Source organism: Streptomyces rapamycinicus NRRL 5491, from assembly GCF_024298965.1.
GTDB lineage: Bacteria > Actinomycetota > Actinomycetes > Streptomycetales > Streptomycetaceae > Streptomyces > Streptomyces rapamycinicus.
In genome coordinates, this window is sequence record NZ_CP085193.1 from 5,830,434 (window position 1) to 6,060,398 (window position 229,965).

General features: G+C 70.7%; 202 protein-coding genes, 2 tRNA genes and 8 pseudogenes (2 of these 212 running past the window's edge). 102 read left to right on the forward strand and 110 right to left on the reverse strand.

Features of this window, described 5'->3' with window-relative positions; translation table 11 throughout:
• The 4 genes in view from LIV37_RS24265 to dnaK are tightly spaced (at most 45 nt apart) and all read right to left on the reverse strand, a layout consistent with a single transcriptional unit that may run on beyond the window.
• Positions 1-347: the 5' portion of a heat shock protein transcriptional repressor HspR gene (locus LIV37_RS24265; protein WP_020869731.1), read on the reverse strand. 127 nt of this gene lie to the left of the window's left edge; only the first 347 of its 474 coding nucleotides appear in the window; the start codon lies at positions 345-347; its stop codon lies beyond the left edge, outside the window.
• A gap of 1 nt (position 348) precedes the next feature.
• Positions 349-1,533: a molecular chaperone DnaJ gene (dnaJ, locus tag LIV37_RS24270; RefSeq protein WP_020869732.1), complete on the reverse strand. Its 1,185-nt coding sequence runs from the start codon at positions 1,531-1,533 to the stop codon at positions 349-351.
• 45 nt (positions 1,534-1,578) lie between these two features.
• Entirely contained in the window at positions 1,579-2,229 is a 651-nt protein-coding gene (gene grpE / locus LIV37_RS24275) for a nucleotide exchange factor GrpE (RefSeq protein ID WP_020869733.1), read from the reverse strand.
• Positions 2,226-4,094, reverse strand: coding sequence for a molecular chaperone DnaK (dnaK, locus tag LIV37_RS24280; protein WP_020869734.1), 1,869 nt, complete (start codon positions 4,092-4,094; stop codon positions 2,226-2,228). The genes grpE and dnaK overlap by 4 nt, the downstream gene beginning before the upstream one ends.
• 311 nt (positions 4,095-4,405) lie before the next feature.
• Here dnaK and LIV37_RS24285 point away from each other — a divergent pair, with 311 nt between their 5' ends.
• Positions 4,406-6,694: a (Fe-S)-binding protein gene (locus tag LIV37_RS24285; protein WP_020869735.1), complete on the forward strand. Its 2,289-nt coding sequence runs from the start codon at positions 4,406-4,408 to the stop codon at positions 6,692-6,694.
• Positions 6,695-6,752: 58 nt separating this feature from the next.
• On the opposite strand, the gene LIV37_RS24290 is transcribed toward LIV37_RS24285, so the two are convergent.
• Positions 6,753-9,977, reverse strand: a complete 3,225-nt coding sequence (locus LIV37_RS24290) for a SpoIIE family protein phosphatase (protein ID WP_214663051.1) — start codon at positions 9,975-9,977, stop codon at positions 6,753-6,755.
• A gap of 459 nt (positions 9,978-10,436) precedes the next feature.
• On the opposite strand from LIV37_RS24290, the gene LIV37_RS24295 reads away from it, so the two are divergent.
• The 3 genes from LIV37_RS24295 (at position 10,437) to LIV37_RS24305 (ending at position 14,915) form a co-directional block, all read left to right on the forward strand.
• On the forward strand, positions 10,437-12,029 hold the full coding sequence (locus LIV37_RS24295; protein WP_020869738.1) for an FG-GAP repeat domain-containing protein: 1,593 nt from the start codon (positions 10,437-10,439) through the stop codon (positions 12,027-12,029).
• A gap of 231 nt (positions 12,030-12,260) precedes the next feature.
• The gene (locus tag LIV37_RS24300; protein WP_020869739.1) at positions 12,261-13,217 is read left to right on the forward strand and encodes a Yip1 family protein; all 957 of its coding nucleotides are present in this window, start codon (positions 12,261-12,263) and stop codon (positions 13,215-13,217) included.
• 264 nt (positions 13,218-13,481) lie between these two features.
• Positions 13,482-14,915, forward strand: coding sequence for a recombinase family protein (locus tag LIV37_RS24305; protein ID WP_020869740.1), 1,434 nt, complete (start codon positions 13,482-13,484; stop codon positions 14,913-14,915).
• 199 nt (positions 14,916-15,114) lie between these two features.
• On the opposite strand, the gene LIV37_RS24310 is transcribed toward LIV37_RS24305, so the two are convergent.
• The 5 genes from LIV37_RS24310 to LIV37_RS24330 form a co-directional block, all read right to left on the reverse strand.
• Complete coding sequence (locus LIV37_RS24310; protein ID WP_020869741.1) at positions 15,115-16,566, reverse strand: replication initiator; 1,452 nt, start codon at positions 16,564-16,566, stop codon at positions 15,115-15,117.
• 133 nt (positions 16,567-16,699) lie between these two features.
• On the reverse strand, positions 16,700-17,392 hold the full coding sequence (locus LIV37_RS24315) for a DUF2637 domain-containing protein (RefSeq protein ID WP_020869742.1): 693 nt from the start codon (positions 17,390-17,392) through the stop codon (positions 16,700-16,702).
• Positions 17,393-17,446: 54 nt separating this feature from the next.
• On the reverse strand, positions 17,447-18,838 hold the full coding sequence (locus LIV37_RS24320; RefSeq protein WP_020869743.1) for an FtsK/SpoIIIE domain-containing protein: 1,392 nt from the start codon (positions 18,836-18,838) through the stop codon (positions 17,447-17,449).
• A complete protein-coding gene (locus tag LIV37_RS24325; protein ID WP_020869744.1) occupies positions 18,835-19,041 on the reverse strand; it encodes a hypothetical protein in 207 nt (68 codons plus the stop codon). The genes LIV37_RS24320 and LIV37_RS24325 overlap by 4 nt, the downstream gene beginning before the upstream one ends.
• Positions 19,038-19,376 (reverse strand): SCO3933 family regulatory protein, encoded by a 339-nt coding sequence (locus tag LIV37_RS24330; RefSeq protein WP_014053770.1) that lies wholly within the window; start codon positions 19,374-19,376, stop codon positions 19,038-19,040. The genes LIV37_RS24325 and LIV37_RS24330 overlap by 4 nt, the downstream gene beginning before the upstream one ends.
• A gap of 183 nt (positions 19,377-19,559) precedes the next feature.
• On the opposite strand from LIV37_RS24330, the gene LIV37_RS24335 reads away from it, so the two are divergent.
• The gene (locus LIV37_RS24335) at positions 19,560-19,970 is read left to right on the forward strand and encodes a winged helix-turn-helix domain-containing protein (RefSeq protein ID WP_020869746.1); all 411 of its coding nucleotides are present in this window, start codon (positions 19,560-19,562) and stop codon (positions 19,968-19,970) included.
• A 1,267-nt stretch (positions 19,971-21,237) separates the two neighbouring features.
• On the opposite strand, the gene LIV37_RS24340 is transcribed toward LIV37_RS24335, so the two are convergent.
• Entirely contained in the window at positions 21,238-21,609 is a 372-nt protein-coding gene (locus tag LIV37_RS24340; RefSeq protein WP_020869747.1) for a DUF6415 family natural product biosynthesis protein, read from the reverse strand.
• Between the two features lie 205 nt (positions 21,610-21,814).
• Here LIV37_RS24340 and LIV37_RS52645 point away from each other — a divergent pair, with 205 nt between their 5' ends.
• Entirely contained in the window at positions 21,815-23,098 is a 1,284-nt protein-coding gene (locus LIV37_RS52645) for a helix-turn-helix domain-containing protein (RefSeq protein WP_121824567.1), read from the forward strand.
• Here LIV37_RS52645 and LIV37_RS24350 read toward each other — a convergent pair.
• From LIV37_RS24350 to dcd, 3 genes are all read right to left on the reverse strand, one after another.
• On the reverse strand, positions 23,079-23,738 hold the full coding sequence (locus tag LIV37_RS24350; protein WP_121825301.1) for an HAD family hydrolase: 660 nt from the start codon (positions 23,736-23,738) through the stop codon (positions 23,079-23,081). The two genes, LIV37_RS52645 and LIV37_RS24350, sit on opposite strands and share 20 nt — an antisense overlap.
• Positions 23,739-23,987: 249 nt before the next feature.
• Positions 23,988-24,497, reverse strand: coding sequence for a phosphoribosyltransferase (locus LIV37_RS24355; protein ID WP_185057987.1), 510 nt, complete (start codon positions 24,495-24,497; stop codon positions 23,988-23,990).
• Positions 24,498-24,502: 5 nt separating this feature from the next.
• Complete coding sequence (gene dcd / locus LIV37_RS24360; RefSeq protein ID WP_020869751.1) at positions 24,503-25,078, reverse strand: dCTP deaminase; 576 nt, start codon at positions 25,076-25,078, stop codon at positions 24,503-24,505.
• Positions 25,079-25,676: 598 nt separating this feature from the next.
• On the opposite strand from dcd, the gene LIV37_RS24365 reads away from it, so the two are divergent.
• Positions 25,677-25,750, forward strand: a tRNA-Gly gene (locus LIV37_RS24365).
• A gap of 619 nt (positions 25,751-26,369) precedes the next feature.
• Here LIV37_RS24365 and LIV37_RS24370 read toward each other — a convergent pair.
• On the reverse strand, positions 26,370-26,711 hold the full coding sequence (locus LIV37_RS24370) for an STAS domain-containing protein (protein WP_158634889.1): 342 nt from the start codon (positions 26,709-26,711) through the stop codon (positions 26,370-26,372).
• A 198-nt stretch (positions 26,712-26,909) separates the two neighbouring features.
• Between LIV37_RS24370 and LIV37_RS24375 the strand changes: the two genes are divergently transcribed.
• On the forward strand, positions 26,910-28,352 hold the full coding sequence (locus LIV37_RS24375) for an NF041680 family putative transposase (RefSeq protein WP_020869754.1): 1,443 nt from the start codon (positions 26,910-26,912) through the stop codon (positions 28,350-28,352).
• A gap of 196 nt (positions 28,353-28,548) precedes the next feature.
• On the opposite strand, the gene LIV37_RS53045 is transcribed toward LIV37_RS24375, so the two are convergent.
• Complete coding sequence (locus tag LIV37_RS53045) at positions 28,549-29,001, reverse strand: hypothetical protein (protein ID WP_020869755.1); 453 nt, start codon at positions 28,999-29,001, stop codon at positions 28,549-28,551.
• An 844-nt stretch (positions 29,002-29,845) separates the two neighbouring features.
• On the opposite strand from LIV37_RS53045, the gene LIV37_RS24385 reads away from it, so the two are divergent.
• Together LIV37_RS24385 and LIV37_RS24390 are read left to right on the forward strand one after the other, a co-directional pair.
• Positions 29,846-30,064, forward strand: coding sequence for a hypothetical protein (locus LIV37_RS24385; RefSeq protein ID WP_020869758.1), 219 nt, complete (start codon positions 29,846-29,848; stop codon positions 30,062-30,064).
• A 112-nt stretch (positions 30,065-30,176) separates the two neighbouring features.
• Positions 30,177-30,338, forward strand: coding sequence for a hypothetical protein (locus LIV37_RS24390; protein WP_020869759.1), 162 nt, complete (start codon positions 30,177-30,179; stop codon positions 30,336-30,338).
• Positions 30,339-30,560: 222 nt separating this feature from the next.
• Here the strand turns inward: LIV37_RS24390 and LIV37_RS24395 are convergent, their stop codons facing one another.
• From LIV37_RS24395 to LIV37_RS24410, 4 genes are all read right to left on the reverse strand, one after another.
• Positions 30,561-31,022, reverse strand: a complete 462-nt coding sequence (locus LIV37_RS24395; RefSeq protein WP_020869760.1) for an ANTAR domain-containing protein — start codon at positions 31,020-31,022, stop codon at positions 30,561-30,563.
• A 314-nt stretch (positions 31,023-31,336) separates the two neighbouring features.
• Complete coding sequence (locus LIV37_RS24400) at positions 31,337-32,488, reverse strand: tyrosine-type recombinase/integrase (protein ID WP_020869761.1); 1,152 nt, start codon at positions 32,486-32,488, stop codon at positions 31,337-31,339.
• Positions 32,488-32,706 carry a helix-turn-helix domain-containing protein gene (locus tag LIV37_RS24405; RefSeq protein WP_020869762.1) on the reverse strand — a complete coding sequence of 73 codons (219 nt, stop codon included), beginning with the start codon at positions 32,704-32,706 and terminating at the stop codon, positions 32,488-32,490. The genes LIV37_RS24400 and LIV37_RS24405 overlap by 1 nt, the downstream gene beginning before the upstream one ends.
• A gap of 154 nt (positions 32,707-32,860) precedes the next feature.
• Positions 32,861-33,379 (reverse strand): helix-turn-helix domain-containing protein, encoded by a 519-nt coding sequence (locus LIV37_RS24410; RefSeq protein WP_020869763.1) that lies wholly within the window; start codon positions 33,377-33,379, stop codon positions 32,861-32,863.
• A 352-nt stretch (positions 33,380-33,731) separates the two neighbouring features.
• Here LIV37_RS24410 and LIV37_RS24415 point away from each other — a divergent pair, with 352 nt between their 5' ends.
• The 4 genes from LIV37_RS24415 (at position 33,732) to LIV37_RS24430 (ending at position 38,926) form a co-directional block, all read left to right on the forward strand.
• Entirely contained in the window at positions 33,732-35,210 is a 1,479-nt protein-coding gene (locus LIV37_RS24415; protein ID WP_020869764.1) for a DnaB-like helicase N-terminal domain-containing protein, read from the forward strand.
• Between the two features lie 259 nt (positions 35,211-35,469).
• Positions 35,470-36,327, forward strand: coding sequence for a DUF2637 domain-containing protein (locus tag LIV37_RS24420; RefSeq protein WP_020869765.1), 858 nt, complete (start codon positions 35,470-35,472; stop codon positions 36,325-36,327).
• Between the two features lie 248 nt (positions 36,328-36,575).
• The gene (locus tag LIV37_RS24425; protein WP_121824566.1) at positions 36,576-37,220 is read left to right on the forward strand and encodes a MobC domain-containing protein; all 645 of its coding nucleotides are present in this window, start codon (positions 36,576-36,578) and stop codon (positions 37,218-37,220) included.
• Positions 37,217-38,926: a relaxase/mobilization nuclease domain-containing protein gene (locus LIV37_RS24430; protein WP_020869768.1), complete on the forward strand. Its 1,710-nt coding sequence runs from the start codon at positions 37,217-37,219 to the stop codon at positions 38,924-38,926. The genes LIV37_RS24425 and LIV37_RS24430 overlap by 4 nt, the downstream gene beginning before the upstream one ends.
• Before the next feature lie 50 nt (positions 38,927-38,976).
• Here LIV37_RS24430 and LIV37_RS24435 read toward each other — a convergent pair whose 3' ends face one another.
• Both LIV37_RS24435 and LIV37_RS24440 read right to left on the reverse strand, forming a co-directional pair.
• Positions 38,977-40,008, reverse strand: a complete 1,032-nt coding sequence (locus LIV37_RS24435) for a hypothetical protein (protein WP_020869769.1) — start codon at positions 40,006-40,008, stop codon at positions 38,977-38,979.
• Positions 40,009-40,179: 171 nt separating this feature from the next.
• On the reverse strand, positions 40,180-40,647 hold the full coding sequence (locus LIV37_RS24440; protein ID WP_020869770.1) for an NUDIX hydrolase: 468 nt from the start codon (positions 40,645-40,647) through the stop codon (positions 40,180-40,182).
• Positions 40,648-40,815: 168 nt separating this feature from the next.
• Here LIV37_RS24440 and LIV37_RS24445 point away from each other — a divergent pair, with 168 nt between their 5' ends.
• The 3 genes from LIV37_RS24445 to LIV37_RS24460 all read left to right on the forward strand — a co-directional run bounded on the left by LIV37_RS24445 (position 40,816) and on the right by LIV37_RS24460 (position 44,381).
• Positions 40,816-41,622, forward strand: coding sequence for a TauD/TfdA family dioxygenase (locus LIV37_RS24445; protein ID WP_121824565.1), 807 nt, complete (start codon positions 40,816-40,818; stop codon positions 41,620-41,622).
• Between the two features lie 370 nt (positions 41,623-41,992).
• Complete coding sequence (locus LIV37_RS24455; RefSeq protein ID WP_020869772.1) at positions 41,993-42,709, forward strand: ATP-binding protein; 717 nt, start codon at positions 41,993-41,995, stop codon at positions 42,707-42,709.
• A 700-nt stretch (positions 42,710-43,409) separates the two neighbouring features.
• Positions 43,410-44,381: a hypothetical protein gene (locus LIV37_RS24460; RefSeq protein WP_121824563.1), complete on the forward strand. Its 972-nt coding sequence runs from the start codon at positions 43,410-43,412 to the stop codon at positions 44,379-44,381.
• Here LIV37_RS24460 and hemC read toward each other — a convergent pair.
• The gene (gene hemC, locus LIV37_RS24465; RefSeq protein ID WP_121824562.1) at positions 44,378-45,313 is read right to left on the reverse strand and encodes a hydroxymethylbilane synthase; all 936 of its coding nucleotides are present in this window, start codon (positions 45,311-45,313) and stop codon (positions 44,378-44,380) included. The two genes, LIV37_RS24460 and hemC, sit on opposite strands and share 4 nt — an antisense overlap.
• A 170-nt stretch (positions 45,314-45,483) precedes the next feature.
• A complete protein-coding gene (locus tag LIV37_RS24470; RefSeq protein WP_020869775.1) occupies positions 45,484-45,771 on the reverse strand; it encodes a hypothetical protein in 288 nt (95 codons plus the stop codon).
• 54 nt (positions 45,772-45,825) lie between these two features.
• Between LIV37_RS24470 and LIV37_RS24475 the strand changes: the two genes are divergently transcribed.
• The 3 genes from LIV37_RS24475 (at position 45,826) to LIV37_RS24480 (ending at position 50,138) form a co-directional block, all read left to right on the forward strand.
• Complete coding sequence (locus LIV37_RS24475; RefSeq protein WP_020869776.1) at positions 45,826-46,569, forward strand: MerR family transcriptional regulator; 744 nt, start codon at positions 45,826-45,828, stop codon at positions 46,567-46,569.
• Between the two features lie 304 nt (positions 46,570-46,873).
• Entirely contained in the window at positions 46,874-46,999 is a 126-nt protein-coding gene (locus tag LIV37_RS51800; protein WP_274596672.1) for a hypothetical protein, read from the forward strand.
• Positions 47,000-47,969: 970 nt separating this feature from the next.
• On the forward strand, positions 47,970-50,138 hold the full coding sequence (locus LIV37_RS24480; protein ID WP_020869778.1) for an SdrD B-like domain-containing protein: 2,169 nt from the start codon (positions 47,970-47,972) through the stop codon (positions 50,136-50,138).
• 59 nt (positions 50,139-50,197) lie between these two features.
• Here LIV37_RS24480 and LIV37_RS24485 read toward each other — a convergent pair whose 3' ends face one another.
• The gene (locus LIV37_RS24485; RefSeq protein ID WP_121824560.1) at positions 50,198-51,358 is read right to left on the reverse strand and encodes a Dyp-type peroxidase; all 1,161 of its coding nucleotides are present in this window, start codon (positions 51,356-51,358) and stop codon (positions 50,198-50,200) included.
• 81 nt (positions 51,359-51,439) lie between these two features.
• Between LIV37_RS24485 and LIV37_RS24490 the strand changes: the two genes are divergently transcribed.
• The 7 genes and pseudogenes from LIV37_RS24490 (at position 51,440) to LIV37_RS24520 (ending at position 57,541) form a co-directional block, all read left to right on the forward strand.
• Entirely contained in the window at positions 51,440-52,780 is a 1,341-nt protein-coding gene (locus tag LIV37_RS24490; RefSeq protein ID WP_020869780.1) for a right-handed parallel beta-helix repeat-containing protein, read from the forward strand.
• The gene (locus LIV37_RS24495) at positions 52,780-53,520 is read left to right on the forward strand and encodes a hypothetical protein (protein ID WP_020869781.1); all 741 of its coding nucleotides are present in this window, start codon (positions 52,780-52,782) and stop codon (positions 53,518-53,520) included. Before LIV37_RS24490 ends, LIV37_RS24495 begins: the two co-directional genes overlap by 1 nt.
• 239 nt (positions 53,521-53,759) lie before the next feature.
• Positions 53,760-54,209, forward strand: a pseudogene (locus LIV37_RS24500) (SpoIIE family protein phosphatase); the annotation flags it as partial.
• Between the two features lie 569 nt (positions 54,210-54,778).
• Positions 54,779-55,108, forward strand: coding sequence for a hypothetical protein (locus tag LIV37_RS24505; protein ID WP_020869783.1), 330 nt, complete (start codon positions 54,779-54,781; stop codon positions 55,106-55,108).
• Entirely contained in the window at positions 55,108-55,749 is a 642-nt protein-coding gene (locus LIV37_RS24510; protein ID WP_121824559.1) for a nucleotidyl transferase AbiEii/AbiGii toxin family protein, read from the forward strand. The genes LIV37_RS24505 and LIV37_RS24510 overlap by 1 nt, the downstream gene beginning before the upstream one ends.
• 1,178 nt (positions 55,750-56,927) lie before the next feature.
• The gene (locus LIV37_RS24515) at positions 56,928-57,281 is read left to right on the forward strand and encodes a hypothetical protein (protein WP_020869785.1); all 354 of its coding nucleotides are present in this window, start codon (positions 56,928-56,930) and stop codon (positions 57,279-57,281) included.
• Positions 57,278-57,541, forward strand: coding sequence for a hypothetical protein (locus tag LIV37_RS24520; protein WP_020869786.1), 264 nt, complete (start codon positions 57,278-57,280; stop codon positions 57,539-57,541). The genes LIV37_RS24515 and LIV37_RS24520 overlap by 4 nt, the downstream gene beginning before the upstream one ends.
• Before the next feature lie 453 nt (positions 57,542-57,994).
• Here the strand turns inward: LIV37_RS24520 and LIV37_RS24525 are convergent, their stop codons facing one another.
• The 3 genes from LIV37_RS24525 to LIV37_RS24535 all read right to left on the reverse strand — a co-directional run bounded on the left by LIV37_RS24525 (position 57,995) and on the right by LIV37_RS24535 (position 60,041).
• Positions 57,995-58,438, reverse strand: a complete 444-nt coding sequence (locus LIV37_RS24525) for a PIN domain-containing protein (protein WP_020869787.1) — start codon at positions 58,436-58,438, stop codon at positions 57,995-57,997.
• Positions 58,435-58,695, reverse strand: coding sequence for a ribbon-helix-helix domain-containing protein (locus tag LIV37_RS24530; protein ID WP_121825299.1), 261 nt, complete (start codon positions 58,693-58,695; stop codon positions 58,435-58,437). The genes LIV37_RS24525 and LIV37_RS24530 overlap by 4 nt, the downstream gene beginning before the upstream one ends.
• A 449-nt stretch (positions 58,696-59,144) precedes the next feature.
• Positions 59,145-60,041: a LysR family transcriptional regulator gene (locus LIV37_RS24535; RefSeq protein WP_121824558.1), complete on the reverse strand. Its 897-nt coding sequence runs from the start codon at positions 60,039-60,041 to the stop codon at positions 59,145-59,147.
• A gap of 104 nt (positions 60,042-60,145) precedes the next feature.
• Between LIV37_RS24535 and LIV37_RS24540 the strand changes: the two genes are divergently transcribed.
• The 3 genes and pseudogenes from LIV37_RS24540 to LIV37_RS53050 all read left to right on the forward strand — a co-directional run.
• A complete protein-coding gene (locus LIV37_RS24540) occupies positions 60,146-61,138 on the forward strand; it encodes an MBL fold metallo-hydrolase (protein WP_020869790.1) in 993 nt (330 codons plus the stop codon).
• Positions 61,139-61,313: 175 nt separating this feature from the next.
• A pseudogene (locus tag LIV37_RS24545) lies at positions 61,314-61,582 on the forward strand (IS1380 family transposase); the annotation flags it as partial.
• A gap of 416 nt (positions 61,583-61,998) precedes the next feature.
• A pseudogene (locus tag LIV37_RS53050) lies at positions 61,999-62,187 on the forward strand (helix-turn-helix domain-containing protein); the annotation flags it as partial.
• Between the two features lie 215 nt (positions 62,188-62,402).
• On the opposite strand, the gene LIV37_RS24555 reads toward LIV37_RS53050, so the two are convergent.
• Both LIV37_RS24555 and LIV37_RS24560 read right to left on the reverse strand, forming a co-directional pair.
• On the reverse strand, positions 62,403-63,143 hold the full coding sequence (locus tag LIV37_RS24555; protein ID WP_020869792.1) for a class I SAM-dependent methyltransferase: 741 nt from the start codon (positions 63,141-63,143) through the stop codon (positions 62,403-62,405).
• Between the two features lie 41 nt (positions 63,144-63,184).
• The gene (locus LIV37_RS24560; protein WP_148717804.1) at positions 63,185-63,739 is read right to left on the reverse strand and encodes a hypothetical protein; all 555 of its coding nucleotides are present in this window, start codon (positions 63,737-63,739) and stop codon (positions 63,185-63,187) included.
• A gap of 969 nt (positions 63,740-64,708) precedes the next feature.
• Here LIV37_RS24560 and LIV37_RS24565 point away from each other — a divergent pair.
• Positions 64,709-65,928 (forward strand): annotated as a pseudogene (locus LIV37_RS24565) (APC family permease); the annotation flags it as partial.
• A 14-nt stretch (positions 65,929-65,942) separates the two neighbouring features.
• Here the strand turns inward: LIV37_RS24565 and LIV37_RS24570 are convergent.
• Positions 65,943-66,152 carry a hypothetical protein gene (locus LIV37_RS24570; RefSeq protein ID WP_020869794.1) on the reverse strand — a complete coding sequence of 70 codons (210 nt, stop codon included), beginning with the start codon at positions 66,150-66,152 and terminating at the stop codon, positions 65,943-65,945.
• On the opposite strand from LIV37_RS24570, the gene LIV37_RS24575 reads away from it, so the two are divergent.
• Complete coding sequence (locus LIV37_RS24575; protein ID WP_020869795.1) at positions 66,146-66,286, forward strand: hypothetical protein; 141 nt, start codon at positions 66,146-66,148, stop codon at positions 66,284-66,286. The genes LIV37_RS24570 and LIV37_RS24575 overlap by 7 nt on opposite strands.
• Positions 66,287-66,341: 55 nt before the next feature.
• Here LIV37_RS24575 and LIV37_RS24580 read toward each other — a convergent pair whose 3' ends face one another.
• Together LIV37_RS24580 and LIV37_RS24585 are read right to left on the reverse strand one after the other, a co-directional pair.
• Positions 66,342-67,001 carry a DUF1707 SHOCT-like domain-containing protein gene (locus tag LIV37_RS24580; RefSeq protein ID WP_020869796.1) on the reverse strand — a complete coding sequence of 220 codons (660 nt, stop codon included), beginning with the start codon at positions 66,999-67,001 and terminating at the stop codon, positions 66,342-66,344.
• A 383-nt stretch (positions 67,002-67,384) separates the two neighbouring features.
• Positions 67,385-68,773, reverse strand: a complete 1,389-nt coding sequence (locus LIV37_RS24585; RefSeq protein WP_020869797.1) for a pyridoxal phosphate-dependent decarboxylase family protein — start codon at positions 68,771-68,773, stop codon at positions 67,385-67,387.
• Between the two features lie 91 nt (positions 68,774-68,864).
• On the opposite strand from LIV37_RS24585, the gene LIV37_RS24590 reads away from it, so the two are divergent.
• Positions 68,865-70,217, forward strand: coding sequence for an aminotransferase-like domain-containing protein (locus tag LIV37_RS24590; protein ID WP_020869798.1), 1,353 nt, complete (start codon positions 68,865-68,867; stop codon positions 70,215-70,217).
• 320 nt (positions 70,218-70,537) lie between these two features.
• Here the strand turns inward: LIV37_RS24590 and LIV37_RS24595 are convergent, their stop codons facing one another.
• A complete protein-coding gene (locus LIV37_RS24595; protein ID WP_020869799.1) occupies positions 70,538-71,197 on the reverse strand; it encodes a TetR/AcrR family transcriptional regulator in 660 nt (219 codons plus the stop codon).
• Positions 71,198-71,429: 232 nt separating this feature from the next.
• Here LIV37_RS24595 and LIV37_RS24600 point away from each other — a divergent pair, with 232 nt between their 5' ends.
• The 9 genes from LIV37_RS24600 (at position 71,430) to LIV37_RS24640 (ending at position 80,554) form a co-directional block, all read left to right on the forward strand.
• Complete coding sequence (locus LIV37_RS24600) at positions 71,430-72,548, forward strand: serine hydrolase domain-containing protein (RefSeq protein ID WP_020869800.1); 1,119 nt, start codon at positions 71,430-71,432, stop codon at positions 72,546-72,548.
• Between the two features lie 194 nt (positions 72,549-72,742).
• Complete coding sequence (locus LIV37_RS24605; RefSeq protein ID WP_243146171.1) at positions 72,743-73,507, forward strand: NAD(P)-binding domain-containing protein; 765 nt, start codon at positions 72,743-72,745, stop codon at positions 73,505-73,507.
• Between the two features lie 232 nt (positions 73,508-73,739).
• Positions 73,740-75,314, forward strand: a complete 1,575-nt coding sequence (locus LIV37_RS24610) for an RraA family protein (protein ID WP_121824556.1) — start codon at positions 73,740-73,742, stop codon at positions 75,312-75,314.
• Complete coding sequence (locus LIV37_RS24615; protein ID WP_020869803.1) at positions 75,311-76,648, forward strand: TRAP transporter large permease subunit; 1,338 nt, start codon at positions 75,311-75,313, stop codon at positions 76,646-76,648. The genes LIV37_RS24610 and LIV37_RS24615 overlap by 4 nt, the downstream gene beginning before the upstream one ends.
• 26 nt (positions 76,649-76,674) lie before the next feature.
• Positions 76,675-77,022, forward strand: a complete 348-nt coding sequence (locus LIV37_RS24620) for a hypothetical protein (RefSeq protein WP_020869804.1) — start codon at positions 76,675-76,677, stop codon at positions 77,020-77,022.
• 106 nt (positions 77,023-77,128) lie between these two features.
• On the forward strand, positions 77,129-77,878 hold the full coding sequence (locus LIV37_RS24625; RefSeq protein WP_020869805.1) for an IclR family transcriptional regulator: 750 nt from the start codon (positions 77,129-77,131) through the stop codon (positions 77,876-77,878).
• Between the two features lie 19 nt (positions 77,879-77,897).
• On the forward strand, positions 77,898-78,881 hold the full coding sequence (locus LIV37_RS24630) for a cyclase family protein (RefSeq protein ID WP_020869806.1): 984 nt from the start codon (positions 77,898-77,900) through the stop codon (positions 78,879-78,881).
• A 187-nt stretch (positions 78,882-79,068) separates the two neighbouring features.
• Positions 79,069-79,737 carry a DUF4232 domain-containing protein gene (locus LIV37_RS24635; RefSeq protein WP_020869807.1) on the forward strand — a complete coding sequence of 223 codons (669 nt, stop codon included), beginning with the start codon at positions 79,069-79,071 and terminating at the stop codon, positions 79,735-79,737.
• Positions 79,738-79,807: 70 nt separating this feature from the next.
• Positions 79,808-80,554 carry an FG-GAP repeat domain-containing protein gene (locus tag LIV37_RS24640; RefSeq protein ID WP_020869808.1) on the forward strand — a complete coding sequence of 249 codons (747 nt, stop codon included), beginning with the start codon at positions 79,808-79,810 and terminating at the stop codon, positions 80,552-80,554.
• A 78-nt stretch (positions 80,555-80,632) separates the two neighbouring features.
• Here the strand turns inward: LIV37_RS24640 and LIV37_RS24645 are convergent, their stop codons facing one another.
• The 3 genes and pseudogenes from LIV37_RS24645 to LIV37_RS24655 all read right to left on the reverse strand — a co-directional run.
• A complete protein-coding gene (locus LIV37_RS24645; RefSeq protein WP_020869809.1) occupies positions 80,633-81,844 on the reverse strand; it encodes a response regulator transcription factor in 1,212 nt (403 codons plus the stop codon).
• A gap of 215 nt (positions 81,845-82,059) precedes the next feature.
• Entirely contained in the window at positions 82,060-82,338 is a 279-nt protein-coding gene (locus LIV37_RS24650; protein WP_020869810.1) for a hypothetical protein, read from the reverse strand.
• A gap of 196 nt (positions 82,339-82,534) precedes the next feature.
• A pseudogene (locus LIV37_RS24655) lies at positions 82,535-82,663 on the reverse strand (DUF4442 domain-containing protein); the annotation flags it as partial.
• A gap of 158 nt (positions 82,664-82,821) precedes the next feature.
• On the opposite strand from LIV37_RS24655, the pseudogene LIV37_RS24660 reads away from it, so the two are divergent.
• From LIV37_RS24660 to LIV37_RS24675, 4 genes and pseudogenes are all read left to right on the forward strand, one after another.
• Positions 82,822-82,893, forward strand: a pseudogene (locus tag LIV37_RS24660) (Lrp/AsnC family transcriptional regulator); the annotation flags it as partial.
• A 128-nt stretch (positions 82,894-83,021) separates the two neighbouring features.
• Positions 83,022-85,220, forward strand: a complete 2,199-nt coding sequence (locus LIV37_RS24665) for an MMPL family transporter (RefSeq protein WP_121824554.1) — start codon at positions 83,022-83,024, stop codon at positions 85,218-85,220.
• A 5-nt stretch (positions 85,221-85,225) separates the two neighbouring features.
• On the forward strand, positions 85,226-86,425 hold the full coding sequence (locus tag LIV37_RS24670; RefSeq protein ID WP_185057988.1) for a sensor histidine kinase: 1,200 nt from the start codon (positions 85,226-85,228) through the stop codon (positions 86,423-86,425).
• 5 nt (positions 86,426-86,430) lie between these two features.
• Positions 86,431-87,069, forward strand: coding sequence for a response regulator (locus tag LIV37_RS24675; RefSeq protein ID WP_020869816.1), 639 nt, complete (start codon positions 86,431-86,433; stop codon positions 87,067-87,069).
• 21 nt (positions 87,070-87,090) lie between these two features.
• Here LIV37_RS24675 and LIV37_RS24680 read toward each other — a convergent pair whose 3' ends face one another.
• Positions 87,091-87,990: a helix-turn-helix transcriptional regulator gene (locus LIV37_RS24680; protein ID WP_214663768.1), complete on the reverse strand. Its 900-nt coding sequence runs from the start codon at positions 87,988-87,990 to the stop codon at positions 87,091-87,093.
• A gap of 204 nt (positions 87,991-88,194) precedes the next feature.
• On the opposite strand from LIV37_RS24680, the gene LIV37_RS24685 reads away from it, so the two are divergent.
• On the forward strand, positions 88,195-89,607 hold the full coding sequence (locus tag LIV37_RS24685) for an MFS transporter (RefSeq protein WP_020869818.1): 1,413 nt from the start codon (positions 88,195-88,197) through the stop codon (positions 89,605-89,607).
• Here the strand turns inward: LIV37_RS24685 and LIV37_RS24690 are convergent.
• The 3 genes from LIV37_RS24690 to LIV37_RS24700 all read right to left on the reverse strand — a co-directional run bounded on the left by LIV37_RS24690 (position 89,565) and on the right by LIV37_RS24700 (position 91,687).
• Positions 89,565-90,032, reverse strand: a complete 468-nt coding sequence (locus LIV37_RS24690) for a GNAT family N-acetyltransferase (RefSeq protein WP_020869819.1) — start codon at positions 90,030-90,032, stop codon at positions 89,565-89,567. The two genes, LIV37_RS24685 and LIV37_RS24690, sit on opposite strands and share 43 nt — an antisense overlap.
• Positions 90,033-90,149: 117 nt before the next feature.
• Entirely contained in the window at positions 90,150-90,875 is a 726-nt protein-coding gene (locus LIV37_RS24695) for a DUF899 domain-containing protein (RefSeq protein ID WP_121825295.1), read from the reverse strand.
• Positions 90,876-91,066: 191 nt separating this feature from the next.
• On the reverse strand, positions 91,067-91,687 hold the full coding sequence (locus LIV37_RS24700; RefSeq protein ID WP_121824553.1) for a DUF4232 domain-containing protein: 621 nt from the start codon (positions 91,685-91,687) through the stop codon (positions 91,067-91,069).
• A 484-nt stretch (positions 91,688-92,171) separates the two neighbouring features.
• Here LIV37_RS24700 and LIV37_RS24705 point away from each other — a divergent pair, with 484 nt between their 5' ends.
• A complete protein-coding gene (locus tag LIV37_RS24705; protein WP_020869822.1) occupies positions 92,172-92,867 on the forward strand; it encodes a glycoside hydrolase family 11 protein in 696 nt (231 codons plus the stop codon).
• Between the two features lie 126 nt (positions 92,868-92,993).
• Positions 92,994-93,551, forward strand: coding sequence for an NUDIX hydrolase (locus LIV37_RS24710; protein ID WP_020869823.1), 558 nt, complete (start codon positions 92,994-92,996; stop codon positions 93,549-93,551).
• A 37-nt stretch (positions 93,552-93,588) separates the two neighbouring features.
• On the opposite strand, the gene LIV37_RS24715 is transcribed toward LIV37_RS24710, so the two are convergent.
• The 4 genes from LIV37_RS24715 to LIV37_RS24730 form a co-directional block, all read right to left on the reverse strand.
• The gene (locus LIV37_RS24715) at positions 93,589-94,032 is read right to left on the reverse strand and encodes a nuclear transport factor 2 family protein (RefSeq protein WP_020869824.1); all 444 of its coding nucleotides are present in this window, start codon (positions 94,030-94,032) and stop codon (positions 93,589-93,591) included.
• A gap of 148 nt (positions 94,033-94,180) precedes the next feature.
• Entirely contained in the window at positions 94,181-94,765 is a 585-nt protein-coding gene (locus LIV37_RS24720) for a GNAT family N-acetyltransferase (protein ID WP_243146170.1), read from the reverse strand.
• Between the two features lie 65 nt (positions 94,766-94,830).
• A complete protein-coding gene (locus LIV37_RS24725) occupies positions 94,831-95,589 on the reverse strand; it encodes a sulfite exporter TauE/SafE family protein (RefSeq protein ID WP_020869826.1) in 759 nt (252 codons plus the stop codon).
• 136 nt (positions 95,590-95,725) lie between these two features.
• On the reverse strand, positions 95,726-96,487 hold the full coding sequence (locus LIV37_RS24730) for a DUF4232 domain-containing protein (RefSeq protein ID WP_121825294.1): 762 nt from the start codon (positions 96,485-96,487) through the stop codon (positions 95,726-95,728).
• Positions 96,488-96,800: 313 nt separating this feature from the next.
• Here LIV37_RS24730 and LIV37_RS24735 point away from each other — a divergent pair, with 313 nt between their 5' ends.
• A complete protein-coding gene (locus LIV37_RS24735) occupies positions 96,801-99,110 on the forward strand; it encodes a protein kinase domain-containing protein (protein ID WP_020869828.1) in 2,310 nt (769 codons plus the stop codon).
• 9 nt (positions 99,111-99,119) lie between these two features.
• Here LIV37_RS24735 and LIV37_RS24740 read toward each other — a convergent pair whose 3' ends face one another.
• Together LIV37_RS24740 and LIV37_RS24745 are read right to left on the reverse strand one after the other, a co-directional pair.
• Positions 99,120-100,127 carry a hemolysin family protein gene (locus LIV37_RS24740; RefSeq protein ID WP_020869829.1) on the reverse strand — a complete coding sequence of 336 codons (1,008 nt, stop codon included), beginning with the start codon at positions 100,125-100,127 and terminating at the stop codon, positions 99,120-99,122.
• Complete coding sequence (locus LIV37_RS24745; protein WP_020869830.1) at positions 100,124-101,536, reverse strand: hemolysin family protein; 1,413 nt, start codon at positions 101,534-101,536, stop codon at positions 100,124-100,126. The genes LIV37_RS24740 and LIV37_RS24745 overlap by 4 nt, the downstream gene beginning before the upstream one ends.
• A gap of 313 nt (positions 101,537-101,849) precedes the next feature.
• Here LIV37_RS24745 and LIV37_RS24750 point away from each other — a divergent pair, with 313 nt between their 5' ends.
• The 4 genes from LIV37_RS24750 to LIV37_RS24765 all read left to right on the forward strand — a co-directional run bounded on the left by LIV37_RS24750 (position 101,850) and on the right by LIV37_RS24765 (position 104,865).
• Positions 101,850-102,560 (forward strand): hypothetical protein, encoded by a 711-nt coding sequence (locus tag LIV37_RS24750; RefSeq protein ID WP_148717803.1) that lies wholly within the window; start codon positions 101,850-101,852, stop codon positions 102,558-102,560.
• A gap of 114 nt (positions 102,561-102,674) precedes the next feature.
• Positions 102,675-102,926 (forward strand): hypothetical protein, encoded by a 252-nt coding sequence (locus LIV37_RS24755; RefSeq protein WP_121824552.1) that lies wholly within the window; start codon positions 102,675-102,677, stop codon positions 102,924-102,926.
• Positions 102,927-102,937: 11 nt separating this feature from the next.
• A complete protein-coding gene (locus LIV37_RS24760) occupies positions 102,938-104,080 on the forward strand; it encodes an SPFH domain-containing protein (protein ID WP_121824551.1) in 1,143 nt (380 codons plus the stop codon).
• A gap of 353 nt (positions 104,081-104,433) precedes the next feature.
• Positions 104,434-104,865 (forward strand): NUDIX hydrolase, encoded by a 432-nt coding sequence (locus LIV37_RS24765; RefSeq protein WP_020869834.1) that lies wholly within the window; start codon positions 104,434-104,436, stop codon positions 104,863-104,865.
• A gap of 62 nt (positions 104,866-104,927) precedes the next feature.
• Here LIV37_RS24765 and LIV37_RS24770 read toward each other — a convergent pair whose 3' ends face one another.
• Positions 104,928-105,827, reverse strand: coding sequence for a LysR family transcriptional regulator (locus tag LIV37_RS24770; protein WP_020869835.1), 900 nt, complete (start codon positions 105,825-105,827; stop codon positions 104,928-104,930).
• A 108-nt stretch (positions 105,828-105,935) separates the two neighbouring features.
• On the opposite strand from LIV37_RS24770, the gene LIV37_RS24775 reads away from it, so the two are divergent.
• Both LIV37_RS24775 and LIV37_RS24780 read left to right on the forward strand, forming a co-directional pair.
• On the forward strand, positions 105,936-106,910 hold the full coding sequence (locus tag LIV37_RS24775; protein ID WP_121825293.1) for a PhzF family phenazine biosynthesis isomerase: 975 nt from the start codon (positions 105,936-105,938) through the stop codon (positions 106,908-106,910).
• A 37-nt stretch (positions 106,911-106,947) separates the two neighbouring features.
• The gene (locus LIV37_RS24780) at positions 106,948-107,961 is read left to right on the forward strand and encodes a zinc-dependent alcohol dehydrogenase family protein (RefSeq protein WP_020869837.1); all 1,014 of its coding nucleotides are present in this window, start codon (positions 106,948-106,950) and stop codon (positions 107,959-107,961) included.
• A 21-nt stretch (positions 107,962-107,982) separates the two neighbouring features.
• Here the strand turns inward: LIV37_RS24780 and LIV37_RS24785 are convergent, their stop codons facing one another.
• On the reverse strand, positions 107,983-108,519 hold the full coding sequence (locus tag LIV37_RS24785; protein WP_020869838.1) for a MarR family winged helix-turn-helix transcriptional regulator: 537 nt from the start codon (positions 108,517-108,519) through the stop codon (positions 107,983-107,985).
• 214 nt (positions 108,520-108,733) lie between these two features.
• On the opposite strand from LIV37_RS24785, the gene LIV37_RS24790 reads away from it, so the two are divergent.
• On the forward strand, positions 108,734-109,804 hold the full coding sequence (locus LIV37_RS24790) for an alkene reductase (RefSeq protein ID WP_020869839.1): 1,071 nt from the start codon (positions 108,734-108,736) through the stop codon (positions 109,802-109,804).
• A gap of 27 nt (positions 109,805-109,831) precedes the next feature.
• On the opposite strand, the gene LIV37_RS24795 is transcribed toward LIV37_RS24790, so the two are convergent.
• A complete protein-coding gene (locus LIV37_RS24795; RefSeq protein ID WP_148717802.1) occupies positions 109,832-110,605 on the reverse strand; it encodes a hypothetical protein in 774 nt (257 codons plus the stop codon).
• A gap of 113 nt (positions 110,606-110,718) precedes the next feature.
• On the opposite strand from LIV37_RS24795, the gene LIV37_RS52135 reads away from it, so the two are divergent.
• From LIV37_RS52135 to LIV37_RS24810, 3 genes and pseudogenes are all read left to right on the forward strand, one after another.
• Complete coding sequence (locus LIV37_RS52135; protein WP_121824550.1) at positions 110,719-111,123, forward strand: DUF397 domain-containing protein; 405 nt, start codon at positions 110,719-110,721, stop codon at positions 111,121-111,123.
• 456 nt (positions 111,124-111,579) lie between these two features.
• Positions 111,580-111,810, forward strand: a pseudogene (locus LIV37_RS24805) (HAD family hydrolase); the annotation flags it as partial.
• A gap of 49 nt (positions 111,811-111,859) precedes the next feature.
• On the forward strand, positions 111,860-112,111 hold the full coding sequence (locus tag LIV37_RS24810; RefSeq protein ID WP_020869842.1) for a hypothetical protein: 252 nt from the start codon (positions 111,860-111,862) through the stop codon (positions 112,109-112,111).
• 184 nt (positions 112,112-112,295) lie between these two features.
• Here the strand turns inward: LIV37_RS24810 and LIV37_RS24815 are convergent, their stop codons facing one another.
• The 10 genes and pseudogenes from LIV37_RS24815 to LIV37_RS24860 form a co-directional block, all read right to left on the reverse strand.
• On the reverse strand, positions 112,296-113,396 hold the full coding sequence (locus tag LIV37_RS24815) for an ABC transporter ATP-binding protein (protein ID WP_020869843.1): 1,101 nt from the start codon (positions 113,394-113,396) through the stop codon (positions 112,296-112,298).
• On the reverse strand, positions 113,393-114,235 hold the full coding sequence (locus LIV37_RS24820; RefSeq protein WP_121825292.1) for an ABC transporter permease: 843 nt from the start codon (positions 114,233-114,235) through the stop codon (positions 113,393-113,395). Before LIV37_RS24820 ends, LIV37_RS24815 begins: the two co-directional genes overlap by 4 nt.
• Before the next feature lie 53 nt (positions 114,236-114,288).
• Positions 114,289-115,131 carry a molybdate ABC transporter substrate-binding protein gene (gene modA, locus LIV37_RS24825; RefSeq protein WP_185057989.1) on the reverse strand — a complete coding sequence of 281 codons (843 nt, stop codon included), beginning with the start codon at positions 115,129-115,131 and terminating at the stop codon, positions 114,289-114,291.
• Positions 115,132-115,193: 62 nt separating this feature from the next.
• The gene (locus LIV37_RS24830) at positions 115,194-115,583 is read right to left on the reverse strand and encodes a TOBE domain-containing protein (protein WP_185057990.1); all 390 of its coding nucleotides are present in this window, start codon (positions 115,581-115,583) and stop codon (positions 115,194-115,196) included.
• 104 nt (positions 115,584-115,687) lie between these two features.
• A complete protein-coding gene (locus tag LIV37_RS24835) occupies positions 115,688-117,148 on the reverse strand; it encodes an FAD/NAD(P)-dependent oxidoreductase (protein WP_243146169.1) in 1,461 nt (486 codons plus the stop codon).
• Positions 117,149-117,224: 76 nt separating this feature from the next.
• Positions 117,225-117,515, reverse strand: a pseudogene (locus tag LIV37_RS24840) ((2Fe-2S)-binding protein); the annotation flags it as partial.
• Positions 117,496-118,839: an NAD(P)/FAD-dependent oxidoreductase gene (locus LIV37_RS24845; RefSeq protein ID WP_243146299.1), complete on the reverse strand. Its 1,344-nt coding sequence runs from the start codon at positions 118,837-118,839 to the stop codon at positions 117,496-117,498. The gene LIV37_RS24845 and the pseudogene LIV37_RS24840, both read right to left, overlap by 20 nt.
• A 62-nt stretch (positions 118,840-118,901) precedes the next feature.
• Positions 118,902-119,585, reverse strand: coding sequence for a GntR family transcriptional regulator (locus tag LIV37_RS24850; protein WP_020869850.1), 684 nt, complete (start codon positions 119,583-119,585; stop codon positions 118,902-118,904).
• 27 nt (positions 119,586-119,612) lie between these two features.
• The gene (locus LIV37_RS24855; protein ID WP_121824547.1) at positions 119,613-120,614 is read right to left on the reverse strand and encodes a proline racemase family protein; all 1,002 of its coding nucleotides are present in this window, start codon (positions 120,612-120,614) and stop codon (positions 119,613-119,615) included.
• 70 nt (positions 120,615-120,684) lie between these two features.
• Entirely contained in the window at positions 120,685-121,596 is a 912-nt protein-coding gene (locus tag LIV37_RS24860; RefSeq protein ID WP_020869852.1) for a dihydrodipicolinate synthase family protein, read from the reverse strand.
• A 443-nt stretch (positions 121,597-122,039) separates the two neighbouring features.
• On the opposite strand from LIV37_RS24860, the gene LIV37_RS24865 reads away from it, so the two are divergent.
• Positions 122,040-123,776, forward strand: a complete 1,737-nt coding sequence (locus LIV37_RS24865; protein ID WP_121824546.1) for a cellulose-binding domain-containing protein — start codon at positions 122,040-122,042, stop codon at positions 123,774-123,776.
• Positions 123,777-123,859: 83 nt separating this feature from the next.
• Positions 123,860-124,204 carry a hypothetical protein gene (locus LIV37_RS24870; RefSeq protein WP_020869854.1) on the forward strand — a complete coding sequence of 115 codons (345 nt, stop codon included), beginning with the start codon at positions 123,860-123,862 and terminating at the stop codon, positions 124,202-124,204.
• 46 nt (positions 124,205-124,250) lie between these two features.
• On the opposite strand, the gene LIV37_RS24875 is transcribed toward LIV37_RS24870, so the two are convergent.
• The 3 genes from LIV37_RS24875 to LIV37_RS24885 form a co-directional block, all read right to left on the reverse strand.
• Positions 124,251-124,505 (reverse strand): hypothetical protein, encoded by a 255-nt coding sequence (locus LIV37_RS24875; RefSeq protein WP_020869855.1) that lies wholly within the window; start codon positions 124,503-124,505, stop codon positions 124,251-124,253.
• Entirely contained in the window at positions 124,502-124,957 is a 456-nt protein-coding gene (locus LIV37_RS24880) for a hypothetical protein (protein WP_020869856.1), read from the reverse strand. The genes LIV37_RS24875 and LIV37_RS24880 overlap by 4 nt, the downstream gene beginning before the upstream one ends.
• A gap of 106 nt (positions 124,958-125,063) precedes the next feature.
• Positions 125,064-125,762, reverse strand: coding sequence for a response regulator transcription factor (locus LIV37_RS24885; protein ID WP_020869857.1), 699 nt, complete (start codon positions 125,760-125,762; stop codon positions 125,064-125,066).
• Positions 125,763-126,035: 273 nt separating this feature from the next.
• Between LIV37_RS24885 and LIV37_RS24890 the strand changes: the two genes are divergently transcribed.
• The 5 genes from LIV37_RS24890 to LIV37_RS24910 all read left to right on the forward strand — a co-directional run bounded on the left by LIV37_RS24890 (position 126,036) and on the right by LIV37_RS24910 (position 130,748).
• A complete protein-coding gene (locus LIV37_RS24890; RefSeq protein ID WP_167525863.1) occupies positions 126,036-127,400 on the forward strand; it encodes an aldehyde dehydrogenase family protein in 1,365 nt (454 codons plus the stop codon).
• A 39-nt stretch (positions 127,401-127,439) separates the two neighbouring features.
• Positions 127,440-128,540 carry an AMP-binding protein gene (locus LIV37_RS24895; RefSeq protein WP_121824545.1) on the forward strand — a complete coding sequence of 367 codons (1,101 nt, stop codon included), beginning with the start codon at positions 127,440-127,442 and terminating at the stop codon, positions 128,538-128,540.
• Between the two features lie 331 nt (positions 128,541-128,871).
• The gene (locus LIV37_RS24900) at positions 128,872-129,282 is read left to right on the forward strand and encodes a hypothetical protein (RefSeq protein WP_020869860.1); all 411 of its coding nucleotides are present in this window, start codon (positions 128,872-128,874) and stop codon (positions 129,280-129,282) included.
• Between the two features lie 87 nt (positions 129,283-129,369).
• The gene (locus LIV37_RS24905; RefSeq protein WP_020869861.1) at positions 129,370-130,038 is read left to right on the forward strand and encodes a DUF3105 domain-containing protein; all 669 of its coding nucleotides are present in this window, start codon (positions 129,370-129,372) and stop codon (positions 130,036-130,038) included.
• Positions 130,035-130,748: a DUF305 domain-containing protein gene (locus LIV37_RS24910; RefSeq protein ID WP_020869862.1), complete on the forward strand. Its 714-nt coding sequence runs from the start codon at positions 130,035-130,037 to the stop codon at positions 130,746-130,748. The genes LIV37_RS24905 and LIV37_RS24910 overlap by 4 nt, the downstream gene beginning before the upstream one ends.
• Positions 130,749-130,823: 75 nt before the next feature.
• On the opposite strand, the gene LIV37_RS24915 is transcribed toward LIV37_RS24910, so the two are convergent.
• The 10 genes from LIV37_RS24915 to LIV37_RS24960 all read right to left on the reverse strand — a co-directional run bounded on the left by LIV37_RS24915 (position 130,824) and on the right by LIV37_RS24960 (position 141,502).
• Positions 130,824-131,435, reverse strand: a complete 612-nt coding sequence (locus LIV37_RS24915; protein WP_121824544.1) for a TetR-like C-terminal domain-containing protein — start codon at positions 131,433-131,435, stop codon at positions 130,824-130,826.
• A 285-nt stretch (positions 131,436-131,720) separates the two neighbouring features.
• A complete protein-coding gene (locus LIV37_RS24920) occupies positions 131,721-132,062 on the reverse strand; it encodes an ATP-binding protein (RefSeq protein WP_020869864.1) in 342 nt (113 codons plus the stop codon).
• 104 nt (positions 132,063-132,166) lie between these two features.
• Positions 132,167-133,381, reverse strand: a complete 1,215-nt coding sequence (locus LIV37_RS24925; RefSeq protein ID WP_020869865.1) for a helix-turn-helix domain-containing protein — start codon at positions 133,379-133,381, stop codon at positions 132,167-132,169.
• A gap of 107 nt (positions 133,382-133,488) precedes the next feature.
• Complete coding sequence (locus tag LIV37_RS24930; RefSeq protein ID WP_020869866.1) at positions 133,489-134,052, reverse strand: GNAT family N-acetyltransferase; 564 nt, start codon at positions 134,050-134,052, stop codon at positions 133,489-133,491.
• Between the two features lie 94 nt (positions 134,053-134,146).
• Positions 134,147-135,445, reverse strand: coding sequence for a cytochrome P450 (locus tag LIV37_RS24935; RefSeq protein WP_020869867.1), 1,299 nt, complete (start codon positions 135,443-135,445; stop codon positions 134,147-134,149).
• The gene (locus LIV37_RS24940) at positions 135,442-136,086 is read right to left on the reverse strand and encodes a GTP-binding protein (RefSeq protein WP_185057991.1); all 645 of its coding nucleotides are present in this window, start codon (positions 136,084-136,086) and stop codon (positions 135,442-135,444) included. The genes LIV37_RS24935 and LIV37_RS24940 overlap by 4 nt, the downstream gene beginning before the upstream one ends.
• Positions 136,067-136,426, reverse strand: coding sequence for a DUF742 domain-containing protein (locus LIV37_RS24945; RefSeq protein WP_020869869.1), 360 nt, complete (start codon positions 136,424-136,426; stop codon positions 136,067-136,069). The genes LIV37_RS24940 and LIV37_RS24945 overlap by 20 nt, the downstream gene beginning before the upstream one ends.
• Positions 136,423-136,851, reverse strand: a complete 429-nt coding sequence (locus LIV37_RS24950; protein ID WP_020869870.1) for a roadblock/LC7 domain-containing protein — start codon at positions 136,849-136,851, stop codon at positions 136,423-136,425. The genes LIV37_RS24945 and LIV37_RS24950 overlap by 4 nt, the downstream gene beginning before the upstream one ends.
• Before the next feature lie 14 nt (positions 136,852-136,865).
• Positions 136,866-138,482, reverse strand: a complete 1,617-nt coding sequence (locus LIV37_RS24955; protein ID WP_121824543.1) for a sensor histidine kinase — start codon at positions 138,480-138,482, stop codon at positions 136,866-136,868.
• 263 nt (positions 138,483-138,745) lie between these two features.
• A complete protein-coding gene (locus tag LIV37_RS24960; RefSeq protein WP_121824542.1) occupies positions 138,746-141,502 on the reverse strand; it encodes a SpoIIE family protein phosphatase in 2,757 nt (918 codons plus the stop codon).
• A gap of 264 nt (positions 141,503-141,766) precedes the next feature.
• Between LIV37_RS24960 and LIV37_RS24965 the strand changes: the two genes are divergently transcribed.
• A complete protein-coding gene (locus LIV37_RS24965; protein ID WP_121824541.1) occupies positions 141,767-142,282 on the forward strand; it encodes a DUF7144 family membrane protein in 516 nt (171 codons plus the stop codon).
• A gap of 57 nt (positions 142,283-142,339) precedes the next feature.
• Positions 142,340-143,878, forward strand: a complete 1,539-nt coding sequence (locus LIV37_RS24970) for an ATP-dependent DNA ligase (protein ID WP_020869874.1) — start codon at positions 142,340-142,342, stop codon at positions 143,876-143,878.
• A 297-nt stretch (positions 143,879-144,175) separates the two neighbouring features.
• Here the strand turns inward: LIV37_RS24970 and LIV37_RS24975 are convergent, their stop codons facing one another.
• On the reverse strand, positions 144,176-145,414 hold the full coding sequence (locus LIV37_RS24975; RefSeq protein WP_020869875.1) for an alginate lyase family protein: 1,239 nt from the start codon (positions 145,412-145,414) through the stop codon (positions 144,176-144,178).
• Positions 145,415-145,570: 156 nt separating this feature from the next.
• On the opposite strand from LIV37_RS24975, the gene LIV37_RS24980 reads away from it, so the two are divergent.
• Positions 145,571-146,656, forward strand: a complete 1,086-nt coding sequence (locus tag LIV37_RS24980; protein ID WP_243146168.1) for an endonuclease/exonuclease/phosphatase family protein — start codon at positions 145,571-145,573, stop codon at positions 146,654-146,656.
• An 86-nt stretch (positions 146,657-146,742) separates the two neighbouring features.
• Here the strand turns inward: LIV37_RS24980 and LIV37_RS24985 are convergent, their stop codons facing one another.
• Positions 146,743-147,780: a LysR family transcriptional regulator gene (locus LIV37_RS24985; RefSeq protein WP_121825288.1), complete on the reverse strand. Its 1,038-nt coding sequence runs from the start codon at positions 147,778-147,780 to the stop codon at positions 146,743-146,745.
• A 168-nt stretch (positions 147,781-147,948) separates the two neighbouring features.
• Here LIV37_RS24985 and ligD point away from each other — a divergent pair, with 168 nt between their 5' ends.
• Entirely contained in the window at positions 147,949-148,887 is a 939-nt protein-coding gene (gene ligD / locus LIV37_RS24990) for a non-homologous end-joining DNA ligase (RefSeq protein ID WP_020869878.1), read from the forward strand.
• A 21-nt stretch (positions 148,888-148,908) separates the two neighbouring features.
• Here the strand turns inward: ligD and LIV37_RS24995 are convergent, their stop codons facing one another.
• Positions 148,909-150,987, reverse strand: coding sequence for a PhoX family protein (locus LIV37_RS24995; protein WP_020869879.1), 2,079 nt, complete (start codon positions 150,985-150,987; stop codon positions 148,909-148,911).
• Positions 150,988-151,258: 271 nt separating this feature from the next.
• Between LIV37_RS24995 and LIV37_RS25000 the strand changes: the two genes are divergently transcribed.
• The 3 genes from LIV37_RS25000 to LIV37_RS25010 all read left to right on the forward strand — a co-directional run bounded on the left by LIV37_RS25000 (position 151,259) and on the right by LIV37_RS25010 (position 155,901).
• Positions 151,259-153,301: a VWA domain-containing protein gene (locus LIV37_RS25000; protein ID WP_243146167.1), complete on the forward strand. Its 2,043-nt coding sequence runs from the start codon at positions 151,259-151,261 to the stop codon at positions 153,299-153,301.
• Positions 153,302-153,460: 159 nt separating this feature from the next.
• Entirely contained in the window at positions 153,461-155,194 is a 1,734-nt protein-coding gene (gene metG, locus LIV37_RS25005) for a methionine--tRNA ligase (protein ID WP_020869881.1), read from the forward strand.
• A gap of 311 nt (positions 155,195-155,505) precedes the next feature.
• Entirely contained in the window at positions 155,506-155,901 is a 396-nt protein-coding gene (locus LIV37_RS25010; protein WP_020869882.1) for a hypothetical protein, read from the forward strand.
• A 27-nt stretch (positions 155,902-155,928) separates the two neighbouring features.
• Here the strand turns inward: LIV37_RS25010 and LIV37_RS25015 are convergent, their stop codons facing one another.
• The gene (locus LIV37_RS25015; protein WP_020869883.1) at positions 155,929-156,876 is read right to left on the reverse strand and encodes an intradiol ring-cleavage dioxygenase; all 948 of its coding nucleotides are present in this window, start codon (positions 156,874-156,876) and stop codon (positions 155,929-155,931) included.
• Positions 156,877-157,026: 150 nt separating this feature from the next.
• Positions 157,027-158,814 (reverse strand): aspartate--tRNA ligase, encoded by a 1,788-nt coding sequence (gene aspS / locus LIV37_RS25020; RefSeq protein WP_121824538.1) that lies wholly within the window; start codon positions 158,812-158,814, stop codon positions 157,027-157,029.
• A 119-nt stretch (positions 158,815-158,933) separates the two neighbouring features.
• Here aspS and LIV37_RS25025 point away from each other — a divergent pair, with 119 nt between their 5' ends.
• Positions 158,934-161,075 (forward strand): ATP-binding SpoIIE family protein phosphatase, encoded by a 2,142-nt coding sequence (locus LIV37_RS25025; protein ID WP_020869885.1) that lies wholly within the window; start codon positions 158,934-158,936, stop codon positions 161,073-161,075.
• On the opposite strand, the gene LIV37_RS25030 is transcribed toward LIV37_RS25025, so the two are convergent.
• Positions 161,076-162,233, reverse strand: a complete 1,158-nt coding sequence (locus LIV37_RS25030; protein ID WP_020869886.1) for a Dyp-type peroxidase — start codon at positions 162,231-162,233, stop codon at positions 161,076-161,078.
• 66 nt (positions 162,234-162,299) lie between these two features.
• Here LIV37_RS25030 and LIV37_RS25035 point away from each other — a divergent pair, with 66 nt between their 5' ends.
• Complete coding sequence (locus tag LIV37_RS25035) at positions 162,300-163,643, forward strand: right-handed parallel beta-helix repeat-containing protein (RefSeq protein ID WP_020869887.1); 1,344 nt, start codon at positions 162,300-162,302, stop codon at positions 163,641-163,643.
• A gap of 7 nt (positions 163,644-163,650) precedes the next feature.
• Here the strand turns inward: LIV37_RS25035 and LIV37_RS25040 are convergent, their stop codons facing one another.
• Positions 163,651-164,349 carry a hypothetical protein gene (locus tag LIV37_RS25040; RefSeq protein WP_020869888.1) on the reverse strand — a complete coding sequence of 233 codons (699 nt, stop codon included), beginning with the start codon at positions 164,347-164,349 and terminating at the stop codon, positions 163,651-163,653.
• 545 nt (positions 164,350-164,894) lie between these two features.
• Here LIV37_RS25040 and LIV37_RS25045 point away from each other — a divergent pair.
• Positions 164,895-167,366, forward strand: coding sequence for an SdrD B-like domain-containing protein (locus tag LIV37_RS25045; protein WP_121825287.1), 2,472 nt, complete (start codon positions 164,895-164,897; stop codon positions 167,364-167,366).
• A gap of 80 nt (positions 167,367-167,446) precedes the next feature.
• On the opposite strand, the gene LIV37_RS25050 is transcribed toward LIV37_RS25045, so the two are convergent.
• Both LIV37_RS25050 and LIV37_RS25055 read right to left on the reverse strand, forming a co-directional pair.
• Complete coding sequence (locus LIV37_RS25050; protein WP_020869890.1) at positions 167,447-168,418, reverse strand: pirin family protein; 972 nt, start codon at positions 168,416-168,418, stop codon at positions 167,447-167,449.
• A gap of 120 nt (positions 168,419-168,538) precedes the next feature.
• Positions 168,539-169,033, reverse strand: a complete 495-nt coding sequence (locus LIV37_RS25055) for an SseB family protein (protein ID WP_020869891.1) — start codon at positions 169,031-169,033, stop codon at positions 168,539-168,541.
• A 137-nt stretch (positions 169,034-169,170) separates the two neighbouring features.
• Here LIV37_RS25055 and LIV37_RS25060 point away from each other — a divergent pair, with 137 nt between their 5' ends.
• Positions 169,171-170,997: an acyl-CoA dehydrogenase gene (locus LIV37_RS25060; protein ID WP_020869892.1), complete on the forward strand. Its 1,827-nt coding sequence runs from the start codon at positions 169,171-169,173 to the stop codon at positions 170,995-170,997.
• Between the two features lie 161 nt (positions 170,998-171,158).
• Here the strand turns inward: LIV37_RS25060 and LIV37_RS25065 are convergent, their stop codons facing one another.
• On the reverse strand, positions 171,159-171,527 hold the full coding sequence (locus LIV37_RS25065; RefSeq protein WP_020869893.1) for a hypothetical protein: 369 nt from the start codon (positions 171,525-171,527) through the stop codon (positions 171,159-171,161).
• 17 nt (positions 171,528-171,544) lie between these two features.
• Positions 171,545-172,300 carry a TNT domain-containing protein gene (locus tag LIV37_RS25070; protein ID WP_020869894.1) on the reverse strand — a complete coding sequence of 252 codons (756 nt, stop codon included), beginning with the start codon at positions 172,298-172,300 and terminating at the stop codon, positions 171,545-171,547.
• Positions 172,301-172,482: 182 nt separating this feature from the next.
• Between LIV37_RS25070 and LIV37_RS25075 the strand changes: the two genes are divergently transcribed.
• The 5 genes from LIV37_RS25075 (at position 172,483) to LIV37_RS25095 (ending at position 179,133) form a co-directional block, all read left to right on the forward strand.
• The gene (locus tag LIV37_RS25075; protein ID WP_020869895.1) at positions 172,483-173,772 is read left to right on the forward strand and encodes a M18 family aminopeptidase; all 1,290 of its coding nucleotides are present in this window, start codon (positions 172,483-172,485) and stop codon (positions 173,770-173,772) included.
• 1 nt (position 173,773) lies between these two features.
• Positions 173,774-175,765 carry an AfsR/SARP family transcriptional regulator gene (locus LIV37_RS25080; protein WP_121824537.1) on the forward strand — a complete coding sequence of 664 codons (1,992 nt, stop codon included), beginning with the start codon at positions 173,774-173,776 and terminating at the stop codon, positions 175,763-175,765.
• Between the two features lie 330 nt (positions 175,766-176,095).
• Complete coding sequence (locus tag LIV37_RS25085) at positions 176,096-176,788, forward strand: DUF4232 domain-containing protein (protein ID WP_020869896.1); 693 nt, start codon at positions 176,096-176,098, stop codon at positions 176,786-176,788.
• Between the two features lie 397 nt (positions 176,789-177,185).
• The gene (locus LIV37_RS25090; protein WP_020869897.1) at positions 177,186-178,184 is read left to right on the forward strand and encodes an NlpC/P60 family protein; all 999 of its coding nucleotides are present in this window, start codon (positions 177,186-177,188) and stop codon (positions 178,182-178,184) included.
• Between the two features lie 190 nt (positions 178,185-178,374).
• Entirely contained in the window at positions 178,375-179,133 is a 759-nt protein-coding gene (locus tag LIV37_RS25095; protein ID WP_243146165.1) for a helix-turn-helix domain-containing protein, read from the forward strand.
• Positions 179,134-179,147: 14 nt separating this feature from the next.
• Here the strand turns inward: LIV37_RS25095 and LIV37_RS25100 are convergent, their stop codons facing one another.
• Complete coding sequence (locus LIV37_RS25100; protein WP_020869900.1) at positions 179,148-180,962, reverse strand: NHL domain-containing thioredoxin family protein; 1,815 nt, start codon at positions 180,960-180,962, stop codon at positions 179,148-179,150.
• 244 nt (positions 180,963-181,206) lie between these two features.
• Between LIV37_RS25100 and LIV37_RS25105 the strand changes: the two genes are divergently transcribed.
• Positions 181,207-182,031: a maleylpyruvate isomerase family mycothiol-dependent enzyme gene (locus LIV37_RS25105; RefSeq protein ID WP_020869901.1), complete on the forward strand. Its 825-nt coding sequence runs from the start codon at positions 181,207-181,209 to the stop codon at positions 182,029-182,031.
• Between the two features lie 27 nt (positions 182,032-182,058).
• On the opposite strand, the gene LIV37_RS25110 is transcribed toward LIV37_RS25105, so the two are convergent.
• From LIV37_RS25110 to pdhA (LIV37_RS25130), 5 genes are all read right to left on the reverse strand, one after another.
• A complete protein-coding gene (locus LIV37_RS25110) occupies positions 182,059-183,354 on the reverse strand; it encodes an MFS transporter (protein ID WP_020869902.1) in 1,296 nt (431 codons plus the stop codon).
• Complete coding sequence (locus tag LIV37_RS25115; protein WP_121825285.1) at positions 183,351-184,010, reverse strand: GntR family transcriptional regulator; 660 nt, start codon at positions 184,008-184,010, stop codon at positions 183,351-183,353. Before LIV37_RS25115 ends, LIV37_RS25110 begins: the two co-directional genes overlap by 4 nt.
• Positions 184,011-184,148: 138 nt before the next feature.
• Positions 184,149-185,582, reverse strand: coding sequence for a dihydrolipoamide acetyltransferase family protein (locus tag LIV37_RS25120; protein ID WP_121824535.1), 1,434 nt, complete (start codon positions 185,580-185,582; stop codon positions 184,149-184,151).
• 22 nt (positions 185,583-185,604) lie between these two features.
• Positions 185,605-186,585: an alpha-ketoacid dehydrogenase subunit beta gene (locus LIV37_RS25125; RefSeq protein WP_020869904.1), complete on the reverse strand. Its 981-nt coding sequence runs from the start codon at positions 186,583-186,585 to the stop codon at positions 185,605-185,607.
• A gap of 1 nt (position 186,586) precedes the next feature.
• On the reverse strand, positions 186,587-187,753 hold the full coding sequence (gene pdhA / locus LIV37_RS25130; RefSeq protein ID WP_020869905.1) for a pyruvate dehydrogenase (acetyl-transferring) E1 component subunit alpha: 1,167 nt from the start codon (positions 187,751-187,753) through the stop codon (positions 186,587-186,589).
• Between the two features lie 322 nt (positions 187,754-188,075).
• On the opposite strand from pdhA (LIV37_RS25130), the gene LIV37_RS25135 reads away from it, so the two are divergent.
• Together LIV37_RS25135 and LIV37_RS25140 are read left to right on the forward strand one after the other, a co-directional pair.
• Entirely contained in the window at positions 188,076-188,738 is a 663-nt protein-coding gene (locus tag LIV37_RS25135; RefSeq protein WP_121824534.1) for a response regulator, read from the forward strand.
• A 742-nt stretch (positions 188,739-189,480) separates the two neighbouring features.
• Complete coding sequence (locus LIV37_RS25140; RefSeq protein ID WP_020869907.1) at positions 189,481-190,521, forward strand: phosphotransferase; 1,041 nt, start codon at positions 189,481-189,483, stop codon at positions 190,519-190,521.
• Positions 190,522-190,549: 28 nt separating this feature from the next.
• Here the strand turns inward: LIV37_RS25140 and LIV37_RS25145 are convergent, their stop codons facing one another.
• On the reverse strand, positions 190,550-192,133 hold the full coding sequence (locus LIV37_RS25145) for a protein kinase domain-containing protein (protein ID WP_121824533.1): 1,584 nt from the start codon (positions 192,131-192,133) through the stop codon (positions 190,550-190,552).
• Between the two features lie 312 nt (positions 192,134-192,445).
• Here LIV37_RS25145 and LIV37_RS25150 point away from each other — a divergent pair, with 312 nt between their 5' ends.
• On the forward strand, positions 192,446-194,113 hold the full coding sequence (locus LIV37_RS25150; RefSeq protein ID WP_020869909.1) for a protein kinase domain-containing protein: 1,668 nt from the start codon (positions 192,446-192,448) through the stop codon (positions 194,111-194,113).
• 191 nt (positions 194,114-194,304) lie between these two features.
• On the opposite strand, the gene LIV37_RS25155 is transcribed toward LIV37_RS25150, so the two are convergent.
• The 9 genes from LIV37_RS25155 to pdhA (LIV37_RS25195) form a co-directional block, all read right to left on the reverse strand.
• The gene (locus LIV37_RS25155) at positions 194,305-194,874 is read right to left on the reverse strand and encodes a bacterial proteasome activator family protein (protein WP_020869910.1); all 570 of its coding nucleotides are present in this window, start codon (positions 194,872-194,874) and stop codon (positions 194,305-194,307) included.
• A gap of 108 nt (positions 194,875-194,982) precedes the next feature.
• A complete protein-coding gene (locus LIV37_RS25160; RefSeq protein WP_148717801.1) occupies positions 194,983-195,438 on the reverse strand; it encodes a hypothetical protein in 456 nt (151 codons plus the stop codon).
• Between the two features lie 236 nt (positions 195,439-195,674).
• The gene (locus LIV37_RS25165) at positions 195,675-196,652 is read right to left on the reverse strand and encodes an NAD(P)H-quinone oxidoreductase (protein ID WP_020869912.1); all 978 of its coding nucleotides are present in this window, start codon (positions 196,650-196,652) and stop codon (positions 195,675-195,677) included.
• Between the two features lie 10 nt (positions 196,653-196,662).
• Positions 196,663-197,718, reverse strand: coding sequence for a potassium channel family protein (locus LIV37_RS25170; protein ID WP_020869913.1), 1,056 nt, complete (start codon positions 197,716-197,718; stop codon positions 196,663-196,665).
• Positions 197,715-199,265 (reverse strand): molybdopterin molybdotransferase MoeA, encoded by a 1,551-nt coding sequence (locus LIV37_RS25175; protein WP_121825284.1) that lies wholly within the window; start codon positions 199,263-199,265, stop codon positions 197,715-197,717. Before LIV37_RS25175 ends, LIV37_RS25170 begins: the two co-directional genes overlap by 4 nt.
• Positions 199,266-199,705: 440 nt before the next feature.
• Complete coding sequence (locus LIV37_RS25180) at positions 199,706-200,533, reverse strand: NTP transferase domain-containing protein (RefSeq protein WP_121824531.1); 828 nt, start codon at positions 200,531-200,533, stop codon at positions 199,706-199,708.
• Positions 200,534-200,562: 29 nt separating this feature from the next.
• Complete coding sequence (locus tag LIV37_RS25185; protein WP_121825283.1) at positions 200,563-201,999, reverse strand: dihydrolipoamide acetyltransferase family protein; 1,437 nt, start codon at positions 201,997-201,999, stop codon at positions 200,563-200,565.
• The gene (locus LIV37_RS25190; protein WP_020869917.1) at positions 201,999-203,048 is read right to left on the reverse strand and encodes an alpha-ketoacid dehydrogenase subunit beta; all 1,050 of its coding nucleotides are present in this window, start codon (positions 203,046-203,048) and stop codon (positions 201,999-202,001) included. The genes LIV37_RS25185 and LIV37_RS25190 overlap by 1 nt, the downstream gene beginning before the upstream one ends.
• Positions 203,048-204,190, reverse strand: coding sequence for a pyruvate dehydrogenase (acetyl-transferring) E1 component subunit alpha (gene pdhA / locus LIV37_RS25195; RefSeq protein ID WP_020869918.1), 1,143 nt, complete (start codon positions 204,188-204,190; stop codon positions 203,048-203,050). The genes LIV37_RS25190 and pdhA (LIV37_RS25195) overlap by 1 nt, the downstream gene beginning before the upstream one ends.
• A gap of 182 nt (positions 204,191-204,372) precedes the next feature.
• Between pdhA (LIV37_RS25195) and LIV37_RS25200 the strand changes: the two genes are divergently transcribed.
• Complete coding sequence (locus tag LIV37_RS25200; protein WP_020869919.1) at positions 204,373-204,861, forward strand: Lrp/AsnC family transcriptional regulator; 489 nt, start codon at positions 204,373-204,375, stop codon at positions 204,859-204,861.
• Between the two features lie 47 nt (positions 204,862-204,908).
• Here LIV37_RS25200 and LIV37_RS25205 read toward each other — a convergent pair whose 3' ends face one another.
• Both LIV37_RS25205 and LIV37_RS25210 read right to left on the reverse strand, forming a co-directional pair.
• A complete protein-coding gene (locus tag LIV37_RS25205; RefSeq protein WP_020869920.1) occupies positions 204,909-205,502 on the reverse strand; it encodes a TetR/AcrR family transcriptional regulator in 594 nt (197 codons plus the stop codon).
• 2 nt (positions 205,503-205,504) lie between these two features.
• Positions 205,505-207,022, reverse strand: coding sequence for a 3-hydroxyacyl-CoA dehydrogenase (locus LIV37_RS25210; protein WP_020869921.1), 1,518 nt, complete (start codon positions 207,020-207,022; stop codon positions 205,505-205,507).
• Between the two features lie 129 nt (positions 207,023-207,151).
• Between LIV37_RS25210 and paaN the strand changes: the two genes are divergently transcribed.
• Positions 207,152-208,876: a phenylacetic acid degradation protein PaaN gene (gene paaN / locus LIV37_RS25215; protein WP_020869922.1), complete on the forward strand. Its 1,725-nt coding sequence runs from the start codon at positions 207,152-207,154 to the stop codon at positions 208,874-208,876.
• A gap of 49 nt (positions 208,877-208,925) precedes the next feature.
• Here the strand turns inward: paaN and LIV37_RS25220 are convergent, their stop codons facing one another.
• The 3 genes from LIV37_RS25220 to LIV37_RS25230 are packed head-to-tail and all read right to left on the reverse strand — an operon-like array spanning position 208,926 to position 211,754.
• Positions 208,926-209,678: a TrmH family RNA methyltransferase gene (locus LIV37_RS25220; RefSeq protein ID WP_020869923.1), complete on the reverse strand. Its 753-nt coding sequence runs from the start codon at positions 209,676-209,678 to the stop codon at positions 208,926-208,928.
• A gap of 4 nt (positions 209,679-209,682) precedes the next feature.
• Positions 209,683-210,915 (reverse strand): HTTM domain-containing protein, encoded by a 1,233-nt coding sequence (locus tag LIV37_RS25225; RefSeq protein ID WP_020869924.1) that lies wholly within the window; start codon positions 210,913-210,915, stop codon positions 209,683-209,685.
• Complete coding sequence (locus LIV37_RS25230; protein WP_020869925.1) at positions 210,912-211,754, reverse strand: DUF5819 family protein; 843 nt, start codon at positions 211,752-211,754, stop codon at positions 210,912-210,914. The genes LIV37_RS25225 and LIV37_RS25230 overlap by 4 nt, the downstream gene beginning before the upstream one ends.
• 224 nt (positions 211,755-211,978) lie before the next feature.
• Here LIV37_RS25230 and paaA point away from each other — a divergent pair, with 224 nt between their 5' ends.
• From paaA to LIV37_RS25260, 6 genes are all read left to right on the forward strand, one after another.
• Positions 211,979-212,929 carry a 1,2-phenylacetyl-CoA epoxidase subunit PaaA gene (gene paaA / locus LIV37_RS25235; RefSeq protein WP_020869926.1) on the forward strand — a complete coding sequence of 317 codons (951 nt, stop codon included), beginning with the start codon at positions 211,979-211,981 and terminating at the stop codon, positions 212,927-212,929.
• Positions 212,926-213,243, forward strand: a complete 318-nt coding sequence (gene paaB, locus LIV37_RS25240; RefSeq protein WP_020869927.1) for a 1,2-phenylacetyl-CoA epoxidase subunit PaaB — start codon at positions 212,926-212,928, stop codon at positions 213,241-213,243. The genes paaA and paaB overlap by 4 nt, the downstream gene beginning before the upstream one ends.
• On the forward strand, positions 213,240-213,941 hold the full coding sequence (gene paaC / locus LIV37_RS25245) for a 1,2-phenylacetyl-CoA epoxidase subunit PaaC (RefSeq protein WP_020869928.1): 702 nt from the start codon (positions 213,240-213,242) through the stop codon (positions 213,939-213,941). The genes paaB and paaC overlap by 4 nt, the downstream gene beginning before the upstream one ends.
• Positions 213,935-214,480 (forward strand): 1,2-phenylacetyl-CoA epoxidase subunit PaaD, encoded by a 546-nt coding sequence (gene paaD, locus LIV37_RS25250; RefSeq protein WP_020869929.1) that lies wholly within the window; start codon positions 213,935-213,937, stop codon positions 214,478-214,480. Before paaC ends, paaD begins: the two co-directional genes overlap by 7 nt.
• Entirely contained in the window at positions 214,480-215,586 is a 1,107-nt protein-coding gene (locus LIV37_RS25255) for a 2Fe-2S iron-sulfur cluster-binding protein (RefSeq protein WP_020869930.1), read from the forward strand. The genes paaD and LIV37_RS25255 overlap by 1 nt, the downstream gene beginning before the upstream one ends.
• Positions 215,587-215,680: 94 nt before the next feature.
• On the forward strand, positions 215,681-216,829 hold the full coding sequence (locus tag LIV37_RS25260; RefSeq protein ID WP_020869931.1) for an acyl-CoA dehydrogenase family protein: 1,149 nt from the start codon (positions 215,681-215,683) through the stop codon (positions 216,827-216,829).
• 78 nt (positions 216,830-216,907) lie between these two features.
• Here the strand turns inward: LIV37_RS25260 and LIV37_RS25265 are convergent, their stop codons facing one another.
• The 4 genes from LIV37_RS25265 to LIV37_RS25280 all read right to left on the reverse strand — a co-directional run bounded on the left by LIV37_RS25265 (position 216,908) and on the right by LIV37_RS25280 (position 220,320).
• The gene (locus LIV37_RS25265; RefSeq protein WP_020869932.1) at positions 216,908-217,261 is read right to left on the reverse strand and encodes a rhodanese-like domain-containing protein; all 354 of its coding nucleotides are present in this window, start codon (positions 217,259-217,261) and stop codon (positions 216,908-216,910) included.
• A 43-nt stretch (positions 217,262-217,304) separates the two neighbouring features.
• A complete protein-coding gene (locus LIV37_RS25270) occupies positions 217,305-218,129 on the reverse strand; it encodes a hypothetical protein (protein WP_020869933.1) in 825 nt (274 codons plus the stop codon).
• Between the two features lie 96 nt (positions 218,130-218,225).
• Positions 218,226-219,758, reverse strand: a complete 1,533-nt coding sequence (locus LIV37_RS25275) for a DUF2252 domain-containing protein (protein WP_121824530.1) — start codon at positions 219,756-219,758, stop codon at positions 218,226-218,228.
• Between the two features lie 184 nt (positions 219,759-219,942).
• Positions 219,943-220,320, reverse strand: a complete 378-nt coding sequence (locus tag LIV37_RS25280; protein ID WP_020869935.1) for a winged helix-turn-helix transcriptional regulator — start codon at positions 220,318-220,320, stop codon at positions 219,943-219,945.
• A 114-nt stretch (positions 220,321-220,434) separates the two neighbouring features.
• Here LIV37_RS25280 and LIV37_RS25285 point away from each other — a divergent pair, with 114 nt between their 5' ends.
• The gene (locus tag LIV37_RS25285; RefSeq protein ID WP_020869936.1) at positions 220,435-221,091 is read left to right on the forward strand and encodes an FMN-dependent NADH-azoreductase; all 657 of its coding nucleotides are present in this window, start codon (positions 220,435-220,437) and stop codon (positions 221,089-221,091) included.
• Between the two features lie 328 nt (positions 221,092-221,419).
• On the opposite strand, the gene LIV37_RS25290 is transcribed toward LIV37_RS25285, so the two are convergent.
• Positions 221,420-221,506, reverse strand: a tRNA-Leu gene (locus LIV37_RS25290).
• A 326-nt stretch (positions 221,507-221,832) separates the two neighbouring features.
• Between LIV37_RS25290 and LIV37_RS25295 the strand changes: the two genes are divergently transcribed.
• The 6 genes from LIV37_RS25295 to pknB all read left to right on the forward strand — a co-directional run.
• Positions 221,833-222,678 (forward strand): FhaA domain-containing protein, encoded by an 846-nt coding sequence (locus LIV37_RS25295; RefSeq protein WP_020869937.1) that lies wholly within the window; start codon positions 221,833-221,835, stop codon positions 222,676-222,678.
• A gap of 10 nt (positions 222,679-222,688) precedes the next feature.
• Complete coding sequence (locus LIV37_RS25300) at positions 222,689-223,216, forward strand: FHA domain-containing protein FhaB/FipA (RefSeq protein ID WP_020869938.1); 528 nt, start codon at positions 222,689-222,691, stop codon at positions 223,214-223,216.
• Between the two features lie 75 nt (positions 223,217-223,291).
• Positions 223,292-224,884, forward strand: coding sequence for a PP2C family protein-serine/threonine phosphatase (locus LIV37_RS25305; protein ID WP_121825280.1), 1,593 nt, complete (start codon positions 223,292-223,294; stop codon positions 224,882-224,884).
• A 22-nt stretch (positions 224,885-224,906) separates the two neighbouring features.
• Positions 224,907-226,319 carry an FtsW/RodA/SpoVE family cell cycle protein gene (locus tag LIV37_RS25310; RefSeq protein WP_121824529.1) on the forward strand — a complete coding sequence of 471 codons (1,413 nt, stop codon included), beginning with the start codon at positions 224,907-224,909 and terminating at the stop codon, positions 226,317-226,319.
• Positions 226,316-227,788 carry a peptidoglycan D,D-transpeptidase FtsI family protein gene (locus tag LIV37_RS25315; protein ID WP_020869941.1) on the forward strand — a complete coding sequence of 491 codons (1,473 nt, stop codon included), beginning with the start codon at positions 226,316-226,318 and terminating at the stop codon, positions 227,786-227,788. Before LIV37_RS25310 ends, LIV37_RS25315 begins: the two co-directional genes overlap by 4 nt.
• Positions 227,789-227,953: 165 nt before the next feature.
• A protein-coding gene (gene pknB, locus LIV37_RS25320; RefSeq protein WP_020869942.1) for a Stk1 family PASTA domain-containing Ser/Thr kinase crosses the window boundary here: on the forward strand, positions 227,954-229,965 show its 5' portion. Its footprint extends 1 nt past the window's final position; only the first 2,012 of its 2,013 coding nucleotides appear in the window; its start codon is at positions 227,954-227,956; its stop codon straddles the right edge of the window (only 2 of its three bases are visible, at positions 229,964-229,965).

Genomic DNA, 229,965 nt, shown 5'->3' on the forward strand with positions numbered 1-229,965 from the left:
CCCTCGACCGCGGCCTGGAGCTCGGCGACCCGGGACTGGAGGGCCGCGACCTGGTGCTCCAGTTCGATGATGCGCTTGATCCCGGCGAGGTTGATGCCCTCGTCCTGGGACAGCTGCTGGACCTGGCGGAGCAGCTGGATGTCGCGCGCGGAGTACCGCCGGCCGCGGCCGGCGGTACGGTCCGGGGAGACCAGGCCGAGGCGGTCGTACTGACGCAGGGTCTGCGGGTGCAGCCCGGAGAGCTGGGCGGCCACCGAGATGACGTAGACCGGCGAATCCTCGGTCAGCTCATAGGGGTTGCGGGGTCGGCCAGCGGCCCTGCCTCCGATTCCTCCTCGGCCGTCCATCTCAAGCTCCCTTCGCGGCCTTGAACAGCTCCGCCCGTGGGTCCTCTCCCACGGTCGCCTCGCGATACGACTCCAGCGCGTCACGCGCCGGGTCGCTCAGGTCCTTCGGCACCGTGACCTCCACGGTGACCAGCAGGTCTCCGCGGGTGCCGTCCTTGCGCACCGCGCCCTTGCCCCGGGCGCGCATGGTCCGCCCGTTGGGCGTGCCGGGCGGCAGCTTCAGGGTGACCGGCGGGCCGCCCAGAGTGGGGACCTTGATCTCGCCGCCGAGCGCCGCCTCGGGAAGGGTGACGGGCACGGTGACGGTCAGGTTGTCGTCCTTGCGGCCGAAGACCGGATGCGGGTCCACATGCACGACCACGTACAGATCGCCGGCCGGGCCGCCGGTCTCGCCCGGAGCGCCCTTGCCGCGCAGCCGGATCCGCTGGCCGTCGCTGACCCCCGCGGGGATCCGGACCTGCATGGTGCGGGCGGAACGGGCCCGTCCGCTGCCCTTGCAGGTCTCGCACGGGTTCTGCGCGATCAGCCCGCGGCCGCGGCACTCCACGCACGGGTCGGTGAGCGAGAAGCCGCCCCCGCCGCCCCGGCTGACCTGGCCGGTGCCGACGCAGGTCGGGCAGACGCGCGGGGTGCCGTCCCGGTCGCCGGTGCCCGAGCACGCCTTGCACGGGGCCTGGCTGGACATCCGCAGCGGGACCGTGGCCCCCTCGACGGCCTCGGTGAAGCTGAGCGTCACCTCGGACTCGATGTCCTGGCCCCGGCGCGGCTGGGCGCGGGTGGTGCCGCCGCGGCCGAACAGCCCGCCGAAGACATCCCCGAGCCCGCCGCCGAAGCCGCTGGCGCCACCACCGCCGCCGCCCTGCGCGCCGCCGCCGAAGAGGTCGCCCAGGTCGAAGTTGAAGCTGCCGGTGGAGCCCGGTCCGCCCGGCCCGGGGCGGAAGCCCCCGTTGCCGAACAGCGCGCGGGCCTCGTCGTACTCCTTGCGCCGCTTGGGGTCCCCGAGGATGTCGTTGGCCTCGGAGATCTCCTTGAACCGGTCCTCCGCCTTGGCGTCGCCCTTGTTGGCGTCCGGGTGGTACTCGCGGGCGAGCTTCCGGTACGCCTTCTTGATCTCCGCCTCGGTGGCGTCCTTGGGGACGCCGAGGACTTTGTAGTAGTCCTTCTCCACGAAGTCCTTGGTGCTCATCCCCGACGTCCCTCCTTTCCTGCTGCTCTCGCGGTCACCGTCACGTCAGCCCTCTTCCGGGCCACCGCTCTCCTCGTCCGGCGCCGCGGTCTCGCCCTCCTTGCCGGAGGCTCCCGGCTGCGGCTCGGCGACGGCGACCCGCGCCGGGCGGATCGTGCGCTCGCCGATTCGATACCCCGGCTGCAGAATCTGCACGCACGTGGTCTCGGTGACATCCGGCGCGTACGAGTGCATCAGGGCCTCGTGGATCAGCGGGTCGAAGGGCTCGCCCTCCTTGCCGAACTGCTGGAGGCCCAGCTTGGCCACCACCGCCTCCACGGAGTCGCCCACCGACTTGAAGCCGCCGACGAGCTCGCCGTGGTCACGGGCGCGGCCGATGTCGTCGAGCACGGGCAGCAGCTCGGACAGGAGGCTCGCCACGGCGATCTCCTTGACCGTCACCCGGTCCCGCTCGACCCGGCGCCGATAGTTCTGGTACTCCGCCTGGAGCCGCTGGAGGTCGGTCGTCCGCTCGTTGAGAGCGGTACGGACCTGGTCCAGCTGTGCCTGAAGGGCTACCTGCTCGAGGTCCCCGGCCGGGGCCGCCGGGCCCGCCTTGTCGGCGGACCCGGCGCCCTTCGCCGCGTCGTCGGGGGTCTGCGCGGCCTCGGAGGGGACGTCGGGCTGCTCCTCGAAGCCCGGGGTCTCCTCCGTCACGCGGCACCACCCTGACCCTTGTCGGCCTTGTCGTCGTCGACGATCTCGGCGTCCACCACATCGTCATCGGCCTTGGCCTGGCCGCCCTCGGCACCCGCCGCACCGGCGGCACCGGCGTCGGCCGCGCCCGCCTCGGTGTTGGCGTACATGGCCTGGCCCAGCTTCTGGCTGACCGCGGCGACCTTCTCGGTCGCGGTGCGGATCTCGGCGGTGTCCTCGCCCTTGAGCTTCTCCTTCAGCTCGGTGAGGGCCTCCTCGACCTCGGTCTTGACCTCGCCCGGGACCTTGTCCTCGTTGTCCTTGAGGAACTTGTCCGTCTGGTAGACCAGCTGCTCGGCCTGGTTGCGGCTCTCGGCGGCCTCGCGGCGCTTGTGGTCCTCCTCCGCGTACTGCTCGGCCTCGCGCATCATGCGGTCGATGTCGTCCTTCGGCAGCGCGGAGCCGCCGGTGACGGTCATCTTCTGCTCCTTGCCGGTGCCGAGGTCCTTCGCGCCGACGTGCATGATGCCGTTGGCGTCGATGTCGAAGGTGACCTCGATCTGCGGCACGCCGCGCGGGGCCGGGGGCAGCCCGGTCAGCTCGAACATCCCGAGCTTCTTGTTGTACGCCGCGATCTCGCGCTCGCCCTGGTAGACCTGGATCTGCACGGAAGGCTGGTTGTCCTCGGCCGTGGTGAAGATCTCCGAGCGCTTGGTCGGAATGGTCGTGTTGCGCTCGATCAGCTTGGTCATGATGCCGCCCTTGGTCTCGATGCCGAGGGACAGCGGGGTGACGTCCAGCAGCAGGACGTCCTTGACCTCGCCCTTGAGGACACCGGCCTGGAGGGAGGCGCCGATGGCGACGACCTCGTCCGGGTTGACGCCCTTGTTGGCCTCCTTGCCGCCGGTCAGCTCCTTGACGAGCTCGGCGACGGCGGGCATACGGGTCGAGCCGCCGACCAGGACCACGTGGTCGATCTCGGACAGCGAGATGCCCGCGTCCTTGATGACGTTGTGGAACGGGGTCTTGCAGCGCTCCAGCAGGTCGGAGGTGAGCTGCTGGAACTGGGCGCGGGTGAGCTTCTCGTCCAGGTGCAGCGGGCCCTCGGCGGACGCCGTGATGTAGGGCAGGTTGATGGTGGTCTCGGACGAGCTGGAGAGCTCGATCTTCGCCTTCTCAGCGGCCTCGCGGAGGCGCTGCAGAGCCATCTTGTCCTTGGACAGGTCGACGCCGTGGCCGTTGTTGAACTGCTTGACCAGGTAGTCGACGACGCGCTGGTCCCAGTCGTCACCACCGAGGTGGTTGTCACCGTTGGTGGCCTTGACCTCCACCACGCCGTCGCCGATCTCCAGCAGCGAGACGTCGAAGGTGCCGCCACCGAGGTCGAAGACCAGAATGGTCTGGTCGTCCTTCTCCAGCCCGTAGGCGAGCGCGGCGGCGGTAGGCTCGTTGACGATACGCAGGACGTTGAGGCCCGCGATCTCACCGGCTTCCTTGGTCGCCTGGCGCTCGGCGTCGTTGAAGTACGCCGGGACGGTGATGACCGCGTCCGTGACCTTCTCGCCGAGGTAGGACTCCGCATCCCGCTTGAGCTTCTGCAGGATGAAGGCGCTCATCTGCTGCGGGTTGAAGTCCTTGCCGTCAAGGTTGATCTTCCAGTCCGTGCCCATGTGGCGCTTGACCGAGCGGACGGTGCGATCCACGTTGGTCACCGCCTGGCGCTTGGCGACCTCGCCGACCAGCACCTCGCCGTTCTTCGCGAACGCCACAACGGACGGCGTGGTCCTGGCGCCCTCGGCGTTGGTGATGACGGTGGGCTCACCGCCTTCGAGAACACTGACGACGGAGTTCGTCGTACCCAGGTCGATGCCGACCGCACGTGCCATTTCGGGATCCTCCAGCTACAGCATTGAGTGGAACAGGCTCAAGCGTGCATCACCCGATCTGCCGCTGTCAACAGACCTGAGTCGACAGGGCTCAAGTTTTATATGAGGCTTACGCCCAAGCAGGCACGGAAGCGAGGGAGGAGGGACCAAATGAGGGAGAGGTGGGGCCAGGTGAGCGACGCAGATCACCGGCTCGTCGACTACATGGGTGCCCGTCCGGGCGGGTAATCTCGGTCAAGCCACATTAAGTTACTGCTTAGTAATCGAGTACTGCTTAGTAATCCAGCTCTCGCAGGTTCGAGGAGCCCCTTATGCAACTCGCCGCGATCATCGTGTCGCTGGTCCTCACCGCGGTCGGCGTTGCCCTGCTCGGCCGGGCCGTCGCACAGTTCGTGCGCTTCTTCAAGCTCGGCGCGCCGGTCCCGGCGGGGGCCAGGACCGACAACCCCTACCAGCGCAGCGTGACCCTGGCCCGGGAGTTCCTCGCGCACACCCGCATGAACAAGTGGGGCATCATCGGCGTCGCCCACTGGTTCGTGGCGATCGGCTTCCTGACCCTGCCACCGACCATCATCAACGCCTACGGCCAGCTCTTCCAGGCGGACTGGACGCTGCCGATCCTCGGCGGCTTCCTCCCCTACGAGCTGTACATCGAGTTCATCGGCACGATGACCACGCTGGGCATCCTGACGCTGATGGCGATCCGGCTGCTGAACCTGCCCAGCCGGGCCGGCCGCAAGTCCCGGTTCGCGGGATCCACCGCCTGGCAGGCGTACTTCGTCGAGTACGTCATCCTCATCATCGGCCTCGCGATCATGGCGCTGCGCGGCACCGAGGGCGCCCTGCACCACGTCGACCATTACGAGCCCGCGTACTTCGCCTCGTATCCGCTGGTCCAGCTCTTCGACGGGCTCAGCCTGGACACGGTGCAGAACCTGACCTACTTCTTCGCGATGATCAAGCTGGGCACGACCATGATCTGGATGATCACGGTCAGCACCAACCTCGACATGAGCATCGCCTGGCACCGCTTCCTCGCCTTCCCCAACATCTGGTTCAAGCGGGAGTCCAGCGGCGAGGTGGCGCTCGGCGCGCTGCAGCCGATGGTGAGCGAGGGCAAGCCGATCGACTTCGAGGACCCGGACGAGGACGCCCAGTTCGGCGTCTCGCAGATCGAGCACTTCTCCTGGAAGGGCATCCTCGACTTCTCCACCTGCACCGAATGCGGCCGCTGCCAGTCGCAGTGCCCCGCCTGGAACACCGGCAAGCCGCTCTCGCCCAAGCTGCTGATCATGGCGCTGCGCGACCACTCGCACGCCAAGGCCCCGTATCTGCTCGCCGGTGGCGGCAAGACGATGGAGGGCGAGGAGAAGGCGAGCGAGGAGCAGCTCGCCGGTGTGCCCGCGGCCGCGCTGGCGGAGGCCGAGCGTCCGCTGATCGGGACGCTGGAAGCTGCGTCTGATAGCGGCTTCGCCGCGGGCGGTGTCATCGACCCCGATGTGCTGTGGTCCTGCACCACCTGCGGTGCGTGCGTCGAGCAGTGCCCGGTGGACATCGAGCACGTCGACCACATCGTGGACATGCGCCGCTACCAGGTGATGATCGAGTCCTCGTTCCCGTCCGAGGCGGGCACGATGCTCAAGAACCTGGAGAAGAAGGGCAACCCCTGGGGCCTGGCCAAGAAGCAGCGGCTGGCGTGGACCAAGGAAGTCGACTTCGAGGTGCCGGTCGTCGGCAAGGACATCGAGGACCTCACCGAGGTCGACTACCTGTACTGGGTCGGCTGCGCGGGCGCCCTGGAGGACCGGGCCAAGAAGACCACCAAGGCCTTCGCTGAGCTGCTGCACATCGCGGGGGTCAAGTTCGCGATCATGGGCGGCGACGAGGCGTGCACCGGTGACTCCGCCCGCCGCCTGGGCAATGAGTTCCTCTTCCAGCAGCTCGGCCAGCAGAACGTCGAGATGCTGAACATGGCCTTCGGCGAGGACGCCGACGAGGGCGTCGTGGTCGAGAAGTCCAAGAAGAAGATCGTCGCGACCTGTCCGCACTGCTTCAACACGATCGCGAACGAATACCCGCAGCTGGGCGGCGAGTTCGAGGTCATCCACCACACCCAGCTGCTCCAGCACCTCATCGACGAGGGCAAGCTGGTCCCGGTCACCCCGGTCGAGGGTCTGATCACCTACCACGACCCCTGCTACCTGGGCCGCCACAACAAGGTCTACACCCCGCCGCGCGAGATCATCGCCAAGGTGCCCGGGCTGCGGAACGAGGAGATGCACCGCCACAAGGAGCGCGGCTTCTGCTGTGGCGCGGGCGGCGCCCGGATGTGGATGGAGGAGCGGATCGGCAAGCGCATCAACAACGAGCGCGTGGACGAGGCGCTGTCCCTCAACCCGGACATCGTCTCCACCGCCTGCCCGTTCTGCCTGGTCATGCTCACCGACTCCGTCAACGGCAAGAAAAATGACGGGACGGCGAAGGAGGAGCTCCAGGTCGTGGACGTGGCTCAGCTGCTCCTGGACTCGGTGAAGACCCCGGCCGCGCCGGAGGGCGACGGCGAGTCGACCGAGGCCCCGGAGCCCGCGCCGGTGAAGTGACGCCCCCGCATCGACCATGACGAGGCCCGCCCGCGCACCGCGCGGGCGGGCCTCACCCTTATCGCGGCTTGCCGTTCTTCGACAGCGGCAGCGCCTGCTCGGTCCAGATGACCTTGCCGTCGGCGGTGTAGCGGGTACCCCAGCGGTCGGCGAACTGCGAGACCAGGAAGAGCCCCCGGCCGCCCTCGTCGGTCGTCCCCGCGTACCGCAGATGCGGGGAGGTGCTGCTGGTGTCGAAGACCTCGCAGATCAGGCTGCGGTCGCAGAGCAGCCGCACCCGGATCGGGCCGGTCGCGTAGCGGATCGCGTTGGTGATCAGCTCGCTGAGGATGAGCTCGGTCGTGAACGCGACATCGCCCAGATCCCACTCCGCGAGCTTCCGGGCCACCGCGGCGCGCACCCCGGCCACCTGCGCCGGATCGGACGGCACCTCCCAATCGGCGGTCAGACCGGGCTCCAGCACCCTCGTACGGGCCACGATGAGCGCGATGTCATCGCTCGGGCGATCGGGCAGCAGCGCGTCCAGCACCGCCGTACAGGCGTCCTCAGGCGTCCGGCCGGGGTGCGCGAGGGCACCGCGCAGCATCTCCAGACCGGTGTCGATGTCCCGGTCGCGCTTCTCGATCAGCCCGTCGGTGTAGAGCACCAGATGGCTGCCCTCGGGCAGCTCCAGCTGCGCGGTCTCGAACGGCAGCCCGCCCAGGCCCAGCGGCGGCCCCGCGGGAAGTTCCAGGAACTCCACCGAGCCGTCCGGACGCACCAGCGCGGGCGGCGGATGACCGGCCCGCGCCATCGTGCACCGCCGTGTCACCGGATCGTAGATCGCGTACAGACACGTGGCTCCCGTGATCCCCTCGCTGCCACCGCTGCCGTCGCCGTCCAGCCCGCCCGGGCCCTCGTCCTGGTCGATCCGGGCGATCAGATCGTCGAGGTGGGAGAGGATCTCATCGGGCGGGAGATCGAGCGTGGAGAAGTTGTGCACCGCCGTCCGCAGCCGCCCCATCGTCGCCGCCGCGTGCAAGCCGTGGCCCACCACATCCCCCACCACCAGCGCCACCCGCGCCCCCGGCAGCGGAATGACGTCGAACCAGTCACCCCCGACCCCCGACTCCGCCGGCAGATAGCGGTACGCCACGTCCAGCGCGTTCTGCTCCGGCAGCATCCGGGGCAGCAGGCTGCGCTGGAGGGTCACCGCCATGGTGTGCTCGCGGGTGTAGCGGCGGGCGTTGTCGATGCTGACGGCGGCCCGGGTGACCAGCTCCTCCGCGAGGGAGACATCGTCCTCCTCGAAGGGCTCCGGCTTCTCCGCGCGCATGAAGCTGGCCACGCCCAGCACGACGCCCCGGGCCCGCAGCGGGACCGTGATCATCGAGTGGATGCCGTAGTCGACGATCCGGCGGGCGTGCTCGGGGTCCTGTTCCTGCCAGCCGCCGAAGTCGCCCAGGACCGGCTCGACCGTGACCGCCCCGCTGCGGAAGCCCCGGGCCTGGGGCGCGCTCGGGCCGAACTCGATCAGCATGCCGAGGGGGTAGAGCGGGCCGTCGTCCCGGATGCCGCTGAGAGCCGTACGGCGCAGGACCGTACTGCCGCCGTCCGCGGCCGCCACGGCGGCCCACGAGCCCGCGTCCGAGGCGCTGATGCCCGAGGCCCCGTCCGGGGGCTCCTCGCCCCGCAGCACCGAGTCCGCGAGGTCCACCGAGACGTAGTCGGCGAACCGGGCCACCGCGTACTCCGCCAGCTCCTGGGCGGTGCGCACCACGTCCAGCGTGGTGCCGATGGAGACGCCCGCGTCGTACAGCAGCTTGAGGCGGTTGCGCGCGAGGTCGACCTTGCCGGACAGCGCGCGCAGCTCCGTGGTGTCGCGCAGGGTGGCGACGCTGCCGGGCGGGCCGCCGTCGCGGTCGGTGGGGCGGTGGCTTACGGACAGCAGCCGCTCACCCGCCGTATGGACCTCGTCGGTGGCGGGGCGCCCGGACGCCAGCAGCGCGGCGGTGTGCGGATCGAAGCCGAGCTCGGACACCAGACGGCCCTCGGCGTCCGGCGGAAGGTCGAAGAGCCGGCGCGCCTCGTCATTGGCCAGCACCAGCCGTCCGTCGCCGCCGACGATCAGCACGCCCTCGCGCACCGAGTGCAGCACCGCGTCGTGGTGCTCGTACATCCGCGTCATCTCGGACGGGTCCAGCCCGTGGGTCTGGCGCCGCAGCCGCCTGCTGACCAGGGCCGTGCCCGCCGTGGCGAGCGCCATGGCGGCCGCGGCCGCGCCGAACAGCAGCGGCAGCTGATGGTCGGCGGCGCCGCTCACCTTCTTGATCGTGATACCCGCCGCGACCAGGCCGACGACCTTCCCCTGGGCGTCCTTGACGGGCACCACGGACCGTACGGACAGGCCGAGCGTGCCGGTGAAGGTCTCCTGGACCGTCCGGCCCTCGGCCGCCGGGCGGATGCTGCCCATGAAGTGCTTCCCGATCCGGGCGGGGTTGGGGTGGGTGTAGCGGATCCCCTGCGGCGTCATGGCCACGACGAAGTCGACCCCGGAGCCCTTACGGGCCCGCTCGGCGAGCGGCTGCAGCACGGCGCTGGGATCGCGGCCGCGCAGCGCGCTCACCATGCCCGGCGCGTTCGCGAAGCTCTCGGCGACCGCCATGGAGCGGTTACGGGCCTCCCGCTCGCTGTCGTAGCGGGACTGCAGGACGAGCGCCACGACGGCGGCGACGACCAGCAGCAGCACGACGCCGACCTGGAGGACGAAGACCTGGCCGGCCACGGTGCGGACGCCGCGCACCGGGCTCCAGCGGGGCCGTCGCCCATAGCCGCGGCCGTTGGGACGGCCGGAGCCGCCGCCGGGGCCGGAGCCGGAGCCGGGGCCGGAGCCGGGGCCCGATCCGCGGCCGCTCCAGCCGGTGCGCACCGGGGGCCGCCCATGCGGGCTCAGCTGGGCGTACGCGCTCTGCCGACCCTGCGGACCCCAGCGGTCATGGGGGCCCTGCGAGCCCTGCGAGCCCTGCGGATCGGCTTGATCGCGCTGATCCCGCCGATCGCGCTGCCCTCGCCGGTCTCGCTCGTCTCGCTGACCCTGCTGGTCTCGCTGACCCTGCTGGTCTCGCGGGTCCTGTCGGTTCCGCTGGTCCTGCTGGTCCTGCGTGTCGTCCTGCGTGTCGTCCTGCTGAACGCGCCGCCCACGTCGCTCCCATGCCGAGCGGGGCCCCTCACGCCGACCGCGTGGGCGCCAGTCGGTCATCGTGCGGGCCAGCGGAACCCGTGGTCGACCGAAAAGTCCGGCCATGTCGCTATTTTTAGCACCCTCGCTCAGCGGCAGGCGAGCGGCATCCTCCGCCGCCGGCCGAGCACTCCCGTCCGACATCGCGACTACACCCCGCCCGCGCCCTCTTTCACCGGTCTCGTCGCCTCACCCGTCATCCGCACACCGTGCGTTAAGCACATGGTTGCCCCCGCTTTTCCGCATCGAAGTTCCCCCGCCGGACGTACCGATACTGGCCGTGAAGTATCCCTTCTCACAACGACGTTGCGAATTCCCTACAGGATCATGCCCAACGCGGCATCCGTAAATGTCCTGGACAGCCCTTGTGCTCCAAAGGTCATCTTTACAGTCAAGCGGACTGATCGATCCCGCCTCATCCGGAAAGATCACCGAGCGGCGGCCCGCCGGAGCGCCAGGCATCACCCTCGTAACGAAGTGCCGTGCCCCATGGCCTCAGCCGCCCTGATGGGTTGAGGTGGCCCGATGACGCCAGCACCTCCCCCCACAGCTCCACCCGGCCGCGTCCCGGGCCCCCGCCGCCGCTCCCTCCCCCGCGTCCCCCGCGTCCCCGGCGCCTCAGCCGCCGCCTCTGCCGCCTCTGCCGCCGCTTCCGTCACCACCGCCGTCGCCGCCGGTACGGCCTGTCTGGCGCTGCTGCTCACCGCCTGCGGCCCCGACGACGGCGCACGAGGCGAGCGCGACGGCTCCACCGCCGGGTCCGTCATCACCCCCACCGCGACCGCGCCCGTCCCCCACGGCAAGGGCAGCCGGCTGCCGGACGACGTCAACGGCGACGGCTACCCCGATCTGCGCGTCCCCGTCCCGTCCGGAAAAGGGGGGCTGCCCAGCCGGATCGCCTTCGTCCACGGCTCGTCCCACGGCCTGAATCCCGCCACCCGCACCGTGCTCCGCCACCGCGACCTCGGCCTGCCGTCCCAGGACGTCACCGTCGCGGGCGCGACCGAGGTGGCCACGGCCGACCTCGACGGCGACGGCTACGCCGACGTCACCACCACGGCGGGCGAGGCGCTCGGCAAGCAGGAGACCGAGCGCACCCAGGCCACCGTCCGGACCGTCCCCTACATCTCCTGGGGCGGCCCCGGTGGCCCCCACGGCACCCGCTCCGCCGCCCGCGTCCAGCTGACCGGCCCGGACGACGGTGTGGACGCCCAGCGCCCCACCATCGGCGACTTCAACGGCGACGGCCACCACGACCTGGCCCTGGTCCGCGCGGACCGGCACTCGCTGCTGGTGCTGTACGGACCGTTCAACCGCGCGGGCAAGGCCGCCCGGACCGTGCCGTACGCGAGCCCGCTGGAGGGCCACGGCGAGATCGGCGATCTCATCGCCGACACCATCGCCGACACCGCCGACGGTCACCGCCCCACCGATCTGGTGGTGCACGCGCTCAACGACAACGACCAGTCCGGCTCCACCCTCCTCGCCGCCGGGTCCCACGGCCTCGGCCACACGGGCCGCAGGCTGCGCGAGGGCAACTCGATCGCCTTCGGCGACTTCGACGGCGACGGCCACCGCGATGTCGCGGTCGGCGACAGCGGCACCCGTAACGACGAGCCGGGCGTGGAGACGGAGCGGCCGGACATCGGCAAGACCGTGAGCGTCTACCACAAGGGGGCGGCGCGTACGCCCGGTTCGGTTCCGCACCCCCTCAAGGTGCCCGGGATGTCGGGCACCCTGGCCGCCGCCGACACCAATGGCGACGGCACCGACGAACTGGCCGTCTCGCTCGGGCGGGGCGGCGTCGAGCTGCTCACCCTGCGGGGCTCCCGCCCCGCCACGACCCGCGTCGCCGGGCGTCACCTGCTGACCCGCGCGGCACCCGCCGTCGTGGACGGCAAGACCATCCGTAAGGGCGAGCGCGCGGCCCGGCTCTACGGCGTCGCGGACTTCGATCACGACGGTAAGGACGAGGTCGTCCTGGCGTGGGGCCCCGGACTGGCCTTCTCGCGGTACGGCGAACGCCCCGAGTGGTGGTGGATCACGGACGGCACGGCGGACAAGACGGCCTTCAGCAGCAAGCCGTTCGCGACGGACGCGAACCAGGACGCAAACTAGGGCGCGAACGCCGGGCACAAACAAGGGCACAAACAGGGGCGCGAACGCCGGGCGGGCACACCGCCCCCCCCCGGCCTCCCCCGGCCGCCCCCCGACCACCCCCAGCTGGCCCCACCCCCCACCGGGGGAAAACCCATAAGGGACCCCCTAAGGGATGTCACAGCTCGGCCGCAATGCCTGGTCCGCTCACACAGCTCCCGCACCCGGCCCGCTACGACCGGGTACGTTCGAATGGTGGCTGGATTCAGGATCGGACGCGGACGGGACTCCCACTCCGCGCAACAAGGGCAGCGGCAGCGGCCGCCGCAGCCGCCGTACGGACAGAACGAGCCGTATGGCGGTCAGCAGCAGCCGCAGTGGCAGCAGCCCTCCTCACAGGGAGAGCCGGAGTATTTCGGCGGCCAGGACCCGCACTACGGCCCCGGGCCCGGGCAGGGCCCCGGCCCCGGAGGCTATGGCCAGGGGCAGAGACCGTACGGACAGGGCGGCGGCACGCACGCCGACAACAACTCGGGCCATACACAGCAGTTCAGCATCGGCGAGGCGCCCGACGCGTACGACCCGTACGGCCAGGGCCCCGGTTCGTACGACGACGGCTACGGCGGGCAGACGTACCGCACAGGCTCCTCCACGGCCCCGCCCGCCGGCCCCCGGCTGCACTGGCAGCAGCTGCTGAGCGGCATCGTGCTGCGCCCGTCGGCCACCTTCTGGCAGATGCGGGACTACGCGGTGTGGGGCCCGGCGCTGATCGTGACCTTCGTCTACGGTCTGCTGGCGGTCTTCAGCTTCGATGACGCCCGTAAGGACGTCCTCAACGCCCCCATGTCCAACAGCATCCCGTGGGTGCTCACCGCGGGCGTCGCCATGCTGATCAGTGGAGTGATCCTGGGCGCCGTCACCCACACCCTCGCCCGCCAGCTGGGCGGCGACGGCACCTGGGCACCGACCATCGGCCTGTCGATGCTGATCATGTCGATCACGGACGCGCCGAGGCTGGTGTTCGCGCTCTTCCTGGGCGGGGACAGCTCGCTGGTGAAGGTGCTGGGCTGGGTGACCTGGCTGGCGGCGGGCGCGCTCTTCACCTCGATGGTGAGCAAGTCGCACGACCTGCCGTGGCAGAAGGCGCTGGGCGCGTCGGCGATCCAGCTGATCGCGCTGCTGAGCCTGCTGAAGCTGGGAACGCTGTGAAGGCCGGGACCGCCGTGAAGCGGGGACCGTTGTAAAGCCGGGACCGCTGTAAGGCCCACACCACAGCCCGCATGACCAAGGGGCCCGCACCGGCGGGCCCCTCATCCACATCCACGCGTCATCGCCGCCGGTGTCAGGCGTCCCGCACTTGCCCCTCCCGCCGCACGACGGGCGGTTCGACGCTCCAGGGCAAGTGAACTGAATGATGGTAGTAATCTCTTCCTGCACCGTCGACGCAGGTCAGAGCAGGGGGAGCGTGCATTCGTGGCGCGGAAGGTGGGGATCTACACCCGCATCTCACGGGACGACGAGGGCGAAGCGCTCGGCGTGGCTCGCCAGCGTACCGACTGCGAGCGGCTGGCGGATCTCCGCACATGGCAGCCTGTGAAGATCTACGAGGACAACGACGTATCCGCGTTCAAACGCAACGTCGTGCGCGACGAGTTCGAACTCATGCTCAAGGACCTCCGCGCCGGACTGATCGATGGCGTCGTGGCGTACGACCTCGACCGGCTAGCGCGCCAGCCCCGAGACCTTGAACGACTGATCGAGATCTTCGACGAGCGCCCGCGACTGGAGTTCGCAACCGTCACCAATGACGTGAACCTCGGCACGGCGGACGGACGGACCATGGCGCGCGTCATGGTGGCCTTCGCCAACAAGTCGTCACACGACACGTCGCGGCGGATCAAGCGCAAGCACCTTGAGCTGGCCCAGCAAGGAAAGGCCAACGGCGGTCCGGCGCCCTACGGGTGGCTGAAGGACGACCGGAACAAGGTCGATCCCGAAGCGGCGAAGCACATCCGCGAGGCGCAGAAGGAAGTTCTCGCCGGGGTCCGTATCGGCACCATCCGGACCCGATGGCAGGAACAGGGCCTAGGGAACCCCCGCCAGGGCACCAAGCGGATGGCCCACCACCACGTCGAGCACATCCTCACCAACCCTCGATTGGTGAGGTACCGCACCTACCACGGTGAGATTCTGCACGGCGACGACGGCCAGCCCGTCATGGGCGAGTGGGACCCGATCAACACCGTTGAGGAGTGGGAGGCGGTCTGCGCAGCCATCGCCGAGCGCAAGCAGACGAAGGCTGGACAATCGCTCGCCCGTAGGTACCTGCTCTCGGGCATCGCACGCTGTGGCCTGTGCAAGAGCAAGATCCGGGGACAGGTGAACCAGCAGTGGAAGCCCGGCTCCCAGGCTGCGCAGTACAAGTATCAGTGCTCGAAGGTCAACGGCGGGTGTGGCAAGGTCGGCCGCGTCGGCGACCCCGTGGACAAGCTGATAGCGCGGCTCGTGCTCAAGGAGCAGCGCGAGAAGGCAGCCGCCACAGGCGTACCGGTTGAGGCGCGATGGCCCAGGGAACGTGAGCTGGAGGGCTTGCTCCAGGACATTGTCCAGCTCATCGAGGCGGAGAAGGCAAAGGCCATCACTGTGTCCACCCTCCTCCAACTGTTGCCTGCCAAGGAACAAGAGCGGGACGCGCTGAAGTTGGAGCGGGCCCGTTTCTACAAGGAGCAGAAGCAGGCGGAGGCCAAGGGAAATGCGGGCGATCTGACTGAAGAGGAGTTCTTCGCTCTCCCGATCGAGCGCCAGCGCGAGATCGTGTTGCACAGTCTCACTGCTGTGGTCATCCACCCCGCAGGCCGGGGCAAGCGGAAGTTCGATCCCGACTTGATCGATCCAGTTTGGCGCTGAACAAAGGAGCCCCGGTTTCGGCCGGGGCTCCCTCGTGTTCTCTGTCCCTATGTCCTGCCGTGGAGCAGACGGGCACGCCGTATCCACTCCTCATCACGTTCGGGCGCCCGTGCCAGATGCTTGCGCAGCCATGCCGCCTCACGTTCTGTGCTGTCGTCCCAGGCCGTCCCAGGCCGCGTCGGGTACTCAGTAGCGATGGTCACAGCCAGGGTTTCCCTTCTGCCTTGAGGCGTTCGGCTTGGGCGTTCTCGTGGCGTACCTGGGCGGCGAGGAGTTCTTCACCCGGGCTGTAGCCGGAGGCCAGGTATTGCCAGTGGGAGACGACGAGGGTGCTTTCCTCGTCCAGCTCGGGCCGGTCGTCTGTGGCGCGTGCTTGCTCGGTGCGCCAGGTGCGGCGGATGTCCCGCAGGGCTCCGAGGGTGGTGGAGTAGCGGCGGGATTTGCTGGAGAAGTGGCCTCGGAAGCCGAGCATGTGGGCCCACTTCCAGAGCTTGAGTTCGGCGAACTCGGGCAGGTGGCCGAGGCTCCAGGCGGTACGGATCATCTGCCGGACGTGGCTGTGCACGGGCAGGTCCGCGATGGGCTCGGACTGGCCAGTGCCCTCGCACTCGTCGCACAGGTCGCGGAAGCCGTCGGGGCCGACCTGGTAGCCGCGTCCGGTGCAGTGGGGACAGCGCAGGGAACGGTCAACCGTGCCGGAGTCCTCAGCGCTCTTGGTGGCGTACTTTGCGACGTAGGCAGCCACCTTCTGATCGGTCAGTTCACCGTCGCCCAAGGCCGCGATCTCATCGACGCGCAGTTGACGGCCCCAACCGAATTCGCGTTCGCCGATGGCGTCGGAGGCCACGGTGAGCACAGCGCGTTTCCTTGCCGCCTTGATGGCCTGTGTCAAGGCAGCAGCGGTGGCCCACCGGGGCGGGGGCTCGTTGCTGCCCTCGGGGCCGTCGAGGCGGATCACGGCGTGGAAGTGGACCAGGCCGCGCCGCTGGTACTCGGCGACCTTCGCGAAGGAGACCCGCAGCGCCGCGTTCAGCGCCTTCTGCGTCATCCCGAGGTGAGCGGCCAGCTCACGGCGGAGGTAGGTGGTGAAGCGGGCCCACAGGGCTCCGGCGTGGGCGTTCCAGAGCACGGCGCCGGTGTAGTCGTACGTGGCCGGGGACAGCGGGGTGCCCAAGGCGGGGGCGTCGGCGGGGTGGCGGGTGCCGCAGCGGCAGGCCAGGTTCTCGCCCGCGTCGGTGGTGCGGCGGTTGTGGACCGGCCCGAACGACGGGGCGGTCAGGGTGACGAAGAGGCGCGGGTGCGTGCGCACGGTCTCCGGCACGCTTTTACCGCCGGAGAGTCCGGCCCGGATGAGGTGGTAGGTGTCGGCGGCGTAGAGGCGGGAGCAGGACGGGCAGCGGGAGGAGCGGCGGTTACCGCAGGCGGTCAGCAGCCGCCCAGTGGGTTCGTCAGCGGTGCTGTACGCACGGACAACGGTGCCGCTTGCTGTGTCGCGGGTCTCGGTGGAACCGACGAGCTGAACCGGCCGGGTGCAACCGCGGATTCGGTTGATCTGGTCTTGGACGCGGTCGAAGTCGGGGTGGTGGGCGAGGTGGATGAGGTCCCGCAGGGCCAGGCTCGCCACGTGGCGCAGGTCCAGAGGGGCTTTCACGGGTGAGGCGTCCTTTCGGAGAGGAGGGCCCCGGGCAGCACTCGGCCAGCGGTGCGGGTGCTGCTCGGGGCATGACGAATCCGGGCCCGGTCGGGGCGGGGGTTTCTGGATTGCCGGGACGGCCGGCACGGGGTCAGAGCTGGGCGTGCGTGGCGGTGGCCAGCGGCAGTGCGACGCCGAGGCGGGTCCGGAGCTGGGCCGGGGTGATGGGCTCGCCGTGTTCGGCCCGGTAGGTGTCGGCGATGGTGCGGGCCGCGTTCAGCAGCGGCACGGGCACCGTGACCGCCGGAGAGGTTTCCGGCTTCAGCGCGACCGGGGCCGAGACCGGCTCGGGGGCCGGGGCAGGCTCCGGCGCGGGGGCCGGGGCCTTCTCGGCCAGAGTGTCAGGCGCGGCCGGGGCCAGGGTCGGGGTCGGGGTGGTGGTGGCGACGGTCTGGAAGTGGCGTAGGAGTTGTGGGCCGACTGCTCCCCAGCCCAGGAGGAGGAGCGGGGCGACCGCGTCCACGGCGGCCCGGCCGTAGTGTCCGGCGACGATGGGTTCGGCGACGTTGAGGGCCAGGGTCAGTAGCCCGGACACGTGCATCAGCCGAGTAGCGCCCTTGATCTCCTCGGCCGGGACGCCACGCAGGGACAGATACCGCAGGGCAACCAGGAGCCCTACGACGGACAGGTCCACCATCGGCGCGATCAGCGGCGCGACGGAGCCGGGGACACCGAGACGCAGGGCCAGAGCCCAGACATTGCCGAAGGAGAAGACGAAGGCCAGGGCCGCGATGATGCCCATGACCACGGTCACCGTGCGCTGAGTGATCCGGTCCTCGGACATAGAGGATTCACCTCCTTCCAGGTCTGATGACGAGCGGGCCGGGGACGGGACGGGTCAGGCCGCCTCCCGCTTGATAAGCGGGTCGTCCACCCGCATCGCGGAGACCGACAGTTCTTCCAGCAGCTCGGCGGGGTCGCGGGTCAGGTGCGCGGTCTCGGCGGCGATGCGGGCAGCGTCCGCATCGGCCACATACGGGGTGCGGATGCGGGCGAAGCCGGGACGCCCCTGGTGAGCCATAGCCGCCACACCGACATAGGCCGGATCCTGGAGCGCGGTCGGGCTGGCGTCCGGCCAGTTCCGGATGTCCTCCCCCAGCGCGACCACGGCCGCTTCGGCGGTCTTCTGGGCGAAGGACAGGCCCACCGGGCACACGTCCCGGATAAAGGTGGGGATGGCATCCCCGGTCGCCTTCTGCGTCGCGATGATCACCAGGATGCCGACGTTACGGCCCTTCTTCACCAAGTCCTCCACCAGCCGCGCGTTCTCGGCGGCCAGCGCGGCGAGCTTCTTCGTCCGCGTGTCCGACCCCTTGTAGTCGCGGAAGTAGGTGTGCGCCTCATCAACGATGAGCACGGTGAGCGGCCAGGCCGCCGAGGGCCCGACGTGCCACATGTTCTTCACGCCCAGCAGGGCACGGATGGACGCCGACCGGTCCCGCCGCAGCTTCACCAGCCGCGTGAAGAGCGCGTTCGCCTCTTCGAGATCGTCACCGACGAACGCGAAGATCCGCTCTGTCAGGTCGGCGTAGTCGCCCTCATGGGAGGAGGTCACCTTCCCGTCGGCCACCGCGTACTGCACCGCATCGGACGGCGCCGTATCGCACATGAACCGGTTGACCAGGGACGTCTTGCCGAAGCCGGGAAGCCCAGCCACGGTGACACCGGGCACGTTGGCCAGGCTGACGCTCACCGGCAGCGCGTACTCGTCCAGGCCCAGATCCCACACCGCCAGATCCTCCGGCACGACCCCGGTCGGGGTGTGCTCGGTGGGGACGATCAGCGGATCAACCCGCACGCCACGGATCACGAGCTGTCCCGGCTTGTCGGGCAGGACCGAAACCCGCGTGCACCGCCACGCGTCAGCCAGGTACGGGGCCGCCTTCTGGAACTCTGCCAGGCCCACCTTCGGCAGGCACACCGCGTGCACCAGCACCCCGTACCGGTCGGCCGCGACCCTGATCTTCGGGATCAGGACCCGTGGCTTGGGGACCTTCCCGTCCGGGGCCACGATCACGGCCGGAGGGGTCTTGTCGGTCACCGACAGCCCGACCATCGGGGCCAGCCGACGCCAGCGACGCCGTACACCGATCGCCTGCCGCATGCTCGCCCGCGTCATCTTGTCGGCACGCACGTAGCGCACCAGCCACCACAGGGCCCATATGCCGATCAGGGCCAGGGCCGCCCCGGCAACAGCCGGGGCAGACCCGAACACCTCCTGCACAGTCACAGCACGTCCTTGTTCGTGTAGAGGAATCGGTACAGGGATATCCGCAGTTCCAGCAGGTCACGGCCGGATACGAGCTTGGGGTAGCCGTGCGACTCGATCACCTTGGCCACGTCGAAGAGCAAGCCGTTGGTGAACCGCGAGTCGTCATCCCCGCTCTCCGGCGCCACCGGATAAGCCGGGTCCGGCCCGGTCGGGGCAGTCACTTGACCAGCTCCAGCGCCGCCGCCCGGTAAGCCACCCCATCGGACAGCTGGCCGTTGAAGAGCCGCGCCCACGGAGTGGCGAACAGCTCCGCCACCCGCACCGGCATCCCCGGCTGGAGACCGCCCGGCAAACCGCTCTCGGGAACGGTGATCTTCATCTGCTCGGCGCGGCCCTCTTCCATGAGGAAGACGGTCAGGGTGTGCAGGGTCTCCCCGGTGTCGCGGTCGGTGGCCACCTCACCCGTGTTGGGGTCCTTGACCTTCGGCACCGGGAGGGTGCCAGCGATGAACTGAGTGGAGGGCAGCAGCCCCACGCGAATACGGGTCATAGCCATGCTTCTTGCTCCTGTTCGGTCGGTAGCCGCTCGGTGCGGCAGGGGACCAACAGTGCACCATGTGCGCTAGCGCGTCAAGCGCATAGCGCACCATGAGCGTGGGTCAGCTAGCACGGGAGGCTTCATGGAGAGGCAACATGCGTTCTAGTGCGATGGGTGGGCTTAGCGGGCTACCCTCGGCCTATGAGCCTGCCGAGGGACACCCACACTCCGCCTTATCGGCTGGTCGCCGACGAACTCCGCCAGCTAATCCGCTCCGGCCGCATCAAGCCGGGCGAACGGGTCCCGTCCTCACGCGACCTCGAAGCCAAATACGACATCGCGAACATGACCGCACGGTCCGCGCTGCGCGTCCTGCGTGACGAAGGACTGATCTACTCCACACCGGGCCGGGGCAACTTCGTTGTTGACCCTCTGCCCCCGGAGTCCGAAGAACCCCCGGGGGCAGGCGAGACTGAAGGGCGGCGGCGGATGCCCAGCGCCGAGTATCTGGAACTATCCGAACGCCTAGATGCCCTCACGGCCAAGGTTGACGATCTACTGGGAGTCTTCCAGCAACTCGCCAGCTTCACCGAGCGCCAGAAGAAGAGCTAGCGACCAGATCCTCAGCGATCCGACGGGCCAACTCCTCCAGCCGGGCAATCCGCTCTTCGAGTTCGGTGAGGCGAGCCCGGATTTCCGTCGATTCTTGTTTGTTCATCGCTACCCCGTTCGCGTTACTGATGCCCTCTCACCTATCCCAAGCCTGATATCGAGGCCCCGATGGGACACCCGAGCCAGTGACCCCGGTCACACTCGCCTCTTGCTCGCCGATCCGCGCAGCCGGAGCGGAGGCCAAGGAGCACAGAGGTGCTGTTCAAAGTTTCTTTACTGGATCAAGGCGGCCCGCTTGCGCGGGCCGCGCGCGCTGGCGGCCCGTGGCCGCCGCCCGCTCCTGTCTCCGCCCCGCTCAGCGGCGCCCCCGTGCCACTCAGCGCGCCACCCCGCACCAGCACACCACCAGGCGCAGTGAGTACCTGGAACAGCTCCCACGGAGCGCCTGCCGACCGCAGCAGATGCGCCGACGCAGCAGCACGGCCAGGACCACGGTCCCAACCTGCCAGCCACCGAGGGGCGGCTACGCAGAGCGGTTTACATGGCCAGCCGTCCGCCGACTGCGGACGTCGCCGTTGTGCGCGTAGCAACGGCCAGCGGGGAGGGGAGGGGTGCCCGGCCGGGGGTATGCCGATCGTCAGTCCCGGCCCGATGTGGCCGGCCGCCGTACTGCCGCCGTCACGAATACGGGCGCGTGAGCAGACCGAACTGCCCGGCTGTGGCTGGCGGGGAGCAGCTGCTGCCGCGCAGTGGCTCAGGCCGCCGTGGTCGCTCCGCGTCGGTACCCGTATCGCGGTGGCCGACCAGCGTGTCGTAAACGCTCTGGGGACCGCCACCACAGAGCCCGCCACCTCGCATCTGCCTCGCACTCGCCACCATCCCTTTCCTGCGCCTGAACTCACCTGGAAATGGGCGGCGTCGAGACGAGTACGACAACCACCCCGGTACCATCGGCACCGGGGTCCTGATCACGGACTTCCCACCGGGCTACCCCTTGGCCTGCCAGGGTTTTGAGGGGTAGCCCGGTTTTGCGTATGCGGTTGTTCTGCTGTGCGGTCCGGCTCCCGGCCTCGCGGATCGTCTGTTGGGCGCGGGCATGGGGAGCCGGACCGCTGACGGCGGACGGGGCAGTGTCCGCCGCTCCTGGGCGTGGTGGGTGACATCCACGAGGCGAACGGGGCGTTGTCCGCCGCGCAGTCACCGTGCCCAGGGAGGGCGGGAGCTGCGGGTCCTTCCCATGGGCAGCAGCTCCCGCCCGGTCTCTAGGTCACCCGTCGCCTTCCTGGGCGAGACCGGAGTTGTTGAGCAGGAACTGACACGTGTAGCCCAGGCTCCGAACGTGCCACTCAGCCGACCGCAAGCCGGAGCCCAGCCCCTGACGCACCTCATGCGGGATGGTGTTCAACCTGCTGCGCTTCGAGTACCAGGCCACGGTGGCCCGGTTCAGTCGGTCGATCCGCTTCTCTGCCAGCGGCATCAACGTGTGAATGTGCCCCAGCAACGCTTTGTGCAGGTCGCGCAGCTCTTCGTACGGCGGCAGCACCGTCCGCGTCACTAAGGCGTTGACGATCGTCCTCTTGATCTCCTCGATGTCCACTTCGTCTTGCTGCTCGCCTGCGCGTTGCACCGCCGCGCTCATGGCCTTCACCCCGCATGTTTGCTGTCTGTCCGGCCTTAGACATAGTGGGGTGACAGGACGTCCCAATGAAGGCCGCTTAGAGGACTCAAAGAGGACTCCTATGGGACCTAGTGGCGAGGCCAGAAAGGTGAGGGTCCCCAAATGGGCCCTTCAAAGCTACCGTTGGCGGAGCTGACCAGCCCCATCGAAACCGTAAGGAAGTCCAGTGCCCAGGCCAGTGGGAAACGTTCGGCTCAAGGCCGCCCGGCAGGCGGCGGGATACGCGTCTCAGGAAGCGTTGGCGGAGGCAATCCGTAACACCGCTCCTCAGCTCGGCATACGGTCGTTGCAGATCAGCGTGCGCCAAGTCCGCCGCTGGGAGTCAGCGAATCCACCATGGCCGCAGCCCGACGTTCAGCGGGTACTGACACACCTCCTGGGCCAGTCCATCGAGGAACTGGGCTTCACCGCCCCGTGGGACGGAACGAGTTCAACGCGGGAGGGCGCCAGTCGACGGCCCGTCGCAGCATCGGGAGCGCCCCCGATCGGCCCTGTCCCCGGGCCGTTTCCCACCGCGAGCAATGCCACGCAACCAGCCACGGTAGGCAGTGACTTCGCCGCGATCACCGCCGCTCACCGACGCCTGTACTGGTCCGTGCAGCCCTCCCAACTCCACGCCACCGTGGTGGAGCACACACGTCTGGGCACAGCACTCATGGGTGAGACGTCCGGCCGCTGCCGTACGGCCCTTGCCGCCGCACTCGCCGAGTCCTACCTTCTGGCCGGACGTATCGACTTCTTCGACCTCCAGCAGCCCAACGCCGCGAACAACGCGTTTGTACGTGGCCTCCAGGCCGCCGGGGAAGCCGACGACGCGCTATTGGGAGCGGCGATCCTGGCGCATACCGCGTTCATCCCAGGCTGGGAGAGCCACAGGGAGGACGCCGAGGAGCGCATGTCTGCTGCCCGTGCCTACGCCCGCAGGGGCAACGCGCCCGCGATGATGCTGGCTTGGCTTGACGCCGTCGAGGCCGAATGCATGACGCGGTGCAACGACACCCGCACGGCGCTGCGCCTGATCTCCCACGCCGAAGGCGTACTGGCCGAAGGCGATACGGACGAGCCATGCCCGGTGTGGATGGACTGGTTCAGCCCCGTCCGCCTCGCCGCGTTCAAAGGCAACACCCAGCTGATAGCCGGGCACACGGCCCAGGCTCGGGCCACGCTGCTGGGCGTCCTCGACAACCTGCCTGCCGACGACGGCAAGCAGCGGACCATCATCCTCGGCGACCTGGCGGCCGTGGAGGCCGCAGCCGGTAGGCCAGAGGAAGCCTGCCGATGGGCCAACGAAGCGCTCGATCAGCTCAGCGTGACCTGGTACGCCGTCGGCATGGACCGGATACGCGACGTCCGCAAGCGGCTGCACGCATGGCGCGACGAACCGTACGTCCGCAGCCTGGACGACCGGATGTACGGCTGGGGAACGACCGTCAGCGCTCTTCAGCGCTGAGGCTGGCTACCAGCTCCGGCAGCTCGGCGAGGCTGCGCACGCGGAAGGTCGGCACCGCGACGGCATCCGGCTCATCCCACTGGATCGTCGCCCACGGCCCACGCCGGACCAGCGCCGTCTTCATGCCCACCTTGTCCGCCGGGCGGATGTCGTTGTCCAGCCGGTCACCCACGTAAAGGATCTCCCCGGCCGGGCAGGGAGCCGCGTCCGCCACATGCGAGAAGAACGCCGGATCGGGCTTGGACACGCCCCAGTCATCGGACGTGGCGATGAAATCGGCCGGGAGGTCGAGCGAACGCAGTATGCCCCCGGCCCGCACAGTCTGGTTGCCCGCGATACCCACCCACAGACCAGCGTCCCGCAGCGCCGTCAGCGTCGGACGGACATCCGCGTACAGATCGCTGTCATCGAAGTGCTCGGGCTGGCCCGCCTGAGCCCGCTTCCCCCGCTCCTCGTACAGATCAAAGCCGGGACGGAACACCTGGAACGTCTCGCGGTAGTCCCGACCCTGAGCGATCACGGCACCGAACATCGCCGCGAACGTATGCCGGGGCACCCCCAGCCAATCCGCCCACGTGCCGTACTCGCGTGTCTCGTCGACCAGGCACTCACCGACATCGAAAACCACAGCTCGGATCATGAAGAGCAGGGTAGGCCAAGCGGGGGGCCTGGTGCCGGGGCCGACAAGGGGAGTGACAGCAACCGTGACAGCAACGACGGCACACGATGCCTCCCAGCGGCTCAGCGCAGGCACCGGCCCGGAGCGCCGCCGAGGCCCGCGCCAGGGCGTGTGCCAGGCGTCGTCCAGCCGCTCGAAGATCACTCGAACAGACGGCAAGACCGGTCCCCCTGCGCTCCGAGCAGGGGGAACCGGCAGGTCAGAAGCGTTTTACAGAGCTTCGCGCGACGGAGTGATCGGTGTGCCAGACTTACGACATGGAGGCAAGACAGACCACGGGAAGTTGATCCACTGATCGGTGCGCTGCCAGACGTACTCGCACTTCACCAGCGACTGCGGCTTCTCGTAGATCACCGCGCTGCGCACCTCGGCGACCGTGCCGAGGCAGAAGTCCCGGACCAGCTTCAGCGTCTTGCCGGTGTCCGCCACGTCATCGGCGATCAGCACCTTCTTGTCGGAGAAGTCGATCGCGTTGGGCACGGGCGCGAGCATCACGGGCATGTCGAGGGTGGTCCCCACGCCCGTGTAGAACTCCACGTTCACCAGGTGGATGTTCTTGCAGTCGAGCGCGTAGGCCAGCCCGCCCGCCACGAAGACCCCGCCGCGGGCTATGGAGAGCACGACGTCGGGCTCGTAGCCGTCACCGGCGACCTGCTCCGCCAGCTCGCGGACCGCGACCCCGAACCGCTCGTACGTAAGGTTCTCGCGCTGCTCACCCACGCCGCTCACACCTTCGTCCGGTGGAAGCTCTGGAACGACCGCGATGGCGTCGGCCCGCGCTGCCCCTGATAGCGGGAGCCGTAACGGGCGGAACCGTAAGGATGCTCTGCGGGCGACGTCAGCCGGAACATGCACAGCTGCCCGATCTTCATCCCCGGCCACAGCTTGATCGGCAGCGTCGCGACATTCGACAGCTCGAGCGTGACATGCCCGGAGAACCCCGGGTCGATGAACCCCGCCGTGGAGTGCGTCAGCAGCCCCAGCCGCCCCAGACTCGACTTCCCCTCGAGCCGCGAGGCGATGTCGTCCGGCAGCGACACGACCTCGTACGTCGAGGCGAGTACGAACTCCCCCGGGTGCAGGATGAACGCGTCCTCACCCTCAGGCTCCACCAGCCGCGTCAGATCGGGCTGCTCCACCGCCGGGTCGATATGCGGATAGCGGTGGTTCTCGAACACCCGGAAGAACCGGTCCAGCCTTACATCGATACTCGACGGCTGCACCATCGCCGGATCGTACGGATCAATCCGCACCCGCCCGGCGTCGATCTCGGCCCGGATGTCCTTGTCTGAGAGAAGCACCTGAAGAGGATACGCACATCACAGGTACCCCCAAGGCACAGGCCCGGTCCCACCGGACCGGGCCCGCACCCTGCGACTTCATCAGCTACCGCTCACCGCTTATCGGCTCCCACCGGCACCGCGTGCCGGAGCCGAGCGCAACGCGGACACCGCAGCAACCGGCCGGGGCCGATGCGATCGACGGTGAGGTGCTGCATCGGGAACGAGGAGGTGCTGAACACATGCCCCTCAGCACAACGGACGACGGTGCGCTCCATGAGTCCCTTCCCCAAAAACGTGGACGGCGTGGACGACAAAAGCCACATTAGGGGATCAACCACCCACCACTCCACGCGGCACTCCGCACCCCCACCGTACGCCCAACTCCCGCACCCCAACAGCCGCTTCCACCCCGCGGACACCCCCGAAAATCCACCCCAAAACCACACCAATTCCCCCTCAAAACACCCCTGCCCCCACCCGACCCCAACCCCCGCCTCGCCCCGGCCTCGACCCCGACCGGACCCCGAACAGCACGAAGACCCCACGACGAATGCGCCGGGGGTCAGCCATGGGGTAAAGTGTCCGACGATGCGGCGCCAGAGATCAGGCGCCTCTCGCGGGTGTAGTTTAATGGTAGAACATGAGCTTCCCAAGCTCAGAGCGCGGGTTCGATTCCCGTCACCCGCTCCAGCACAAAGCCCCAGGCCAGCGGCCCGGGGCTTCATTGTTGTCTAGACCTCTTGGAGGCTTTCATGCCCTCCGCGTGCCCCATCTGACCCATCCAACCGCCCAAAAAGGCCCAGCACACCCCTCCGAGTGGCCGCATGGGCATGCCATTCTCGAATGGCGAGACGGATTTTGTGTGACGCGCATCACGCGACAGTCGAGGCATGCAAAGTCGCAAGTGCGATGTGCGTTGCTCGTGTCGCCTTCGCAGTCAGCATCTGAGAGGCAGATGGGGCCACCCGCGGGAGAGCGGGTGGCCCCGCTTGCCCGGCAAACGGAAGACCGCGCGGGCCTGTTACCACGTCAGGAGTTGCCGCCGCTCTCGTGGCCGCCCTTCTGGGGCGTCGCCGAGGTGAGCCCAAGGGGGCATGGGGTGATCTTGAAGCCCTGACGGGGTCGGAGTATCCCGGAAAGAGGCGACAGCCTCGTACGAGAGTGATGCGAGCAGCGGCGTGTGGCCGCTCCAGCCGGTGAACAGTCTCCGGTAGTGCGCGGATTCCCAGATTCTTGAATGTTGTGGGTTGGGAACCGACGCGCGGGCCTGAGGAGAACGCGGAGTCGAGTGCGGGTTTCCGGTGCGGTCTCAGAGCCTTAGCAGGTCGTTGAGTCCGTGGGTTGTGAGGGCTCGTTCGACGGGATTGCTGATGGCAGTGACGGTGAGGTCTCCATTGGCGGTGTGCAGGGCGTGCTGGAGCCCGAGGAGCATGTAGAGGCTGCCGTTGTCGCAGAAGGTGACCTCGGTCATGTCGAGGCAGAGGCGACGGACGCCGGACTCGACGTAGGCGACTGCGGTGTCACAGAGGGCGCTCACACTGTGCACGTCGAGTTCACCGGCGACGGCAAGGGTCAGGGTGTCGCCGTCGGCAGGGCGCGTCGGCTTGATGGTCAGCCGTGGGTCCGACGACCCGCTCACGAAGCTCTCCATGGCCTCCTCCGTGACCCCACGGGCGCCCCTGAGAATCAGATACGGATGGCCGAACATAGACGGACTTAAGCTTGTTCCTTAACATCGGGCCCGGCCGTGTGGTCACTCTTTGGAGTGATCGCAGGGTATGAGGGCGGCCTTCCTCGTGATCCTGAACTCTGCGACGAGATCCCGGAGTTCACCAGGAAGGCCGTGAGGATGAGTGTGCTGGCATCGGCCGGCGAACGGAACGTGCTTGAGGAACTGTCACGCTTTCGGACGGCCTTTTACGGGTGCTTGTCCGCGCGAGCAGATGCGTTCTTCGAGCTTTCCGACGCGCTGCTGTGCGCAGACGGGCCGACGCGGACGCCGGTCGAGCTGTCCCTGCTCGCCGAGCATCAGCGCGGCTACGGCTCGTTGTACGGCGCTCTGAACCATGGTCGACTCGACACGAACACCCTGCGTGACCTGCTGGTTTCCTTGCCGCTTCCGCGGTTCGACGGGCGGATCGTGCTCACGGTGGACGTCTCGCCGTGGCTGCGGTCGGACGCCGCCTGCTCGCCGGAGCGGCTGTTCTGCCTGGCCCACGGCCGCAACGGCCGTTCATCGGACCACGTGGTGCCGGGCTGGCCGTACTCGTTCGTCGCCGCGCTCACCCCGGACCGCACGTCGTGGACCCAGGTCCTGGACGCGGTCCGGCTCGGGCCCACCGACGACGCCGCGGCCGTCACCGCCGACCAGCTGCGGGCCGTGGTCGAGCGCCTGGTCACGGCCGGCCAGTGGCAGGACGGCGACCGGAACATCCTGGTCGTGATGGACGCGGGCTACGACGTGATGCGCCTGGCCTGGGTACTGAGCGACCTTCCCGTCGAGGTGGTCGGGCGCCTTCGTTCCGATCGCGTCCTGCGACTGCCGGCGCCGCCGCGTGTCTACGACCCCCAGGGCGGCAGGCCGCCCAAGCACGGAGCGGAGTTCCGCCTGGCGAAGCCGGAGACCTGGCCGGAGCCGACAGCAGTGACCCTCAACGACACGCCCCGCTACGGCAAGGCCGAGGCCCGCGCCTGGGACCGGCTCCACCCCCGGCTCACCCACCGCTCGGCCTGGATCGACCTGGACGGCGAACTCCCCCTGATCGAGGGCACGTTGATCCGCCTCAAGGTCGACCACCTGCCCGGCGACCGCGACGCGCCGCCGGTCTGGCTGTGGTCCTCCGCGACCGGCGCGACCCCGGACGACGTCGACTTCGCCTGGTCGTGCTACCTGCGCAGATTCGACCTTGAACACACCTTCCGCCTGTTCAAGCAGTCCCTGGGCTGGACCCGCCCCCGGCTGCGTGACCCACAGGCGGCGGACCGGTGGACGTGGCTGGTGCTCGCCGCGCACACCCAGCTCCGCCTCGCGCTGCCGCTGGCAGCCGACCGGCGCAAGCCCTGGGAGAAGACCACCCGCACCGGCACCGCGCTCACCCCGACCCGCGTCCGGCGCGGGTTCAGGAACATCCGCCCCCACCTCGGCAGTCCGGCCCGTGCGCCCAAACCCACCCGGCCGGGGCCAGGACGACGACCTGGTTCGAAGAACCGGCACCCCGCAACCCGCTACGACGTGGGCAAGACCGTCAAACGACCCGAGACCCTCGTCGCTCTGCGTAATGGCCGATGTTAAGGAACAAGTTAAGTACGTGTTTCTGATCCCGAAGGGGCAGGTCAGCGGCAGGAACCAATGAGGATGGCGAAGAGATGCCGTTCGCCAAACAGTCACAGTGACGGATGCACAAACGGAAGTCCTGAGGCAGCTGAGGAGAGCGATTCAAACGCTGGCCGGCTGGGCGCGGCAGGCGTCGGTCGCGGTGCTGCACGTCTTACGGCAGGGCCGCTGACACCACACCGGGGTGGCGCCGGAGCGGGTGCGGGTGCGGGATCCCCGAACCGGGCGCCCCCAACGGCAGCTGGCGGCGGGCGGACGGCGGGTCCTGGCCGGGCGGCGCACCGCCGGTCCCGGTGCTGGAGCTGGACGCGCGGTGGATGGCCAACTGGGCGCGGCTGGTGGCCCGCCCGTCGGCGCGCGGCGAGGACACGATGGCGCTGCTGCCGGGGGCGCTCCCGAGGTGCTGCTGGGCGGGTTGCTGCGCGAGGTGGGGACCGCCGACCCGCTGGACGAGACGGGCATCGGCTACGAGTTCCACGACGGGGTGCGCGAACTGCAGCTGTCCGCCGGGATGCGGGACGAGTCGCTGTACATCCTCGGCAGCGTCCTGGACCGGCTGGGCCGCCGCTGGAAACCGCTGCTGATGCTGCGGGATCTGCTCAACCACCCCTCGGGCTCCGTGAGGGACCTCCCCAGGACGGAGCGCCTGCTGCCCTACATCCGCCTTCAGGAGCGGCTGGGCGGGGTGGGCAAGTCACAGATCGTCCTTGGAGTACGTCCACCAGCACGCCGCCGACTACGACGCGGTGTGGTGGATCCCGGCCGAGCGCCCCGAGCAGATCCGCCAGGCGCTGGTCCAGCTCGCGGACCGGCTCGGGCTGCACGCGGGCATGGAGGCCAACACGGCCGTGCCCAGCGTGCTCGACGCGCTGCGCTCCGGACGCCCGTGCCGCAACTGGCTGCTGGTCTTCGACAACGCCGAGGAGCTGGAGACGGTCCGGCCACTCTTCCCGCGGGCGGGCCCGGCCGGATCCTGGTCACCTCGAGGAACGCCCAGTGGTCGCGCGCCGCCCGCACCGTCGAAGTGGACGTCTTCGAGCGCGAGGAGAGCATCGAGCTACTGCGTCGCCGCGGACCGGAGCTGCCGCGCGAACAGGCGGACCGGGTCGCCGACGCCCTGGGAGACCTTCCCAAGACGGAGCGTCTGCTTCCGTATATCCGCCATCAGGAGCAGGTGTACCAGGCGCTGTCCGGGCCCTACCGCAAGGGCGCGCGCTCCTTTCGCCTGGTACTGGCCCGGCCCATCAGGCGCTCGAGGCAACGCCGACGCGATCCAGCTGAAGGCGCATCACACAGGAGAAGACATGCGGCCTCCGCGGGGCGCTTGCCATGACCGACTCCACGACTCCACGAGCCGACTCTCTGACCCAGACCGACGATTCACCACCCTTCCCGGCGCACGGCACGCCGGGTGAGGCGGGGGAGCATCTGACAACCGGAGGACAACCCAGATGACAACCAATCAGCAGTCACGGCCGTCCCAGGGCGAATCGCCGCAACACCTTTTGGTGACGGTGGTGGTGCTCAGCGTGGTGGTGGTGCTCTTGGTCTGCACGGCCACGGTGTACGTGCTGTATCGGCATCCCTCTCTCACGGCCCCGGTGGGTGTGGGGGTCGGACTCCTGGCCGTACTTGTCCCCCTGGCGATCGCCGCATGTCGCCATCGATGAACGACGAGGTGAACCCGCCAGCGGATCTCAGCGACAGGAACCAATGAGGACGACGAAGAGGCGCCGTTCGACAAACAGCCGCAGTGACGGATGCGCGAACGGAAGTCCTGAGGTGCCTGAGGAGCGATTCAAATCCACCGCGGTGGACTTGGTGGCCGAGGAGACCGGACTCACTCAGGACCAGATCAAGCTCGGGGTGTTGTGGCAGAACCTGGGTGCTCTCCGCTGGCTCCAGCGGTTCGGGAAGGGCCAGGGCCCGGAACCGGCGGGCTGATCAGGCGGCTCGGGCCCAGCAGAATCCCCCGCTGCTCCAACGGGTTGAACGGCATAACGACTCCTAACCCTTGGATCCGGTGCGCCGCCCATGTACACCAAGCGGGACACGGCCAGTGTCGTGATTGCGACTCTTCTCTCCACCTGTAGCCCGGGGCCACGGCACCGCGCGCACATCTGGGGCCCGGGTCTGTTCGAGTGACACATGCGAGCGGGTGAACGGTCACTCACCGTGCACCCCTGCTTGCTTTTCAGCCCCCTTCGCGTGAGTGGAGCCGTCATGGGCCGGGCAGTGGGGCTGCGGGCCGCGACGAGCTGGGCGGCCTCGGCCGCGACCAGCAGTCCGCCCGTCAACCAGCCCCGGTGACCAACCGCCCGGGCTGGGGCGGTGGTGGCGGAACGCGACCGCCAGAGCCCTCTCCAGGCCCTTGGGGAGAGGCTGGTGCTCAGTGGTGGCCACCAGATGGGCTGCGATGTCGCGGAGCTTGATGTTGGTGTTCTGGGAGACTTCGACCAGGATCTCCCATGCGGCATCAGCAGGGCATGGGCACAGGGCCATCACCATGCCACGGGCCTGGTCGATGACTGGCCGGGTCTCCATCGCCTGCCGGAGCTGGGCAGCCTCCTCCGCCAGCCGGTCGGCTTTGATTCCCTCGGTGCGGTCCCGGTGCTGCACAGTGCTCATCGGCGGTCATGCCTATGGCGGCGGTTCCCTTCTCCTCGAAGGTTCCCAGTGAAGCGAAGCCCGCTTCGAAGGCCCTCCCCCTGTACGAGACTGGACCCCTCGCCTGCCCCGCAGCAACCCCGCCCTTAGGCGTTGCTTAAACCAAGCGGCGCCGACGGCTGTTACCCAAACCGTCGGCGCCTACGCGAAAGGACGTCACATTCGCGGTACTCCGGCGCGTACCACCCACCCACCAGGTCAAACCGCGCTCGGTAGCCGTTCGCGAACCCCAGCGACACGCCTGGGGCCAGCCGGCCTTGAATGGCCCGCTGCCTTCAGGCTTCCCGCGCCTGCGGTGGCTGGGAAAGGGCCTTGCCACGCGCCGCACGCACCCGCGCGTCGATGCCCTCCGCGACCTCCTGCTGGCGCCCCTCGTCGGAGTGCTGATAGATCAGCGCGGCCTTCTCCGACGACTGCCCGGCCCGGACCATGGTGTCCTTGAGCGTGGCCCCGGACTGGGTGGAGAGGGTGTGGCCGGTGTGGCGGAGATCGTAGAAGCGGAAGTCCTCCGGGAGCCCGACTTTGGCACGGGCCCTGCGCCACTTGCGGCCGAAGGAGGAGCGCCGGAACGGGGCACCCTTCTCGCCAACGAACAGCAGGCCGTTGAGCTCCTTCTCGGCGAACCAGTCGAGGTGGCGCTTCACCTCGATATAGAGGAAGCCGGGTAGGTAGATGGTGCGCACACCGGCGTCCGACTTCGTGTCGCCCTCGGCCCGGCGGCCGGTGGTCAGCTCAGGCGCCGCTTCCCGTACCCGCACGGCGAGAGGGTCGAGCGTGACATCTGGCCGTCGGAGAGCAGCCTGCTCCTCCGGGCGCATGGGGCCGTAGGCGCCGAAGTACACCATCAGCCGCCACCGCGGTCCCACTGCGTCGGCGAGCGCGTCGACCTGTTCGACGGTTGCGGTCGGCCGTTCCTTGGCCTTCTCGGTGCCGGCGCCCTTGATCCGGCAGGGGTTGCGGCGGATCAGCTCGTCGTCGGCCGCGGTCTCCATGATGGCCTTGAGCAGCCGGTAGGACTTGGCGACCGTCGTCGTCCCCGTCGCCGTGAGCCGCTCGGCTCGCCAGCTCCGGACACCAGGTGGCGTGATCTCGTCCAGGTCCATGTCGCCGAAGGCGGGCAGGATGTGCAGCCGCAGGAGCCTGCGGTACAGCTCATCCGTGGTGGCGGAGAGGCCACGCTCCTCCACCCACGTCAGCGCGTACGCCTCGAAGTTCACGGCTCCGACGTCCGGATCGACCCAGTGGTTGCGTTCGATGTCGGCCTGGGTCAGCGTGAGCCAGGTCTGCGCGTCGGTCTTGGTGGCGAAGGTCTCCGGCGCCTTCCGCCGGGACCCGTCCGGCGCCCAGTACCGGGCCTGCCAGCGGCCCGAAGGCAGTTGGCGCACCGTGCCGAATTCGCGCCGCCGCTGCGGCTTGCGTCCCGCCATCAGGCCGCCCTCCGGTAGCGCGAGCGCATGTCGCGGCGGGATGCGACGGTGTGGGCCTCGATGTATTCGGCCAGAACGCTCTCGGGGATGCGGACGGGCTTGCCCATCTTGACGTAGCGGATACGTCGCTCGGCGATGAGCCGCCGAACGAAGCGCACGCCGGTGCCGAGCCGCTCGGCTGTCTCTTCCACGGTGAGCAGGCGGTCAGATGTGTTCACCTCCGCTCCGGTGCGCGCGGTCTGCTGGGAGGCATGGGGTATTGCGTGTCGGCGCAAGGGGAGTGAGTCCTCTCGTGGCAGGCGTGGGTGCGGCAACACCGGCCTGCCGGTTCGGTCGATCGTGAGGGGATGGCGGTTGTGATGGGAGCCGAGGCTAGGACTGAGGAGCGGAGTCGTCCTGCTCGGCTTCGTGTTCGTGGGCCGGGGGACCGTAGGTCTCCATGAGATGGCTGGCGCTGGCCTGGGCGATGGCGTTGGACACCATGACTTCCGCTTCCTCGCGGATGTCGGGGTGCTTGGCGAGGTAGGCGTCGAGGGCATCGCGTGCGCGCGCGTGCTCGGCGTTGGCGCGCTGGCTCTCGCGGAAGGTATCGGCCACGGCATCGATCAGTTCCATGGCGCGTGCCTTGGCGGCGAGTTGCGGGGGCCCGACGAAGTTGCGCAGTTCGAGGCCGAAGACCTCCGCGAATCCGATGGCCTCGTCGAGGTTGATGCGGCGCTTGCGGTTCTCGATGCGCCAGACCGCGGACGGGTTCATCTCGAAGCCGGCCTCGTTGAGGCGATCGGACAGGGCGTTGGTGCTCCAGCCGCGCGCTTCGCGTTCGAGCCTGATCCGTACAGCGACGTTCTCCTCTCCGCTGAGCAGGACCCCTTGCGCGGCGTCGTCGCCCACGATGACCCACCCCCTTCCACTGGTAGCAGTGTCCTGCCATTTGCAGAACACATCAACCTTAACATGGCTTCTGCGAGACGCAAGACACTTCTGCGATCCGCAATTCGTATGGCATAGTGGTAGCACCGCCCCGCACCAGACCGTAGGAGACCGCCAGCCGCCTGCACCGCGCACGCGAAAGCCCCCGACGATGCGACGCCAGGGGCCAAAGCGCGAACCTCTCAACCGCCATCCCTAGCGATCAACCTGCGAGGCCGGGATTGCCGTCCCATGTGGCCCGCAAGCAGAGGAGCTCCACCCAAGTATGGCAAACGCCTATCCCGCCACGCCATCCTCTGAGGCGGCGAGCCACATGCCGCCACACGACGAAACGGCGCAGCCTCCGCATGACACGGACGCCGAGCAGGCCGTTCTCGGCGCCTGCATGCACGGCGACACCGTGATCGACGAGATACGGCAGATGCTGGACGACGGCGACTTCTACCGGCCCGCCCACGGGACGATCTGGCGAGCCATCCTCGCCCAGCGCGGCGAGGACAAGCCAACCGACCCGATCGCCGTGAGCGACCTCCTGCGCCGTCAAGGCGACATCAACAGGGTCGGTGGAGTGGCGTACGTGCACCAGCTCTACGGTGCCCCGCCCTCGGTCGGCAGCGCCGCCTACTACGCGGAGATCATCCGGTCCAAGGCCAGCCTGCGTCGTCTGCGCGAGCAGGGCATACGCACCGTGCAGCGTTCCCTGGAACCAGGAGCCGACCCCGACGAGATCCGCTCCGGCGTCGAGACGGAGATACGAGCCGAACGCGAGCGGGCCCTGGCCTCCGACTGCGGACGTCTCTCGCGCTACCTCATCGACGGATGGCGGTTCGTCAGCGAAACCGGGGCGGACAGGGAGCCTCTGTGGGGCACGCGCGAGAAGAGCGCTTGGGCCTCCGGCGAAAGCCTGATGATCGTCGGAGCCCCAGGCGTCGGCAAGACGACTCTTGCCCACCAGGTGATCCTCGCGCGCTTGGGCCTGGAGGACACCGTCCTGGACATGCCGGTGGCTCCCAGCAAACGGGTGCTCTACCTGGCCATGGACCGCCCCATGCAGATCGCCAAAGCCATGGCCCGGCGCGTCAGCGTGGCCGACGCAGCGATCCTGCGCGAACGGCTCGCTGTGTGGCAGGGCCCCCTGCCCGCCACCCTCGACAAGGAGCCCGATCTCCTCGCCGACCTCGCTGCCGCCCACCAGGCCGACACGATCGTGATCGACAGCCTGAAGGACGCGGTCAGCACCCTCGTCGACGACGCCCTCGCCGTCGCCTTCCACAACGCCCGCATGCGCGCCATCCGCAATGGCGTCGAGATCATGGAGCTGCACCACCAGCGCAAAGCCCAGGACGGTACTCCGCGCGACACCCGCCCCGCTCTGGACCGCGTCTACGGCTCCACCTGGATCACCTCCGGCGCGGGCAGTGTCCTGTTCATCACCGGAGAGGCCGGTGACCCCGCCGTCACCCTCCACCACCTCAAGACGCCCACCGGCGAGATCGGCCCGCTGCACCTGATCCACGATCACGCACGCGGCACCACCGCCCTGGACCCCGCGCTGGACCCGATCACCATCCTGCGCGCCGCCCCCGGCGGTCTCAGCGTCCGTGACCTGGCCGCTGCCCAGACGGGCGAGATCAACCCCGGCCGGGCCGCCGTCGAGAAGGCACGACGGGCCCTGGACAGCATGGTCAGGACCGGTCTCGCCACCAAGGCCGAGGGCATCGCAGGCGGCACGGGAGGCGGGCAGCAGGCCCGCTACCACGCCTCCGCGCGCCACATCACCGCCGTCTCCTGACCCCGCCACGAAGCGAAGCGACCGTTCACGGAAGCGTTCACGCACCCTTGCCCGGGCACAGCCGCGAAAATCGCTCACACCGGTCACGCTCGCGACAAAACCGCAGGTCAAACGATCACGGCACCGTACACGCCGTACACGCGCTGAGCGTTCACGCGCGAGCCCCCCTTTAGAAGGGGGCTCGCGTGTACGCCCCCACCGTGAAGGACCGTGCCCCCTCCAGAAACACCCCTGAACCACCTCACGGAGCACTCGCCTGGTGACCACCCACACCACCACCGCCCCCATCGGCCTCCAGCCCACCGCCAACCGCCCGAGCCGCTGGGACCGCGCCGCGATCACCACCCTCGGCACCGCCGGATGCGCTCTCTCCTACGACGCCCTGCAGCAGGTGGCCACCGCAATCCACATCCGCGGACTCCTGACCTACCTCTTCCCGTTCGTGATCGATGGGTTCATCGCCTACGGCGTCCGGGCCCTGCTCGTCCTGCGCGCCGCACCCTTCTCCGCCCGCCTATACATATGGACGCTCTTCGGCACAGCAACCACCGCCAGCGTCTGGGCCAACGCCCTGCACGCCATACGTCTCAATCAGCAAGCCCCGCCTGGCGGTCTCCACCTCGGCGATACCACCGTCGGCGTCCTGTCCACCCTCGCCCCGCTGGCACTCGCCGGAGCCGTACATCTCCACATCCTCATCGCCCGCCACATCCCCCAGGAGCCACCGGACAACCACTGGCAGCCGAACCCGCAACCGACACCGCGCACGCCGGGCACCTTTCCCGGCCCCAGCGCGGACGACGGCCAAGGCAAGCACCGGAACGAAGACCGCGGGGGTCACGGAGGGACCAGCCACCCGCGCCGCGTCGGCCGACCGACCACCGCCGACCTGAACGAAATGGTCGACCTCGCGCGTCCGCTATTCACTGCGGACGAAAAGCCCACCCGCGAAACCGTCCGCCAGACCATCCGCGCCGCCGGTCACCGCATCAGCCAGAACCGGCTGACGCAGGTCATGAACGCCCTACGCAACCCCAGCACACCGGACCGACCGGTACCGCATTCGCCGACTGACCGGAAGTCTTCGCAGGTCAATGGCGTCACCGCAGAAGAGTAGGAGACCGAGACAGCTTCAGGGGCCAGTCCCTGAAGCCGCCAGAGCGACCCGGAAACCGGAGACCCGTAGCAGCGAGGCGGGTCCCCAGGCGCAAGCCAATCCAGGACGGGGCCCGACCGAACCACTGACCGCCCGACGGACAGGACGCGGATCGATTCCGGGCATCGTCCACGAACCACGGGCACCGGCCCGATTTCTCGCCTCGCCAGCCATCCTCACATCCCGAAATCCTCACGGAGCACCGCCGCATGCATGACCAGCATCACAAACTCACCATCGACCAGGAGGAGATGTCCACGACCGCAACCACCGACGCAGCAAGGTATGGCGTTGGACCGTCCAAGGGCCGGTCCAACGCGGATGCCTCCGCCCCGGGGGCGGCGGAGGACCTCGGGCACCAGGGGGTGCCCGAGGAGGAACAGCCCGCTGACGTGTCCGAGCACTCGCTCGTCGTCCGCCCTGATGACGCCCTGCGTCGAGTCGCCCGCCGTCGTGCCCGCGAAGAAGTCCAGCGCAAAGAGCGTGTCGATGTCCGCTACAGCATCGACGAGAAGCACGCGATCACCACCAGGGCTGGGCAGATGGAGATCGCCGCCGCCCACCTCGTCGGCGCCGTGGTCATGGCCTACCTCGACGGCGACTTCCACCTCCCAGGCCAGCGCACCCAGTTCGACGACGTGATCGACGAACTCTCCACCCTGCGCGCCCAAGTCGCTGCGATCGGCAACAACGTCAACCAGATCGCGTTCCGCCTCAACGCCGGAGGCGATCCACACCCTGTGGACACCACCGTCCTGGCCCGGGCGGAGCGCGCCTTGGACACCGTCCGCGTCACGATCCAAGACATCGCGGCGGTCATGAACGAGGCCGTCTCCGCGAAGGCGACTGGATGATCGCGAAGATCAGCAGCGGCAAGGACACCGCCGGCCTGATCAGGTACCTCTACGGCCCCGGCCGGGCCAACGAGCACACGGACCCGCACCTGGTCGCCTCCTGGGACGGCTTCGCCCCCGACCCCGGCCGCAGCAACGACTTCAACGCCACCAGGAAACTCCTTGTCCAGGACCTTGACCTACGCGTCCACCAGGCCAAGCGCCTCGGCCGAGCCCCGAACCAGCACGTGTGGCACTGCTCCCTCCGCGCATCCCCCGAAGACCGGATCCTCAGCGACGACGAATGGGCTGCGGTCGCCCGCCGCATCGTGACCGCCACCGGCATTGCCCCCGAAGGCGACCCGGACGGCTGCCGCTGGGTTGCCGTACGCCACGCGGAGGACCACATCCACATCGCCGCCACCAAGGTCCGCGGCGACCTGCGCACCGCCCGCCACTGGAACGACTACCTCACCGCCGACAAAGAACTGGCCGCCATCGAAAAGGACTACGGCCTCCAGCAGGTCATACGCGGAGACCGCACCGCCGCGAAACGCCCCACCCGGGCCGAGCAGGAGAAGGCCCACCGCACCGGCCACCAACGGACCGCCCGCGAACGCCTGCGCACCGCCGTCCGCACTGCGGTCTCCGTCGCCACCAGCCCCGAAGAATTCCTGGACATCCTCACCCGCACCGACAACGTGCACGTGGACATCCAGTACTTCCCGTCCGGAGACGTACGCGGCTACAAGGTCGCTCTCGAAGGCGACACCAACGCCGCAGGCGCCCCGATCTGGCACTCCGGCTCCAAACTCGCCCCCGACCTGTCCTTCCCCAAGATCCGCGAACGCCTCACCGACATCGACACCCCACCAACCACGGCGCCGGAAAAACGTCGCCGCCCCAACCCGTGGCACCAAGCCACCGCAGCCGCCGAACGCATCCCCACACGCCTCGCACAATCCGACGACGCAGCCGCCCAGGCCCACATCGCCGCCTTCGGCGAAGCCCTCGACGCCCTGCCGATACTCGCCCCCAAGAACCTCCGACCCCAACTCCAGCAAGCCGCCATAACCTTCGAACGCGCCACCCGCTCCCGCATCCGAGCCCAGCAGGACCAGGCCCGCGCTCTGCGCGGCGCCATCCGCGCCTTGCGCTCCACTCCCGTCACCGGAGAGGGGTCCGGCCTCGCGATGTTCCTCGACGTCGCCCTGCTCGTCGTCACCGCCGCCGCCCACTGGCACCAGCTCCGCCAACACGATCAGCAGGTCACCGCCACCCACCAGACCCTGATCCACCTGCGCACCGCCTACGAGCAAGCCGCAACAGTGCCCCTGGCCACCCTCGCCCTGCGTAAACCGCCGACACAGACGGTCGACCGCCTCGCGCGTCAGATATGGGAGACGGCGCCCTCCCACGCTCAGCAGATCCTGGGTGACCGTGGCTGGGATGCCCTGACCACCGTCCTCACAGAAGCCGAGTGCTTGGGACACAACCCGGACACCCTGCTCCAGCAAGCCATCCATCAACGGCCGCTGGATGATGCACGCCATCCCGCCGAAGTGCTGACGTGGCGCATCCGTCGTCTCGGCGAACGCCGGGCCCCCAGTGCCCGAGCTATGGCTGCCCAGGCGCGATCTGCCGTGGTGCGGTCTGCCCAGTCAACGCAGGTGCCGCCTACCGGTGCCGTACGTGAGGCACCTGCTCGTCGTAGGCCACGGCGGTAAGGCGGCAGCCAGGCACCACTTGGAGCTGACGAAGGTATGGCGGTGGTCGGTCAAGCGGCCATCTCGCTGCGTATCTGATCAAGAGACTGGGAGGCGGCGGCATGCTGGGCAGGCAGCCGGGTCTCTGAGGTGCGCACGATGCGCTGCAGTTGGTGGGGGAGGCGTTGTACGGCCGCCTCCTGGATCGCGGTGTCCAGCGATTGGGCGGCGCCGCTGCGGTCGTCGGCGAGTAGTTGGACCTGCGCGACGGTGATCAGCTCGATGACGCGCCACTGCGGGGCGACGACTGTGGTGGGCAGCGGGTTGTCCTCCACCAGCCGCATGGCCAGGCGTGTTCGTCCTGTGGAAACGAGACCGCGGAGGCGGATCTCGTGGAGCGAGAAGGGGTTGAACAGGCTGGTGTGGTCGACGCGGGAGAGCAGGCCGTCGGTCTCACGCATCACCTGGTCGAAGAGTTCGCCGTTGCCCAGCGCACCGGCTGCCCGGGCGAGGAGGGGCAGGGCCGCGGCTCGGGCGTTGTCATCCGGTGCCGTAGCCACAGCGCGGCTCAGCCGCTGGACGGCCGCGCCCTTCAGCTTGGCCTTGCGCAGCTCGTTGCCGTGCATGCGCAGCACGTACGAGGTCATGCCCCGGTCCTGGAAGTATTCGGCGATCTCCAGGCTTTTGGCGGTCCAGTGGGCAGCCGTGGCGAGTCGTTCCTCAGGGAGCACGTTGCCCAGGGCGACGCCGAGTCCTACGCGGGCCCGGGCAAGCAGGTGCAGCACGTCGCGCTCGGTGTGACCGTCGTCGATGCGGGCTTCGAGCCGGGCGACGAGCGGCCACAGTTCGGAGACGGCTTCGGAGGCATGCCCGGACTGCCGGGCGATCTCGGCGAGCCGGACGGTGGACTCGCCGAACTGCAGCATCGCCCGGTGGTCCGTGTCCGCGGGATCGGTGATCCCCAGGACATGCGGCGGCAGATCCAGACAGTCGCAGATCCTGCGGCGGGAGCCGACGTCGTCGAGGGCACGCTTCCCGAGTTCGAGGGCGGAGATGTAGGTCTTGTCGTAACCGAGGAGCGTGCCGAGATCGGTCTGGTTCATGCCATGGACCCTGCGGTAGAACCGCAAGATGCTCGGCAGGTCTCCGGTGCCGAGAATGAGCTGGGCCTGTGGGGTCGCCCAGTGCCACTGTGCGTGCCGGCCCGATGGCCGGGTACTGGGCAACCGGCTCGTTTGGGCTCGCTCCGCGATCTCGCCCCCGCCCATGGCCGGCTACATCCGCTCGTAGTCGTCCAGGCCCACGTCCTTGCGGCCGTACCAAGCGGCGATGGCCTGCTTGTAGCCGTCGGGCATGTTCAGCCCGGGCACCTCGTCGGCAGTGAACATGCCGAGCTGCTTGTGCTCATGGCTGACGACCGGAGGCCGATCGGGGGTCAGTACGGTGCAGCCGTAGGTGACGATCAGCACCCTCCGCCCGGGGATGGGCTGGTAGATCCACACACCGCCGTCAATGAGGGGGCCGGCCTTGACCTCCCAGCCGGTCTCCTCCTGGATCTCCCGTTCCAGCGCGGCTTCGGGACTGGCGTCCGGCAGTACGGCTCCGTCCGGGCTGCCGATCTCCAGACGGCCGCCGGGCAGTTCCCACTCGTCGCGCTCGTTTTTCAGCAGCACCACGCGGTCCTGGGCATCCAGTGCGACGCCTTTCACGGAGACGGGCCAGAGCGGCGGCGTGTACGTCATGACGATCCTCGTCCTGCGGTGTGCGACCGGGCTCTCGGAACGTAGCACGCCCTGCTCGGCCCACATCCGCGCTGGGCGATATGCCCGAGTCGACAATCAGTCGCTTTACCCGGCACGGCGCGACTCCTCACCCTGATCACACCGACCCTCGATCGAAGGAGTACGTCGATGCGCCACGCCGCAGCCGTCCCTGTGGCTCTCTTCTCGGACCACTACGTCAACATCCGTGCCCCGCATGCCAGCGACGTGATCGCCGCACAGCTCCGCGAGACCGGTCTGGTCACCGTCGACGGGCTGCACAACCGTCAGAACGTCCTGGCTTTGGCCGCACGGCTGATGGCCATCACACCGCACCCGCACAGCGCACCGGATGGCCTGACGCTGATCCGCGACACCGGCAGCCACGCCCACCGCGCGGGCTTCGCCGGGCTCGGCAGCGGCGACCTGCAAGCGCACACCGAGCGATCCGGCGTCCCCAGGCCGCCGCGCCTGATGCTCCTGGTGTGCCTACGGCCCGCACCCACGGGCGGCGACGTCCTCCTCGCCGACGGACGCGATGTCCACGCCCGGCTCGTGCACAGCTGCCGCGAAGCAGCGATCACCTTCTCCCAGCCAAGGACCGCGTACTTCGGCTCCGGGGCCGGCCACGCCACCCAGGTCATCACCGCCCAAGCCGACGGACGGATCTCCATACGGCTACGCCAGGACGGCCTGGCCCGATGGAGCCCGATCGCCCAGCCATACCTCCCCCGCCTGCGGGGCGCCATTACCGATAGCCAGCACCGCATCATCCTCCAGGCGGGGCAGGGGTACCTGCTCGACAACCACCGCTGGCTGCATGCCCGTACGCGCTTCACCGGGGACCGGCAGCTCCTCCGCGCGCTCGGCGAGCCCCTCTTCCCCCTCCCCGAAGGTTTCGCTCCGTGCCCCCCGGCAGCACCGCTGGCCACCTCGGCAAGGAGGTGCCGGACGTGACCGACACACGTCAACCAGCCGCGGGGGCCCTGATGGTCGATAAGCGCACGGGCGACATCGGCCTTGTCATGGGAAGCGTCGGGCCGTGTCTCCGGCTTCGGCCGCCTCAGGGCGGCGAGGAGTGGGACGTACCGCCGGATGCCCAGCGCGAGCCAACGGCCGCGGAAACTCTGCGTGCCAAGGTCAGCGTGGCAAACGGACGGTGGGGCCGATGAATGCCGTCCCGAGCCAGCGCGCCCGGCGATAGGGGCGTGCCACAAGCCCCCGGACCGCAGGAGTCGCACAGGAAGTTACCCGGCGCGCTCAACGACAGCATCCCCTTGCCCACCCACAACAGAGGACTCCGCAAACAGACGCTCCGGAGAGTCGCATGGACCAGCCCGACCGTTTCATCGCGTCCTGCACCCGCACTCCTGAGCGGGCCGCCCAGATCCGGCGCATCAGCGCGGCACACCTGCGCCTGTGGGGGATCAGCGACTGCATCGAGACAGCGAGGCTGCTCATCAGCGAACTCGTCACCAACGCCATCCGATACGGCGAGAGGGACGACATCAGCTTCTCCCTTTCCCACCTCAAGGGAGAGGTACGGATCGACGTGGACGACGGAACCCCCGGCCGCCCAAGGGTGAAGCGACCCACCATCGACAAGGAGACCGGACGCGGGATGCTCATCGTCGACACCCTCGCCGACGAATGGGGTACCAGCGACGACGGCAGCCGGACCTGGGCCACCATCACTGTCCCGACATCGATGAGGACCACCCCCGGCTTCTGGTGCGAGTGGCGCGGGGCCGACGGAGAACGCCTCGCCGCATGCGCATCCGCCGTGCCGGCCTCGGCGATCAACTGGGCCCGCACACAAATGCGGGTCATCGCCTCCACCATCGGAGAACCCCTGCTCGCCGATCTCTGGGACTGGCTGTCCGATGGGTGGCGGGACGCCGCCGCAGCACTCGAACGTGGCGAGGACTTCACACTCCCCCTCGTCGCCGGCCCGCACGCCTTCGTCTGGCACGCGCGCCCCGTGCGCTTCCTCCCCATGGCCGCCCTGGAGGGTGGTGAACCGGCGTGCTCCGCTACCGGGTAGAGGCCACCGGGGAAGGGCCGGTGGACGGTCAGGTGGTGCGCGTCGTTCTGGGTCATCACGACGCCCGAAACCCCCGACTCGCCCTGCGATGCCTCCGTGGACACGCGCTCCACATCGCGGAGGGGCTGGACCCCAGCCCCGAGGCGTCCTGGCTCGGCAACATCCGCATGCAGCAGGTGAGCGACGACCTACCGCACGTACCAGCCTTCTTCCGCACCTGGTGCGACGACGAAGCGCAACAGGAAGCCGTCATGACTCAACTCGCGGCAGGCAAGCCCTTCAGGCTCACCGCTGCCGATCACACCGGTCACTACTCGCTGGCCGTCTGGCCCGAACGCCTCCCGAACCCGCAGGAGGAAACGCTCGGTGCCACGGCAGCAAACCCCATATGCCCCCGCTCCGGCCGCCGACGCCACAGGAAGCCTCGCCATGCGGCGAGGAAGGCACGTTGGTGGCCAGGGCGGGTCTCGGGTCCCGTCTCCGCTGTCTGAACTGGAGGCTCCCCCGACCTCGCAAGGGCAGGTCAACAGCACGAGGCGGGACCCGGACCAAGACACCACAAGAAGAGGCGCGTTGGCAGCACCCCTGGATGACGGCGACGAGATGTTCGACCTGATCGGCGCCATCGTCACCCAGCCAGCACCAGCGAGGACCCACCCGAAGACCAGTGCGTCCGCGCACCCGACGAAATGAGGGACAGATGAGCGTTACCGCGCCGCCGGCGCGAAGTAGCAGCGCAGCAAGCCCGCTCCGAAGTCGTCCGGCCGTTCGCCGTTTCCTGGAAGGTCCGGCACTCACCCCCGCGGACCTGTCCATGGTGCTGCTCGTCACCGAGAAGCAGGCCGACCGGCCCATGCCGACCCTCACGGTTCCGGAGATCCCCGCGGCGATGCGTGAGGCCCGATTACACGGCATCCGATCGGTCAAGATCTTCGCCGAGTCTGCCAGGCGGGACGCCACAGGCGAGATCTCGCTCGTGCCCGACGCGCTCATGGCCCGGGCCGTCCGTGCCGCGAAGGACGCAGCACCCGACCTCGCGGTCATGACGGAGACGTGCCTCTGCTCATACACCGACTCCGGGCTCTGCTACATCACCGACGTACGAGGCCGCCCGGACATCCCCGCCACGATCGACGTCACCGCCCGGCAAGCCGTCGCGCACGCTGCGGCGGGAGCCGACATCGTGGGCCCGGCTTCCATGGTGCTCGGCACCACGCAAGGCGCCCGCACCGCGCTGAACGACCAGGGCTACGGCAGCGTCTCCGTCATGCCTCACGTCATCTTCTGGAGCAGTCTCTACGACGGCTTCCGCCGCACCATGGGCGCCACGCCCAAGGCTGGGACCGACCGCGAGTTCCAGATCAACCCCGGCAAGCCCGAGCAGTTCATCGACACTGCGCTCCAGCTCGTCCAAGACAGTGCCGACATGCTCTTGCTGGAGCCCGCCATGTTCACCGCCGACGTGCTCACCCACCTGAAGCAGCACACCCGGACACCGCTCTTCCCGTTCTCGGTCTCCGGCGAGTACACCGCCCTCTCGTCCCTCGACGCTAAGACCGGCCGACGAGACGTGCGCAGGCTCATCGAGCTCTTCACCATGCTGAAGCGCGCCGGAGCCGACGCCAGCGTGACCTACGCGGCGCTGGACATCACCCGGCAGCTCAGCGGCTAAACCGCAGCCTCGGCCCGTATCTCGCCGAGGATCGAACGCGCGCCCTGGCCGATCAGCTCTCCGGCCAGGGCCTCCCCCAGCTTCTCCGGCTCGCCGAACGGCCCGGAAAGCGAACCGGAAACCTGACGGGTCCCGTCGAGCGACGTCACCTGCGCATAAAGCGAAAGCGATCCGTCCGTGCGGACCTCGGCATAAGCACCCACGGGCACGCTGCATCCGCCATGCAACTCGGCAAGCAATGCACGCTCGGCCCGCACCTGAGCGTCAATCGCGAGATCTCCAGCAGTGGAAATAATCTCCTGAATCATCTTGCTGTCCTCACGGACCTGAATACCAAGCGCTCCTTGCCCCGGCGACGGCGGAAACAGATCGACGGGCAGAATCTCGCCGATAGCATCATCCAGCCCGAGACGTCGAAGCCCCGCGACCGCCAGAACCACGGCGTCAAGCCCCATGGTCTCGATCTTCTTCAGCCGCGGCGGGACATTACCCCGAATCGGCACGACCTCAATATCAGGCCGCACCGCCAGTAGCTGGGCGATGCGCCGCGGAGCCCCGGTCCCCACCCGGGCCCCTTTGCGCAGCCCAGCGAGGGTGCTCCCACACAAGGCGTCGCGTGCGTCCTCCCGGACCGGCGGGGGCATCAGAAGAAGGCCAGGTGGATTCGCCGTAGGCAGGTCCTTCAGGGAATGAATGACCACATCCACATCTCCCCGAGCCAGCGCAGCTTCCTGTTCTGTACTGAACGCACTGCCGCCGCTCAAGGCCGAGACGTCCGAAACCAACGACTTCCGATCCCTGTCGCCACCTTCGAGAATCACTCGGTGCGTAAAGGTGACCTCAGGGAATCGCTCGCGCAGGGGAGCAAGGTATTCACGCACCTGCACCTTGGCCAGATTGCTTGCACGCGAGCCTACGAAATATGCATCCACGGCGATCAACTCCCGACAGGTGGTAGACCGTCAGAGCATCGTACTCGCCATTGACAGGCCGCTATGCCGACTATTCGTCGGGATAGCGGGTGCCGATGCCTTACCGGCTTTACGCGCACGCTGAAGTGATGTTGCGAGGCGTCGAGGATACGCCCGGTTGCCTCGGTGGGTCAGTTCCGCCGATCGTCGGGCTGTTCGTTCAGCAATCTGCTGAGTTCCTTCTCGGCCTCCTCATATCCGGCGTCGGAGATCCGCTGTAGCTCGCGCAGATCGCAGGCGGCGGCTGCGCGTCGGGTCAACAGGTATCCCGCGTGCATGCACCCCTCGTCCAGCAGCTCGCTCAGCTCCTGGATGTCTCCAACCGTGTCGGCGAGATCGGCAAGCCGGTCCAAAGCGGTCTCGTTCCCCGCGTCGGCCAGCTCGCGCAGGGTCTCCCGATCGACGTTCATGTTCACCATGGCGCCAGGGTGCAACCCTGCCCCAGGGGCAGGGTCAAGTGCCACGATGGAACGGTGATCACCATCGGGCAGCTCGCCGGGTATGTCGGTGTTTCGGTCAAGACCGTTCGCGTCTACCACGCCAAGGGGCTGCTTTCCGAGCCCGACCGCGATGCCTCCGGCTACCGGCGCTACGACGCGGAGGATGTCGTCGCCCTGATCAAGATCCGGACACTCGCCGAAGCCGGTGTCCCGCTGGCCCGCATTCGCGAGCTGAGATCAGCGAACGAGGAAGAGTTCCACCGGGCGCTGCACGACATCGACGACGAACTGGACGCCCGTATCCGTGAACTGCAGGCCACCCGGGCGCGCCTGCGTGAGCTGGCATCCGGGCAGTCCGCAGCGCTGCCGGACGGGGTCGGCGCTCAGCTGGAGAATCTGGTGGGGTGGGGATTCACCTCCCGGTGGGTGGATCTTCAGCGTGACCTGTGGATCCTCGTCTTCGCCACCCACCCGGACCGGGCTGCCGAGCTGTTCCGGGACCAGAGCGAGAGCCTGTCCGACCCTGCGCTGCGGCAGCTCTTCCTCGACTACGACCGCGCGTACGACCTCGATCCCGACGACGCCCGGATCGACGACCTCGCCCGACGGATCGTCGAGGCGACCATGAGCCGCTACGGAACGGGCGAACTGCCCGCGGTGGATCCGGCCTCCGAGATTCCCGCGCTCATCCAGGGCACGGTCAACGCCGCCTCTCCGACATGGCGACGGCTGGACTCGCTGATTCGCACACAACTGAGCCCTCGTCGTCAGGGTTGAGAGAGCACAGCGGACAGGTACGTGCACAGCAGGGTCTGCTCGGCGTCGGCGACCGCGGAGCCCAGGTCTCAGCCGGCGCACTCGCAGCCCTGGAGAGCGGTGAACGGGAGTGCTCCGCTACCGGGTAGAGGCCGCCGGGGAAGGGCCGGTGGACGGCCAAGTCGTGCGCGTCGTTCTGGGGCATCACGACGCCCGAAACCCCCGACTCGCCCTTCGATGCCTCCGTGGACACGCGCTCCACATCGCGGAGGGGCTGGACCCCAGCCCCGAGGCGTCCTGGCTCGGCAGCGTCCGCATGCAACAGGTGAGCGATGACCTGCCGGATGTACCAGCCTTCTTCCGCACCTGGTGCGACGACGAGGTGCAGCAAGAAACCGCCATGACTGCGGTCGGCGCCGCCCAGCAGGCAAGCCGCCCAGTGCGCCGCTGACCATTTGCGCACTGCCTACCAAGTCACCGCCGCACCTCACCGCCGCGTCGAAGCAGCCCGTCGACGCTCGACCATCGCGGCCTCGCTCCCGCCCATTGGGCCTGACTTCCCTCAACCACCGGCGGCGGCCACAGCACCAACACCTGGAGGAATGGCGAGGAGCATCCTGGGGCTGCTGCAAGGGCGCGTTGGTGCGGTGCGCGTGCCCGGTGGGAATTCGCGCCACTTGGCGGAGGGAGTTCCCGGCCGATTACGGTCTGTTATTATGTTATAACCGGGAAATGAGCCCATGGCTGGATCGGAAGGGCGCACACACTGGCGACTCCGAGGCACTTCGGCGCGTTCCGGCATGGTCGAGGAAAGTTTCGTGTGCGCCGGGGGCCGCAATGCTGATGGGGCCGACGATGTCAAGGCCACACTCCACGCCAGGAAGCAGGTCGCCGGGAACGTCATTCCGCTCGCCGAAGTGGCTTGAGTTCGTACGGCCGTGCCTTCGCCCGGGCGATGTGGAATGGCCGGATACGTAATGGCTGGTTGCGTTGCTCCGGTACCCCCGCCAATCTATGGACATGTTAGGGACAGGGCGTCATTACGGGGTTACCGGCGAAGCCTCTTCCGCGGCGGTCACCAGGCCGTAAATGCTCCGTCCGTTGATTCACGGACGGTATGTGGAGATGGTACGTATCACGGCCGCAGCCGTGCTGAGCAGGTCGTATCGGCTGGTGCGCAGAATGCGGCGCTCTGGTTTCCTTTCTGACCGGTCGAAGTCTTCCCAGTGCGCAGTTCCCGTGCGACGGGACGAGGCCGCTCGCCGTTGAGCGGCCTCTCGTACGGGGAAAGGGGAAGGATTCGTGTTCGAGCCACTCGTCTCGTACCGCCGTACGTCCGTGGCGGCATGTGGAATTCCGCAGCGAAGCCGCCCACTCACCATTCGCGACAGGGGGCTCTTTTGAGAAGAACTACGAAAGGCGTGTCGCCGGCCGGATTCGGCCTCGGCGCCGCGCTGACCCTGCTGACATCGATGGTGTCGACGCCGGCGTTCGCAGCCGAGCCCGGCACACTGACGGTCAGCGTCATCCGCGACGTCAACGCCGACGGCAGGCACACGGCGGACCGTGAATTAGGGGTGGCCGGGATCCAGGTCCGGGTCACCGATCCCGACGACAACACCTTCATCGTCACCACCGGCCCGGGCGGCACCATCCAGGTGCCCACTGCGGGGACCGAAGGACAGTTCAAGCTGGAGCTGGTGACCAGCAGCCTCCCGGACTATCTCCAGCCCGCCTTCGGCGGCAGGGACCTGTCCACCGCGCTCACCTTCGTCGACGTGACCGAGAAGTCGGAGACGGTGCGGTTCGGGGTGTGGAACACGGCGGACTACTGCCAGGTCAATGCCGACCTGACGACCTCCTGCCAGCAGGACATGCTCAAGCCCGACACCTCCCGCGGCCTGGTGACCTTCAACAACAACTGGCGCGGCAACAGCAACGCCGGTGCACCCGCACCCACCACCCTCAACACCAAGGGCGACACGGGTGCGACCTACGGCCTGGCGTACGACAAGAAGCAACGGCGCATCTTCCAGGGCGCCTACGCCAAACGCGCCACCACCTACGGGCCGGACGGGCCGGGCGCGATCTATGTGACGCCGCGCGGCGGCGGTGCCACCACCACCTTCGCCACCCTGACCGCCGGCAGCACCCAGCACAACACCAACACCGCCCGCTACGACGGCGACTTCATCGGGGCTGTCGGCAAGGAGGGGCTCGGGGACATCGACATCTCCGAGAAGGGCAACGAGCTGTACGCGGTCAACATGTACGACCGCAAGCTCTACACCTTCGATGCGACCCAGGCGACCGCGAGCGCGCCGGAGTCGAGCATCGACATCCCCAACCCGGGCTGCAACGGTCCCGCCGACTGGCGCCCGATGGGCCTCGGGGTGCGCGACGGTGTGGTGTACGTCGGCGGGGTGTGCTCGGCGCAGTCCACGCAGGACGCCGACGACCTGCGGGCCGTGGTGTGGACGTACAACCCCACGACGCAGACGTTCTCCACCGCGCCGGTGCTGGACCAGAAGCTGGACCAGGGGCGCGGAAACCTGACCACGGGCATCCCCGCCAAGTGGACGCCCTGGACGCTGGACGACCCGAACCAGTACCCGGAGGGTGTCAACAGCACCCCCGCCCGCCCGCAACCGATGCTCAGCGACATCGTCGTCGAGGCCAACGGGGACCTGGCACTGGGCTTCCGCGACCGTCAGGGCGACCTGGGCGGCTTCGAAATGATCAACCCCAATCCGGCGTATCCCAACCTGGAGACCACCGCCTCGGCAGGCGACATCAACAAGGCGTGCCGCACCGCCGCGGGCACCTTCGTGTGGGAAGGCACCGGCGGCTGCCCGACCAACACGGGCGATGGCGCCGACGAGTTCTACCACGGCGACCACTGGGCCGGCCACGGCGAACGGGCACAGGGCGCCCTGGCCCTCAACCCACAGGACGGCAAGATCGCCAGTACCTACATGGATCCCGCGCACACGATCCAGTCCGGAGGGGTGAACTGGCACGACCGCACCAGCGGCGCCGCCGACGACAAGGGGTACGGCATCCAGTACCTCAATGATCCCGACAACGGCAGCTTCGCCAAGGCCAACGGCCTGGGCGACTTGGAGTACCTATGCGACTTGCCGCCGATCCAGCTCGGCAACCGCGTCTGGTACGACCCGCATCCCGGCACCCAGAACCCCGAGGAATCGGCCGGCATGCCCGGCATCACTGTCACCCTCCTGTCCGAGGACGGCGACACGCTCGCCACGACCACGACCAACGCCAAGGGCGAGTACTACTTCAGCTCGCTCGACGTACCCGAGCTGACCGCACACGGCACGTACAAGCTCCGGTTCGACAAGAGCACGGTGGACCTGAGCAACGTGCCCATCGGACGGCCCAACCCGCAGATCAGCAAGCTGCGGTGGTCCAACGCGTGCGAGGACGACAGCAACTGCGAATCGGCGATCGACTCCAAGCCGAAGTTCAACAGCAACTCCGACACCACCGCGGAGACCGATGAGTTCAGCGTCGGTGACTGGGGTTCGGTCAAGCACAACCTCGACGCGGGTATGTACTACTCCCGCTGAGCATGAGCCCCCGTTCCGCAACGGTGCGCCCTCACTCCAGGGGGCGCACCGCGCATGTCTCATCGGGCCAAAGTGCCTTCCCCCAAATGGCGTTCCTTTCCAAAGCCCGGCAGGACCAGGAAGGTGCCCGAGGCCGTGGCCGTGGTGAAGGCCATCAGGTCATCGCCCTCGTCGAGCCGCTGCTGGGTGGCGACGAACGTACGGAGTTCGCGTTGGAAGCTGATGAAGACCAGACCGGCGTCGTCCGGCCCGTTGCGGTAGCTGTAACTGCGGCGCAGCATCAGTCCGCTGCCGGAGGTGAGCGGGTTGGCGCGACGGGCGTGTGCCATGGGCGGTACCAGATAGCGGCCATCGGGGGTCTTGGCACCCAGGTCCACCTCGGCGTCGGGGCGGCCTCCGCTCAGCGGCGCCCCGTCGGAGCGCCGGCGGCCGATGATCTCCTCCTGGCGGTGCACGGGCTGCGCCAGGAAGCGGGCGGCGCCGATGCGCAGTCGGCGCACCACGGCGATCGTGCCGCCGGCCACCGGAGCCGGGCCGTCGAGCCACACCTCGCGCCGCATCTGCTCGGGCCCCTTGGGCACGATGATCCCGTCGGGGAAGCCGAGGAGATTGCGCCCGGCGTGCGGTCCGGCCGGGGGCCGGAACCCCTGCTGCGACCAGCGCACGCGCGCCCCCGCCTCGGTCAGCGCCGCGGTGCATACCGCCTCCGCGCAGCTGACCACCAGTGGGTCCGAGCCGCAGATCTGAAGCAGTACGTCGCCTTGGCGGGCCGCCTCGGGGATCTCCTCGCGGGCGAAGGCAGGCAGCCGCGCCGCGCCGGGCAGGTCGCGCCCTGCGCCGGAGACGAGGCGGGGCCCGATGCCGACCGTCACAGTCACATCGCCCGGGGCCAAACCGGCCATACGAGGATGGCTGCCCCTGGTCACCCGCTGCACGGACCGGCCCAGGTCTGCGATGACCTTGGCCACTTCGACGCCCTCGTGGGCCGGGGCGAGGTCGAGCACCACGAGACCGAGGTGTTCCTGTGGCGTGCCAGGTCTGTCAACCCCCGCTTGCGTGGACCCTGTTGAACTCACCGGCGACGGATGGTGGGAAGCGCCGCCACCGGGCTTCTGTTCAGGGCGCGGGTCCTCGGCCTGGCAGGCCGCCAGAGAGGACGCCGCAGCCAGCGCACCTCCCAGGAGCAGCCCCCTGCGGGGTACACCACGTAACTGATTCATTACTCCATCTTGTCAGTATTGAGGAGTAATTATCAGCAATTCTCCCCATGCTGCTATTCGAGTAACCGTTGAAGGGAAATCGTGTTCCGAGGCCGCGTCACCCTGTTCATCTGCCTGATCAGCATCCTTCTCGCGGCAGCGGGTTGTACACCGTCCGACGAGGAGTACGGCGATGCCAAGGCCCGTCCGCCACAGACCATCCGGGTGCCGCGGGACGCCCGTACGATCAGCGCGGCCGTCGGACGTGCCCGGCCCGATGACCTGGTCCTGGTCTCTCCGGGCATCTACCACGAGACCGTGCGGATCCCCGCCGACCGCATCGTGCTGCGCGGCACCGACCGCAACCGCGTGATCATCGACGGGCAGGGCCGGCGGCGCAACGGCATCGTCGTGACCGGCTCCGGCGTCGCGGTGGAGAACCTCACCGTCCGCGACCACTTGCTCAACGGCGTGCTGGTGACCGGCATGGCCCGGGACGGGCAGGGCCTGGCCCGCGGCAGCAACGGTTACGAGCGCCTGGACCCCGAGAAGTTCCCTCCGCTGCAAGGCTTCCGGGTCAGCTATGTGACCTCCGCCCGCAACGGCCTCTACGGCATCTACGCCTTCAACGCGCAGAACGGGCGGCTGGATCACAACCACACCTCCGGCGGTGCCGATTCAGGCTTGTACGTCGGCCAGTGCAGGCCGTGCAACGTCGTGGTGAGCCACAACGTCGCCGAGTACAACGCCGTCGGCTACGAGGGCACCAACGCCAGCGAGAAGATGTGGGTACTGCGCAACCGCTTCACCCACAACCGCGTGGGAATGACCGTCAACTCCGACTATCTGGAAGCGTTCGTGCCCCAGCACGGCGCCGTCGTGGCGGGTAATCTCGTCGCCGACAACGCCGAGCCGAAGACGCCCCAGCAGGCCGACGGCGGCTTCGGCATCGGCATGGGCCTCGCGGGCGGCCAGCGCAACACCGTGCGCCACAACCGGATCGAGGGGAATCCGCGCGCCGGTCTCGTCCTCATGTCCGCCGAGGACGTCCCGCCGACCGGCAACGCGATCACCACGAACGCCTTCCACCGCAACGGAGTTGACGCGGTGCACGCGGCCAGTGGTCGCGCCCCTGGCAGGGGCAACTGCCTTACGGACAATGCCCTGTCCACCACGGCCCCCAAGGACCTCGCCTCCCAGCCGCACTGCTCCGCCGACGCCGACGGCCCGGTGATGGCGTCCGCGGCACCGCCCACCCGGCCGGCCGCACCCGCCGGTATCCCCTTCCGTATGGTGCCCGAGCCACCGAACCAGCCTCAGATGCCCGGCGGCGCCACCGCCCCGGTACGCCCTGCCACCGGCCTGCCCGGCCCCGTCGACGCGGACCGCGTCCCGCTGCCGGGCCGCGATCTGCTCGCCGCCCACAGCCGGAGCGGTTCGTGATGCGACGCCGTGACCTGCTCGCCACGGGCGCGGCCGGACTCGCCCTCGTCCTGACCGCATGCGACGGAGGCGACGGCCGGGGCGAACGGGCGGAAAGGGCCCCTCGTCCGCTCACCGCATCCGAGGCCGAGCTGCTGTCCACCGTACGATTCCTCAACTACCAGCGCGTACGCGGCCGGATCCGCGCTGCCGTCCCCGCCGCCGGACGCACGGTGCAACTCACCGGCCGCGTCGACTGGAACACACACACCGGCTACGCCCGCGTCCTCGTCCCCGGGCAGCGCCAGAACGTCCTCGTGCGCTGGGACGTCCGCACCGCCTGGCTCCACCCCACTGCCAACGTCCAACCGCCCGCCAAGCCACCGCGCTCCGACTGGCAGCACCGCCCCCTCGACCCCCACGCCAGCCCCATCGACGCCGTGCTGCTGCTGGCGCTCTCCCTGGGCACGGACCGCCCTGAGAACGCCCAGCTGCTGCGCCAGGGAGGGGCGATCCGGCTGCGCAGCGAGCGGCTGAACGGCATCCCCGTCACCGTCATCGCCGGCCCCAAGCCTCCCGACTCCGGCCACACCGCCCCGCCCGCACCGGGCACCGCCACCGGATCCGACGAACGCCGCACCCGCTACTGGATCGACGCCGACGGGCGCCTGCACCGCTTTGCCGCCCTGGTCACCGGCGGCAAGTGGGCCACCCTCGACTTCCCGCAGGGTGACGCCGAGCCGATCCCCACCATCCGCTGAGACAGTCCTTCCCACGAACAACAGCCCACCCGTACGGACCACAGACACACGACACAAGGAGAAGGGGCCCCCTTGCAGCCCGACCACCCGCAAGGGGCACGTCCGGGCCGCGACAATGATGCGCAATGTGGGTTCGAGGGCCGCGCAGGGTGGAGTCGCCTCGGAGGTGTGGCCCTCAGGCCAGGGACCGTTTCAAGTGCGGCGGCAGTACCCACACGATGGTCTGATAGGCGTCTCGGACGTCCTCCCGCGTCCAGGCCCGGCGCCGTGAGCCGATGACTCTGGTCGCAGAGATCCAATGGGCGCTGCTGCCCCCGTTGACCGTGATCACACCGTAGGTCGCGGTGGCAGGAATCCTTGAGCCTGCCTACAACGTCGCAGGTGACAGCTTTGACTACGCCCTGAACGTCAATATCCTGCACATGGCCGTCATCGATGCCATGGGTGGGCTGGACGCCGACGGTCTCGTCGAGGAGCACCGCGCCGGCGAAGAACGGGTCGGCGAGAATCGACTGCTCGACTTCGTCGACCACACGGGCCGCGAGGGAGAAAGCGTGCAGGAAATGGTGCGCGACCTCTCCCACGCTCTGCTGCGGGAACGCGGCGGGGTCACCACGGACGACGCGACTCTCTTCCTGGTCGAGTGGTGCGGGGGCACCGCCGACCGCCTCGCCACGGCAGAAGCGTGACCAGCCCACCGGAAGCCGATACGGCCGCCGCCGCGCGGGTGCTGTCTCAACCGCTGCCGGAGCCTCACCGGTGGCCCCCGGCACGCGGTGAGCTACCGCGGCCGGCCGCGACGCTGAGACTTGCATCTGCAAGGCCGGTCTCGGGCCGGGTGGACTTGCGGGCGATGCAGTCCGGTGAACCGACGCCAACGAAGAATCTTCTGCGCATCCGCCGGCCTCGTGCCCTCTCCATGCCCTTCGCAGCGGTCAGCAGCGGTCGAAAACGGGCCCATCAAGTCCACCCCCACACGCCCCGCTGGTCACGTTTTCCCTGGTCATCCGCGCCACAGCCCCTGAGAGCGTCGTTGATTCCCAAGCTCAGAGCGCGGGTTCGATTCCCGTCACCCGCTCCAGCACAAAGCCCCAGGCCACCGGCCCGGGGCTTCCTTATTGCCCAGACCGCTCAAAGGTCACCGTGCCCGTTCCGTGCCAGAAAGCTGTCACGCGTGTCCAGCGATCACGTTCACTCCCCCGTGCTCTGATCCGCACTGTCAATGCGTTCGGCCGTCCCCATCAGGCATGCTGGATCCATGAGCAGGTATGCAGCGGCGAAGCCGTACGTACTGCCGGAGTCACTCGACGAGCTGTGCGGGTCGACGGTCGGCAGTGTCACGCTGCCGCGCCACATCGACTGGGGACCGCGCTACGTCTACGACCTGACCGATGAAGCAGACTTCCGGCTAATGTACGAGCGAGTCATCCGCGAGGCCCAGACGCGCGACGACCTCAACGCATACCTCAACGCGATGCCCCTGCGGAGGATGTGGCGCGACCTGTTCCTCCCCCTCCCGGTCAAGACGGCGTGGGAAACCCGGTTCCCCGAACTCCGCGAACCAGGCGCCACGACAGCGGCCGCCTAGTGGACGAGCTACACCGTCGATTGATCCGCATCGGGCTGGACGCACTCGCCGAGGACTACGGATACGCCCTCGCGGGCGGATACGCCGTCCAGGCCCACCACATCGTCAACCGAGTCAGTGACGACGTGGACCTCTTCGCGCCCTTCGAGAGGGCGAGCCACGAAATGGAGCAGGCCGCGGAGCGGATCACCACAGCCTACGAAGCCGCCGGATACACCGTCGAACAGGTCCACCTGACCCCCACCTACACCAGGTTGAACGTCACCGACCCAGCAGCGGGCACGCAAAGCAAGGTGGAGCTCGTAGCCGAATTCCTGCACCACTCACCAGTCGACTCAGACCTGGGCCCAGTACTGCACCGCGACGACGTCGCCGCGGGCAAGACCAGTGCACTGTTCACCCGAGCTGAGGTCCGCGACGCTATCGACGTCGCAGGGCTGTTGCAGGCCGGCTACACCCGCGAACAGCTCATGGACCTCGCCGCACAGAACGACGCAGGCTTCGACCGACGCATGTTCGCTGACTCGCTAGCCCGTATCCAGCGGTACACCGACAAGCAGTTCGCCGCCTACGACCTCACCCCCAAGGAAGCCGCGGCGATTCGCGACACCTTCGCCGGCTGGCAACAGCAACTGCTCTGAACGGTGCTCCGCCACCACGATTGGCTTTCAGCCACCCCTTGTTGCGCGCCCGGGCCGTCACCAGCAGCACCGAGTCCAGGCCTACGCAGCCCAAGAGATCGTATAAGTACAGGCGCTTGGCAAGCGCGCCGCGCGAGCCGACGGCGCAGGCCGCCACTCCTGCGTCCGCCATACTCCTGCCCGACCACCGAGCCGCGCGACATCAGCAGGCACTCGCCTGAGGAGAAGAGCACCGTCGTGGCTGGGGGTCGGCTCCACAGTTTTAGGCACCTTCCCGGTCCGGGTCCCGCGTCAGGCAAGACCAGGGGCCCACTCGACCTAATTGCGGGCAGGTTCAAAGCCTGCCCGAGTTGCCAACCAGCGTACGACCCCCTGACCATGCCCGACCCCAGGCCGGGCAGGCTACTGCCCCACCCGCTCCTCCAACCTCTGTGCCCTCCGCGACATCGTTTCGGTTCCGAGACAAAGGGGCCTCATGTCGGTGACGCAGGAGGCAGCTGCGCTAGAACTGCTATATGAGAGCAAAAGCCATCAAGTGGGTCCGAGTTCAAGAATTCGGATGAAGTTAAGAATCTACTTGAGGGGAGATGGAATGTCTGACATAAAAAGCCCTATAAAATCGACGCACCAGCGCGTATCAGCAATCCACCACCCAAGGGGCAACAACCAGCGGTAGCCGCTCCCGCCGGGCAGGAAGGTCAGGTGATTGCCGTGCAGCAGCGAAGTACAGCAACGCCAGCCACTATCCTCCGAAGCCCATGCAGCCCGCACCAGATGCGCACCAGATAGAGCGGTAAACAGCGGTCAGTGACGGGTGCTGACGGCGGGCACACCAGCTCGCCGTCAGCACCCGTTTGCGCTGGTCAGCAGCATGATCAGTGCCAAGAGCCCCGTGATTCCCAAGCTCAGAGCGCGGGTTCGATTCCCGTCACCCGCTCCAATACAAAGCCCCAGGCCAGCGGCCCGGGGCTTGTTTGTTGCTTGAGACCGCTGGCGTCTCCGTCGGCTCTCGACGACGCACCAAGATCCAACACAACGCGATCACACTTGGTCCAAAGCGATCGAGACGGGTCGGGTGTTGTGTGGCGGACGAGGCGCGGGCGTAAGCTCAGCCCAGCGTCCGCAACAACGGCCAGGCTCACGATGATCACGCAGACCGCCGCCCAGGAGACGTTCCGATGACCGAGCAGCCCTCTGCCCCCGACGGGCCCCTGATCCCCATGCCGGCGCTCACCCCGGCGGCGCTCCGCGCAGCCGTCGCCCAGATCGCCCCCGCCCAGTTGCCTTCCTTCGTCGAGCACCTCGACCGCGCGGTCGAACAAGCCGCCACTCAGAGCACCATCGCTCCGCTGCGTACCTTCCTGCTGTGGTGGGGAGAATTCGTTGCAATCGAGCGCTACCCCGCGCGAGCGGCCCGCCTGCGTGAACTGGAAGCCGTAGCGGAAGGAGCAATGGACCGCGAGGCCCTGCGTTCAGCACTCGCCGAGATGCGACAGATCACAGACTTGGCGCAGCGCGAGATCTCCGCGTGAGCGATAACTGGACCTGGGACTACGACCCCGATGCCGAGCATGTCGTAGGCGGCCTGTCGCACGAAGTCGTGGCCGAGGTAGAGCGCTTGGCCGAGCAGCTGACGGTCCTGGGCCGCGACGCGGTCGACGTCGGGCGCGGAAACCCGCACGGCGGAGGTCTGCGGACACAGGACATTTTCGGAGGGCGGGGCTTCTTCATGTTCATGGCCCTGGAGCGGCTCGAACTTGTTGTGATCACCCGCGTCACATGGCTCGGCTAATCAGCGGCACAGCGCCAACCCGCGTGCGATCTGGCCGCTGGGCTGCCGCAGGGTGGGCCAGGACACCGCCTGATCGACCACGTAGCGTCCCCCGCACCATAAGCGCACCAGATAGAGCGGTAAACAGCGACCAACGACGGCTGCTGCGGCAGGCGCAGTAGCTTGCCGCCAGCACTCGTTTCCGCTGTTCAGCGGCATGATCAGTACCGACCGCCACGTGATTCCCAAGCTCAGAGCGCGGGTTCGATTCCCGTCACCCGCTCCATGGCGAAGGCCCCGGTCAGCGACCTGCGCCTTGTTCGTTGCCTGCTGTTGTCTGGACTGCGCTAAGCGTCTCGTGCCAGAAGCCCTCGCCTCTCCAACCGAGTGGACACACCGGCCCAGCACGGGTCGGCAACTCCGCATGGGAGAGAGCGAACTGGCCTTCGAGGTCTTCCGGAGTGCGGTGGGACTTCAGAGGGGTACATCGTCAGGCAGGACGCGAAACGCCTTGTGATGGCCGAGGGGACGTACGGCACGGAAGTCTCGGCGGTCCAGGGTGAGGATCGCGTCGGTGTCGTAGTCGGCTGCCAGGGCGACGTTCACTACGTCGGTGAGATCAAGGTCGAGCGCCAGGTAGCGGGATCGGACGGTCTGAGCGATACCGAGGTGCACTTCGGTGATCTCGGGGACGGATACCCGGCCGCGGCGCATCCAGCCCCGGATGTCGTCGATCGCGCTCACCGCGGCCTCGCGGCCCAGTTCGCGGGTGGCTACGTGGTCAAGTTCAGCGAGCAGCAAAGGCGACATGACGAGCAGACCGGCAGCCATGATCGCCTCTTGAGCCGCTTCGTGCTCCGGGTGAGTGGAATCGAGCGCTGCCAGCAGGCCGGAGGTGTCAGCGATGACGACGATCACGCAGCAGTTCCTGAACCGGTTTCGCGCTGGGCAGCATCAGCAACGACATCACGCACCTCATCCTTGGTAAGAGTGCGCCCAGGGCCGGCGAAAGTGCGGGAGAACAACGGCTCATCCCACACACGATTGGCCATCGCGGCAAGATGGATGCCCTGCCGGATGATCTCGGCCTCACTAATGCCGCGACGCTTGGCCGCCTCCTTGATGATGGCGAGGTCTTCCGGGTCGGCGTAGACGTTGGTACGCTTCATAGACATGTACCTAGAGTAACACATGTACCACATTGATGTATGCCAGTGCTTCGCTCCCCCTCGACGTAAGACGCGAGCTTCCCGTGTCAGCCGTGCCCGATGTGTGCCCGATGGAGCGGCGAACCACGGTCAATCAGGGTGTAGGGCCAGCTCGGACACGACTCGGCACATCACCCGTTCTACGAGGTGAAAGTCGGTTCCGCGCCCGCGAGGCCCGGTGATTCCCAAGCTCAGAGCGCGGGTTCGATTCCCGTTTCACCCGCTCCAGACAGAAGCCTCAGGCCAGCGGCCCGGGGGTTCTTTGTTGTCTAGAGCTCTCAGGGGTCGCCGTGCCCTCGCGATCCCTAACTCGCCGGGGTGACGGTGCGGCCGCACGGTCCGCTCCGGCGGCAGTGGAGCTGTCCGCTTCCACAGCTCATCGATAACAAGGTCGGCAGTCCCGATGCATGACCTTGTCAGAGAACCCGGCTGGGCTGGGTGGGTTGGCGCGGCACCGTGTCGTTGCCGGCGACGTCGATCAGGTCGAGGACGAGCTTGTCGAGCTCTCCGGCTCGCCAGGCGAGTACCACGCGGCTGGGGCGGTGGCCGGTGACGGGCACGAAGCTGACGCCCGGTGTCGCGTGACGGTGAGCCGCGGCCGCCGGGAGCAGGCCGACGGCGGACTGCCACGCGACGGCGTGAAGGCACTCGCCGATCGTGGTCACCACGGGCGTGTCCGGATCGTCGGAGCCGGCGGCGAGCCAGAAGTCACGCCACTGCGGGTCGGCCCCCGGCGGCAGCCGGAACGTCGTGCGTCCGCGCAGGTCGGAGACGTCGATCCGGGCCGCCCCGGCCAGTGGGTCGCTGGAGGGCATGACGGCCACCAGGGGTTCCTCATAGAGGACCCGGATGGCAAAGCCCGTCGTGTCGAAGGGCAGGCGGGTGAGGGCCACATCGACCTGCCCCGTGCGCAACCCCGCGCTCGGATCGGTCAGACCGCACTCCCGCAGCCGGACGGCTGCCCGCGGATGCCGTCGGCGGAAGGTCTCCTGCGTCCCGGCGTCGAGGACCGCTCCCGCGCCGGCGACCGCGCCGACGACGATCGTGCGGTGTCCGGTGCTCTGTCGCACCTTCTCCTTCGCCCGCTCGGCGTGTTCCAGTAGTTCCTTCGCCTCGTCGAGCAGGACCCGGCCGCTGTCCGTGAGCAGCACACCTCGCGGTGACCGTTCCAGCAGTCGACAGTCGAGTTCCTCCTCCAGTTCTCGGATGCGCCGGCTCAGCGGCGGCTGCGACATGTGCAGGCGGGCGGCGGCGCGGCCGAAGTGCAGTTCCTCGGCTACAGCGACGAAGTACCCAAGCTGCCTTAAGTCCATGACCGGCCACGATACCGAGACGCTCGGGGCGATACGGAATCGGTCCTGGACCCGGTGGTCTCGGACGCGGTGACATCGGTGCGGTACAGAACCGAGGAGGATGCATGCACGGCAAGCTGCTACCGGTCGACGGCGCGCGGGTGACGACGCTGATCGACAATTCCAGCGACGCCCTGCTGCCGGACGGACGTCTCGTGAGGCGGTGGGGCCTGGCCGGGGCCGGAGCCGGTGCGCCCCTGCCCATAGCACCGGCCGGCCTGACCACCGCGGGCACCACGATCGACGTCCTCCGGGCCGAGCACGGCTTCTCGGCGATGGTGGAGATCAGCACAGGCGGTCGCAACCGGCGGATACTCTTCGACGCCGGAGCGACCACCGACGGTCTGATCGGCAACCTCGACCGCCTCGGCGTGCACCCGGACACGTTCGAGGCCATCGTCCTCAGCCATGGTCACTTCGACCACGTGACCGGTCTGCACGGACTGGTGCGCAGACTTGGGCGACCCGCCATGCCGGTACTGCTGCACCCCGACGCGTGGCGGCGGCGCCGGATCGCCGGCCCTGGCGGCGTGCTGGACCTTCCGACGCCCAGCCGCGGCGCCATCGAGCAGGCCGGTTTCACGGTGATCGAGGACCGGCGCCCGTCCTTGCTGCTCGACGACTTCCTCCTGATCACCGGAGAAGTCGAACGCAGTACTGACTTCGAGACGGGCATGCCCGGCCACCAGGCTTGCCTCGAAGGGGAATGGGGCCCGGACGAGCTCATCGAGGACGACCAGGCCCTCGTACTCAACATACGGGGCAAGGGGCTGGTGATCCTGACCGGATGCGGACACGCGGGGATCGTCAACCTCGTCCGGCACGCCCAGAAAGTGACAGGAATCCAGCAGTTGTACGGGGTGCTGGGCGGCCTGCACCTGCGGTCCGGGCCGGCCGTCGACCGGACGATCGACGAGTTGGCCGCCAAGGCGCCCAAAGTGGTGGTGCCCGCGCACTGCACCAGCTGGGCGGCACAGCAGGCACTGGCGACCCGGCTGCCCGACGCCTTCCTGCCGAACTCGGTCGGCAGCACCTTCCTGCTAGGCGGAGAGATATGACCTTGCCTCGGCGTCCTTCGGGCCTCGCTCGTCCAGGAGCACCCATCCTTGCCGCGAACGTGCCCGCCTCCGCAGGACAGCTTCCGCAACTCCACGATGGGTGGAGACCGCCGTCGAGAACCTTGGTGTCCTGCGAGATCAGGTCTTGAGATTCCGCAGCGCCGAAAGGCTCGCGGTGGCTACTTACGGGGTGACTCAAAATGGTGGCGGCCGTGGAGTCGCCTCGCGGGCCGGAGCCGTGCTGCTGGCCGGGACGGCCCGTAAGTCCGGCCTGGCCCAGCGCGATATCAGCGGCGTCGGCGCGGTGGCGCACGCAGCGTGCGGTGCGGGATCCGGGGAAAGGTCCTGCTGGATGTGGCTCTCGCGGTCGCGTTGGGCGAGGACTGCCTCGCGAATGTCGGGATACTGCGGGCCGTGTCGGCCATATTCGGGCCGGTGGCTTCAACGAATTGGCTTGTTAATTCCGATCACGCTCGGGTGCGTGGCGGCGATCGGAATGGCGGGTACGGCTTCGGCGCTTCGGCTTCGGCTTCGGCTTCGGCTTCGGCTTCGGCTTCGGCGGATGCTTCGCGGTATATCGCGTCGTACCCCACACATGAGCAGTGCGTAAGGGCAGCGCATATGCTCACCGGCGGCGGCACCGGCGAGAGCTGGAGCTGCCGGTCGAACAACGGCGGTCCGTACAAACTGTACGTTTGGTGACGTGGGCGGTTCGCTGCCGGACCAGCGAGTGACCTGCAAACGCGGATGAACCAAGGCGCGTGAAGTGCCTTGACCCGCTTTCAACGCTCATAGTGGAGCCCGCCCGAAAAGGCCTTGAGTTCTAGTGGTCGTCGCAACACCCCAGTTCAGGGGATGCGATGGGCTTCAAGATCCGAGAGAACCGAGGGCCCCGGGGGAGCCGCCGTCTGACTCGTGCGCGGGAGGCATACTCCCAGCTCATGAAGCAGGGCTACAGCAACACGGAAGCCTGCCGGGTCCTAGGTATCAACCGGCGGACCGGCAAGAGATGGCGCAACAGCTGGCACATGCCGAACAGCGGGAAGCCGAAGCCTCTGATCCACATGGCGGCTTCGGCTTCGTCCGGCATGTGGCTCACGAGACGACTACCAGGCCCTCTACGTCCAAGGCCGCGGGGACACGCTCCCGCAGGACCGCCACACCCGCTACGTCCTCGAGGCCCTGCCCATCCTGGGATGTGCCAGGCCGCCGCGCGGAGCGATGGCGGTGCCGTTTCAGGCGGTGCCGGCCCAACAGCGGTCAACTACGGTTTGTGGGTTACCCAGAGCAGTTCCGCCGGCCAGCGGTGTGCCCAGTCGGGTGGGTCGGTTTCGTTGTAGCCGTTGGGTGTTCCGAGTTCGGGCCGCGGCTCGATGAGGTCGTCGATGATGAGACCCGCGCCGCGCAGGACCTTGACCCAGTCGCCGTAGGTGAGCTGATAGCTGGTCGCGCCGTCGTCTTCGGCGATGGTGTTCAGCCCGAAGTAGTCCTGCTGCAGCGTCGTGGTCACACGGCTGGCGGCTTCGTCGTAGCAAGCTTCGAACCATGGGCTGGCGACGTTGAACACCAGGCGCCCGCCTCGGCCCAAGACGCGTGCGGCCTGCGGGACGGCCAGGTGCGGGGGCGCCCAGCTGAGCCCACCGAAGTCGCAGAACACCAGGTCGAAGCTGTCGGCGGCGAAGGGGAGTTGTTCGGCGGCGCCTTGCACCAGCGGGTAGCGGGCCGCTCCCATCGCGCGCGCCGCTGCGGCGAGTTGGGCTTCGGAGAGGTCGAGCCCGACCACGGTGGCGCCCTCGGCGGCGAGCGCCCTGGACCACTGGCCGGCGCCGCAGCCGAGTTCGAGGACACGCTTGCCGGTGACGTCGCCCAGGGCGTGCAGGTGCGCGTCGGGGATGGAGTACATGCCCCACAGCCGGGGTGCGGCGCCGATTTGCGGGTCGTGCTCGTGCTGGTAGGCGCTGCTGATCTGGTTCCAGAGCCGCCGGTTGGCGGGGATGCTGTCCACGTGCCGACTCCAGCACTGCCTTCCGGGGGCGGTCAACATGATCAGGGCACTGGCCGGCCCTCGCCTCGGTCCGGCCCCGGCTCGGCCCATGAACCGCCGGACGAGCCCTGGAGCAGCCGGTCCATGTGGCTCATGGGCTCCCGCCGGGGTTCGTCGTTCAGCCACTGCCGCAGCGCGGCTGCCTTTCCTGGGCGTCCCAGCAGGACGTACGCTCGCTCCCACACCACCGGATCTGCCAGGGGCAGTTCCCTCCACGCCCCGGTGACCCGGGTAGGCAACGGCACGACCTCGTCTGTGGACCGCAGGGCGAACCCCACCAGCAGGTCGATCGAATGGTCCCCGCCGTCGATGACGAACCGTCGCCGTGTCGCGTACAGCCGATCGCCGCCGGTCCGGTCCGAAAACCGGAACCCGCCTTCGGCCAGTGCCTCGCGCACCGCGTCCTCCGGGGAGTCGACGGTTAGGTCCCAGTCATGAGCGACCTCGGCGAGCCCAAGCGCGACGAGAAGGCCGGACCCACCGAGTGCGGGCTCCATACCGCGCGCCCGTAGATGCCGGACAACGCGCTTCACAATGTCGACGGGTGGAGTCCGCATGATGGCAGCCTAGCTAGTGGCGCGGGTGTTGACGGCAGTCATTGCCGGGAACAGAGGGGCACTCTGCCGAACAGCGCAAGCATTCGTGTGCCGCCCCAGGAGGCACGTCCACGGACGCCGAAACAGAGCTTGTAGGACCGCTTGCTGTCGTCAAGGCCGCGGCAGTCAGCAGCCCACGGAGTGAACTGGAGCCGCCGAGCGCATCTCCATGCGCACGAGCAGGACGAACACGTACCGCAGCGCGCCCAGCGGACCTGCCGATCCTTATGTTCACGTTCACCGTGGCGCAAGGGTGCGGCCCTGCCCCAGGGGCGGGGTCAAGGGGGCCAAGTCGTCGCCCTGACCAAGATCCGGACACTCGCCGAAGCCGGTGTCCCACTGGCCCGCGTTCGCTAGCTGAGATCAGCGAACGAGGAAGAGTTCCGCCGGGCATGGCACTCCATGGCATCGATGACGAACTGGACGCTCGGATCCGTGGACCGCAGGCCACCCAGGCGCGCCTGCGCGAGCCGGCCCCGCGCTGCGGCAGCTCTTCCTCGACTACGACCGCGCGTACGACCTCGACCCCGACGACCCCTGGATCGACGACCTCGCCCGACGGGTCGTCGAGGCGACCTTGCACCGCTACGGACCTGGCGAACTGCCCGAGGTGGATCCGGCCTCCGAGATTCCCGCGCTCATCCGGGGCACGGTCAACGCCGCCTCTCCGGCTCGTCCAGACGGCTGTGCAGGGCCGTGATGGGCATGCCGCTGTGGGGCCCCAGGTTGGTCCTGCTTACCCTGATTCGGCCGATTCTTTTCGACGATGCGTTCGGAAACACGATCTGATCAGGAGTCCACAATGGCCACCTCCACCGACGTGGGGCCCCGCCCGGAGGAGGCCCGTAAGGGGGGTCGGCTGCGGAGCTGGCTGCTGGAGGGCCTGACCGACATGGCCAAGCGCCAGCCGGGGCCGCATGCCCAGCCCTCAAGCTGGCTCTCGGCCTGTCGGGGTTCGAGACCGGCGTGGCGGTCATGCCACATGTCCAGGGCGACCGCGGTGACACGGAGGAGCGGCCCACCGTGCGGATCCGGGACACCCGGAAGCTGCTGACCACCGCCGCGGTGATCATGAGTGGCTTCCTGATCTGCACGAGCTTCATCACCACCCTCCTGATCCCCCAGGACGAGTTCAAGGCCGGCGGCCAGGCCAACGGGCGTGCCCTGGCCTATCTGGCCCACCATTACCTGGGCTCGGTCTTCGGCAGCGTCTACGATGCCGCGACCATCGGCATCCTGTGGTTCGCGGGGGCCTCGGCCATGGCCGGGCTGCTCAACCTCATGCCGCGCTATCTGCCCCGTTACGGCATGGCACCGCACTGGGCCCGCGCGGTCCGCCCCATGGTGCTCGTCTTCACCCTGATCGGGTTCCTGGTGACCTGGATCTTCGACGCCGACGTGGACGCCCAGGGCGGCGCGTACGCACCGGGGTGCTGGTCCTCATGACGTCCGCCGCCGTGGCCGTCACCATCGCCGCCCGCCGTGCGCGGCAGCGGGGCTGGACCGTCGCCTTCGGGGCCATCTCCGTGGTCTTCCTCTACACCACCGCGGTCAACGTCGTGGAACGCCCCGACGGCGTCAAGATCGGCGCGTGTTTCATCGCGGGCATCATCGCGGTGTCCCTGCTGTCCCGGCTCGCCCGCGCCTTCGAGCTGCGGGTCACCGACATGGAGCTGGACGCCATGGCCGAGCGCTTCGTCCGGGACACCGCCACCCGCCGGATACGGTTCGTCGCCAACGAGCCCGACAACCGCGACGCGGGCGAGTACCGCGACAAGACCCAGCAGATCCGGGCCGACAACGACATCCCGGCGGAAGAGGACCTCATCTTCGTCGAGGTCACCGTCCGCGACCCCTCCGACTTCGAGTCCGCGGTACGGGTACGGGGCGAGGTACTGCACGGCCGCTACCGCGTCCTGACCCTCGACGGCTCCAGCATCCCCAACTCGCTGGCCGCCCTGCTGCTGTGCGTACGGGACGAGACCGAGTGCAGGCCGCACATTTACTTCGAGTGGACCGAGGGCAGCCCCTTCGCCCAGTTCCTGCGGTTCTTCCTGTTCGGCCAGGGAGAGGTCGCGCCCGTCACCCGGGAAGTACTCCGCGAGGCCGAACCCGACCGGGCCCGTCGGCCGCACGTTCACGTCGGCTGAACGCCAGGGTCCTGTTAAAGCTGAACGCCTGGCGTCGAATCCATGAAGGAGCTGCGGGCCAGCGCACCGGGCACGTCCGTACCGATGCCCTGGTCGCCGTGTGGCAGGACGGCCGGATCGCCACTCGCCTGCACCTGCACCTGCACCTGCACCTGCGGGACGCGTACGGCTGCTCGGTGACGCTCGATCCCCGCGCCCTGGCCGCCGATCCGCTGCTGTGGCACGCGCTGGAACCGGCGCCCGGCGCTCCCTGTCGCAGGGCACCCTGCGACAGGGAGTGGACATCCTGCGGCAGTTGGGCGAGCACATCGACGGGGATGCGGCCCAGGAGATCTTCGGGGCCTCCGGCCCGAAGTAGCCCAGCCCAGGAGACCTCAGAGAGACCTCCCCGCCGGCAATTCACAACGATGGCGTCAAGCGCCCGCGGAAAGGGACGTGGGCCTGCGCAGCAGCCACTGCCCGAACGTCCGACGCCGGGGCCGCACCACCACGCGGCCATGGACCTTCTGACCGACCAGTTCCACCCGCAAAGTGACCGGCGTATCTGGATCCGTCAGAGTCTGACGGTACTTGACCTTGCAGTGCACCAGCTGCAGACCATCGGTATCGACCACGATGCCCGGCCTCGTGACCAGTGTCAGGGTCTTCCCCGTCATGCCCACGTCGATCCGCAAGGTGTCGTGCGTGATCACGGCGTCAGTGAAGTCGAGCGTCACCTCGCAGAACGTCACCGCGAGCTCCAGTCTCCGCGGTACCACCCAGCGCCCCACGCGCTCGATCGCACCGCTGTGGACCTGTTCGATCCGAACTATGTCCTTGACCTCTGCTCCCGGCACGCCGGCCGTGGCCGATACGGGCGGCAGGTCAGCGGTGAGCGTGGTCAGTTCGCTCAGAGTCCGCGCCGACAGGGCAGCTTCCAGGCGCTCGTCCAACTCGTCCGCGGTCAACAGGCCGTCCCCCGCCGCGATACGCAGCACATCCACCACCCGGTCCCGGTCCGCATGAGAGGCTCGCATCTCAGGCGACGAGCCGGGACCGGAGCGCTTCCCGGTGGGCGAGATCTCTCCCGACATGCTTCCGTCCTGCTCCTGTCGAACGCTTCCGCGCAACGTAGGCAGCGGCGCGAGTGGAAGACTAACGCTATATCGCGACATGGAGCCCGGCTAGACCCCATCGCCGAGAGGCGATGGTCAGGGTTTCGACGGACGGAATGCGGCGGATGACCGCGTTGGTGTCTCGACGCAGCGCGTGGGTGACGGTAGCGCCGTGCCGGTTCCGCAGGGGCCGTTGCCCGTCTCAGCCGCCCTTGCAGAGATCCGGCAGCACCAACGTGCCCGCCTCCCTCCAGTAGCGCGAGCGCATACCGCGACAGGGCGCGACGGTGTGAGCCCCGTCGGCAGATACCCCACGGGAGGAGAGCGCCGCGATGACGGAGGGCGGACCGGTGAGGCGGGGTTCACAAGGTGTGTATCGCGGCTCGCAGCGCCGCGGCTACTCGGCGGGTGTCCGTTTCGGTGGTCCGCCAGTTGCTGAAGGCGGCGCGCAGGGCGGGCACGCCGTCGAGGACGGTGGGGGTGAGGAAGACCTCGTCGGCGAGTTGCCCGGTGAGGGCGGTGAGGCGTTCGGCGGTGGGGTTGTCGGCGAGGGTGAAGCAGACGACGTTCAGCCGGACCGGTGCCAGCAGCCGCAGGCCGGGCATGCTGTCGATGGCCGTGCCCAGGGCGCGTGCGCAGCCGATGCACCGCTCGATGATCTCGCGATGGCCGTCCCGCCCGTAGGCCCGCAGGGTGAACCAGGCGGTGAGGGCACGCAGGCGGTGGGAATTCTCCGGGGTGAGGTGGGCCAGGTCGGGGGTGTCGCCGAGCGGGCCCAGGTAGGCCGCCGCGTTCTGGAAGACCGCCGTTTGCAGGTCGGGCCGCCGAGTGAACTGCACGGCGCTGTCGTAGGGGACGTTCAGCCACTTGTGCAGGTCGACGCAGATCGAGTCGGCCAGGTCGAGGCCGCCGACCAGGTGCGCGTGTTCGAGTGACAGCCCGGCGAAGGCACCGAAGGCGGCGTCCACGTGCAGCCAGAACGCGTAGTGTTCGCGCAATGCGGCGATGGCGCGCAGGTCGTCGAAGTCGGCGGTGTTGACCGTGCCGGCGTTGGCGACCACGATGCACGGACCGTCGGGTTCGGCCTCGCGAAGCGCCTGTTCCAGCGCCGGCACATCGACGGCTTCCCGTCCGGGCAGGGTCGGCACGGGGAGGAGGGCCCGGCGTCCCAGACCGAGCATCGACAGCGCTTTGGGCACGCTCGAATGCGCTGATCCCGACAGCACCCGTACCGCGCCGAGTACGCCCGCCCCGTGCTCCGCGGGTGAGACGCCCAGCTGCTCTCCGAGCCATTCGCGGGCCACGGCGAGGCCGACGGTGTTGGACATGGTGGCGCCGCTGACGAAGGTTCCGTGGTGCTGGTCGGACAGGCCGAACAGACTCCGCAGCCAGCCGATCGTCTCGCGCTCCAGGCTCTGTCCCGCCCCGTCCAGTGCCGAGAAGGCGTTCAGATCCCAGGTCGTGGTCATCCAGTCGCCCGCCAGCGCGGCCGGCGTCGTCCCGCCGGTCACGAATCCGAGATAGCGCGGCCCGGCGCTCGCCGACAGCGCCGGCTCCCAGCAGGCGATGAACTCCTCCAGCGCCGCCCGCGCTCCCACCCCCTGCTCGGACAAGGGATTCGGCTCCGGCACCGGCGCCGCGGGGACGACGTCCCGCCCGGCGACCTGCCCGAGCACGTCGGCGGCGTGCTGCCGGACGGTCTCCAGCAGGTGCGGCAGACCGTCGCGGTCGGCGGCGAGTCGTGGGTGCATGCCATGTCTCCGTTCGTATCGGGTGGCCACGACCGTAGGCAGCACACCGGTCCGGCGCCTGGTCCAATCATGGAAAACTGGACCAGTGCGGATGAGGGACGACTACCTGGTGCAGGCGCTGGGGCCCTGGCGGGACACCAAGGCGCCACTCAGCACGGCGCTGGCCCGTGCGCTACGGGAAGCGCTGCTCGACGGCCGGATACGCGCCGGGAGCGAGCTGCCCGCCGAGCGCCGTCTCGCCGCCGCTCTCGGAGTGAGCCGTGGCACGGTGACAGCCGCCCTGGAACGGCTGCGCGACACCGGATGGGTCCGTACCCGGCACGGCAGCGCCAGCACGGTACAACTCCCCCCGGCCACCGCGGAACGGATCGCTCCGCTCTCGGCGACCGGGGAGGCCGGCTCCCTGGTCGACCTGCGCCGGGCCGTTCCCGCCGCGCCGCAGGAGCTCTATCTGGAGGCGACCCGGCGAGCCACCGATCGAGCGGGGCCCTTGCTGGCCGACCACGGCGAACCCGGTCCGGGCATCCCGGACCTGCGTGCGGCGATCGCCGCACGGTACAGCGCCGAAGGCACCGCGACACGGCCCGAGCAGATCCTCGTCACCAGTGGGGCCCGGGCCGCGCTGACCCTGCTCGCGGCCCACTTCAGGCCTCGTACGGCGGTGGTGGAGACACCCACGTACTTCGACGCGCTTCAGGTGCTGCGTCATGCCGGAGCGAGGCTGGTGGGCTGCCGCGTCACCTCCGACGGCTGGGACCTGGACCAACTGCGGGACGCCTTCGCCGCCGCGCGCGGCCATCTCGCCTACCTGGTACCCGACTTCCACAACCCGACGGGAGCGCTGATGCCCCCGCACACCCGCCGCACCGTGACCCAGCTCGCCGCCCAGCACCAGGTCACCCTCGTCGTGGACGAGACCATGCGCGACCTCGACCTGCGCGACCAGCCGGAACCCATGCCCCGTATCCCCGGCGCACTGCTGATCGGCTCGACCAGCAAGTCCATCTGGGGCGGGCTGCGCATCGGCTGGATCCGGGCCCGTGCCTCGCTCGTCCGGGAACTGCAGGACCACCCGCTGGCCGGACCACTGACCGCGCCGCCGGTGCAGCAACTCGTCGCCGTCGAACTGCTACGGGATCTGGAACCGCTGCTCGGACAACGCCGGCACGAGCTACGGCAACAGCGCGACCACCTCGCCGGCGTCCTCGCCGACGACGGCCGTTGGCACTTTGCCCTCCCACCCGGCGGACTCGCCCTGTGGCTGCGGCTGACGACCACCCTCGCCGATACCGTCGTCGAACGGGCCGACAGGAACGGGGTCGCCCTCGCGGCGGGCCCACGCTTCGCGGTCGACGCCACCCTCACCCGCTATCTGCGCGTGCCCTTCACCCCACCGCGCCCGGTACTCGAGCAGATCGCCCACGTCCTCGACGACGCCTGCTGAGATGACACCGCTCAAAGAGGGTACGTTCCAACCGCTGTCCAGCGGCCTCCAGCATCGCATTCCAGCAGCTCATAGGCCTGCCGCCCAGAAGCGCCGTTGATTCCCGGGCTCAGCGCGCGGGTTCGATTCCCGTCACCCGCTCCACAGCGAAGGCCCAGGTCAGCGACCTGGGCCTGGTTTGTTGCCAAAATCGCTCAAAGGTCACCGCGCCCGCCGCGTGCCAGTCGTGGCCGGGGCGGTCGACACCACGGCCTTTGGCAGCCGCTTGGAGCGATAGCCTCTAAGATCACGGCCCCAACGTCGTGCTTTACCGGGCAGTCCTAGCTCGGGCAGGTCGCGGCCTCGATGTGGGCGAGTTGGGCGGCGAGGATCTCTTCGAACGCGGCGCGGCGGTCTGCTCCGAGGGGGCGGACGTCGCGGGCGAAGTGGGCCAGGGCCGGGAAGCGTTCGGGGTCGGCGCCGAGTACCGCGACGCGGAACAGCTCCATGCCCTGTTCGTGCTCGCCGGGGGTGACGGTGCTGATCCCTGCCTCGGAGGCGATCAACGCGGCGATGAGGACCGCGACCCGGTGGTAGCGCGCCGGGATCTCCTCATCGGGCAGTCCCGACGAGCGCAGAGCCTGCAGCACCTCTTCCATGACCATCCGGGAACCGGTGCCGGATGATGCGTAGCGTCCCCAGACCGCGGCGAGCTGGGGCTGCCGGCCGAATGCCTCTCTCATGCGCAGGGCCAGGGCCGTGATGCGCTGCTTCCAGTCGCCCTCGGGGTGGTAGCCGCCCATGGCGGCCAGGAGGATCCGGTCGGCGACCGCGCGCAACAGTTCGGTCTTGCTGCGGAAGTGCCGGTAGAGGCTGGAGGAATCGGTCCCGAGCGTCGCGGCGAGCTTGCGCACACTGAACGACTCGGCGTCGCTCGTGCGCAGCAACTCCGCCGCCGCATCCAGGATCTCCTCGGTCGACCAGCGCCTTCGGCCTGCCATCTCGCTCCTCTCGCCGGGTCTCAGCCTAACCTATGCACTTGGCGTTGCACGCACCGCGTGCATAATGAGGACATGGGCGTGCCGGGTGTCTCGTCAACAGGCGGGCCGGCGTGCCAAGTACGACAACGAGTTCGGCTACTCCTGCCAGGTCGTCCGCGTCGTCCGTGCCCTGTCGCTCCGGGGCAGGCGGCCGACGTGGACCTCACCCGGGGAATACGAAAGGACGCATGTCGTGAGGAAGCCGCTGGATCCCGCGGAGCTGAACGCCGCGATGGAAAACGTCCACCGCGCCGGGATGCCGGGCCTGTTCGCCGAGGTGCGTGACGGCGACCAGGTCTGGCGCGGCGCCGCCGGGGTCGCCGATGTCGCTACCGGTCGCCGCGTCACCGCCGACATGCGGCACCGCGTCGGCAGCATCACCAAGACCTTCACCGCCGCCGCGGTTCTGCGGCAGGTCGAGAGCGGTCAGATCGGCCTCGACACCCCGATCGGCCGGTACCTTCCGCGGCTGGTTCCCGGAGAGCGCGGCGGCGCGATCACGGTCCGGATGTTGATCAACCACACCAGCGGCCTCGCCGAGTACCTCCCCTACGCCTACCCCTCCCTCAAGGCATTCCCCGCCGTCGCGGACACCGGACCCCAGAGCTTGGACGACAACCGGCTCACGCGGTTTCACCCCACCGAGCTGATCGAGATGGGGGTCACCGCACCTGCCGTCGGCGCCCCGGGCGGCACTCCGGGGGTGTACTCCAACACCAACTACCTGCTCCTCGGCGAACTCCTGGAACAGGTGACCGGTACTACGGCGGAGCGCTGCATCACCCGGAACGTCATCGAGCGCGCCGGGCTCCGGGACACCGAACTCCCCGCCGGGCCATACGTCAACGGGGAGCACTCGCAGATCTACGAGGCGTGGTTCGGCATGATCGACCCGCCGCGCGACTACAGCGTCTACGACATGTCATGGGTGGGGCCGGCGGCCTCGCTGATATCGACCGTCACGGACCTCAACCGCTTCTTCGGCATGCTGCTCGCCGGCGAGATCGTCAGCCCGTCGTCGCTGACGCAGATGCAACGCACCGTCCCGGTCGTCTCCCAAGAGGGAAAGACGATCGACTACGGCCTCGGCCTGCACCCGATGAAGGCTCCCGGTCAGGGCACCTTCTGGGGCCATGGCGGCACGGTCTGGGGTGCTGGAGCGCTCGCCATGACCAGTGCCGACGGCAAGCGGCAGATGTCCGTCGCGGTGAACCTGCAGCGGTGGAACAGGCTCGACTCCTCGGGCAAACCGCAGCCTCATCCCATCGACGACGCGCTTACGGCTCTCCACCGCGTGGCGATGTACGGCTGACAGGGCCGCAGAGAGCCGCTTTCACCGAGCCTGCGAGTCGGGTCATCGCCTGGCTCCGGTTCCCTGCCCGGCAGGGCCCTGACGGTCGCACTGTTGTGGAGGCGGCCGCGACCGGCTTGCGCTGACGCGGACTCAACGTCTCAGACCTGGACCAATACGGGCCACGACCACCACACACCATGGAGGAAGACATCGTGGAACGCATCGGCATCATCGGAGTGGGAGAGATCGGCCGGGCCATAGTGATGGGCCTGCGTCACGGGGGCGACGAGCTGCCGGAGGTGTTCCTCTCGCCCCGGGGCGCCGACACAGCCGCGGAGCTCTCCGAGCGCTACGAGGGCGTACGGGTGTGCGCCGACAACCAGGCGGTGGTGGACCGCTCCGAGGTAGTGATCATCGCCGTACGACGCCAAGACCGGCACGATGCCCTGGCCGGTGTGCGGGTGGACGACGACAAGATCGTGGTCAACGTCATGGCCGGCGTCGGCAACGACGACCTGCGACAGACACTCGCCACCGGCGCCCCGCTGACCCGGGCCATCCCCCTGCCGGCCATCCGCGAACGCCGCTCCGTCACGGTGGTGTACCCCTCGCACCCGAGGGTGAACTCGTTCTTCGAGCGCCTGGGCGGGGCGCTCCCCGTCGCGGACGAGGCGGCCTTCAACGTCTTCTCCGCGCTGACAGGGACGCTGACCACCCACTACTGGTACCTCGCCACACTCACGTCGTGGGCCGCCGGCCACGGCATCGCCTCCGAGGACGCGGACCGCTACGTTCGCAGCCTCTTCCAGGGCGTCGGTCGCGCTCTGAGCGACAACTCCCGTTCCCTGCACCAACTCGCGGCCGACCACGAGACCCCGGGCGGCAACAACGAACGTATCCGCACCACCTGGTTCGACCCGGCCAGCTCCGAGGCCCTGACCAGTGCCCTTGACGCACTCCTCCGCGATCTCACATAGCCACGTGGCGCGCCGCGGGAAGCCGTGGGAAAACGTCGCGGACCGCTGGTAGCGGGATCGGACGGTCTGAGCGATGCCGAGGAACCGGTTCCGCGCTGGGCGGCGTCGGTGACGACTTGCCCGGAGTTCAAGTGGTCCGCGCTCAACCCTTGACTCGTGATTCACACGTAGGCAACATCCTCCCATCTTTCGTGAGAAAACTTATCACTCTACGAGAAACGCGAGGACGTCGATGCGTGTGGGGATCCTTGGGCTGGGCGAGGCCGGGGCGTTGTATGCCGTTGGTTTCGCAGAAAACGGCTGGTCCGTAGTGGGGTACGACCCCGGCGACGTGCCGACTCCGGCTGGTGTCATGCGGGCGGGCAGCGTGGCGGAGGCGGTTGGCGGGGCCGATCTTGTGCTGGGGCTGACGGGAGCCACAGCGGCCGCGTCGGTGGCGGTGGAGGCGGCGCCGCATCTGCGGGACGATGTGGTCTTCGCGGACATGAACGCCGGAGCGCCCGATCTCAAGCGGAAGATCGACGGCGTCGTCACCGAAGGTGGGCGGGCGATCTTCGCGGATGTGTCCGTGATCGGCTCGGTTCCCGAGTACCGCCACCGTACGGCTCTGGTGGCCAGCGGCCGCGGGGCCTCGGCCGTGGCGGAACACTTCCGGGCGCTGGGTGCTCCCGTGGAGGACCTGGGCGGGGAGCCGGGGGCGGCGTCGGCCCGCAAGCTGCTGCGCAGCCTCTTCATGAAGGGGCTGGGCGCCGTCATCGTGCAGACGGTGGAAGCGGGCCGTGCCGCCGGTGACGAGCAGTGGGTGCGTCAGCAGGTCGTACGGGAGCTCGCCGACGGTGAGGCCACATTGGAACGCCTGTACGCAGGAACGTTCAAGCACGGGGTGCGGCGGGCCGGCGAGGTGGCCGCCGCAGCCGATCTGATGGCGGATCTCGGCCTGGACGCGGCCTTGGCCCACGGCATCAGCAGGCTGCACACCCTTGCCGCCCGCCAGGATGGACTGCGCGCCACACCGCTGGTCACCGAGGCATTGCTGGCGGCGTACGAGGGGCTGCCGACCGCCAACATCGGCGATGCGCGCGACCGGCTGGGCCTGGTCGACTCCGGCATCAGTCCGCTGTGGACCGGTGCCCGCGCAGTGGGCCGCGCGCTGACGGTGTTGACGCGGGCCGGGGACAACCAGGCCATCCACGAAGCGCTGCGGATCGCCGGGCCCGGTGACCTGATCGTGGTCGACGGTCAGGGTGACACTTCCCGCGCCCTGATCGGCGAGCTGATCGCCGAGCGCGCCAAGGCTCGCGGGGTGGTCGGTATGGTGCTCGACGGCGCCGCCCGCGATGTGGAGGTCCTTGAGGAGATCGGCTTCCCGGTCTGGGCTCGCGCGGTCACCCCCGCCGGCCCCTACAAGGACGGCCCCGGCAGGGTGAACGTCGCCGTCGCCGTGGGCGGCGCGGTGTGCGGGCCGGGTGACCTGGTCGTCGCGGACGGCGACGGAGTCGCCGTCCTTCCCGCCGACGAGGCAGAGTCGACACTGGTCGCGGCGCGTGAGATCGAGGCCGACGAGGCGCACCGCCGCAGCAGCATCCGGGCTGGACGGGCCGGACAGGACGGACGGGCCGGACAGGACGGACGGCCGGAACAGGCCGGTCAGGCCGGTCAGGCCGGTCAGGCCGGTCAGGCCGGTCAGGCCGGTCAGGCCGGTCAGGCCGGTCAGGCCGGTCAGGCCGATCAGGCCGGTCAGGCCGGTCAGGCCGTGGGCGGAACGGCAGGAGAACCCGCAGGAGCACCGGCAGGAGAAGCAGCATGATCGCGATATGGGCCCTGGTCTCCTACATGACGGCCATCATCGTCTGGAACGCCGTACTGAAGAGGAACATCGGCGAAGCCCTCCTCGTCGGATTCGTGGTGACCGGCCTGTTCGCGGGCGGCGACATCGCTCATGTCATGTGGGACGGATTCGCCGAAGCGATGCAGGAGGAGGTCACTTTCGCCGCCCTGGCCTTCGTGTTCATGAGCTACTTGCTGAGCCGTACGCCGGTCCTGGATCAGTTGCTGAACATCCTCAACTCCCTGCTCGGTCGTCTGCGCGGCGGACCGGTGTACACCTCGACCGTCGCCGCGGGCATCTTCGGCGCCATCGCCCACGTCGGGGCGGCCGTCACCGCCGCGGTCGGCTCGGTGACCATCCCGTGGATGAAGCGCTCAAAGGTCAGCGGTGAGCTCGCCGCCACCGTCGCCGCCGGTGGCGCGGGGATGGGCGTCACCTTCCCGTTCAGCTCCACCATGTTCATCCTGATGGGCTCGGCCGGGGTGGCGGCGCTGGTCTCCAAGGACGAGATCGTGCTGCCGCTGTTCATGGGTGGGCTGTGGTGTCTGGGCTACCGCCTGCTGGCGGCGTTCTGGATGGTCCGCCGCCACAGGATCCAGCCCATGGACCGTGCCGATCTGCTGCCGCTCCGGGTCAGCCTGGGCGCGGGGTGGACCAGCCTGTTCCTGTTCGCCGGGATGATCGTTCCCTTGTTGCTGACCCGCGGACCGACCGGCGGTGAGCTGGGCCGTTACGTCGGTGTCACGATGTCGGACGCGATCAGCCTGATCACCTGGATACCGGTCCTGCTCATCGCGATCGTGCTGTTCCTGGGCCGCCGCCACCTTCCCCGCGCCGGCCGTGGGTGGTGGCAGCTGCTGGAGGGGGCCGTGCCGCAATTCGGCGTCATCGGCGTCACGATCGTGGCGGCGTTCTCCGCCTCGAACGTCCTCGGCGACCTGGGGCTGCCGCAACAGCTGACCGACGTACTGACGCAGCTGCACGCACCGAAGTGGGCCATGACCTTGATCGTGGGGGTGATCGTCGTCGCCGTCGCCATCCCGCTCACCGCCAGTGCCACCATGGCCGCCATCGGCCCGGTCGCCGTCTCGTCCCTGGCCGAGGCCGGAGTGCCGGCCGCCACCGCCTGCGTCGCCGTGCTGATCTTCGCCTCCACCGAGGGCGCGTCGCCGCCGTCCGGTGCCCCGATCTACGTGGCCAGCGGCATCGCCGGAGTCAACCCGGCCCGTACCTTCGCTCCCCTCGTCGGCTACTACTGCCTGCCGATCCTCCTGATCGGCGCCGCGGTGGCCACCGGCGTGCTGCCCGTCTGATCCGCCCTTCCACACGAGGTCGTGCCATGCCCACCCACCTGATCAAAATCCTCTTCCGCCTCGGCGTCCTCGGCTTTCTGCTGGGCGGCCTCTGCATCGTCGCGGGCCAGACGCTGGGGCTGGCTCTCGGCGACGCCGCCTGGGTCAACGGTGTCGCGACCACCGCCGGGCCCCCGACCTTCATCACCGCCGGCATCACCGGCCTGCTCGCCTACGTGCTGTCGTACGCCCGTCCCGGCGACCCGGAACCGGCCACGACCACGGCTACAGCCACGACCACGGCCACGGCCACGGCCACGACCACGACCACGACTACAGCTGCCACGGCCGCGCCCGAGCCGCGGCCCGCCGAAACCGCGCCGCAGCCGGAATAGGACGTACCGCTCCGGGTGGATCTTGTGCGCACCACGCCGCTGCTCGCATGCTGATAACACTTATCAGGAAATTCCGCAGCCGAGCAGACCACCCAGGAGCCGACCCATGGCCACCCCCGCCTCTCCGATGCGCTCGGTCGACCGAGCCTTCGACGTTCTGTCCGTGCTGGAGGACGCCCGCCACCCCCTGCGTCTGAGTGAGATCGCGCGCCGCTCCGAGCTCCACGTGGCCACCGCCCAGCGCATCCTGAACGTCCTCCTCGACCGCGGCTACGCCGTCAAGGAAGAACCCGGTTACGTCGCGGGACCGGCGTCCGTGGCCACCGCCCACGCCTTCCTGGTCAACAACCGGCTCAGCCAGGTCGCCCTGCCCGTACTGCAGGAACTGGCCGCGACCACCGGCATGACATCCACCCTGTACGTACGCGTCGGCCTCTCCCGCGTGCTGATCGCCCGCGTCGAGGGCCTCAATCCTCTCCGCTACCAACTGCCCATCGGCGAAAAGCTCCCCCTGCACCTGGGCGCCGGGAAATCCCTGGCCGCCTGGCTGCCCGAGGAGGAACTCGGCACCTACGTCGACAGCGTCACCCCCTTCACCCGGATCTCCGGCGAACGTGTCGGCGCCGATGACCTGCGTGAAGAGCTCCAGCGCAGCAAGGAGAACGGCCACGCCGTCTCCCTCAGCGAACGGGTCCTGGACGTCACCGCCGTCAGCGCCGCCATCCACCGCGAAGAACAGGTCCTCGGCGCGCTCAGCGTCGCCGGACCCAGCAGCGACCTGCCCACCGCGGACCACCCGCGCGTCATCACCGAAGTACGCCGGGCGGCCGACGCCATCGCCGCCCGCTGTCCCTGAACAGAAAGCGCCTTTCCCCTTGACCCACTCCTTGCCGTACCTCACCTACGACGAGCTGCTGCGGCGCACCGACGCCCCGCCCGGCTCCAGCTGGTACCTCTTCGCCGACCAGCCCGAACGCGGCATGGCCAACTTCGCGGGCCCGCGACAGATCCGGCGGGCGGCGCAAGAGGTCCACGACGGACGCGCCTTCAACCTCGATCACGCCCTCGACGCCTTCGACCCGCCCATGTCCCGGGCCCGCTCCATCCCCCACCACCGCATCACCGCCAAACACGAGCAGGCCCGCGACGACGTCCTGGAGGGCTTCTTCCTCCAGGCCAGCAGCCAGCTCGACGGCTTGCGCCACCGCCGCGCCTCCGGGCACGGCTTCTACAACGCCGTGCCCGACGATGAGATCGCGCCGCGAAGCCCACGCCTGGGCGTGCAGTTGTGGGCCGAGACCCCGCTGGCCGGGCGCGCGCTCCTCATCGACATCGACGGCCTCCTCCGCGACCGCGGCACGCCGCTCGACCATCCGGCGGGCCCCGCCCTCGGCCCCGAGTTGCTCGACGCGGCACTCGAGGCACAGCACTGCCGTGTCGAACCCGGCGATCTGGTTCTCGTCCACACCGGCTGGGCCCACTGGTACCTCACCGCCGAACCCGGCGCACGAGCCGCGGTCCGCGCCGGGCGACGCGCCACCGGGTTCGTCCAGTCCCGGGACTTCGTCGCCTGGTGCTGGGACCACCGCATCGCGCTGCTGGCCACGGACACCTTCGCCGTCGAAGTCCTCCCCGTGGTGGCCGACAGCGACTTCCACGCCAGCGCGCCCGAGGACGGCGGCATGATGCACCAGGAACTGATCGCCAAGCTCGGCCTGCCGTTGGGTGAGCTGTGGAACCTGACCGCTCTGACGGCTGACTGCCGGGCCACCGGCCGCTGGACCAGCCTCCTCACCGTCAAGCCGCTCAACCTCACCGGTGGCGTCGGCTCTCCCGCCAACGCCACCGCTCTGCGCTGACGAACACGACACCGCGACACCCCAACGCGACACCCCAACGACCTCGCGGGCACGCGGATTGATGGTGCGTCAGCGGTTCGTTAGTGGCGCGCTAATGGAACGGTAGCGGCCACCGGCAGAGTGAGTGGCACACCGAGCGAAACGTCGCCGGGCGCAGTACTCCGCTGATGACGAAGAGGGTCATTCCATGCTTATCAACCGCTCCCGGATCCGTACGTTCGCCGGTGCGAGTCTGCTGGTGACGGCCGCGATGTTCGCCACCGCTTGCCAGAACTCGGACGACACGAGCAGTGGGTCCGGTGACTCGTCCGCCTCCGCCGAGGCCACGGCCGATGCCGGGAAGGACAACGCCTCTGGCTCAGAGGCCGGATCCTCCGAGGGCAAGGACAAGGGGAGTCAGGATGGCTCCGGCGCCGACACCGGGAACGGTGAGCGGGACAAGGTCGGGCAGACGTGCGGGGCCAACGACATTTCCTGGAGCACCAGGTCCGAGACGCAGGCCGGTGGATACATCCTGGTCATCGCGAAGGCCAAGCCGGGTATCACCTGCACTCTGCCCGCCGCGCTTCCCACCATCGCCTTCGGGTCGGACGGCACCCAGGCGGGTCCCGCGGAGCAGGCCGTCGGGCCCGCGATCACCCTGGGCAAGGGAACGACCGCCTACGCCGGGGTGAACCCGAAGACCACCAAGGAAAACGGTGGCAAGGAACTGGACAGCATCATCGTCGGGGTCGGTGACGCGGACCCCAACCCGGTCTCCCTGCCGGTCGGCACCATCACCGTCGACGAGCCCATCGTCACCAACTGGCACACCTCCGCCGCGGATGCCGTCCCCTTCGGCGGAACGGACCAGTAGCCCGTAAGACCCGTAGGGGGCCGGCTCCGCGCCGCGGTTTTCTCGCAGCAACAACGTTAGGAGTTCGTAGATGATTCGCAAACGGTCACGTCTGATCGCCGCGCCGATCGCGGCTGTCGCCCTGACCCTGACTGTCGCCGGCTACCACGCCAGTGCGGCCGGATCGTCGCCCTCGGGCGGCGCGGAACGGTCGGGGAAGGTCACCAAGGCGGCGGGCCCGTGTCTGGCCGATGCCACGACGCTGGTCGGCGACCTCGACGGTGACGGCCACCCGGACAAGATCGCGAACCCTGGGCACACCGGCACCAAGATGACGATCCAGTGGGGGACCGCGGACGGCTCGTTCGGCGCGAAGCAGTCCGTCAGCGAACTTCTCGGCGCGAAGAAGGGCGAGGTCGCGACCGCCGCCGTCGCCGACTTCCAGAACGACGGCACCCTGGACATGATCGTCAACATCGTCGAGCCGGCCGACGGGGACGACCCCTCGACGGCGCGCGTCGCGGAGTACCGCCCCGGCCCGCTCAAGCGGTCGAACCTGGGCTCCGCCGACTCCCGGCACTCCGACATCGGCGACCACGGCGAGGTGCAGCAGCTCCGGATCGCCAACTACGGCGACGACCCGTACCCGGACCTCGCGATCCTCAACAACTCCGGTGACGGGCAGCTGGACCGGGACGTGCGCCTGTCGTACGCGGGCAGCGGCCCGGGCGACTTCGACTACGCGCTGAAGGAGAAGTACGGCGAGTTCGGGTCCACGGCCGAGCCGCCGGCCATGCCCGGCGACGGTTGGAAGCAGTTCTACGAGTCCTGCTCCTGATCCTGATCCTGACCGCGACTGGGCGCCGCCGGGTCCTTCGGGCACCGGCGGCGCCCCCGGTGTCGGCGGCGCCCGGGTTCAGGTGTTTTCGCGGTTGTTGAGGATGTCCAGGATCCGGCCCGCGTGGCCGTGGCCCAGGCGGGGAGTCTCCGCGTCGGCCGTGGGCCGGGACGTGGACGGGGCGCGGTAGACGTAGCCGATGCCGCGGGCCGAGACGATCGCGTCGCCGCCCAGCGGCGTGGCGTCGAGCTTCCGTCGCAGCCGCGAGACGGCGAACTTCACCCGGGTGGAGGCCTGCCCGCCGGGGTCGTTCCACGCCGTGGCCAGGAGGTGCTCGAAGGGCTGCACCTTGCCCGCGCTGCGCACCAGGCAGTTCAGCAAGCGGAACTCGACGGGCGTCAGCCGCAGCGGTTTGCCCACGACGTGGACTTCCGCGCTGAGGGAGTTCAGGCGCAGCAGCCCGTCCTCGTAAACGGGGTCCTGGTTCTCCGTGGCGCCATGGCGGCGCAGCACCCGCGCCATGCGTGCCATGAGCTCCTTGGGGCTGAACGGCTTGACGATGTAGTCGTCGGCGCCCGCGGCGAGGCCGATCACGAGGTCCTGGTCGTCGGATCTCGCCGTCAGGAAGATCACCGGGATGTCACTGACGCTGCGCAGCCGACGTAGTACCTCGATCCCGTCGATGCCCGGCAGCATGATGTCGAGCAGGACCAGATCCGGGCGTTGCGCGTAGGCCTCGCGGAGGCCGGTGGATCCGTCGCGCGCATGGCTGACCTCGTAGCCGCCGCGCTGGGACAGCATGATCCCCATAACGGTGACCATGGCCTCGTCGTCCTCGATCAACAGCACACGGGGACGGCGACGTGTCGGCGGCTGTACCTGTGGCTGCGTTTGCGGCGGTGTCTGTGTCTGCCGTGTCTGTGTCTGCCGTGTCTGTGGCTGTGGCTGTGCGGCGTCCCGGTCGGTCAGCCGGACCGTTCTGACATCACGGGCCGACACTCCCTGGCCGACCAGGAAGTCCAGAGCCGTCTCGTAGCACGTGTCGCACAGCCGGGTCTCGCGGCGGTTCAGCACGATGGCGAAGCGCGCCGTCCGGCCGCAGGCGTGGCCGGCGATGTCCGTCGCACAGGGACCCGCCGTGAGAGCGGAGACGTTCTCCGCCCGGCGCCGGGTCCGGCGGGCGGCCGACCGGCAGGTATCGGAGCAGTAGCGGCGGCGGCGCCCCACCTTGGCGGGGGTGGGCAGCGGCGAGCCGCACTCCTCGCAGCGGTCCGCGGCGGCGTCGTCCACGTGCGGCCCTCCTCCTCAACCGTCCTCGGCCTCCGTCGCCCCTCGGCACGTAAGGCATGTACAGCACGTTGAGCCCGTTGAGCCCGTTGCGCACGTAATCCGTTTCGTGCCGCGACTCAGGTGCGAAAGAGTTAGCGTCCCTTGGTTCTTCCCCATGTGTGCGGTTTCCTGGAATTGTGCGGCCCGGCCGCCTCGCGGCAGCCGGGCCCGGGGAGTCAGGACCGCCTGTGCTGTCCGGCGTCGACGATCCGGTCCCCCATCGCGCGGAGAGCCCTCGCCACCATGGCGAGGGCCTCATGCTGAGTCAGGACGGCGACCGCGTCCAAGACACCGGACACGATGCACAGCCCCACCCCCCACGAGGTGCTCTCCCGCAGGTACCACCTCCCAGCCGACGGCTCGGACTCAAGGGCGCGGGCGGGGTTCCGTTCCGTCCCTCCCCCGTTCTCCTCCGTGTCCGTGCCGGGGCTGTCCGGTTCGAGGGTTCGGCACATCGGGCGACCTCCTCTCGACAGCGACCGCGACCATCGCGAGCTGTCGCGACTCGCACGCGGTGGCCATGCCGCGTCGGAAGCCGATCGGCGTGTCCTCCCCCTCACCCAGGGTGATGCGCTCACAGTGCTGCCTGCCGACGCGCCCCGGCAAGGCACCGCAATCAACGTAGCTTCGGCACCACCGCGCAGGGCGTTCTCACTGTTCGGGGCGGGCCACGCGGATCAGCGTCTGCTGCCCGTTGGCGACGAGATTCCGCCCGTCGCCCTGGACCGCGAACACCTCCAACTGGCAGACGGTCGGGGTGCGTCCGGACTTCAGCACGCTCCGGCGTGGAACTAGCCGTGTTGCTGGGTCACTCCGTTTCAGGTACCCATCAGGCGTTCCACCGGCAGAAGACCGTTGATGCCGATCATCATGGCACCGGAGACCCGGGTCACCGCCCGGACCGCCGAGGGCCGCGTCGTCAGTACGGTGCGGGCCACCCCTGCCACCGCCGGCTGCGGGACCTCGAACGCGAGGGCGCCATCCGCGGCTACCGCGCCGTCGTCCGCCCTCGTCATGAAGCACGTCGTCCACGACCGGCCGCTGCCCGAGTAGCCGTTCCCGTCCACCGATCGGTGGACGGGAAGTTCAACCGGGTACCTCTGTCGGCCAAGTCCGCTGGCCAGCAAGGCTTTCGGGCATGAAATCACTCACTGTGCGCATGGCGCGCTGGAGCGCTCGGCACCCCTGGCGGGCCATCGTCGGCTGGCTGGTGTTCGTGGCGCTGTGCCTGGGGGCCGGGAGTGCCGTCGGGACCCACAGCGCGACGACGGCCGACTACCGGGTCGGCGAGGCCGGGCGGGCGGAGGCGATGGCCGCCGAGGGGGGTCTGGAGCGCAGGGCCACCGAACAAGTGCTGATCTCCGCCCGGTCCGGCGCCCTCGACCGGGACGCGGCCGAGGCCGCCGCCGGGGAGCTGACCGCCCGGATGGAGCGGCTGCCCGAGGTCGCGGGCGTCGCCGGCCCGCTGCTGTCCGGGGATCGCCGGATCCTCATGGTCGAGGTGGCGCTGCAGGGCGAGGAGCGGGACGCGAAGGACAAGGTCGACGCGCTGACCGGGCAGACCGGCGCCGTGGCGAAGGCCTATCCGGGGCTGCGGCTGGAGGAGACCGGAAGTCCCTCCATCAGCAAGGGGGTCGATCAGCAGCGCGGCGACGACCTGGCGCTCTCCGAGAAGATCACGCTTCCCATCACCCTGATCACCCTATTGGTCGTCTTCGGATCCGTGACCATGGCGGGGGTGCCGCTGCTGCTCGCGCTGTCGTCGATCGCGGCGGCCATCGGGCTCTCGATGGTGGCCTCCCACGTGTCCCCCGACGCCGGGGTCGGCACGAACGTCATCCTGATGATCGGCCTCGCGGTCGGCGTCGACTACACGCTCTTCTACCTCAAGCGGGAGCGCGAGGAGCGCGCCCGCTCGGGCGGCCGGCTGAGCTCGGAGGCGCTGGTGGACATGGCCGCGGCCACCTCGGGCCGGGCCGTCGTGGTCTCCGGGCTCGCGGTCGTGGCCTCCACCGCGACGCTGTACCTCGCCTCCGACGTCATCTTCTCCTCGCTGGCCACCGGCACGATCGTGGTCGTCCTGGTCGCGGTGGCCAGTTCGCTGACGGCGCTGCCCGCGATGCTGGTCAAGCTGGGAGAGCGGGAGGAGCGCGGGGCGCGGCGCCGTGCCGAGCGGGGAAAGCCCGCGCGCCGGACCCGGGGCAACGGCGGTGGCCGCGTTTGGGCCGCTCTGCTGCGCCCCGCGAGCCGGCATCCGTTGGCCACCCTGTGCGTGTCCGTTCTCGCCCTGCTCGCGCTCGTCATCCCGTTGGCCGGGTTGAAGATCACGGAGATGAGCCGGGACACCCACTCCCGCGACATCGCCGCCATGCGGGTGTACGACCGGCTCAACGAGGCGTTCCCGGACCAACGGGTCACCCACCAGGTCGTCGTACGTGCCGACGCCGGGCGATCCGGCGAGGTCGGCGGGGCGCTGCGGGAGCTGGCCCGGCGCGCCGACGCCGACCCGCTGTTCACCGGCGCCTCGCGCGTGCGGACCTCCGCCGACCACCGGATCAGTACGCTCGACCTGAAGGTGCCGTACCTGGGCAACTCGGACCAGGCGTACGACTCCCTCGACCACCTGCGCGAGGACTACCTGCCCGCGACCGTCGGCCGGGTCGACGGGGCGGAGTTCGGAGTGAGTGGCGACGTCGCCCGGTACGCCGACTATCCCGCGCACCAGAACGGCAAACTCCCGCTGGTTCTCGGGGCGTTGTTGCTGGTGACCTTCGCGATGACGGCGTACGCCTTCCGCTCGCTGGTGCTGGCGCTGATCGGGGTCCTGCTGAATGTGCTGTCCGCGGCGGCCGCGCTCGGTCTGCTCGTCCTGGTCTTCCAGGGGACCTGGGCCGAGGGGCTGCTGGACTTCCACTCCACCGGTTCGATCGGATCGCGCGTACCGCTGTTCCTGTTCGTGATCCTCTTCGGGCTCTCGATGGACTACCAGGTGTTCGTGGTGAGCCGGATCAGGGAGGCCGTACTCGCGGGCACGTCCACGAGGCAGGCCGTGCTGGACGGCATCCGGAGGTCGGCGAGTGTGGTGACGAGTGCGGCGGTGGTGATGACGACCGTCTTCGTGAGCTTCGTCTTCCTCCACATCATCGAGATGAAGCAGATCGGCTTCGTCCTCGCGGCGGCCGTACTGCTCGACGCCTTCATCATCCGGATCATGGTCCTTCCCTCGGCGATGCTGCTGCTCGGTGAGGCGAGCTGGTGGCCGTCGCGGGCGGCGGGACGGACGGCGGTGGCCTCGTCTCGAACAGCCGACGGACGACCGGCGGTCGACGTACGTTGATCGGTATGACCGCTCTCACCACCCCCCTGGCCGACGCCTTCTGGGCCACGTCGCTGCGCCGGTGGAACGCCGTGTGCTGGGTGCTGTTCGCCGCGATGGCCGTCGGCCTGGTGACGACGGTCCCGGCCAGCGGGAGCAAGTACGAGGCGCTCGCGCTGCTCAGCTGCGTGGTGCTGTGCTACGCGGTGCTCGACCGCTTACCGGGGAACCCCGTCGTACGGCCGCGGGTCTATCTCTCGGCGCTCGTGCTCGCGCTCGGCGGGCTGGCCTACCTGGGCAGCAGCTATGCGGCGCTGTTCATGGTGACGCTGCCGCACTACTGGATGTTCGGGCGCACACCGCGGGTCTCGATGGGGTTCCTCGGGCTGGCCACCGGTGCCACGCTGGCCGGAAGCCTGATCCGGCAGGGCTGGACCGCGGAGTTCTTCGGCGAGACGATGGTGTCCACCCTGATCGTGGTCGCGGTGGGCGTACTGATCGGCCTGTGGGCGCACTCGGTCGTCGCGCAGAGCAGTGAACGGGCGCGGCTGATCGAGGAGTTGGAGCGTACGCAGGCGCAGCTGTCCGAGGCTCACCAGCGGCAGGGCGCGGCGGACGAACGGGAACGCATCGCACGGGACATCCACGACACGCTCGCGCAGGGCTTCGCGTCGATCATCGTGCTCGCGGAGGCGGCCCAGGCGGGCATTCACCACGATCCGGCGACCAGCGCCCAGCAACTGCGGTCGATCGAGTCCACCGCCCGGGAAAACCTCGCCGAGGCCCGGGAGTTGGTCGGCTCGGCGCGGCAGCCGGGCCCTGGACAGGTGGCGGGCGGCTCGGTGGCGCGGACCCTGCGCCGTACGCTCGACCGCTTCGCGGAGGACACCGGACTGGCGGTGGACGCCGAGCTGGCCGACCTCGAGTGCGACCAGCAGACCCGTATCGCACTGCTGCGCTGCACCCAGGAGTCCCTGGCCAACGTGCGCAAACACGCGCGCGCGTCCATGGTCGGCGTGGTGCTGGCGCGGCGTCCGCACGGAGTGGAGCTGGAGATCACCGACGACGGGACCGGGTTCCTGGTCGGGGAGTCGACGGGCTTCGGACTCGACGGCATGCGCAAGCGACTGGCGGAGCTGGGCGGGAGGCTCACGGTGACGAGTTCGGTGGGCGACGGGACGCGGATCCTGGCGGTGATCCCCATGGCGGGCGAGGTGGAGGCATGAGGGACATGAGGGAGGGCGGTCTGCGGATCGTCGTGGTGGACGATCACACCGTGATGCGGGCCGGGGTCATCGCCCTGCTCGCCGCCGAGAACAGCATCGAGATCGTCGGCGAGGCGGGTGACGGACGCGCGGCGCTCGAACTCGTCGAGCGGTACGACCCCGACGTGGCCCTGGTCGATCTGCGGATGCCGGTGCTGGACGGGGTGGCGACGACGACCGAGATCGTCGCCCGGTATCCGCGTACGCGGGTGCTGATCCTGACGACGTACGACACCGACGCCGAGATCGAGCGCGGGGTGGAGGCCGGTGCCATCGGCTATCTGCTCAAGGACACCACCCGCGAGCAGCTCGTCGACGCCGTCCACGCGGCGGCACGGGGCGAGACGGTGCTCGCTCCCCGGATCGCGGAGAAGCTGGTCGCGCGGATGCGGCGGCCCGTTCAGGACCCGCTGACCGAGCGCGAGACCGATGTCCTCAACGCCGTGGCGGACGGCATGACCAACGCCGAGATCGGACGGCGCCTCGTGATCGCCGAGGCCACGGTGAAGACGCATCTGCTCCGGCTGTTCGCCAAGCTCGATGTGAACGACCGGACGAGGGCGGTGGTGGTGGCCATGGAAAGAGGAATCCTGGAGCGGCCTTGAACCTTGTCCCCGAGCGCAAGGTCACGACGGCGTGCCGATGCCCCTGGGCAGTGCTTCGTCGGTGGCGGCCCAGCTGGCCAGCAGCTTGAGGGCGTCTTCATCGGGTGAGCCGGGCCGCGCACTCATGGCCGTCAGGCTCAGCGAGGGCTCGGCGGGCAGTTGCATCGCGTCGAAGGCGAGCGTCAGATCGCCGACGACGGGGTGGTGGAAGTGCTTCAGGCCGCTGTAGTGCAGGCGCACATTGTGCCGGGCCCATGCGGTGCGGAAGTCCTCGCTGCGGGTGACGAGTTCGCCGATGAGATCGGTCAGACCCTTGTCGTGCGGGTTGCGGCCGGCCTCGGTGCGGAGCAGGGCGACGGTGTTGTTCATCGACTCCTCCCAGTGGCGGCCGAAGAACTCGCGGCCACGGGGGTCGAGGAACTTGAACCGGGCCATGTTCACCGGTGGCCTCCGCCCGTCGGTGAACATGGGCGCGTACAGGGCGAAGCCGAGCCGGTTGGCGGCGAGGAGGTCGAGGCGGCTGTTGCGGACGAACGCGGGCGCGTCGGTCATGGAGTCCAGGATGCGCTGCACGTTCGGCGGAACCTGGGTCTGCTGCTGAGGGGCGCGGCGGCGCCTTTGCGGGGTGGTGTTGGCGGCGCGGGCCAAGTCCCACAAGTGGTCGCGTTCGGCCTCGTCGAGCTGGAGGGCTCGGGCCAGGGAGTCCAGGACGGCTTCTGAGGCACCGGTGAGGTTGCCGCGCTCCAGGCGTACGTAGTAGTCGACGCTCATTCCGGCGAGCATGGCGACTTCTTCGCGGCGCAGACCGGGGACGCGGCGGTTGCCGCCGTAGGCGGGGAGGCCCGCCTGCTGCGGGGTGATCCTGGCCCTGCGGGAGGCCAGGAACTCCTTGATCTCGTTCCTGCTGACCACGATCTCCAGGCTAGGTCCGCCGCGGAGGGTGTGGGGGGTTCTGTCATTACCTGGCACAGCTTTACCTTCCCCACCAGCGTGACCAGCGGTTTCATCGAGAGTGTCTGCGGGGCGGCGCGGATCGCCCTCGGCGGGCGGCCGCCGCGTTCTGCCCCCAGCGGCGTTCCGCCCCCCGCTGGCCCGCACTCGCCCTCTCACCGACTGGAGACCTTCGTGCCCACCACCACTCAGCGGCCGGTCGTTCCGGCGGTCCGGGACCGCGGCCGTCACCCGGTCGCGGCCCTCGCCGCCTGCGTGGTCGGCTTCTTCGTGATCACGCTGGACGCCACGATCGTCAACGTCGCCCTGCCCACCATTCGTGATGAGCTCGGGGGCGGGATGAGCGGTCTCCAGTGGGTGGTGGACGGCTACACCCTGATGTTCGCCGCGCTGCTGCTGTCGGCCGGTGCCCTCTCGGACCGGATCGGGGCCCGCCGGGCCTACGGGATCGGCGTGGCGGTGTTCGTCGGCGCTTCCGCCGCTTGCGGCCTGGCGCCGGGCCTTGGCGTCCTGGTGGCCGCCCGGTTCCTACAGGGCGCCGGGGCCGCGGTGGTGATGCCCACCACGCTGGCCCTGATCAGGGAGGCGTACGACGATCCGGGGCGCCGGGCCCGTGCGGTGGCGGTGTGGGCGATGGGCGGCGCCACGGCCGCCATGACAGGGCCGCTCGTGGGGGGTGTGCTGACGGGGCTGAGCTGGCGGCTGATCTTCTTCATCAACGTCCCCGTGGGCGTGGCCGCCCTGGTGCTCCTGGCCCGGATCCAGCCTTCGCCGCACCGGAGGGTGCCCTTCGACTGGGCCGGTCAGGTTGGAGCTGTCGCGGCGATGGGCGGGCTCACCTATGGCGTGATCGAGGCCGGTGCCGATGGGTTCACCGCACGGCGGGTCATCGTGGCGCTGGCCGTCGCGGCGATCGGGCTGGCCGGTTTCCTCGTGATCGAGGCCAGGAGTGCGCATCCGATGGTGCCGCTGGAGATGTTCCGCAACCGCACGATGGTGATCGCGGCCACCGTGGGCTTCACCTTCATGATCGGCTTCTATGGGGTGCCGTTTCTGTTCAGCCTGTACTTCCAGCAGCTGCGCGGACTGTCGTCGATGGCCACCGGTGTGGCGTTCCTGCCGATGATGGCCTGCTCCGCGCTGCTCACACCGGTCTCCACCCGGTTCGCGCGATGGGTCGGCCTCAGGGCGTCGATCACGGGCGGGCTCTTGCTGATGGCCGCCGGAATGATCGTCCTGACGGTCCTGCCCGCGACGGCGCCGGTCTGGGCCGTGTCCGCCCTGATGATCCCCGTCGGTCTCGGCGGCCCGCTGATCATGCCGCCGCTGGCCGCGCATCTGCTCGATCATGTGCCCGGCCATCGCGCGGGCGTCGCCAGCGGAATCCTCAACACCGCCCGTCAGATCGGCGGCGCCCTGGCCGTCGCCGTCTTCGGCGCCCTGCTGACGGACCACGCGGGCTTCCTGCACGGCCTGCGCACCAGCCTGGTCATCACCGTCGTCATACTGCTGGCGACCACGGCGGCGACCCGGCTGCTGCCCCTTCACCGCCCGTCGGACGCCGGCTCGGTCACGCGCTTCCGGTAGTGGACGCGGTCGTACTGGCCGTCCTGGCGGCGTTCGGTCTCCTCGTATCCGTACCTCGGGTAGATCTCCTGGTTCTCCCACATGAGGGCGTTGGTGTAGAGCCGGATCTCCGGGAGGCCGAGGGCGCCTGCGTGGGTCTCCGCGAAGGTGAGCAGGTGCCTGCCCACGCCCTGGCGGTGGGCGTCGGGGTGTACGGCGATGTTCTCCAGGACGAGGTGGTCGGGCTCGGCCACCAGGACCAGGGCGCCCACGACCGGGTCGCCGGTGACGAAGACGCGGCCCGCCGCGATGTCGGCCGTGTGGTCGGCGTCCATGGGTGCCGGGCGGAGCCCGATCCGGGCGACGTAGGGGCGGTATGCCGCGTCGATGACGGCCTTCACGGCGTCGGCGTCGGCGGCCGTCGCGGGGCGGATGTGGTGGTCCATGGCTCCACAGTGTGCGGCATACGGACATCGAGGTGTGCCGGCCGCGGGGGAGGGCAAGCGGGCTGGCCCGGGGGACACGGCGTCGGTCAGGCGGGCCGGTCGCGGGTGCCGCGTCGGTCAGGCGGGCCGGCCTCGGGGGCCCCGGCGGGTCTGGGCCAGCCATTCCGGGGCGGGTTCGGGGTCGCCGTACGCGTCGTGCCAGTTCCACCACTCGTACGGCGGGGTCTGGGGGTAGCCCCCGGGCGAGTCCTCCCACGTCTCCTGCCGCCCGAGCGCGGTCATGTCGAGGTAGCTCCAGGTGCTGCCGAGCGCCTCGTCGCCGCGCGCGTTGATGAAGTAGGTGCGGAACACGCTGTCGCCGTCGCGGATGAACGCGTTCGTGCCGTGCCACTCGTCCACGTCGAAGTCGGCGTCGAAGTCGTCGGTGATCGTGTACCAGGGCATCGTCCAGCCCATCCGCGCCTTCACCTGCTCGATCTCCGGCTGTGGGGCGCGCGAGGCGAAGACGAGGGTGGTGTCGCGGGCGTTGAGGTGGGCGAGGTCGCCGACATGGTCGGCGACCATGGAGCAGCCGCGGCAGGCGTGCTCGGGCCAGCCGTAGACGATGGGCTCGAAGAAGGCGCGGTAGAGGATCAGCTGACGACGCCCCGCGAACAGGTCGAGCAGGGTCACCCTGCCCTCGGGTCCGTCGAAGGCGTACGCCTTCTCCACCGCCAGCCACGGCATCCGCCGGCGCTTGGCGGCCAGTGCGTCACGGGCCCGGGTCAGCCGCTTCTCCTCCCCGAGCAACTGCTGACGCGCGGCCTCCCACTCCTGCGCCGAAACGATCTGGGGTGTCTCCATCGTGACGTTCACCTTCCAGTCCGGTCCACGCTCCACCGCCCCCGCCATCCAGGGTCGGCCGTCGTGGGCGAGGGCGCACGCCGGTGCGCCGGAAGTCGAACGTTCGATCCATCGGGCAGTCTTGTTGCCCGTACTCGCTGCTCATGGCAAATCCCCAGGCCAGCGGCCCGGGGATGCCATGCCGTGCGCGCCTACTTGCCGGTGCCGACCGGGTCCACCTTGATGGCGTCGCCGGTGCCGTCGGTGACGGGGACGTTGATGCTCACGGGGAGGGAGTGGGAGTGGGTCTCGTTGGGCGGGGTGACGACGAGGGTGGTGAAGGTCTCGCCGCTGCCGCCGGAGTCGTTCGGCGGGTAGGAGAGCGTGAAGCGGGTCTCCTCGCCCGGCTTGACCTTGGTCTTCGGCGCCGCGAGGTCGCTGCGCTCGGCGCTGATCGAGCCGTTCTTGCTCTTGAGGTCCACGCCGGGGAAGCCCTGGAGGGTGCAGGGGGCGGACCCGTTGTTCTTGAGGTCGACGATCAGCTGGCCCTCGCCCATGCCGTGCGAGCTCCTGAACCCCAGCTGCGAGGTCTTGCAGGCGTCCGCACCGGCGCCGCCACCGCCGCCCGCACCGCCGTTGCCCTGGTTGCCGCCGGCCGATGAGCCGGAACCGGACGAACCGGAGTCCGAGGAGTCGCTCGCGGCCGCGGAGGACGAGCTTCCGCTGGCGTCCGCGTTGTCCTGGCACGCGGTCAGACCGAACGCGGCGACAGCGACGACCGCTGCGGCGGCGGCCTTGCGTGCATGGCGAAGAGTGGTGGTGCGGTGCGACATGGGTTCCCTGTTGTCGTGGGCTTCGACCCCGTCCCCCGGGGCCATGACAACAAGACTGTCAGTTGAAACTGACGATCTACTGCCGCGTCACTAACGCCCTGATAACAGGTTGGCAATGCTCTGACCAGGTACTTCGTCGTCCCGACCGCCTTGTAGAACGAACCCGCTCAATATGAGCGCGAGTTATGTCATGTACGGCATCGTCCCCTTCGTCCGGCCGGTCCCCACGGGCATCTGAATCGATCCGGAAGAGTTCCGAAAATTTTCGATGAATCGGCCTCAGAAATGATCTCGCTCCTCTCCCTCCCATCGATCATTCCTGGATTCGATCAATAAGAAGAGGCGTTGAACAGGAAATACTCACCCCCAAGAGATCACCCGCCCCAGCAGACTTTCCGTAATCCTTGCGGAAACCGTTGACACCCCACGGCGCCGGTCCAACACTGACGCACCAACAGGCCCCCACCACAACCGAGGAGGAAGCATGCACCGGGACGACACCCCCGCCCGGCCGATCAGCCGCCGGAACTTAATCGGCCGGGCCGGCGCCCTGACGCTGGTCACGGCCGGGCTGACGCTGCCCAGCATCGGCACCGCGAGCGCCGACACGACCATCACCACGAACCAAACCGGCACCAACAACGGCTTCTACTATTCGTTCTGGACCGACGGCGGTGGATCGGTCTCCATGACGCTGTCGTCAGGCGGCAGTTACCGGACCTCGTGGACCAACTGCGGGAATTTCGTCTGCGGTAAGGGCTGGAGCAACGGCGGCCGCAGGAACGTGCAGTACTCGGGCAGCTTCAACCCGTCCGGCAACGGATATCTGTGTCTCTACGGGTGGACCTCGAACCCGCTCGTGGAGTACTACGTCGTCGACAACTGGGGTACATACCGGCCCACGGGGACGTACAAGGGCACCGTCACCAGCGATGGCGGCACGTACGACATCTACCAGACGACGCGCTACAACGCCCCCTCGGTCGAGGGCGTCCGGACGTTCAACCAGTACTGGAGCGTCCGGCAGTCGAAGAAAACGGGCGGGACCATCACCACGGGCAATCACTTCGACGCATGGGCCCGTTCCGGAATGGGTCTTGGCACCTTCAAGTACTACATGATCCTGGCGACTGAGGGATATCAGAGCAGCGGGAATTCGAATCTCACCGTGAGCGGATGACATTCGGGTCCGAGCCGTCCCTCGCGTTCATCGCCACAGAGCCCCAGGCCGACCGCCTGGGGCTCACGCGCACGGGGCGGGGAAAATCCCGCGCCGTGGGCGGGCTCGCGTCGTTAGGATCCGCGCATGGCCACAGCCGATCACTCAGTCCTCAATGTCCTCACGGGCTACCGGCCGAAGACCACCGCGGAATGCGCCGACGTGGAGCGGGTGCGCGGCGTCATCGAGGCGGGCGCGCCCTGGGACCGGACGAGTCCCCTCCACATCACCGCCTCCGCCCTGATCGTGCACCCCGGCAGCGGCCGTGTGCTGCTGCGCTGGCACCAGCGCCACCAGTCGTGGCTGCTGGTCGGCGGGCATGGCGACCCGGGTGAGTACGACCCGCTCGCCATCGCGCTGCGGGAGGGGCAGGAGGAGACCGGGCTGCCCGACCTGACCCCGTGGCCGGACGCGGAGGTACGGCATCTGGCGATCGTCCCGGTCCCCGCGAACAGCCGGGAGCCGGCACATGAGCACGCCGACGTGCGCTTCGTGCTGGCCACCGGCGCCCCGGAGGCGGTACGGCCGGAGAACCCGGACGCGCCGCTGCGCTGGCTGACGCCGGACGAGGCGCGGATGGCGATCACGGAGGCGAACATCCTGGACACCCTGTCCCGGGTGGAGCCCCTGCTCGCACGCCGATAGCCCAATGGCCCGGCGTCATGGCTGCGTCATGGCTGCGTCATGGCTGCGGCGCGTCGAATGCCCGGGCGACGGCGAGGCTGTCCTCGTAGACGTGGTGCCGGGTGACGAGCCCGCCCTCGAGCGTGAGATGCAAGGCGAACCGCGCACGATAGGCGCGCCCGGTGGACCGGGCGGTCTGGCGGATCTCGCCCAGGACGACCGCGTCGTCCCCGTCGACGAGAATCCGCTCGATCTCGGTGGCCGCCTCCCCGGGCACATGGTGCCGGGCCAACTCCCCGAAGTGGTCGACCACATCCGCGCGGGTGGACCGGTGCCGAATCCACGGGGTGGCCGCCCGGCCGTGCTCGCCCTCCGGCCAGTCCAGCTTCCAGTCGCTGCGCTCGGCATACAGCTCGGCGATCCGCACGGGATCGCCCTCACCGATGCGGCACAGCAGTTCCTCCACCAGAGCACGGGTGGTCATGGGCGCGGCCGAGGACATGGTGATCCCTCCGATCGGAAACCTTGCGGGGAGCGATCACCATGCTGGCGATGACAGGGGCCCGGCGCGATTACGTCCGAGGTAATGCGCCCCCGTCCCATGGCGGCGGGCTCCGCTCCGGGACACGCGCCTCGCGGCCCCACCTCGGTCAGGCCACGCGCCGCGCCGCGACTCGGACGAGCAGGGCGTCCCGCACCGTGGGCCATTCGTCCGCGAGGAGGCTGTAGTACAGCGAGTCACGACGGCTGCCGTCCGGGCGCCGCATATGGCTGCGCAACGTCCCCTCGTGAACCAGGCCGAGGCGGGCCAGGGCGCGCTGGGAGCGCACGTTGAGGTTGTCCGTGCGCAGGGCCAGCCGCGCGAGCCGCAGGTCGTCGAAGGCGTGGCCGAACAGGAGCAGCTTGGACTCCGCGTTGTAGGGGCCGCCCCAGCAGGAGCGGTCGAACCACGTCGCGCCGATCTCGGTGCGGCTCTCGGCGAGGTCGAGGTCGTACATGCTGGTTGAACCGATCACCGTGCCGTCAGCGCGCCGTTGCACCGCGAAGCAGCGCCGCGTCGGGTCGGCGAGCATCTCGCCGAGCATGTCCCGGAGTTGGCCCACGCTCTCGGGGCGCGGCCGGGGCATCCACCGCCAGACCTCGGGGTCGGACGCGGAGGGGAAGAGGGCCTCGGCGTGGTCGTCGGACAACGGGATGAGGCGGACAACAGTGCCTTCGAGCGACTGGTTGTTCACCGGCACAGAATAGGCCCGCGGTCGTCGGACGGCAGCGGTGCGGCGGTTGGGGGACGTCGGCGGGGTCAGTGCCAGAGGGAGATGGCCAGGCCGAGGCCGGCCAGGGCTATGGCGATTCGGAGGGGGGTTTCGGGGAGGCGGCGGACGGCCAGGGGGCCCAGCCAGCTGCCCAGGAGGGCGCCCAGGCCGAGGGTGATGGCGGCGGGCCAGTTGACCGGGGCGACGGCTACGTAGGCGACTGCCGCCGTTACGTTGGCCGCGCCGGTGGCGATGTTCTTGACGGCGTTGGTGACCGGGAGGGGTTCCGTGGCCGTCAGGGAGAGCACTGCCAGCATCAGGACGCCCGAGGCCGCGCCGAAGTAGCCGCCGTAGAGGCCGACCAGCAGGACCGCGCACGCCAGCGGGAGGGTGGGGCGGGCGGTGTGGGCCAGGGGGTGTGAGCGGGAGGCCATGAGCCGCCGGAGCGGGTCGCGGACCAGGATCAGTACCGAGCCGAGGGCGATCAGCCACGGTACGACGGCCTCGAAGGCGGAGGACGGGGTGCCCAGCAGCAGGGCGGCCCCGACCGCGCCGCCCAGTGCCGCGATGGCGGCGAGCCGGAGGAGGCGGTCGCGCTGGCCGCGGAGTTCGGTGCGGGATCCGGCCGCGGTGCCGACGGTGTTGGAGAACAGCGCCACCGTGTTGGTCACGTTCGCGGCCACCGGCGGCAGTCCTACCGCCAGCAGCGCCGGATAGCTGAACAGCGAGGCCAGCCCCGCGATCGAACCGGCGAGCCCGGAGGCCACACCGGCCGACACCAGCAGCGCCGCGGAGCCGATGCCCATCCGTTCCCCACCCCTGTGCCTGTGCCCTGTGCGCCGCGTCGGCGGCGCCGCTTCATCCTCCAGGGAGGCTGTCTTCTATGCAAGACAGTGTTCATGTAGGCGAACACTGCGGCACAGGGGTGTGCTTTTGCGCGTGTTACCAGGTCAGGGCGGTCTGCGCGTCCGTCTGCCAGTACGTGACCTTCGCCGCGCTGTCGACGTAGACCGAGCCGCCGGGCAGTTCGACCGGCTTGGGGTCCTCGCTGCCGTCGATGAAGACCTCGAGCGAGTCGACCTTGCCGCCCTCGTCACCCGAGCCGTCCGCCGCGGAGGTGGTGATGCCCGCGTAGGCGCTCTCGCCCGGGGCGAGCATGACCACGGCCTGCGGCTTGCTGTCCTCGTTCACCGGGGTGGCGGCCTGCGCTTCGGCGCCGAACTTCAGGCCCGGGTAGCCGACCAGCTTGCAGTCCACACCGGCCTTGTTGGTCGCCTTGAGCAGCATGTGGTTGATGGGGCTCTTGACGTGCTGGACGGTGATGGCCGTCTTGTTGATGTCGCAGTCGCCGACCGGCTCGGCCTCGGAGCCGCCCCCGGACTTCTGGGTCTGGGACTTCGCGTCCTTGACGCCCGCGGCGCCGCCCTTGTTGCCGCCCTGGTTCTCCTTGCCGCCCTGGTTCTCCTTGTCGGCCTGGCTCCCCTTGCCGGCCTGGTCCTCCTGGCCGGCGTCGGACTTGCCCGCGCCCTGGTCGTCCGTGGCGGACGCGGGGGCCGTGGCCGACGAGTTCGCCTTGCCCGCGTTGTCGGAGCCGCCGTCTCCGCCCCCGCCGCACGCCGCGGTCAGGCTCAGGGCGGCAGCGGCCACGATGGAGGCGGCGATCGTACGGACGGTGCGGCCGCGGCGGTAGGCGGTGACGTTCATGGCGGGCTCCCCCAGTGGGTCGGCGGTCCGGCCGGTGTTCCGCACCGGCCCTCGGTGTGGCTATGAGCTTTCCGTGGTCCGCTGCCGTATCACTGCCGTCCCGACACCGTTCCGCTAACGCGCCGCTAACGGAACTTCCCTGTCCGCACCGACCAGTTGGCCCTCGCGCGTCACCGTGGCGCACATCACCGTTCCGCCACGTACTGGACCGCATGGTCCGCCGAGGCCCCGGCCGACCTAATGTAGGTCTTCGGTAGGGCCGTTCGAGACGCGAAAAAACAGCGCGGGAGAGGCGCGGGAGAGGGGATCGGCGATGCCGCTGGCCACCGGGGACCCGGAATCCATAGGCGGCTACGCCCTGCTCGACCGGCTCGGGGCGGGCGGCATGGGAGTCGTCTATCTCGGACATGCGGCTTCGGGGCGGCAGGTCGCGATCAAGCTGGTCCATGAGCAGTACGCGCAGGACGAGGAGTTCCGCACCCGCTTCCGGCAGGAGGTCGCGGCGGCGCGCAGGGTGAGCGGGGCGTTCACCGCCCCCGTCGTGGACGCCGATCCGGAGGCCGACCGGCCGTGGATGGCCACCCTGTACGTACCGGGGCAAACCCTCTCCGAGGTCGTACGGAGGAACGGCCCCTTGAGCGGGCGGGAGTTGCGGACGCTCGGCCTCGGGCTGGTCGAGGCGCTGCGCGACATCCACCGGGCCGGGGTGGTGCACCGGGACCTGAAGCCCGCCAACATCCTGATGGCCGAGGACGGTCCGCGCGTCATCGACTTCGGCATCTCCCGCGCCGTCGACAGCCAGACGCTCACCGTCACCATCGGGCGGGTGCTCGGCACCCCGCCGTTCATGTCGCCGGAGCAGTTGCGCAGCCCTCGGGGCGTCACGGGGGCGTCGGACGTCTTCTCGCTGGGCTCGCTGCTGGTGTACGCGGCGCGGGGCAGCAGCCCGTTCGAGTCGGACAGCCCCTATCTGTCGGGCTACCAGGTGATGTACGAGCATCCGACGCTGGAGGGGCTCCCGGAACCGCTGCGGCCCATCGCCGAGCGCTGTCTGGCCAAGGAGCCGGAGGCCCGGCCGGAGCTGGACGAGCTCCATCGCATGCTGCGCGAGCTGTCGGACTTCCCGGCGGCTTCCCCGTCCGCGGCCGACAGTTCCGCGACGGCCCACGGGCCCGGGGCGGCCCACGCCCACGGCTCCGCGGCGCCCCACGGCTCCGCGGCGCCCCACGGCCCCGCAGCGGCCGCCTTTGGCCCTCCTCCCGTATCCCCTGCCCCCGGCCCCGCCCCGGCCCACGACCCCCAGCCGCCCGCCCCCCGGCGGACCGTACCGAGGCGGGGCGCCCGGCGGCGGCTCGTCGTCACCACCGCCGGAGTGGCCCTGGCCGTCACCGGGCTGACCGTCGCCGCGGCGGTCTTCGCCCCGAAGATGACGGACTCGGGGGGCGACGCGTCCGCCACCGCCGACGCCGCGCACTCCCAGCAGCCCGCCTCGCTCCCCAAGGGCTGGCAGCCGTGGCGGACGGAACTGCGGGTCGGGGCCGAGGGGCCGCCCCTCGTCTACAACGAGCCCGGATGCGCCCCCGAGGACGGCCGGGCCCTGTACTGCGGCGGCAACGGGTTCACGGTCGCCAGGGTCGACGCCGCCACCGGCCACGTCCAGTGGCGGTGGGGCACCCGCCCCCAGCTGGTGCGGCCCATCGGGGTGCGGGACGGAATCGTCTACACCTACCGGGAGCCGGAGGGGGGCGAGCGGTCCGTGGTGGCCCTGGACGTCGCCACCCGGAAGCAGCGGTGGGAACGGAGCATCAGCGGCTCCGGCGCGGTGCGCATGTTCCGCGGCGGGGTGCTGACGCTGTCGCCGGACACCCGGGAACTCGTCGCCTACGGGCCGTCGGGGGCGCGGCTGTGGCAGTCGCCGGCGCCCGAGGGGAAGTTCTGCGAGCCGACGACGCTGGGCGGTGCACCGTACGCCCTGTGCGCGCCCATCGACTCCGACGGCCTGGCCGCCGAGGGCCCATACGACCTGCTGCGGCTCGAGCCCCCCGACGGCGAGCAGCAGCACCTCACCACCCTCCCGCGGAAGGCGCTGACCCTCGGCGCGGTCCAGGGCAAGCCGCTGTTCCTGCTCCCGCAGACCGCGAAGGAGGTGTACGACTCGGGGTACGAACGCCCGTACAACGCCATGGTGCGGGTGGATCCGCGCACCGGCGAGATCACGCGGATCCCGCTGCGGCGTCCCGTGCTCGGCAGGCCGACCCTGCTGCACGGCACCGTCTACTTCGTCCGTCCCAACGGGACGGTCACCGCGGTGGCGGCGGACAGCGGCCGGGAGCTGTGGCAGCGGGCGACGGAGACGGAGAGCCTGTCCGAGCCGGTGCTGTCCCAGCGGTACGGGCAGCTGTACTTCGCCAACCGCTTCGGCCGTCTGCTCGCGCTGGACGTGGACGACGGCAAGGAGGTGTGGCGCACGGCCGCGCTGAACGACCCCGGGACGGCGGCGCAGGACGCGGAGCCGAGGGTGATGCTCGTCAAGGACGCGATCGTGGCGACGGCCGGGGACACGGCGTTCTCCGTACGGCCGGACCGTCCGTCGGTTCATCCATCGGTCCAGCCGTCGTCCTGAGCGGCGCGCTCACATCCCCACGAGTTCGTCCAGGACGTCCGTCATCGTGACGAAGCCCAGGACCGCATCGGTGTCTGACGTCACGGCGGCCAGGTGGGCGCCGGTGGCGCGCATGGTGGTGAGGGTGTCGTCCAGCGGGGTGTCGGCGGGCACGCGGGGGACGGTGTGGACGGCGGTGCGGGGGAAGGGGCGGTCCCGGTCGGCGATGCCGAGGGTGTCCTTGATGTGCAGATAGCCCAGGATGGCGCCGCCGGGTCCGGTGACCGGGAGGCGGGAGCAGCCGGAGGCGGCCGCCGTGCGTTCCAGTTGGGCGGGGGTGACGCGCTGGTCGACGGTGACCATCTCGTCGAGGGGGACGAGGATGTCGCCGACCCGCCGGGTGCCCAGCTCCAGGGCGTCGCGCAGCCGCTCGCCGCCGGACTTGTCGAGCAGCCCGGCGTCGCTGGAGTCCCGTACCAGCCGGATGAGTTCGTCGTCCGTGAAGACCGACTCGACCTCGTCCTTGGGCTCGACCTTCAGCAGCCTCAGCAGCGCGTTGGCGAACGCGTTCACGCCGAAGACGAAGGGGCGCAGGAGGCGGGTGAGGGCCACCAGCGGCGGGCCGAGGAGGAGCGCGGTGCGCTCGGGCGCGGCGAGGGCGATGTTCTTGGGGACCATCTCGCCGATGAGCATGTGCAGATACGTGGCCACCGTGAGCGCGATGACGAACGCGATCGGATGCACCAGTGCGTGCGGGACGTGAACGGCGTCGAAGCCGGGCTCCAGCAGATGGGCGATGGCCGGTTCGGCGACCGCGCCCAGCACGAGGGAGGAGATGGTGATGCCGAGCTGGGCGGTGGCCATCAGCGCGGACAGGTGCTCCAGCGCCCACAGCACACCGCGCGCCCGCTTCTCCCCCGCCTGCGCGCGCGGTTCGATCTGGCTGCGGCGCACGGAGATCAGGGCGAATTCGGCGCCGACGAAGAAGGCGTTGGTGAGGAGGGTGAGGGCGCCGATGGTGAGCTGGACGACGGTCATCGGGCGGCCTCGGGGGGCTCGGTGGTCCGGACGGCCTCGCGGGACTCAGTCGTCCCGACGGCCTCGCGGGACTCAGTCGTCCCGACGGCCTCGGGGGACTCGTTGGTGTGGACCGCCTCGGCGGCCTCCGTGATCCGTACGCGGTCGGCGCGGTGGTGGTCCACCTTCAGGACCGTGAGCTGCCAGCCATCGTCCGTCTCGAAGGTGTCCCCGGCCGCCGGGATGCGCCCCAGGGCGGTGGCCAGGAGACCCGCGACGGTTTCGTACGGGCCCTCGGGGCCGGTCAGGCCGATACCGGTGAGTTCGTCCAGCCGTACGCCGCCGTCCGCCTCCCAGGCGCCGGGGCCGAGGGGCATCAGGCCCGGGGTCTCGTCGGTGTCGTGTTCGTCGCGGACGTCGCCGACGATCTCCTCGACGATGTCCTCCAGGGTGGCGATGCCCGCGGTGCCCCCGTACTCGTCGATGACGACGGCCATGGTGTGCGCGCGGCGCAGCCGGTCCAGCAGCCGGTCCACCGGGAGGCTGTCGGGCACCAGGAGCGGGGGCGTGGCCAGGTCGGTGACGGGGGTGGTGGCACGGCGGGCGGCGTCCAGGGCGAGGACGTCGCGGATGTGCACGGTGCCGACCACCTCGTCCAGGGTGTCGCGGTAGACGGGGAAGCGGGACCGCCCGGTGGCCAGGGTGAGGTTGGCCGCGTCGGCGGCGGTGGCGTGGGCCTCCAGCGCCTGGACGTCCACGCGCGGGGTCATCACGTTCTCCGCGATCAGCTCGCCCAGGTGGAGCGTGCGGACGAACAGCTCGGCCGCGTCCTGCTCCAGCGCGCCCTCGGCGGCCGAGTGGCGGGCCAGCGCGACCAGCTCGTCCGGCGTACGGGCGGAGGCGAGCTCCTCGGCGGGCTCCAGGCCCATGCGGCGCACCAGGCGGTTGGCCGTGTTGTTGAGGTGGTGGATCAGCGGGGCGAAGGCGGCGGTGAAGGCGCGCTGCGGGGAGGCGACGGCCTTGGCCACGTGCAGGGGGCGGGAGATGGCCCAGTTCTTGGGCACCAGCTCCCCGGCGACCATCAGCACCACCGTGGAGACGGCCACGCCCAGCACCACGGCGGCCGTCGACGCCGCGCCCTCGGGCAGGCCGGTCGCGGTGAGCGGGGTTTCGAGGAGGGCGGCCAGCGAGGGCTCGGCGAGCATGCCGATCACCAGGGAGGTGACGGTGATGCCCAGCTGGGCCCCGGAGAGCTGGAACGTCAGCCGGCGCACCGCCGTGAGCGCGCTGTCGGCCCCGCGCTCACCGGCTTCGGCGGCGCGCTCCAGGGCGCCGCGTTCGACGGTGGTGAGGGAGAACTCGGCGGCCACGAAGAGGGCACAGGCAAGGGTGAGGGCCAGCGCGAGGAGAAGCAGCAGGATCTCGGTCACCGTGCCACTCCCGTCTGCCCGATAAGGGGTGCTCTGGTGCCGGGCGGGCGGGGTGTGGCACGGGTGGTACTGGGAGGTTCGCCCATTGCGGGTCCGGTGCTCCTTACGTCGCTGGGAGAGTGCTGGGAGGGCGCTAGTAGGTCAAGTGTCCCCACACCCATAGTAAAGGTACGGTAAAGGGGCGCGCCCGTCGAGCCACCGCTACGACCCGCGCCGAAATCGGCTCCGCGTAACCTGCGGCTTTTCCGCGTTGGCTCGATTGGCCCCGGGGTTGCCTGTCGTCGGCACAGGTTTATCGGCAATACTTCCGGCCGTGGAGCAGAGCACTGGACCGATCATCCCGCCCATGCACACCGCCGGGACGGATCCGGGGTACATCCCCGGCCTGACGTCCCCGCGCCCTGCCGATGAGGAGGAGAACACCCCGGAGGACAAGGCAGCGGCGGAGCAGCCGCCGGAGGAAGTCACCGCCGAGGACGAGCCGGAGCTCGACGAGGAAGAAGGCGTCGAGGTCGAGGCGGAGTCCGACGGCGAAACCGACGCGTCGAAGGACGTCGTCGCGTCCGACGGGGAAGCGGACGACGACGAGGAGGCCGAGGACGCGGACGCGGACGGCGGGGCCGTCTTCGAGGTGTCCGACCGGCGCGGTGCGATACGGGCCGGGCGCCGAGGGGTCACATTCGAACTCGACGGCGAGAAGGCCGAGTTCGGGTGGGACGAGATCGGCGCGGTGGAGGTCGACGCCCCGCGGTTCGGCAAGCGCTTCGGGATCACCGTCTATACGACCAACCGGCGCTGGTACACCGCCGATGTCGAGGCACCGGCCCGCAAACTCCTCAAGGAATGGACGGCGGAGCTGGACGCGGTGCTCGACGCGTATTTCGAGGACTCGGAGGACGGCGAGGCCGAAGCCGAAGCCGCGGCTGAAGCCGAGGGCAAGAAGGCCGACGCGGACACCGGCACCGGCACCGGCTCCAAGGCCGACGAAGCCACGGACACCGACGCCAAGGACACCACCTCGTAGCGGCCGTCCACGCGGGTGGCGGTTCGCCCGATCCCCGCTGCGCACAACCGTATCCGGCGCCGGGAAAACGGTCTAACGTCGGATTTCAGCAGCGGAACAACGGGGGGCTGCCGCATGACACCGGATGATCCTGTGATCGGTCGCATCGGGGTGCTGCTTCTCGGCACCCGTGGTGCCAGTGGTCCCGGCGAGGTCCTGGTGCGCGTCAGGGGCGGCTCGGAGACGTTCCTCGCCTGGTCCTCCGACCCGCTGCCGCAAGGCGCGTCCGTCCTCGTGATCGACTCCCGCGGCTCCCGCCAGGTCGACGTCATCGAGTGGACCGATCCATTGAACGCGTCGTCCGGCCGGGCCGGCGGCGCCGGTTGAGGAGACGAAGGATGTTCGGTTACCGCGTACCCGCACCCGACCAGGCGATGTTGATCTCGGGTGGCAGGCGTGGACAAGGGGGTGCGCCGTTTCGCGTGGTGACCGGGCACGGCAAGTTCGTGCTTCCGGTCATCCGCAAGGTCCGCTTCCTGACGCTGGCGATGTGTGAGGCCGAGGTCGCGGAGAAGTGCGTCAGCCGGCAAGGCATAACGCTGACGGTGCGCGCGGTGATCGCGTTCAAGGTGGGCAATGACACCGAGTCCATCGTCAACGCGGGCCAGCGATTCCTCTCCGACCAGGAGCAGATGGCGGTGCTGACCGGGCGGATCTTCGCGGGTCATCTGCGGGCCATCATCGGCTCGATGACGGTCGAGGAGCTCATCACCGAGCGGCAGAAGCTGGCCACCGAGGTGCTGGACACCTCCAAGGCGGAGATGGCGAAGATCGGTCTGATCGTGGACTCGTTGCAGATCCAGTCGATCGACGACGGCGACACCGGCTATATCGACGCGATGTCCGCCCCGCACAAGGCCGCCATCCAGCGGCAGGCCCAGATCGCCCAGGCGCAGGCCAGCCAGGCGTCGGCCGAGGCGGAGCAGGAGGCGGCGCGCAACCAGGCCGAGTACGCGCGGCAGACGGCGGTGGTACAGGCCCAGTACAACGCCGAGGTGGACCGCGCCCAGGCGCAGGCCGCCCAGGCCGGACCGCTGGCGGAGGCGCACGCCCAGCAGGAAGTGCTCTCCGCGCGCACCGAGTTGGCCCAGCGGGCGGCCGATCTGCGGCAGCAGCAGCTGGTGGCCGAGATCGTGAAACCCGCGGAGGCGGAGGCCGAGCGGATCCGGGTGGTGGCGCTGGCCGAGGCGGAGCGGATGAAGATCCAGGCCGAGGCGGCGGCCTCACACGGCCGGGTCGCGCTCGACCGCATGCTGATCGACCAACTGCCGCAGATCGTCAAGGAGGCCGCCTCCGGGCTCTCCGGCGCGAACGTCAACGTCCTCAACGGGGCGGACGGGCTGGGCGAGATCGCGGCGGGCCTGGTCGGGCAGGGGCTGACCATCCTGGACGCGGTACGGCGCAACATGGGCGCCCCGGGCACGGAGGACGAGCCGAAGCGGCGGAGCGGGACGGACGACGGGGCGGTCGAGGTTCGTTAGGGGAGCGTCGTGTCCGGCGGATCTTGACGCCTGCGGCGGGCCGCGTTCCCCTCCCCGCCCCTTCCCACGCAGCGTCGATTCGCGGCTCCGCGGCGTCGGGGCTCCGCCGCGTGGCGGGGCTCTCCGCCCCAGACTCCGGGGTCCAGGGGCGGGAGCCCCTGGTAACGGGAAGGGGCGGGTAGGGGAAAGCCTCGTCGTGCGACTCCGGCACGTGGTGGGGCTCCGCCCCCTGACCCAGGACACGGGTCCAGGGGCGAAGCCCCTGCCACGCGCCGGACACCCCGTAGGCGCCCCGGGCCCGTCCGGGCGTTGCTACCGTGAGAAACCCCAGTCAGCCGAGAGGGCCGAGGAACGTGACCAGTGACCGCCCGCACCGCGTCAGCGTCGCCGGAGTCATCGTGGACGAGCGCGGCCGGGCGCTGCTGATCAAGCGACGCGACGGCAGCACCTGGGAACCGCCGGGCGGCGCGCTCGACCCCGACGCCACCATCCCGGACGCCCTGCAGCGCGAGATCCTCGAGGAGACGGGCGTCAAGATCGCGCTCCCGGCCGCGCTCACCGGGGTCTACAAGGACATGACGGACCTCACCGTCTCCCTCGTCTTCCGCTGCGAGGCCCTCGACGGCACCCCCGCCACCGGCCCCCGCACCCGCGCCTGGCGCTGGGCCACCCGCGCCGAGGTCCCCGATCTCGCCGACGAGGCGTACGCCGTGCGCGTCCTGGACGCCCTCGACACCGCCACCCCACCGGCGGTCCGCGCCCACGACGGCGTCACGCTGGTCTGACGTACGGCCCGCCCCGTCCGACGGTCGTCCGCCGGTCGTTTGACGGTCGTTTGACGTACGGCTCACGCCGCGAGCAGCCGCGTCAGCTCGTCCGCCACCGCCCGCGCCGCCGGGCTGGTCCAGCGGCGGCGGTGGCGGGTGAGCTGGACGGGCACCGGGGGGATGGCCGGGCCGTGGACCTCGGCGAGATAGCCCTCGGCGAGCTGCCGTTCCACCGTGGCGCGGGGGAGCAGCGTCAGACCGAGGCCCGCGGCGACACAGGCGCGGGCGGCCTCGATGCTGCCGAAGCGGGTGAGGCGCGGTGCCGGGCCGGGGAGGGCGAGGAGGGTGCGGACGAGGTGGTCGCTGTAGGAGCAGCCCTGTTCGTGGACGAAGAAGCTCTCCCCGGCCAGTTCGTCCCAGCCCGCCTCGCGCCCGGCCAGCGGGTGGCCGGGGGCGGCGACGTAGACGAGGGGTTCGCGGGCGATGGGGCGAGCCACCAGGTCGGCGTCGGTCACGTCCTGTTCGAGGAGCAGGACGAGGTCGAGCCGTCCCGTACGCAGCCCCTCGACGGCCGCCGCGCTGCCCGCGGGGTGTAGGTGGAGGTCGATACCGGGGTGGGTGCGGCGCAGGGAGGCGATCACGCGGGGGAGGTGCGAGGCGCACAGCGACTCGCCCGCGCCGAGGGCGACCGGGCCCTCCACCGCGCCGTCCGCGCCGCCGCCGCTTCCGGCCGCCGCCACCGCGCGCAGCCGGGCCTCGGCGTCCAGGACCTCCTCGGCCTCCGTCAGCAATCGGCGTCCGGCGCTGGTCGGCAGGGCGCCTGAGGGCAGCCGGTCGAAGAGGCGGGTGCCCAGCTCCCGTTCCAGGGTGCGTATCTGGACGGTGACGGTGGACTGGGCGAGATGGAGCTCGGTGGCGGTCGCGGTGAAGCTGCCGGTTCTCGCCAGCGCCGCGAACGTCTTCAGGAGTCGTGTGTCCACGGAGGTCAGGATAGGTGGCCTCCGACCTGCTCTCATTGGGTTTCTCGATCGGCTCCAGCGAAAGGAATCGTTGGACGCGATACCGGGCGCGGTGGAACCGTGGACGGCATGACCCCACGCACGGAACCCACCAAGTCCGCCACGTCTGTCGCTTCCACGACGCCCACCGCGCCCACCGCGCCCACCGCGTCCGCCCCGGATGTCGACGTTCTGCGCTACTCCGCCTTCACCACCCGCCCCGACGGCGGCAATCCCGCCGGTGTGGTCCTCGATGCCGCGGCCGTCGCGGACGACGACGCGGCCATGACCGCCATCGCCGCGCGGGTCGGCTACTCGGAGACCGCGTTCATCACCGAGCGGGACGAGACCGCGCGCCGCTACCGGCTGCGGTACTTCAGCCCGCTCGCCGAGGTCGCGTTCTGCGGACACGCCACGATCGCCACGGCCGTGGCCCTCGCCGAGCGCGACGGTCCGGGTGAGCTGGTCTTCGACACGGCCTCGGGCGAGATCCGCGTCGAGACCACGGCCGACGGCGACGGCCCGCCCCGCGCCACGCTCACCAGCGTTCCCACGCGCTCGCGCCCCGCCGACCCGGGTACGGAGATCGAGCCGACGCTGGCGGCGCTGGGCTGGTCCGCGGACGACCTGGACCCGGCCCTGCCCCCGCATGTCGCCTTCGCGGGCAACGACCACCTCGTCCTCGCCGCCGCCACCCGCGAACGGCTGGCGGACCTCGACTACGACTTCGACGCGCTGGATGCGGTGATGCGGCGGCGCGGCTGGACGACGGTGCATCTGGTGTGGCGCGAGACGGCGGACGGCACTACCGGGAACGCGGCCTTCCACGCCCGCGATCCGTTCCCCGTCGGCGGGGTGGTCGAGGACCCGGCCACCGGCGCCGCGGCCGCCGCCTTCGGCGGATATCTGCGGGTACTCGGCCTGGTCGACGGCCCGGCCAGGATCCATATCCGCCAGGGCGAGGACATGGGCCGCCCCAGCGACCTCCTGCTCGACATCGCACCCGACGACCCCCGGGCGCGGGTCAGCGGCCAGGCCGTCCCGATCCCGGAAACCGAGCGATGAACGGTCCCGCGGACCGTGTGAGAAGGGGAACGGTGTGATGAAGACGCGCTACTACCACCTGCCGCACCTCACCGGCGTGGACGCCCTCCGGCTGGACGAGCGCGAGGTGCCCGCCCCCGGGCCGCGCGAGGTGCTGGTCCGGATGCGCGCCTGGTCGCTCAACTACCGGGACCTGATGATCGCGTCGAACACGTACGGACGAGCCCTGAAGCCCGATGTCGTACCGCTGTCGGACGGCGCGGGCGAGGTGGTGGACGCCGGTTCCGAGGTCACCCGGTGGCGGGAGGGCGACCGGGTCGCCGGGATCTTCATGCCCGGCTGGCTCTCCGGCCCGCCCGCCGCGCGGAAGACGGCGGGCGCACTGGGCGGCCCGGCGGACGGGGTACTCGCGGAGTACGTCCTCTTCGACCAGGAGGCCCTGGTCGCCGCCCCCGCGCATCTCGACTTCGCCGAGACCGCGACCCTGCCGTGCGCCGCGGTGACCGCATGGCACGCGGTGGCGGTCACCGGTGGGCTCGCCCCCGGCCAGACGGTGCTGACGCTGGGCAGCGGCGGAGTGTCCCTGTTCGCCCTGCAGTTCGCCGCGCTCGGCGGGGCGCGGGTGCTGGCCACCTCCAGCGACGACGCCAAACTGGAGCGGCTGCGCTCGCTCGGCGCCGCCGACGGCGTCAACTACGCGCGCACCCCCGACTGGGGCCGCGTGGTGGCCGAGGCGACCGACGGTGGTGTCGACCACGTCGTGGAGGTGGGCGGCGCGGGCACCCTGCCGCAGTCGCTGGAGGCCGTACGCGTCGGCGGGCGGATCAGCCTCATCGGCGTACTGTCCCGGGACGGCGGGGCCGACCCGTCCTCGGTGCTGCTCAAGGGGGTCACGCTGCAGGGGATGTTCGTGGGCAGCCGCGAGATGTTCGAGCAGATGAACCGCGCGATCGAGCACCACCGACTGCGCCCCGTCGTCGACCGCGCCTTTCCGTTCGCCGATGCGCCCGCCGCGTACCGGTACTTCGCGGGGCGGGGGCACTTCGGGAAGGTGGTCATCACGGACGGGTGACGACGCTCTCGAAAGCTGGTGTCAACGCCCCGCCTCCGCCGCCCCCGCGGCGTCCGTCGCGGCCTGGACGAGGTTCCCCTCCAGGCGCTCCAGGGTGCGTAGGGCCGCGTCCCGCTCCTCACCGGAGAGGCCCGCCGTCGACATGTCCTCCAACTGGCTCCAGATCCGCTCGACCTCGCGGCGCAGGGCTTGGCTGGCCACCGTGGGTTCGATGATCGTCGCGCGCTTGTCGGTGGGCGAGGGGCTGCGGCGGACGAAACCCGCCTGTTCCAGGCGCCGGACGGTACGGGTCATGGTGGCGGCGTCGGAGTCCAGCAGCCGCACCAGGTCGGTCTGCCGCTGCGGGCCGAGCTCCCACAGATGCATCATGACCAGCTCCTGGCCCGGATGCAGGCCGATACGGCGCAGCAGCTGTCCGGCGAGCATGCGGTGCAGCCGGGCCAGGCGGAAGATCGCGTGACTGACCGGCCCGCCACCGGCCGCGGTCGGCACCGGGACAGTGGCCTCCTGCCCCGTCACCGCAGGCCCCTTCCCGGCCTCCGGCGTGGAGTGCGTCATCTCATCCTCGCTTTCCTGCTTGGGCAGGGTAAGCGTACCTCCTGAGCGGCACCCTCGCCGGGGTCCGCAGCCATCGATCCCCATATGGCCAGGTAGAAGCATGTAACCCACCTCACACTCAACGCCAGGAATGGCTCCACGGCATTTACTTGTTCGGCTAGGTGATTTACTTGTTCAGACAGGCATCACCCACCCCAAGGCCCAAGGAGGAGCCATGACCACCCCCTTCGATCCGATCGTCCTGGGCGGCAAGCACCTGGCCAACCGCGTCGCGATGGCGCCGATGACCCGCAGCCGCGCCTTCGGGCCCGGCGCGGAGCCGACGGAGCTGATGGCGACGTACTACGCGCAGCGCGCCGGCGCCGGGCTGATCGTCACCGAGGGCATCCAGCCCTCTCCGGTCGGCCAGGGCTACCCCGACACCCCCGGCCTGCACACCCCCGGGCAGGTGCGGGCGTGGCGAACCGTGACCGAGGCCGTGCACCGGGAGGGCGGCGTGATCTTCGCGCAGTTGATGCACACCGGGCGGGTCGGACACCCGAGCCTGCCGCCCGACGGACTGGTGCCGGTGGGGCCGTCGGCGGTGGCCGCCACGGGCCAGGTCTTCACCCATGAGGGGCCGAAGGACTTCGTGACGCCGAGGGAACTGAGCGAGGCGGACATCCGGCAGACCATCGCCGACTTCGCCGACGCGGCCCGCAACGCGGTCGAGGCCGGGTTCGACGGAGTGGAGATCCACGGCGCGAACGGCTATCTGATCCACCAGTTCCTCGCGCCCAACTCCAACCTGCGCGCGGATGGCTGGGGCGGCGACACCGAGGGCCGGATCCGCTTGGCCGTCGAGGTCACCACGGCCGTGACCGAGGCGATCGGCAGCCACCGGGTCGGCCTGCGGATCTCGCCCGGGAACCCGTACAACGACATCGCCGAGGACACCCCGGACGAGATCTACCTCGCCCTGCTGGACCGGCTCGCCGCTCTGGACCTGGCCTATCTCCACCTGCTGGAAGGGCCGAACCGGGAACTGACCGCGCGGCTGCGGAAGTCGTGGCCGGGCCCGTTCATCATCAACCCGTTCACGCACCCCGACGCCACCGGGCCCGAGGCGCTGAAGCTGATCGAGGACGGAACCGCGGACATGGTCGCCTACGGGGCGCTGTTCCTGGCCAACCCCGACCTGCCCAGGCGGCTGGCTGCCGGGGGCCCGTTCAACACCCCCGACAAGGCAACGTTCTACGGCGGCGACCACCGGGGCTACACCGACTACCCGGCCCTCACCACCTGATCGGCACGCCCAGCAGTCATGGGTCCGCTACGGGAGCCCGTGCAGCTTGGCGATCAGCCGCCGCAGCAGGGCCACCCGGTCGCTGCCGCGCGGCCGGCAGTCCTCCAGACGCCGGACGACACCCCGCGGCACGTCCTCGACCCCGACGGCGTCCACGACCTTGTCGAGCGCGTGGATGCCCCAGTACTGGCTGAAGGCGAGCGGCTCCCTCACGACGGCGTCCGTGAGGGCGGCCAGCGCGTCCGCGTCCGGCACCGCGTACAGCCGCGCGTACGCGGCCAGGCGCAGACCGCCGTCCGGCGAGGTGAGCCAGCCGTCCAGGTCGGGGTCGGCGACCCGCTGGGTGGCGCGCACCAGCCGGGCGAAGATGCCGTTCATGCGCTGCGTACGGGCGGACCCGCTGAACATCGACGTACGGACCTCGAGGTATTCGGCCGCCAGCCGGCGCACATCCGTCAGCGCCGTGGCGCCGCCGTCTGCCTCGGGCCCGTCGTCGCCGCTCCCCACGAGAGCGGCGTCGGCGATCCGCTCGGCCGCCTCGATGCGCCGCTCGACCGCCTCCTTGAACTCCAGGCGCACCCCGCCCGGCAGTTCGATGCTGGTGAGCAGATCGCGCAGCCACGGCACGACGGCGACCACCAGGAGCGCCACGGTGACGTTGTCTATCTTCAGATCCGGCGCCAGCACATGCGTGACGGCCACCGCGATGGCCACACAGCTCACCACGGACGCGACGACGAACCGCCGCCGCCCGGCCCGCCCCGAATACCCCTGGCCCTCCCCGGGCTCCCCCTGCCTCATGCGCCCCAGCATGCCCCAACCGGGCCCGACTCAGGCGGGGTACGCGTGTCCCGCCCGGCGGCAAACCCCGTCCGGCCAGACATCCGCTACAGCCATTACCAGGAAGCGCGGTCATGACTGACCTCAAGTGGCGCAAGTCCTCCTTCAGCACGGACGTCGGCGCCCACTGCATGGAACTTTTCACCACCTCCGACGGCATTCGCATACGCGAGAGCGATGAGCCCGAAGCGGTGATCCGTACGCCCCCCGCCGCGCTCGGCGTCCTCATACGTGCCATAAAGACTGGCCGCCTCGACCGCGCCTTCCGAGCGCGGGCCGGATTTCAGGTGCAGGCATCGTCTCGCGCGCTTCGCGCGATTGAGCAGCGGGGCAGGGGGCAGGGGACGCAAGGCGCGTTGCCGACCGCCGGGCCGGTGGGGGCTTGCGCCGCGACGGCAACCGCGCCCGGTGGCCGATGCCAATCCGGAGCGCGGCCCGGCGGGACGGCCCCTCCGGGTGCCCCCTCCGAAAATACTTGATCTGAAGCAACTACCTTGTCAAAGGTTTTCGGGAGAGGTACCGCCCTGCGGCGTCGAGTACGACGGTGGACCGTCCAGGCACGGCTGATGGGTGGTCCAGCGTCGCAGTGGATACGGAGTCCGGCGGTCCGGCGACGGGCCTCGCCCCCCGCACACGGATTCCGCCACCGGCGGCCGCTCCCACCGGCCCGGCGACCGGCGGTCGACCCGCGCCCCCGCCCCCTGCCCCGCTGCTCAATCGCGCGAAGCGCGCGAGACGGCGCCGCACCCGGCCCATGCGCCGCACCCGACCCATGCGGCACCCCCGCCGGAGGCGGCCCGTCGGGCGAGCCGGACGGCCCCAGGCCGACAGGACGGCGCTCCGGCTACGCGGCGGGCAGGGGCCACGCCCCCGAGGGATCGCCAAGCCACACCCGGTGGCATCGGCCGTGACCGTCAGACCGAAGTCGAACAGCCCCCCGCTTCTTCGCCCGCGTCCTGGACCTCACCGGCACCCCGCCGGACGAGGCGGTGTACGTGGGGGACCACCCCGCGAACGACATCCGCCCGGCAAAGGCGGCGGGACTGCGCGTCGCGCATCTGCGGCGCGGGCCGTGGGGCCATCTGTGGTCCGGCACCGCGGAGGCGGCCGCTGCCGACTGGCAGATCGACTCGCTGCACGATCTCGTGCGGCTCGCCACCGGATGACGCAAGCGGCCCCGCCGCGGCAAGGCCGCTCGCTGCCGACTACAACCTCATGTACTGGCTCATCCGCCCAGGAGCCGCGCAGCACTGGCAACGGATCCGGCAGGTGCAGACGCTCGGTGCGGGCCGCCTTGAGACGTCGTACATCGGTGTTCCGCTCATTGACGGGATCAGCGGGCCGTATCTGCATTGGCGCGTTCCGCTCGGGCCGGAGCGGTGTCTCACCGACGCCAATCGGCTTCGCGAGGCGCTGGTTCGGGCGGTCGTCGCCGAGCTCGGGATCGGGGAGGGGGACGACCTGTGACCCACGACCGTTCAGCCGCCCAGCAGTCGCTCGCGGCAGTGCACGGTATCGAGATGCCGGACGCGGACACGTTGACCGGGCCCCAGCTGGAGGGCTGGGACTGTGCGCTGTGTGGGCGGCGGTTGATCGCGGATCAGTTGCTCGGGACGGTCGCGTGGACCTGTGGCAGTGTGGCGGAGCCAGGTCACGCCGGATATGCGTGGGTCTGGGTGGCCTTCAGCGTGGCCCAGACCGTGCGGCCCGGGTGGAGGGACAGTTCGGCTACCGCCGCCGTCGTGAGGTCGGCCAGGAGGGGGAGTTCGCCGGTGAGGTCGACGCGGATCTGGTCGCCGTGGGACTCCATACCGGCCACCTCCAGCCGCCACAGGTTGCGCGCACTGGACTCGGGGCGGTCGCGGTGGAGGGTGACCGCGGCCGGTGGGAAGGCGACGAAGACCGGGCCGGTGAGGTCCTCGGTGGTGGTGATGGTGGTGCCGCCGTCGAGCGTCACGGTGTGGCCGTCGGCGCGGCCCTGGTAGAGGTTGAGGCCGACGAGGCTGGCGATGTAGTCGGTACGGGGGCGGCGGGAGATGTCCGCCGGGGCGCCCTCCTGGACGGTACGGCCGTCCTCCACGACCACGAGCCGGTCGGCCAGCACCATCGCGTCGAGCGGGTCATGGGTGACCAGGACGGCCACCGCCTCGAAGTCGGCCAGATGGCGGCGGAGTCCGGCGCGCACGTCGAGGCGGGTGCGGGCGTCGAGCGCGGCCAGGGGCTCGTCCAGGAGCAGCAGCCGGGGGCGGGTGGCCAGGGCGCGGGCGAGGGCGACCCGCTGGGCCTGGCCGCCGGACAGGGCGCGGGGTTTGGCGCCCGCGCGGTCGGTCAGGCCCATCCGGTCCAGCCAGTCGGCCGCCTGCGCGCGGGCCTCCGCCTTCGGCACCCCGTGGCAGCGCGGGCCGAAGGCCACGTTGTCGAGCGCGGTGAGGTGCGGGAAGAGCAGATAGTCCTGGAAGACGACGCCGACCGGGCGGTGTTCGGGCGGTGTCCGCAGCCGATGCGACGGCTCCTCCAGGGTCCGGCCGTCCAGCCGCAGCGCGCCCTCGGTGAGCGGGGTGAGTCCGGCCAGGGCGCGCAGCGCGGTGGTCTTGCCCGCGCCGTTGGGCCCGAGCAGGGCGACCACCTCGCCGGGCGCCGCCGACAGTCGTAGATCGAGCCGGAAGTTGCCCCGGTCGACGACGAGCCGGGCGTCGAGGCCGTCGGTGTGCGGCGTGGCCTCCTCGGTGGGGGAGGTGTCCGTGTTGGTCATGAGGCGGCCATCCAGCGGTCGCGCAGCCCGGCCAGGACCGCGATGGAGACGGCGAGCAGGACGAGGCTGAGCGCGATCGCGGCGGCCGGGTCGCTCTGGAGGGCGAGATAGACCGACAGCGGCATCGTCTGCGTACGGCCGGGGAAGTTGCCCGCGAAGGTGATCGTGGCGCCGAACTCGCCCAGCGCCCGCGCCCATGCCAGCACCGCCCCGGCCGCCACACCGGGCGCCACCATCGGCAGGGTGACGCGCCGGAACGCGGTGAAGCGCGAGGCGCCGAGCGTGGTAGCGGCCTCCTCGTAACGCGGATCGGCCGCCCGCAGCGTGCCCTCGACGCTGATCACGAGGAACGGCATCGCCACGAACGCCTCCGCGACCACCACCCCCGCCGTGGTGAACGGCAGCGTCACGCCGAACGCCGAGTCCAGCCACCGGCCCACGATCCCGTTACGGCCCAGCGCGAGCAGCAGCGCCACACCGCCCACCACGGGCGGCAGCACCAGCGGCAGGGTCACCAGGGCGCGCAGCAGCCGGCGGCCGGGGAAGCGGGCGCGGGCCAGCAGCCAGGCCAGGGGTACGCCCAGGACCAGCGCCACGGCGGTGGCGGCGGTCGCGGTGATCAGCGAGAGGCGGAGCGCCTGCCACACCGCGACGCTGGTCAGCTGGTCGGGCAGGCTCCGCCAGGGCGCACGGACCAGCAGCGCGACCAACGGAAGCACCAGGAAGACCAGGCCCGCGAGGGCGGGGAGCAGGAGCGGCAGCGGGACGCCCGCGCGGAGGCGGGGGGTGCCCGCGCGGAGGCGGGGCGTGCCCCAGCGTCGCCCTTTGCTACCGCTCAGAACCTCCCGGGGGCCGGTTACCTCCGCTGGCTCGGCCTCGGCGTTCCGCTCCGTCACGGCTTGAGGAAACCTGCCTGGCCGAGCACCTTCTGGCCCTGTGCGGACTTCACCAGGTCGATGAAGGCCGTGGCCGCCTCCGCGTTGGGGGCGTTCTTCAGCGGGGCGATCGGATAGTCGTTGATGGCCTGCTTCGACTCGGGGAACTCCACGCCCGCGACCTTGCCGCCCGCCGCCTTCACATCGGTCTTGTAGACGACGGAGGCGTCGACCTCCTTCAGCTGCACCTTGGTCAGCGCGCCCTTGACGTCCTGCTCGTACGAGACGGGCGTGAGCTTGAGCTTGGCCGCGGTCAGCGCCTTCTGGGCCGCCGAGCCGCACGGCACCTCCTTGGCGCACAGCGCGACCTTCAGCCCGGAGCGGGTGAGGTCCTTGAGCGTCTTGATCTTCTTCGGGTTGCCCTGGAGGGTCGCGATCTCGAGCTGGTTGCGGACGAAGGTGGCCGGGGTGCCCTTCGCGTCCTTGGCGTCGGTGACGGTCTTCATGGTCTTCGGGCTCGCGGCGGCGAAGACGTCGGCGGGCGCGCCGGACGTGATGCTGGCCGCGAGGGCGTCGCTGCCGCCGAAGTTGAAGGAGACCTTGGTGCCCGGGTGCTCCTTCTCGAAGGTCTTGCCCAGCGCGGTGAAGCTCTCCTTCAGCGAGGCCGCCGCGAACACGGTCACCGTGCCGGACAGGTTCTCTGAGGAGGAACCGGAACCGGAGCTGGACTTCTTGGAGGAGTCGTCGGAGTCACCGGAGGAGCAGGCGGTGAGCGCCACCACGGCGAGCGCGAAACCGCCCACCGCACGGTAGGTCCAACGGACTCGGGGTCGGGATCCGGTAACGGAACGGGTCGTCATGGAGTCTGTCTCCGCCTCTCTGCCTCTGCCGCCTCTGCCACTGCCGCCCTCGGCGCGCGTGCTCACGGCGTTTCCACGACCACGTTGGTCGACTTGATCACGGCGACGGCCGGAACGCCCGGCTCCAGCTTCAGCTCCTCCGCCGACTCCCGGCTGATCATGGACACCACGCGGAACGGGCCCGCCTGGATCTCCACCTGCGCCGACACATCGCCGAGGATCACCTCGGTGACGATCCCCGAGAAGCGGTTGCGGGCCGAGGAGCCGGGGTGGTCGCGGTCCGTGCCGCCGGCGACCTCGCGGGCGAACGCGGCGAGCGCCGGGCCCGGGATGATCCGGCGCCCCTGCTCGTCCCGTTCGGCGGTCAGCCGTCCGCTGTCGACCCAGCGCCGCAGGGTGTCGACGCTGACCCCCATCAGGGCCGCGGCCTCACCGATCCGGTACGTATGCATCCGCCGATGGTAGCGCCGCATCTGCGAGCTGGTACATGGTGATCAGGTGGTATCCGTCCAACGATTCGGGTACGAAGGCTGGCATCTGCGCGAGGGGTGGGAGCTCAGGGTTCGTCGTCCGCGTCGGCTCCGGGCTCCTCGTCCGCCATCTCGGACAGCTCCTCGTCCGCCAGCTCCGCCAGTTCCCCCAGCGTCACCGGCGCCGCGAACGGCCGTGCCGAGAGCGGCCGCAGATCCTCCGCCGTGGCCGGGCGGCCGGTCAGCGACGCGGTGACGGCGGCGACCGCGAAACCGCAGATCCGGCCCTGGCACCAGCCCATCCCCGGGCGGGCCAGGAGCTTCATGGTGCGGGGGTCCTCGGCGCCGAGGTCGTTACGGGCGCGGCACAGCTCCCCGTAGGTGACCTCCTCGCAGCGGCAGACCACCGTGCGTTCGGTCAGCCGGTCGGTCCACCCGTCGGGCACGGGGTAGGTACGGTGCAGCGCGGCGGCGAAGGCCCGGCCGTGGCGGATCGCGGTGCGCAGCCGCCGTACGGCGCGCGGATCCACCGGCAGCCCGTGGGCCGCCGCCAGCGACAGGGCGGCCAGCCGCCCCTCGGCGACGGCCGGCGCGGCGCCGCCCACGCCCGTGGTCTCCCCGGCGGCCAGGACGTCCGGGACGGTGGTGCGCTGCCGGGCGTCGACCACGGCGACGAGGGAGCCGTCGAGGTCGCGGCGGGTGGCGGCGCCGACCATCAGGGGCAGTTCGAGGGCGGGGGTGAACCCCCAGCCCAGCGCCACCAGATCGGCCTCGAGCACCTCGCCGCCGTCGAGCCGCACCCCGCGCACCCGGTCCTCGCCCAGGATCTCGGTGACCGTGGCCCGGGTCCGGTACGGGATGCGGTGGCGGGCCATGAGCGCCGCGTACCGCACCGCCTCGGCGGACTTGGCGGGCGCCCGTACCGCACCGTCCAGGTGGCGCAGCCAGCCGTGCGCCGGGTTGGCCTCGCACACGGCGAGGACCCGCACCCCCGCCTGCGCCAGGCCCGTCGCCACCGGCAGCAGGAACGGGCCCGTGCCCGCGACCACCGCACGCCGGCCCGCCACCGTCCGATGCCCCTTCAGCAGCGCCTGGACGCCTCCGGCCGCCATCACCCCGGGCAGTTCCCAGCCGGGGAGCGGCAGTTGACGGTCGTACGCGCCGCAGCAGAGCACCAGCGCACCGGCCCGCACCCGGTCCCGTTCGACGGGGGCCGTGTCGTACGGACCGTTCAGGCGCAGGGTGAACGGTCCGCTGTCCGGGCGGGGACGGTCGATCAGCCAGACCTGGTGGCCGGGGAGGTAGTGGAGGCGGCCGATGCCGCGCTGGTGGTCCAGCCGGGCGCGGAGGCGGGCGAAGAGCCGCCCGTGGTGGTGGGCGGGGGGCGTGGAGTGCTCGTCGTGGCGCCAGTACTGGCCGCCGGGCAGGCGCCCGGCGTCGATGAGCACCACGTCCAGGCCCGCCTCGGCGGCCCCGACGGCGGCGGCGAGCCCGGCGGGGCCCGCGCCCACGACGGCTACGTCGTACGTCGGCCGATCAGTCGCCATCGCTGCCATCACCACCACGATCGCCCGCTACGCCACCGGCCACACCGCCGTCACGGCCGTCACGGCCATCACGGCCATCAACCCCGCCACCGCCCTCCGCCGACAGCCGCATCCCGTCCCGCGCCGGGACCAGGCAGGCCCGCTGTCCCGGGCGCCCGTCCACGGTGATCAGGCAGTCGAAGCACACCCCGATCCCGCAGAACAGCCCGCGCGGTCCGCCCTCGCGCCGCGTGGTCCGCCAGGCCACGATCCCGGCGGCCACCAGCGCCGCGCCCACGCTCTGGCCGGGCAACGCGGTGACCGTCGTGCCGTCGAAGGTCAGCCGGTACGCCGACAACCCCGTGCGCTCACTCCCCGCGTGACTCATCCGCACCACCCTCCTCAAAGCGTTCGGGCGCGAACGGCGTCAGGTCCAGATCCGTCGCCTCCCCCGTCAGCGCCTGCGCGATCAGCTTCCCCGTCCCCGCCGCGAGGCCGATCCCCGCGCCCTCGTGGCCGCAGGCGTGCCACAGCCCGGGGGCGCGCGGGTCGGGGCCGATGACCGGCAGATGGTCGGGGCAGTACGGCCGGAAGCCCGCGTACACGCGCATCGCCCGCACCGACGCCAGCATCGGGAACAGCCCGATCGCACCCCGGGCCAACGCCCGTACGGCGGCGGGGGACGGCCGCCGGTCGAAGCCGACCCGCTCCCGGGTGGAGCCGATCAGTACCGTGCCGCCGCCCGTGCCCTCCACGACCGGCGACGCCTGGAGCTCCGCGTCCGAACTGGCCACGGCGTCCACGTAGTCGGCCGCGTAGACCTTGTGCCGTACGGTCGCGGGCGGCAGTGGTTCGGTGACGAGGACGAAGCCCCGGCGCGGCAGCACCGGCAGTTCGACACCCGCGAGCCCCGCCACCGCGCCGGCCCAGGTGCCCGCCGCGTTCAGGACGGCGGGGGCGCTGACGGTGCCGTGGGATGTCCGTACGCCGGTGACCGGGGCACCCGCGCCGCCATCCGGGGTGGCCGGGGAGCCGCCCGCCGAGGTGGCCGGGGAGCCGCCCGCCGGGGTGGCCGGGGAGCCGCCTCCCGGGGTGGCCGGGACGCCCGTACGCCCTCCCGCCGTGGCCGGGACGCCCGTACGCCCTCCGCGCCGCCGGAGGAACCCCACCACCTCCGTCCCCGTCCGCACCACCGCCCCGCGCCGCCGCGCGAGCCGCAGCAGGTGGGCCGCCGCCAGCATGGGCTGCACCTGGGCGTCCTGCGGATACAGCGCGCCCCCGGCGGCCTCGCGGGTCAGCCGCGGTTCGAGGGCGGGGAGTTCGGCCCCGGACACCTCACGTACGACGACGCCACGGGCCCGCTGCCGCTCGGCCAGCGTCCGCAGCGCGCCCAGGGCGGCGGGGGTGGAGGCGACCACCAGCCCGCCCTTCTGCTCGAACTCCCACCACTCGCCGTACGGGCCCAGGTCCTCGCCCCACACCTGCCGCGAGTACCGCGCGAGCTCCAGCTCCGGGCCCGGCTCCTTGTCCGAGACCAGAACGTTTCCCTCGCCCGCGCCCGAGGTGCCGCCCGCGATGGCGCCCCGGTCGACCACCACGACCCGCAGCCCGGCGAGGGTGGCGAACCAGGCGGCGGCCGCGCCGACGACTCCGGCGCCGATGACGACGAGATCGGCGGTCTTCGGCAAGTCCTGGTGCACCGCCCGGTGCATCAAGTCCTGGTGCATCGCCCGGTGCACCAAGTCCTGGTGCATCGAGTCGTTCCCGCCCGGGGTCATCGGCCACCCGCCCACAGCCCGCGCACATGGCCGATATGGCGATGCGTCATGGCCTCGGCGCCGCGTGCGTCGCCCGCCTCCACGAGGTCGAGCAGAGCGTGGTGTTCGGCCGCCGACTGGCCGAGCCGTCCGCTCTCCAGCAGCGGGACGAGCCCCAGCAGCCGGGTCTGGGAGCGGAGTTCGGAGACCACCTCCACCAGCCGCCGGTTCCCGGCGTAGCCGAGCAGGGTGAGATGGAAGACCCGGTCGGCCTCGATATAGCCGATGAGGTCGCCGCGTTCGGCCGCGTCCACGATGGCCTGGGCCAGCTCCCGCAGCGCGGGCAGGTCCCCGGGCGGGATACGGGGGACGGCCTCCCGTACGGTGGGCGGCTCGATGAGCAGCCGGATGGACGCCAGGTCGTCCAGGTCCCGCTCGGAGACCTCGGTGACCCGGAACCCCTTGTTGGGCACCGAGACCACCAGCCCCTCCTTCACCAGGTCGAGCATCGCCTCACGGACGGGCGTGGGGGAGACGTCGAAGCGGGCGCCGAGGGCGGGCGCCGAGTAGACGGCGCCGGGGGCGAGTTCACCGGAGATGATGCCCGCGCGCAGGGCGTTCCTGACCCGGTCGCGCAGGCTTTCGCGCTTGCCGAGCGGCCCGAGGCTGGTGCGGCGACCACGGGGAGCGGTTCCGGTCATGTCCCATCCACCACCGATCTCCCCTCTCTACACCAGAAACCCGGCCGGGAACGGATCCTCGGGGTCGAGATGGAACTGCGCGGTGCCGGTGACCCACGCCCGCCCCGTGATCGAGGGCACGACGGCGGGCAGCCCCGCCACCGTGGTCTCCTCCAGCAGCCGCCCGATGAACCGCGTCCCGATGAACGACTCGTTCACGAACTCCTCGCCGAGGCCCAGCTCACCGCGTGCGTACAGCTGCGCCATCCGTGCGGAGGTGCCGGTCCCGCAGGGGGAGCGGTCGAACCAGCCCGGGTGGATGGCCATCGCGTGGCGGGAGTGGCGCGCCGTCGAACCCGGGGCCTGGAGGTAGACATGGCGGCAGCCGGTGATGTCCGGCCGCTCGGGGTGGTGCGGCGGGTCCTGCTCGTTCACCGCGTCCATGATCTTCAACCCGGCGGTCAGCAGTTCCTGCCCGGCCGCCCGCTCGAAGGGCAGCCCGAGGGCGTCCAGTTCCACGATGGCGTAGAAGTTGCCGCCGAACGCGATGTCGTAGCGCACCTCGCCGAAGCCGGGCACCCGCACCGTACGGTCGGTGGCCGGGCAGAACGCGGCCACGTTCCGGATCGTCACCGAGGTGGCGGCCCCGTCGCGCACGGCGACCTCCGCGACCACCAGACCCGCCGGGGTGTCCAGGCGGATGGTGGTGACCGGCTCCCGCACCTCGACCATCCCGGTCTCGACCAGCACGGTGGCCACGCCGATGGTGCCGTGCCCGCACATGGGCAGCACCCCGGACACCTCGATGAAGAGCACACCGTGATCCGCGTCCGGCCGGGTCGGCGGCTGGAGGATGGCGCCGCTCATCGCGGAGTGGCCGCGCGGCTCGTACATCAGCAGGGTGCGCAGATCGTCGCGGTGCTCGATGAACCACTGCCGGCGCTCGGCCATGGTCGCGCCCGGGAGCGTCCCCACCCCGCCGGTGACCACCCGGGTGGGCATGCCCTCGGTGTGGGACTCCACGGTGTGCAACACCCGCCGCGACCTCACGAGCGCCCCCTGACCCGCATCCCCCGTATCCCGGCCCCCACCGGCACGGCAGCCCCCACCGCCCCGGCCCTCACCGGTACCCCAGCGCGAGCACCGTCTCGGTCTCCCGGACGACGCGCGCCGCCACCTCCCCGGCCAGCCGCGAACGCGGCGGGCGGCAGGATCCGCCGCGCAGCCCGGCCAGATCCATGGACGCCTTGATGGCCTGGACGAACTCGGTCCTGGAGTCCCAGCGCAGCAGCGGATGCAGCGCGCGGTACAGCGGCAGCGCCTTCTCCAGATCCGTGCCCACACCCGAGGTGGCGAGCCGGTACAGCTCCACGGTGGCGTCGGGAATCGCGTTCGGATACCCGGCGATCCACCCCACGGCCCCGGCGAGCCCCAGCTCCAGCAGCACGTCATCGGCGCCGATCAGCAGATCAAGACCGGGGGCGCGCTCGGCGATCTCGTACGCCCGCCGCACATCCCCGCTGAACTCCTTGACCGCGACGATCAGCCCCTCCCCGTGCAGCTCGGCCAGGAGCTCCGGGGTCAGGTCGACCTTGGTGTCATGGGGGTTGTTGTACGCCACCACCGGCAGCCCGGCGCGCGCCACCTCGCGGTAGTGGCCGACCACGGCCTCCCGGTCGGCGCGGTAGCTGTTCGGCGGCAGCGCCAGCACCGCCCGCGCCCCCGCCTCCCCCGCCTGCTCCGCCCACCGCCGGCTCTCCAGCGCCCCGTACGCCGCCACCCCCGGCATCACCCCGAACCCCTCGGGCGCCGCCTCCACCGCCACCCGCACCACCCGCGCCCGCTCCTCGTCCGTCAGGGTCTGGTACTCCCCCAACGACCCATTGGGGCAGACCCCGTCACAGCCGTGCTCGGCGAGAAACCGCACATGGGCGGCGTAACCCTCGTAGTCGACCGACAGTTCGTCATCGTCCTGGAACGGAAGCGCCGTGGCGACATGAACGCCACGCCAGGGAGCGGAGAGATCGGGCATGCGGAACCTCCTGGGGGAGGGGACCAGACCACCGGATTTCCCTTTGACGATAGCAGTGCAATGTCACACCGCACAGTCCTCGGAACGGAGGGATCGGCTCACCGGAAGTCACCGGAAACGCGCAGGAGTTCACAGCGCGAACTGTGCGGTCTATACCTTTTGCGGGTGTGGCCAATGTGTCGCACGAGACAGTGAACGTGACTACTATTCACGTTGATTCGGCTGGATCCCACGGCTTGTCAGGTGGCTCATCATCCAAAACGGGGACTGCTCTTCGTCTCTTGTCAGCCAGGTCACCGGCGTGAAAGGCTCGGCCCGCCCCGTAAGGGGAATCCCCAACTCCGAGGCATCGCTGTGCTGTTGGCTGACCACCCCGCGGCCCGTTTGTGAGAGGGTTGCCCCCCGGCGGGGGCGCCGCTGTTCGTGAGTGAGGAATTGCCTCCATGCCCGACCACTCATCTCCCAGGGAATCGCCCGGGGACGGCTCCCCGACGCGCCGCGGGGTCCCCGAGGCGCCCGGCGAGGATGTCGATGGCGCGGCCTCCGCTACGGCTTTGCTGGGCGCGTACTGGGACGCGGTCGCCGATTACGCGGAGCTGTGCACCACCACCCCGGAAGACGGGATGCGGCTCGCCACCGAGGCGTTCCGGCGGGGCATCCGGGAGACCCGCAACCGCCGCACCCGGGGCTTCGGCAAGCGCCTCCCGTGGCTTCCGCTGTTTCTGACCGCCGTGCGGAAGACCGCCGCCGAATGGGACGCCCATCGGCACGGGGACCGGCTCAACCCGGAGTTGCGGACCTGGCTGGCCTCCGACCTCGCCGCCCGGTTCGCCGCACCGCCCCGCGACCAGCCGCTCGCCCTGCGCGCGCTGCGCGACCTGCCGGAGGCGGACGGGGAGCTGCTGTGGCTGGTCGAGGTGGAGGCGCGGTCCACGGAGGCGGTGGCCCGGCAGCTGGGGTACGACCCGGAGTACGCCACCGAGGAGATCGCCCGGGTCCGCGCGGCCTTCCGCGAACGGTGTCAGCGCGCCCATGTGGACACCCTCACCGACGAGGAGTGCCGCAGCTACGCCAAGCTGCTGGACGCCGCCACCCGGGCGCCCGACTCGCCCTCGCCCGCCGACCTGTGGCAGCACCTCGCCCGTTGCCGGACCTGCCGGGACGCCGCCACCTGCATGTATGTGGACGGCGCCGGGCTGCCCGGCGCGCTGGCGGGCGGGGTCATCGGCTGGGCCGCGCACCTCTACCTCAAGCGGCGCCGCGCGCTCGCCGAGCGGGCCCCCGGCACCACGCCGAGCGCCCGCGCCGCCGCGCCCACCGCGCACGCGGTCCGCGCCCCGCTGTGGGAGCGGCTGCGCGACCGGGTCCTGGACGTGGTCGGGGCGCGGCGGAGCAGACGGGCCGGTGGCGTGGAGGGCAGAGCCGGGGCGGGTGGCAGAGCCGGTGCGGGCGGGGCTCGTTCCGGGGGGCACCGGGTCGTCCGGGGCCGCGCCGCCCGCCGCCGGTTACGCAGAGCCCGTACGGCGGTCATCCTGGCGGTGATCGCCGTGGTCGCCCTCGCCGCACTGGTCGCGATGACCAGAACCGCCGCCGACTCCGACAACCGCACCGGCGGCTCCATGGGCCCCGAGGTGACCCCCGGCAGCCTGGCCCCCGCCACCTCCTCGCCGTACAACCCCGGCGCCCCCGCCTCCCCCAGCCCCTCGAAGAGCAAGGGCGGGCAGGGCGGGAAGGGCTCCGGCAAGGGGCACCAGAAGAAGCCCGGGCGCTCCCCCGCCCCGTCCTCCTCGTCCGCCAAGGGCGACTCCGGCTCCGCGTCCGGCCACGGCGGCAAACCGCCCTCCGACGACCGGGAGCCCGGCGGCGACGCCGACTGCACGGCCCGTTTCCAGCTGGTCAACGAATGGCCCGACGGCTTCAAGGCCGCCGTCACCCTCACCTCCCGCGAATCCCTCAACGACTGGCGGGTCACCTGGACCTTCCGCGACTCCCAGCGGGTGACGCAGATGTGGGACGGGGAGTTCACCCAGCACGGCTCGAAGGTGACCGCCACCTCGGCCGACTACAACAAGCGGGTCAAGGCCGGTGGCTCCCTCTCCATGGGCTTCCTCGGCTCCTGGAGCGACGGCAACCGGCCGCCCGGCTCCTTCACCCTGAACGGCCGCCCCTGCGCGGACTGACGACACCGCTCCCCCCGGCCCGAGCGGCGGTCCCACCCGGATGGCGGAACAAGACCTCCGCCCCCGGGGGAATCCATCCAGGAATGAGCAGTGTCCTCAGCGGCATCGTGACCCTGCCACCCGACGCCCCCGCCGGGCGGGCGGCGCGGGTGGTGGTGGAGGTGCGCAACGTGTCCCGCTCCGACGCCCCCGAGTCGATCGTGGCCGCCCAGGTCCTCACCGATGTGCCGCTGAGCCCGGGCGGCCACGTCCCGTTCAGCGTCACCGTCCCCGGTGAGCTCTCCCCCGGCGACAACTACGGGCTGCGGGTCCATGTGGACGTCAGCGGCTCCGGGGTCATGGAGGACGGCGATCTGGTCAGCGCCGAGGCCGGCCCCGTACCGGCCGGATCCACCGCGGGTCTGATCGCCCCGGTCACGATCCTCTGAGGGACGGGTCCCGGCGCGAGGCCGTGCGCCGCCGGGGCCCGTCGGCTCAGTTGTCGTTCGCCGCGTCGGAGTCCGCCCTGTTCGCCGCCGACTCCGCGCCGTCCACCAGCTTGTTCAGCTCATCCAGCTCGGAGGCGGACGGAGCCGGTGCGGTGGCCGACGGGGCGGACGCGCCCGATGAGCCGTTCGCGTCGTCCGAGCTGGATGAGCCGTCCGAACCGCCCTTGCCGCCGCCGCAGCCGGTGGCCAGCGCGGCGCAGAGCAGCGCCGTGGCCGCCACGGCCCAGGGGCCGCGCTTCACTTGGCCGATTCCTTACCGCTGCCGGAACCGCCACCGGACCCCTCGCCGCGGGCGGCGCACCACTTCTGGACCTTCGACAGATCCTTCTGCCGCTGCTCGAGCGTCGGTACGAGGGACCTGCGGAAGGTGAGCTTGTGGTTGAGGAACGTCTGGACCTCGGTGTGGTCCGCCTTCTTCGCCCGCTCCACCCGCTTCGTCAGCCGGGCCACGGACCCGCGTACGGTCGCCGGGCCCTTCAGCCGCTTCAGCGCGCGGTCCAGCCGCTTGTCGATCCTCTTGGCGCGCTTGCACAGCCCCCGGGAGCCGTCCCCCGCTCCCTTCGGCGCCTTCGCGCTCGGGGAGGCGGCCGGGGCCGAGGCCGGGGCGCTGCCGTCCGCCGCCGCGATGCCCACCGGACCGAGCAGGGCGGCGGTGGCCGCGCACGCCACGAGGGCGCTCTTTCCACGGTGCATGGTGCTGTTTCCTTCCCTTGGAGCCGGACGGCCGGGGAGGGGACGGGCCGTCCCGGACTGGGGAAAAACCTAGGAACCTTCTTTGTGGAAACTCTGTGGACCGGAGTTACGGCGCCTCGGCGGGCCGCAGGACGAACCCCACGCCGCGCACCGTGTGCAGCATCCGCGGCCGGCCGCCCGCCTCCAGTTTGCGGCGCAGATAGCTGACAAAGGTGTCCACGGCGTCCGTACGGACGTCGAAGTCATAGCCCCAGACGCGATCCAGCAGCTGATCGCGGGTGAGCACGATCCCGGCGTTGCGGGCGAACACGTCCAGCAGTTCGAACTCGCGCCGGGTGAGCCGCAGCTCCACCCCGTCCAGCCATGCCTCCCGGGCCTCCGGCACCATCTCCAGCGCACCGGCCCGCACCCGGTCGGTGGCGGCGGGCGGACGGCGGCGCAGCAGGGCGTGCAGCCGCAGCACCAGCTCCTGGAGCGCGAAGGGCTTGACGAGGTAGTCGTCGCCCCCGGCCTGGAGCCCGGCCACCCGGTCGGCCACCTCGTCGAGCGCCGACAGCATCAGGACGGGCACGTCATTGCCGTCCGCGCGCAGGCTGCGGCACACCTCGATCCCGCTCAGGTCCGGCATGGAGATGTCCAGGACCACCACATCGGGCGCCCCGTCGCGCAGCGCGGCCAGCGCGGCGTGGCCGCCGTCCGCGAGGGTCACGGCGAATCCGTTGAGCCGCAGCCCGCGCTCCAGGGACCGCCGGATGGCCGCGTCGTCATCCGTCACCAGGACGCGACCGCTGCCCGTGCCTGCCATGTCCGTACCACCTCCGGCCCGGCATGGTACGTGCCCCCAGCCGTGGGCGCGGCCCGTTCCAGGGGCCCGGGCATGGCCTTTGGGCCAATTGACTCCGTCCCGTCCGCGCCGTGGGATTGGCCTGGTTCACCCTTTTCCCGCCGCGCCCGCCCAGGAGCCGGTGTGTTCCGCGCCCGCGAAGGAGCCAGCGTGTCCCAGCCCACCAACGCCCCGGACGCCCTGGCCGCCCCGGACGCCCTGACCGCCCTGAACGCCCCGGACGCCCCGGGGCCCCTGGCCGCCCTGGACGCGCTCGGGCCCAAGGGGCCCTACCGCTCCCGCCACCGCCTCACCGTCAGCGATGTCACCGGCGCGCCGATGGCCGGACTCTCCCTGGTGCCCCGGCTGTTCGTCACCCGGGCGCTGGCCGCCCTGCGCGCCGCCGGAACCCTGCCGCTGGAGGAGCGGCTGGCCGCGCTGAAGCGGGCGGGGGAGCTGTTCGCCACCGGCACCGTGGCCGGGATGTCGGCCGAGGCGTACGAGGGCGCGGTGTGCCGCATGTCGGGCACCCCGCTCGCCAATGTGCGGATCGCCGTGGAGGCGATACGGCTCAGCGCCACCGAGGCGTACCGCAGCGTCCAGGCGGCCCGCCCGGTGGGGGCGGTGGGCGACTGGCGCGATCCGTACGCCCGCGGCGGCACCGCGGTGTGGATCCGGCGCGGCGACGTCTTCGCGGTGCACGCCGCCGGCAACCACCCCGCCGTGCACGCCCTGTGGCTGGAGGCGCTGGCGCTGGGCTACCGGGTGGCCGTACGCCCCTCCCGCCGTGAGCCGCTCACCCCGTACCGGCTGGTCAGCGCGGTGCGCGAGGCGGGGTTCGGGACGGATCAGGTGGTGCTGCTGCCCACCGACCACGACGCGGCGGGCGAGATCCTGCACGGCGCGGACCTCTCCATGGTCTACGGCGGGCAGGAGGTCATCGACCGCTACGCCGCCGATCCGACCGTGCTGCCCAACGGGCCCGGCCGCTCCAAGATCCTGATCACCGCCGACCGGGAGTGGCGCGACCACCTCGATGTCGTCGTCGACTCCATCGCCCGCCACGGCGGCACCGCGTGCGTCAACGCCACCGCCGTCCTCGTCGAGGGCGATCCGGCGCCGGTCGCCGAGGCGCTGGCGGAGCGGCTCGCCGCCCTCCCCAGCCTGCCGCCGCAGGACGAGAAGGCGGTGCTGCCGGTCCATCCGCTCGAGGTCGCGCGCGGCTTCGAGCGCCTGCTGCTCGGCAAGGCCGCGGGCGCCCGCGCGTGGCTGGGCGGCGACGGCGTGGTGGCCGACCTCGGCGACGGCAGCGCCGCCCTGCGCCCCGCCGTCTTCCAGCTCGACGATCCGCGGGACGCGCGGCTGGGCGTGGAGCTGTCGTTCCCCTGCGTCTGGGTGGCCCCCTGGACGCGGGAGGCGGGCGTCGCCGCGCTCCGGGACAGCCTGGTGGTCACGGCGCTCACCGGGGACGAGGCGCTGCTGGACGGGCTGCTCGCCGAGCCGTCCATCAAGAACCTCTACATCGGCGACCATCCCACCCACTGGATCGCGCCGGGCATCCCGCACGACGCGTATCTCGGCGAGTTCCTGATGCGTACGAAGGCCGTCATCCGCGGCTGACCCCACGAGCCCCCTGCCGCCATCCGCGAGGAGCATCCCGTGCCGACAGCTTCCCTTTCGGTGCTCGACATCCCCTTCGACGAGCGCCCCGACCCCGATGAGTACATCCGCGCCGCCATGGAGTGGCACTTCGGCCCGGACACCGGCTCCCCGTTCTGGCTGCGGAAGGCGGAGACGCTGGACTTCGATCCGCGGCGGGACGTCAAGGGCGTCGCCGATCTCGCGCTCTTCCCCAATGTCACCGGCGAGTTGCGCGACGTACCGGTGCGCGATCTGATCCCCCAGGGCTACGGCGCCGACGCCCGGATCGTCGGGGTCTTCGAAAGCGGCGGCACCACCGGCGCCCCCAAGCGGATCGTGTGTCTGCGCGACTGGCTGGACCGCCTCACCCACGGGCTGAGCGCCGACCTCGACGGGCTCGGCGTCCCGCGCGGGGTGGACTGGGTCGCCATCGCCCCCAGCGGCCCCCATATGGTCGGCGAGATGGTCGCGGGCGCGGCCGCCCGGCACGGTGGGCTGATGTTCCGCGTCGACATGGATCCGCGGTGGGTGAAGAAGCTGATCTCCGCCGGGAAGGCCGAGGAGACCGACGCCTATGTGAACCACCTGGTGGAGCAGGCGGCGTACGTCCTGCGCACCCAGGACATCGGGGTGCTGATGACCACCCCGCCGCTGCTGGAGCGGCTGGCCCGGCACGACGACCTCATCGAACTGATCGGGGAGAAGGTCAAGGGCATCATGTGGGGCGGCGCCCATATGGACGCCGACACCCGCGATCTGCTGCGCACCGAGGTCTTCCCCGGCTGTGAGCTGTACGGCACCTACGGCAACACCATGATCCTCGGCGGTGCCACCGAGCGGCTGGGGCTCGGCCCGGACGAGCCGTGCGTCTTCGATCCGCGTACGCCGTTCGTCACCTTCTCGGTGGTGGACCCGGCGAGCGGGCGGCCGGTGCCGTACGGCGAGCGCGGCCAGGTGGTGATGAACCACGTCAGCAAGTCCGCCCTGCTGCCCAACAACCTCGAGCGGGATCTGGCGATCCGCGTCCCGCCGCCGGAGGGCGCGGTCGGGGACTCGGTGGCCGATGTGGGCCCGGTGGCGATGTTCGACGACGAGGTCGTGATCGAGGGCGTCTACTGATCGGGGACGTGTCCGCACGCCAGGGGTGGCGGCGCGGCAGCCACCGGACCGCCACCAGTGGCTGACGCCAGGCCGCCACCAGTGGCTGACGCCAGGCCGCCACCAGTGGCTGACGCCGGGCCCCCACCAGCCGCCGACACCGGGCCGCAGCCAGGCGCTGACAGCGACCCGCCACCACCCGCCGGCACCGGCCCGCCACCAGGCGTTTGCCGCGTTCCGCCATGGACCCATTCAGCCGCGACAGTCGCAGTGGTTACGATCTGGCGCGATGGGCAGAGCGCAGCGCGGAGGAGAGGCCCGCATACGGAGGGGCCACATACGGAGGGACCCGGTGCGCGGCACCGTGCCTTCCGTCCTCTGCCGTGCCGTGCTTCTGCTCGCCGCGGCGATATGGGTGGCGCCCTCGTGCGTCCATCCCGCCGCCGGCCACGGCGCCCTGTCGACGGGGTGCCCGCACCGCCTGGCGGAGACCGCGTCGGCCCAGCCGCACGAGGAGCCGATCGCGTATCCGGCTCCGGGGCACCGCCCGTTCGACACCTCCGGTTCGGGCACCGGAAGCGACAACTGTGTCGCGGGCCCCCGGGGAGTCGTCCAGGCCCTGGTGCCCACGCCCGTACCCCCGCCCTCCCTCGCCGAGGTTCCGCCGCCCGACGGCCGCCGGGACCCGGACTCCGCCCGGGCGCCGCCGGACCATCCCGTCCGCGCCCTCGGCCTCCACCAACTCCAAGTACTTCGGACCTAGGCCGACGCCGGTCACCGCGATGCACCTCTCCACCCATCCAGTGTGCGAACAGCGCGAACTGCGCGAACTGCGAGGTTGAGGACAGCCATGGGCTCCAAGGAATCGAAGACGAAGGGTGCGGCGGCCGACCGCCGCGCGAAGATAGAGGAGTTGCGCCGCGCCGAGAAGGCGCGCGAGCGCCGGTACCGGATCATCACCATCACCTCGGTCACGGTGATCGTCGCCGGACTGGCCGTCGGGGGCTACTTCCTCGTCGACGCGAGCGACAAGAAGGAGAAGAAGGAGGCCAAGGTCACCTCGTCGGTCGTGAAGACCGGCGAGTTCAAGGGCATGAAGACCTGGAAGAACCTGGGCCGGACGCATGTCCAGGGCTCGGTGAAGTACGCGATGTCGCCGCCGGTCGGCGGAAACCACAACCAGGTCTGGCAGAACTGCAACGGCGATGTCTACACCAAGCCGCTGACCAAGGAGAACGCGGTGCACTCGCTGGAGCACGGCGCGGTGTGGGTGACCTACACCGACAAGGCGTCGAAGGAGGACGTCGCCACCCTCTCGGCGCGGGTCAAGAAGACCCCGTACTCGTTGATGAGCCCCTACCAGGAGCAGGACGCGCCGATCGTCCTCAACGCCTGGGGCAATCAGCTCGACGTCGAGAAGGCGTCCGACCCGCGGGTGGCCGACTTCTTCAAGAAGTTCGTCCAGGGCAAGCAGACGCCCGAGCCCGGCGCCTACTGCACCAACGGGAAGACTTCGTGAGCGACGGGACCGCCGTCGGCCGCGCCTCCCGCCAGCCGCTGGTGGCGGGGATCGCCGCCGCCCTCGCCCTGCTGACGCTGGTTGCGGTGGCGGTGCTGTGGCTGACGAGCGACCGCTCGGAGGGCTCGACCGACACGGGGACGCCGAAGGACACCTCGGCCGAGGCCGGTTTCGCCCGCGACATGTCCGTCCACCATCAGCAGGCGGTGGAGATGTCGTTCATCGTGCGCGACCGCACCGACGACGACGAGGTGCGACGGCTGGCGTTCGACATCGCCAGCACCCAGGCCACCCAGGCCGGGATGCTCCAGGGCTGGCTGGACATGTGGGGGCTGGACAAGACGTCCGAGGATCCGCCGATGACGTGGATGAAGCACGCGTCGTCGGACGGCATGGAGGGCATGGACCACGGCTCGATGAAGGGCATGGGCTCCACGTACAAGCCGCACGACGGCTCGCTCATGCCGGGCATGGCCACCAACAGCCAGCTCGACGAGTTGCGCAAGGCCAAGGGCAAGGCGGCCGAGGTGCTCTACCTGAAGCTGATGACGGCCCATCACAAGGGCGGCGTCGACATGGCGAAGGGCGCGGTCGAGCTGGTCAAGGACTCGACCGAGAAGCACCTGGCCCGGACGATGGTCCAGGGCCAGCAGTCGGAGATCCAGCTGATGGCCGACATGCTCAAGGCACGCGGCGCGTCCTCCTCCTGACGCCCCGCCGATGGCGCCCCTCGCCCCCCACGGGGACCGCCCCGTGGGTCTGCCCCACGGGGCCGCGGGGCGCCATCACCCCTTCCGCACGAACACCCCGGACCGGGTTGCCTGATACGTCGCCTCGACGGTGGTGTGCACCAGCCGATCGTCGATGGACCCGCGCAGGATGAGCACCCGGTAGTAAAGCGGCGCCCCCAGCGAGGCGATGACCTCCCACGCGTCGGTCTCCGCGGGGATGTCCCCCCGCTCCACCGCGTTCCGCACGATCAGGGTCACCTCCTCGGTCCGCCGCACGAACGCGTTACGGACGATCTCCTCGACCCGGGTGTCATGCGCGGCCGCCGCGAGCAGCCCCTGCATGACATTGCGGTTGCGCAGGGCGTTGTTGAAGTCCGCGATGGCCTGGGTGAGTTCGCTCAGATCCCGGTGGAAGTCACCGGTGTCCGGGGTGGGCAGCGTCGAACTCCGCTCGGCCAGCAGATCGACGACCACCCCCTCCGCCGTGCGCCAGCGCCGCCGGATGGTCGACACATGCACCCCCGACCGCCGCGCGAGCCGATCGAGGGTGAGCTCGGCGAACGAGTCGCGGTCGAGCTCCTCGTACGCGGCCGCCAACACGGCGGCCCGAGTCCGGGCCGTACGCCCCCCGGGGCGAGCCGACCCATGCGGTGGTCGCTCTGTCATGACGCGCCGACTCTACGGCCCCTCCACCTTCGTGAGCACCAGATCTTCACGACACCCGGGCGCTGAACGCCCGGTAACCCATTGCACGGCGTACACACCCCTCGCTAGTGTGACACCCGTTACTTAATGCGCGCGACAGCGCATTAGGCCAACATGGCGCAGAGTTTGCCGGACCTTCCTCACGAGGGGAAGGAAGGTCCAGCACGCTCCCCTTCTTATCCGCCTCCCCCTTCCGAGCTCACCGCTCCCGGCTCGATACGGCAACACCCGCGTCCAGGGCGGCCATCAGCCGGTCTCACATCTCAACTCGCCCCACACCCGCTTCCCCCAGGGCAGCCGATCGGCCCCCCATCGCCAGGCGCACTCCTCCACCACGGCGATGCGGACCACGTCGGGCTCGGGACGGGTGACGGTGACGCGGATGACGCGGCAGTCCGTGTGGTCCACCGCGTTGGCCACCAGCTCCGAGACGATGAGGGTGGCGGCGTCGGCGTAGTGCTCTATGCCCCAGACCGCCAGCGCTGTACGGACGAGACGACGAGCCGTGGCGGCGCTTTGGGCCGTGCACGGAAGGGTCTCCGTGCAGCCGGGGTGCCCGGAGGGGCGGGCGGTGGTGGTCACAATCATGGCGGACCTCGCGGTTCGTGAACGTGAGCGCACGCTATGACCGCCGAGAGCGACCGCACAGTGACCGTACGTACCACTTTGACGTGTGCGTGGGACGTCGCGTCCTACCCGTCCAGGTTGAGCCGGTCGGCCAGTTCGGTCACGGGGGAGGTGCGGCGGCGCTCGCGGCCACGTAGTTCGGCCACCACCCGCCGAGCCGTTCCGTGGTAGCGCATCCACTCCGCCGCATCGCCCTCCGCGGCCAGGAGGGCGCGAATGGCGCTGCCGTCCTTGCCGAGGTCGACGCAGGCCAGGGCGCGGTCGACATGGAACCGGGCGCGCCATGTCGGCGGAAGGCGGTGGAGTTCGGGAACGGCACGGGCCGCGGTCAGCGCCTTCGCGCCGCGCTCCATCTCCACCAGGAAGTTGACCTTGGCGACACCGACATTGGTCGGGCCGAACGGTGTGGCGTAGTCGAGGCGGTCCTCTCCGATGCGAGAGGCAGCGGCCGTCGCCATGTTGAGCAGTTCGTCCACGGCGTCGTGCTTGCCGCGTCGCACGGCCGCCGTCGCGGCGCGCAGCAGCAGGATTCCCCACAGGGACAGTTCCATGGGTCGGGACCGGAATCCGGGCTCGATCCGCTCGGCGGCGGCCAGGGCGACACGCTCGGCGTCCTCCAGCCGTCCCTGCTTGGTGAGGATCCACGACAACGTGGAGACGCCCATGGTCTCGAGGTGCGGATCGTCCGACCGCCGGGCGGCCTCCATGGAGCGCTCCAGCGCCGTGAACCCGGCGTCCTCCTTGCCCAGTGCGGCCAGCGTGGTGGCCGCAACCTGATACGCCTCGGCAAGCACCGCATGAGCCGCGGCGGCGTCAGCGCCGCTGTGGGCGTGTGCCGCCGTCCTGGCGTCCCGGATGAGCTGGGGCAGCAGGACGCCGATCTCGGCCATCCGCCCCTCGCGCCGGATGCGTTCGGTGGACCGTAACGCGGCGCGCAGCGCCCCGACGGTGGGCGGGGCCTCGGGGTCGGTGTCCTCACCGAGGAGTTCGGTCAGCGGGGAGACGGCCTGCCGGAGCGCGAGAACGGACGGCGAGTCGCCCTCCTGACGGGCCTCGAAGGTGGTCGGCTGACCGATCAGCACGGACGGTTCCACATCGAGCGCGCGGGCGAGGGCGTTGATCGTCGAGAGCCGCGCCGTCTGTCGCTGCCCCTGTTCCAGCTTGCGCACCACGTCCACGGACAGCTCCGCCCGTTCAGCGAGCCGCTCCTGGGTGAGCTTGCGCCGGACTCGGAACCGAGCGATCCGCTCCCCGAGCCCCTGCTCGTCCTCACAGCCCATGGCACTGGTCCCCCACTCACCATCAGGTATCAGGCGGATGCGGCTTCCACGCTACGCCCTCGCTCACTCCGCAGGTGAAGAGTTGTCCCCGGTGGCCCGGAGCGCGGCTACCGACGGTTGCCCTCTCCGCACTCCCATTCCTCGCGCAGCACTCCGTAGACGATGGAGTCCCGCCATGCCCCACGTACGTGGACGTGGCCGCGGATTCGGCCCTCTTCTGTCATGCCCGCCGCGAGGAGCGTCTTCTCCGAGGCGACGTTGAGAGGCGCCCGAGCGGCCCAGACACGGTGGAGTTCCAGGTCAGCGAAGGCGAGGGCGAGGAGCAGGCAGACGGTCTCCCTGCCGTAGCCCACGCCCCAGGTGTCGGGGCGCAGCGCGAATCCGATGGTGGCGGCGCGTTGTTGGTGCGGGTCGTGGGCGAGGCGGGCGAATCCGATCAGTTGGGCGCCGGCCCGCTCGACGACGGCGAGTGCGTACTCCTGGCGTGGGGTCGCCGTCGCCGAGGTCACCGATCGCTCGACGATGCCGCTGACCTCGTCGCGTGAGCGTGGCGTGAAGCTCAGGTGCTCGGTGGCCTTCGGGCTGCCGTAGATGGCCAGGACCGCGTCCACGTCATCGACGGTGAGTTCGCGAAGTGAGAGGCGAGTTTCGTCACGGATGACCGGAAACATGGCGGGACTCTACTCTTGCGGGCAGCACGCTCGTTGTCCCGAAAAGACGTGTCCCCCGGCGGGGCGTGGCGCGGCGCCGGGGGACGGCGGGCGGTCAGTGCAGGTGGGCCGGGGTGAATTCGACGGGGAGGGCGGCCACGCCGCGCATCATCAGGGTGACGCGCCATTCGAGCTCGTCCGCGGGGACGGAGAGGGTGACGTCCGGGAGGCGGTCGAGGAGGACCTCGATGGCGGCGGTGGCGATGACCTCGGCGATTTCGCGGGCGGCCGGGGGGCAGCCGTGTTTGCCGTGGCTGAAGGCCATATGGGCCTGGTTGCCGCCGGCGCCGGAGTGGAAGTCGGGGCGGACGTCGGGGTCGGCGTTGGCGGCGGCGAGGCCGAGCATCAGGCAGTCGCCCTTCCTGATGCGGCGGCCGCCCAGCACGGTGTCGTCGGCGGCCCAGCGGCCGATCCAGAACGGGACCGGGGTGTCCTCCCACAGCACCTCGTTGAGCGCCTGGCCGACGCTGCGGCGGCCGCCGGAGAGGGTGATGGCGAACCGTTCGTCCGTCAGCATCAGCCGGAGGGCGTTGCCGATCAGGTCGCTGGTGGGCTGCTGGACGGCGTAGATGGAGCCGAGCACGTCGTTGATGATCTCGTCGTCGGTGAGCCCGGCGGGGTGGGACACCAGATGGGCGGCGACGTTGACCTGGTCGGGGTTCTCCCGGACGCGTTTGATCAGCGCCTCCATCCGGGTCTGCATCTTCTGCAGCGCGATGGGGGCGTCGTTCCCGGTGAGGTGGAGCGAGTCCTCCTGGATGGCGGCGGCTTCGGTGTCGTCCAGGCCGTAGAGCCGGGTCACCACCCGCAGCGGGATCTGGCTGGCGTACTCGGCCACCAGATCGGCCCGGCCGCTGCCCGCGAAGGTGTCGATCAGCCGGTCGGCGACGCGCTCGCACTGTGCGCGCAGTTCGAACTGGTCCACCGACGCGAGGCCGTCGCAGATGGCCTCGGACCGCCGCTGGTGGTCGGCGCCCTCGCTGAACAGCATGGTCGGGCGGTAGCCGACGAAGGTCGTCAACTCCCAGTCGGGCGGCACCAGATGCCAGGAGTGCCAGCGGCGGGAGTCACGGGCGAAGCGGTTGGGGTCGGTGGTGACCCGGACCACCTCGCGGTAGCCGAGCACCGTCCAGACGGGGATCTTGCCGTCCAGCAGGACGGGCACGACCGGGCCGTGGTCCCGGAGCAGCTCGCGATAGAGCTCCATCGGTTCGTCCCGGAACCGCTCGTAGTCCAGCGGCACCGACCCGGGGGGCACCACCCCGTCGGGCGGGGCGGGCGCCGATGGGAAGACGGGCTCGGGCGCGGCCCCGGGCGGGGCATCCAGCGGGGACGTGGGGTCAGGGGTGGTCACGCGGTGGTCTCCCCGGCGGAGCCGTTGGTGGACAGGGAGTAGAGGTAGCGGGCGAGCGCGACCAGTACGGCCTTGCTGGAGTCGCGCTTGCGGGCGTCGCATTCGATCATCGGCACCTCGGGCGGGAGGTCGAGGGCCTCCCGCACCTCCTCCAGCGTGTGCTGCGGCTCGGTGAAGTTGTTGCGGGCCACGATGAACGGGGTGCCGTGGTGCTCCAGCCGGTCCAGCGCGTACCAGGAGTCGGAGAGCCGGTTGGTGTCCACCAGGACGACCGCGCCCAGCGTCCCGGAGAACAGCCGGTCCCACAGGAACCAGAACCGCTCCTGGCCCGGGGCGCCGAACAGATAGAGCACCATCTGCTCGTCCAGGCTGATCCGGCCGAAGTCGAAGGCCACCGTGGTGGTGGTCTTGTGGCGCACGAACGAGGCGTCGTCGATGCCGATGCCCGCCTGCGTCATCGTCTCCTCGGTGCTGAGCGGGCGGATCTCGCTGACGGACTGCACCATCGTCGTCTTGCCGACGCCGAACCCGCCGACGATCACGATCTTCAGACCGTTGCTCGCGCTCTCCCGCAGCGGGGCGTGCCCGGCGCCGCCGGGGAGCGCGGTGCTCACGGTGGTCTCAGAGATTCTGGAGTGCAACGAGCACCTTCTTCAGGGTTTCGGGCCCGGGCAGCCGGCCGCCGGGACGGGCCGCATGCGGATGGCGCGCGGTGATCCGGCCGGTGTCCAGCAGATCGCACAGCAGGATCTTGACCACGCTGACGGGCAGTTCCAGATACGAGGAGATCTCCACGACCGACAGGGGGCGGCGGCACATCCGCAGGATCTTGACGTGCTCGGACTGCATCCCGGGGGTGGGATCGCTTTCGCTGACGATCAGCGTGACCATGTCGAACCGGCTCTCGTCGGCCCGGCTGCGGCCGCCGGTGACGGTGTACAGCCGGTCCGGGCCCTCCTTGTCCAGCGGACCTCGGATCATGCCTTCGCCCCGCCGCCGCTGCCGCCCGCTTCCACCCGCGGAGCGGCCCGCAGATGGTCGCCGATCTGCTCGACCAGCTCGTTCATGTTGTGGCCGATGATGCCGACATCGGCATCATCATGGGCCACCACGGCGAGATGGGCGCCTTCGCCGGCCTCGACGATGAACAGAATTCCCCCGTGGAACTCCGTCATCGACTGCCGTACGCCGCCGCTTCCGTCGCCGAACTCGATGGACGCGCCATGGGCGAGGCTCTGGATGCCCGACGCGATGGCCGCCAGCTGATCGGCCTGGTCCACGGACAACCCGGAGGAGAGGCACAGCTTGAGGCCGTCCCGTGACAGCACCAGGGCGTGACGCGAGCCCGGGGTCTTCTCCAGCAGGTTCTCCAACAGCCAGTCCAAGCTGCGGTCGGTGGTGTTCATCGGCGTTCCTTCTGTCACGGCTTGTCGTTCTCGGCAGGCTCGGCGGACTCGGCGGACTCGGTGTGATCTGCGGCTACCGAAGGCTCGGTGTCACACGGGGCACCTGCGGCGGATGTACCGCGGGCCGCCTGGCGGAAGGCGCCGAAGCGGGCTCCGGCTTCCTCGGGTCGTGGCGGGCTGGTCTTGGGCTTGGGTTCCGTCTCGGCCGTCTGGGCGGCCGCCCGGGTGGCGGCGGCCAGCGTCTCGCCACGGCGCCGCTTGGGCAGTCCGTTGACCCGCGAGGGCTGCGCGGAGGGCTCCGGCGCGGACGACGGCGAGGGGGACGGGGACGACGGGTCGGTCTCCGGCGACGTGGACGGCGCGGCGGCCGGAGCGGACGCGCTCGGGGTGGACGCGCTCGGGGCGGGCGCGACCGTGGCGGTGGACGCGCTCGTGGCGGTCGACGCGGCGGGCGCGGCGGACGTCTGCCGGGGGACCCCGGTGCGGACGGTGCCCGGCGTGTCGAGGACGACGGCGTCCTGGTTGATGTGCGTGACCAGCTGCTGCGGGATCAGGACGACGACACCGGTGCCGCCGCGCGCGGACGGCCGGAAGGAGACGGTGAGCCCGTGCTTACGGGCCAGACAGCCGACGACCGCGAGGCCCAGCCGGGTGCCGGACAGGGTCATCAGGTCCAGGCTCTCGGAGGAGACGGCCTTCTGGGCGCGGTCCAGGGCGGCCGGGCCCATCACCAGGCCACCGTCCTCGACGGTCACCACGACGCCCGCGTGCGTCTCCTCGACGTACACATGCACCTCCTCGGTGGGAGGCGAGAAGCTGGCGGCGTTGTCCATCAGTTCGGCGAGGGCGTGCATGACGCCCTCGGCCGCGTAACCGGCCACCGCGGCGTTACTGGTCGAGTGGACCCGTACCCGCTGGAAGGCGCTGATCCGGCCGATCGCGCCGCGCAGCACGGACTCCATGACGATCGGCTTGGTCCAGCGGCGTCCGGAACGGGCGCCGGTCAGCACCGCGATGCTGTCCGCGATCCGGCCCGCCTGGGCGGTGGTGTGGTCCAGCTTCAGCAGATCGCCGAGGACGGTCTCGTCGTGGCGGTTCTCCATCTCCCGGAGGTCGGCCAGCATGCTGGTGGCCAGCGCCTGGACGCGGCCCGCGGCGTTGGCGCACGCGGCCATCGCGGAGGCGCGCATCCGCTCACCGTCGCCGATCTCGCGCAGCAGGGTCCGGAGCAGATACTGATGGGCCCGGCTGGTGGGGCGCTCCATGCGGGTGACCACGGTTTCCACCGAGCCGCCCTCGCGCAGTTGCCGGACCGCGGACGGAATCGTTTCCTCGGCGAGCCGGGTGGCCTCGATCTCCCGCGCGGCGGCCGCGGTCTCCAGCGAGGTGACCCGCTCCTGGAGACGGCCGATGGTCCGCGAGCGGTTGGCGGCGACGGCGAGCGCCACCCCCAGCAGCACGGCGGCGGCTCCGCAGAAGACGGCGACGAAGGCGCGCTGGGCGGATGGCACCGCGGTGGTCACCCACAGTCCCGCTCCGGCGGCGACGACGGCTGCCAGCAGGGGGACGGTCAGGGCCCCTCGCGTCACCGAGGGCCCTTTGTACGGATGGCTGGATATGTGTGCTGACATCTATCAGGTCCTCATGGGCGCGTTGAGGGTTTTTGGCTGGACCACGCGGACATCAAGCCGTGGGCGCCACATGTTAGTAGAGTCACGTCAGTTTGACCGGCCCCTCTCAACACATGGATCATGACGACCCGTCAAATCGGGGCGCCGTGAAGCGTCATGTTCCGGACGCATATGACGCTGCCATTGACACCGCCATTCGCGCCACCATTTGCGCCACCGTTGCGCCGCCCTTTGCGCCGCCGCCGTCGGCCCGCCCGGCGACGCTACGGAATCGCCAGCTCGGCCCAGATGACCTTGCCGTCCGAGGTGTAGCGGGTGCCCCAGCGCTCCGCGAACTGCGCGACCAGGAACAGCCCCCGGCCGCCCTCGTCCATCGTCGCCGCGTACCGCAGATGCGGAGAGGTGCTGCTGGTGTCGGAGACCTCGCAGATCAGCGCGCGGTCGCGGAGGACCTGCACCCGGATCGGGCCGGTGGCGTGCCGGATGGCGTTGGTGATCAGCTCGCTGAGCACCAGCTCGGCGGTGAACGCCGCCTCGTCCAGCCCCCACTCCGCCAGCTTCCGCATGACCTCGGCGCGCACCCCGGACACCGCGGCGGGGTCGGACGGCACCTCCCAGGAGGCCACGCGGTCGGCGCCCACGACCCGGGTCCGGGCGGCGATCAGGGCGATGTCATCGCTCGGGTTGCTGGGCAGCAGCGCGTCCAGCACCTCGGTGCAGATCTGGTCGGGGGTCCGGCCGGGGTGGGACAGGGCGCGGCGCAGCATCTCCAGACCGGTGTCGATCTCCCGGCGGCGGTCCTCGATGAGCCCGTCCGTATAGAGGACGAGATGGCTGCCCTCGGGCAGCTCCAGCTGCGCGGTCTCGAACGGCAGCCCGCCCAGGCCCAGCGGCGGCCCCGCGGGAAGTTCCAGGAACTCCACCGAGCCGTCCGGACGCACCAGCGCGGGCGGCGGATGACCGGCCCGCGCCATGGTGCAACGCCGCGTCACCGGATCGTAGATCGCGTACAGACATGTCGCCCCGGTGATGCCCTCGCCGCCACCCCCACCGCCGCTGCCGTCGCCGTTCGGCCCGCCCGGGCCCTCGTCCTGGTCGATCCGGGCGATCAGATCGTCGAGGTGGGAGAGGATCTCATCGGGCGGGAGATCGAGCGTGGAGAAGTTGTGCACCGCCGTCCGCAGCCGCCCCATCGTCGCCGCCGCGTGCAAGCCGTGGCCCACCACATCCCCCACCACCAGCGCCACCCGCGCCCCCGGCAGCGGAATGACGTCGAACCAGTCACCCCCGACCCCCGACTCCGCCGGCAGATAGCGGAAGGCCACGTCCAGGGCGCTCTGGCTGGGCAGGGCGCGGGGCAGCAAGCTGTGCTGGAGGGTCACCGCCATGGTGTGCTCGCGGGTGTAGCGGCGGGCGTTGTCGATGCAGACCGCGGCGTGCGAGGCGAGCTCCTCGGCGAGGGACACCTCTTCCTGCTCGAAGGGCTCGCGCTGCTTCATCCGCCAGAAGTTGACCACGCCCAGCAGCACGCCCCGGGCCCGCAGCGGCACGGTGACCAGCGACCGGACGCCGTACTCGATGACCTTGGCGGTCTGCTCGGGGTCCTGGGCCTGCCAGCCGGTGGCCTCGGAGAGATCGGCCTCCACGACCGGCTCGCCCCCGCTCAGCCCGAACGCCTGCGGCGAGGACGGGACGAACGCGAACACCCGGCCGACCGGATAGAAGGGGTGGTTGGGCCGGATGCCGTGGACCGCCGACCGGCGCATCTCGACACCACCGACGGCCAGCGGCTCATCGCCGCGCGCCACGGGCTCCGCCAGGTCGACCGTGACGAAGTCGGCGAAGCGGTCCACCGCCACCTGCGCCAGTTCCTCGGCGGTACGGCTCACATCGAGCGTGGTACCGATCTCCACACTCGCGTCGTACAGCAGCTTGAGCCGCTTCTGGGCCACTTCGGCGCGGCCGGAGAGGGCCCGCAGTTCGGTGGAGTCGCGCAGGGTGGCGACGCTGCCGGGCGGTCCCCCGTCGCGGTCGGTCAGCCGGTTGTTGATGGCCAGCAGCCGGTCGCCGGCCACCAGCACCTCGTCGGTGACATCGCGCCCGGAGGCCAGGACGTCGGCGACATGGGACTCCAGGCCCAGGTCGTCGACCAGCCGTCCCTCGGGCCGCGGCGGCAGGTCGAGCAGCCGGGACGCCTCGTCGTTGGCGAGCACCAGCCGCCCGTCGTCGCCGACGATCAGCACACCCTCGCGCACCGAGTGCAGCACCGCGTCATGGTGCTCGTACATCCGGGTCATCTCGATCGGGTCCAGGCCACGGGTCTGCCGCCGCAGCCGCTTGCTCACCAGCGCCGTGCCGCTGGTGGCGAGCACGAGGGAGGCGGAGACGGCGCCGACGAGGAGCGGCAGCTGGCGGTTGGCGAGCCCGCTCACCTTCTTGATCGTGATCCCCGCGCCGACCAGGCCGACAACCTTGTGGTTTCTGTCGAAGACGGGTGCCACGGCGTCCATCGCCTCGCCCAGTGTGCCGGGGCCGGTGTCGGTGGTGGTGTGCCCGTGCAGCGCCGGGTCGATGTTGCCGACGTAGTGCTTGCCGATCCGGTTGAGCTTGGGGTGTGTGTACCGGATGCCCTTGTCGTTCGTGACCACGACGAAGTCGAGCCCGGATCTCTTCCGGACGGCCTCGGCCCTCGGCTGGAGCACCTTGGTGGGGTTGGGGCTGTGCAGGGCCTCGACGATCCCGGGGGAGTTGGCGAACGACTCGGCGACCGCGACGGACCGGCTGCGGGCCTCGTCGGTGGCATCGTGCCGCACCTGGAGCACCAGGGCGACGGTGGCCGCCGCGCCGAGCAGCAGCACGATCACGAGCTGCAGGATGAAGACCTGCCCGGCGACGCTGCGAACGTTCAGCCACGATCGAAAGCGCCGGCCCGCCACCTCCGGGCGTTCCCGCCGCCGACTCCGTGGGCGCCGACCGGGGAACATGCGGGCAGCCCACGATCGACCCATAAACCGGGCCATACACATACATCTACACCGGGAATTCTTGGAAGGCGAATCTCCGGTTCCGACGGCCAGGCGACCATCACCTTCCGCATATGATGTGCGACTTTCCGTATCCATGGCGAATCCGCCGCGGGACCGCCGCGGGTTGACCGGCGGGCTCACGGTGGGCGAGGTGCCGAAGACGGGGGTCTATGCAAATCTGAGAAAAGGGTAATTCACCCTTATTGCCGCGAATCGGTGTCGTGGCGGCGCCGATCGCGCCGGACGAAGGAGCCCGACATGGCCAGTCACGCCGGTGGAGTTCAGACAGGGGCCGCTCCGGGCCATATGCACCGGGCGGTGAGCGGATGGCTCGTCTTCGCGGGGGTCATGATGATCTTCGGTGGGCTGATGAACCTGCTCCAGGGCATCTCGGCCATCCGGACCGACCAGGTCTTCCTGGTGACGCAGAGCTATATCTTCCAGTTCGACCTCGCCGGCTGGGGCTGGGTCCACCTGGCCCTCGGGATCGCCGTGGTGATCGCCGGGTTCGCGGTGTTCACGGGTGCCATGTGGGCCCGTGTCACGGGCGTGGTGCTGGCCGGTCTCGCGCTCATCGCCAACTTCCTGTGGCTGCCGTACTACCCGGTCTGGGCCACCGTGCTGCTCATCATCGACGCCCTGGTGATCTGGGCGCTGTGCGCCGGGCCGAGCCGCGGCGGCCCGGGCCGCCCGGAGACGGGCCGCGGAGAGACGGGCCGCGCGGAGACGGGAGGGCCCGCGGCGGGAGGGCCCGAGTCGGGACGCACCGCCTGAGGGACCTGAGGGACGTGACGCCTGGTTTCCCGGCAGGGCGCGGGGCAGGCTGGAGCCATGCTGCTGGCTGATGTCGCGCTGACCTCCCGCCAGGTCGCGGCCACCGCCGCCCGCACGGAGAAGATCGCCGCACTGGCCCGGCTGTTCCGGCGTACGGAACCGGCCGAGGCGGCCGTGGTGATCACCTACCTCGCGGGCAAGCTGCCCCAGCGCCGCACCGGAGTGGGCTGGTCGACCCTGCGCCACCGGCGGGAACCCGCCGCCGAGCCGACGCTCGCGGTGCTCGACGTGGACGAGGCCCTGAGCCGGGTCGCGGCGGTCGCCGGCACCGGTGCGACGGCGGCCCGCAAGCGACTGGTGGGCGAGTTGCTGTCCGCCGCGACCAAGGAGGAGCAGGGCTTTCTGCTCGGCCTGATCGGCGGGGAGCTGCGGCAGGGGGCACTGGAGGGGCTGGCCGTGGAGGGGCTCGCCGAGGCGGTCGGCGCACCGGCCGCCGAGGTGCGGCGGGCGGTGATGCTCGGCGGGTCGCTGGGCGCGGTGGCCGAGGCGCTGCTGGCGCGCGGCCCGGAGGCGCTGGCCGACTTCCGGCTCGAGGTGGGGCGGCCGGTGCTGCCGATGCTCGCGCAGAGCGCCAAGGACCTCGACGAGGCCATGGACCGGCTGGGGGCGTGCGCGGTCGAGGAGAAGCTGGACGGGATCCGGGTGCAGGTGCACCGGGACGGCGAGGAGGTACGGATCTACACCCGCACCCTCGACGAGATCACCGAGCGGCTGCCGGAGGTGGTCACGGCGGCGCGGGAGCTGGCGGTGGACCGGGCGATCCTCGACGGCGAGGTGATCCTGCTGGACGCGGAGGGACGGCCCCGGCCGTTCCAGGAGACCTCGGGCCGGGTCGGCTCCCGGCTCGATGTGGCCGGGGCGTCGGCCGCGCTGCCGCTGTCCCCCGTCTTCTTCGATCTGCTCATGGTGGACGACCGCGATCTGCTCGACCTCCCGGCCCACGAGCGCCATGCCGAACTGGCCCGGATCGCCCCCGGACCCCGGCGGGTGCGGCGGCTGGTGGCCGACGACCCGGCGGATCCGGAAACCCGGCGGGCGGCCGGTGAGTTCGCGGCGGACGTGCTGGCCCGGGGGCATGAGGGGGTGCTGGTCAAGGGGTTGGAGGCGCCGTACGGCGCGGGCCGGCGCGGGGCGTCCTGGCTGAAGGTCAAACCGGTGCACACGCTGGATCTGGTGGTGCTGGCGGCGGAGTGGGGGCACGGCCGCCGCACCGGGAAGCTGTCCAACCTCCATCTGGGCGCGCGGGCGCCGGACGGCACGTACGTGATGCTGGGCAAGACGTTCAAGGGGCTGACCGACGTGATGCTGGAGTGGCAGACGGAGGCGCTGCTGGGGATCGCGGTCAGCGACGACGGCTGGGTGGTGCGGGTGCGGCCGGAGCTGGTGGTGGAGGTGGCCTTCGACGGGCTGCAGCGCTCGTCCCGCTATCCGGCGGGCGTCACCCTGCGGTTCGCGCGGGTGCTGCGCTACCGGGAGGACAAACCGGCGGACCAGGCGGACACGGTCGAGACGGTGCTGGCGCTGCGCGGCGGGTGAACGGGGAGCCCCGGGGCTCACGGTCCGAGGGCGGTCCGAGGGGCCCCGGGGCTCACGGTCCGAGGGGGCCCCGGGGACGGCCGACGGGGTCTTGACGCCTGCGGCGGGCTGTCCCCTCCCCGCCCCTTCCCACAACTGGGGCTTCGCCCCAGACCCCGGGCCCCACTCCCCGGGCCCCCGGGCGCGGCCGACGTGCGGCGGGGTGGGGAATGATCCGCCGGACACCCCAGGGCCCTGGACCCCGGGCCGCGGGGCGGTCCGGGATCGGTCCGGGGTCGGTCCGGGATCAGGCGGGGCTCAGGACGGGTTGTCCCCGTGGGTCAGGGTTTCCCAGCCCAGGAAGAGGCTGTTGGTGCCTGCCGGGCGCTGCCGCTCGGTGAGCTTCTGGGTGTTGGCCATGGCGATGCCGAGCCGGTTGTGCAGGGCGTTGTAGCCGACCTCGGTGATCGGGCCGAGGCCTCGCTTGACGCTGCCGCCGCACAGCCAGGACGGCGGGGCCTCGCCCAGCTCGTACTTCGACTGGAAGCCCAGCGCCTGCCTCAGCCGCTCGCCCACCTCGGGATAGAGGTCCTGGCCCTGGATGCGGCTGGTCTCGGCGACGTGCGCGATGGAGGCGATGCCGTATCCCGTGTGGGTGAAGTCGCGGCAGGTCTCCTGGGTGAGCCCGGTGACGAAGGTCGACTGGCCCTGCCAGTACTTGATGATCTTGTCGCGGGTGTCGAGGCCGCTGCCGGGCGCGGTCTTGGGCAGGGCGCCGTCGGACTCCAGGTAGACATACGCGGGGACGCGGCCGCGGTACTTCGCGATCGCCTTGTCGTAGCTGGTCCGGTCGTCGAGGAAGACGGAGATGCCGGTGGCGGCCTCCACCATCACCAGCTCCCAGTTGCCGTTGGAGTTCGAGCCGCCGATGACCTTCGGGAGGTAGACGGTGCGCAGCATGGTCTTGAAGCGGTCGATCGAGGCGGCGGACCAGCCGTCGTAGCTGTAGCGGATGATCTCGGCCGCCCGGGGCCAGGAGGATCCGGCCCAGCCGGTCTGCAGCGGGGCGTTGCTGTTGGTGTGGTCCTTGATGGTGGCCGACCAGGCGTCCATGATCTGGATCGCCTTCTCGGCGTAGCGGCTGTCGCGGGTGATGTACCAGGCCAGCGAGAGGGAGTAGGCGGCGAGCGCGTCCTGGCGCTCATCGGTGCAGCCGATGTTGGGGTCGGAGTACGGACCGCATTCGACGACCGCGCGGGGCTTGGGGGTGCGCGAAAGCGAGGCGTACGGGCTCGCCAGCATCGCGTCGTACGCGCCCTTCCAGGGCTGGGCGCCGGCGTTCACCTTGGAGCGGACGAAGTCGAGCTGGGCGCGGCTGACGAGGACGCCTGGGTGGGTGAACGCGGCCTTGGGCGTGGCCTTGGGCGCCGCTTCGGTGGAGGCCTCGGGCGTGGTGGACCGCTGGGTCTGCCCGGCCGTGGCCGGGCCGCTGAGGATGCCCGCGAACAGCGCGGCCAGCGCTGTGGCGAGGGCGAGATACAGGGCTCTGGTGCGCATGGGGGCGGCTCTCCTGACGGTGAGTTCGTATGTGTGAACAACGGATGCCGACATGAACTCCTGCGGTGTTCCGGGAAGTTAGCTCATGAACACGTCAAGGTCTAGACCTGCCGTTCATAGGAGAATGTGCGCCCCGCCCCGATCGAGAGGCCCAGCGTGGAGACGACAGTCGCGGAGGACCAAGCCGCAGGCCCCGGCCGCCCACCGGCACCGCGCGGCGCCCGGGGCGCCGTCGCCCGGCTGCTGCGCGCCGTCGCCCGGCCGCTACGGCTCCCCGGCGGACGGGCCCGGCGGTGGGCGGCCTGGTGCGCGGTGCCGCCCCTGGCCGTGGTCAGCCTGGTGGTGCTGTGCCGGGCCGCGGACACCGACGGCATCACCCCCGTACCGCAACTGCTGGCCTTCCTGCCCTGGCTGCTGGTCCCGGCGGCGCTCGGGCTGCTGCTGAGCACGGCCGCGCGCTGGCCGCTGGGGTGCGGCTGGGCGCTGGCGGCAGCGGCGGCCACCGGGTGGTTCATCCAGCCGTACGACGGCGACGCCCAGCCCGAGCCGCGCGGACCGGTCCTCGCCCGGCTGCGGGTGATGACCGCGAACCTCGAGTTCGGCCAGGCCAGGGAGGGGCTGCTGAGCGCGCTGCGCCGGGAGCGGCCGGACCTGGTCGCGGTGCAGGAGTGCGATACGCGGTGCGCCGGGGCGCTGGACTCGGCCGCCGTCCGCAGGGCCTACCCGTACCGGAGCGTCGCCCTCGGCGACAGCGCAGCCGCGGGCTCGGCGATCCTCAGCCGCCATCCGCTGACCCGCGCGGAGGGGGTGCGCGGAACGCTGCGGATGCCGGGCGCGGTCGTACGGATCGCCGGGCAGCGGCTGCGGATGCAGGTCGCCCACCCCATGCCGCCGATGCCGGGGCAACTGGACCTCTGGCGCTCCGAGCTGGGGCGGCTGCGGGCCTACGCGGACGGACGGGGCGGGGAACCCACCCTGATCGCGGGCGACTTCAACGCCACCCAGGACCACGCCGCGTTCCGGGCCGTCCTGGACACCGGGCTGCGGGACAGCGCACGGGCCACCGGGGAGTCCCGCACGCCCAGCTGGCCGAGCGCCACGACCCCGGCCCTGGGGGCGCAGATCGACCACGTCTTGGTCAGCCGGGCGCTGCGGCCGCGCACCGCCCGCTTCCTGGATCTGCCGCACACCGACCACCGGGCGCTGCTGGTGGAGCTGGACCTGTACGGGCAGCAGAGCTGAGAGCCGACCGGGGGCTCAAGGGCTGGCCGGACTCAAGGGCGGCCGGGGCTCAAAGGCTGGCCGGGGCTCAAAGGCCGATCGGGGCCTCAGCTCTCGCTCGGGTCGTAGGAGTTGGCCAGCTCGAACGGATCGGGCTCAAGACCCGCCGTGGGCCAGCGCTGCTCCCGCTGCCAGCGCGCGTTCTCCTGCGCGAGCGCGTCCCAGAGCAGATTGAGCGGATGGGCCGGGTCATAGGACGCGCGCTCCCCGCGCCGGGTGAACGCCCCCAGCAGCACCTCCAGCCGGGGCCCGGTGTCATTGACCAGCTCGACGGCGCGCAGCCCGCGTCCGTACACCACCCTCGGATCTCCGGCCGCGTCCGCGACCCCCTTGGTGACCAGCATGCAGCCGCGCAGCAGCCCGGAGCGCAGCAGCTCGAAGCCGTAGTTGACGGTGTCGATCTCGGCGGCGATGCGCAGCTTGCCGCGGTAGTCGCCGCCGAACCAGGTGTGCAGCACCCCGGCCATCAGCCCGCTCGCCGAGACCACCAGCGGCAGGGTGCGCAGCTCGCTGGTCGGGGCGGTGGGGCCGGGCAGCTCGGCCTCGGAGAGATTGGTCAGCAGCGAGACCCCGCTGCGCCGCCACTCCATCACGTCGAAGGCGGCGAGCTCATCGTCGCCCTCGGGCCGGGTCACCACGGAGCCGCACACCAGGTCCACGTCCTTGGCGCGCAGCTTGGCCAGCACGTCGCGGGTGCGCACATGGCCGACCTTGAGCTCGATACCGCGCTGCCGGAAGTCCTCGGTCACCCGCTCCCCGGCGCCCGCCAGATAGCTGAGGGTAAATCGGGTGGTGCCCACCATCAGCGTTTTTCCCAGGCGGCGCCGTGACTCATGGATGCCGTCCAGCCAGTCGCCGAGAGTTCCGCGCGCCAATTCGACCAGGGCTTCTCCGGTGCCGGTGAACAGCACGTCCTTGCCGCGCCCCTGCTTGAGTATGAGAGGTTCGCCGCAAAGCTCGCGAAAGTTCCGGTTCATGGTGTCGATCTGCTTTTGCACACTGGACTGTTCGCGGCCCAGAATCCGTGCCGCACCCAGCGCCGTACCGGCCTCATGGACCATGATCAGGGTGCGCAACTGGTCCATCGTGGTGTCCATCAGCGCGAGCGGGCTCTGCGCCCAGCGGCCGCGCCGATCCGTCGTCGGCGGGCCGAGCGAACCTGGTCTCACCATGATTTCCCCCGCTTTTCAACTTCTCCCGTTTTCCTGACTCCAGAGTTTAGTCAGCGATCCATGTGGTTACCCGAGTCCGATATGAGCGAGAAGCGGACCGATGCGCGGAACGTCAGGACCGGGAGCCACACCGTACGAGTCAGCCGGCCGGAAAAGGAACTCTTCCCCGACGACGGGATCACGAAGTGGGACCTCGTCGAGTACTACCGGTCCCTCTCCCGGCGCATCATTCCGCAGTTGCGCGGCCGCCCTTTGATGATGGAACGTCATCCGGACGGAATCGGCGGCAAGCCGCTGATGCAGAAGAACGCACCCGACCACTTTCCGGACTGGGTGCGCCGCGCCGTGCTCCCCAAGGAGGGCGGTGAGGTCACCCATGTGGTCTGCGACGACACCGCGACCCTCCTCTACCTCGCCGACCAGGCGTGCGTCACCCCGCACCGCTGGCTCTCCCGGGCCGACCGGCCCGACCACCCCGACCGGCTGGTCTTCGACCTCGACCCGCCCTCGTCGGGGGAGTCCGGGTTCGAGGAGGTGCGCTGGACGGCCCGCCGCTGCTGCGGGCTGCTCGGCGAGCTCGGGCTGCCGGGGCTGCTGATGACCACCGGCTCGCGCGGACTGCATGTCATCGTCCCGCTGGACCGCCGCGCCGACTTCGACACCGTGCGGGCCTTCGCCCGCGACGCCGCCGACCTGCTGGCCGCCCGCCATCCCGACCGGCTCACCACCGAGCCGCGCAAGGCCAAGCGGCGCGGCCGGCTCTACCTGGACATCCAGCGCAACGCCTACGCCCAGACCGCCGTCAGCCCGTACGGGGTGCGTGCCCGGCCCGGAGCACCCGTGGCCACGCCCATCGACGCGCGGGAGCTGGACGACCCGGAGCTGAGGGCCGACCGCTGGACCCTGCGGACGGTCGGCGAGCGGCTCGCGGACGACCCCTGGGCCCGTACGGACACCAGGGGCCGTTCGCTGCGCGGCCCCCGCGAGCGGCTGAAGCGGCTCGCGGAGGGCGAGGGCTGACCGCCCCGGGCAGGCGCCGGGTCAGGCGCCGATGTCGCCGCCGTCGCGCCGCCAGACGCTGATCACGGACGGCCGGGTCAGCTTGCCCGGGCCGTCGGGCCAGGTGGACGCGGGCTTCTCCACGCTCGCGCCGTCGATCTCGCCCGGGTGCTGCACGGCCACCAGCACCCGCCGGTCCTGCACGATCGGACCGCAGGTCTCGGCGCCGTTCGGCACCGTCAGGAACTGCTTGACCTCACCGCGGCGGCTGCCCGCCGTGGCCACGCCGAACAGCCCGTCGTGGTTGCCGAGCGCGTTGCCGTCGGTGGAGATCCACAGGTTGCCGTACGCGTCGAAGGTGATGTTGTCCGGGCAGGAGATCGGGCTGACCTGGTCCTTGGGGAAGCCGCCGAAGTAGGTGCCCGGGTCCTCGGGGTCGCCGCAGACCAGGAACAGCCGCCAGTTGAAGCGGGTGGAGCCCGCGTTGTTCCAGCGCTCGGTCAGCTCAAGGATCTGGCCGTGCTTGTTGCCGTTGCGCGGGTTCGCCTCGTCGGCGGGGGCCTTGCCCTCCTTGCCGCGGTCGGTGTTGTTGGTCAGCGCGATGTAGACCCGGCCGGTGCGCGGGCTCGGCTCGACGTCCTCGGGGCGGTCCATCTTCGTCGCGCCCGCCTTGTCGGCGGCGACGCGCGTGAAGACGTAGACCTCCTCGGCGGTCATGCCCTCCACGAAGGAACGGTCGCCGCAGGCCAGCGGGATCCACTCACCGGCGCCGTCGAACTCGCCGTCCTTCGGCAGCTTTCCGGAGCCGTCGATCTCGGCGGACGGGCTGTCACCGGTGAACTTGGCGACGTAGAGCGTGCCCTCGTCCAGCAGCGTGCGGTTGTGCTCACGGGCGATGCGGCTGTTGCCCTTCATCATCCGCTTGGCGGAGACGAACTTGTAGAAGTAGTCGAACTTCTCGTCGTCGCCCATGTAGAGGACCGGACGGCCGTCGGTGGTCAGCCGGGGCTCGGCGGCCTCGTGCTTGAAGCGGCCCAGCGCGGTCAGCTTGCGCGGGGTGGACTCGGGGTCGAACGGGTCGATCTCGATCACCCAGCCGAAGCGGTTGGTCTCGTTCGGCTCCTTGGCCACGTCGAAACGGTCGTCGAACCGCTCCCACTTGCGCTCGGAGGCGGCGCCGGTGATGCCGTACCGCTTGAGGCGGGCCGCGGTGGCCGGGTCGGTGACCGAACCGCCGCCTGCGAAGTACTGGTTGAAGTTCTCCTCGCCGGAGAGCACCGTGCCCCACGGCGTGATGCCGCCGCCGCAGTTGTTCAGCGTGCCGAGGATCCGCTTGCCGGTCGGGTCGGCGGAGGTGCGCAGCAGCTCGCTGCCCGCCGCCGGGCCGGTGACCTCGAACGGCGTGGTCGCGGTGATACGGCGGTTGAGGCGGTGCCGGGACAGCGCGGTGAGCCGGCCGAGACCGCGCTCCTCGGCCGTCACGACCACGGACAGGCCGTGCGCGGCCCAGCCGATCTCGGCCTGCTCGCGGGTGGGGTTCTCCGGGTCGTAACCCGAGAACATCAGCACCTCGTCGGTGTACTCATGGTTGACCACGAGCAGCTGATGGCCGCGCTCGCCGGGGACGTCCAGGACCGCCATGTAGTCGTTGTTGTAACCGAACTGGGCCGCCTGGGCCTTGGCGCTCTGCTTGTCCGGGTCGAACGCGGGCGCGCCGCGCAGGATCGGGTCGCCCCAGCGGATCACCACGTTCTGGTCGTGGCCCTCGGCGGTGACCACGGTGTCCTCGGTGTTGGGGGCGACCGGCGCGAAGCGGAGCCCGCGGGCGGCCTTGCCCTCCGCGGCGGCCTTGTGCTCCGCGGCCGCGGCGCCGCCCGTCGCGGCGGACGCCTGCGGCGCCCGCTCCACCGCCACGGCACCGGTCGCGGCCGCCACGGTCACCACGGCACCGGCCCGCAGCAGGGCACGGCGCGAGGCGGCACCGGCGATGACATCGCCCACATAGGCGTTGTCGCTGGTGTTCGGCGTCTCATGAAGGCAGGCGTCGCCACAGCGGTACCGGCACGTCAGTGCGGAACGACCGCCCGGGTGTGAGCTGATGAGCGGCAGGAGGTTGCGCACGTCTTCCCCTCCGTAAGGGTGTTCACGTATGGGCTTCGCCGGGCCCCGCACGGGCAGTACTCCGACGCGATCCGGGCCGACATGACGTCGGGATCCTTTGGCGGCGAAGCTATGGGCGTAGAACCGCATGGCGGCGACGAACGCCTGAACCAGAGGTGAACGAAGCGCGAGCGGAATCGGCGGAAGAGGGCCACCGAACGGCCCGCTAGCCTTTCGGCACCACGGACATGCACCGCCATGCACCGCACTCGACACGTGAGAGGTATCTCCCATGGGCATACGGGACCTACTGCGCAAAGTTTTCGGCCGCTCCCGAACCACGGGGGTGGACGATTCTTCTGCTGCGCCGGAGGCGGCGGTTGTCCCGGACCCCCAGCCCAAGTCGGCGAAGCCGACGGTGGACCAGACGACCGAGGACAAGCCCGAGTCGGACGCCAAGCCCGAGCCCGAGCCCGAGCCCGAGCCCGCGCCCGCGCCCGCGCCCGCGCCCGCGCCGGAGCCTGCGGCTGAGCCGAAGGCTGAACCGGAGCCCGAGCGGACCGCGGACACGGACACGGACACGGACACGGACGCCAAGGCCGCGACCCTGGCCCCGGCCCCGGACTCCCGGGACGACGAATCCGGGCACGACCCGGCCCTGTCCGCCCCGCTGAAGTCCCTCGACGAGATCCTGAAGTCCCCCGCGCACGAGGGCACGTCAACCGGCTGCGAAGAGACTCCGGCTGAGGCAGCGGCAGCGACCGACGAGAAGGAAGCGCCCGCCACCGGGGCGGAGGCCACGGCCGCGTCTGACGCTGAGGCCCAGCCCGCGGGCGCGGCCGACGACGCCGCCACGGCCCAGGCCGAGGACAAGGCAGAGGCAGAGGCAGCCAAGGCCGAGGCGGAGACCCCCACCGCGCCCAAGGCGGCGGAGGCGACGGCTGGTGAGGCTGGCGACGAGGCCGCCCCCGCTGCCAAGACCGACGACAAGCCCGCCGAGGCCGAGGCCAAGCCCGCCGAGGCGGAGGCAGAGGCTGACGACGAGCCCGCGGCCACGAGTGCCCCCGAGGCCGAAGCCGCGGCGCCGGTGGCGGAGGCCGACACCACGCCTCAGGGTGAGGTTGCGGAGGATCCCGCGCCGGAGCCCGCCGCAGCGCCCGAGTCCGAAGCTGAGGCTGCGGCGGAAACCGCCGAGCCCAAGGCTGAGGCAGCCACAGAGGCTGACGACAAGGCCAAGGCCAAGGCCGACGCCGATGCCACGACGGCCCCAGTGGCGGAGGCGAGTGCCGAGGCGGAGGCAGAGGCTGGCGACGCCGCCGCCCCCACAGCAGACGAGCCCGCAACGCCGGAGGCCGAGCCCGCAGCCACGAGCGAGCCCGAGGCCGAGGCTGAGACCAAGGCCACGCCCGAGACCAAGTCCGAGCCCGCGCCCGCGCCCGCGCCCGCGTCTGAGACTGAGCCCGGGGCCGAGCCCGCGTCCGAGCCCGAGGCTGAGACCAAGCCCATGGCCGAGCCCGCGCCCGAGACCAAGCCCGAACCGGAGCCCGTGGCGGCCGCAGCCGCCGCCACCGGGGCCGAGGCGGAAGCCACGACCGCGGCCAAGGCCGAAGCATCCACCACCGCCGCCATCCCCCTCGCCGACCTCACGTCGCGGGCGCCCGGGCTGGTCGGGGCGTACGGCGCGGCCGGGGAGGCCCTTCGGGAGAGCGGGCTGGGTGGGCAGCGGGCGGTCGTCTACCTCGTGCTGGACCGGTCCGGGTCGATGCGGGGGTACTTCAAGGACGGCACCGTGTCGCACCTCGCCGAGCAGGCGCTCGCCCTGTCCGCGCAGCTCGACACCGGCGGCACCGTGCCCGTCGTGTTCTTCTCCACCGACATCGACGGCACCGCCGACCTCGAGCTGGACCAGCACACCGGCCGGATCGAGGAGCTGCACGGCTCGCTCGGGCACATGGGGCGGACGAACTACCACACCGCCGTCAACGCCGTCATCGAGCACTACAAGGCGTCCGGCACCACCGACCCCGCGTTCGTGATCTTCCAGACGGACGGCGCGCCCACCACCAAGACCGCCGCCGAGAAGGCGCTGTGCGAGGCGGCGGGGCTGCCGCTGTTCTGGCAGTTCCTGGCGTTCGGGGACCCGGAGGCGAAGGGGTTCGACTTCCTGCGGAAGCTGGACACCTCGCCCGCCCTGGCCGTCCCGGAGAAGCGGGCCGTCGACAACACCGGCTTCTTCCACGCCGGGCTCGACCCCCGTACGGTCACCGACGCGGAGCTGTACCGGGAGCTGCTGAAGAAGTTCCCGGGCTGGCTGGCCGCCCGCGAGCAGGGCTGACGAGCGACCCCGCCCAACCCGGCGCCGCACCGGCGCTACCCCGGGGGCCATCCGCCGCGGAAAAAACGCCGCGCGGGTGGCCCCCGTCGCTCCGATACGATATTGGCGGCTCAACAGAGCGAAAAGTCACTTACCGTATCGACTCGGGAGCAGCCTGCAATGGCTCGACACCTCATCACCAGCGCCCTTCCCTACATCAACGGGATCAAGCACCTGGGCAACATGGTGGGGTCCATGCTCCCGGCCGACGTCTACTCCCGCTATATGCGCCAGCGCGGCCATGACGTCCTCTACATCTGCGCCACCGATGAGCACGGCACCCCCGCCGAGCTGGCCGCCAAGGAGGCCGGGCTGCCGGTCGACGAGTTCTGCGCCCAGCAGCATGAGGCGCAGAAGGCGATCTACGACGGCTTCGGCCTCGCCTTCGACTACTTCGGCCGCAGCTCCTCCGCGCAGAACGTGCAGATCACCCAGACGATCGCACGGGAGCTCAAGGCGAACGGCTTCATCGAGGAGCGCTCGATCCGCCAGGTGTACTCCAACGCCGACGGCCGCTTCCTCCCCGACCGCTACATCGAGGGCACCTGTCCGCACTGCGGCTACGACCGCGCCCGCGGCGACCAGTGCGAGAACTGCACCCGTGTGCTCGACCCGACCGATCTGATCGACGCCCGCTCCGCGATCAGCGGCAGCAGCGATCTGGAGGTCCGGGAGACCAAGCACCTCTTCCTCCTCCAGTCCAAGCTGGCGGACGAGGTCGCCGCCTGGGTCGACGAGCACGGCAAGGACTGGCCGACGCTGGCCTCCTCGATCGCCCGCAAGTGGCTGAACGAGGGGCTTCAGGACCGGGCGATCACCCGTGACCTGGACTGGGGCGTGCCGGTGCCAGCCGACACCTGGCCCGAGCTGGCGGCCGAGGGCAAGGTCTTCTACGTCTGGTTCGACGCCCCGATCGAGTACATCGGCGCCACGAAGGAGTGGGCGGACCTGGACCCGGCGAACCGCGACTGGAAGTCGTGGTGGTACGACGTGGACCGGACGGTCCGCTACACGGAGTTCATGGCCAAGGACAACGTCCCGTTCCACACGGTGATGTTTCCCGCCACCCTCCTCGGCACCCGGGACGTCTGGAAGAAGGTCGACTACGTCAAGGCGTTCAACTGGCTGACGTACTACGGCGGGAAGTTCTCCACCTCCGCCAAGCGCGGGGTGTTCACAGACGCCGCGCTCGAGGTGCTGCCCGCCGATTACTGGCGCTACTTCCTGATGGCGAACGCCCCGGAGTCCGACGACACCTCCTTCACCTGGGAGCACTTCACCGCCACCGTCAACAAGGACCTGGCCGACACCCTCGGCAACTTCGTCAACCGCGTGCTGTCCTTCTCCCGCAAGCGGTTCGGCGACGAGGTCCCGGCCGGAAAGGCCGCCGGGGAGGCGGAGGAGCGCCTGGGCGAGGAGATCGCGCGGCTGCTGGCCGAGTACGAGGAGCACATGGACGCGCTCCAGTTCCGCAAGGCCGCGGCGGCACTGCGGGCCCTGTGGAGCGCGGGCAACTCCTACCTGGAGGAGAAGGCCCCCTGGCTGGAGATCAAGACCGACCAGGAGGCCGCGGCCCTCACCCTCCGTACGGCGATGAACCTCATCCACCTCTACGCGATCGTCTCCGAGCCCTTCATCCCGGCCTCGGCGCGGGCCATGCGGTCGGCCTTCGCGCTGGGCGAGGACACCGCGACCTGGGTCGGCCGGGATGAGGCGAAGGCGCTGGCGTCGATCCCGGCTGGCACGGCCTTCACGGTTCCCCCGGTGCTCTTCGCGAAGATCACCGAGGAGGACCTGGACTCCTTCCGGCAGCGCTTCGGCGGCGATGAGCAGAACGGGAACGGCGCCGCGTAGCCAGGGCGACGGACGGATCGCACCGCCTGCCGCGGGCTCTTCCCCTCCCCGCCCCTTCCCAAAGTATCGATATGCGGCTCCGCCGCGTGGCGGGGCTCCGGGGTCCAGGGGCGAAGCCCCTGGTTCGGGAAGGGGCGGGTAGGGGAAAGATCCCGCCGGACGCCCAGGCGCCCCGTAGGCGCAACCGCGAACGGCGCCGCACGGGCCCCTCACACGGGTCCTCACGCACGTGTTGATCGCGCGGCAACCGTTCGTTTAGCCCCCTCGAAGACCCTGTGGAGTCCATAGCCACCGGGAAATCGAGGAACACAGTGCCGGACGCGCGTGTCACGGTGACGGTCCACGGCCCCGACCCGCTCAGCCGGGCCGGGGTCGTGCGTCATCTGCAGCATCAGCCCAGCGTCGAGCTGGTCGACCGGCCGTGCCCGTTCGGCGACGAACCCCGCGGCGCCGTCGCCGTCATGCTCGCCGAGCGCCTCGACGACCGCGCCGGGGCGGAGCTGCGCCGTCTGGTGCGGGGTGGTCGGCAGCGGGTGGTGCTGATCGCGGGCGAGCTCCGGGAGACGGAGCTGATGGCGGTGATGGAGTACGGCGTCCAAGCCGTCTTATGGCAGCACCGGACCACGCCGAAGCGGCTGCTGCGCGCCGTGCACCGGGCCGCCCGCGCGGACCGGGGCACACCGTGCGGCGTGGACCGGAGGCTGTGAGCCCAGGGCTTCGGACGGCCCCAGGGCTCAGAGGCCCGTGCCCTCGTGGGTCGCGTCGGGGTCGACCCCCAGCGTGAGGCTGCCGACGACGCCCTTCTCGATCTTTCCCTTGCGGTACTTCAGGTGCAGCAGCCCGCCCTGTGCGCCGTTGCCGGGGTAGATCCCGTCCTCGTCGAGGGTGGTGCGCTCGGTGGTGCTGGTGTTGTACGGGGCGACCTTCGCCGAGTCGAGCACCGCCTCCTCGGCGAAGAAGAGCTGACCGGTGTGGCAGGCGTGGCCGCCCTCGTAGCCGGAGTCGGTCATCCTGCCGCCCACGTGCACCTTGGTGTGGATGTGCACGCACCGGCCCCGGTACCAGCCGGGGAAGACCGTGGTGAACTCGACGAAGCCGTGCCGGTCGGTCAGCTGGGTGCCGCGCAGATACCGCTTGTCGTCGGTCGGGTCCTGGTGGCCGCCGCCGCCCCCGGGCGGCCCTCCGGTCGGCGTACCGGTGGGAGTGCCGGTGGGAGTGCCGGTGGGCGGGGTCCCGGTGAGCGGGGTGCCACCGCCACCGCTGCTGGAGCTCTCGTAACCCGAGTAGAGCCCGAGCGCGTCGCAGTGCCAGATGTCGACGGCCGCCTTGGCCATGGGTTTGCAGCTGTCGGAGTCGATCACTTTGAGGCGGAGGGTCATCGGAATGCCCTCCTTGCCCTCGGTGATGTCCTTTCTGATCTTGTCGGCGTCGATGTAGTACGGCCCCTCGGTGGTCTCCGAGGTGAGCCGGTAACAGACCTCGCCGGACGGGGAGGACGCTGAGGCCGAGGGGGTGGCGGAGGAGGCGGACGCGGAGGTCTCGCCCGCCGAGGCGGTGGTGGCGACGGCCGCTCCCAGGCCCGCCGCCGCGACCGCCGCGCCGCCCGCCACCATGACCCGCCGCCTCGTCATGTCCCGCTGGGGCTGCGGCTCGAGGCCGTTGCTGCTCTGCTGTTCGGTCATGGGCCGGGACAGTAGGGAGGCAACCTGGCAGCCCCATGGGTGCGGGCTGTGAATGGCTGTGCGAAGAGCGGCATCCGGCCATCCGCACCTACGCGAGGCGGGGGCGCGCCGTTCGGCACGCCCCCGCCCGCTGGGTCTGGTCAGCCCTGATTATTCAGCGGGCTTCTCCGCCTGCTTGACCTGCGGCGGCTTGCGCAGCGACAGGTGCAGCTCGCGCAGCCGGGTGTCGTCCACCTCGCTGGGCGCGCCCATCAGCAGGTCCTGGGCGTTGCCGTTGAGCGGGAAGGCGATGGTCTCGCGGATGTTGGGCTCATCGGCCAGCAGCATCACGATGCGGTCCACGCCGGGGGCGATACCGCCGTGCGGCGGGGCGCCGAAGTGGAACGCCCGCAGCATGCCGCCGAATTCGCGCTCGACCTCGTCCCGGGAGTAGCCCGCGATCTCGAACGCCTTGTACATGACCTCCGGCTCGTGGTTCCGGATGGCACCGGAGGACAGCTCCACACCGTTGCAGACGATGTCGTACTGCCACGCGAGGATGTCCAGCGGGTCCTTGGTCTCCAGCGCCTCCAGGCCGCCCTGCGGCATGGAGAACGGGTTGTGGGAGAACTCGATCTGCCCGGTGTCCTCGTTCCGCTCGAACATCGGGAAGTCCACGATCCAGCAGAAGCGGAAGACGTTCTCCGCGAAGTGGCCGGCCCGCTTGGCGGCCTCGACCCGCACCGCGCCCATGATCTTGGAGACCTCGTCGAAGTCGCCCGCGCCGAAGAAGATCGACGTGCCGGGCTTGCCCTCGACCTCGGCGATCAGCTTCTCGACGTCCTCTTCGGTGAGGAACTTCGCGATCGGGCCGGTCAGCTTGGCGTCCTCGCCGATCCGGACCCAGGCCAGCCCCTTGGCGCCCTGCTCAACGGCGAACTCACCGAGCTGGTCGAAGAACTTCCGGGGCTGCTCGGCGGTGTCCGGCACGGCCAGCGCGCGCACGTGCTTGTCCGCGAACGCCTTGAAGCCGGAGCCCTCGAAGATGTGGCTGACGTCCCGGAGCTCCAGCTGGGCCCGCAGATCCGGCTTGTCCGAGCCGTACTTGAGCATGGCCTCGCGGAACGGGATCCGAAGGAAGGGCGAGGTCACATGGCGGCCGCCGCCGAACTCCTCGAAGAGCTCGGTCATGACCTTCTCGATGACGCCGAAGACGTCCTCCTGCTCGACGAAGCTCATCTCGACGTCGAGCTGGTAGAACTCGCCGGGCGAGCGGTCGGCGCGGGCGTCCTCGTCGCGGAAGCAGGGCGCGATCTGGAAGTAGCGGTCGAAGCCCGCGATCATCAGCAGCTGTTTGAACTGCTGCGGGGCCTGCGGCAGCGCGTAGAACTTGCCCGCGTGCAGCCGGGAGGGGACCAGGAAGTCCCGGGCGCCCTCGGGGGAGGTGGCGGACAGGATCGGGGTCGCCAGCTCGTTGAACCCCTGCGAGGTCATCTTCTGCCGGATGGCGGAGATGACGGCGGAGCGCAGCATGATGTTGCGGTGCATGCGCTCGCGGCGCAGGTCCAGGAAGCGGTACTCCAGCCGCCGCTCCTCGCCGACCCCGTCCTCGGGGAAGACGGTGAAGGGCAGCGGGTCGGCGGCGCCGAGCACCTCGACGTCGGCGACCTCGACCTCGATCTCGCCGGTCGGCAGCTCGGGGTTGACGTTGTCCGCGCCGCGCTCGATGACCCGGCCGTCCACCCGGACGACGGTCTCCTTGCTGATGGAGCTCAGGGCCTCGTTGGCGGGGGTGTCGGGGCGCACCACCAGCTGGACCAGGCCGTAGTGGTCGCGGAGATCGATGAAGAGGATGCCGCCCAGGTTCCGTCGATTGTGGAGCCATCCGGAGAGCCGGACGTCGGTGCCGACGTCAGCGGCGCGGAGCTGACCACACGTGTGGGACCGGTACCGATGCATCATTCATCCAAGTCGTGTCGATCGGGAGGCGTACGTACCCTCGGGAAGCTTCCGGCCAAGCCTACCGGCGCCGCGACCCTCACTGGTAAGCGGTTGGCAAATCCCCATAAGGTAGCGCAATGCGCACCGAGGACCTGCTGGCCGCCATAGCGACCGGCCTATGGCGCTGGGACAGTGTCTCGGGCGCCGTCAGCTACGACGCGGAGGCCGCCCGGCTGGTCGGCCTTCCCGCCGAGGCCGTCACCCTCCCCGAGGCCGCCGCCCGCGCCTGCTTCCACCCCGCGGACTGGCTGGAGGTCAAGGCGATAGTCCAGCTCGCGGTGGCCGAGGGCACCCTGGCCGAGGCCCGGCTGCGCATCGTGGACGAGAAGGGCACCGTACTGCGGACCGTGCGCACCCGCTCCCGGCCGATAGCGCGGGGCGGCAGCGACGACGGCTATTACCTGCTCGGCACCCTCCAGGAGGTCCCCGACCCGCTGCCGGGCACCTCGGCCGGCGGCCCGCCGATCGCCGGCGACTGGCGCCGCAACCGCGAGGCGTTCCTGCTGGACGCGGGGCGGGCGCTGGCGGAGGCGATGTCCACCGCCGAGGTGCTGCGGGTCGCGGCGGGGCTGTCCATGCCGGGCTTCTCCCCGGACGGGCTCGCGGTCTTCGGCGTCGAGGGCGAGCGGATCTCGGTGATCGGCCACCACGGGCCGCGGGCGGGCACCGACCGTCCCCTTCATGACATCGCGCTGAGCACCGACCATCCGGCGGCGGAGGTGGTGCGCACCGGCCGGGCGGTCTATCTGCCCACACCGGAGGAGTACCGGGGCCGGTTCCCCGCCGGGTGGTCGCCGGGCCGCCCCCGTACCCGCCGGTCCTGGGCGTTTCTGCCGCTGATCGTCGCGGGCCGCACCATCGGCGCGTGGATGGCCGGATTCGCCCATCCGGTGTCGTTCTCGCCCGATGAGCGCTCGGTGCTGACCACGATCGCCCGGATGCTGGCCCAGGCGCTGTCCCGCACCGCGCTCCAGGAGACCGAGCGGGAGCTGGCGGACGGGCTCCAGCGCTCGATGCTGCCCGCCAGCAAGCCCGACATCCCGGGGCTGACGGTGGCCGCGCGCTATGTGCCGACCGGCGGCGGACTCCAGGTCGGCGGCGACTGGTACGACGTGATCGGGCTGCCCTCGGGGCGTACCGCGCTGGTGATCGGCGATGTGCAGGGCCACGATGTGCGCGCCGCGGGGATCATGGGGCAGCTGAGGATCGCGGTCCGGGCGTACGCCTCCGAGGGCCACCGCCCCGACGCGGTGCTCTCCCGCGCCTCCCGCTTCCTGGCCGGTCTTGCCGAGCCCGAGGGCCCGGACGGCCGCTACGACCCGAGGTTCGCCACCTGCCTCTACATGGAGGTGGACCCGGTGGCGGGCACCCTGGACATCGCCCGCGCGGGCCACCCCGACCCGGCGGTCCGGCTGGCCGACGGCACGATGATGCTCCGGCCCACGGCGGGCGGACTGCCGCTGGGCATCGACCCGGACACCGACTATCCGACCACCCGGGTGGTGCTGGAGCCCGGCGAGACGCTGCTGATGTGCACCGACGGGCTGATCGAGACCGGCGGGCACGATCTGGAGACCGGCTGGGACCGGATCCGGGAGGTCTTCGAGCGGCCCGCCGCCCCGGACGCCGGCTCCGGCGGGCTCGACTCGGACGACCTCGAGATCCTGGCCGACTCCCTGGTGCAGGCGGTGCACGGGCCGCCCTCCCACCACACCACCGGTCCGCTCGCGGACCGGCGCGAGGACGACATAGCGCTGCTGCTGATCCGCCGGGAGGCGGAGGTGTGCCTGGTCGGGCCCGGTTCGGCGCCGGTGCGGCGTACGGCGGTCACGGTCGCGCAGGCCGAGCCGGAGCGGATAGCGGGCGCCCGCCGGCAGCTGCGCGACATGCTGCACGACTGGGCGGACCCGGACCAGGTGGAGTCTGCGGTGCTGATGCTCTCCGAGATGGTCACCAACGTACTGGTGCACACCGACGGGGACGCCCTGCTGGTGGCCGAGGTCAGCGGGCGGCACGGGACCCGGCGGCTGCGGCTTGACGTCGCCGACAGCAGCGACGAGCTGCCGCACCGCCGCCGCCCGGGCGAGCTGGCCTCCTCCGGGCGCGGACTGCTGCTGATGGAGCTGCTGGCCGACAACTGGGGGGTGGACCCACGCGGCGACGGCAAGTGCATCTGGTACGAGCTGTACGAGGCGGGGCCGGATGGGCGGCCGGGCTGATCAGCGGAAGAGCCGGGAACCGAGCGGACGTTGTTCGTCGAAGCCGGGAAGTATCAGGAAGCTCGCACTGGCGGTCGTGGTCGTGAATTCCAGCAGGGCGTCGGAATTGTCCATCCGGGTGAGGGTGTTGGTGAAGGTCCGTATGTCGTTCTGGAAGCTCATGAAGAGCAGGCCGGGAGCGGGTCCGTCGATGCTGTAGGAGCGGCGGAGCATGAGGCCGACGCCGACCGCGGTGGAGTGCGCCCTGCGGGCGTGGGCGTCCACCGGGACGAGATAGCGCCCGTCCGGCGTCTTGGCGCCGAGGTCCGGGCCCGAGGCGATGGTGCCGCCGGAGAGGGGCACTCCAGTGGCCCGGCGCCGGCCGAAGACCGCTTCCTGTTCGGCGACGGACAGCTTGGCGAACCGGGGCAGGTCGAGTTCCATGCGCCGTAGTACGGCGAGGGTGCCGTCGGCGACTCGAGCCGGTCCGGCCAGCCACAGGTGGCGTCGTTGTTCGGCCTTGGTGTGGGGGCCCACGATGCCGTCGACGAAACCGAAGAGGTTCCGTGGCGCGGCACGGCCCTTGTCCACCGGCACGTTCGCACCGCGGACTCCGGACTGCCGCCAGCGTTCGCGTATCCGGTCACCGGCCCGCTCCAGAAGCGCGGCAGCCACGACCGGCACCACCAAGGCGTCGTCGGCACAGATCTGTATCAGCAGATCGCCGCCGCGTGCCCCGGGGGCGATCCGCTCGCGGGAGAACCGTGGGAGGTCCTTCGCGCCGGGCAGGGCGGGATCGACCTCGCGCACCAGCCGGGGGCCCACCCCGACCGTCACGGTCAGATCGCCCGGCTCCAGGCCCATCAGCCGTGCGTCGGTCCCCGCGGTGAGGGTGCGGATGGCCTCGCCGAGTTCGGCCAGCAGCGGACGGACGGCCGCGGCATCGACGTCGACGAGGTCGGCCACCACGGCCAGCAGGTTCCGCTGGGCCGGTTGCGGAAGGGTGATGCCCGCCTGGTACCGGCCGGTTGGTGACACCGGCGGGGTCGGCGCGGGGGCATCGTCCCGGTCCGGCCGGGCGGCATGTGATTGGCACCCGGCGGAGAGGCCGACGGCGGTCACCGTGCCGGTGGCACCGATGAACGCGCGGCGTGACGGGTGGGAGTCGGCTTGGCACACAGTGTGAACTGTGCCATATCCATATGGGTGGCTGCGCTCCATGAGCGACCGTGCCAGGATGAGGCCATGCCTCGTCTCCGTTTTCGCCTGGTCGTCGCGGTGCTCGGAACACTGGCACCCGTACTGGTCGGCTGCGGCGGGGGCGATGACGGAGCGAACGACGGCCGCCGGCCGTCCGGTTCGCATGTGACGATCAAGGTGCCCGCCGACGCCCCGACGATCTCGGCCGCGGTGTCCCTGGCCCGGCCCGGCGATCTCGTGCTGGTCGCGCCGGGCAAGTACCACGAGTCGGTGAAGATATCGAAGGCTCGCATCACCCTTCGCGGTGAGTCCCGGGCCAAGGTCGTCATCGACGGGCGGTTACGGCAACCGAACGGCATCGTCGTCGCCGCTCCCGGGGTGGCCGTGGAGAACCTGACCGTGGAGAACAACACCCAGAACGGGGTCCTGGTCACCGGCTCGGCGAAGGCGGCCGCCGGAGCGCCGGGGCAGTCCGGCGGCTACGACACCGGCGACGAGCCCGTCACCTTCCTGAAATCGTTCCTGGTCTCCCATGTGACCGCGACCCGCAACGGGCTGTACGGCATCTACGCGTTCTCCGCGCAGAACGGTGTCATCGAGCACTCGTACACCTCGGGCTCGGCCGACTCGGGGATCTACGTCGGACAGTGCAAGCCCTGTCGCATCGTGGTGCGGGACAACATCGCCGAACTCAACGCGGTCGGTTACGAAGGCACCAACGCCAGTGGCGACATGTACGTCGTCGGTAACCGCCTGGTCGGCAACCGGGTCGGGCTCACCACCAACTCCGACCACCAGGAGAAGCTGCTCCCGCAGAAGGACGCCGTCATCGCGGGCAACCTGATCGCGGCCAACCAGCAGGCGGCCACCCCCGAACAGGCCGACGGCGGGTGGGGCATCGGCATCGGCGTCGACGGCGGCACCGACAACCAATTCGTCCGCAACCGAATCGCCGGTAACAGCAACGCCGGGGTGGTCATCACCGCCACCGCCGACATATCGCCGAACGGCAACCAGATCCTGGACAACACCTTCGCCGCCAACGGCGTTGACGTCGGCTGGACGTTCCCCACCGCCACGAAGGGACGGGGCAACTGCCTGCGCGGCAATGGGCTGCGGAAGACGGTGCCCGACCGGCTCGCGACAACCGCGTCCTGCCCGCGTCCCGCCCGGTCGCCCTCGCCGTCCGGCAACTGGGCGAAGCCGACGGCACCCGGCGGGATCCCGTTCACCGATGTGGCGGCGCCCAAGCGGCAACCGCAGTTCCCGAAGGCCACCACCACGGGCGCCACCGCCGTTCCGGCCGTTCCGGCGCTGCCGGACACGGCAGACATCCGGCTGCCGTCGGCGTCACTGCTCGCCGCGGGCGCGCGGGTGGGGACGTCCTGAGCGTCGGCTACCGCTTCGGGGTGACTCCGGGCACCGGCCGGACCGGAACGTACTTGTGGGTGTCGAAGTCGATGACCACCGGCCGCGACGCGGAGGCCACACCGACGCGAACCCGGTACATGGTGCCGTCCGAGCCGATCCAGTAGCGCACGGCACCCGTCGCCGCCCCCGCCCCCGCCGTACCGGGCGTGGCACGGGCGCTCGGCCCGGTCATGATGTCCACCCGATGGCCGTCCAACCGGTCCTGTCCAACCCAGGCGGCACCGTTCTGCGGCAGTAGTTCGGCGTTGTCCGGACGGTCGCTGCCGAGCTTCAGCGCGATGGCCAGCGAACTGTCCAGCGAACTGCCGTACTTCAGCAGCGGACGCCTGGACCAGCCAGACTCCGGCGGCCGTGTCGGTGCCTTCGCCGGGGCGTTCGCCATCGGGTGGACGGACACGGTGGTGGCCGTCCACTGGATCAGCCCGTCGCTGGACGTATCGCGCCCGGTGCCGTGCACCGCGCCGTAACCGATCTTGCGGCGGTAGTCGATGGATCCGGTGATGGTCAGGTCACCAGCGGTGCCCGGCACGTTGATCGTCATGGCGCGCCCGCCCGCCTGGTAGTTGAGGAACCGCGTGACCGCCAGACGGCTCGCCTGATCCGAGGTCAATTCCTTTGGACCGGTGGGGGCGGAGTCGCTGTCGACGATCAGGAACGTGGCCACCGCGACGGCCACACCGCCGATGGCGGCTGCCGCCCAGCGTGCCCGCGGCCATCGGCGCCGACCCGCCGCGCGCCGCGAGAGAACGTGTCTGATTTTCAGACTCCGTACACGGCGCATTGCTAACACGTTCCGCTTATTCATTCCCTACTCTCCCCCCGATCTTGGCGTACACCCGCTACAGTATCGCTGCTGATGGGGCGGTTCAGGATGACTATTCAGACTCTTGTGCTGTTTCCGCGTGGGAAGCGAGGACGAGTACGACTTGTCTGGGAATGGCACTCCCGAGTCCCTGAATTCGCTACATCCGCCAGGACGACCAAGAACGACCGGGCCCACCGAAACGGCGGTGGGCCCTTTTCATGACCGACGTGTCACCCGGGGCCGGGAAGCGGATGCACGACTGGAAACGGGTGGTCGGTTCACATCACGAGGGGAGAGTGATGGCTGTGCGAAGAGTATGTGGAAGGTTACGCCGGACAGCCGGGAAGCGTACGGGCCCACTGGCACGAGTGGGCCTCTGCGCTTTCGTACTGTTGGGCAGCACCATGGGCGCGACGGTCGGGACGGCCACCGCCTCAACTGGCGACGGCACCCTGACGGTGCAGGTCCTGCGGGATTTCTTCGGCACCGGCGTGATCAACACGACCATGGACGTGCCGCAGCGGGGCATGAAGGTCAAGGTGTCGGACCCCGCCGGCCATCGGGTCACCGGCACCACGGATGCCACCGGAAAGGTGGTGGTCTCGAAGTCGACCGAACTGACCGGCGGCCAGTACCGCGTCGACGTCACCATCCCGGCGCGGTACAACAAGTATCTTCAGGCGGCACCGGCCTCCACGAAGGAAAACCACTTCGACAGCTTCACGACGTTCGTGGACGTGTCGGACGGCAAGGACGACTCGGTGATTACCGGCGTCTGGAACCCGGCCGACTACACGCTGCCGGACACACGGTATTTCGTACCGATCCAGAACACCGCCGACGCACAAGACAAACGGGCATTGGTGGCGTTCGGGACGGACGAAAGAGGTACGTGTCCTGGCGACACGGCCTGCCCGACCACGCTCAACACGCAGGACCAGGTGGGCACGACGTTCGCGCTGGCCTACGACAAGGACCGGAAGCAGATCTTCCAGGGCGCGTTCGCCCGGCGGTACACCCCGTACGGGCCGGGCGGCGGTGACGCGATCTACACCACGCCGACCGACGGCGGGAGCGCGCCGACCCTGTTCGCGAAGGTGCCGGACGCCACGGTGACGCCGCACGACGCCAGCAAGATGATCAAGGACGCCGGGTTCACCGATGTGCCGGGCAAGGAGAGCATCGGCGGCCTGGCCCTGTCCGAGGACGGCTCGACACTGTACGCGGTGAACCTGCGGACCCGGCGCCTGGTCAGCTTTGACGCGACCGGGACCACCGCATCCGCACCCCAAGCGTCGGTGCGCATCCCGGACCCGGGCTGCGCGAGCCCCGGTGACTGGCGGCCGTTCGGTCTTCAGGTCCACGACAGCAAGCTCTACGTCGGTGGTGTGTGCAGCGCGGAGAGCACACAGAAGCGCGAGGACCTGAAGGCCGTCGTCTACACCTACGACGGTGAACAGTTCGACACCGTGCTGACCCAGCCGCTCACCGCCAAGCGCGGCTCCGTCTTCGGTTCCAACGACGTCGTCCAGGCCACCCACTGGAACCCGTGGAACACCTCCCTGGCCACGTGGGACGAGCGGAAGCTGGGCAACGTCTTCATCGATCCGCAGCCGGAGCTCGCCTCCCTCGCCTTCACCCGCGACGGTTCGATGGTCCTCGGTTTCCGCGACAGGTTCATGGATGTCGTGAGCTGGGGTGGACTGGACCCGAGGCCGGGCAACGACACTCCGGAAAACGGCATGGCCGGCGGCGACATCAACATGGCCTGTGCCACTCCCACCGGTGAGTACGAGTGGGAAGGCACCGGGAATTGCCCCAACCACGCCACCCCCGCCACCGGTGGCACCCAGGACCCAAGTGTCGTCGAGTACTTCCCGGGCGACTACTTCGGCAACGGGGTTCACGCGGAGACCGCGCTGGGCTCGGTGGCCTACATTCCGCAGCAGCAGTGGGTCGTCAGCACGGAGTTCGACCCGGTCGTCAACGTCGCGACCTCCGGGACCGGTTACCACAACGTCACGACCGGTCAGGGCCCGGGCAACGATCCGACCCACAACGCGTACCAGTTCGTCAGTCAGGAACAGAGCGGGTTCGGTAAGGCCGGTGGGCTCGGCGATATCGCCTACGAGGCGGCGAACGCACCGATCCAGATCGGCAACCGGGTGTGGTTCGACGGCGACCACAATGGGATCCAGGATCCCGAGGGTCGCAACGAAGTGCCGCTGCCGGACGCGACGATCAACCTGCTGGACTCCGACGGCAAGCAGGTCGCCACGACCAAGACCGATGCCGCCGGCGAGTACTACTTCGGTGGGGTCGGCGCCGCGTATGAGCTCAAGCCGGGCGCGAAGTACACGGTGCAGTTCGATGTGTGTACCGCGGACACCAGCGAGGTGCCGACTGAGCCGTCGGCCACCAAGCTGCGGTTCACGCTCCCGCGGGCCGGTGGCAACCGGGCACATGACTCGAATGTGACCCCGCCGACGACCGGGCGGCTGTGCGACGGACGCGCACCTGTCACGGCTCCGGACAAGCCGGGAGAGGTCGATCACACGATCGACGCCGGCGTGTACATCCCCAAGAAATCGCCGACGCCCACGCCGACGCCCACTCCGTCGTCGGAGCCGCCCACCTCTGAGCCGCCCAACGAGCCAGGCCCGCAGTCCGGCGGAGGCTCCGGGAACAGCGGAGGCTCGGGGAACAGCGGAGGCTCCGGGAGCAGCGGAGGCTCCGGGACAAGCGGAGGCGGTGGCTCGCTGGCCAACACAGGTACGTCCGGCCTGCTGAAGATCATCTCCCTCAGTGCCCTGCTGGCCGGTGCGGGCACGGCAGCCGCATTCGTGACCCGGAAGCGTCGCGCCGGGCAACACTGAGACAACACGGAAAGAAAGGTGATCCGCCCGCCCGCGCTGTCACAGCGCGGGCGGGCGGACTCATGCGGTCCCGGTGAGCCCTACATTCCGTCCTCGGACATCCCGTGCACTGCCGGAATGGTCCCCAGACGACCCTTCTGGAAGTCCTCGAACGCCTGCTGGAGCTCCGCGCGGGTGTTCATCACGAACGGCCCGTAGTGCGCCATGGGCTCACGGATCGGCCGGCCGCCGAGGAGGACGACCTCCAGGTCCGGCGTATGGGAGTCCTGCTTCTCGTCCGCGCGCACGGTCAGCGAGGAACCGGCTCCGAAGACGGCGGTCTGGCCCAGGTGGACCGGACGCCGCTCGGCGCCGGCCGCACCGCGGCCCGCGAGCACATACGCGAGGCCGTTGAAGTCCTCGCGCCACGGCAGGGTGATCTCCGCGCCCGGAGCGAGCGTGGCGTGCACCATCGTGATCGGGGTGTGGGTGATGCCGGGACCGGCGTGACCGTCCAGCTCACCGGCGATGACGCGCAGCAGCGCGCCGCCGTCGGGGGAGGTCAGCAGCTGGACCTGGCCACCGCGGATGTCCTGATAGCGCGGGGGCATCATCTTGTCCTCGGCCGGGAGGTTCACCCACAGCTGGAGGCCGTGGAAGAGGCCGCCCGATATGACCAGGGACTCCGGCGGGGCCTCGATGTGGAGCAGGCCGGAGCCGGCCGTCATCCACTGGGTGTCGCCGTTGGTGATCGTGCCGCCACCGCCCTGGGAGTCCTGGTGGTCGAAGATCCCGTCGATGATGTACGTCACGGTCTCGAAGCCGCGGTGGGGGTGCCAGGGGGTGCCCTTGGGCTCGCCCGGCGCGTACTCCACCTCACCCATCTGGTCCATCATGATGAACGGGTCGAGGTGCTTGTAGTCGATACCGGCGAAGGCACGGCGCACCGGGAAGCCCTCGCCCTCGAAACCGCCGGGAGCGGTCGTGACGGCGAGCACGGGGCGCTGTCGTGCCTCGGCGGGTGCCGCGACGCGCGGCAGGGTCAGCGGGTTCTCTACGGTCACTGCGGGCATGACGGCCTCCTCGGTCGTTCACCATTCAACTTAATTGAACGCTGAACGACCCGCAAGAGGGCCTTTATTTCCACCCGAGCGCCTTAGGGGGCGAACGGCACTTTTCGGGCGTACTCGGACCTAGCCGTACATACGGCGCATGGCGAAGTCCACCATCTGCTCCACCGCCTTCGCGTCGAAGACGATCCGGTGCTCGCCCTCCATGTCGAGGACGAAGCCATAGCCGGTGGGCAGTAGGTCGATCACCTCGGCGCCGGTGATCACGAAGTACTTGGACTCCTTGCCCGCGTACCTCCGCAGCTCCTTGAGCGAGGTGAACATGGGGATCACCGGCTGCTGGGTGTTGTGCAGCGCCAGGAAGCCGGGGTTGTCACCGCGCGGGCAGTAGACCTTCGACCCGGCGAAGATCTGCTGGAAGTCCTCGGCCGACATCGATCCGGTGGTGAAGGCCCGCACCGCGTCGGCGAGCGACGGCGGGGAGGGCTCCGGGTAGAGCGGCTGCTGGCCGTACCCCGCACCCGCCGCGTGATGTGACGCATGCGGCTGCTGTTGCGGCGGAGGTGGCGGAGCGGCGTAGCCCTGCCCTGCGCTCGCGTTCTGGTCGTAGCCGTACATGCGCAGAAGCGTACTGAGTCACAGTTACCCGGTTGAGGGTTGCCCTTTATTACCCACGGGTAGCATCATGGCATCAGCTGATCTGATACGCGTCAACGCAGAGGTCCTGGCCTCCCGATCCTTACGGAGCCGTCGCCATGGGGCACTACAAGTCGAATCTCCGCGACATCGAGTTCAACCTCTTCGAGGTGCTCGGGCGCGACACGGTGTACGGCACCGGCCCGTTCGCGGAGATGGACGTCGACACCGCCAAGAGCGTGCTCGCCGAGATATCCCGGCTCTCCGAGCGCGAGCTGGCCGAAAGCTACGCCGACTCCGACCGGAACCCGCCCGTCTACGACCCCAAGACCCACACGGCGCCGCTTCCCGAGTCGTTCAAGAAGAGCTACCGGGCCTATATGGAGGCCGAGTGGTGGCGGCTGGGCGTCCCGGAGTCGCTCGGCGGCACCGCCTGCCCCCGCTCGCTGCTGTGGGGCTCGGCCGAGACCATCCTCGGCTCCAACGCCCCGATCTGGATGTACGCCTCGGGCCCGGCCTTCGCGGGGGTGCTCCACGACGAGGGCACCGAGGAGCAGCTGAAGATCGCCCAGCTGATGGTGGACAAGCAGTGGGGCTCCACCATGGTGCTGACCGAGCCGGACGCCGGTTCCGACGTCGGCGCGGGCCGCACCAAGGCGACCCAGCAGGAGGACGGCAGCTGGCACATCGAGGGTGTGAAGCGGTTCATCACCTCCGGTGAGCACGACCTCTCGGACAACATCATCCACTTCGTGCTGGCCCGCCGCGAGGGCGCCGGTCCCGGCACCAAGGGTCTGTCGCTGTTCGTCGTCCCCAAGTACGACTTCGACTGGGAGACCGGTGAGCTCGGCGAGCGCAACGGCGTGTACGCCACCAACGTCGAGCACAAGATGGGCCTGCGGGTCTCCAACACCTGCGAGCTGACCTTCGGCGCCGACCACCCGGCCAAGGGCTGGCTGCTGGGCGAGAAGCACGACGGCATCCGCCAGATGTTCAAGATCATCGAGTTCGCCCGGATGATGGTCGGCACCAAGGCCATGGCCACCCTCTCCACCGGCTACCTCAACGCGCTGGAGTACGCCAAGGAGCGGGTGCAGGGTCCGGACCTGGCGGCCTTCACCGACAAGACCGCCCCGCGGGTGACCATCACCCACCACCCGGATGTGCGCCGCTCGCTGATGACGCAGAAGGCGTACGCGGAGGGCCTGCGCGCGCTGGTGCTCTACACCGCCTCGGTCCAGGACGAGGTCCTGATCAAGGAGGCCGCGGGCGAGGACACCTCCGCCGTGAACCGCCTCAACGACCTGCTGCTGCCCATCGTCAAGGGCTACGGCTCGGAGAAGGCGTACGAGCAGCTGGCGCAGTCCCTGCAGACCATCGGCGGCTCCGGCTACCTCCAGGAGTACCCGCTGGAGCAGTACATCCGGGACGCCAAGATCGACACCCTGTACGAGGGCACCACCGCCATCCAGGGCCAGGACTACTTCTTCCGCAAGATCGTCCGGGACCAGGGCCAGGCGCTGACCGTCGTCTCGGAGGAGATCAAGAAGTTCCTGGCCGAGGCCGCCGGCGGCGAGGACCTGGAGGCCGCCCGCGACCAGCTCGCCCAGGCCGCGGTGGACCTGGAGGCGATCGTCGGCGCGATGCTCACCGACCTGGCCGCCACCGAGCAGGACGTCAGCTCGATCTACAAGGTCGGCCTCAACTCGACCCGGCTGCTGCTGGCCTCCGGTGACGTGATCATCGGTTACCTGCTGCTCAAGGGCGCGGCCGTGGCCGCCGAGAAGCTGGGCACGGCCTCCACCAAGGACCGGTCCTTCTACGAGGGCAAGATCGCCGTCGCGAAGTTCTTCGCCCATGAGGTGCTGCCGGGCGTCTCGGTGCAGCGCTCGCTGGCCGAGTCGGTCGACAAGGGTCTGATGGACCTGGACGAGGCCGCGTTCTAAGGGCCTTCCTCACAGCGTCCGGAGGGCCGGCCGTCCCATCCTCCAGCGGGGCGGCCGGCCCTCTGGGCTGTGCGCGCTCACGTCGTCATCGCTCGTGCTGGTCGTCATCACTCGTCGTCACCGCTCGTCGTCACCGCTGGTCGTCATCACTCGTCGTCCCGTCACCGCTCGTCGTCCTCGGACCGCCGTTCCCGCAGCGCCCGTTCGACCTCCTCGCGGGCCCACCGCCTGAGCTCCTCACCCTGTGCGAGGAGCTCGTCGATCGACTCGCCCCCGCCCTCCGGCGGGCGCGGGCGGGCCCTCAGCTTCTCCAGCAGATCCCGGCACGCCTCGTCCTCGGTGGCGAACTGGCTGGCGTCCCGGTCCAGGGACCGCTCCCGCAGGCCGGTCTCCCAGCCGCCGTCGGGCGCGGGCCGCAGGTAGTAGTACGCGTCCGGCTGCACCGGGATGTCCTGCACGCCCGGGATGTCGTACAGCGCGTCGGGCACCTGCTCGTCGCGGAGGGTCCGGACGAGTTCCGTTCTGTCCACCGGTCCAGGATCCGCCCTCAGTTGAGCGGGCGGAGATTACCGGCCGCGACGAGTTGGGGAATCGAGGGTCCGGTCAGATACTGCAGTCCGAAACCGGGTTGGCCGAACCAGGGCCGGATGGGACCGCCCTCGACCAGGAAGGGTTCGGTGACCTCGTAGAGGTGATAGCCGTGCGGATACGCCGGGTCGAGGGTGTCGAGGTTGCTGGGCGGCAGTGCGCGCTCCGCGTAGGGCGTGCCCGCCGGGGCGAGGAAGTGGCCGAAACCGCTCCCGAACAAGTCGACCTTCTGGCCGACCTTCAGCTGGACCGTGGTGTGCAGGGGCGATCCGTTGAGCAGGACCCAGCCGTCGGGGTAGGGGAACCACCAGCCGTTCGTCCGCTCATTCCAATAACAGTTGAGGAACGAGGAGGCAGTGGGGAAGTGGTCGAGTCGTTCATAGTCTTCGAGCATGCGCCCGATCGCGCCGTAGCGGGGGAGCTGCGCGGGTCCGAGCCGCCAGTCGCCCTTGTAGTAGCGGTCGAGCGGAGGATTCGGTGCGGTGTTGGTCCCCCCGATGCGGTTCGTGCTGGGACAGGGAGGGTGACCCTTGCCCTCGCCGTCCCCACCGCCTCCCGGCCGCGGGCCGGGTGAGGGCGCCGCCGCCGGCTCCGGGGAGGCCACGGGGGCCAGTCCCGCGGTGAGGTCCGTGACGGGCTTGGCCATGGCCGGCCCGCCGGCACACAGCAGCAGCAGCGACCCCAGGACGACAAGCAGGTGTCGAAGAACGCGCATCCGGTATCCCCTCGAGTTACGACTCAGTGCGACGTTGCTTGATCACGAGGAATATCGACCGATTCGCCCGACTTCTCGCCTTAGCTGACGAGCTTTCATCAGATTGGATCAACGTGGCCCCACGGATGGTCGCCGCTCCCGTACCAGGGCGAGCCGACCCCCGGCGAATCTATGCTGAGCACATGAGCGCACAACCCGGCATCGACCGCGGCCACACCGATGACCTGATGTCCTTCCTCCGCGCCAGCCCCTCGCCGTACCACGCAGTGGCAAGCGCCGCAGAGCGGCTGGAGAAGGCCGGGTTCCGCCGGATGGAGGAGACCGCGCCCTGGGACGGGGCGGCCGGTGGCCGGTACGTGCTGCGCGGTGGCGCGATCATCGCCTGGTACGTCCCGGAGGGGGCGGAGGCCGCCACTCCATACCGGATTGTGGGCGCTCACACCGACTCTCCCAATTTGCGCGTGAAGCCCATTCCCGACACCGGTGCGCACGGCTGGCGGCAGATCGCCGTCGAGATCTACGGCGGGGCGCTGCTCAACACCTGGCTCGACCGCGACCTCGGGCTCTCCGGCCGGATCACCCTCAGGGACGGCTCCCACCATCTCGTCACCGTCGACCGGCCGTTGATGCGCGTCCCCCAGCTCGCCGTGCACCTCGACAGATCGGTCAACACCGACGGCCTCAAGCTCGACAAGCAGCGCCATATGACGCCCATCTGGGGGCTCGGCGGCGTCGAGGAGGGCGACCTGATCCGCTTCGTCGCCGAGGAGACCGGGGTCGCGGCCGAGGAGATCGCCGGCTGGGACCTGATGGCCCACAGCGTGGAGCCGCCCGCCTACCTCGGCCGGGACCGCGAGCTGGTCGCCGGGCCCCGGATGGACAACCTTGTCTCCGTGCACGCCGGTACGGCCGCGCTCATCGCCGCCGCCCACCAGGAACTGCCGTACATCCCCGTACTGGCCGCCTTCGACCACGAGGAGAACGGCAGCCAGTCCGACACCGGCGCCGACGGACCGCTGCTCGGCACGGTGCTGGAGCGCTCGGTCTTCGCCCGCGGCGGGGCGTACGAGGAGCGGGCGCGGGCCTTCGCGGGCACCGTCTGCCTGTCCTCCGACACCGGCCACGCCGTCCACCCCAACTACGCCGAGCGCCATGAGCCGGGCCATCACCCGCGGCCCAACGGCGGTCCGATCCTGAAGGTGAACGTCAACCAGAGATATGCCACCGACGGCGCCGGGAGAGCCGTCTTCGCCGCCGCCTGCGAGCGCGCCGGCGTCCCCTGGCAGAGCTTCGTCTCCCACAACTCGATGCCGTGCGGCACCACGATCGGGCCGATCACCGCCGCCCGGCACGGCATCTCCACCGTCGACATCGGCATCGCGATCCTGTCCATGCACTCGGCCCGGGAGCTGTGCGGGGCACAGGACCCGCGGCTGCTGGCCAAGGCACTGCACGCCTTTCTGGGGGCTTGAGTTGGACTTCTCCCTGCTGGGCCCGGTAACCGTCACCGCGGGCCCGCAAGCAGCACCCGTCGAGCTACCGCTGGGGCCCGCCAAACGGCGCAGCGTGCTGGCGATGCTGCTGCTGCGGCCCAACGCGACGGTATCCGTGGAGCAGTTGATATCCAGCCTGTGGGAGGACGAGCCGCCCGCCCACGCCCGGACCGTCATCCAGGGCCATGTCTCCCGGCTCCGCGCGGCCCTGGCCGAGGGCGGCGCCGAGGACCACGGCGTCGAGCTGGCCACCCACAGCTCCGCCTATCTGCTGCGCATCCCCGAATCCCTGATCGACACCCAGCGCTTCGACCAGCTGACCGCCCAGGCCAGCCCGGAGTCCGCCCCCGGCGAGGCCGTCCAGCTGCTCCGGCAGGCGCTCGGCCTGTGGCGCGGCCCGGCGCTCACCGGGACCGTGGCCAGCCCGCCGTTCGCGGCGGCCGCGCACGCCCTGGAGGAGCGGCGGCTGAGCGCCGTGGAGGCCCTGGCCCGGGCCCACGAGGGGCTGGGCGAGCATGAGCACGCGGTGCGCGCCCTGCACCCCGCCGCCGTCGCCAACCCGCTGCGCGAGGGGCTGATCGCCGCCCTGATGCTGGCGCTGTACCGCTCCGGACGGCAGTCCGACGCGATCGCCTGGTTCCACCGCACCCGGCAGCTGCTCGACGACGACCTGGGGGTCGACCCGGGCCAGCGGCTGAGCGCCGCGTACCAGGAGATCCTGCGGGCGGCCCCCACGGCGGACGGACCGCGGGGCGGCGCCGAGGCCGCCGGGCAGCCGGGCGCCCAGCAGGCCACCCCGCAGCAGCCGCTGTCCGCGGCCGCCTCGGCCCCCGCGCCCGTGCCCGAGCTGCTCCCCCGGCCCCCGGCGGGCTTCCACGGCCGGGGCGCGGAGCTGGCCGAGCTGACCCGGCTGACCCTGGGCACCGACGAACCGGCCCAGGGCGGCGCCGCGGACGCCCCCGGCGGCTACCCGCAGGCGGGCGGTATCGCGCTGCTCACCGGGCCCGCCGGGGTCGGCAAGACCGGTCTGGCGGTCCACTGGGGCCATGCCCGCGCCGCCGCCTTCCCCGACGGACGGCTCTTCGCGGATCTGCGCGGCTTCAGCGGCGGCGAGGCGGTGGTGCCCGCCGAGGTGCTGCGCGAGTTCCTGCTGGCCCTCGGCACCCCGGCCGAGCAGATCCCCACCTCGCCCGAGGCCGCGTCCGCGCTGTACCGCTCGCTGGCCGCCCGCCGCAGGCTGCTGGTGGTGCTGGACAACGCGGGCAGCTCCGCCCAGGTGCGCCCGCTGCTGCCCGGCGGCCCCCACTGCGCCACGCTGGTCACCAGCCGCAGCAGGCTGGACGGGCTGATCGCCACCGACGCCGCTCGCCCGGTACGGCTGCACGCCCTCGGCACCGAGGACGGCGTGGGCCTGCTGGGCGCGCTGCTGGGGCCCGCGCGGGTCGCCGAGGACCCGGAGGCCGCGCGGGAGCTGGTGCCCCTGTGCGACGGGCTGCCGCTGGCGCTGCGCGCCGCCTCCGCCCAGCTGATGGCCCGGCCCCGCTGGCGGCTGGCCCGGCTGGCCACCGCGCTGCGCGACGAGCGCCGCCGGCTCGCCCTGCTGTCGGCGGAGGACACCGGAGTGGCCGCCGCGCTGCGCAATTCGGTGGCCCGGCTCTCGGCGGACGACGCACAGCTGCTGCGGGCCCTGGGCGCCGGTTTCGCGCGGGAGGTCAACACCGCCGAGGCGGCCGCGCTGTCGGGCGCGGACCCCGAGCTGATCCAGGACTCCCTGGAGCGGCTGGCGGAGATGCACCTGCTGGACGAGGAGGCCACCAACCGCTACGTGATGAGCGACCTGGTGAAGCTCTTCGCCCAGGGCGACGGCAGCGACCGCGAGCCCCCGGGCGAGGCATCGGGCGGAGCGGCCGGCGGATCCTCCCCTGGCGGATCCCCTGGCGGATCCCCTGGCGGGCCGTCACAGGGGGCCTAGGGGCCGTCGTCGAAGGGGGCGCCCGGCTACGCGCAGGGGCGCCTCCCGGCGGCGGGTGTGGGCTGGTACGGCCGCCGCCGCTGTCGCCCCTGAAGGGGGCGGCCGACCGCCCCGGCAGATGCGGCCCCGCGACCGCAGCGTCCGAGGAGGCCTTCGCCTCCTCCCGCGCCGCGGTGGCCGACGGCGGCACAGGCCCTGACAAGGGCGAACAGCGGGGCGTTAGCGGGGCGTTAGCGGGCGGCAGCCGTTCACCAGCCGAACGGCAGCCGGTCCGGACAGGCTTGAGCCGTACCGGAAAACGCCCTAACGCTCGCTGAGGGGAGACCCGCCATGCCGTTCACCACCGCTCGCCTCGCCCACCGCGCCGGCACCCTGCGCTCGGTCGCCGCCGGACTGACGGTCGTCGCCGCGGGCATCACCCTCGCGGCGTGCGGCACCGCCGACGCGTCCGGCGTGCGGACGGCAGGGGCTGCGGACAGCATCGCCCCGGCCGTCCCCGCAGCCCACGAGGACGGCCTTCAGGACGGCGCCCAGCGGGCCGCGCGGGACACGGCGGCGGGCGCGGCCGACGCCGGGGCCCAGGGCGGTCTGCGGGCCGCCAGCGGCGCCGAGGGAGAGGCCGGGGTCTGCCGCCTCGACACGATGTCGGTGAGCGTCACCTCCGTCCCCCGCCCGGCCCACCACCTCCTGCTGGAGATCACCAACCAGTCCGGCTCGACCTGCCGTCTCACCGGATTCCCCTCGGTGCGGTTCGACGACGCGAGCCCGGCCGTGCCGGAGGCCGCGGACACCCGGCCCCAGTCGGTCGTCACGCTGGCCCCCGGCGAGAGCGGCTACGCGGGCCTGACCACCTCCGCGGCGGACGACCCGGCCGACGGCCGTAAGGCCACCGCGCTGACCGTCTCCCTCCCCGGCGAGGACGACCGCCGCTCCGTCGACCTGCCCGGCGACTCGGTGGAGGTCGGCCGCGGGGCGGAGGCCGGCTACTGGCAGAGCGACGCCTCGGACGCCCTGCTCTGGTGACCGCCCCGTCCGGTGAGCGCCCGTCCGGTGACCGTCCCGTCCGGTGAGCGCCACCACCCTTCCGCTCCGGTGACCGCTCGACTCCGAGCCACCCAGCCGGACAGGTAGCCGCCTCCCCCCGGCTACCTGCCCCGGACGGCCCCCGCTTCGGCGGGGGCCGTCTCGTCATGTCCCACGGCACGGCCCTGACCGTCCCGCACCCGGCCGTATCCTTGGGCGTTTTGGCAGGTCGTCAGGGGTGGGCCCGGATGGGACGTCCCAAAGGACGGCCCGGCCCCCGGAATACCCCGCCGCGCGGCCCAGAGTGGTTCCCGTCGCCGCGGCGGACGGCCGCCGCGGCCTGGACCGAGCGGTGCCGGCATCCCGTCGGCACGGCTCACCTAGGGGGAATCCAGACGTGACGCACTCCATCGGCCGCAACCGCCGTACCCTCCTGCGCAAGGTGCTCCCCGCGATCGCCGCGGCGGGCATCGGCGCCACCGGGCTCGTCGGCTGCTCGGGCGGGGACGACACCGCGGGCCATGACACCAACAAGGCGGAGAAGGCGGGGAAAGTCGCGGAGAAGGGCGCGACGAGCCGCGACACCTCGGCCAAGAGCTCGGACAAGGGCGGGGGCGCCGCGCTCAAGCTGAAGACCACCACGGGCGAGTTCGGCACCAAGGCCGCGGCCACCGCCGACTTCCCCACCTGGGGCACCCGCTGGGTGGTCCACCAGACCGCCGACACCGGCTCCCCATCCGTGGGCATGCTCAACAAGACCGCGCCGGGCCAGGACCGCATCACCGCCGACTTCCAGGTCAACACGGGGAAGAAGGTCTGCGAGGACGGGGCCTGCTCGACCTATATGGCCCATATCACCGGGCCGGTCAACGGCTTCGTGACCGTCGTCGCGGTGGACATCCCGCAGGACTCGCTCCCCGGCGTCCCGGTGCAGAACGGCGGCGGTGAGCCGCCGCGCCCGCCGCAGCCCGGCGGCAGCCGCGCCGAGGCGCTCCAGCGGGCCGCCACCTGGCTGACCGCCAACAACGGCGGCCGGGTGCCGTACAGCCAGGCGAAGGTCTGGAAGGACGGCTACCGCCAGGACTGCTCGGGCTATGTCTCCATGGCGCTGGGCCTCCAGGCGCCCGGCACCAACACGGTGGGCCTCACCGGCTCCAGCATCACCAAGCCGATCGCCCTCAACGACCTCCGCCCCGGTGACCTGCTGATCGACGCCTCGGGGAACAACAACACCCGGCACGTCGTGATGTTCGAGAAGTGGAACGACGCCGCCCACACCTCGTACACCTCCTACGAGCAGCGCGGCGACTTCGGGACGGATCACGCGACCCGTCGCTATGGACTGGAGCCGGGCAGCGAGTACAAGCCCTACCGGCCGCTGAAGTTCACGGACTGATGCGTTCCTGATCCGGTTCCGGTAACGAGCGGCACGTCCACCTCGGGGGTGTGGACGTGTCGCTCGGCATGTTCATGATCCACGTGCTGCAATGGTGTACGTGCCAGCGCATCCGAATCGCCCAGAGAACCCACGACGAAAGCCACTCGCCCCGCTTCCCGAGGAACTCTCCGGCCCGGTACGGGAATTCGTGACCGCACTGCGCCGGATGCACGGCGAACTGGGACTCAGTCTCAAGGAACTGGAGGGACGGCTGCCCGCGAGCCGGTCCTCCCTCTCCCGCTATCTGCGCGGCCAGAGCCTGCCCGACGAGCGGCTCCTGATCCAGTGGGGCAAGCTCTCCTTCACCGCCGAGGACCGGCTGCCCGAACTGGTGACCCTGCTGCACCGGGCCACCGAGGCCGAGGCCGCCATCGAAGCCGCCGACGGGCCGACCGCGTCCGCCGCCGCCCCGCCGGCCCCGGAGGAGGCCCGGGCGGGATCCCCGGAGGACCGGCCGTCCCGGCGCCGGCTGCGGCTCACGCTCGCGGCGGTGGGCACGGTCGTCGTCATCGGCGGGGCCACGGCCGGCGTGATCGCCTTACGGTCGTCCGACGACGACTCCTCCCCGGGTGGCGCGGGCTCCTCGCCCCTGGGCAACGCCCAAATCACCGTCTACAACGCCGAGAAGACCTGCCAGCACAAGCGCGTCCGCGAGTGCTCCCTGGGCCTGGCCGAGGATCCGTACCAGGCCTACCGCCCGTCGAACATCACGGGCCGGGCCTGGCACGGCGATGTGCTGCGCGCCGACTGCCGCATCGCCAACGGCGTCACGGTGACCGACGAGGCGGGCGGGCACAGCAGCATGTGGTTCCGCGTCGCCAAGGACGGCAAGCGGATGTGGGTGCCGGGCATCCGGATCCGCCAGGACCAGGTGCAGTACTCCACGCTGCCCAACTGCCCCGACTGATCGCGGGTCAGGTTTCAGTCGTCCATACCGGCGAGCACCAGCGGCAGCCGGTTCGCGCCGCCCTCGGTGATCCGCACCGGGACGCCCCAGTCCTGCTGGTGCACATGGCAGGCCGGGTACTCGTTCGCTGGGTCGTCGTCACAGGAGGCGGCCATCGCCGAGACGTGCAGCACGCCCTCGGTCACGCCCTCCGTAAGGACGAGCTCACGGCTCAGGTCCGTCCCCGCGCCGTCGCCCCCGGCCAGCAGCTCCGGCGGGGTGGAGCTGACCAGCAGCCGGGTGGAGGGCCCGTAGCGGGTGTCCAGCTTCTGCCCCTCGGGCGCCTGGAAGACCACGTCAAGCCGGAGCGTCCCCGGGGCGATGTCGGTCGCGGCGCGCTGGGTGCGGTGGGCCACCGCCTCGACCCTTACGGCCTCCTCCGGCAGCCGCAGCCGGGTCAGCCGGTGCCGGGCGGACTCCACCACGACGATGTCCCCGTCGGCCAGGACCGCGCCGGAGGGCTCGCGCAGATCCGTGGCGAGCGTGGAGACCTCGCCGCTGGCCGGGTCGTAGCGGCGCAGCGCGTGGTTGTAGGTGTCGGAGATCGCCACCGAGCCGTCGGGCAGCGCGGTGACGCCCAGCGGATGCTGGAGCAGCGCGGAAACGGCGGCGCCGTCCCGGTGGCCGAAGTCGAAGAGCCCGGTGCCGACGGCCGTACGGACCGTGAAGCCCTTACCGTCGCACTCGACGTAGCGCACCGCGGAGGTCTCGGAGTCCGCGATCCACAGCCGGTCCCCGGTCGCGGCGAGCCCGGAGGGCTGGGCGAACCACGCCTCCTCGGCCGGGCCGTCGACCAGGCCCTCGTTGGTGGTCCCGGCGGCGGCCCGTACGGTCCCGGCCTCCGGGTCGTACGTCCACAGCTGGTGGACGCCCGCCATGGCGATCCACAGCCGGCCGGCGAACCAGGCCACGTCCCAGGGGGAGGACAGGTCGACCTCGCGGGCGGGCCCCTCGGTGGGCGATCCCTGCCACCACTGGCGGCCGGTCCCGGCGACCGTGGTGACCTCGCCGGTGGCCGGGTCGAAGCGGCGCAGCGCGTGGTTCACGGTGTCGGCGACGGCCACGGTGCCGTCGGGGAGCAGGGCGAGCCCCTGGGGCTCGCTGAACCGGGCCCGCTCGCCCGCGCCATCGGTAAGGCCGCGCTCGCCCGCGCCGATCCGCCGCACCACGCTCTCGCCGTCCGCCGCGAGCTCCACCAGCTGATGGCGGGTGGTGTCCGAGACGAGGAAGGTGCCGCCGGGCAGCAGCAGCGCCTTACCGGGGAAGCGGAGCTCGGTGGGGACCGGCTCCGGGGGCACATAGGGGCCGTCGCCGCGCCGCAGGGTGCCCTTGGCGGCGTGTTCGGCCTCCAGCTGCGCCACCAGGGTCTCCAGGGCGTGGGCGTGGCCCTCGCCCGCGTGCTGGGCGACCACATAGCCCTCGGGGTCGATGACGACGAGGGTGGGCCAGGCCCGTACCGCGTACTGCTTCCAGGTGGCCAGCTCGGGGTCGTCGAGGACCGGGTGGTGCACCTCGTAGCGCTCGACCGCGTCCACCACCGCCTGGTGCTCGGCCTCGTGGACGAACTTCGGCGAGTGCACCCCGACGATCACCACGGTGTCGCGGTGCTTCTCCTCCAGCTCGCGCAGCTCGTCCAGGACATGCAGGCAGTTCACACAGCAGAACGTCCAGAAGTCGAGGATGACGATGCGTCCTCGCAGGTCGGTGAGGGTGAGGTCGGTACCGCCGGTGTTGAGCCAGCCGCCCCGGCCGATCAGCTCGGGGGCGCGGACGCGTGCACGTGAAGCCATATCCCCATGAAACAGCAGCCCCGGTCGTGCCATTCCCCCACCCCCCGGTGGCTTTCCACCGCTGCGTACGGGTACATCCGGAGATAAGGCCGGGGCGGGCGCACACTACCATCGCGGGCAGGCCGCGAGCCGCCGATCCGGGCCTACGATCAGACCGGAAAGCACTGCCCGTGCGCTCGTGGGCAGCGTAACTTGAACGCACACACCAGCACCCAGCCCGCGCACCAACCGCCCGAGGGGTCCCGTGACCGTCCATCCCAGCCTTCAGACCTCCATCGACGCCTGGACCCACTCCATCGACGCGATAACGGAGTTGGTCGAACCGCTAGCGGAGAGCGAGTGGAACCGCGCCACCGAGTGCCCGGGATGGTCGGTGCGGGACGTCGTATCGCATGTGATCGGCCTCGAATGCGAGATGCTCGGCGACCCCCGCCCCATCCACACCCTGCCGCGCGACCTCTACCACGTCACCAACGAACTGTCGCGGTACATGGAGGTCCAGGTCGACGTGCGGCGCTGCCACACCGCGCCCGAGATGACCTCCGAGCTGGAGTACACGGTCATCCGGCGGGGCCGCCAACTGCGGAACGAGAAGCGCGAGCCGGACGCCATGGTGCGCTGGCCCGGCGGCACCGAGGTGGCGCTGGGGGAGGCCCTGACGCGGCGGGCCTTCGACGTCTGGGTGCACGAACAGGATCTGCGCCGGGCCCTGAACAAGCCGGGCAACCTCGACTCGCCGGGCGCCACGATCACCCGTGACCTGCTGCTGTCGGGGCTGCCGAAGGTGGTCGCCAAGGACGCGGGCGCGGCGCCCCAGTCGGCCGTCGTCTTCGATGTGCACGGCCCGATGGAGTTCATGCGGACGGTCCGGGTCGACGCGGACGGCCGGGGCAGCATCGACGGCAGCGTCTCGCTGGGGCCGACGGTGACGCTCACCCTGGACTGGGAGACCTACGTCCGGCTGGCCTGTGGGCGGGTGCGGCCCGAGGCGGTCGCGGAGCGGCTGAAGATCGAGGGCGACCAGCAGTTGGCGGACGCGATCCTCCAGAAGTTCGCGGTCACGCCGTAGCGCTCCGGGGACCGGAGGGCCACGGCGTCACGCCGGTACGTGCACCGCCTCGACGCGGCTCGCGACCACGCGCTCCCGCTCCCGACGGTGCGCCCGCCCGCGCAGCCGCAGGATCTGGGCGACGCCGACCGCCTGCAGTACGAACACCGAGGCGAACGCGATCCGGAAGTTCTCGCCGGTCAGGTCCAGCAGGACGCCGACGGCCAGCAGAGTGGTCATCGAGGCCGTGAAGCCGCCCATGTTGACGATTCCCGAGGCGGTGCCGATCCGCTCGGGCGGGTTGGCGGGCCGGGCGAAGTCAAAGCCGATCATGGACGCGGGCCCGCAGGCGCCGAGCACCGCACACAGGACGATCAGCAGCCACATGGGCGCGTGGGCCGACGGCCAGAGCAGCACGGTGCCCCACAGCAGCGCGGTGGCGCCGGCCGTGCCGAGGGCCAGCGGGGCGCGGGCGGCGTGGTGCCGGGCGATGACCTGCCCGTAGACCAGGCCGACCGCCATGTTGGACAGCACCACCAGGGTCAGCAGCTGACCCGCGGTCGCCCGGGACAGCCCCTGGGCCTCGACCAGGAACGGCATCCCCCACAGCAGCAGGAACACCATCGCCGGGAACTGGGTGGTGAAGTGCACCCACATGCCCAGCCGGGTGCCGGGCTCGCGCCAGGCGTCCGCGATCTGCCGGCGGACGTAGTCGGCGCCCATATGGGAGGCGGGCGCGGGCTCGAAGCCCTTCGGGTGGTCCTTGAGGAAGAACAGCACCAGGCCGAGGACGGCCACCCCACCGAGCGCGCTGCCCGCGAAGGTCGTGGTCCAGCCGGCGCTGTGCAGCGCGCGGGCGATCACCAGCGTGGAGACCAGGTTGCCCGCCATCCCGAAGAGCGCCGCGACCTGGGCGATCATCGGCCCCCGGCGGGCCGGGAACCAGCGCGAGCCGAGCCGCAGCACGCTGATGAAGGTCATCGCGTCACCGCAGCCGAGCAGCGCCCGGGAGCCCAGCGCCATCGGGTACGAGTGGGAGAACGCGAAGCCGAACTGCCCCAGGGTGAAGAGCACCACGCCGAGCATGAGCACCTTACGGGTGCCGAGACGGTCGACCATGAGCCCGACCGGTATCTGCATTCCGGCGTAGACCAGCACCTGGAGGATGGAGAAGGTCGACAGCGCCGAGGCGTTGATGTGGAAGCGCTCGGCGGCGTCGATACCGGCGACGCCCAGGCTGGTGCGATAGGTGATGGCGACGAAGTAGACGGCGACGCCCAGGCCCCATACGGCGACGGCACGACGTCCGCCGGGTGGATCACCGGGCAACTGGGCCGAGGTCATCGCGCCTCACCCCGGGCGAGGTTGTTCACCCAGCTGATGTGGCGCTGCACAAGACCGGACGCGAAACCGGTGTCCCCGGCGCGCAGGGCCTGGAGGATCTCCGTGTGCTCGGTGATGTTCTTGGCGATGCGGTCGGGCTCGGCGTGCATGGTGGCCACGCCCATCCGCAGCTGGCGGTCCCTCAACTGGTCGTACAGCTGCGCCAGGATGGCGTTTCCCGCCGCCCGGACGATCGCCGCGTGGAAGCAGCGGTCGGCGGCGGCGAAGGCGGCCAGGTCCCCGGCCGCGGCGTGCGCCCGCTGCTCCTCCAGCAGCTCCTCGAGCCGGGCCAGCAGCCGCCCGCCGGCCGGGACGACCTTGGCGACCGCGTGCTGCTCCACCAGCAGCCGGGTCTCGACCACGTCGGCGATCTCCTGGGAGGAGACCGGCAGCACCAGGGCGCCCTTCTTCGGATAGAGCTTGAGCAGCCCCTCGGCCTCCAGGCGCAGCAGCGCCTCCCGGACGGGGGTGCGGGAGACCCCCACGGCGTCCGCGAGTTCGCCCTCGCTCAGCAGTGTGCCGCCCTCGTAGCGGCGGTCGAGGACGGCTTGTTTGACGTGGTGGTAGACGCGTTCGGCGGCAGGGGGCGGCTTGGTGGCCGTATCGGCGGGACTCATGATGCGCACATCATAGATACAAGATGCATGCGCACTCATCCCCCGTCCGCGATGCGGACGGGGGTGGTGCCTACGGCCGCGTCACGCCGTGCGCCGCGTCACGCCAGGGTGCGCCGTGTCACGCCCGCGTGCGCCGCGTCACGCCCACGTGATCAGGCGCTTGGGGCGCTCCAGGACGGCCGCGACGTCCGCGAGCACCTTGGAGCCCAGCTCGCCGTCGACCAGCCGGTGGTCGAAGGAGAGCGCCAGCGTGGTCACCTGGCGCGGCTTGACCTCGCCCTTGTGGACCCACGGCTGGAGCTTGACCGCGCCGAAGGCGAGGATCGCGGACTCCCCGGGGTTGAGGATCGGGGTGCCCGCGTCGATGCCGAAGACGCCGACGTTGGTGATGGTGACCGTGCCGCCGGACATCGCCGCCGGGGTGGTCTTGCCCTCACGGGCGGTGGCCACCAGCTCGCCCAGGGCGGACGCCAGTTCGGGCAGGGTCTTGGCGTCGGCGTCCTTGATGTTGGGGACGATCAGCCCGCGCGGTGTCGCCGCCGCGATGCCCAGATTGACGTAGTCCTTGTAGACGATCTCCTGGTTGTCCTCGTCCCAGGTGGCGTTGATGTCCGGGTTGCGCCGGATGGCCACCAGCAGGGCCTTGGCGACCAGCAGCAGCGGGTTGACCCGCAGCCCGGACAGCTCCGGGTCCTGCTTGAGGTCGGCCACGAGCTTCATCGTGCGGGTCACGTCGACCGTCACGAACTCGGTCACGTGCGGGGCGGTGAAGGCGCTGTGGACCATCGCCTGCGCGGTGGCCTTCCGTACGCCCTTCACGGGCACCCGGCGCTCCCGGCCCCCGACGGCCGTGACGGGCGCGGACGGGGCCGCCACGGGCGTCTCCCGGGCCGCCTGGACGGCCTCGGCGGCCGCGTGGACGTCCTCGCGGGTGATGATCCCGTCCGCCCCGCTCGGGGTGACCGTCTCCAGGTCGATGCCCAGATCCTTGGCCAGCTTGCGGACCGGCGGCTTGGCCAGCGGCCGGGCGGTCCGGCCGCTGCCGTTCAGCTCGGGCGCGGGCGCGGGCGCCGCCTCCGGGCGCGCGGGCGCGGGCTCCTGGGGCGCGGGCGCCCCGGCCGAGGGGGCGGGCGCGGCCCGCTGGAGGCCCTGCAGCGGCTTGCGCGGACGGCGCTTGGTGGAGGCGGGCGCCGCCCCGTAGCCGACCAGATTGGCCTGGCGGCCCTCCTTCTCCGCGGGCTCGGCCTCGGCGGCGGGCGTCTCGGCGGGCTTCCCGGCGGCGGGAGCGGCCTGGGGCGCCGCCTCCCCCGCTCCGGGGTCGGTGTCCACCGAGATGATCGGCGTGCCCACGTCCACGGTGGTGCCCTCGTCGAAGCGCAGCTCGTGCACCACACCGTCGAAGGGGATGGGCAGCTCGACGGCGGCCTTGGCGGTCTCGACCTCGCACACCACCTGCCCGTCGGTCACGGTGTCGCCCGGCGCCACGAACCACTTGAGGATCTCGGCCTCGGTCAGCCCCTCGCCCACATCGGGCATCTTGAACTCACGGAAGCGCTGTTCGACTGCGGTCATCGTCACGATCTCCTCAAGCCCTTCAGTACGCCAACGCGCGGTCTACGGCGTCGAGCACCCGGTCCAGCCCCGGAAGGTACTCGTCCTCGAGCCGTGACGGCGGGTACGGCGAGTGGAAGCCACCGACCCGCAGCACCGGGGCCTGGAGGTGATAGAAGCACCTCTCGGTGATGCGCGCGGCGATCTCCGACCCCGTGCCCAGGAATACCGGTGCCTCGTGGACGACGACCAGCCGCCCCGTCCGCTCCACGGAACGCTGGACCGAGTCGAAGTCGATCGGCGACATCGACCGCAGGTCCAGGACCTCGATCGACTTGCCCTCCTCGGCGGCGGCCGCGGCGGCGTCCAGGGCGACCTTCACCATCGGGCCGTAGGCCGCGAGCGTCAGGTCCGTCCCCTGCCGCACCACCCGGGCGGCGTGCAGCGGGCCGGGGATCGCGGCGGTGTCGACCTCGGACTTGTCGTGGTAGCGGCGCTTGGGCTCGAAGTAGATCACCGGGTCATCGCTGTCGATGGCCTGCTGGAGCATCCAGTAGGCGTCGGAGGCGTTGGCGGGCGAGACCACCTTCAGACCCGCCACATGCGCGAACAGCGCCTCCGGCGACTCGCTGTGGTGCTCCACCGCGCCGATGCCGCCGCCGTACGGAATGCGGACGACGACGGGCAGCTTCACCTTGCCGAGCGAGCGTGCGTGCATCTTGGCGAGCTGGGTGACGATCTGGTCGTAGGCGGGAAAGACGAAACCGTCGAACTGGATCTCCACCACCGGGCGGTAGCCGCGCAGCGCGAGCCCGATCGCGGTGCCCACGATGCCGGACTCGGCGAGCGGGGTGTCGATGACCCGGTCCTCGCCGAAGTCCTTCTGGAGCCCGTCGGTGACGCGGAAGACGCCCCCCAGCTTGCCGACGTCCTCGCCCATGATCAGGACCTTGGGGTCGGTCTCGAGGGCGGTCCGCAGGGACGCGTTGATCGCCTTGGAGAGCGACATCTTCTCGGCGGCCATGTCAGATGCCTTCCTCAGCGGTGACGAACGAAGCCTGGTACTCGGCGAACTGCGCCCGCTCCTCGTCGACAAGGGCATGTCCGTCGGCGTAGATGTGCTCGAACATCGCCATGTCCTCGGGGTCGGGCATGGCCCGTACGGCGTCCCGAACCCGCTTGGCCAGCGCGTCGCTCTCCCGCTCGAGGTCGGCGAAGTACGCGTCGTCGGCCAGGCCCTCGCGGGTCAGCAGGGTGCGCAGCCGCAGGATCGGGTCCTTGGTCTCCCACAGCTCCCGCTCCTCGGGCGAGCGGTAGCGCGTGGGGTCGTCCGAGGTGGTGTGGGCGCCCATGCGATAGGTGAACGCCTCGATGAGCATCGGGCCCTGCCCGGTGCGCGCCCGCTCCAGCGCGGCCTTGGTGACGGCCAGACAGGCGAGCACGTCATTGCCGTCCACCCGCACCCCGGGGAAGCCGAAGCCCTGGGCGCGCTGGTAGAGCGGCACCCGGGTCTGCTTCTCGGTGGGCTCGGAGATGGCCCACTGGTTGTTCTGGCAGAAGAAGACGACCGGGGCGTTGTAGACCGCGGAGAAGGTGAACGATTCGGCGACATCGCCCTGGCTGGAGGCGCCGTCGCCGAAGTAGGCCAGGACCGCGGCGTCCGCGCCGTCCTTGGCCACGCCCATCGCGTAGCCGGTCGCGTGCAGCGTCTGCGAGCCGATGACGATGGTGTACAGGTGGAAGTTGTTGCTGTTCGGGTCCCAGCCGCCGTGGTTCACCCCACGGAACATCCCCAGCAGATTGGTCGGGTCGACGCCCCGGCACCACGCCACTCCGTGCTCGCGGTAGGTGGGGAAGACGTAGTCGGCGTCGTGCAGCGCCCGGCCGGAGCCGATCTGCGCCGCCTCCTGGCCGAGCAGCGAGGCCCACAGGCCCAGTTCGCCCTGGCGCTGCAGGGTGGTGGCCTCGGCGTCGAACCGCCGTGTCAGCACCATGTCCCGGTACAGACCGCGCAGCTCCTCGGGGGTGGGGTCGATGGCGTACTCGGGGTGCTCGACACGCTCGCCCTCGGGGGTCAGCAGCTGTACGAGTTCGGTCTGGCCCGCAGGCTGCTTCTTGGTGTCCCGCGCTGTGGTGCTGCGCTTGGCTCCGCTGCGGCGCGGCTTGCGCGCGGCAGTGCTCTCCACGGTCACGTGTGCTCCTCCGTCTGTCCGGCCTCCGGGATCCGCCGGCGGCCAGTTGCGGCTCGCCCGTTCCGCCACGGCGCACGGGGTGGGTGCGCCGGAGCATGACCGGGCGTGACAGGTTCCCGGCGGCTGGCCCTGCACAAGGCACGTTACCCAGTGCGTCGCATGTCTGCGAAACCCCACCTGACCTGCAATTTTGCTTGGATTTCCAAGTAAATCGCGTGAGTGGGGAAACTTCCACTGGTCACAGCCCCGCAGGCCGCCGGACAAGCGCACGGTATCCCGCTGGGCAACGACGCGGGAAGACTTCGTGTGTGAGACTGGATCCGTGCGCGAAGAAGGAAAAATAAGGATTTTCCTGGTCGACGACCATGAAGTCGTCCGACGCGGCGTACGAGACCTGCTCGCGGGCGAGCCGGACATGGAGGTGGTCGGCGAGGCGGGCACCGCGGCCGACGCCCTGGCGCGCATCCCGGCCACCCGCCCGGACGTCGCCGTCCTGGACATCCGGCTGCCCGACCGCAGCGGGGTCGAGGTCTGCCGGGAGATCCGCGCCCGTCACGAGAGCGTCCGCTGCATGATGCTCACCTCCTTCGCCGACGACGAGGCGCTCTTCGACGCCATCATCGCGGGCGCCTCCGGCTATGTCCTGAAGGACATCCGCGGCGGCGAACTGCTCGCCGCCGTCCGGGACGTGGCCGCGGGCCGGTCGCTGCTCGACCCGGTGGCCACCGCCCGGGTGCTGGAACGGCTGCGCGGCCAGACGGCCGCCCAGCCGGACGACCAGCTCGCCGCCCTCACCGAGCAGGAGCGCCGGATACTGCTGCTGATCGGGGAGGGGCTCACCAATCGGGGGATCGGCGAGCGGCTGCACCTCGCCGAGAAGACGATCAAGAACTACGTCTCCAGCCTGCTCTCCAAGCTGGGCATGGAGCGCCGCTCGCAGGCGGCGGCGTACGTCGCCCGGATGCAGGCGACGCAGAAGCGCTAGCGCCGGCGGGGCAGTGCTTCCGGGCCTCGCCGCCCCACGGGCAGAGGCGCGGCACAGCCCCGGAAGCGCTGCCCCCTGTCGGAGCGCGGCGCAGCCCCAGGTCCGGCGTCCGGGGCGAAGCCCCGCGTCCGGAGCCCGGGACAGGAGCCCCGCGTCCGAGGCCCAGGGCAGAACCCCGATCCGGGGCCTGGGGCAGAACCCCGATCCGGGGCCCGGGGCAGAACCCCGATCCGGGGGCCCGGGACGGAGCCCCGATCCGGGGCCCGGGGCAGAACCCCGATCCGGGGGTCCGGGACGGAGCCCCGCGTCCGGAGCCCGGGACAGGAGCCCCGCGACCAGGGTCCGGGACGGAGCCCCGCGTCCGGAGCCCGGGACAGGAGCCCCGCGACCAGGGTCCGGGACGGAGCCCCGCGTCCGGAGCCCGGGACAGGAGCCCCGCGACCAGGGTCCGGGACGGAGCCCCGCGTCCGGAGCCCGGGACAGGAGCCCCGCGACCAGGGTCCGGGACGGAGCCCCGCGTCCGGAGCCCGGGACAGGAGCCCCGCGACCGGGGTCCGGGGCGGAGCCCCGATCCGGGGGCTGGGGCGGAGCCCCAGTTGTGGGAAGGGGCGGGGAGGGGAACAGCCCGCCGCAGGCGCCGAGACGCCCCGCCCCCGGCGCGGTCAACCCGCCGTGCCCCAGGGCGCCGTGCCCCGTCTCCGCGCGTGCTGGCGGCGATGTCCGGTGATCTAACATCTGGCAGGTGCCGCGCTCACATGTACGCTCCGCCGAGGCCGCTCCCGACGGGGAAACCCTGAGCGCCCTGCTCCGCCGCTATGACACCGCCGGTGAGGCCGTCTCCTGCGAACCGCTCACCCAGGGGCTGCTCAACCGGGGCTACCACCTCGCCACCACCCGCGGCCGGTTCTTCCTCAAACACCACCTCGACGGCGACCGCACCGCCATCGCCCGCCAGCACCGCGTCACCCAGCGGCTGGAGGCGCTCGGGGTGCCCGTCGCCCCGCCGGTCCCCGACGCCGACGGCCGTACGGTCGCCGTCATCGGCGGCCGCTGCTACGCGTTACACCCCTGGATCGACGGGCGGCACCGCGACGGCGGTGAGCTGACCGCCCCGCAGTGCTGGCGGCTGGGCGGGCTGCTCGGGCTCGTCCACACCTGCCTGGAGCGCGTCATGCGGGCCCGTACGGGCGACCGCAGGCCGCCCGTGGAGGCCGCCGCCGACCCCGAGGACACCTTCGCGGTCATCGACGAGCTGCTCACGCTGATCCGGGGGCGCCGGAACCGCGACACCTTCGACGAGCTCGCCGAACACCGGCTGGTCGAACGGCGGACACTGGTGGAGCGGCACGCCCACCGCCGCCCCGAGGCGGACGCCGTCCCCGTCGCCGGCTGGGTGCACGGCGACTTCCACCCGCTGAACCTGCTCTACCGCGACACCGAACCGGCCGCCATCGTCGACTGGGACCGGCTCGGGGTGCAGCCGCGCGCCGAGGAGGCGGTCCGGGCCGCCGCGATCTTCTTCGTACGGCCCGACGGCACCCTGGAGCTCACCAAGGTGCGGTCCTACGCGCGGGCGTACCGCTCCGCGGCGGGAGCCGGGACCTCGGAGATGGCCGCGGCCGTGCACCGGGTGTGGTGGGAGCGGCTCAACGACTTCTGGATGCTGCGCTGGCGCTACCAGCGCGGGGACCGGCGCGCGGATCCGCAGTTCCCGGCGGCCGCCGCGCTGGTGGTGTGGTGGACCCGGGAGTACGACGCGGTCCGCGACGCCTTCTGCGGGTGACGGGGGCGCCGCGGGGCGCCCCCGGCCATCAGGGTGTCCCGGCGCCGCCGTCCGTGGCGCCCGCCGTGCCACCGGTGGGCTCGGTGGTGCCCGGGTCGGTCTCCGGGTCCGTCGGCTGGGTGGGCTCCTCGCCGCCGCCCGGGGTGGTCTCCTCGCCGGTCGGCTCACCGGTGCCCGGGTCCGTCTCCGGGTCCGTGGGCTCGCCCGTGGGGTCGTCCTCGTACGTCGGCGTCGGGTTCGCGGTCGGGGTGTAGTCGCTGCCCGTGTCCCCGGAGGTGTTCCCGTCGTCGCTCGGGGCCGTCTCGTCGCCCGAGTCGTCGCTCGGCTCGTCGGTCGGCTTCTCCGTCTTCTCCTGGGTGACCGACGTCTGGTGCTTGCCCGGCTTCTTCCCGCCGTCCTTGTCGCCGGCGTTGAGGGCAAAGGCGACCCCCGCCGCGACCGCGATCACCGCGAGCACCGCGATCAGCCAGACCCTGCCGCGGCCCTTACGGCGGCCGGAACCGCCGTGGTAGCCGCCGCCACCGCCATGGGGGCCGGTGACGATCGGCTGCTGGGAGGTCTCGCCGTGACCCGGGTGCGGCAGCGCGGTGGTGGCCCCGACGCCGGGCGTGCCCATGGCGGGGGTGGCGGCGCCCAGGTGCTGGGTGACCGGGCCGGTGTTCCACATGCCGGTGTGGCCGCCGGCCTCGTGGAGCATCTGGAGCGCGTACTGGACCAGTCCGCGCATCTCCTCGGCGCTCTGGAACCGGTCGTCCGGGTCCTTGGCGAGGGAGCGCATGACCAGGCCGTCCAGCTCCGGCGGCACGGTGCCGGAGGTCTCCGACGGGGGCACCGGGGTGTCCTGGACGTGCTGGTACACCACCGACAGCGGGGTCTCCCCGGTGAACGGCGGGCGCAGCGCCAGCAGCTCGTAGAGCAGACAGCCGGTGGCGTAGAGGTCGGAGCGGTGGTCCACGGCCTTGCCGAGGGCCTGCTCCGGCGAGAGGTACTGCGGTGTGCCCATGACCATGCCGGTCTGGGTCATCGTGGACTGCGCGCCGTGCAGGGCGCGGGCGATGCCGAAGTCCATGACCTTGACCGCACCGCTGTGGGTGATGATCACGTTGGCGGGCTTGATGTCACGGTGCACGATGCCGTGCTGATGGCTGTAGGCGAGCGCCTCCAGCACCCCGGAGACGATGATCAGCGCCTGGTCCGGCGGCGGGGCCTCGGCGTTGAGCAGCAGATCGCGGATGGTCCGGCCCTCGACCAGCTCCATGACGATGTACGGCACGGTGTTCTGGCCGACCGTGTCCTCGCCGGAGTCGTAGACCGCCACCACGGCGTGGTGGTTCAGCCCGGCCACGGACTGTGCCTCGCGGGTGAAGCGGGCCTTGGACACCGGGTCCTCGGCCAGGTCGGCGCGGAGCAGCTTCACCGCGACCGTACGGCCGAGCCGGAGGTCCTCGGCGGCGAACACCTCCGCCATACCGCCGCGGCCGAGTCGACTGGTAAGCCGATATCGACCATCGCCGACAAGTCCTCCGTTACCCCACACCTCGGGCGTATCCGGCATACCGGACCCGCTGGCGTCAGGTTCGGAGGGCCCCTGGGCGCTCTGGGTCTGTGCCATCGGTCCTCGCCGTCTCGTTCTCGGTGGGGGTCGGGTCGAGATCGCCCCGCCCACGGGCGGTACGGTTCCCGCTAGGCACGCTACAGCCTTCGCGCCGTGTATCGGTTGGTGATGGACCGGCCATCAAACCTGTTGACGGTGAAGCGATGCAAATCGCGTGACGGGTTCTTGCGCATCCGGTCACGGAACGGGCAACGCGGCTTGACGTGTCCGTGGCCTGGGGCAGACTTGGCCACGATATCCAGAACATCAAGATCAATGCGTCGAAACGTGCGCGTCAGAGTAGTGAGTGCGCCTAGGGGGAAGTACGAAATGAGCCAGTACGGCGCATCGGGCAGGTATCAAGGCCACTCTCTGGCGAACGGCCGCTATCAGCTGCGTGACCTGCTGGGCGAGGGCGGCATGGCCTCCGTTCACCTGGCCTATGACACCGTGCTGGACCGCCAGGTCGCGATCAAGACTCTCCACACCGAGCTGGGACGCGAGCAGTCCTTCCGCGAGCGGTTCCGCCGCGAGGCCCAGGCGGTGGCGAAGCTCACGCACACCAATATCGTCTCGGTCTTCGACACCGGCGAGGACGCCATGGACGGCTCGCTGATGCCGTACATCGTCATGGAGTACGTCGAGGGTCAGCCACTGCGCTCGGTTCTGGACGGCGACGTCCGGCAATACGGCGCGATGCCGACCGAAAAGGCACTGAAGATCACCAGCGATGTGCTGGCGGCGCTCGAGATCAGCCATGAGATGGGGCTGGTCCACCGCGACATCAAGCCGGGTAACGTGATGATGACCAAGCGTAATGTGGTCAAAGTCATGGACTTCGGCATCGCCCGCGCCATGCAGTCCGGAGTCACCTCCATGACCCAGACCGGCATGGTCGTCGGCACCCCGCAGTACCTCTCGCCCGAGCAGGCGCTGGGCCGCGGCGTGGACGCCCGCAGCGACCTGTACTCGGTCGGCATCATGCTCTTCGAGCTGCTGACCGGCCGGCTGCCGTTCGACGCGGACTCGCCGCTGGCCATCGCGTACGCGCACGTCCAGGAGGAGCCGGTCGCGCCCTCCTCGATCAACCAGTCCATTCCCCCGGCGGTGGACGCGCTGGTCGCCCGCGCCCTGAAGAAGAACCCGAACGAGCGCTTCCCGACCGCCGAGGCCATGCGCGACGAATGCGCACGAGTCGCCCGTACCGGGCAGACCGGCGCCTCCCCGATCATCATCAGCGGCGGCCCCCCGGCCCGCAGCGGCTCCGGTGTCGGCTCGGCGGTCTTCCCGCCGATCGACCAGCAGACGCCCGCGCCCGGACCCGGCAGCGTCCAGACGCCCTACCAGCCGCAGCACTCCCCCGGGCAGTTCGGCGCCTTCGGCCCGTCCACCCCGCCGCCCCCGGTCGGCCAGGCGCCGTCCACGACACCGCTGGGGCAGGCGGGCTACCAGACCCCGACGCCGTCGTACCAGGGCCCCAGCACCCCGCCGCCGTACAGCATCTCGCCCTCGACGCCGTCAGGGAGCGGGGGCGGCAGGGGCAACAAGGGCGTGATCATAGGCTCGGCCGTCGTCGCGGCCATCGCGGTCATCGCCGTGATCCTGGTCATCGCGCTCAGCGGCGACGGCGAGGGCTCCAAGAACGAGAGCAAGGGGGGCGGCGGTGGCGGCAAGTCGGCGTCGCCGACGGCCCCCGACAAGGCCTCGGGCTTCCGCATGGGCGACAAGACCAAGACCATCGAGACGAAGAAGTGCACCGACGCGTACGAGGACACCGATGAGAAGGGCACGTACTCGGTGCCCGACTTCCAGAACCTCTACATCGACTCGGTGAAGAAGTGCATCCGCGCGGCGGGCTGGAAGTACCGCGTGGTGCCCCAGGACGAGAATCTGTGGGGCAAGGGCACCGTCCTCAATTACACGTACCGGAACTACGAGCCGTACAACCCCAAGACGGACACCATCGAGCTGACCGTCTCCACCGGCAACCCGGAGTAGGGGCGGACTCCCGCTCGCTCCGCTTCCGGCACAACGACGCCGCGGGCCTCATCGGAAGGTGAGGCCCGCGGCGTCGTTTCGTTATGTCCGGCGCGTGTCCGGTCGTTGTTTCCGGTGCGTGTCCGGTCGTTGTTTCCGGTGCGTGTCCGGTCGTGGTGTCCGTTGTGTGGTTCGGGGAGCGGCTCGGCGGCTCAGAGGTACGGCCCCGAGCGGGCGCCGCCCGGCTTGGGCATGTCCTCGTCCTCCTCGCCCCCGCCGATCCCCGGCGGCAGCGCCCTGCGCATCTGCTCCAGCTGGGCGCGCGCCGCCATCTGCTGGGCGAACAGGGTGGTCTGGATGCCGTGGAACAGCCCCTCCAGCCAGCCGACCAACTGGGCCTGGGCGATGCGCAGTTCCGCCTCGGTGGGCACCGCCTCGTCCGTGAAGGGCAGCGACAGCCGCTCCAGCTCCCCGATCAGCTCGGGCGCCAGCCCGTCCTCCAGCTCCTTCACCGAGCTGGAGTGGATCTCCTTGAGCCGGACCCGGCTGGCCTCGTCGAGAGGTGCGGCACGGACCTCCTCCAGAAGCTGCTTGATCATGCTGCCGATCCGCATGACCTTCGCCGGCTGTTCGACCATGTCCGTCACGGGAACCTCGCGCGACTCGTCGTCACCGCTGCCCTCGCCAGAAGAAGGAGTGAGGCCGCCGAGTGCCATGCCGTCCGGACCGACGACCAGGACGTGCGGGCTCTCCTGCGCTCGTTCGTTCATCGGCTGGTTCATACCCCTATTGTTCCGCACCGGCACCCGGTACGACGGGCGAGGGTCGAGGATTCGGCGACGATCACCGGCGAAGGCCGTCAGCGGCGGCCATCGGAGCAGTGGCGGTGATCAGCGGCGGCGCAGCCGCAGACCGAAGAACGCCAGGCCGAGGCCGAGACCGGTGAGCGCGAGACCGGTGCCCAGCGGCAGCACCCGCATCGCCCGCCCGCTGGGCTCGGCGGCGGTCCGCTGAGCACCGTAAGGCTGACCGGACGGGAGCGATTCGCGCGCCTGGTGCCGGTCCGGCCGCTGTGGGACGGGGAGGGAGGACGCCGTCCACTCGGGCACCACCGAGAACCGCCCGGTGCCCTCGTCGTCCCCGGTGTCGGCCGAGGGGTCCCCGTCCGGCGACGTGGGGGTCGGCGTCCCGGTGCGGCCGGGGTGCGCGCGGCCCTCGCCCGCGTGGGTGCCCGCCAGCCCGCCGCCGCCGTCATCGGCGGGGGCGGGCGCGGCGGGGGCCGCGGCCAGGGCTGTGCCCGCCAGCAGGGCCGCCGCGGGGAGTGTGCGAAGCGTCGCAGGGTTCACGGTGGTCACCCTCCCGTGCCGAACCGTTGCGTAACGGGATCAGCGTCACACGAGGGTATGGACCGGGCATCCTGAACGCCGCCGTACGGTCTCCGGTACGACCGAAGGACCGCGGCGCCCATCCGTGACCACCGTAAGGACTGCGACAGCGCCGTAAGGGCAGTCTCGGCATTACCGTAAGGGCCGTGGCGGCGCCGTGGGGATCGCGGCGGCGCCGCCGTACGGACCCGTGGCCCTCAGGTCGTCAGCAGGATCTTGCCCACATGCGTACTGGACTCCAGCAGCCGGTGGGCCTCAGAGGCCTCCCGCATCGGGACGGTACTGTCGACGATCGGGCGGACCCGGCCGCCCCCGATCAGCGGCCAGACGTGCTCCCGTACCGCCGCGATGATCGCCGACTTCTGCGCCAGCGAGCGGCCCCGCAGCCCGGTGGCCGTCACGGCGGCGCTCTTGGACAGCAGGGTGGCCAGGTTCAGCTCGGCCTTCACCCCGCCCTGGAGCCCGATGATCGCCAGCCGTCCGTTGAGGGCGAGCGTCTCCAGATTCCGGGCGAGGTACTTCGCGCCGACGATGTCCAGGATGACGTCCGCGCCCGCGCCGTCGGTGGCCCGGCGGATCTCCTCGACGAAGTCCTGCTCGCGGTAGTCGATCAGGATGTCGGCGCCCAGTTCCTGGCAGGCGGTCAGCTTCTCCGGGCCGCCCGCGGTCACCGCGACCCGCGCCCCGACCGCCTTCGCGAGCTGGATCGCCATGGTGCCGATGCCGCTCGATCCGCCGTGCACCAACAGCGTCTCCCCCGGCCGGAGATGGGAGATCATGAAGACGTTGGACCATACGGTGGCGGTCACTTCGGGCAGCGCCGCGGCCGTGACCAGGTCCACGCCCTCGGGGAGGGGCAGCAGCTGCCCCGAGGGAACCGCCACCTTCTCGGCGTAGCCACCGCCCGCGAGCAGGGCGCACACCTCGTCGCCCACCGCCCAGCCGGTGACGCCGGGGCCGAGCGCCGAGATCCGGCCCGAGCACTCCAGACCGGCGTAGGGCGAGGCCCCGGGCGGCGGCGGGTAGTGGCCCTGGCGCTGGAGCACATCCGCGCGGTTGACGCCGGCGGCCGCCACGTCGACCAGGACCTCGCCCTCACCGGGCACGGGATCGGGGACCTCCGCCCATACCAGGGCTTCGGGGCCACCGGGTTCGGGAATCGTGATCGCATGCATGGCCGCGAGGCTACTCCTGGACCATCGGCGCGCGAACGATCGTGATCAAGCGGTCGGCCGCCTGCAGCGGACTGGCGTCGGGGTCGTCGTACGCGAGGAGGCGATGGCCGCGCAGCACGGACACCACGAGATCCTCCGTATCCCGCACCGACTTGCCCACCTCGGCCTTCACCACTGTGCGCTCCACCAGGTCCAGGCCCGTGCCCTGCTGGATCAGATCCTCGATCACCGCACCGGCCGTCGGGCTCTGCACGCTCATGCCCAGCAGGCGGCCCGCCGCGCTGGCGCTGGTGATCACCGCGTCGGCCCCGGACTGGCGCAGCAGCGGCGCGTTCTCCTCCTCGCGCACCGCCGCCACGATGTTGGCGCCCCGGTTGAGCTGCCGGGCCGTCAGCGTCACCAGGACGGCCGTGTCATCGCGCTGGGTGGCGATCACGAATTGGCGGGCGCGCTGCGCCTCCGCCCGCAACAGCACATCGCTGCGGGTCGCGTCGCCGACCACCCCCGCGAACCCCTCCGCGTTGGCCGCCTCGATCACCTTGTGGTTGGGGTCGACCACGACCACCCGGTTCTTGGGCAGCCCCGTCGCGCAAAGGGTCTCCACCGCGGACCGCCCCTTCGTACCGAAGCCCACTACGACGGTGTGATCGCGCAACGCTGACCTCCAGCGGTTCAGGCGGTACTGCTCGCGGGTGCGTTCGGCCAGGACTTCCAGCGTGGTGCCGACCAGGATGATCAGAAAGAGCACGCGCAACGGCGTGACCAGCAGGATGTTACTGAGCCGCGCGCTGTCGCTGTACGGCACGATGTCGCCGTAACCGGTCGTGGACAGCGTGACGGTCGAGTAGTAGACGGAGTCGAGGAAGTCGACCCGCTCGTCGGCGTTGTCGTGGTAGCCCGCGCGGTCGACGTACACGATGGCCACCGTCAGCACCAGCACCAGCAGCGCCAGCAGCAGCCGCCGGGCGACCTGGCGCAGCGGGCCCGCGGGGAAGTCGGGCAGATGGACGCGGTGGCCGCCGTCCCCGGGGGTGCGGGCGGCCGCGTCGTGGCTGGGCAGCTTCACGCCGGGCCCTCCTGGGGGGATATGTCCTCGCCGTCGGTCGCCCGGTCGGTGCGCTGGCGCGCTTGGTCCGCGTGGCCCGGTTGCTCCGTCGCGCTCGCCGACCACGGGAGATCCAGTACGTCGACCTCCGTGCCGCGCCTCGCCCCGCCGGGCGGGATCACGGCGAGGCCGTCGGCCACCGCGATGCCGCGCAGCATCGCCGGGCCGTTGAAGCGCAGCGGCACCGCCGCGTCCTGCCGGAAGACCACGGGGACCAGCCGGGTGTCCCGCGGATGCCCCTGCACGGCCTCGGCCAGCGGGGCCGGGCCGGGGTCGGGGGCCGGGCGGCCCGTCAGCGTCCGCAGCAGGGGCTCCGCGAGGGTCAGCAGACCGGACACCGCCGCGAGCGGATTGCCCGGGAGCCCCACCAGATGCCGGGCGGGGCGGGACGGGCGCCCGGGGGTTTCGGCAGTTTTGGGGGCTTCGGCGCTTTCGGGTGCTCCGGCGCTTTCGGGGTTTCCGGGGTTCTCGCGGTTTGCGGGGTTCTCGCGGTTTGCGCGGGCGAGGCGGGCCAGCAGCATCGGGTGGCCGGGGCGCACCGCCACCCCGTCCACCAGCAGTTCGGCGCCCAGGCGGCGCAGGGTGGGGTGGACATGGTCCACCGGGCCCGCCGCCGTGCCCCCGGTCGTCACGACGACGTCGGCGGACGACTCGGCCACCGCCGCGTACACCGCGTCCGCCTCGTCGGCCAGCCGCCGGGTGCCCAAGACCTCGGCCCCGAGCGCCCGCAGCCATGGCCCGACCATCGGCCCCAGCGCGTCCCGGATCCGGCCGTCGTGCGGCAGCCCCTCGGTGAGCAGTTCATCGCCGAGGACCAGCACCTCGACGCGCGGCCTGCGCACCGTCGGCAGCTCGTCGTACCCGGCCGCGGCGGCCAGGCCCAGGACGGCGGGGGTGACCAGGGTTCCGGCGGGGAGCAGCTGATCGCCGCTGCGGCACTCCTGGCCGCGGGTGCGGATGTCCTGGCCCAGGACGACGGGGTGGGCGGGGGACGCGTGGAGCCAGCCGTCGCCCGCGTCGGTGCCGTACTCACTGCGCAGTACGGCGGTGGCGCCGGGCGGGACACGGGCGCCGGTGGCGATGCGGACCGCGTGACCATCGGGGAGGGGGGCCGTCTCGCCGTGTCCGGCGAGGATGCCGGGGTGGTCCTGGTCCTTTGTGCCGGTCGGCAGCCGCCAGGGGCCGGGGCCCGAGAGCGCCCAGCCGTCCATGGCGGACGTGTCGAAGGGCGGCAGATCGGTGAGCGCGGCGAGCGGCGCGGCCAGGACCTGGCCGAGCACCTCGGACAGCGGCCGCATCACCGGGGCGGCGTGGGCGGCCTCCTTGACGGCGGCGCGGGCGGCGATGGCGCGGGCGTCGGGCCAGGAGGTGGGGCTGCGATGCGGTGGGTTCATGGAGGGATGCGCGTGGGGCGTGGATGCGCCGGGGGTGCGTTTCGGGGGCGGGGCCGGGGCCTGATGGGCGGGGGCCCTGGACCGCGTGCTCTTGGTGCCAGTGCCCTCCGACATCGGACTACCCGAAGATCGGCCCCTCGAATACACCTCCGGCCTTCGGCGTACGTGACCCTGAGCATCCAGGACCGCCGCGGGCTCTTCCGCCGCTTCCCGTGCCAGGTCGAGCGCGGTCTCGACCCAGTCGGTCCGGGCCGGGTCGCCGGTGTCTGGGATGCCGCCGATCCCGCCGATGTCGCCCGCGTTGCCCATGTTGCCCATGTTGCCGATGCCGTCGGTGTCGCCGGGCTCACGGACGCCGTCGGTGTCGTCGGGGCTTCGCTCCCGGGTGGGTTGGGCCGGGCGGTCATTGGCCAGGCTGAGGGCGGCGTCGGCCCAGTCCTCCTCCGGTTCGGTTCCGGGTGGCTCCGGGCCCTGCGGCGGCGATTCATTCGCCAGCGCCAGCGCCTCGTCGACCTCGCGGTCGAGCGGGTCCCCGTCCCGGGGGTGGCGAGGTGTCACTGCTCCTCGGCCCAACGCGCCGCCAGTGCCGCGGCCTTCTCCGTGGCGGCGGCCAGTGCCTCGGGGCCACCGCCCTTCTGGGCCGCGGCGTAGCCGACGAGAAAGGTGGTCAGGGGGGCGGCGGGCCGGGCGACACCATGTGCGGCGTCACGGGCCAGATCCAGTAGGGCCGCGGTGTCGACATCCAGGTCGATCCCGAGCTCGGCCTTGACCGCTGCAATCCATTCGTCCAACACGTGTCCATGCTCCCTGATGCGCGCTCGAGCCGTGGTGATGTCTTCCCAGGTGTCGCAGTCGAACGATGCGGTGGGGTGCTTGAGGCGGGCCAGGGCCAGCTCGGAGACGAGGAGGCGGAGGGGCAGCCCGCCGAGGCCGCCGTGTTCGGTGGCGAGGAGGGCGATCTCGCGGCGCAGCGGCTCGGCGCGGTAGGCGGCGACAAGGGGCTGCTCACGGCCGTCGGGGTCGATGAGCACGACCCCTTCGGTGCCCTGGAGACCGGTGAGGAGGGTCTCGACGGTCTCGGGAGTGAGAAAGGGCAGATCGGCGGAGAGGACGAGGACGACCGGAGCCGTGGTCTGCCGGATGCCCGCGTCGACGGCCGCGACCGGGCCGCCGCCGGGAGGGTCCTCCCGGGTCCACCGCACCGGCCGCGCCGTGGGCCTGCGCGGGCCGACGACGACGGTCCGCCCGGCGCCGCGGCATGCGTCCAGCACGCGGTCGAGCAGGGCTCGCCCGCCCACCCGAAGCGCGGGCTTGTCCACCCCACCGAGCCGCCGAGCGGCGCCCCCGGCCAGGATCACTGCGTCATACGCACCTGGAGTCACCCCATGAGTATGGCGCCGCCGGGCATCCGCTACAGCCGCCGCAACAACACCATGGGCTGCTCCACGCAGTCGGCCACGAACCGCAGGAATCCGCCTGCGGTGCCCCCGTCGCACACCCGGTGGTCGAAGGTGAACGACAGCTGAACCACCTGGCGCACCGCCAGCCCACCCTGGTGCACCCAGGGCTTCGGGGCGATCCGCCCGACCCCGAGCATCGCCGCCTCGGGGTGGTTGATGATCGGCGTCGAGCCGTCGACCCCGAACACCCCGTAGTTGTTCAGGGTGAACGTGCCGCCGGTGAGCTGCGCGGGGGCGAGGGTCCCGGTCCGCGCAGCCTCGGTCAGCCGGGCGATCTCCTCGGAGAGCCCCTCTATGGTCCGCGTGTGGGCATCGCGCACCACCGGGACGACCAGGCCCCGGTCCGTCTGCGCCGCGAAGCCGAGGTGGACGTCGGGGAGCCGGACGATCTCCCGGCCCGCCGTGTCCACCGTGGCGTTGAGCTCGGGGAAGCGCGCGAGGGCCGCCGTGCAGATACGGGCCAGGAGGGCGAGCACGGAGACCTTGGCCTCGCCCGTGGCGTTCATCGCCGCGCGGGCGGCGAGCAGTTCGGTCGCGTCGGCGTCCACCCAGCAGGTCGCGTCGGGGATCTCGCGGCGGCTGCGCGCGAGCTTGTCGGCCACGGCGCCCCGCACCCCTCGCAACGGAACCCGCTCCCCCTCCGGGACGAGGCCCGCGGAAACGGACGCGGGCGCGGCGGGGCCGGGCGCGGCCGGCGCCGGCGCTACGGACGCGGGCGCTACGGGGCCGGGCGCTACGGGCGCGGCCGCCGTGCCCGAGGCCGCTCGCTCGACGTCCGCCCGCAGAATCAGCCCCTCGGGGCCCGAGCCCCTGAGCCGCCGCAGATCGACATCGTGCTCCCGGGCCAGCCGCCGCACCAGGGGCGAGATCACCGGAAGGGGCCCGGCGGGGGCCGCCACCGCCTCGCGCACCGGCCCGGCGGAGGCCGCCGTCGCCTCGCGTACGGGCGCGGCGGGGGCAGCCGCCGTCTCCGGCAGCGGTCCACCGGGGGCCGTGGGCATCTCGGGCGGCGGCCCGGGGGAGGGCCGCACGCGGCGGCGCCGCGCGGCGGGACCGGCCGTGCCATAGCCGACCAGCACATTGCCCGACGCGCCGTCGATCACGCTCTCAGTGACCGGCGGACCGGATCCGTCGTGCGAGCCCTCGGGCACGGCGACCGTGATCAGCGGCGCCCCGACCGGCACCTCCGCGCCCTCCTCGCCGTAACGGGCCGTCACCACACCGCCGTAGGGGCACGGCACGTCCACCATCGCCTTGGCCGTCTCGACCTCGACCACCGGCTGGTCGACCGCGACCACATCGCCGACCTGGACCAGCCAGCGCACGATCTCGGCGCCGGTCAGCCCCTCGCCCAGATCGGGCAGGGTGAATTCCCGTACGACAGCCATCAGACCGCGCTCCCCTCGGTCCACTCCGACTCCCACTGGAGCCGGGCGACGGCGTCCAGCACCCGGTCCACCCCGGGCAGATGGTGCCGCTCCAGCATGGGCGGCGGGTAGGGGATGTCGAAACCGGCGACCCTCAGCACGGGCGCCTCCAGATGGTGGAAGCAGCGCTCGGTGACCCGGGCGGCGATCTCCCCGCCGGGCCCGCCGAAGCCCGTGGACTCATGGACGACGACCGCGCGGCCGGTGCGGCGCACGGAGGCGCACACCGTCTCGTCGTCGAAGGGGACGAGCGAGCGCAGATCGACGACCTCCAGGTCCCAGCCCTCGGCCCGGGCCGCCTCGGCGGCTTCGAGGCACACCGGTACGGAGGGGCCGTAGGAGATCAAGGTGGCGCTGCGCCGGCCGCCGCTGCCGGGCCCGCGCACCACCGCGCGCCCGATGGGCGGCACCTGCTCGGGGGCGTCGGCCGACCAGTCGGCCTTGGACCAGTACAGCCGCTTGGGCTCCAGGAAGATCACGGGGTCGTCGGAGGCGATGGCGGCGCGCAGCAGCCCGTAGGCGTCGGCGACGGTCGCGGGGGCGACGACTTGGAGGCCGGGGGTGGCCATGTAGTAGATCTCGGAGGAGTCGCTGTGGTGCTCGACACCGCCGATGCCGCCCCCGTAGGGCACCCGGACGGTGATGGGCATCGGCATCGCGCCCCGGGTGCGGTTGCGCATCCGCGAGACATGGCTGATGAGCTGCTCGAAGGACGGGTAGGCGAAGGCGTCGAACTGCATCTCGACCACCGGCCGCAGCCCGTACATCGCCATGCCCACGGCGGTGCCGAGGATGCCCGCCTCGGCAAGCGGCGTGTCCGTGCAGCGGTCCTCGCCGAACTCCTCGGCGAGCCCGTCGGTGATCCGGAAGACGCCGCCCAGGGTGCCCACGTCCTCGCCGAGGACATGGACGGACGGGTCGGCGGCCATGGCGTCGCGCAGCGCGCGGCCGAGGGCCTGCGCCATGGTGGCGGGCTTACGGGCGGTCTCGGCCCCGACGGCGGTGGTCATCACTCCCCCTCCCCGGCGTCCGCGGCCTCGGCGTCGAGCTCGGCGCGCAGCTGGGCCGCCTGCTCGCGCAGCTGGCTGGTCCGGTCGGCGTAGACGTGCTCGAAGAGCGCCATGGGGTCCAGGACCGGGTCCTGGTGCATCCGCGTCCGCAGATCGGCGGCGAGCCGCTCCGCGGACTCCCGCGCGGCCCGGACCCCCTCGTCGTCCAGCAGCTGGCGGTCCCGCATGGCCTCCTCCAGGAGCGCTATCGGGTCGTGGGCGCGCCATGCCTCGACTTCGGAGTCGGGGCGGTAGCGGGTGGCGTCGTCGGCGTTGGTGTGTGCCTCGATGCGGTAGGTGACCGCCTCCACCAGGGTGGGGCCGCCTCCGCCGCGGGCCCGGCGCACCGCCTCCGCCAGGACCTCGTGGACGGCGGCCGCGTCATTGCCGTCGACGAGACGGCCGGGCATCCCGTATCCCACCGCCTTGTGGGCGAGGGAGGGCGCGGCGGTCTGCTTGGCGAGCGGGACGGAGATCGCGAAGCCGTTGTTCTGGACGAGGAAGACGACCGGGGCGTGCCATACGGCCGCGAAGTTGAGGGCCTCGTGGAAGTCGCCCTCGCTGGTGCCGCCGTCGCCGACCAGCGCGAGGGCCACCACATCGTCGCCCTTGAGGCGGGCGGCGTGGGCGAGGCCGACGGCGTGCGGCAGCTGGGTGGCCAGCGGGGTGCACAGCGGGGCGACGCGGTGGGTGTGGGGGTCGTACCCGGAGTGCCAGTCGCCGCGCAGCAGGGTCAGGGCGTCGACGGGGTCGAGCCCGCGGACGACGGCGGCCAGGGTGTCGCGGTAGCTGGGGAAGAGCCAGTCGCGGTCCTCCAGCACCAGCCCGGCCGCGACCTGGCAGGCCTCCTGACCGGTGGAGGAGGGGTAGACGGCCAGCCGGCCCTGCCGGGTGAGGGCGGTGGCCTGCGTGTTGTACCGGCGGCCGCGCACCAGCTCGCGGTGAAGCCGGGTCAGCAGATCGGGGGAGATGCCGGCGGCAGCGGCGGTGCCCAGCAGGCGGTACGGCTCCGCGTCGGGCAGCAGCGGCGCGGCGTCGACGCGGGGCTGCCAGCCGGGCGGGGGAGTGGGCCGGTAGGCACCGGGCTGCTCAAGGACCGTCATGGTGCGACCTCCTGGGCGTGGCGTACGGCGGGAGGGCGGGGCGTGCCGGGCGGCATCGCCCTCCCCTACCGATTGTTCGGTCGTTGACGCATTTTGGCTACAGGCGACCCAAGCCTGTGGACAAACGGTTCTGCCGCCCCTGAGATGAAGACAGGACGTCCATGAAGGGGAGGCAGGACGATATGCCGGGCGAACAGATGGCCAATCCGGACGGCAAACCCCCGGCGCGCCCGCTGGACGACATCGACCGCGACATCCTGCGTCTGCTCCAAATGGACGGCCGCGCCTCCATACGCTCCGTGGCCGAACAGGTGCACGTCTCCCGCGCCAACGCCTACGCCCGGATCAACCGCCTGATCGACGACGGAGTGATCCGCGGCTTCAGCGCCCGGGTGGACCAGGAGCGGGCCGGGCAGGGCGCGTCCGCGTACATCACGCTGAAGATCGTCCAGAACTCCTGGCGCACCGTGCGCGAACAGCTCCGGCAGCTCCCCGGGGCCACCCACCTAGCCCTGGTCAGCGGGGACTTCGATGTGCTGCTGCTGGTGCACACCGAGGACAACCGCTCACTGCGCGAGCTGGTCCTCACCCGGATCCAGGCCATACCGGAGGTGCTGAGCACCCGGACGCTGCTGGTCTTCGAGGAGACGGACCTGGACTCGGAGCCGTAGCGGGGCAGGGGCCGGACGCGGGCGTACCGCCCTGCGGGCGTCTGGCGTCAGGTCTGGGTGCGCAGGCCCGCGAAGGCCGTACGGATCACGGCCTCGGCCACCTCGTGGGAGGTCGCGGCCCCGCCGCGCCCCGGCCGGTACCACTCCACAATGGAGTTGATCATGCCGAAGAGCAGCCGGGTCGCCAGCCGGGCGTCCACATCGGACCGCAGGTCTCCGTCGGCCGCCGCCCGCTTGAGCAGCTCGGCCACCTGATGGTCGAACTCCCGGCGCCGCTCCATGGCCCACCGCTCGGTGTCCGTGTTGCCCCGGACGCGCAGCAGCAGCGTGACGTAGGGCAGCTCCTCCATCAGCACCTCGGCGGTGCGCCGGGCCACGTGCTCCAGCCGCCCGATCGCCCGTCCCTCACGTGCGGCGGGCTCCTGGAGGATGCCGAACAGCCCGTCCAGGGCACGGCTTATGGCCAGCCTGAGCAGCTCCTCCTTGCCCTTCACATGGTGGTAGATGGAGGACTTGGAGATCCCGGCGGCCCGGGACAGGTGCTCCATGGAGGTGCCGTCGTAGCCGCGCTCGTTGAACACCTCCACGGCGACCGCGAGCAGCGATTCGGGCGTGTAGGTGTCGCGCTTGGCCATGGTCATGATTAGAGCAGCCTCTCATCGGCGGCCGCACGCCGGATCAGCGCCTGGGAAGGGGCGTAGCGGCCGGTCGGACAGGCGTGGTGGAGGTTGCGCAGGGTGTCGCGCACCCAGCGGGCGCCGAGCACGCGCCCCCAGGCCAGCGGCCCGCGCGGGTAGTTGACGCCGGTCAGCATGGCGGTGTCGACGTCCTCGGGGGCCGCCACCCCGCGGGCGACGGCGTCCTCGGCGAAGTCCACGAGCATCGCGACCGTGCGGGCCACGACCATGCCGGGGACGTCCTGGACCACGCTGACCTCCTTACCGAGCGCCTGGAACAGGCCGACCGCGGACCGCAGGGACTCCTCGGGGGCGGCTGTGGACGCCGCCAGGGCGACGCGGGTGGCGGTCCGGTAGTCCAGCGCCAGGTCGAAGCGGACCGAAGCGGCGAAGGGGTCCTCGGTGGCCGTCGTGCCGTCGGCCAGGGACAGGCGGGTGCCGTCGGGCAGTGCGAGATGGGCCCCGACGGGCTCGTGGGTCACCGGGATGCCCGCCTCCTCGATGAGGCCGACCAGCCCTTGCGCGGGACCCAGGTCGCCGTGGAGGGCGACCTTGCCGGGGGGCTCGCACGGCTCGGCGGTGTGCGGGGCGGGCCGCCCGGCGCCCTGGGCGTGGTCGTACCAGCCGTGGCCCGTCTTGCGTCCGTGCCGCCCGGAGGCGACGAGCTGCCGCTGGGCGAGGGACGGGGTGAATCTCGGATCGTGGAAAAGCGCTTCCCACACGGATCGGGTGACGGCCTCGTTCACGTCCTGGCCGATCAGGTCGGTGAGCTCGAAGGGGCCCATCCTGAAGCCGCCGGACTCGCGCAGCACGGCGTCCAGGGTGGCGGGGTCGGCCACGCGCTCCTCGTACGCCCGGAACGCCTCGGCGTAGAAGGGGCGGGCGATCCGGTTGACGATGAACCCGGGGGTGTCGGCGCAGCGCACCGGGGTCTTCCCCCAGGCCGCGACGGTGGCCTGGGCACGGTCGGCGGCGGCCTCGTCCGTGGCGGCGCCGCGCACCACCTCCACCAGCGGCATCAGCGGGGCCGGGTTGAAGAAGTGCAGACCGAGGAGGCGGCCGGGGCGACGCAGGACGCCCGCCACGGCGGTGACGGAGAGGGAGGAGGTGTTGGTGGCGAGCAGACAGCCGTCGGAGACCACCGACTCCAGCGCGGTGAACAGCTGCTGCTTGGCGCCGAGTTCCTCCAGGATCGCCTCGACCACCAGCTCCGCCTCGGCCAGGTCGGCGAGGTCGGTGACGGGGGTGAGCCGGCCGAGGGCGGTGTCACGGCCGGCGGCGCTGAGGCGCTCCTTGGCGACCAGCCGGCCGAGCCGGTCCGCGATGGCGCCGGCGGCCCGGGAGGCCCGGCCGGGCGCGGCGTCGTAGAGCCGCACCGGATGGCCCGCGACCAGTGCCACCTGGGCGATCCCCTGGCCCATCGTGCCGGTGCCGACGACGGCGACGAGGCCGGCGCGGTCGGTCCCACGGTCGATCGCAGTCATGCCGCAGATCCTTTTCGACGAAGTTGTCCACAGGTTCGCCAGGCCCTCTTGTCCCGACCGATCGTTCGGTTACTCTAACCCTGTCGCCCATTCCAGCCCAGCCCCAGCTCGACGAGGAGTTGGTCAGTCGTGACCGCCGCACTCACCACCGCGCAGTTGACGCAAGAGCACCGCCCCACCCTCGACCAGGCCCTGGAGGCGATCCGTACCCGCGCCTATTGGTCCCCGCACCCCGAGCACCCGAAGGCCTACGGCGGCGAGGGCCAGGGCGGGCGCCCGAGCCTGAGCGTCGCCGAGGGCCAGGCGGCGTTCGAGGCGCTGCGCGGCAAGCGCTTCGAGCTGGACCAGCCGGGCACCGACGGCTGGACGGGCTCCGAGGTGTCTCCGTTCGGAGCGGAGATGGGCATGGAGTATCCGCATCCGGACATCGAGGTGCTCCTCCCGGCGATGCGGGCGGGGATGCCCGCCTGGCGGGATGCCGGCCCCGAGACGCGGGCCATGGTGTGCCTGGAGATCCTGGCCCGGATCGGCGCCCGGTCGCATGAGTTCGCCCAGGCCGTCATGCACACCAGCGGACAGGCGTACATGATGGCGTTCCAGGCCGGCGGCCCCCACGCCCAGGACCGCGGCCTGGAGGCGGTGGCGTACGCGTTCGCCGAGCAGACCCGCACTCCTGGCGCCGCCGACTGGTCCAAGCCGCAGGGCAAGCGCGACCCGCTGCGCCTGCGCAAGACGTTCACGGCCGTCCCGCGCGGTATCGCGCTGCTGATCGGCTGCAACACCTTCCCGACGTGGAACGGCTATCCGGGGCTCTTCGCCTCGCTCGCCACCGGCAATCCGGTGCTGGTCAAGCCGCACCCCCAGGCCGTGCTGCCGCTGGCGCTCACCGTCCAGGTGGCGCGCGAGGTGCTGAAGGAGGCGGGGTTCAGCCCCGATCTGGTGGCGCTGGCCGCCGAGCGGCCGGACGAGGGAATCGCCAAGGTCCTCGCCATCCGCCCCGAGATCCGCGTCATCGACTACACGGGGTCCACCGCCTTCGGCGACTGGCTGGAGACCCACGCCCGCCAGGCCCAGGTATTCACTGAGAAGGCGGGGGTCAACACGGTGGTGATCGACTCCACCGACGACTACCAGGGCATGCTCGCCAATCTGGCGTTCTCCCTGTCCCTCTACAGCGGCCAGATGTGCACCACCCCGCAGAATCTGCTGATCCCCCGCGACGGCATCACCACCGACGCCGGTCCCAAGACCTATGACGAGGTGGTGGCCGACCTGGCGGCGGCGGTGGACGGGCTGCTTGGCGACGACGCACGGGCGAGCGCGCTGCTCGGCGCGATCGTGGGCCCGCGGGTCCAGGAGCGACTGGAGGCCGCCCCCGGCCTGGGCGCGGTCGCCCTGGCCTCCCGCACGGTGGCCCACCCCGACTTCCCGGGCGCCACGGTCCGCACACCGCTGATGGTCAAGGCGGACGGCGCGCGGAAGTTCTGGGAGGGGGCGGACGCGGACGCGCCCTATCTGGCCGAGTGCTTCGGCCCGGTCTCCTTCGCCGTCGCCGTCCCCTCCACGGAGGACGCGGTCGCGCTGCTGCGCCGGACCACCCGGGACAAGGGCGCGATGACGGTAGGGGCGTACACCACCTCGCCGGAGGCGGAGCGGCTGATCGAGGAGGCGTGTCTGGAGGAGTGCGCCCAGCTGTCGCTCAACCTGACCGGCGGGGTGTATGTGAACCAGACCGCGGCCTTCTCGGACTTCCATGGCACGGGCGGCAACCCGTCGGCCAACGCCGCGCTGTGCGATGGGGCGTTCGTGGCCGGCCGCTTCCGGATGGTCGAGGTCCGCCGCCCGGCGGAGTAGCGGGCCCAGTGGGCGGGGCGTGCCCGCGCATGCCCCGCCCGGACGTGGCCTAGCTGGGGCCGCCCCAGTGGAAGAGGGCCATGGCCACGCTGGTGGCCAGGTTGTAGCTGGACACCTGTGGCCGCATGGGAAGGGCCACCAGCCTCGTGGCCCGCTTCCGCAGCTCCGGCGAGATCCCGTGCCGCTCGGAGCCGAAGGCGAGCAGCGCGTCATCGGGGATGGTCAGGGACCGGATGTCCGCCCCCTCCGGATCCAGGGCGTACAGCGGCCCCTCCGGAAGCGCGTCGACCGGCAGCCGCTCGACCGCGGTGGCGAAGTGAAGCCCGGCGCCCGAGCGCACGGCGTTCGGATGCCAGGGGTCGATATCGCCGGTGGTGACCACGCCCGTGGCCCCGAACCCGGCGGCGAGCCGGACCACGGCCCCGACGTTCCCCAGGTTGCGGGGGTTGTCCAGGACGACCACCGGGGCCTGCCGGGGCCGCCGGGACAGCTCGTCCAGATTCGCCTGACGGCCGCGCCGGACCGCCAGGGCGGCGACCCGGGTGGGGTGCACCCTGGGCACCAGATCGCGCAGGGTCCCGGCATCGATCTCCACCAGAAGGTCCGCGATCGCCTCGGTGAGGTCGTCGGCCAGATCCTCGGCGAGTTCCACGGCGGCCGCCTTGTCGCTGGTGACCGCGGCACGCACCGCCGCGCCGAACCGCAGCGCGTGCTTCAGCGCGTGGAAGCCGTCCAGCAGCACGGTGTCGGGGGCCGTCGCGCGCCAGTGCCGTACGGCCCGCGCGGACTCGTCATCGATCATCCCCTCAGCGTACGAGGGTGCCCGCCGCGGATTCCTCGTCGCTCTCCCGTGCTCGCTGCCCCGGCAGCCACACGGCGCGCGCCGCCAGCCGGTACCGGGCCCGGCCCAGCCGCGCCTCGGCCCAGCGCAGGAGGTTCGTCGGCAGGAAGACCGAGTCCGCCGCGATCACGGCGAGCGAGAAGAAGGGCAGCCCCAGCATCACGGCGATACCGAGGTGCTCCATCATCAGCAGGACGAGCATCACGTTCTTGGCCCGCCGGTTGAGCAGGGTGAACGGGAAGGCCACCTGGACGATGACCGTGCCGTAGGTCAGCACCATCACCAGGGTGCCACTGGACGCCACGATGTCGGCCAGCCAGGGCCAGGGCGAGAAGTAGTCCAGATGCAGCGGGTAGTAGAGGGCGGTGCCGTCCTGCCAGCGCGAACCCTGGATCTTGTACCACCCGGCCGAGGCGTACAGCAGACACACCTCGGCCATGATCACCAGCAGGGCGCCGTTGTGCGCCACATTGGCGAGCGCGTCCAGGACCGTGCGCGGCTCGCCCGGCGCGTAACGCCTGACGAACCACCATCCGGCCTGGACGAGCCACAGCCCCCACAGGACGGCGCCCCAGCCCAGCCCGGGCAGCGGGCCGTCGGCGGTCAGGGAGAGCCGGGCCTCGGTGAACAGCTGCGCCCAGAGCAGGGCGGTCCCGGTGACGGCCCACAGCACGACTCCGGTGGTGTCGCGCGGCGGCCGTTCGCGGTCCGCGCGCCGGGCCGCCCGGCGCGCGTCCAGGGACCACACCTGACCGCACCGGGTCAGCACCAGATACATCGCCATCAGATGGATGAGGTTGTCGCCGCCGTCCCCCACGAAGATGCTGCGGTTCTGCAGCGACAGCACCCCGATCATGAACAGCACGGACATGGTGCGGGTGCGCCAGCCCACCAGCAGCAGCGCGCTGGAGACGATGGCGAGGGCGTAGACAATCTCGAACCACACCGTGCTGTCGGACCACATGAGCGCGGTGAAGGCGCGGTTGCCGTCGATCAGCCGCGCGGCCATCTCCCAGTTCCACGGGCCGTCCGGCCCGTACAGCTCCCGGCGGTGGGGCCATTCGCGCACCAGGAAGAGCAGCCAGGTGAAGGAGAAGCCGATGCGCACGACGGCGCTCTGCCGGGGGCCGAGCGCGGACGCGGTGACGCGCGTGTAGCCACGCGCCACGGCGGTCTGGAGGCGGGCGGAGGGGGTCACCGGCGCTTCGCCTCCGGGAGGTCATCGGAGGTCACGGTCCACCACGGCAGCGTGCGGTAGACCGTCTTTGTGTCGATCTTCTCGTCGCTCCAGGGCGGCGCGGCCACCGGAGTGGTCGCGGAGCGCACCTGTATTCGCTCCACGGTGCCGCCGTCCTCCTCGCGGCCGAGGCGGAGCATCACGATCCGGCGGATGTACTGCTCGGAGAGGCTGCCGCGCATCCCCTGCGGCCGCTCCCGCACATCATGCGAGCCGACGTAGAACTCCCAGCCGCGGCGCAGCTCGTTCTGCTGGGTGTGGCTGGGCAGCGGGTTGTGGTGGATGGCCGCGCCGTCCTGGGCCGAGAGGTCGCGCCAGCCGGTGGTCGCGGTGCCGCCCTCGGAGGTGCGGATCTCGGCACGGGCCTGAACGGCGATGTTCTGCTGGAGCGGGTTGGGGGCGAAGAGCTTCCAGACCCGTTCGAACTCCGGATAGACGTAGTCGTCTATCGCCGCGCCGTGCCGCTTGGTGAGGGTGTTGGGCGGTGAGACGTTCAGGAAGGCCGCCGAAAGATGGATCGCGGCGGCGACGGCGGCGACCGCGATGGCCACCGCGATGATCAGCTGTGCGGGCAGGGAGAGCGCGGTGAGCGGTTCCGCCGCGTCGCCGTCCGGCGCCGAGGCCGTCGGTTCCGGGTCCGCCGGCTCCGACTCCCCCGGCTCCGGTCCCGTTGGCTCCGAGTCCGTCAGTTCCGATTCCCAAGGCTCCGGCCCCGTCGGCTCCCCATCCCGCGGCTCCCCATCTTGCGGCTCCGGTCCCGTCGGCTCCCGTTCCGCCGGTTCCGGCTCCGTGTCCGCCATACCCCGCCCCGCTCCCGATGGTCCAGGTCTTCGCGCACGCCGGTCGGCCGCGCGCCCCCGTGGCCCCCACGCCCCCGGCACCGTACCGATGCGGAACCACTCGGCACAGCGTCCTCAGCGTTATCCACAGGGTTGACACCCTACGTTCCTCAGCACACCATTGAACCGAACGATCGGTCGGTCGGCTGGCCGGTCGGCGGAGACGAATGGCGGAGGGGCTTCGCATGACGACGATGGCGGCGGACGCGGGAGCGTACGAGGCGGTGTTCGACGCCGCCCTGGCCGCGGACGAGCGCATCGAGCCGCGCGACTGGATGCCCGATGAGTACCGGGCCACGCTGGTGCGACAGATGGCCCAGCACGCCCACTCCGAGATCATCGGCATGCAGCCGGAGGCGAACTGGATCACCCGCGCCCCCTCGCTGCGGCGCAAGGCGATCCTGATGGCCAAGGTCCAGGACGAGGCGGGCCACGGCCTCTATCTCTACAGCGCCGCGGAGACCCTGGGCACCAGCCGGGACGAGCTGCTGGACAAGCTCCACAGCGGCCGCCAGAAGTACTCCTCGATCTTCAACTACCCCACGCTGACCTGGGCCGATGTCGGCGCCATCGGCTGGCTGGTGGACGGTGCCGCGATCACCAACCAGGTCCCGCTGTGCCGCTGCTCCTACGGGCCCTACGCGCGGGCGATGGTCCGCATCTGCAAGGAGGAGTCCTTCCACCAGCGCCAGGGGTATGAGCTGCTGCTGGCCCTGAGCCGGGGCACCGAGGCCCAGCACGCCATGGCGCAGGACGCGGTGGACCGCTGGTGGTGGCCGTCGCTGATGATGTTCGGCCCGCCGGACGACGCCTCGGCCCACTCCGCCCAGTCCATGGCCTGGAAGATCAAGCGCCACTCCAATGACGAGCTGCGCCAGCGCTTCGTCGACATCTGTGTCCCCCAGGCCGAATCCCTCGGCCTCACCCTCCCCGACCCCGAGCTGCGGTGGAGCGAGGAGCGGGGGCATTACGACTTCGGCCCGATCGACTGGGCCGAGTTCCGCGAGGTGCTGCGGGGAAACGGGCCGTGCAACGCCCAGCGGATCACCCAGCGGCGCCGGGCCCATGAGGAAGGCGCCTGGGTGCGCGACGCAGCCGCGGCGTACGCGGCCAAGCACGGGAAGGCACAGGCATGAGCGGCAGCGGCACAGGCACGAGCGGCAGCCCGAGCGCCGAGTGGCCGCTGTGGGAGGTGTTCGTCCGCAGCAGGCGCGGACTGTCGCACACCCACGCCGGATCCCTCCACGCCCCGGACGCGGAAATGGCTCTGCGGAACGCACGGGATCTGTACACCCGCCGCTCCGAGGGCGTCTCGATCTGGGTGGTGCCGTCCGCCGAGATCACCGCCTCCTCCCCGGACGAGCGGGATCCGTTCTTCGAGCCGGCCGCCGACAAGCCCTACCGCCACCCCACCTTCTACGCGATCCCGGAGGGGGTGCGGCACCTATGACCGCGGCCCTCGCCCTGGGCGACGACGCGCTGGTGCTCTCCCACCGGCTGGGGGAGTGGGCCGGGCAGGCGCCCGTGCTGGAGGAGGAGGTCGCGCTGGCCAATATCGCCCTCGACCTGCTCGGCCAGGCCCGGGTGCTGCTCTCGCTCGCCGGCGACGAGGACGAGCTGGCGTATCTGCGCGAGGAGCGGGCGTTCCGCAACGTCCAGCTGGTCGAGCAGCCCAACGGGGACTTCGCCCAGACCATCGCCCGCCAGCTCTACTTCTCCACCTACCAGGAGCTGCTGTACGAGCGGCTGGCGCGCGGCAGCGGCCCCTTCGCCCCGCTCGCCGCCAAGGCGGTCAAGGAGGTGGCCTACCACCGCGACCACGCCGAGCACTGGACCCTGCGGCTCGGCGACGGCACGGCGGAGAGCCATGAGCGGATGCGGCGCGGGCTGGACGCGCTCTGGCGGTTCACCGGTGAGCTCTTCGAACCGGTCGAGGGGTGCGAGGTGGAGTGGAGCACCCTGCACGACGCCTGGCTGACCCGGATCACCTCGGTCCTGGAGCGGGCCACCCTGACGGTGCCCGAGGGGCCGCGGCGCGGTGGCTGGGCGGCCGGCGCGGGGCGCCAGGGCATCCACAGCGAGCCGTTCGGCCGGATGCTCGCCGAGATGCAGCATCTGCACCGCAGTTACCCGGGGGCGACATGGTGACGCCCAGGCCCCCCGCGGCGACCACTCCCCCCGCCTCCGGCACCGGCCTCACCCCGCTGGAGGAGGAGCTGCTGCGGCTGGCCGGATCCGTGCCGGACCCGGAGCTGCCGATGGTGTCCCTGGCCGAGCTGGGAGTGATGCGCGGGCTGCGACTGCTGGGGCCGGGCCGGGTCGAGGTCGAGCTGACCCCCACCTACACCGGCTGCCCGGCGCTGGAGTCGATGGCCACCGATATCGAGCGGGTGCTCCATGACCATGGCGTCCCCGAGGTCGCCGTGCGCACGGTCCTCTCCCCGCCCTGGACGACGGACGCGATCAGCGCCGAGGGCCGCCGCAAGCTGGCGGAGTCCGGCATAGCGCCGCCCGCGCCGCTCGACGCGACGGCGGGCGGTCCGGTTCCGGTGGCGCTGGCGGTGCGCTGCCCGCACTGCGGCTCGACCGAGACCGAGCTGCTCAGCCGCTTCTCCTCCACCGCCTGCAAGGCGCTGCGCCGCTGCGCGGCCTGCGGCGAACCGTTCGACCACTTCAAGGAGTTGTGATGGCCGCGGAGGCGGTGAAGCGGGTCACGCCCCGCCACGGCGCGTTCCACCCGCTGCGGGTGGCCGCGGTCGACCGGCTCACCGATGACGCGGTGGCGGTCACCCTCCTGGTGCCGCCCGCGCTGCGGGAGACGTTCCGCTTCGCGGCGGGACAGCACATCGCGGTGCGCCGGTTCGCCGATGGCGCGGAGATCCGCCGGACGTACTCGATCTGTACTCCGGCCCCGGGCGCGGAGGGCCCGGAGTTCCTGCGGATCGGGGTGCGGCTGGTCGAGGGCGGTGAGTTCTCGACCTATGCCCTCAAGGAGCTGGCGGTGGGCGCGGTCATGGAGGTGATGGCCCCGGCCGGCCGGTTCGTCCTGGAGCCCCGTCCCGGTCACTTCGCGGCGGTCGTCGGCGGCAGCGGTATCACCCCCGTGCTGTCCATCGCCGCCACACTGCTCAGCCGGCGGCCCGAGGCGCGTTTCTGCCTGATCCGCAGCGATCGCACCGCGGCCTCGACAATGTTCCTGGATGAGGTCGCCGACCTCAAGGACCGCTGGCCCGACAGGTTCCAGCTGGTGTGCGCGCTGTCCCGGGAGGAGCAGCAGGCCGGGCTGGTCTCCGGGCGGCTCGACGAGGAACGGCTGACCGGGCTGCTCCCGGCGCTGCTGCCGGTCGCCTCGGTGGACGGCTGGTTCCTGTGCGGGCCCTACGGTCTGGTGCGCGCCGCCGAGCGGGCGCTGCGCGGCCTCGGGGTCTCCCGCGGCCGGGTCCACCAGGAGATCTTCCATGTGGACGCGGCCCCGGCCGAGGACGTCCCCATACCGGGCGCCGCGCTGGCCGCCTCGCACAGCTCGGTCACGGCGACCCTGGACGGCCGCTCGGGCACCTGGCCGGTCCAGGACGGGGAGCCGCTGCTGGAGACCGTGCTGCGCAACCGGTCCGACGCGCCGTACGCGTGCAAGGGCGGGGTCTGCGGCACCTGCCGGGCCTTCCTGGTCTCCGGTGAGGTGCGGATGGACCGGAACTTCGCGCTGGAGCCGGACGAGCTGGAGGCGGGCTATGTGCTGGCCTGTCAGTCCCACCCGGTGGGCGAGCGGGTGGAGCTGGACTTCGACCGCTGACGGGCCCCGGCGCGGCACCGGCGTTCCCTTCTTGTAGAACCTGTTCTATCTTGACGGCCCGTCAGATATAGCCGCGGCGCGGGAGGTACGGACAGTGGACTTCACCTTCACCGAGGAGCAGCAGGCGGCCGTCGAGGCGGCGAAGGCCGTCCTCTCCTCCGTCACGCCGGACAGTGTGCCCAGCCCCGCGCTGACCGCGGGCGCCGTCGCCGACGACCTCGACCGCGCGCTGTGGCGGAAGCTCGCCGAGGGCGATCTGCTGGGCCTGACCCTCGACCCCCGGTACGGCGGCTCGGGCCTGGACCCGCTCGCCCTCTGCCTGGTGCTGCGGGAATGCGGCCGGGTGCTGGCCCGGGTGCCGCTGCTGGAGTCCAGCGCCGCCGCGCTGGCCGTGCAGCGCTACGGCGGGGACGAGCTGTGTGCCGATGTGCTGCCCCGGGCCGCCCGCGGCGAGCTGGTCCTCACCGCGGCCTCCAGCGGCCGCACCGGCCATGGCCCGGCCGAACTCGCCGTCCAGGCACGGCGGAACGGCGAGGGCTGGGTGCTGGACGGCGTCCAGACCGCGGTCCCCTGGGCCCATGGCGCCGATCGCGTGCTGATCCCGGCCCACACCGGGGAGGGCGGTACGGTCCTCGCCCTGGTCCCCCGCGACCATGCGGGCGTCGCCCTCGAGGAGCAGATCTCCACCAGCGGTGAGCGGCAGGCCGAGGTCCGGCTGGACGGAGTGCGGCTGGCCGACCGCGAGATGCTGACCGCGGACGGCGCCTGGGAGTGGCTGCGCGATCTCCTCACCACCGGCACCTGCGCCCTCGCGCTGGGCCTCGGATCGGCGGTGCTGGACCTCACCAGCTCGTATGTGAGCGACCGCGAGCAGTTCGGCTTCCCGCTCGCCACCTTCCAGGCGGTCGCCGTGCAGACCGCCGACCGCTATATCGACCTGCGGGCCATGGAGGCCACGCTGTGGCAGGCGGCCTGGCGGCTGTCCCTGGACGAGGAGCGGCCCACGGCGAACGGGCCGCTGCCCCTCGCGGGAGACGTCGCCGTTGCCAAGATCTGGGCCGCCGAGGGCGTGCGCCGCGTCGTCCAGACCGCCCAGCATCTGCACGGCGGCTTCGGCGCGGTCACCGACTACCCCCTGCACCGCTACCACGCCTGGGGCAAGCAACTGGAGCTCTCGCTGGGGTCCGCCGCCGCCCACGAGGAGGCACTGGGCGAACTCCTCGCCGCCCACCCCCTCGGCTGATCGCCACCGCCCTCGCCTGATCGGCGCGCCCCGCCGATCAGCGGGGAAGGTCGGCGGGGAAGATCAGTAGGGAAACATCTAGAGCACAAAGGCCCCTTCGGCGGTGCCGTCGGGGCCGCTCACCATCGGGCGGCCCGCCGCGTCCCAGGCGAGCATCCCGCCGTCCACGTTCACCGCGTCCAGCCCCTGAGCGACCAGATACTGCGTCACCTGCGCGGAGCGGCCGCCGACCCGGCACATCACATGCACCCGGTGCCCCTCGCCGACCGCCGCGGTCAGCTCGCCGAACCGCGCCACGACCTGGCCCATCGGGATGTGCAGCGCGCCCTCGACATGCCCGGCCGCCCACTCGTCGTCCTCCCGGACGTCCAGCAGAAGGCCTTCGGCCGGTACCGCCGCCGCCTCCACCTGGGGAAGCTGGGCAAAATGCATCGGACACACCTCTCACACGACATCGGCAACTGCGGCAAACCTACTACCGCACCAGCTCCGCGAGCCGGGCCTCCTTCTCCGAGGCCTGGGCCAGCAACTGCTCGGCGATCTCGTCCAGCAGCCCATCGGGGTCCTCGGGCGCCATCTTGATCATCGCGCCGATCGCGCTCGACTCCAGCTCCGCGGCGACCGCGGCCAGCATCTCCTTGCGCTCGGCCAGCCACTCCAGCCGGGCGTACAGCTCCTCGCTGCGGCTCGCCCGCCGCTCCGGCGGCGGCGGACCGGCCTCCCACTCCTCGGCCAGCGCCCGCAGAGCCTCCTCGTCCCCGGCCGCGTACGCCGCGTTGACCCGCACGATGAAGGCACCGCGCCGCTCCCGCTCGGCCTCCTCCTCGGCCAGATCCGGATGGGCCTTACGGGCCAGCTCCCGGTAGATCCGGCGGGCCTCCTCGCTCGGCCGCACCCGCGGCGGCGGCTGCACGGGCCGCTCGGTGAGCATCGCCGCCGCCTCCGGTGAGAGCCCCTCCGAGTCGATCCAGCCGTGGAACAGCTCCTCAACACCCGGCATCGGCTGCACCAGCCCCCGCGCCTCACGGGCCTTGCGGAGGTCCTCCGGATCGCCGGTACGGGCCGCGAGCGCCTCGGCGATCAGCGCGTCCAGCTCGTCCAGGCGCGAGTACATCGGCCCGAGCCGCTGGTGGTGCAGCCGGGAGAAGTTCTCCACCTCCACCCGGAAGGTCTCCACCGCTATCTCGAACTCGATCAGCGCCTGCTCGGCCGCGCGCACCGCCCGCTCCAGCCGCTCGGCGGCCTGAGTCTCCTCCTGCGACCGGTCGTGCGACTCCGCCTGGGGCTCCGCGTCCGACATCGACTGCCGTCCCTGCTGCTGCGCTTCCGGATTCGTCACCCGCTCAGACTACGTCCGGCGGTGATCGGCGACCGAGGTCACACCCCCGCCCGCGGCTCACACCCCCATCTCGGCCGCTATCCGTCCATTGCGCACCGCCATGACCAGCGCGGAGTGATCCGCTTCCGTGCGATCCGCGTACGCCACCGCGAAGGCGGCCACCGCCTCGTCCAGCTCCTCCCCCTTGCCGCAGTAACCGGCCAGCATCCGGGGGTCCGCGCTGTGGGAGTGCGCCCGGGCCAGCAGGGCCCCGGTCATCCGCCCGTAGTCGTCCATCTGATCCGCGGCCAGGGCCGCCGGGTCCACGCTTCCCTTGCGATTGCGGAACTGGCGCACCTGGTAATGCCGCCCCCGCACCGTGGTCCACCCCAGCAGGATGTCGCTGACCACCTGCATCCGCTTCTGGCCGAGCACCACCCGCCGCCCCTCGTGTGTGACATCCGGCACCTCGAAGCCGGCCTTCGCCAGATGCGGCAGCAACGCGGACGAGCGCGCCTCCTTCACCTGGAGCACCAGCGGCTCGCCCCGGTGGTCGAGCAGCAGCACCACATAGGAGCGGGTGCCCACACTCCCCGTGCCGACGACCCGGAACGCCACATCGTGCACCTCGTACCGCGAGAGCAGCGGCAGCCGGTCCTCCGGCAGCGTGCCCAGATACCCGGCGAGCGACGAGGCCACCGCCGCCGCCTCCTCGTCCGGCACCCTCCGCAGCACCGGCGGCGCGTCCACGAAGCGCCGGGCCTCCGGCCGGCCGGCTGCCCCCTCCTCGCCCGGCACGGGTTCGGTGGCCCGGGCGGCGTACCGCGCGCTGGTGTTCCGCCGGGCCTTCTCGGAGATCCGCTCCAGCGTGCCCACCAGATCCCTGGCGTCCGTGTGGGAGACCAATTCCTCGTCCGCGATCGCGTTCCACGCCTCCGTCGCCGGGAGCTTGGCCAGCAGCCGCACCGTGCGCCGATAGGCGCCCACCGCGTCCTGGGCGGCCGCCCGGCAGGTGTCCTCGTCGGCCCCCGCCTCCCGGCCGGCCAGCACCAGCGAGACCGCGAGCCGCTTCACATCCCACTCCCACGGGCCGTGGACGGTCTCGTCGAAGTCGTTGAGATCGATGATCAGGCCACCGCGCGCATCTCCGTAGATCCCGAAGTTGGCGGCGTGCGCGTCGCCGCACAGCTGGGCCCCGATACCGGTCACCGGCGTGGTCGTGAGGTCGTACGCCATCAGCCCGGCGGCCCCGCGCAGAAATGAGAAGGGGTTCGCGGCCATCCGCCCGACCCGGATCGGGGTGAGCTCCGGCAGCCGCCCGGCGTTGGACCGCTCGACCGCCGCCACCGGATCCGGCCGCCCGGTGTCCCTCGGCGGCTCGGCATGCGCCGAGCGCGGCACGCTCTGGCGCAGCGCCTTGCCCCGCTGCCGGGGCGAGGGCCCCTCACCGTGCCACACGGCGAAGCCCGGAACCGGCGGCACCCGCCGGGACGCCAAGCCCGCTCCATCCCCACCGCCCGGCGCCCGCTCGCCGCCGTCGCCCCGGCCGCCCGCTCCGGCTCGGCCGTCCTCAACGCCGCCGTCGCCCTCAACGCTCCGGTCGTCCGTCATCGCGCCCCCGCCCCTCTCGCACACGACATCGACTGAATCGACTGAGCCGACCGTACCCCCTGTCCACCCACCCCGTCAGAGCCTGTGGAAAACCTTGACGATCATGGCGAAATCCCAGATCAGACGGCGGGCCCAGATCAGAGGACGGGCCCCGAATCAGAACGTGATCCGGCTCAGCCCCGGCTCAGCCCCGGAACTGCTTCGGGCACTCCTCGCCGCCCGAGGGCAGGTGGTTCTCCGCCCACCGCGACAGCTCCTTCAGCGCGGGCTCCAGCGCATTCCCCGCGTCCGTCAGCCGGTAGGCCACCCGCAGCGGCGGCCCGGCGTCGACCTCGCGCACCACCAGGCCCGCCGTGGTGAGCTCGGTGAGCCGGTCCGACAGCATCCGCTCGCTGATGCCCGGAATGGCCCGCCGCAGGTCGGCGAAGTACGCCCCCTGCTCCGTCAGCACGGCCACGATCAGGCCCGTCCATCGCTTGCCGAACAGCTCGAAGAACCGCGTCATCTCGCCGTCGACCTGCTTGCAGGCCTGCTCGCTGTGGTCCCCACGATCCTTCGCCATGGAATACAGACTACTGCTTTCCGGTTCGGGACTACGAAAAAGTAAGCTACTGTGCCTTCTGTAGGTACGTAGGTATTACTGGCTCCTTCCCGAGCCTTGTCACTGGAGGCATCCATGCCGACTCTTCTGCACCTCGACACCTCCGTCTTCCCCGGCGAAGCCTCCGCTTCCCGCTCGGTCACGGCCACCTTCCGCAAGGAATGGGAAGCCCAGCACCCGAACGGCACGGTGATCTATCGCGACCTGGCCACCGAGCCGCTGCCGCACCTGGACGGCCTCGCGGCCGCCGCCGGTTTCGCCGCTCCCGACCAGCGCTCCCCCGAGCAGCACGCCGCCTTCGCCCTGCGGGAGACCCTTGCCGGCGAGCTCGAGCAGGCCGACGTGGTCCTGATCGGCGCCCCCATGTACAACTTCACGATTCCCTCCACCCTCAAGGCGTGGCTGGACCACGTGATCATCATGGGCCGCACCGCGGGCGCCGAGGAGACCACCACCTCCGGCACCCCGACGATCGTCGTCGCCAGCCGCGGCGGCGGTTACGGCCCGGGCACCCCGCGGGAGAGCTTCGAGTTCGTGACGAACTACCTCGGGAAGGCCCTGGGCGACGGCCTCGGCCTCGATGTCACCTTCGTCGTGCCGGAACTCACGTTGGCCCGCAGCAATCCGGCCATGGCCGACCTGGTCGAGCTCTCGGACGCCTCCAAGGCGAAGGCCCATGAGGACGTCGCGGCGAAGGCCAAGGAGCTCGCCACGCGCTTCGCCGCCGCCTGATCCCACCGATCTGCCCGACCCGGCTGATCCGGTCCCACCGGACATCCGGTCCCACGGGACGGACATCAGACCGCAGGGGCCTCCTCTTCCCGGGAGGCCCCTGCCGCTTGTCCGGGAGACGGGAAACCCGTGAGACGGGGAGACCTGGGAGACGAGAGACCCGGGAGACCCAAGAGGCCGTGCGGGAGAGACCCGGGAGGCTGTCAGAGAGGGAGGATCCAGAAGGCCCCGCCGCGAACGCGAAGCCGCCCGCACACGCGAAGCCCCCACAAACGCGAAGAGGGCCCCTCCGAGCGACTTTCGTCACTCCGGAGAGACCCGCTCCGACTGGTGCGCGAGGGGGGAGTTGAACCCCCACGCCCTTTCGGGCACTGGAACCTGAATCCAGCGCGTCTGCCTATTCCGCCACCCGCGCATGGGTGCTGCCGTCCGGCCACTCTCCCCGCTCCCCGGCCCGATCTTCTTGATCCGTCCGGCTCGTGTGGAGCGCCTTCCGACATCCAGAACATTAGCACGCCCCTCGGGGTGCAATCACACCCGTTACCGGGGCCCTCGCCCCCACCCGTCCGTAGAGCGTCACGGTTGCGGGACACTGTCGTCAGGGCACCTCTACGATCCCTGTGAGAGGTGACACTGCTCCACAGGGCCAGGAAGGGGAACCACCCGATTTCCCGACGCGTGGATACGATCAGTAAGCAGTACCAGGACGACGCAGAGCACGACTGAGGAAGGAGGTGCCCGGTGGGAGTACTGAAACGCTTCGAGCAGCGTCTCGAGGGCCTCGTGAACGGCACCTTCGCCAAGGTGTTCAAGTCCGAGGTCCAGCCGGTCGAGATCGCCGGCGCGCTCCAGCGCGAGTGCGACAACAACGCCACGATCTGGAACCGCGACCGGACGGTCGTCCCCAACGACTTCATCGTCGAGCTGAGCGCGCCCGACTACGAGCGGCTCAGCCCGTATTCCGGACAGCTCGGCGACGAGCTGGCCGGTATGGTCCGCGACTACGCCAAGCAGCAGCGATACACCTTCATGGGCGGCATCAAGGTGCATCTGCAGAAGGCCGAGGACCTCGACACCGGCCTGTACCGGGTGCGCAGCCGGACCCTGGCCTCCAGCGAGTCCCAGAGCCCGGAGCAGGCGCCGGGCCGCGCCGGAGCAGGCGCGGCCCCGCAGCAGCGTCCCGGCGGTTACGGCTACCCCGCCCAGCCCGCCGGTGCCCCTCCGATGCCGTCCGCGCCCCCCGGCGCCCGTCCGGCGCCCCGCGGCGGCGGAGCGGCGGCCGGCGTCGGAGCCCAGCCGCAGGGTCAGACCCGCCGCTGGATCGAGATCAACGGAACCCGCCACCAGATCTCCCGGCCCACGCTCGTCCTGGGCCGCTCCACCGACGCTGACGTGCGGATCGACGATCCCGGTGTCTCCCGCAGACACTGCGAGATCCGGGTCGGAACCCCACCGACCATCCAGGATCTCGGGTCGACGAACGGCATCGTGGTGGACGGACAGCACACCACGCGCGCTACGCTCCGCGACGGCTCGCGGATCGTCGTGGGCAGCACCACCATCGTTTACCGGCAAGCCGAAGGGTGAAGCGGGGGCAATGTCAGAGCTGACCCTCACGGTCATGCGGTTGGGTTTCCTCGCCGTACTGTGGCTGTTCGTCATCGTGGCCGTCCAGGTCATCCGCAGCGACCTGTTCGGGACCCGCGTGACCCAGCGCGGTTCGGCGCGGCGCGGCGCCCCCGACCGGCCGCAAGCGCAGCAACAGCAGCAGCGGCAGCAGAGCGCGCCGCCGCCGCAGCGCCAGCAGTCCGGGGGCCGCCGCGGCCGCGGTGCCCCCACCAAGCTGGTGGTCTCCGAGGGCACGCTCACCGGCACCACGGTCGCCCTGCAGGGGCAGACCATCACCCTCGGCCGTGCGCACGATTCAACAATCGTGCTGGACGACGACTACGCCTCCAGCCGGCATGCCAGGATCTACCCGGACCGTGACGGCCAGTGGATCGTCGAGGACCTCGGGTCCACCAACGGCACCTATCTGGACCGGACCCGACTCACCACACCGACACCGATTCCGCTGGGTGCGCCGATCCGTATCGGCAAGACCGTCATCGAGCTGCGGAAGTAGTAGGACCATGACGACCGGAGGGTGGGCAGCGTGGTTGGCAAGGGGCTGTACCCGGAGCCGACGGGCGAGGTGCGCATGAGTCTGTCACTGCGTTTCGCGGCCGGATCGCACAAGGGCATGATCCGGGAGGGCAACGAGGACTCCGGCTACGCCGGTCCCCGGCTGCTCGCGATCGCCGACGGCATGGGTGGCCAGGCCGCCGGCGAGGTCGCCAGCTCCGAGGTGATCTCCACCCTCGTCCAGCTCGACGACGACGTCCCGGGCTCGGACATCCTCACGTCCCTCGGCACCGCCGTGCAGCGGGCCAATGACCAGCTGCGCGTCATGGTCGAGGAGGACCCGCAGCTGGAGGGCATGGGCACCACGCTCACCGCCCTGCTGTGGACCGGCCAGCGGCTCGGTCTGGTGCACGTCGGCGACTCGCGCGCGTATCTGCTGCGCGACGGGGTGCTCACCCAGATCACCCAGGACCACACCTGGGTGCAGCGCCTGGTCGACGAGGGCCGGATCACCGAGGAGGAGGCGGGCACCCACCCGCAGCGCTCCCTGCTGATGCGCGCGCTGGGCAGCGGCGACCACGTCGAGCCCGATCTGTCCATCCGCGAGGTCCGGGCCGGTGACCGCTATCTGATCTGCTCCGACGGCCTGTCCGGCGTCGTGAGCCACCAGACCCTCGAGGACACCCTCGCCAACTACCAGGGCCCGCACGAGACCGTGCAGGACCTGATCCAGCTCGCGCTGCGCGGCGGCGGCCCCGACAACATCACCTGCATCGTCGCCGACGTCCTGGACGTCGACGGCGCCGACACCCTCGCCGCCCAGCTCAACGACACCCCCGTGATCGTGGGCGCGGTCGCCGAGAACCAGATCCCGCTCGGGGACGGCGGCGCCGCGCACAACACCCCCGCGGGCCGGGCCGCCGAGCTCGGCCGGTCCGTACCGCCGCAGCAGGGCGACGCGCACGGCGGCTTCGGACCGCCCGGCAGCGGCGATCCGGCCATCGGCGGTATGCCGCAGGGCAGTTACGGCGACTACGCCGACGGCGACCTCAGCAAGAAGAGCGGCCGCAAGACATGGGCCAAGCGGTCGCTCTTCATCGTGCTCGGCCTCGCCGTGATCGGTGGCGGCCTCTACGGCGGCTATCGCTGGACCCAGACGCAGTACTACGTGGGCTCCAACGACGGCCATGTCGCGATCTACCAGGGCATCAGCCAGGATCTGGCCTGGATCAAGCTCAACAAGGTCCATGAGGACCACCGCGAGATCGAACTCAAGTACCTCCCGGCCGACCAGCGCGGCCGTGTGGAGGACACCATCACGGTCAGCGGACTGGACCAGGCCCGGGACAAGACCAAGGACCTCGCCACCCTCGCCAGCGCCTGCAAGAAGGCCGATGCCCAGGAGAAGGCCGAGGAGAGCCAGAAGGACCTCACCGGCGGCGACAAGGGCAAGGGCGACAAGGCGCCCAGTGGCGGCGCCTCCAGCAGCGCCGACCCGTCCAGCAGCGGCAAGCCCGGGGACCAGAAGAACGAGAACCAGCTCGGAACGAACGCCGCCAAGGCCACGTCCAAGCCCACGCCGACGACGTCTCCCACTCCGAAGCCCGGCCCCACCCTCTCGGAGGAGGAGAAGAAGTTGGTCCCGCAGTGCAGCAGCACCCAGCAGTGAAGCCGTAAGGGGCCGTCCACCCATGAGCAGTAGTACGACCAACACGACGACGATCAGTACGGCCGGACCGCCGAGCAGGCGGAACACCGAGCTGGCCATGCTCGTCTTCGCGGTGATCATTCCGGTCTTCGCCTACGCCAACGCGGGCCTGGCGCTCAGCGACGAGATGCCCTCCGGCATGCTCAGCTACGGCCTCGGGCTCGGTCTGCTGGCCGCCGTCGGCCATCTGGTGGTCCGGAAGTTCGCGCCGTACGCGGACCCGCTGCTGCTGCCGATCGCCACGCTCCTCAACGGGCTGGGTCTGGTGCTGATCTGGCGGCTGGACCAGTCCAGGCGGCTGGCCCAGCGGGCGAAGGACGCCGGCATGGCCTTCTCGCCCTCGGCCCCCAACCAGCTCATCTACTCGGCACTGGGCGTCGCCCTCTTCGTCGGTGTCCTGATCCTGCTCAAGGACCACCGCATCCTCCAGCGCTACACCTACATCTCCATGGTCGTGGCGCTGATCCTGCTGATCCTTCCGATGTTCTTCCCGGCGCGCTTCGGCGCCCGCATCTGGATCACCCTCGGCAGCTTCTCCATCCAGCCCGGTGAGTTCGCCAAGATCATCATCGCCGTGTTCTTCTCCGGCTATCTGATGGTCAAGCGGGACGCGCTCGCCCTGGCCAGCCGCCGCTTCATGGGGCTGTACCTGCCGCGCGGCCGCGACCTCGGCCCGATCCTGGTGGTCTGGGGGATGAGCATCCTCATCCTGGTGTTCGAGACCGACCTGGGCACCTCGCTGCTGTTCTTCGGCCTCTTCGTCGTGATGCTGTACGTCGCCACCGAGCGCACCAGCTGGATCGTCTTCGGTCTGCTGATGTCCGCGGCCGGCGCGGTCGGCGTCGCCACCTTCGAGCCGCACGTCCAGTCGCGTGTGGACGCCTGGCTCCAGCCCTTCGAGGTGGCCAAGAACGGAGGCAGTGACCAGATCGCCCAGGCGCTGATGGCCTTCGGCTCCGGCGGCGTCTTCGGCACCGGCCTCGGCCAGGGCAACTCCGACCTCATCGGCTTCGCCGCCAACTCCGACTTCATCCTGGCCACCGTCGGCGAGGAACTCGGGCTCGCGGGCACCATGGGGCTCCTGCTGCTCTACGGCCTGATCGTGGAGCGCGGTGTGCGCACCGCCCTCGCCGCCCGGGACCCGTTCGGCAAGCTGCTGGCCATCGGCCTGTCCGCGGCCTTCGCCATCCAGGTCTTCGTCGTTGCCGGCGGTGTGATGGGCCTCATCCCGCTGACCGGTATGACCATGCCGTTCATCGCGCAGGGTGGTTCGTCCGTCATCGCCAACTGGGCACTCGTCGCCATTCTGATCAAGGTCAGCGACACCGCGCGCCGCCCGGCGCCGGCGCCCGCCCCCACCACTGACGCCGAGATGACCCAGGTGGTCCGACCGTGAACAAGCCCCTGCGCCGAATCGCGATCTTCTGCGGACTCCTCGTCCTCGCCCTGCTGGTGCGGGACAACTGGATCCAGTACGTCCAGGCCGACGAGCTGAAGAACCACGAGGGAAACCACCGGGTTCTGATCGCCCGTTACAGCCAGCCGCGCGGCAACATCATCGTCGACGGCCAGCCGATCACCGGATCCGCCGAGACCGGTGGCATCGACTTCAAGTACAAGCGCACCTACAAGGACGGCCCCATGTGGGCGCCGGTCACGGGGTACGCCTCGCAGGCGTACGACGCCAACCAGATCGAGAAGATCGAGGACGAGATCCTCACGGGCAACGACGACCGCCTCTTCTTCAACCGGACGATCGACATGATCACCGGCAAGAAGCAGAAGGGCGGCGACGTGATCACCACCCTGAACCGCAAGGCCCAGGAGGCCGCGTTCGAGGGCCTCGGTGACAAGAAGGGCGCCGTCGCCGCGCTCGACCCGCGGACCGGCAAGATCCTCGCCCTCGCCTCCACCCCGAGCTACGACCCGTCGAAGATCGCGGGCGCCACCTCCAAGGACAAGGAGGCGTGGCTCGGGCTCCAGCCGAAGAAGTCCAAGGACGACCCGATGCTCAACCGGGCGCTCCGTCAGACCTACCCGCCCGGCTCGACCTTCAAGGTCGTCACCGCCGCGGCCGCGCTGGAGAACGGCAAGTACACCGACATCGACGGGCCGACCGACTCGCCGGACCCCTGGAAGCTCCCGCTGTCCACCCAGCCCCTGCCCAACGAGGGGAACATCCCCTGCAAGAACGCCTCGCTGCGGCAGGCACTCCGCTACTCCTGCAACACGGTCTTCGGCAAGCTCGGTGACGACCTCCGCCAGGACAAGGTGCGGGAGGAGGCGGAGAAGTTCGGCTTCAACGAGACGATCGACACCCCCGTCCGCGCCTACGCCAGCGTCTACCCCGAGGACATGGACCGTCCGGGCAACGCGATGTCGGCCATCGGCCAGTTCGACAACCGGGCCACCCCGCTCCAGATGGCGATGGTCGCCGCCGCGGTCGCCAACGACGGCAAGCTGATGAAGCCGTACATGGTCGACTCGCTGCGCGCCCCCAACCTCAACACCATCGAGCAGACCGACCCGGAGCAGATGAGCCAGCCGCTCAGCTCGGAGAACGCCCAGAAGCTCCAGAGCATGATGGAGACCGTGGTCAAGGAGGGCACCGGCACCAGCGCCCAGATCCCGGACGTCACGGTCGGTGGCAAGACCGGCACCGCGCAGCACGGCGTCGCCAACAGCAAGAACCCCTATGCGTGGTTCATCTCCTACGCCAAGGGGGACGACGGCTCGCCGGTCGCGGTCGCGGTCGTCATCGAAGGGTCCAACACCCTCCGCGGCGACATCGCCGGTGGCAAGCTGGCCGCGCCGATCGCCAAGAACGTGATGAAGGCCGTACTGGAAACCGAGCGCGACAAGTGACCCCCGTCACGTCCGGATACCAATCCCGCACGTCGCCGTACCGGTCCGGTATCAGATAGCCACTGAGGCCGGGTCCCGTAAGACGTGCCGGGTACGGTATGCGCGAGCAGCACTTCGCCGGCCCGCAGGTGCGGCCGGGAACCACGGAAGAGGGCTGGAGTAGCTATGGAAGAGCCGCGTCGCCTCGGCGGCCGGTATGAGCTGGGCTCAGTGCTCGGCCGCGGTGGCATGGCGGAGGTCTACCTCGCGCACGACACCCGCCTCGGCCGTACTGTCGCTGTGAAGACGCTCCGGGCGGACCTCGCTCGCGATCCGTCCTTCCAGGCCCGGTTCCGCCGAGAGGCCCAGTCGGCCGCCTCGCTCAACCATCCCGCGATCGTCGCGGTCTACGACACCGGCGAGGACTACGTCGACGGCGTCTCGATCCCGTACATCGTGATGGAGTACGTCGACGGTTCCACGCTGCGTGAGCTCCTTCACTCGGGCAGAAAGCTGCTCCCCGAGCGCTCGCTGGAGATGACCACCGGCATCCTCCAGGCCCTCGAGTACTCGCACCGCAACAACATCGTCCACCGGGACATCAAGCCTGCCAACGTCATGCTCACGCGGGACGGCCAGGTCAAGGTGATGGACTTCGGCATCGCCCGGGCCATGGGCGATGCCGGTATGACCATGACTCAGACGGCCGCCGTCATCGGCACCGCCCAGTACCTCTCCCCCGAGCAGGCCAAGGGCGAGACCGTCGACGCGCGCAGCGACCTGTACTCCACCGGCTGTCTGCTCTACGAGCTGCTGACCGTAAGGCCGCCGTTCGTGGGCGACTCCCCGGTGGCCGTCGCCTATCAGCACGTGCGGGAGGAACCGCAGCCGCCGAGCACGTACGACCCCGAGATCACCCCGGAGATGGACGCCATCGTCCTGCGGGCGCTGGTCAAGGACCCCGACTACCGCTACCAGTCGGCCGACGAGATGCGCGCCGACATCGAGGCGGCCCTGGAGGGCCAGCCGGTGGCCGCCACCGCCGCCCTGGGCGCGGTCGGCTACGGTTCCGACGACCAGCCGACCGCGATGCTGCGGCCGCAGAACTCCGGCGCCGGGGCGCAGACCTCGATGCTTCCGCCGATGCGCGAGGACGACGGCGGCTTCGGCTACGACGAGCGGCCGGACCGCGGCCGGGGGCGCGGGGGTCCCGGCAAGAAGAGCAACCTCTCCACGATCCTGCTGATCATCGCCGGGATACTGGTGCTGGTCGGTGCGATCTTCATCGGGAAGTCACTGTTCGCCGGCGGTAAGAACGACGACATGGTCCCGGTCCCCAATCTCGTCGGCAAGACGATCGAGGACGCCAAGAGCCAGGGGGAGAACGGCGACTTCAAGGTCAAGAACGTCGGCTCCAAGTTCTGCGCGAACGCGGACAAGAACACCGTCTGTGAGCAGACCCCCAAGGGCGGCGACGAGGTCAAGCGGTACGGCACCGTCGAGCTGACCATGTCCAAGGGCCCCAAGCCCGCGGCCAGGGTCGAGGTTCCCGACGTCCTGAACGTGCAGTACGAGTCCGCCAAGCAACAACTCGAGGCCAAGGGCTTCACCGTCGACCAGAAGACCGAGCAGTCGGACCAGACCGCCGGCAAGGTGATCGACCAGGACCCGAAGGGCGGCAAGAAGGTCGCGAAGGGCGCCACGATCACCCTGACCGTCGCCGAGGCCCAGCAGAAGGTCGTCGTCCCGGACGTGACCACGCAGAAGGTCGAGGACGCCACGAAGTCGCTCCAGGGCAAGGGCCTCAAGGTCCAGACCCAGGAGGTCGAGAACGGCGACGTCGAGGCCGGCACGGTCACCGACCAGACGCCCAAGGGCGGCCAGGAGGTCTTGCCCGGATCGACGGTCACGCTGACCGTCGCCAAGGAGCCGGCACAGGACGAGAACGTGCCGGTGCCCAACCTGGGCGGCCAGAAGCTCAAGGACGCCAAGAAGGCGCTCCAGGACCTGGGCCTCAACGTGGGCAACATCGCCGGTCCGCAGGACGACAACGCCTCCGTGGTGGCCAGCCAGCCCGGCGCGGGCACCCAGGTGCCCAAGGGCCAGTCCGTGAACCTCATCACGGTCGCCGGCCAGGGCGGCAACGGCGGCGGCGGTGACAACGGCGGAGGCATCTTCGGCGGCCAGAACGGCTTCTA

Bases quoted from the DNA above. Each gene is read 5' to 3' on its own strand.
- LIV37_RS24665 (WP_121824554.1), top strand. From the start codon at position 83,022: ATGAAATCACTCACTGTGCGCATGGCGCGCTGGAGCGCTCGGCACCCC.
- LIV37_RS24830 (WP_185057990.1), bottom strand. From the start codon at position 115,583: ATGCATACGTACCGGATCGGTGAGGCCGCGGCCCTGATGGGGGTCAGC.
- LIV37_RS24835 (WP_243146169.1), bottom strand. From the start codon at position 117,148: ATGGCGACTGATCGGCCGACGTACGACGTAGCCGTCGTGGGCGCGGGC.
- paaD (WP_020869929.1), top strand. From the start codon at position 213,935: ATGGTGACGCCCAGGCCCCCCGCGGCGACCACTCCCCCCGCCTCCGGC.
- LIV37_RS24985 (WP_121825288.1), bottom strand. From the start codon at position 147,780: ATGGACCAGTTGCGCACCCTGATCATGGTCCATGAGGCCGGTACGGCG.
- LIV37_RS25025 (WP_020869885.1), top strand. From the start codon at position 158,934: ATGCGCACCGAGGACCTGCTGGCCGCCATAGCGACCGGCCTATGGCGC.
- LIV37_RS24460 (WP_121824563.1), top strand. From the start codon at position 43,410: ATGAGCGTTACCGCGCCGCCGGCGCGAAGTAGCAGCGCAGCAAGCCCG.
- LIV37_RS25220 (WP_020869923.1), bottom strand. From the start codon at position 209,678: ATGATCGATGACGAGTCCGCGCGGGCCGTACGGCACTGGCGCGCGACG.
- dnaJ (WP_020869732.1), bottom strand. From the start codon at position 1,533: ATGAGCACCAAGGACTTCGTGGAGAAGGACTACTACAAAGTCCTCGGC.
- LIV37_RS25000 (WP_243146167.1), top strand. From the start codon at position 151,259: ATGGGCATACGGGACCTACTGCGCAAAGTTTTCGGCCGCTCCCGAACC.
- LIV37_RS24340 (WP_020869747.1), bottom strand. From the start codon at position 21,609: ATGAGCGCGGCGGTGCAACGCGCAGGCGAGCAGCAAGACGAAGTGGAC.
- LIV37_RS25210 (WP_020869921.1), bottom strand. From the start codon at position 207,022: ATGACTGCGATCGACCGTGGGACCGACCGCGCCGGCCTCGTCGCCGTC.
- LIV37_RS24615 (WP_020869803.1), top strand. From the start codon at position 75,311: ATGATCGCGATATGGGCCCTGGTCTCCTACATGACGGCCATCATCGTC.
- LIV37_RS24710 (WP_020869823.1), top strand. From the start codon at position 92,994: ATGGCCACAGCCGATCACTCAGTCCTCAATGTCCTCACGGGCTACCGG.
- LIV37_RS25045 (WP_121825287.1), top strand. From the start codon at position 164,895: ATGGGCGCGACGGTCGGGACGGCCACCGCCTCAACTGGCGACGGCACC.
- LIV37_RS25050 (WP_020869890.1), bottom strand. From the start codon at position 168,418: ATGCCCGCAGTGACCGTAGAGAACCCGCTGACCCTGCCGCGCGTCGCG.
- LIV37_RS24315 (WP_020869742.1), bottom strand. From the start codon at position 17,392: ATGTCCGAGGACCGGATCACTCAGCGCACGGTGACCGTGGTCATGGGC.
- LIV37_RS24730 (WP_121825294.1), bottom strand. From the start codon at position 96,487: ATGAACGTCACCGCCTACCGCCGCGGCCGCACCGTCCGTACGATCGCC.
- LIV37_RS25300 (WP_020869938.1), top strand. From the start codon at position 222,689: ATGTCAGAGCTGACCCTCACGGTCATGCGGTTGGGTTTCCTCGCCGTA.
- LIV37_RS24595 (WP_020869799.1), bottom strand. From the start codon at position 71,197: ATGGCAGGCCGAAGGCGCTGGTCGACCGAGGAGATCCTGGATGCGGCG.
- LIV37_RS24880 (WP_020869856.1), bottom strand. From the start codon at position 124,957: ATGCACCGTGGAAAGAGCGCCCTCGTGGCGTGCGCGGCCACCGCCGCC.
- pdhA (WP_020869918.1), bottom strand. From the start codon at position 204,190: ATGACGGTCCTTGAGCAGCCCGGTGCCTACCGGCCCACTCCCCCGCCC.
- LIV37_RS24915 (WP_121824544.1), bottom strand. From the start codon at position 131,435: ATGACAGAGCGACCACCGCATGGGTCGGCTCGCCCCGGGGGGCGTACG.
- LIV37_RS24375 (WP_020869754.1), top strand. From the start codon at position 26,910: ATGAGTGTGCTGGCATCGGCCGGCGAACGGAACGTGCTTGAGGAACTG.
- LIV37_RS24965 (WP_121824541.1), top strand. From the start codon at position 141,767: ATGGCCAGTCACGCCGGTGGAGTTCAGACAGGGGCCGCTCCGGGCCAT.
- LIV37_RS24795 (WP_148717802.1), bottom strand. From the start codon at position 110,605: ATGAGGCAGGGGGAGCCCGGGGAGGGCCAGGGGTATTCGGGGCGGGCC.
- LIV37_RS24845 (WP_243146299.1), bottom strand. From the start codon at position 118,839: ATGCACCGGGCGGTGCACCAGGACTTGCCGAAGACCGCCGATCTCGTC.
- LIV37_RS24515 (WP_020869785.1), top strand. From the start codon at position 56,928: ATGACCGAGCAGCCCTCTGCCCCCGACGGGCCCCTGATCCCCATGCCG.
- LIV37_RS24335 (WP_020869746.1), top strand. From the start codon at position 19,560: ATGAGCCTGCCGAGGGACACCCACACTCCGCCTTATCGGCTGGTCGCC.
- LIV37_RS25120 (WP_121824535.1), bottom strand. From the start codon at position 185,582: ATGACCGCAGTCGAACAGCGCTTCCGTGAGTTCAAGATGCCCGATGTG.
- LIV37_RS24610 (WP_121824556.1), top strand. From the start codon at position 73,740: ATGCGTGTGGGGATCCTTGGGCTGGGCGAGGCCGGGGCGTTGTATGCC.
- LIV37_RS25150 (WP_020869909.1), top strand. From the start codon at position 192,446: ATGAGCCAGTACGGCGCATCGGGCAGGTATCAAGGCCACTCTCTGGCG.
- LIV37_RS25275 (WP_121824530.1), bottom strand. From the start codon at position 219,758: ATGACGGACGACCGGAGCGTTGAGGGCGACGGCGGCGTTGAGGACGGC.
- LIV37_RS25145 (WP_121824533.1), bottom strand. From the start codon at position 192,133: ATGGCACAGACCCAGAGCGCCCAGGGGCCCTCCGAACCTGACGCCAGC.
- LIV37_RS24430 (WP_020869768.1), top strand. From the start codon at position 37,217: ATGATCGCGAAGATCAGCAGCGGCAAGGACACCGCCGGCCTGATCAGG.
- LIV37_RS24815 (WP_020869843.1), bottom strand. From the start codon at position 113,396: ATGACCAACACGGACACCTCCCCCACCGAGGAGGCCACGCCGCACACC.
- LIV37_RS25100 (WP_020869900.1), bottom strand. From the start codon at position 180,962: ATGGCTTCACGTGCACGCGTCCGCGCCCCCGAGCTGATCGGCCGGGGC.
- LIV37_RS24860 (WP_020869852.1), bottom strand. From the start codon at position 121,596: ATGCCCGATCTCTCCGCTCCCTGGCGTGGCGTTCATGTCGCCACGGCG.
- LIV37_RS25015 (WP_020869883.1), bottom strand. From the start codon at position 156,876: ATGACCGAACAGCAGAGCAGCAACGGCCTCGAGCCGCAGCCCCAGCGG.
- LIV37_RS25165 (WP_020869912.1), bottom strand. From the start codon at position 196,652: ATGCATGCGATCACGATTCCCGAACCCGGTGGCCCCGAAGCCCTGGTA.
- dnaK (WP_020869734.1), bottom strand. From the start codon at position 4,094: ATGGCACGTGCGGTCGGCATCGACCTGGGTACGACGAACTCCGTCGTC.
- LIV37_RS24415 (WP_020869764.1), top strand. From the start codon at position 33,732: ATGCCGCCACACGACGAAACGGCGCAGCCTCCGCATGACACGGACGCC.
- LIV37_RS24905 (WP_020869861.1), top strand. From the start codon at position 129,370: ATGGGCTCCAAGGAATCGAAGACGAAGGGTGCGGCGGCCGACCGCCGC.
- LIV37_RS24425 (WP_121824566.1), top strand. From the start codon at position 36,576: ATGCATGACCAGCATCACAAACTCACCATCGACCAGGAGGAGATGTCC.
- LIV37_RS24640 (WP_020869808.1), top strand. From the start codon at position 79,808: ATGATTCGCAAACGGTCACGTCTGATCGCCGCGCCGATCGCGGCTGTC.
- LIV37_RS24485 (WP_121824560.1), bottom strand. From the start codon at position 51,358: ATGAATCAGTTACGTGGTGTACCCCGCAGGGGGCTGCTCCTGGGAGGT.
- LIV37_RS25055 (WP_020869891.1), bottom strand. From the start codon at position 169,033: ATGTACGGCTACGACCAGAACGCGAGCGCAGGGCAGGGCTACGCCGCT.
- LIV37_RS24580 (WP_020869796.1), bottom strand. From the start codon at position 67,001: ATGTCGGGAGAGATCTCGCCCACCGGGAAGCGCTCCGGTCCCGGCTCG.
- LIV37_RS25285 (WP_020869936.1), top strand. From the start codon at position 220,435: ATGCCGACTCTTCTGCACCTCGACACCTCCGTCTTCCCCGGCGAAGCC.
- LIV37_RS24975 (WP_020869875.1), bottom strand. From the start codon at position 145,414: ATGCGCACCAGAGCCCTGTATCTCGCCCTCGCCACAGCGCTGGCCGCG.
- LIV37_RS24960 (WP_121824542.1), bottom strand. From the start codon at position 141,502: ATGGCCCGGTTTATGGGTCGATCGTGGGCTGCCCGCATGTTCCCCGGT.
- LIV37_RS24625 (WP_020869805.1), top strand. From the start codon at position 77,129: ATGGCCACCCCCGCCTCTCCGATGCGCTCGGTCGACCGAGCCTTCGAC.
- paaB (WP_020869927.1), top strand. From the start codon at position 212,926: ATGAGCGGCAGCGGCACAGGCACGAGCGGCAGCCCGAGCGCCGAGTGG.
- LIV37_RS24440 (WP_020869770.1), bottom strand. From the start codon at position 40,647: ATGACGTACACGCCGCCGCTCTGGCCCGTCTCCGTGAAAGGCGTCGCA.
- LIV37_RS24445 (WP_121824565.1), top strand. From the start codon at position 40,816: ATGCGCCACGCCGCAGCCGTCCCTGTGGCTCTCTTCTCGGACCACTAC.
- LIV37_RS24290 (WP_214663051.1), bottom strand. From the start codon at position 9,977: ATGGCCGGACTTTTCGGTCGACCACGGGTTCCGCTGGCCCGCACGATG.
- ligD (WP_020869878.1), top strand. From the start codon at position 147,949: ATGAGCGAGAAGCGGACCGATGCGCGGAACGTCAGGACCGGGAGCCAC.
- modA (WP_185057989.1), bottom strand. From the start codon at position 115,131: ATGACGACCCGTTCCGTTACCGGATCCCGACCCCGAGTCCGTTGGACC.
- LIV37_RS24675 (WP_020869816.1), top strand. From the start codon at position 86,431: ATGAGGGAGGGCGGTCTGCGGATCGTCGTGGTGGACGATCACACCGTG.
- LIV37_RS24690 (WP_020869819.1), bottom strand. From the start codon at position 90,032: ATGGACCACCACATCCGCCCCGCGACGGCCGCCGACGCCGACGCCGTG.
- LIV37_RS25190 (WP_020869917.1), bottom strand. From the start codon at position 203,048: ATGACCACCGCCGTCGGGGCCGAGACCGCCCGTAAGCCCGCCACCATG.
- LIV37_RS25125 (WP_020869904.1), bottom strand. From the start codon at position 186,585: ATGGCCGCCGAGAAGATGTCGCTCTCCAAGGCGATCAACGCGTCCCTG.
- LIV37_RS25110 (WP_020869902.1), bottom strand. From the start codon at position 183,354: ATGACCTCGGCCCAGTTGCCCGGTGATCCACCCGGCGGACGTCGTGCC.
- LIV37_RS24300 (WP_020869739.1), top strand. From the start codon at position 12,261: ATGGTGGCTGGATTCAGGATCGGACGCGGACGGGACTCCCACTCCGCG.
- LIV37_RS24920 (WP_020869864.1), bottom strand. From the start codon at position 132,062: ATGATTGTGACCACCACCGCCCGCCCCTCCGGGCACCCCGGCTGCACG.
- LIV37_RS24560 (WP_148717804.1), bottom strand. From the start codon at position 63,739: ATGCGGACTCCACCCGTCGACATTGTGAAGCGCGTTGTCCGGCATCTA.
- LIV37_RS25255 (WP_020869930.1), top strand. From the start codon at position 214,480: ATGGCCGCGGAGGCGGTGAAGCGGGTCACGCCCCGCCACGGCGCGTTC.
- LIV37_RS24955 (WP_121824543.1), bottom strand. From the start codon at position 138,482: ATGTCAGCACACATATCCAGCCATCCGTACAAAGGGCCCTCGGTGACG.
- LIV37_RS24705 (WP_020869822.1), top strand. From the start codon at position 92,172: ATGCACCGGGACGACACCCCCGCCCGGCCGATCAGCCGCCGGAACTTA.
- LIV37_RS25060 (WP_020869892.1), top strand. From the start codon at position 169,171: ATGGGGCACTACAAGTCGAATCTCCGCGACATCGAGTTCAACCTCTTC.
- LIV37_RS24495 (WP_020869781.1), top strand. From the start codon at position 52,780: ATGCGACGCCGTGACCTGCTCGCCACGGGCGCGGCCGGACTCGCCCTC.
- LIV37_RS24735 (WP_020869828.1), top strand. From the start codon at position 96,801: ATGCCGCTGGCCACCGGGGACCCGGAATCCATAGGCGGCTACGCCCTG.
- LIV37_RS25155 (WP_020869910.1), bottom strand. From the start codon at position 194,874: ATGAACCAGCCGATGAACGAACGAGCGCAGGAGAGCCCGCACGTCCTG.
- LIV37_RS25310 (WP_121824529.1), top strand. From the start codon at position 224,907: ATGAGCAGTAGTACGACCAACACGACGACGATCAGTACGGCCGGACCG.
- LIV37_RS25185 (WP_121825283.1), bottom strand. From the start codon at position 201,999: ATGGCTGTCGTACGGGAATTCACCCTGCCCGATCTGGGCGAGGGGCTG.
- LIV37_RS24635 (WP_020869807.1), top strand. From the start codon at position 79,069: ATGCTTATCAACCGCTCCCGGATCCGTACGTTCGCCGGTGCGAGTCTG.
- LIV37_RS24850 (WP_020869850.1), bottom strand. From the start codon at position 119,585: ATGACCGGAACCGCTCCCCGTGGTCGCCGCACCAGCCTCGGGCCGCTC.
- LIV37_RS24810 (WP_020869842.1), top strand. From the start codon at position 111,860: ATGTACTGGCTCATCCGCCCAGGAGCCGCGCAGCACTGGCAACGGATC.
- aspS (WP_121824538.1), bottom strand. From the start codon at position 158,814: ATGCATCGGTACCGGTCCCACACGTGTGGTCAGCTCCGCGCCGCTGAC.
- LIV37_RS25175 (WP_121825284.1), bottom strand. From the start codon at position 199,265: ATGTCGGAGGGCACTGGCACCAAGAGCACGCGGTCCAGGGCCCCCGCC.
- LIV37_RS24620 (WP_020869804.1), top strand. From the start codon at position 76,675: ATGCCCACCCACCTGATCAAAATCCTCTTCCGCCTCGGCGTCCTCGGC.
- LIV37_RS24925 (WP_020869865.1), bottom strand. From the start codon at position 133,381: ATGGGCTGTGAGGACGAGCAGGGGCTCGGGGAGCGGATCGCTCGGTTC.
- LIV37_RS25305 (WP_121825280.1), top strand. From the start codon at position 223,292: ATGAGTCTGTCACTGCGTTTCGCGGCCGGATCGCACAAGGGCATGATC.
- LIV37_RS25205 (WP_020869920.1), bottom strand. From the start codon at position 205,502: ATGACCATGGCCAAGCGCGACACCTACACGCCCGAATCGCTGCTCGCG.
- LIV37_RS24540 (WP_020869790.1), top strand. From the start codon at position 60,146: ATGCACGGCAAGCTGCTACCGGTCGACGGCGCGCGGGTGACGACGCTG.
- paaC (WP_020869928.1), top strand. From the start codon at position 213,240: ATGACCGCGGCCCTCGCCCTGGGCGACGACGCGCTGGTGCTCTCCCAC.
- LIV37_RS25230 (WP_020869925.1), bottom strand. From the start codon at position 211,754: ATGGCGGACACGGAGCCGGAACCGGCGGAACGGGAGCCGACGGGACCG.
- paaA (WP_020869926.1), top strand. From the start codon at position 211,979: ATGACGACGATGGCGGCGGACGCGGGAGCGTACGAGGCGGTGTTCGAC.
- LIV37_RS24590 (WP_020869798.1), top strand. From the start codon at position 68,865: ATGAGGGACGACTACCTGGTGCAGGCGCTGGGGCCCTGGCGGGACACC.
- LIV37_RS24790 (WP_020869839.1), top strand. From the start codon at position 108,734: ATGACCACCCCCTTCGATCCGATCGTCCTGGGCGGCAAGCACCTGGCC.
- LIV37_RS24295 (WP_020869738.1), top strand. From the start codon at position 10,437: ATGACGCCAGCACCTCCCCCCACAGCTCCACCCGGCCGCGTCCCGGGC.
- LIV37_RS25085 (WP_020869896.1), top strand. From the start codon at position 176,096: ATGCCGTTCACCACCGCTCGCCTCGCCCACCGCGCCGGCACCCTGCGC.
- LIV37_RS24785 (WP_020869838.1), bottom strand. From the start codon at position 108,519: ATGACGCACTCCACGCCGGAGGCCGGGAAGGGGCCTGCGGTGACGGGG.
- LIV37_RS25070 (WP_020869894.1), bottom strand. From the start codon at position 172,300: ATGCGCGTTCTTCGACACCTGCTTGTCGTCCTGGGGTCGCTGCTGCTG.
- LIV37_RS24470 (WP_020869775.1), bottom strand. From the start codon at position 45,771: ATGGTGAACATGAACGTCGATCGGGAGACCCTGCGCGAGCTGGCCGAC.
- LIV37_RS24740 (WP_020869829.1), bottom strand. From the start codon at position 100,127: ATGACCGTCGTCCAGCTCACCATCGGCGCCCTCACCCTCCTCACCAAC.
- LIV37_RS24650 (WP_020869810.1), bottom strand. From the start codon at position 82,338: ATGTGCCGAACCCTCGAACCGGACAGCCCCGGCACGGACACGGAGGAG.
- LIV37_RS24530 (WP_121825299.1), bottom strand. From the start codon at position 58,695: ATGTCTATGAAGCGTACCAACGTCTACGCCGACCCGGAAGACCTCGCC.
- LIV37_RS24505 (WP_020869783.1), top strand. From the start codon at position 54,779: ATGAGCAGGTATGCAGCGGCGAAGCCGTACGTACTGCCGGAGTCACTC.
- LIV37_RS24865 (WP_121824546.1), top strand. From the start codon at position 122,040: ATGCCCGACCACTCATCTCCCAGGGAATCGCCCGGGGACGGCTCCCCG.
- LIV37_RS24970 (WP_020869874.1), top strand. From the start codon at position 142,340: ATGCTGCTGGCTGATGTCGCGCTGACCTCCCGCCAGGTCGCGGCCACC.
- LIV37_RS24455 (WP_020869772.1), top strand. From the start codon at position 41,993: ATGGACCAGCCCGACCGTTTCATCGCGTCCTGCACCCGCACTCCTGAG.
- LIV37_RS25075 (WP_020869895.1), top strand. From the start codon at position 172,483: ATGAGCGCACAACCCGGCATCGACCGCGGCCACACCGATGACCTGATG.
- LIV37_RS25265 (WP_020869932.1), bottom strand. From the start codon at position 217,261: ATGCATTTTGCCCAGCTTCCCCAGGTGGAGGCGGCGGCGGTACCGGCC.
- LIV37_RS24285 (WP_020869735.1), top strand. From the start codon at position 4,406: ATGCAACTCGCCGCGATCATCGTGTCGCTGGTCCTCACCGCGGTCGGC.
- LIV37_RS24930 (WP_020869866.1), bottom strand. From the start codon at position 134,052: ATGTTTCCGGTCATCCGTGACGAAACTCGCCTCTCACTTCGCGAACTC.
- LIV37_RS24670 (WP_185057988.1), top strand. From the start codon at position 85,226: ATGACCGCTCTCACCACCCCCCTGGCCGACGCCTTCTGGGCCACGTCG.
- LIV37_RS52135 (WP_121824550.1), top strand. From the start codon at position 110,719: ATGACTGACCTCAAGTGGCGCAAGTCCTCCTTCAGCACGGACGTCGGC.
- LIV37_RS24385 (WP_020869758.1), top strand. From the start codon at position 29,846: ATGACAACCAATCAGCAGTCACGGCCGTCCCAGGGCGAATCGCCGCAA.
- LIV37_RS24755 (WP_121824552.1), top strand. From the start codon at position 102,675: ATGACACCGGATGATCCTGTGATCGGTCGCATCGGGGTGCTGCTTCTC.
- LIV37_RS24950 (WP_020869870.1), bottom strand. From the start codon at position 136,851: ATGAACACCACCGACCGCAGCTTGGACTGGCTGTTGGAGAACCTGCTG.
- LIV37_RS24370 (WP_158634889.1), bottom strand. From the start codon at position 26,711: ATGGAGAGCTTCGTGAGCGGGTCGTCGGACCCACGGCTGACCATCAAG.
- LIV37_RS24885 (WP_020869857.1), bottom strand. From the start codon at position 125,762: ATGGCAGGCACGGGCAGCGGTCGCGTCCTGGTGACGGATGACGACGCG.
- LIV37_RS25280 (WP_020869935.1), bottom strand. From the start codon at position 220,320: ATGGCGAAGGATCGTGGGGACCACAGCGAGCAGGCCTGCAAGCAGGTC.
- LIV37_RS24535 (WP_121824558.1), bottom strand. From the start codon at position 60,041: ATGGACTTAAGGCAGCTTGGGTACTTCGTCGCTGTAGCCGAGGAACTG.
- LIV37_RS25200 (WP_020869919.1), top strand. From the start codon at position 204,373: ATGCCGGGCGAACAGATGGCCAATCCGGACGGCAAACCCCCGGCGCGC.
- LIV37_RS24330 (WP_014053770.1), bottom strand. From the start codon at position 19,376: ATGGCTATGACCCGTATTCGCGTGGGGCTGCTGCCCTCCACTCAGTTC.
- LIV37_RS24725 (WP_020869826.1), bottom strand. From the start codon at position 95,589: ATGGGCATCGGCTCCGCGGCGCTGCTGGTGTCGGCCGGTGTGGCCTCC.
- LIV37_RS24350 (WP_121825301.1), bottom strand. From the start codon at position 23,738: ATGATCCGAGCTGTGGTTTTCGATGTCGGTGAGTGCCTGGTCGACGAG.
- LIV37_RS24400 (WP_020869761.1), bottom strand. From the start codon at position 32,488: ATGGCGGGACGCAAGCCGCAGCGGCGGCGCGAATTCGGCACGGTGCGC.
- LIV37_RS24945 (WP_020869869.1), bottom strand. From the start codon at position 136,426: ATGATCCGAGGTCCGCTGGACAAGGAGGGCCCGGACCGGCTGTACACC.
- LIV37_RS24435 (WP_020869769.1), bottom strand. From the start codon at position 40,008: ATGAACCAGACCGATCTCGGCACGCTCCTCGGTTACGACAAGACCTAC.
- LIV37_RS25035 (WP_020869887.1), top strand. From the start codon at position 162,300: ATGCCTCGTCTCCGTTTTCGCCTGGTCGTCGCGGTGCTCGGAACACTG.
- LIV37_RS24395 (WP_020869760.1), bottom strand. From the start codon at position 31,022: ATGAGCACTGTGCAGCACCGGGACCGCACCGAGGGAATCAAAGCCGAC.
- LIV37_RS24715 (WP_020869824.1), bottom strand. From the start codon at position 94,032: ATGTCCTCGGCCGCGCCCATGACCACCCGTGCTCTGGTGGAGGAACTG.
- LIV37_RS24870 (WP_020869854.1), top strand. From the start codon at position 123,860: ATGAGCAGTGTCCTCAGCGGCATCGTGACCCTGCCACCCGACGCCCCC.
- LIV37_RS24700 (WP_121824553.1), bottom strand. From the start codon at position 91,687: ATGTCGCACCGCACCACCACTCTTCGCCATGCACGCAAGGCCGCCGCC.
- LIV37_RS24695 (WP_121825295.1), bottom strand. From the start codon at position 90,875: ATGGAGACACCCCAGATCGTTTCGGCGCAGGAGTGGGAGGCCGCGCGT.
- LIV37_RS24760 (WP_121824551.1), top strand. From the start codon at position 102,938: ATGTTCGGTTACCGCGTACCCGCACCCGACCAGGCGATGTTGATCTCG.
- metG (WP_020869881.1), top strand. From the start codon at position 153,461: ATGGCTCGACACCTCATCACCAGCGCCCTTCCCTACATCAACGGGATC.
- LIV37_RS25270 (WP_020869933.1), bottom strand. From the start codon at position 218,129: ATGTCGGACGCGGAGCCCCAGGCGGAGTCGCACGACCGGTCGCAGGAG.
- LIV37_RS24775 (WP_121825293.1), top strand. From the start codon at position 105,936: ATGACCCCACGCACGGAACCCACCAAGTCCGCCACGTCTGTCGCTTCC.
- LIV37_RS25115 (WP_121825285.1), bottom strand. From the start codon at position 184,010: ATGAGTCCCGCCGATACGGCCACCAAGCCGCCCCCTGCCGCCGAACGC.
- LIV37_RS24585 (WP_020869797.1), bottom strand. From the start codon at position 68,773: ATGCACCCACGACTCGCCGCCGACCGCGACGGTCTGCCGCACCTGCTG.
- LIV37_RS24780 (WP_020869837.1), top strand. From the start codon at position 106,948: ATGAAGACGCGCTACTACCACCTGCCGCACCTCACCGGCGTGGACGCC.